At 68.7% G+C, this 230686-nt stretch carries 206 protein-coding genes, 6 tRNA genes, 1 other RNA gene, 3 pseudogenes and 2 riboswitches (2 of these 218 only partly in view); of the genes and pseudogenes, 124 read left to right on the top strand and 92 right to left on the bottom strand.

Annotated features, from left to right (window positions below; genetic code table 11):
- From P5G52_RS01295 to P5G52_RS01285, 3 genes are all read right to left on the bottom strand, one after another.
- Positions 1-121, bottom strand: the beginning of a protein-coding gene (locus P5G52_RS01295) for a carbohydrate ABC transporter permease (protein WP_301224181.1). 725 nt of this gene lie to the left of the window's left edge; the window shows 121 of its 846 coding nt (coding positions 1-121); its start codon is at positions 119-121; its stop codon lies beyond the left edge, outside the window.
- 1 nt (position 122) lies between these two features.
- Positions 123-1049: a carbohydrate ABC transporter permease gene (locus tag P5G52_RS01290; RefSeq protein ID WP_301224180.1), complete on the bottom strand. Its 927-nt coding sequence runs from the start codon at positions 1047-1049 to the stop codon at positions 123-125.
- Between the two features lie 70 nt (positions 1050-1119).
- Positions 1120-2415, bottom strand: coding sequence for an ABC transporter substrate-binding protein (locus P5G52_RS01285; protein WP_301224179.1), 1296 nt, complete (start codon positions 2413-2415; stop codon positions 1120-1122).
- A gap of 225 nt (positions 2416-2640) precedes the next feature.
- On the opposite strand from P5G52_RS01285, the gene P5G52_RS01280 reads away from it, so the two are divergent.
- The gene (locus tag P5G52_RS01280; protein ID WP_301224178.1) at positions 2641-3456 is read left to right on the top strand and encodes a DeoR/GlpR family DNA-binding transcription regulator; all 816 of its coding nucleotides are present in this window, start codon (positions 2641-2643) and stop codon (positions 3454-3456) included.
- 39 nt (positions 3457-3495) lie between these two features.
- On the opposite strand, the pseudogene P5G52_RS01275 reads toward P5G52_RS01280, so the two are convergent.
- Positions 3496-3672: pseudogene (locus P5G52_RS01275) on the bottom strand (carbohydrate-binding protein); the annotation flags it as partial.
- Positions 3673-3695: 23 nt separating this feature from the next.
- Between P5G52_RS01275 and P5G52_RS01270 the strand changes: the two are divergent.
- Positions 3696-4580: pseudogene (locus tag P5G52_RS01270) on the top strand (glycosyltransferase family 2 protein); the annotation flags it as partial.
- A gap of 65 nt (positions 4581-4645) precedes the next feature.
- Here the strand turns inward: P5G52_RS01270 and P5G52_RS01265 are convergent.
- On the bottom strand, positions 4646-5677 hold the full coding sequence (locus tag P5G52_RS01265) for a LacI family DNA-binding transcriptional regulator (RefSeq protein ID WP_301224176.1): 1032 nt from the start codon (positions 5675-5677) through the stop codon (positions 4646-4648).
- A gap of 278 nt (positions 5678-5955) precedes the next feature.
- Between P5G52_RS01265 and P5G52_RS01260 the strand changes: the two genes are divergently transcribed.
- From P5G52_RS01260 to P5G52_RS01230, 7 genes are read left to right on the top strand one after another with little or no spacing between them, the layout of a single operon-like run.
- Positions 5956-7275: an extracellular solute-binding protein gene (locus P5G52_RS01260; protein WP_301224175.1), complete on the top strand. Its 1320-nt coding sequence runs from the start codon at positions 5956-5958 to the stop codon at positions 7273-7275.
- Between the two features lie 26 nt (positions 7276-7301).
- A complete protein-coding gene (locus tag P5G52_RS01255) occupies positions 7302-8189 on the top strand; it encodes a carbohydrate ABC transporter permease (protein ID WP_301228585.1) in 888 nt (295 codons plus the stop codon).
- Positions 8190-8191: 2 nt separating this feature from the next.
- Positions 8192-9082: a carbohydrate ABC transporter permease gene (locus tag P5G52_RS01250; protein ID WP_301224174.1), complete on the top strand. Its 891-nt coding sequence runs from the start codon at positions 8192-8194 to the stop codon at positions 9080-9082.
- 22 nt (positions 9083-9104) lie between these two features.
- Complete coding sequence (locus P5G52_RS01245; RefSeq protein ID WP_301224173.1) at positions 9105-10286, top strand: Gfo/Idh/MocA family protein; 1182 nt, start codon at positions 9105-9107, stop codon at positions 10284-10286.
- Positions 10279-11334 (top strand): sugar phosphate isomerase/epimerase family protein, encoded by a 1056-nt coding sequence (locus tag P5G52_RS01240; RefSeq protein ID WP_301224172.1) that lies wholly within the window; start codon positions 10279-10281, stop codon positions 11332-11334. Before P5G52_RS01245 ends, P5G52_RS01240 begins: the two co-directional genes overlap by 8 nt.
- Positions 11331-12026, top strand: coding sequence for a ThuA domain-containing protein (locus P5G52_RS01235; RefSeq protein WP_301224171.1), 696 nt, complete (start codon positions 11331-11333; stop codon positions 12024-12026). The genes P5G52_RS01240 and P5G52_RS01235 overlap by 4 nt, the downstream gene beginning before the upstream one ends.
- The gene (locus P5G52_RS01230; RefSeq protein WP_301224170.1) at positions 12011-13129 is read left to right on the top strand and encodes a Gfo/Idh/MocA family protein; all 1119 of its coding nucleotides are present in this window, start codon (positions 12011-12013) and stop codon (positions 13127-13129) included. Before P5G52_RS01235 ends, P5G52_RS01230 begins: the two co-directional genes overlap by 16 nt.
- A 111-nt stretch (positions 13130-13240) precedes the next feature.
- Here the strand turns inward: P5G52_RS01230 and P5G52_RS01225 are convergent, their stop codons facing one another.
- Positions 13241-13843: a TetR/AcrR family transcriptional regulator gene (locus P5G52_RS01225; protein ID WP_301224169.1), complete on the bottom strand. Its 603-nt coding sequence runs from the start codon at positions 13841-13843 to the stop codon at positions 13241-13243.
- A gap of 117 nt (positions 13844-13960) precedes the next feature.
- On the opposite strand from P5G52_RS01225, the gene P5G52_RS01220 reads away from it, so the two are divergent.
- Together P5G52_RS01220 and P5G52_RS01215 are read left to right on the top strand one after the other, a co-directional pair.
- On the top strand, positions 13961-14896 hold the full coding sequence (locus P5G52_RS01220) for a carbon-nitrogen hydrolase family protein (RefSeq protein WP_301224168.1): 936 nt from the start codon (positions 13961-13963) through the stop codon (positions 14894-14896).
- Complete coding sequence (locus P5G52_RS01215; RefSeq protein ID WP_301224167.1) at positions 14893-16248, top strand: APC family permease; 1356 nt, start codon at positions 14893-14895, stop codon at positions 16246-16248. Before P5G52_RS01220 ends, P5G52_RS01215 begins: the two co-directional genes overlap by 4 nt.
- A gap of 82 nt (positions 16249-16330) precedes the next feature.
- Here P5G52_RS01215 and P5G52_RS01210 read toward each other — a convergent pair whose 3' ends face one another.
- The gene (locus P5G52_RS01210; RefSeq protein ID WP_301224166.1) at positions 16331-17794 is read right to left on the bottom strand and encodes a protein adenylyltransferase SelO; all 1464 of its coding nucleotides are present in this window, start codon (positions 17792-17794) and stop codon (positions 16331-16333) included.
- Between the two features lie 164 nt (positions 17795-17958).
- On the opposite strand from P5G52_RS01210, the gene P5G52_RS01205 reads away from it, so the two are divergent.
- Positions 17959-18597, top strand: a complete 639-nt coding sequence (locus P5G52_RS01205; RefSeq protein ID WP_301224165.1) for an HAD family hydrolase — start codon at positions 17959-17961, stop codon at positions 18595-18597.
- Between the two features lie 28 nt (positions 18598-18625).
- A complete protein-coding gene (locus P5G52_RS01200) occupies positions 18626-19663 on the top strand; it encodes a hydroxyacid dehydrogenase (RefSeq protein ID WP_301224164.1) in 1038 nt (345 codons plus the stop codon).
- On the opposite strand, the gene P5G52_RS01195 is transcribed toward P5G52_RS01200, so the two are convergent.
- Positions 19656-20675 (bottom strand): sugar-binding transcriptional regulator, encoded by a 1020-nt coding sequence (locus tag P5G52_RS01195; RefSeq protein ID WP_301224163.1) that lies wholly within the window; start codon positions 20673-20675, stop codon positions 19656-19658. The genes P5G52_RS01200 and P5G52_RS01195 overlap by 8 nt on opposite strands.
- Before the next feature lie 237 nt (positions 20676-20912).
- On the opposite strand from P5G52_RS01195, the gene P5G52_RS01190 reads away from it, so the two are divergent.
- Genes P5G52_RS01190 through P5G52_RS01170 form a run of 5 tightly spaced genes read left to right on the top strand, consistent with a single transcriptional unit; the run spans position 20913 to position 25741 of the window.
- Complete coding sequence (locus P5G52_RS01190; RefSeq protein ID WP_301224162.1) at positions 20913-22010, top strand: sugar ABC transporter substrate-binding protein; 1098 nt, start codon at positions 20913-20915, stop codon at positions 22008-22010.
- A gap of 42 nt (positions 22011-22052) precedes the next feature.
- Positions 22053-23075 (top strand): ABC transporter permease, encoded by a 1023-nt coding sequence (locus P5G52_RS01185; protein ID WP_301224161.1) that lies wholly within the window; start codon positions 22053-22055, stop codon positions 23073-23075.
- Positions 23075-24061 (top strand): sugar phosphate isomerase/epimerase family protein, encoded by a 987-nt coding sequence (locus P5G52_RS01180; protein WP_301224160.1) that lies wholly within the window; start codon positions 23075-23077, stop codon positions 24059-24061. The genes P5G52_RS01185 and P5G52_RS01180 overlap by 1 nt, the downstream gene beginning before the upstream one ends.
- Positions 24037-24996: a ribokinase gene (locus tag P5G52_RS01175; RefSeq protein WP_301224159.1), complete on the top strand. Its 960-nt coding sequence runs from the start codon at positions 24037-24039 to the stop codon at positions 24994-24996. The genes P5G52_RS01180 and P5G52_RS01175 overlap by 25 nt, the downstream gene beginning before the upstream one ends.
- On the top strand, positions 24989-25741 hold the full coding sequence (locus P5G52_RS01170) for an ATP-binding cassette domain-containing protein (RefSeq protein WP_301224158.1): 753 nt from the start codon (positions 24989-24991) through the stop codon (positions 25739-25741). Before P5G52_RS01175 ends, P5G52_RS01170 begins: the two co-directional genes overlap by 8 nt.
- 18 nt (positions 25742-25759) lie before the next feature.
- On the opposite strand, the gene P5G52_RS01165 is transcribed toward P5G52_RS01170, so the two are convergent.
- The gene (locus P5G52_RS01165; protein ID WP_301224157.1) at positions 25760-26674 is read right to left on the bottom strand and encodes a LysR family transcriptional regulator; all 915 of its coding nucleotides are present in this window, start codon (positions 26672-26674) and stop codon (positions 25760-25762) included.
- A 71-nt stretch (positions 26675-26745) separates the two neighbouring features.
- Here P5G52_RS01165 and hisD point away from each other — a divergent pair, with 71 nt between their 5' ends.
- From hisD to P5G52_RS01135, 6 genes are all read left to right on the top strand, one after another.
- A complete protein-coding gene (hisD, locus tag P5G52_RS01160; protein WP_301224156.1) occupies positions 26746-28092 on the top strand; it encodes a histidinol dehydrogenase in 1347 nt (448 codons plus the stop codon).
- On the top strand, positions 28089-28898 hold the full coding sequence (locus P5G52_RS01155; RefSeq protein ID WP_301224155.1) for an ABC transporter substrate-binding protein: 810 nt from the start codon (positions 28089-28091) through the stop codon (positions 28896-28898). Before hisD ends, P5G52_RS01155 begins: the two co-directional genes overlap by 4 nt.
- Before the next feature lie 44 nt (positions 28899-28942).
- The gene (locus tag P5G52_RS01150; protein ID WP_363321898.1) at positions 28943-29596 is read left to right on the top strand and encodes an amino acid ABC transporter permease; all 654 of its coding nucleotides are present in this window, start codon (positions 28943-28945) and stop codon (positions 29594-29596) included.
- Entirely contained in the window at positions 29589-30440 is an 852-nt protein-coding gene (locus P5G52_RS01145) for an amino acid ABC transporter ATP-binding protein (RefSeq protein WP_301224154.1), read from the top strand. The genes P5G52_RS01150 and P5G52_RS01145 overlap by 8 nt, the downstream gene beginning before the upstream one ends.
- 108 nt (positions 30441-30548) lie before the next feature.
- Positions 30549-30737, top strand: a complete 189-nt coding sequence (locus P5G52_RS01140) for a hypothetical protein (RefSeq protein ID WP_301224153.1) — start codon at positions 30549-30551, stop codon at positions 30735-30737.
- Between the two features lie 63 nt (positions 30738-30800).
- On the top strand, positions 30801-31496 hold the full coding sequence (locus P5G52_RS01135) for a DsbA family oxidoreductase (RefSeq protein WP_301224152.1): 696 nt from the start codon (positions 30801-30803) through the stop codon (positions 31494-31496).
- Between the two features lie 73 nt (positions 31497-31569).
- On the opposite strand, the gene P5G52_RS01130 is transcribed toward P5G52_RS01135, so the two are convergent.
- The 3 genes from P5G52_RS01130 to P5G52_RS01120 all read right to left on the bottom strand — a co-directional run bounded on the left by P5G52_RS01130 (position 31570) and on the right by P5G52_RS01120 (position 33181).
- Positions 31570-31752, bottom strand: a complete 183-nt coding sequence (locus tag P5G52_RS01130) for a hypothetical protein (RefSeq protein WP_301224151.1) — start codon at positions 31750-31752, stop codon at positions 31570-31572.
- Between the two features lie 106 nt (positions 31753-31858).
- Positions 31859-32713: a metal-dependent hydrolase gene (locus P5G52_RS01125; protein WP_301224150.1), complete on the bottom strand. Its 855-nt coding sequence runs from the start codon at positions 32711-32713 to the stop codon at positions 31859-31861.
- Between the two features lie 135 nt (positions 32714-32848).
- Positions 32849-33181, bottom strand: coding sequence for a hypothetical protein (locus tag P5G52_RS01120; protein WP_301224149.1), 333 nt, complete (start codon positions 33179-33181; stop codon positions 32849-32851).
- Positions 33182-33303: 122 nt separating this feature from the next.
- Here P5G52_RS01120 and P5G52_RS01115 point away from each other — a divergent pair, with 122 nt between their 5' ends.
- Positions 33304-34281: an MsnO8 family LLM class oxidoreductase gene (locus P5G52_RS01115; RefSeq protein WP_301224148.1), complete on the top strand. Its 978-nt coding sequence runs from the start codon at positions 33304-33306 to the stop codon at positions 34279-34281.
- A gap of 142 nt (positions 34282-34423) precedes the next feature.
- A complete protein-coding gene (locus P5G52_RS01110; RefSeq protein ID WP_301224147.1) occupies positions 34424-35527 on the top strand; it encodes a YsnF/AvaK domain-containing protein in 1104 nt (367 codons plus the stop codon).
- A 28-nt stretch (positions 35528-35555) separates the two neighbouring features.
- On the opposite strand, the gene P5G52_RS01105 is transcribed toward P5G52_RS01110, so the two are convergent.
- Positions 35556-36143 (bottom strand): GNAT family N-acetyltransferase, encoded by a 588-nt coding sequence (locus P5G52_RS01105; RefSeq protein WP_301224146.1) that lies wholly within the window; start codon positions 36141-36143, stop codon positions 35556-35558.
- Positions 36144-36275: 132 nt separating this feature from the next.
- Here P5G52_RS01105 and P5G52_RS01100 point away from each other — a divergent pair, with 132 nt between their 5' ends.
- Together P5G52_RS01100 and P5G52_RS01095 are read left to right on the top strand one after the other, a co-directional pair.
- Positions 36276-37415, top strand: coding sequence for an aminotransferase class V-fold PLP-dependent enzyme (locus tag P5G52_RS01100; protein ID WP_301224145.1), 1140 nt, complete (start codon positions 36276-36278; stop codon positions 37413-37415).
- 472 nt (positions 37416-37887) lie between these two features.
- A complete protein-coding gene (locus tag P5G52_RS01095; RefSeq protein WP_301224144.1) occupies positions 37888-39705 on the top strand; it encodes an immune inhibitor A domain-containing protein in 1818 nt (605 codons plus the stop codon).
- A 69-nt stretch (positions 39706-39774) separates the two neighbouring features.
- Here P5G52_RS01095 and P5G52_RS01090 read toward each other — a convergent pair whose 3' ends face one another.
- Positions 39775-39936: a hypothetical protein gene (locus P5G52_RS01090; protein WP_301224143.1), complete on the bottom strand. Its 162-nt coding sequence runs from the start codon at positions 39934-39936 to the stop codon at positions 39775-39777.
- A gap of 7 nt (positions 39937-39943) precedes the next feature.
- On the opposite strand from P5G52_RS01090, the gene P5G52_RS01085 reads away from it, so the two are divergent.
- Positions 39944-40297 (top strand): hypothetical protein, encoded by a 354-nt coding sequence (locus tag P5G52_RS01085; protein WP_301224142.1) that lies wholly within the window; start codon positions 39944-39946, stop codon positions 40295-40297.
- Positions 40298-40698: 401 nt separating this feature from the next.
- On the opposite strand, the gene P5G52_RS01080 is transcribed toward P5G52_RS01085, so the two are convergent.
- The 10 genes from P5G52_RS01080 to P5G52_RS01035 form a co-directional block, all read right to left on the bottom strand.
- Complete coding sequence (locus P5G52_RS01080) at positions 40699-41136, bottom strand: GtrA family protein (RefSeq protein WP_301224141.1); 438 nt, start codon at positions 41134-41136, stop codon at positions 40699-40701.
- 98 nt (positions 41137-41234) lie between these two features.
- On the bottom strand, positions 41235-42275 hold the full coding sequence (locus P5G52_RS01075) for a LacI family DNA-binding transcriptional regulator (protein WP_301224140.1): 1041 nt from the start codon (positions 42273-42275) through the stop codon (positions 41235-41237).
- 76 nt (positions 42276-42351) lie between these two features.
- Positions 42352-44937 carry a glycoside hydrolase family 78 protein gene (locus tag P5G52_RS01070; RefSeq protein WP_301224139.1) on the bottom strand — a complete coding sequence of 862 codons (2586 nt, stop codon included), beginning with the start codon at positions 44935-44937 and terminating at the stop codon, positions 42352-42354.
- Positions 44938-45003: 66 nt separating this feature from the next.
- Positions 45004-45912, bottom strand: a complete 909-nt coding sequence (locus P5G52_RS01065; RefSeq protein WP_301224138.1) for a carbohydrate ABC transporter permease — start codon at positions 45910-45912, stop codon at positions 45004-45006.
- Positions 45913-45915: 3 nt separating this feature from the next.
- A complete protein-coding gene (locus P5G52_RS01060) occupies positions 45916-46800 on the bottom strand; it encodes a carbohydrate ABC transporter permease (RefSeq protein WP_301224137.1) in 885 nt (294 codons plus the stop codon).
- A gap of 98 nt (positions 46801-46898) precedes the next feature.
- Positions 46899-48200: an ABC transporter substrate-binding protein gene (locus P5G52_RS01055; RefSeq protein ID WP_301228582.1), complete on the bottom strand. Its 1302-nt coding sequence runs from the start codon at positions 48198-48200 to the stop codon at positions 46899-46901.
- Positions 48201-48410: 210 nt separating this feature from the next.
- Complete coding sequence (locus P5G52_RS01050) at positions 48411-50654, bottom strand: beta-glucosidase (protein WP_301224136.1); 2244 nt, start codon at positions 50652-50654, stop codon at positions 48411-48413.
- Positions 50655-50916: 262 nt separating this feature from the next.
- Positions 50917-51438: a flavin reductase family protein gene (locus P5G52_RS01045; protein ID WP_301224135.1), complete on the bottom strand. Its 522-nt coding sequence runs from the start codon at positions 51436-51438 to the stop codon at positions 50917-50919.
- A gap of 46 nt (positions 51439-51484) precedes the next feature.
- The gene (gene soxR, locus P5G52_RS01040; protein WP_301224134.1) at positions 51485-51925 is read right to left on the bottom strand and encodes a redox-sensitive transcriptional activator SoxR; all 441 of its coding nucleotides are present in this window, start codon (positions 51923-51925) and stop codon (positions 51485-51487) included.
- A gap of 81 nt (positions 51926-52006) precedes the next feature.
- The gene (locus tag P5G52_RS01035; protein ID WP_301224133.1) at positions 52007-52864 is read right to left on the bottom strand and encodes an SDR family oxidoreductase; all 858 of its coding nucleotides are present in this window, start codon (positions 52862-52864) and stop codon (positions 52007-52009) included.
- 247 nt (positions 52865-53111) lie between these two features.
- Between P5G52_RS01035 and P5G52_RS01030 the strand changes: the two genes are divergently transcribed.
- Both P5G52_RS01030 and P5G52_RS01025 read left to right on the top strand, forming a co-directional pair.
- The gene (locus P5G52_RS01030; RefSeq protein WP_301224132.1) at positions 53112-54200 is read left to right on the top strand and encodes a Gfo/Idh/MocA family protein; all 1089 of its coding nucleotides are present in this window, start codon (positions 53112-53114) and stop codon (positions 54198-54200) included.
- Between the two features lie 35 nt (positions 54201-54235).
- Positions 54236-55012 (top strand): ThuA domain-containing protein, encoded by a 777-nt coding sequence (locus tag P5G52_RS01025; RefSeq protein WP_301224131.1) that lies wholly within the window; start codon positions 54236-54238, stop codon positions 55010-55012.
- Here the strand turns inward: P5G52_RS01025 and P5G52_RS01020 are convergent.
- Positions 55009-55656, bottom strand: a complete 648-nt coding sequence (locus P5G52_RS01020; RefSeq protein ID WP_301224130.1) for a nucleoside/nucleotide kinase family protein — start codon at positions 55654-55656, stop codon at positions 55009-55011. The two genes, P5G52_RS01025 and P5G52_RS01020, sit on opposite strands and share 4 nt — an antisense overlap.
- Before the next feature lie 148 nt (positions 55657-55804).
- On the opposite strand from P5G52_RS01020, the gene P5G52_RS01015 reads away from it, so the two are divergent.
- From P5G52_RS01015 to P5G52_RS00990, 6 genes are all read left to right on the top strand, one after another.
- The gene (locus tag P5G52_RS01015; protein ID WP_301224129.1) at positions 55805-56434 is read left to right on the top strand and encodes an SGNH/GDSL hydrolase family protein; all 630 of its coding nucleotides are present in this window, start codon (positions 55805-55807) and stop codon (positions 56432-56434) included.
- Positions 56435-57253: 819 nt separating this feature from the next.
- Complete coding sequence (locus tag P5G52_RS01010; protein ID WP_301224128.1) at positions 57254-58759, top strand: glycosyltransferase; 1506 nt, start codon at positions 57254-57256, stop codon at positions 58757-58759.
- Positions 58756-60771 carry an ArnT family glycosyltransferase gene (locus P5G52_RS01005; RefSeq protein WP_301224127.1) on the top strand — a complete coding sequence of 672 codons (2016 nt, stop codon included), beginning with the start codon at positions 58756-58758 and terminating at the stop codon, positions 60769-60771. Before P5G52_RS01010 ends, P5G52_RS01005 begins: the two co-directional genes overlap by 4 nt.
- Before the next feature lie 71 nt (positions 60772-60842).
- Positions 60843-61826, top strand: coding sequence for a DUF4397 domain-containing protein (locus P5G52_RS01000; RefSeq protein WP_301224126.1), 984 nt, complete (start codon positions 60843-60845; stop codon positions 61824-61826).
- Complete coding sequence (locus P5G52_RS00995) at positions 61823-62974, top strand: family 8 glycosyl hydrolase (protein ID WP_301224125.1); 1152 nt, start codon at positions 61823-61825, stop codon at positions 62972-62974. Before P5G52_RS01000 ends, P5G52_RS00995 begins: the two co-directional genes overlap by 4 nt.
- Positions 62975-63009: 35 nt before the next feature.
- Positions 63010-63705, top strand: coding sequence for a sortase domain-containing protein (locus P5G52_RS00990; RefSeq protein WP_301224124.1), 696 nt, complete (start codon positions 63010-63012; stop codon positions 63703-63705).
- Positions 63706-63772: 67 nt separating this feature from the next.
- Here P5G52_RS00990 and P5G52_RS00985 read toward each other — a convergent pair whose 3' ends face one another.
- A complete protein-coding gene (locus P5G52_RS00985) occupies positions 63773-64639 on the bottom strand; it encodes a hypothetical protein (protein WP_301224123.1) in 867 nt (288 codons plus the stop codon).
- Positions 64640-65309: 670 nt separating this feature from the next.
- Here P5G52_RS00985 and P5G52_RS00980 point away from each other — a divergent pair.
- From P5G52_RS00980 to P5G52_RS00965, 4 genes are all read left to right on the top strand, one after another.
- Positions 65310-66767, top strand: coding sequence for a hypothetical protein (locus P5G52_RS00980; protein ID WP_301224122.1), 1458 nt, complete (start codon positions 65310-65312; stop codon positions 66765-66767).
- Between the two features lie 54 nt (positions 66768-66821).
- On the top strand, positions 66822-68516 hold the full coding sequence (gene pelF / locus P5G52_RS00975; RefSeq protein WP_301224121.1) for a GT4 family glycosyltransferase PelF: 1695 nt from the start codon (positions 66822-66824) through the stop codon (positions 68514-68516).
- The gene (locus P5G52_RS00970; RefSeq protein WP_301224120.1) at positions 68513-69652 is read left to right on the top strand and encodes a putative glycoside hydrolase; all 1140 of its coding nucleotides are present in this window, start codon (positions 68513-68515) and stop codon (positions 69650-69652) included. The genes pelF and P5G52_RS00970 overlap by 4 nt, the downstream gene beginning before the upstream one ends.
- 132 nt (positions 69653-69784) lie before the next feature.
- On the top strand, positions 69785-71239 hold the full coding sequence (locus P5G52_RS00965; protein WP_301224119.1) for a hypothetical protein: 1455 nt from the start codon (positions 69785-69787) through the stop codon (positions 71237-71239).
- Here the strand turns inward: P5G52_RS00965 and P5G52_RS00960 are convergent.
- The 9 genes from P5G52_RS00960 to P5G52_RS00920 form a co-directional block, all read right to left on the bottom strand.
- Entirely contained in the window at positions 71205-72239 is a 1035-nt protein-coding gene (locus P5G52_RS00960) for an acyl-CoA thioesterase (RefSeq protein WP_301224118.1), read from the bottom strand. The two genes, P5G52_RS00965 and P5G52_RS00960, sit on opposite strands and share 35 nt — an antisense overlap.
- Positions 72240-72294: 55 nt before the next feature.
- On the bottom strand, positions 72295-73338 hold the full coding sequence (locus tag P5G52_RS00955; protein ID WP_301224117.1) for a zinc-dependent alcohol dehydrogenase family protein: 1044 nt from the start codon (positions 73336-73338) through the stop codon (positions 72295-72297).
- Between the two features lie 55 nt (positions 73339-73393).
- Positions 73394-75139 (bottom strand): BCCT family transporter, encoded by a 1746-nt coding sequence (locus P5G52_RS00950; RefSeq protein WP_301224116.1) that lies wholly within the window; start codon positions 75137-75139, stop codon positions 73394-73396.
- A 333-nt stretch (positions 75140-75472) separates the two neighbouring features.
- A complete protein-coding gene (locus P5G52_RS00945) occupies positions 75473-76696 on the bottom strand; it encodes an MFS transporter (protein WP_301224115.1) in 1224 nt (407 codons plus the stop codon).
- A gap of 181 nt (positions 76697-76877) precedes the next feature.
- Positions 76878-77834, bottom strand: coding sequence for an IS481 family transposase (locus P5G52_RS00940; protein ID WP_301224114.1), 957 nt, complete (start codon positions 77832-77834; stop codon positions 76878-76880).
- 104 nt (positions 77835-77938) lie between these two features.
- Positions 77939-78283 (bottom strand): hypothetical protein, encoded by a 345-nt coding sequence (locus P5G52_RS00935; protein WP_301224113.1) that lies wholly within the window; start codon positions 78281-78283, stop codon positions 77939-77941.
- A 119-nt stretch (positions 78284-78402) separates the two neighbouring features.
- Complete coding sequence (locus tag P5G52_RS00930) at positions 78403-79323, bottom strand: AEC family transporter (RefSeq protein WP_301224112.1); 921 nt, start codon at positions 79321-79323, stop codon at positions 78403-78405.
- Positions 79324-79426: 103 nt separating this feature from the next.
- A complete protein-coding gene (locus P5G52_RS00925; RefSeq protein WP_301224111.1) occupies positions 79427-81091 on the bottom strand; it encodes a glycoside hydrolase family 53 protein in 1665 nt (554 codons plus the stop codon).
- An 86-nt stretch (positions 81092-81177) separates the two neighbouring features.
- Positions 81178-83256 carry a beta-galactosidase gene (locus tag P5G52_RS00920; protein ID WP_301224110.1) on the bottom strand — a complete coding sequence of 693 codons (2079 nt, stop codon included), beginning with the start codon at positions 83254-83256 and terminating at the stop codon, positions 81178-81180.
- A 178-nt stretch (positions 83257-83434) separates the two neighbouring features.
- Here P5G52_RS00920 and P5G52_RS00915 point away from each other — a divergent pair, with 178 nt between their 5' ends.
- The 9 genes from P5G52_RS00915 (at position 83435) to P5G52_RS00875 (ending at position 96846) form a co-directional block, all read left to right on the top strand.
- Positions 83435-84736 (top strand): ABC transporter substrate-binding protein, encoded by a 1302-nt coding sequence (locus P5G52_RS00915; protein ID WP_301224109.1) that lies wholly within the window; start codon positions 83435-83437, stop codon positions 84734-84736.
- A gap of 227 nt (positions 84737-84963) precedes the next feature.
- Positions 84964-85833: a carbohydrate ABC transporter permease gene (locus P5G52_RS00910; protein ID WP_301228580.1), complete on the top strand. Its 870-nt coding sequence runs from the start codon at positions 84964-84966 to the stop codon at positions 85831-85833.
- A 1-nt stretch (position 85834) separates the two neighbouring features.
- A complete protein-coding gene (locus tag P5G52_RS00905; protein ID WP_301224108.1) occupies positions 85835-86722 on the top strand; it encodes a carbohydrate ABC transporter permease in 888 nt (295 codons plus the stop codon).
- A 19-nt stretch (positions 86723-86741) separates the two neighbouring features.
- Positions 86742-87785 carry a LacI family DNA-binding transcriptional regulator gene (locus P5G52_RS00900; protein WP_301224107.1) on the top strand — a complete coding sequence of 348 codons (1044 nt, stop codon included), beginning with the start codon at positions 86742-86744 and terminating at the stop codon, positions 87783-87785.
- A gap of 175 nt (positions 87786-87960) precedes the next feature.
- Positions 87961-92976, top strand: a complete 5016-nt coding sequence (locus P5G52_RS00895) for a rhamnogalacturonan lyase family protein (RefSeq protein WP_301224106.1) — start codon at positions 87961-87963, stop codon at positions 92974-92976.
- Positions 92977-93197: 221 nt separating this feature from the next.
- On the top strand, positions 93198-93539 hold the full coding sequence (locus tag P5G52_RS00890) for a thiamine-binding protein (protein ID WP_301224105.1): 342 nt from the start codon (positions 93198-93200) through the stop codon (positions 93537-93539).
- A 49-nt stretch (positions 93540-93588) separates the two neighbouring features.
- Positions 93589-94140, top strand: coding sequence for a GNAT family N-acetyltransferase (locus P5G52_RS00885; protein ID WP_301224104.1), 552 nt, complete (start codon positions 93589-93591; stop codon positions 94138-94140).
- 63 nt (positions 94141-94203) lie between these two features.
- Positions 94204-95016: a spermidine synthase gene (locus P5G52_RS00880; RefSeq protein WP_301224103.1), complete on the top strand. Its 813-nt coding sequence runs from the start codon at positions 94204-94206 to the stop codon at positions 95014-95016.
- A gap of 99 nt (positions 95017-95115) precedes the next feature.
- The gene (locus P5G52_RS00875; RefSeq protein ID WP_301224102.1) at positions 95116-96846 is read left to right on the top strand and encodes a cation:proton antiporter; all 1731 of its coding nucleotides are present in this window, start codon (positions 95116-95118) and stop codon (positions 96844-96846) included.
- A gap of 37 nt (positions 96847-96883) precedes the next feature.
- On the opposite strand, the gene P5G52_RS00870 is transcribed toward P5G52_RS00875, so the two are convergent.
- The gene (locus tag P5G52_RS00870; protein WP_301224101.1) at positions 96884-97801 is read right to left on the bottom strand and encodes a LysR family transcriptional regulator; all 918 of its coding nucleotides are present in this window, start codon (positions 97799-97801) and stop codon (positions 96884-96886) included.
- 117 nt (positions 97802-97918) lie between these two features.
- On the opposite strand from P5G52_RS00870, the gene P5G52_RS00865 reads away from it, so the two are divergent.
- Positions 97919-98740 carry a 3-hydroxybutyrate dehydrogenase gene (locus P5G52_RS00865; RefSeq protein WP_301224100.1) on the top strand — a complete coding sequence of 274 codons (822 nt, stop codon included), beginning with the start codon at positions 97919-97921 and terminating at the stop codon, positions 98738-98740.
- Positions 98741-98892: 152 nt separating this feature from the next.
- Here the strand turns inward: P5G52_RS00865 and P5G52_RS00860 are convergent, their stop codons facing one another.
- A complete protein-coding gene (locus tag P5G52_RS00860; RefSeq protein ID WP_301224099.1) occupies positions 98893-100344 on the bottom strand; it encodes an NCS2 family permease in 1452 nt (483 codons plus the stop codon).
- Between the two features lie 154 nt (positions 100345-100498).
- Here P5G52_RS00860 and P5G52_RS00855 point away from each other — a divergent pair, with 154 nt between their 5' ends.
- Positions 100499-101125 carry a copper resistance CopC family protein gene (locus P5G52_RS00855; protein WP_301224098.1) on the top strand — a complete coding sequence of 209 codons (627 nt, stop codon included), beginning with the start codon at positions 100499-100501 and terminating at the stop codon, positions 101123-101125.
- A 25-nt stretch (positions 101126-101150) separates the two neighbouring features.
- Here the strand turns inward: P5G52_RS00855 and P5G52_RS00850 are convergent, their stop codons facing one another.
- On the bottom strand, positions 101151-101804 hold the full coding sequence (locus P5G52_RS00850; RefSeq protein WP_301224097.1) for an FAD-dependent monooxygenase: 654 nt from the start codon (positions 101802-101804) through the stop codon (positions 101151-101153).
- 257 nt (positions 101805-102061) lie between these two features.
- On the opposite strand from P5G52_RS00850, the gene P5G52_RS00845 reads away from it, so the two are divergent.
- Positions 102062-103075, top strand: a complete 1014-nt coding sequence (locus tag P5G52_RS00845; RefSeq protein WP_301224096.1) for a universal stress protein — start codon at positions 102062-102064, stop codon at positions 103073-103075.
- Positions 103076-103121: 46 nt separating this feature from the next.
- On the opposite strand, the gene P5G52_RS00840 is transcribed toward P5G52_RS00845, so the two are convergent.
- Positions 103122-103493 (bottom strand): metallopeptidase family protein, encoded by a 372-nt coding sequence (locus P5G52_RS00840; protein WP_301224095.1) that lies wholly within the window; start codon positions 103491-103493, stop codon positions 103122-103124.
- A 204-nt stretch (positions 103494-103697) separates the two neighbouring features.
- On the opposite strand from P5G52_RS00840, the gene P5G52_RS00835 reads away from it, so the two are divergent.
- From P5G52_RS00835 to P5G52_RS00775, 13 genes are all read left to right on the top strand, one after another.
- Positions 103698-103770, top strand: a tRNA-Glu gene (locus tag P5G52_RS00835).
- Between the two features lie 86 nt (positions 103771-103856).
- Positions 103857-103930: transfer RNA gene (locus P5G52_RS00830), tRNA-Asp, on the top strand.
- A 70-nt stretch (positions 103931-104000) separates the two neighbouring features.
- Positions 104001-104073, top strand: a tRNA-Phe gene (locus tag P5G52_RS00825).
- 206 nt (positions 104074-104279) lie between these two features.
- Positions 104280-104780: a hypothetical protein gene (locus P5G52_RS00820; protein ID WP_301224094.1), complete on the top strand. Its 501-nt coding sequence runs from the start codon at positions 104280-104282 to the stop codon at positions 104778-104780.
- Positions 104781-104876: 96 nt separating this feature from the next.
- A complete protein-coding gene (locus tag P5G52_RS00815) occupies positions 104877-105335 on the top strand; it encodes an Asp23/Gls24 family envelope stress response protein (RefSeq protein ID WP_301224093.1) in 459 nt (152 codons plus the stop codon).
- Between the two features lie 7 nt (positions 105336-105342).
- Positions 105343-105534 (top strand): DUF2273 domain-containing protein, encoded by a 192-nt coding sequence (locus P5G52_RS00810; RefSeq protein ID WP_301224092.1) that lies wholly within the window; start codon positions 105343-105345, stop codon positions 105532-105534.
- Positions 105535-105562: 28 nt separating this feature from the next.
- Positions 105563-105937 (top strand): hypothetical protein, encoded by a 375-nt coding sequence (locus P5G52_RS00805; RefSeq protein WP_301224091.1) that lies wholly within the window; start codon positions 105563-105565, stop codon positions 105935-105937.
- Positions 105934-106536: a DUF6286 domain-containing protein gene (locus tag P5G52_RS00800; protein ID WP_301224090.1), complete on the top strand. Its 603-nt coding sequence runs from the start codon at positions 105934-105936 to the stop codon at positions 106534-106536. The genes P5G52_RS00805 and P5G52_RS00800 overlap by 4 nt, the downstream gene beginning before the upstream one ends.
- Positions 106533-107210 carry a hypothetical protein gene (locus tag P5G52_RS00795; RefSeq protein WP_301224089.1) on the top strand — a complete coding sequence of 226 codons (678 nt, stop codon included), beginning with the start codon at positions 106533-106535 and terminating at the stop codon, positions 107208-107210. The genes P5G52_RS00800 and P5G52_RS00795 overlap by 4 nt, the downstream gene beginning before the upstream one ends.
- 182 nt (positions 107211-107392) lie before the next feature.
- The gene (locus P5G52_RS00790; protein WP_301224088.1) at positions 107393-108742 is read left to right on the top strand and encodes an ABC transporter substrate-binding protein; all 1350 of its coding nucleotides are present in this window, start codon (positions 107393-107395) and stop codon (positions 108740-108742) included.
- Between the two features lie 142 nt (positions 108743-108884).
- On the top strand, positions 108885-109850 hold the full coding sequence (locus P5G52_RS00785; RefSeq protein WP_225437298.1) for a carbohydrate ABC transporter permease: 966 nt from the start codon (positions 108885-108887) through the stop codon (positions 109848-109850).
- Between the two features lie 74 nt (positions 109851-109924).
- Positions 109925-110812 carry a carbohydrate ABC transporter permease gene (locus P5G52_RS00780; RefSeq protein ID WP_435868686.1) on the top strand — a complete coding sequence of 296 codons (888 nt, stop codon included), beginning with the start codon at positions 109925-109927 and terminating at the stop codon, positions 110810-110812.
- 4 nt (positions 110813-110816) lie between these two features.
- Positions 110817-111827: a LacI family DNA-binding transcriptional regulator gene (locus P5G52_RS00775; protein ID WP_301224086.1), complete on the top strand. Its 1011-nt coding sequence runs from the start codon at positions 110817-110819 to the stop codon at positions 111825-111827.
- A gap of 58 nt (positions 111828-111885) precedes the next feature.
- Here P5G52_RS00775 and P5G52_RS00770 read toward each other — a convergent pair whose 3' ends face one another.
- The 6 genes from P5G52_RS00770 to P5G52_RS00745 form a co-directional block, all read right to left on the bottom strand.
- A complete protein-coding gene (locus tag P5G52_RS00770; RefSeq protein ID WP_301228578.1) occupies positions 111886-112725 on the bottom strand; it encodes a DUF8083 family protein in 840 nt (279 codons plus the stop codon).
- Between the two features lie 5 nt (positions 112726-112730).
- The gene (locus P5G52_RS00765) at positions 112731-113540 is read right to left on the bottom strand and encodes an exodeoxyribonuclease III (protein ID WP_301224085.1); all 810 of its coding nucleotides are present in this window, start codon (positions 113538-113540) and stop codon (positions 112731-112733) included.
- 26 nt (positions 113541-113566) lie between these two features.
- On the bottom strand, positions 113567-114391 hold the full coding sequence (gene nadE / locus P5G52_RS00760) for an NAD(+) synthase (protein ID WP_301224084.1): 825 nt from the start codon (positions 114389-114391) through the stop codon (positions 113567-113569).
- A 48-nt stretch (positions 114392-114439) separates the two neighbouring features.
- A complete protein-coding gene (locus tag P5G52_RS00755) occupies positions 114440-115438 on the bottom strand; it encodes a sugar phosphate isomerase/epimerase family protein (protein WP_301224083.1) in 999 nt (332 codons plus the stop codon).
- Positions 115439-115528: 90 nt separating this feature from the next.
- Positions 115529-116701 carry a Gfo/Idh/MocA family protein gene (locus P5G52_RS00750; RefSeq protein WP_301224082.1) on the bottom strand — a complete coding sequence of 391 codons (1173 nt, stop codon included), beginning with the start codon at positions 116699-116701 and terminating at the stop codon, positions 115529-115531.
- Between the two features lie 87 nt (positions 116702-116788).
- Entirely contained in the window at positions 116789-117832 is a 1044-nt protein-coding gene (locus P5G52_RS00745) for a substrate-binding domain-containing protein (protein WP_435868628.1), read from the bottom strand.
- Between the two features lie 154 nt (positions 117833-117986).
- Between P5G52_RS00745 and P5G52_RS00740 the strand changes: the two genes are divergently transcribed.
- From P5G52_RS00740 to P5G52_RS00720, 5 genes are all read left to right on the top strand, one after another.
- Entirely contained in the window at positions 117987-119507 is a 1521-nt protein-coding gene (locus P5G52_RS00740; RefSeq protein ID WP_301224080.1) for a sugar ABC transporter ATP-binding protein, read from the top strand.
- Positions 119504-120562 carry an ABC transporter permease gene (locus P5G52_RS00735; protein WP_435868627.1) on the top strand — a complete coding sequence of 353 codons (1059 nt, stop codon included), beginning with the start codon at positions 119504-119506 and terminating at the stop codon, positions 120560-120562. The genes P5G52_RS00740 and P5G52_RS00735 overlap by 4 nt, the downstream gene beginning before the upstream one ends.
- A gap of 110 nt (positions 120563-120672) precedes the next feature.
- Positions 120673-121881 carry an ROK family transcriptional regulator gene (locus tag P5G52_RS00730; protein WP_301224079.1) on the top strand — a complete coding sequence of 403 codons (1209 nt, stop codon included), beginning with the start codon at positions 120673-120675 and terminating at the stop codon, positions 121879-121881.
- A 44-nt stretch (positions 121882-121925) separates the two neighbouring features.
- Entirely contained in the window at positions 121926-122501 is a 576-nt protein-coding gene (pyrE, locus tag P5G52_RS00725) for an orotate phosphoribosyltransferase (RefSeq protein WP_301224078.1), read from the top strand.
- Positions 122502-122535: 34 nt separating this feature from the next.
- Positions 122536-123540: a thioesterase domain-containing protein gene (locus tag P5G52_RS00720; protein ID WP_301224077.1), complete on the top strand. Its 1005-nt coding sequence runs from the start codon at positions 122536-122538 to the stop codon at positions 123538-123540.
- 8 nt (positions 123541-123548) lie between these two features.
- Here P5G52_RS00720 and P5G52_RS00715 read toward each other — a convergent pair whose 3' ends face one another.
- The gene (locus P5G52_RS00715) at positions 123549-124328 is read right to left on the bottom strand and encodes an HAD-IIA family hydrolase (RefSeq protein WP_301224076.1); all 780 of its coding nucleotides are present in this window, start codon (positions 124326-124328) and stop codon (positions 123549-123551) included.
- 101 nt (positions 124329-124429) lie between these two features.
- Here P5G52_RS00715 and P5G52_RS00710 point away from each other — a divergent pair, with 101 nt between their 5' ends.
- The 8 genes and pseudogenes from P5G52_RS00710 to P5G52_RS00675 all read left to right on the top strand — a co-directional run bounded on the left by P5G52_RS00710 (position 124430) and on the right by P5G52_RS00675 (position 129980).
- Complete coding sequence (locus tag P5G52_RS00710) at positions 124430-125080, top strand: TrmH family RNA methyltransferase (protein WP_435868685.1); 651 nt, start codon at positions 124430-124432, stop codon at positions 125078-125080.
- 171 nt (positions 125081-125251) lie between these two features.
- Positions 125252-126271, top strand: coding sequence for a class II fructose-bisphosphate aldolase (gene fbaA / locus P5G52_RS00705; RefSeq protein WP_301224075.1), 1020 nt, complete (start codon positions 125252-125254; stop codon positions 126269-126271).
- A 3-nt stretch (positions 126272-126274) separates the two neighbouring features.
- Entirely contained in the window at positions 126275-126694 is a 420-nt protein-coding gene (locus P5G52_RS00700; protein ID WP_301224074.1) for a DUF3151 domain-containing protein, read from the top strand.
- Positions 126695-126937: 243 nt separating this feature from the next.
- On the top strand, positions 126938-127141 hold the full coding sequence (locus tag P5G52_RS00695) for a helix-turn-helix domain-containing protein (RefSeq protein WP_301224073.1): 204 nt from the start codon (positions 126938-126940) through the stop codon (positions 127139-127141).
- Positions 127142-127320: 179 nt separating this feature from the next.
- Positions 127321-127818, top strand: a complete 498-nt coding sequence (locus P5G52_RS00690; RefSeq protein ID WP_301224072.1) for a DUF2975 domain-containing protein — start codon at positions 127321-127323, stop codon at positions 127816-127818.
- Positions 127818-128021, top strand: a pseudogene (locus P5G52_RS00685) (helix-turn-helix domain-containing protein); the annotation flags it as partial. The gene P5G52_RS00690 and the pseudogene P5G52_RS00685, both read left to right, overlap by 1 nt.
- Positions 128022-128143: 122 nt before the next feature.
- Entirely contained in the window at positions 128144-129019 is an 876-nt protein-coding gene (locus P5G52_RS00680) for an oxygenase MpaB family protein (RefSeq protein WP_301224071.1), read from the top strand.
- 112 nt (positions 129020-129131) lie between these two features.
- Positions 129132-129980, top strand: coding sequence for a S1 family peptidase (locus P5G52_RS00675; RefSeq protein WP_301224070.1), 849 nt, complete (start codon positions 129132-129134; stop codon positions 129978-129980).
- Between the two features lie 40 nt (positions 129981-130020).
- Here the strand turns inward: P5G52_RS00675 and P5G52_RS00670 are convergent, their stop codons facing one another.
- Positions 130021-130623: a hypothetical protein gene (locus tag P5G52_RS00670; protein ID WP_301224069.1), complete on the bottom strand. Its 603-nt coding sequence runs from the start codon at positions 130621-130623 to the stop codon at positions 130021-130023.
- A 207-nt stretch (positions 130624-130830) separates the two neighbouring features.
- Between P5G52_RS00670 and P5G52_RS00665 the strand changes: the two genes are divergently transcribed.
- Positions 130831-132120, top strand: coding sequence for an adenylosuccinate synthase (locus P5G52_RS00665; protein ID WP_301224068.1), 1290 nt, complete (start codon positions 130831-130833; stop codon positions 132118-132120).
- A gap of 27 nt (positions 132121-132147) precedes the next feature.
- Here the strand turns inward: P5G52_RS00665 and P5G52_RS00660 are convergent, their stop codons facing one another.
- Positions 132148-132654 (bottom strand): DUF427 domain-containing protein, encoded by a 507-nt coding sequence (locus P5G52_RS00660; protein ID WP_301224067.1) that lies wholly within the window; start codon positions 132652-132654, stop codon positions 132148-132150.
- Positions 132655-132729: 75 nt separating this feature from the next.
- Between P5G52_RS00660 and P5G52_RS00655 the strand changes: the two genes are divergently transcribed.
- From P5G52_RS00655 to mmsB, 8 genes are all read left to right on the top strand, one after another.
- Entirely contained in the window at positions 132730-133536 is an 807-nt protein-coding gene (locus P5G52_RS00655; RefSeq protein ID WP_301224066.1) for a carbon-nitrogen hydrolase family protein, read from the top strand.
- 70 nt (positions 133537-133606) lie between these two features.
- Complete coding sequence (locus P5G52_RS00650) at positions 133607-134611, top strand: LacI family DNA-binding transcriptional regulator (protein WP_301228572.1); 1005 nt, start codon at positions 133607-133609, stop codon at positions 134609-134611.
- Between the two features lie 179 nt (positions 134612-134790).
- Positions 134791-136506, top strand: a complete 1716-nt coding sequence (gene araB, locus P5G52_RS00645) for a ribulokinase (RefSeq protein WP_301224065.1) — start codon at positions 134791-134793, stop codon at positions 136504-136506.
- Positions 136503-137234: an L-ribulose-5-phosphate 4-epimerase gene (locus P5G52_RS00640; protein ID WP_301224064.1), complete on the top strand. Its 732-nt coding sequence runs from the start codon at positions 136503-136505 to the stop codon at positions 137232-137234. Before araB ends, P5G52_RS00640 begins: the two co-directional genes overlap by 4 nt.
- Positions 137231-138745, top strand: coding sequence for an L-arabinose isomerase (gene araA / locus P5G52_RS00635; RefSeq protein ID WP_301224063.1), 1515 nt, complete (start codon positions 137231-137233; stop codon positions 138743-138745). The genes P5G52_RS00640 and araA overlap by 4 nt, the downstream gene beginning before the upstream one ends.
- A gap of 58 nt (positions 138746-138803) precedes the next feature.
- Positions 138804-139922 (top strand): multiple monosaccharide ABC transporter substrate-binding protein, encoded by a 1119-nt coding sequence (gene chvE, locus P5G52_RS00630; protein WP_301224062.1) that lies wholly within the window; start codon positions 138804-138806, stop codon positions 139920-139922.
- Between the two features lie 125 nt (positions 139923-140047).
- Positions 140048-141577, top strand: a complete 1530-nt coding sequence (gene mmsA, locus P5G52_RS00625; protein WP_301224061.1) for a multiple monosaccharide ABC transporter ATP-binding protein — start codon at positions 140048-140050, stop codon at positions 141575-141577.
- 4 nt (positions 141578-141581) lie between these two features.
- The gene (gene mmsB, locus P5G52_RS00620) at positions 141582-142817 is read left to right on the top strand and encodes a multiple monosaccharide ABC transporter permease (RefSeq protein WP_301224060.1); all 1236 of its coding nucleotides are present in this window, start codon (positions 141582-141584) and stop codon (positions 142815-142817) included.
- A gap of 99 nt (positions 142818-142916) precedes the next feature.
- Here the strand turns inward: mmsB and P5G52_RS00615 are convergent, their stop codons facing one another.
- The 3 genes from P5G52_RS00615 to sfnG all read right to left on the bottom strand — a co-directional run bounded on the left by P5G52_RS00615 (position 142917) and on the right by sfnG (position 145965).
- Positions 142917-143417 carry a CoA-binding protein gene (locus P5G52_RS00615; RefSeq protein ID WP_087072799.1) on the bottom strand — a complete coding sequence of 167 codons (501 nt, stop codon included), beginning with the start codon at positions 143415-143417 and terminating at the stop codon, positions 142917-142919.
- Positions 143414-144793 carry an O-acetylhomoserine aminocarboxypropyltransferase/cysteine synthase family protein gene (locus P5G52_RS00610; RefSeq protein ID WP_301224059.1) on the bottom strand — a complete coding sequence of 460 codons (1380 nt, stop codon included), beginning with the start codon at positions 144791-144793 and terminating at the stop codon, positions 143414-143416. Before P5G52_RS00610 ends, P5G52_RS00615 begins: the two co-directional genes overlap by 4 nt.
- Positions 144793-145965 (bottom strand): dimethylsulfone monooxygenase SfnG, encoded by a 1173-nt coding sequence (gene sfnG / locus P5G52_RS00605; protein ID WP_301224058.1) that lies wholly within the window; start codon positions 145963-145965, stop codon positions 144793-144795. The genes P5G52_RS00610 and sfnG overlap by 1 nt, the downstream gene beginning before the upstream one ends.
- A riboswitch (SAM riboswitch) is annotated at positions 145959-146063 on the bottom strand. (Overlaps the previous gene by 7 nt.)
- 100 nt (positions 146064-146163) lie before the next feature.
- On the opposite strand from sfnG, the gene P5G52_RS00600 reads away from it, so the two are divergent.
- Both P5G52_RS00600 and P5G52_RS00595 read left to right on the top strand, forming a co-directional pair.
- The gene (locus P5G52_RS00600) at positions 146164-146394 is read left to right on the top strand and encodes a hypothetical protein (RefSeq protein ID WP_301224057.1); all 231 of its coding nucleotides are present in this window, start codon (positions 146164-146166) and stop codon (positions 146392-146394) included.
- A 119-nt stretch (positions 146395-146513) separates the two neighbouring features.
- Positions 146514-146687, top strand: a riboswitch (cyclic di-AMP (ydaO/yuaA leader).
- Between the two features lie 3 nt (positions 146688-146690).
- On the top strand, positions 146691-147638 hold the full coding sequence (locus P5G52_RS00595; RefSeq protein ID WP_301224056.1) for a C40 family peptidase: 948 nt from the start codon (positions 146691-146693) through the stop codon (positions 147636-147638).
- Positions 147639-147729: 91 nt separating this feature from the next.
- Here P5G52_RS00595 and acs read toward each other — a convergent pair whose 3' ends face one another.
- The 4 genes from acs to P5G52_RS00575 all read right to left on the bottom strand — a co-directional run bounded on the left by acs (position 147730) and on the right by P5G52_RS00575 (position 152470).
- Complete coding sequence (gene acs, locus P5G52_RS00590) at positions 147730-149661, bottom strand: acetate--CoA ligase (protein ID WP_301224055.1); 1932 nt, start codon at positions 149659-149661, stop codon at positions 147730-147732.
- Entirely contained in the window at positions 149652-150545 is an 894-nt protein-coding gene (locus P5G52_RS00585) for an ABC transporter permease (protein ID WP_301224054.1), read from the bottom strand. Before P5G52_RS00585 ends, acs begins: the two co-directional genes overlap by 10 nt.
- A complete protein-coding gene (locus tag P5G52_RS00580) occupies positions 150542-151579 on the bottom strand; it encodes an aliphatic sulfonate ABC transporter substrate-binding protein (RefSeq protein WP_301224053.1) in 1038 nt (345 codons plus the stop codon). The genes P5G52_RS00585 and P5G52_RS00580 overlap by 4 nt, the downstream gene beginning before the upstream one ends.
- A gap of 78 nt (positions 151580-151657) precedes the next feature.
- The gene (locus P5G52_RS00575) at positions 151658-152470 is read right to left on the bottom strand and encodes an ABC transporter ATP-binding protein (protein WP_301224052.1); all 813 of its coding nucleotides are present in this window, start codon (positions 152468-152470) and stop codon (positions 151658-151660) included.
- Positions 152471-152724: 254 nt separating this feature from the next.
- Between P5G52_RS00575 and P5G52_RS00570 the strand changes: the two genes are divergently transcribed.
- Positions 152725-153141 (top strand): CoA-binding protein, encoded by a 417-nt coding sequence (locus P5G52_RS00570; RefSeq protein WP_301224051.1) that lies wholly within the window; start codon positions 152725-152727, stop codon positions 153139-153141.
- Here the strand turns inward: P5G52_RS00570 and P5G52_RS00565 are convergent, their stop codons facing one another.
- Positions 153142-154029, bottom strand: a complete 888-nt coding sequence (locus tag P5G52_RS00565) for a DUF1206 domain-containing protein (protein ID WP_301224050.1) — start codon at positions 154027-154029, stop codon at positions 153142-153144.
- Positions 154030-154218: 189 nt separating this feature from the next.
- Between P5G52_RS00565 and P5G52_RS00560 the strand changes: the two genes are divergently transcribed.
- From P5G52_RS00560 to P5G52_RS00550, 3 genes are all read left to right on the top strand, one after another.
- On the top strand, positions 154219-154785 hold the full coding sequence (locus P5G52_RS00560) for a DUF1990 domain-containing protein (protein ID WP_301224049.1): 567 nt from the start codon (positions 154219-154221) through the stop codon (positions 154783-154785).
- 318 nt (positions 154786-155103) lie between these two features.
- Positions 155104-156063: a hypothetical protein gene (locus P5G52_RS00555; RefSeq protein WP_301224048.1), complete on the top strand. Its 960-nt coding sequence runs from the start codon at positions 155104-155106 to the stop codon at positions 156061-156063.
- 93 nt (positions 156064-156156) lie between these two features.
- Positions 156157-156855 carry a class F sortase gene (locus P5G52_RS00550; RefSeq protein WP_301224047.1) on the top strand — a complete coding sequence of 233 codons (699 nt, stop codon included), beginning with the start codon at positions 156157-156159 and terminating at the stop codon, positions 156853-156855.
- Between the two features lie 433 nt (positions 156856-157288).
- On the opposite strand, the gene purL is transcribed toward P5G52_RS00550, so the two are convergent.
- The 5 genes from purL to P5G52_RS00525 all read right to left on the bottom strand — a co-directional run bounded on the left by purL (position 157289) and on the right by P5G52_RS00525 (position 162591).
- Positions 157289-159577 carry a phosphoribosylformylglycinamidine synthase subunit PurL gene (gene purL, locus P5G52_RS00545; protein WP_301224046.1) on the bottom strand — a complete coding sequence of 763 codons (2289 nt, stop codon included), beginning with the start codon at positions 159575-159577 and terminating at the stop codon, positions 157289-157291.
- 1 nt (position 159578) lies between these two features.
- Positions 159579-160376, bottom strand: coding sequence for a phosphoribosylformylglycinamidine synthase subunit PurQ (purQ, locus tag P5G52_RS00540; RefSeq protein WP_435868626.1), 798 nt, complete (start codon positions 160374-160376; stop codon positions 159579-159581).
- A complete protein-coding gene (purS, locus tag P5G52_RS00535) occupies positions 160373-160633 on the bottom strand; it encodes a phosphoribosylformylglycinamidine synthase subunit PurS (protein ID WP_301224045.1) in 261 nt (86 codons plus the stop codon). The genes purQ and purS overlap by 4 nt, the downstream gene beginning before the upstream one ends.
- A gap of 273 nt (positions 160634-160906) precedes the next feature.
- Positions 160907-161551, bottom strand: coding sequence for an SSI family serine proteinase inhibitor (locus P5G52_RS00530; RefSeq protein WP_301224044.1), 645 nt, complete (start codon positions 161549-161551; stop codon positions 160907-160909).
- Positions 161552-161706: 155 nt separating this feature from the next.
- Positions 161707-162591, bottom strand: a complete 885-nt coding sequence (locus P5G52_RS00525; RefSeq protein WP_301224043.1) for a 3-methyladenine DNA glycosylase — start codon at positions 162589-162591, stop codon at positions 161707-161709.
- Between the two features lie 255 nt (positions 162592-162846).
- Here P5G52_RS00525 and P5G52_RS00520 point away from each other — a divergent pair, with 255 nt between their 5' ends.
- Positions 162847-165969: a S8 family serine peptidase gene (locus P5G52_RS00520; protein WP_301224042.1), complete on the top strand. Its 3123-nt coding sequence runs from the start codon at positions 162847-162849 to the stop codon at positions 165967-165969.
- A gap of 69 nt (positions 165970-166038) precedes the next feature.
- On the opposite strand, the gene P5G52_RS00515 is transcribed toward P5G52_RS00520, so the two are convergent.
- Positions 166039-167328 carry an aspartate kinase gene (locus P5G52_RS00515; RefSeq protein WP_301224041.1) on the bottom strand — a complete coding sequence of 430 codons (1290 nt, stop codon included), beginning with the start codon at positions 167326-167328 and terminating at the stop codon, positions 166039-166041.
- A gap of 231 nt (positions 167329-167559) precedes the next feature.
- On the opposite strand from P5G52_RS00515, the gene P5G52_RS00510 reads away from it, so the two are divergent.
- Together P5G52_RS00510 and P5G52_RS00505 are read left to right on the top strand one after the other, a co-directional pair.
- Positions 167560-168492, top strand: a complete 933-nt coding sequence (locus tag P5G52_RS00510; RefSeq protein ID WP_301224040.1) for an ABC transporter ATP-binding protein — start codon at positions 167560-167562, stop codon at positions 168490-168492.
- Positions 168489-169625: an ABC transporter permease gene (locus tag P5G52_RS00505; RefSeq protein ID WP_301224039.1), complete on the top strand. Its 1137-nt coding sequence runs from the start codon at positions 168489-168491 to the stop codon at positions 169623-169625. Before P5G52_RS00510 ends, P5G52_RS00505 begins: the two co-directional genes overlap by 4 nt.
- 60 nt (positions 169626-169685) lie before the next feature.
- Here the strand turns inward: P5G52_RS00505 and recR are convergent, their stop codons facing one another.
- The 4 genes from recR to ffs form a co-directional block, all read right to left on the bottom strand.
- The gene (recR, locus tag P5G52_RS00500; protein WP_301224038.1) at positions 169686-170282 is read right to left on the bottom strand and encodes a recombination mediator RecR; all 597 of its coding nucleotides are present in this window, start codon (positions 170280-170282) and stop codon (positions 169686-169688) included.
- Positions 170283-170467: 185 nt separating this feature from the next.
- Positions 170468-174211 carry a DNA polymerase III subunit gamma and tau gene (locus tag P5G52_RS00495; RefSeq protein ID WP_301224037.1) on the bottom strand — a complete coding sequence of 1248 codons (3744 nt, stop codon included), beginning with the start codon at positions 174209-174211 and terminating at the stop codon, positions 170468-170470.
- Positions 174208-175161 carry a tRNA glutamyl-Q(34) synthetase GluQRS gene (gene gluQRS, locus P5G52_RS00490; protein WP_301224036.1) on the bottom strand — a complete coding sequence of 318 codons (954 nt, stop codon included), beginning with the start codon at positions 175159-175161 and terminating at the stop codon, positions 174208-174210. The genes P5G52_RS00495 and gluQRS overlap by 4 nt, the downstream gene beginning before the upstream one ends.
- A 30-nt stretch (positions 175162-175191) precedes the next feature.
- Positions 175192-175287, bottom strand: an RNA gene (gene ffs / locus P5G52_RS00485) — signal recognition particle sRNA small type.
- A 112-nt stretch (positions 175288-175399) separates the two neighbouring features.
- On the opposite strand from ffs, the gene P5G52_RS00480 reads away from it, so the two are divergent.
- Positions 175400-175484, top strand: a tRNA-Ser gene (locus P5G52_RS00480).
- Positions 175485-175534: 50 nt separating this feature from the next.
- Here P5G52_RS00480 and P5G52_RS00475 read toward each other — a convergent pair.
- Positions 175535-176467, bottom strand: coding sequence for an oxygenase MpaB family protein (locus P5G52_RS00475; protein ID WP_301224035.1), 933 nt, complete (start codon positions 176465-176467; stop codon positions 175535-175537).
- Between the two features lie 184 nt (positions 176468-176651).
- On the opposite strand from P5G52_RS00475, the gene P5G52_RS00470 reads away from it, so the two are divergent.
- Positions 176652-177155 carry a glutathione peroxidase gene (locus P5G52_RS00470; protein WP_301224034.1) on the top strand — a complete coding sequence of 168 codons (504 nt, stop codon included), beginning with the start codon at positions 176652-176654 and terminating at the stop codon, positions 177153-177155.
- A 33-nt stretch (positions 177156-177188) separates the two neighbouring features.
- Here P5G52_RS00470 and P5G52_RS00465 read toward each other — a convergent pair whose 3' ends face one another.
- Entirely contained in the window at positions 177189-178109 is a 921-nt protein-coding gene (locus P5G52_RS00465) for a Cof-type HAD-IIB family hydrolase (protein WP_301224033.1), read from the bottom strand.
- Positions 178110-178196: 87 nt separating this feature from the next.
- Between P5G52_RS00465 and P5G52_RS00460 the strand changes: the two genes are divergently transcribed.
- The 3 genes from P5G52_RS00460 (at position 178197) to P5G52_RS00450 (ending at position 180210) form a co-directional block, all read left to right on the top strand.
- On the top strand, positions 178197-179135 hold the full coding sequence (locus P5G52_RS00460; protein ID WP_301224032.1) for a ribokinase: 939 nt from the start codon (positions 178197-178199) through the stop codon (positions 179133-179135).
- A 96-nt stretch (positions 179136-179231) separates the two neighbouring features.
- On the top strand, positions 179232-179531 hold the full coding sequence (locus P5G52_RS00455; protein WP_301224031.1) for a type II toxin-antitoxin system VapB family antitoxin: 300 nt from the start codon (positions 179232-179234) through the stop codon (positions 179529-179531).
- Positions 179524-180210, top strand: a complete 687-nt coding sequence (locus tag P5G52_RS00450; protein WP_301224030.1) for a LytR C-terminal domain-containing protein — start codon at positions 179524-179526, stop codon at positions 180208-180210. The genes P5G52_RS00455 and P5G52_RS00450 overlap by 8 nt, the downstream gene beginning before the upstream one ends.
- 64 nt (positions 180211-180274) lie before the next feature.
- Here P5G52_RS00450 and P5G52_RS00445 read toward each other — a convergent pair whose 3' ends face one another.
- The 8 genes from P5G52_RS00445 to P5G52_RS00410 form a co-directional block, all read right to left on the bottom strand.
- A complete protein-coding gene (locus P5G52_RS00445; protein ID WP_301224029.1) occupies positions 180275-180871 on the bottom strand; it encodes a DUF6328 family protein in 597 nt (198 codons plus the stop codon).
- Positions 180872-180887: 16 nt separating this feature from the next.
- Positions 180888-181715, bottom strand: a complete 828-nt coding sequence (gene thiD, locus P5G52_RS00440; protein ID WP_301224028.1) for a bifunctional hydroxymethylpyrimidine kinase/phosphomethylpyrimidine kinase — start codon at positions 181713-181715, stop codon at positions 180888-180890.
- 198 nt (positions 181716-181913) lie between these two features.
- Complete coding sequence (locus P5G52_RS00435) at positions 181914-182405, bottom strand: hypothetical protein (protein WP_301224027.1); 492 nt, start codon at positions 182403-182405, stop codon at positions 181914-181916.
- On the bottom strand, positions 182402-183067 hold the full coding sequence (locus P5G52_RS00430; RefSeq protein ID WP_301224026.1) for a TetR/AcrR family transcriptional regulator: 666 nt from the start codon (positions 183065-183067) through the stop codon (positions 182402-182404). The genes P5G52_RS00435 and P5G52_RS00430 overlap by 4 nt, the downstream gene beginning before the upstream one ends.
- A 269-nt stretch (positions 183068-183336) precedes the next feature.
- Positions 183337-184293 (bottom strand): hypothetical protein, encoded by a 957-nt coding sequence (locus P5G52_RS00425; RefSeq protein WP_301224025.1) that lies wholly within the window; start codon positions 184291-184293, stop codon positions 183337-183339.
- Between the two features lie 173 nt (positions 184294-184466).
- Complete coding sequence (gene tgt, locus P5G52_RS00420) at positions 184467-185729, bottom strand: tRNA guanosine(34) transglycosylase Tgt (protein ID WP_301224024.1); 1263 nt, start codon at positions 185727-185729, stop codon at positions 184467-184469.
- A 43-nt stretch (positions 185730-185772) separates the two neighbouring features.
- Complete coding sequence (locus P5G52_RS00415; protein ID WP_435868684.1) at positions 185773-186636, bottom strand: DUF6707 family protein; 864 nt, start codon at positions 186634-186636, stop codon at positions 185773-185775.
- A 121-nt stretch (positions 186637-186757) separates the two neighbouring features.
- Positions 186758-187297, bottom strand: coding sequence for an NUDIX hydrolase family protein (locus P5G52_RS00410; RefSeq protein WP_087072867.1), 540 nt, complete (start codon positions 187295-187297; stop codon positions 186758-186760).
- Positions 187298-187557: 260 nt separating this feature from the next.
- On the opposite strand from P5G52_RS00410, the gene P5G52_RS00405 reads away from it, so the two are divergent.
- Together P5G52_RS00405 and P5G52_RS00400 are read left to right on the top strand one after the other, a co-directional pair.
- Positions 187558-189138 (top strand): SGNH/GDSL hydrolase family protein, encoded by a 1581-nt coding sequence (locus P5G52_RS00405; protein WP_301224022.1) that lies wholly within the window; start codon positions 187558-187560, stop codon positions 189136-189138.
- 919 nt (positions 189139-190057) lie between these two features.
- Positions 190058-190678, top strand: coding sequence for a YdeI/OmpD-associated family protein (locus P5G52_RS00400; protein WP_301224021.1), 621 nt, complete (start codon positions 190058-190060; stop codon positions 190676-190678).
- Here the strand turns inward: P5G52_RS00400 and P5G52_RS00395 are convergent.
- Positions 190675-191685: a glycoside hydrolase family 76 protein gene (locus P5G52_RS00395; protein WP_301224020.1), complete on the bottom strand. Its 1011-nt coding sequence runs from the start codon at positions 191683-191685 to the stop codon at positions 190675-190677. The genes P5G52_RS00400 and P5G52_RS00395 overlap by 4 nt on opposite strands.
- A gap of 145 nt (positions 191686-191830) precedes the next feature.
- Here P5G52_RS00395 and P5G52_RS00390 point away from each other — a divergent pair, with 145 nt between their 5' ends.
- From P5G52_RS00390 to P5G52_RS00375, 4 genes are all read left to right on the top strand, one after another.
- Complete coding sequence (locus P5G52_RS00390) at positions 191831-192616, top strand: SDR family NAD(P)-dependent oxidoreductase (RefSeq protein ID WP_301224019.1); 786 nt, start codon at positions 191831-191833, stop codon at positions 192614-192616.
- Between the two features lie 42 nt (positions 192617-192658).
- Complete coding sequence (locus P5G52_RS00385) at positions 192659-193822, top strand: acyl-CoA dehydrogenase family protein (protein ID WP_301224018.1); 1164 nt, start codon at positions 192659-192661, stop codon at positions 193820-193822.
- A gap of 817 nt (positions 193823-194639) precedes the next feature.
- Positions 194640-197477: a phosphoenolpyruvate carboxylase gene (gene ppc, locus P5G52_RS00380; protein WP_301228568.1), complete on the top strand. Its 2838-nt coding sequence runs from the start codon at positions 194640-194642 to the stop codon at positions 197475-197477.
- Between the two features lie 127 nt (positions 197478-197604).
- Positions 197605-198537 carry an NADP-dependent oxidoreductase gene (locus P5G52_RS00375; RefSeq protein ID WP_301224017.1) on the top strand — a complete coding sequence of 311 codons (933 nt, stop codon included), beginning with the start codon at positions 197605-197607 and terminating at the stop codon, positions 198535-198537.
- A 111-nt stretch (positions 198538-198648) separates the two neighbouring features.
- Here the strand turns inward: P5G52_RS00375 and P5G52_RS00370 are convergent, their stop codons facing one another.
- The 5 genes from P5G52_RS00370 to P5G52_RS00350 form a co-directional block, all read right to left on the bottom strand.
- Positions 198649-200022, bottom strand: a complete 1374-nt coding sequence (locus tag P5G52_RS00370) for a tryptophan-rich sensory protein (protein ID WP_301224016.1) — start codon at positions 200020-200022, stop codon at positions 198649-198651.
- Positions 199985-200605, bottom strand: a complete 621-nt coding sequence (locus P5G52_RS00365) for a DedA family protein (protein ID WP_301224015.1) — start codon at positions 200603-200605, stop codon at positions 199985-199987. Before P5G52_RS00365 ends, P5G52_RS00370 begins: the two co-directional genes overlap by 38 nt.
- Before the next feature lie 77 nt (positions 200606-200682).
- Positions 200683-201591: an RluA family pseudouridine synthase gene (locus P5G52_RS00360; RefSeq protein WP_301228566.1), complete on the bottom strand. Its 909-nt coding sequence runs from the start codon at positions 201589-201591 to the stop codon at positions 200683-200685.
- A gap of 39 nt (positions 201592-201630) precedes the next feature.
- A complete protein-coding gene (locus tag P5G52_RS00355) occupies positions 201631-202449 on the bottom strand; it encodes a DNA-formamidopyrimidine glycosylase family protein (RefSeq protein ID WP_301224014.1) in 819 nt (272 codons plus the stop codon).
- Complete coding sequence (locus tag P5G52_RS00350; protein WP_301224013.1) at positions 202442-207337, bottom strand: ATP-dependent helicase; 4896 nt, start codon at positions 207335-207337, stop codon at positions 202442-202444. The genes P5G52_RS00355 and P5G52_RS00350 overlap by 8 nt, the downstream gene beginning before the upstream one ends.
- A gap of 170 nt (positions 207338-207507) precedes the next feature.
- Between P5G52_RS00350 and P5G52_RS00345 the strand changes: the two genes are divergently transcribed.
- From P5G52_RS00345 to P5G52_RS00330, 4 genes are all read left to right on the top strand, one after another.
- A complete protein-coding gene (locus P5G52_RS00345) occupies positions 207508-207852 on the top strand; it encodes an ArsR/SmtB family transcription factor (protein ID WP_301224012.1) in 345 nt (114 codons plus the stop codon).
- A complete protein-coding gene (locus P5G52_RS00340; protein WP_301224011.1) occupies positions 207852-208760 on the top strand; it encodes a cation efflux transmembrane domain-containing protein in 909 nt (302 codons plus the stop codon). The genes P5G52_RS00345 and P5G52_RS00340 overlap by 1 nt, the downstream gene beginning before the upstream one ends.
- Positions 208761-208863: 103 nt before the next feature.
- Positions 208864-209571 carry a DsbA family protein gene (locus P5G52_RS00335; protein ID WP_301224010.1) on the top strand — a complete coding sequence of 236 codons (708 nt, stop codon included), beginning with the start codon at positions 208864-208866 and terminating at the stop codon, positions 209569-209571.
- A gap of 5 nt (positions 209572-209576) precedes the next feature.
- Positions 209577-210218, top strand: coding sequence for a vitamin K epoxide reductase family protein (locus tag P5G52_RS00330; RefSeq protein ID WP_301224009.1), 642 nt, complete (start codon positions 209577-209579; stop codon positions 210216-210218).
- Positions 210219-210257: 39 nt separating this feature from the next.
- Here P5G52_RS00330 and P5G52_RS00325 read toward each other — a convergent pair whose 3' ends face one another.
- Entirely contained in the window at positions 210258-211019 is a 762-nt protein-coding gene (locus P5G52_RS00325) for a DUF4232 domain-containing protein (RefSeq protein ID WP_301224008.1), read from the bottom strand.
- Positions 211020-211095: 76 nt separating this feature from the next.
- Positions 211096-211551: a 23S rRNA (pseudouridine(1915)-N(3))-methyltransferase RlmH gene (locus tag P5G52_RS00320; protein ID WP_301224007.1), complete on the bottom strand. Its 456-nt coding sequence runs from the start codon at positions 211549-211551 to the stop codon at positions 211096-211098.
- Between the two features lie 292 nt (positions 211552-211843).
- Here P5G52_RS00320 and P5G52_RS00315 point away from each other — a divergent pair, with 292 nt between their 5' ends.
- Genes P5G52_RS00315 through P5G52_RS00290 form a run of 6 tightly spaced genes read left to right on the top strand, consistent with a single transcriptional unit; the run spans position 211844 to position 218470 of the window.
- Entirely contained in the window at positions 211844-213307 is a 1464-nt protein-coding gene (locus P5G52_RS00315) for a bifunctional cytidylyltransferase/SDR family oxidoreductase (protein ID WP_301224006.1), read from the top strand.
- Complete coding sequence (locus P5G52_RS00310; RefSeq protein ID WP_301224005.1) at positions 213304-214836, top strand: class I SAM-dependent methyltransferase; 1533 nt, start codon at positions 213304-213306, stop codon at positions 214834-214836. Before P5G52_RS00315 ends, P5G52_RS00310 begins: the two co-directional genes overlap by 4 nt.
- A complete protein-coding gene (locus P5G52_RS00305) occupies positions 214833-215084 on the top strand; it encodes a DUF6752 domain-containing protein (protein WP_087072901.1) in 252 nt (83 codons plus the stop codon). The genes P5G52_RS00310 and P5G52_RS00305 overlap by 4 nt, the downstream gene beginning before the upstream one ends.
- Positions 215081-216418: a family 1 glycosylhydrolase gene (locus P5G52_RS00300; RefSeq protein ID WP_301224004.1), complete on the top strand. Its 1338-nt coding sequence runs from the start codon at positions 215081-215083 to the stop codon at positions 216416-216418. Before P5G52_RS00305 ends, P5G52_RS00300 begins: the two co-directional genes overlap by 4 nt.
- A complete protein-coding gene (locus tag P5G52_RS00295) occupies positions 216408-217544 on the top strand; it encodes a glycosyltransferase (protein WP_301224003.1) in 1137 nt (378 codons plus the stop codon). Before P5G52_RS00300 ends, P5G52_RS00295 begins: the two co-directional genes overlap by 11 nt.
- Positions 217545-217549: 5 nt before the next feature.
- Complete coding sequence (locus tag P5G52_RS00290) at positions 217550-218470, top strand: phosphodiesterase (RefSeq protein ID WP_301224002.1); 921 nt, start codon at positions 217550-217552, stop codon at positions 218468-218470.
- Positions 218471-218758: 288 nt separating this feature from the next.
- Here the strand turns inward: P5G52_RS00290 and yiaA are convergent, their stop codons facing one another.
- From yiaA to tadA, 6 genes are all read right to left on the bottom strand, one after another.
- Positions 218759-219286, bottom strand: coding sequence for an inner membrane protein YiaA (gene yiaA / locus P5G52_RS00285; protein WP_301224001.1), 528 nt, complete (start codon positions 219284-219286; stop codon positions 218759-218761).
- A gap of 159 nt (positions 219287-219445) precedes the next feature.
- Positions 219446-219679, bottom strand: coding sequence for a hypothetical protein (locus P5G52_RS00280; RefSeq protein ID WP_301224000.1), 234 nt, complete (start codon positions 219677-219679; stop codon positions 219446-219448).
- Positions 219680-219708: 29 nt separating this feature from the next.
- On the bottom strand, positions 219709-220095 hold the full coding sequence (locus P5G52_RS00275; RefSeq protein ID WP_301223999.1) for a hypothetical protein: 387 nt from the start codon (positions 220093-220095) through the stop codon (positions 219709-219711).
- 484 nt (positions 220096-220579) lie between these two features.
- Positions 220580-220669, bottom strand: a tRNA-Ser gene (locus P5G52_RS00270).
- A 73-nt stretch (positions 220670-220742) separates the two neighbouring features.
- Positions 220743-221231, bottom strand: a complete 489-nt coding sequence (locus P5G52_RS00265; protein WP_301223998.1) for a pyridoxamine 5'-phosphate oxidase family protein — start codon at positions 221229-221231, stop codon at positions 220743-220745.
- Positions 221232-221280: 49 nt separating this feature from the next.
- The gene (gene tadA, locus P5G52_RS00260) at positions 221281-221775 is read right to left on the bottom strand and encodes a tRNA adenosine(34) deaminase TadA (RefSeq protein ID WP_087072924.1); all 495 of its coding nucleotides are present in this window, start codon (positions 221773-221775) and stop codon (positions 221281-221283) included.
- 23 nt (positions 221776-221798) lie between these two features.
- On the opposite strand from tadA, the gene upp reads away from it, so the two are divergent.
- From upp to P5G52_RS00235, 5 genes are all read left to right on the top strand, one after another.
- Positions 221799-222434: a uracil phosphoribosyltransferase gene (gene upp, locus P5G52_RS00255; RefSeq protein ID WP_104117699.1), complete on the top strand. Its 636-nt coding sequence runs from the start codon at positions 221799-221801 to the stop codon at positions 222432-222434.
- A gap of 132 nt (positions 222435-222566) precedes the next feature.
- Positions 222567-223904, top strand: a complete 1338-nt coding sequence (locus P5G52_RS00250; RefSeq protein WP_301223997.1) for an APC family permease — start codon at positions 222567-222569, stop codon at positions 223902-223904.
- Between the two features lie 460 nt (positions 223905-224364).
- On the top strand, positions 224365-225186 hold the full coding sequence (locus tag P5G52_RS00245; protein WP_301223996.1) for a winged helix-turn-helix domain-containing protein: 822 nt from the start codon (positions 224365-224367) through the stop codon (positions 225184-225186).
- A 38-nt stretch (positions 225187-225224) separates the two neighbouring features.
- A complete protein-coding gene (locus P5G52_RS00240; protein ID WP_301223995.1) occupies positions 225225-225761 on the top strand; it encodes a SixA phosphatase family protein in 537 nt (178 codons plus the stop codon).
- Between the two features lie 130 nt (positions 225762-225891).
- Entirely contained in the window at positions 225892-227352 is a 1461-nt protein-coding gene (locus tag P5G52_RS00235; protein ID WP_301223994.1) for a polysaccharide deacetylase family protein, read from the top strand.
- Positions 227353-227445: 93 nt separating this feature from the next.
- Here P5G52_RS00235 and P5G52_RS00230 read toward each other — a convergent pair whose 3' ends face one another.
- Entirely contained in the window at positions 227446-228864 is a 1419-nt protein-coding gene (locus P5G52_RS00230) for a dihydrolipoyl dehydrogenase family protein (protein ID WP_301223993.1), read from the bottom strand.
- Between the two features lie 91 nt (positions 228865-228955).
- Positions 228956-229031, bottom strand: a tRNA-Arg gene (locus P5G52_RS00225).
- A gap of 289 nt (positions 229032-229320) precedes the next feature.
- Between P5G52_RS00225 and P5G52_RS00220 the strand changes: the two genes are divergently transcribed.
- Positions 229321-230686 carry the 5' portion of a phosphoenolpyruvate carboxykinase (GTP) gene (locus P5G52_RS00220; RefSeq protein ID WP_301223992.1) on the top strand. Its footprint extends 518 nt past the window's final position, so the window shows 1366 of its 1884 coding nt (coding positions 1-1366); its start codon is at positions 229321-229323; its stop codon lies beyond the right edge, outside the window.

The following is a 230686-nucleotide window of genomic DNA, read 5'->3' as shown; positions in this document are numbered from 1 at the left end:
ATTTGAACGAGCTGGACAGCATCCAGAGCACGGGGCCCGCGGCGAACACGGCCCCGAGGATCAGGCCCGCCAGGACGCCGGACTTCGCCAGGAGGGTGCGGCGTTGCGTGGTCATCGCCATGTCAATCCCTTGCTTTCTGGTGGCGGACGTAGAGGACAGCCAGGACCAGCGACATCAGCAGGATCAGCACCGCGGCGGTCGCGGCGAGTGAGAAGTCGTAGTTGGCGAAGGCGAGCTTGTAGGTGTAGGTGCTGAGCATCTCGGTGACGTCGATCGGCCCGCCGCCGGTGGTCAGCCAGATGAGGGCGAACTGCTGGGAGGTCCAGATGAGGTCGAGCAGCAGGAGGCTGATGATGATGGGGCGGAGCTGGGGGATGGTGACGTTCCAGAAGCGCTGTACTTGGCTGGCGCCGTCGATGCTCGCCGCCTCGTGCAGGTCCTGCGGGATGCCCTGCAGGCCCGCCAGGAGGCTGACCATGAAGAACGGGTAGCCGGCCCAGATGTTGATGAAGGTCACCGTGCCGAGCGCGAGCTGCGGATCGGCGAGCCACTCCACGTCGGTGTTCAGTAGGAAGTTCACGATCCCGTTGGGGGAGAGAAGCATGCGCCACAGCACGGCGATGACGGCCGCCGTGAACAGCCACGGGAGGACGTACAGGGCCCGGAACACGGCCCGGGACGTCACGCTGATCAGCGGGCTGTTGAGCAGCATCGCGAAGGTGAGGCCGAGGACCAAATGGACGGCGACACTGACGGTGGAGAAGAAGACGGTGTTGCCGGTCGCCTTCCAGAACGCCGGGTCCGTCAGCACGGTGACGTAGTTCGCCGTCCCGGTGAACTCGGAGGACTTTTTTAGGATCACGTTGTCCTGGAAGGAGTAGCCGATGACCATCACGATCGGCACGATCATGAGGACGAACAGCAGGATCAGGGTGGGGGCAAGGAATCCGTAGGACTCGCCGGCGCGACGCAGCTGGCGGCGCTTCCGGTGCGGTGCTCCCTGGAGGAGGGTCTCGGGGTCGGGCGGGGTGACGGTACGGAGGCTCATGGGGTGACCTTTGTGGGGGATCGGGCACCGCGTGGGGGCAGCGGTGCCCGATCCGGTTCGGGGGAAGGACCTAGAACTCGCCTTCCCATTCCGTCTGCGCCTTCTGGAGCGCCTCGGAAAGGGACTGCTGTCCGTCGAAAGCGGACTGCAGCTGGGCGCCGAGCTGGCGCATCAGTTCCTCCGCCACGGGAAGGCCGACGAACTCGTTGGCCGGGTAGCCCGCCTGGTAGATCTCGAACGCCTTCTTGAACAGATCGTCGTCCTCGACGAACTCGGGGACCGATTCGGTGTTGCCGGGGAAGGCATTCGCCATGGTCGAGAGGTCGGAGTTGGTCTCCTCGCTCATGAGGAACGAGACCAGTTTCGCGGCCGCGTCCTTGTGCTCGGAGTTCTCGGCGACGCCGATACCCCAGGAGGCGTAGGGGATGCCCCGCTCGCCCGTGTAGTCGTCCTCGGCCGGGACGGCCGAGATGGAGAAGTTGAGGTCCGGATTGGTCTCGCGGATCAGGTTGATGTGCGCGAGGGAGTCGATCATCATGCCGACGCGACCGTTGGTGAACTCCTCAACCTTGTCCTGCTCCTTCATGGTGAAGCTGCCGGGAGCGATCACGCCGTCGTCCCAGAGCCCGCCGATGAACTCGACGGCGGAGGTGACGTCGTCGTTCGTGAGGTCCGGCTGGCCGTCCTTGAGCATGGTGCCGCCGGAGGCCCAGGCCCAGGACATGACATCGTTCTGCACGCCATTGGGTGCTTCGAGGGAGAGGGGGAGTACCCAGCCGGAGGCGTCACCGTCGAGGTCGGAGACCTTCTTGGCTGCATCGGCGAAGTCGCTGCGGGTCTCAGGGGGTGCAGCCACGCCCGCCTGGGACAGCAGGTCGTCATTCGTGAACATGGGATAGACGAAGTTCACGACCGGAACCATGTAGGTCTTGTCCTCGACCTTGACCTGGCTCACGAGTTGGCTGTCATCGAAGCCGGCATCGTCCAGCAGGGGAGTCAGATCGGCGATGACGCCCTGGTCAGCGAAGTCGCTGACCCAGGCTCCGTCCAGGCCGACGACGTCCGGCATCGTCCCGGAGGCGGCTCCCGCAAAGAGCTGCTCCTTGGTGGAGGCATAGGGGCCGCTGACGAGGTCGACCGTGATCTCGGGATTGGCTTCCTCGAACTTGTCGATCAAGGCGCGGAACTCGCCGTCGGGAAGTTCTGGCTCCCACCACTGAGCGAACTCGATGGTGACATCACCTCCGGCCTCCTCGGAGCCGGACCCGCCCGAACCGCAGCCCGTGAGTGCCACGATCGAGACTGCTGTGGTTGCGATGCCGGTGAGCAGGGTTGCGCGGGAACGCATGCGCCGATGGGTGGACATCAGGTCTCCTCGTTGAGATTGTGCGATATTTCGCTGGATTGTGCTCTTTCTTGCCGCTTTCTCCACGATTGTGCGCTCCGCCACAGAAGGTCGTCAAGGGTTTGGGGAAGAGAAGACGCGCAAAGAAGCACGAATGTCATCCGTGAGCGCTGATTGATCGCAAGAACTTGCAGCTTCCTGCCGTTTTTACTGCATGCGGGAAGTCCGTGTGTTACAGATGAAGGCATGACATCGCAAGAACTGCAGCGCGTCCGCCAGCTCCCCGCGGGGCGGAAGGCCGACCTCGCGGCTTATGTCGACGAAGTGGGACGGGTGACGGTCGCGGACCTCGCCGCCCACTTCAACGTGTCCATCGACACGATCCGACGTGACCTCGACCAGCTCGACCGCGAGAACGTCCTGATCCGGACCCACGGAGGGGCCGTCAGCGCCACCGAACGGGCAGGGCGTGACCGGGAGATCGACGTGCGGCTCAGCATGCAGACCGCGGAGAAGGAGGCAATAGCCCAGTTGGCCGTCGAGCTGGTGGCGGACGGATCGGTTCTCATGATGAATGCCGGCACGACGAGCCTCGCCGTAGCACGGGCCCTACGGAACCACCGCAATCTGACCATCGCCACGAACAACCTGCGCATTCCGGCGGAGATCTCACCGGCGGTGTTCCGTGACCTCTACATGTTCGGCGGAGCCGTGCGTACGCTGACCCAGGCGACCACGGGCCCCGTAACCCTCAGGATGAATGCGAGCACGTCCGAGGTGGAGATCCGCTGCGACATCGCGCTCATCGCGGTCGGTGCCGTGGACGCGTCCGGCTACTCCACATCGAACCTCGGTGACGCGACGATGATGGCCGACATGATCCGCCGGGCAGAACGTACCGCCATCCTCGCGGACTCGACCAAGCTCGACCGCCGCCTGTTCGCGCAGATCGTGCCGCTGGAGGGTGCCGATTTCCTCCTCACCGACAAGGCTCCCGAACCCGGGCTCGCGGCGGCACTCGCGGCAGCGGGAGTGACGGTGCTGGTGCCCGAGGTGGGCTGACCTCCGGTCCTGCTGCCGCTCCGCCCGGGACCGGCCTGCTCAGGACTTCGCTTTCTCCTCGATGATCTTGAGCAGCGCTGCGTCGTCGAGTTTCTGCCAGGGGGACGCGTCCGAGCCCTGCACTGCGGCCTCCGGGCTGTCGCTCTGGCTCCACCACTTCGCCTCGTACACGCGACCCTCGACGAGGATGCGGTCGCCCCGCTCGTACACCTTCTTGGGGTTCCACTCCGGGTAGAGGTCAGGACACCGAGTCCAGCGTGGACCTCGGCACGCACGGCTGGACGCTCATGAACTACCCGGAGCGCCTCAGCTACAGCGCCACGCCGCCCGACTTCGGATCGCTCGTGGTGCAGCGGCGGCGCTGGGCCAACGGCGGCCTGCTGATCCTGCCGAAGCTGTGGAACCAGCTACGACGGCGCCGCCACCTCCGCGAACCGGTCCTCGCCCGCGAGGTCCTGCTGCGGGTCAACTACATGGCATCGATCGCCTGGGCGAGCTTCGGGCTGCTGTTCCTCCTGGCATACCCCTACGACAGCAGGCTCCTGAGCCCCGTCGTCTTCCTGGCCGCGGCACCGTACTTCTTGGCCATGGGCAGCGACCTCCGTGACTGCGGGCACCGCTTCTCGGACATCTTCCGGATCTACGGCTTCAACCTCGTGCTGCTGCCGGTCAACCTCGCTGGCGTGCTGAAGTCCATCCAGCAGGCGTTCACGGGGGAGAAGATCCCGTTCGTCCGCACGCCGAAGGTCAAGGACCGCACCGCGGCACCGGGCCTCTACGTGGTGATCCCGTACGCGATCGTGGCATTCTCGCTGCTCACCCTGGTCCGTGATTTGATGGAGCAGAACTGGGGCAACGCCGTGTTCGCCGGGCTCAATGCGGTGCTCGCGGCCGGCGCCATCCGCGCGTACATCGGGATCAAGAACTCGATGGTCGACATGTGGCTCGGCGTCCTGAACTGGCTGTACGTGGCGCCACGGACCAGGAGGGTCGAGACGTCACGGGTCATCGAGAAGACGGCCGAGGAGGCCGACTGGGAGTCGATCCTGTACCACGGCGACCGCCGCCTGAACCGGGACCTGCGCTCGGGCAACGACCGCCGTCGTCGTACCGGGGTGCGGTAGCGCCGGTCACCCGGCTGCACGTCGGCCGCGCATCCCTTCCACCGGTACAGGGCCCCCAGGCTGAACTAGGGAGCCGCCGGCGCCGTCGATGAGCGGACGACCAGCTGCGTGGCCAGCTCGACACGGGTCACGTCCGGCTTCTCGCCGTCCATCTCACGGAGCAGCGCCCGGACCGCCGTCCGGCCCATCTCCCGCAGGGGCTGCGCAACGGTGGTGAGCTGCGGTGAGGTCTGTTCGCTGATGTAGGTCCCGTCGAAGCCCACCACGCTCAGTTCGCCGGGGACCGAGATGCCCAGTGCGTGCGCCTCGGCGAGCACACCCACGGCGATGCTGTCGGAGGCCGCGAAGATGGCGTGCGGCGGGTGGTCCAGGGCGAGGAGCTGGACCAGGCTGCGCCGCCCGGTCTCCGAGTCGAAGCTGCCCGCCAGGACGTAGTCCTCCGAGATCCGGATACCGCGTTCGAGGAGGGCGGCGACATAGCCGTGCTCGCGGTCCTGGCTGCATTCGGCGCTGGCAGGTCCGCCGATGAACGCAATGCGGGTATGGCCGAGGCCCAGCAGATGCTCCGTGGCGGCCTTCCCTCCGGCCCAGTTCGTGGCACCCACGCTCGCCACGCCCGGTCCGGGTGGATTGATGGGATCGATGAGCACCACGGCGATGCCTCGCTTCTTCACTTCCTTGATCTCCCGCGGGGACCAGCGGGACGTGACGAGGAGCAGGCCGCGGCGGCCCGACGCCTGCATCTTCTCGGCCCGCTCACCGGCAGGAAGATGCGTGAGGCCCGTCTTGGACAGTACGACCTCGGCGCCGTGCAGCTCCGCGCACTCGAGGATCCCGTCCATCACCTCCGAGTAGTACGCCGTCGCCACGCTGTCCACGGCGACGTCGATCAGCGTGGACGCCGGAGGCGCGAGGGCGAGGCGCTGACCGGGCGGCTGATACTCGGACGTCCGGAGTGCTTCCAGGACCCGTTTCCTGGTGGCCGGGGCAACATCCTCCCGGCCGTTGATCACCTTCGACACCGTCGGAGTGGACACTCCGGCGAGAGCTGCGACGGACGCCAGCGTGGCCCTCGTTCGAACTTCAGTTTCCGACAATGTTTCGAAATCCTCTCCGGGATGGGCCTGCCCCCATCCTGCCCGAGCCAGGCGGAAGAGTCGAGGGGTGTGGGAACGGGCGCACAGAATTGGTCTCCTGGAGGGCATTGACCGATCGATGTGACGCAGGTAACTTTACGTTTGTTAGTTTGTTGTTATCGAAAACATTTCGAATCTCTTCCGCAGCGTGGCGGTCAGCGACCGCATACCCGCGGAGTTGACCTGCCCATCTCAGCCGGCATTGGTGCCTCGAGCTGAGTCGACTTACGGAAGAACTGATGAAGATGCGAACAACCACCTCCCTGATCTCGGCGGTTTCCGCCATCACCCTGGCCCTCAGCCTCTCCGCCTGCGGATCCAGCGGCCCGCAGGACCCTGCCGCGGATTCCGCGTCCCCGACGATGTGGGCGCTCACGGGCAGCAGCGAGAAGATTTTCCGCTCGTCCGTCGAGACGTGGAACGAGGAGCACGCGGACGACACGATCAACCAGGAGTTCTTCGCCAACGACGCCTACAAGACCAAGGTGCGCACGGCGGTCGGAGCCGGTGAAGGACCCACGTTCATCTACGGATGGGGTGGCGGCGTGCTGAAGTCCTATGTCGACGCCGGCCACGTCAGCGACCTGGACGATTTCCTCGCCGAGAACCCTGAGGTGAAGGACCGCTACATCCCCTCGGTGCTCGAGAACGGTGTGATCGACGGCAAGACCTACGCCCTGCCCAACAACAACATGCAGCCGATCGTCCTCTACTACAACAAAGAGGTCTTCGAGAAGATCGGCGCGGAGCCTCCCAAGACCTGGGACGACCTGATGGCGCTGGTCCCCAAGTTCAACGACGCGGGAATCGCACCCTTCTCCCTGGCGGGCCAGTCCAAGTGGCCGAACCTGATGTGGCTGGAATACCTCGTTGACCGTATCGGCGGACCCGAGGTCTTCCGTGCGATCCTGGACGGCGAGGAGAACGCCTGGTCCGATCCCGCTGTGATCGAAGCCCTCACGAAGATCCAGGACCTGGTCGACGCCGGCGGGTTCGTCAACGGCTTCTCCTCCATCGCGGCGGACGCCGGAGCGGACAGCGCCCTCCTGTACACCGACAAGGCAGCGATGATGCTCCACGGCGGCTGGGTGTACCAGAACCTGAAGAACGACGCCCCGGAGTTCGTCGAGTCGGGAGAGGTCGGCTTCACCACCTTCCCCTCGGTCGAAGGCGGGGAGGGCGATCCCGCCAACATCGTGGGCAACCCGGCGAACATGTGGTCCCTCTCCTCGACGGCTTCCGACGAGCAGAAGGAGTCCGCCCTGAACTACCTCAAGGACGGGCTGTTCAGCGAGGAGTACACCCAGGCCATGATCGATTCCGGCGCGGTCCCCGCGGTCAACGGCATCGAGGATCAGCTCGCAGCCTCCGATGACAAGGACTTCGTCCAGTTCGTCTACGGGCTGGCGCAGGATGCCCCGAGCTTCCAGCTCTCCTGGGACCAGGCACTGAGCCCGGCACAGGGTGACGCCATGCTCGCGAACCTCGACCAGATCTTCATCGGCGAGATCACGCCGGAAGAATTCGCCGAGAACATGAACGCAACCCTGGGCAAATGAGCACCCTGCTGAAGCCGAAACCCGCGATGAAGGTGCGGGGTGCGCGGGCCGAAGGGCCCTCGGCGTGGATGGTCGTCCCGGCGCTGGTCTTCTTCGTGACCTTCGCCGTCGTGCCCCTGCTCGGCGTGCTGTTCCTCAGCTTCACCCACTGGAACGGGCTGGGCGCGATCACCTGGGCCGGCCTGGAGAGCTGGCGCACCGCCCTCACAGATTCGGTGACGCTGAATGCCCTGATCGTCACGGTGAAGATCATGGTCTACTCGCTCGTGGTGCAGGTCCCGATCAGCCTCCTCCTGGGGGTGTTCACGGCGGGGAACCAGCGCTACCGAGCGGTGCTCGCCGTCCTGTACTTCGTCCCGCTCCTGCTCTCATCGGCGGCCGTGGCGATCGCGTTCAAGGCGCTGCTGGACCCCAACTTCGGGATGGGGCCGGGCCTGCACATCCCGGTCCTCGCCCAGAACTGGCTCGGCAGCGCCGACCTGGTGCTGTTCGTGGTCATCTTCGTCATCGCCTGGCAGTTCGTCCCCTTCCACACGCTCATCTACCAGGGCGGCGTGCGCCAGATCCCGGCCTCCTTCTACGAGGCAGCCCAGATCGACGGGGCCGGACGGATCCAGCAGTTCTTCCACATCACGCTGCCCCAGCTGAAATACACCATCATCACCTCGTCCACCCTCATGGTCCTGGGATCGCTGGCGTACTTCGACCTGATCTTCGTCCTCACGGCCGGCGGCCCGGGGTATGCGACCCGGCTCCTCCCGCTGCACATGTACCTCACGGGGTTCCGGGCCAATGACATGGGAGCAGCGAGCGCCCTCGGCGTGATCCTCGTGGTCATCGGCCTGGGTCTCGCCCTCGTGCTGCAGCGGCTCGGCGGCAACAGCCGCAGCGCAAGCCAACTGGAAGGAGCGTAGTCATGGCACTGGCAACCGATACGGCGCAGGGGACTGCAACGCGAGTGAAGCAGCGCTCCCAGGGGAAGCGGCTGGGCAGGAGTACGCCCAACGTCCTGGGCGGGCTCGGCGGGTGGGTGTGGCTTGCCCTGATCATCCTGCCCGTCTACTACGTGGTCATCACGAGCCTAAAGAACCAGGCGGGGTTCTTCGGGTCGAACCCGCTGGCTCCGTCCACCTCACCGACCCTGGTCAACTACCGGACGGTCCTCGAGGCGAACTTCGTCCGCTACTTCATGAACAGCGTGATCGTGACGCTGGGCAGTGTCATTCCCGCCGTCGTCGTGTCCTTCATGGCCGCGTATGCCGTGGTGAGGGGGAGCGGGCGCATCATCGGCTCCGCGCACACGTTGTTCCTGATGGGGCTCGCGATCCCGCTGCAGGCGACGATCATCCCCATCTACTTCATGATCACGAAAGCGCACCTCTACGACACCCTGCTGGCGCTGATCCTGCCGTCGATCGCCTTCGCCATCCCCATCTCGGTGCTGATCCTGTCGAACTTCCTCCGGGATGTTCCGCGGGAGCTCTTCGAATCCATGAGGCTCGACGGCTGCTCGGAGTTCACGATGATGTGGCGCTTGGCCCTGCCGCTGGTCCGTCCCGCGGTCGTCACCATTGCCATCTACAACGCACTCCACGTCTGGAACGGCTTCCTCTTCCCGCTGATCCTGACCCAGAGCCCCGACAAGCGGGTCCTGCCCCTCTCGCTCTGGGCCTTCCAGGACGAGTTCACCGTGAACATCCCGGCGGTCCTCGCCGCCGTCGTGCTCTCCACACTCCCGCTGGTCGTCCTCTACGTGCTGGCCCGCCGCCAGCTCGTGAGCGGACTGACCGCCGGATTCAACAAGTAGACCGAAAGGAACCTGCAGCCTGATGACTTCCACGCAGCAGAACGCGCTGAGGGTCGGCATGGTCGGCTACGCCTTCATGGGCGCGATGCACTCCCACGCCTGGCGCACCGCGCCACGCTTCTTCGACCTCCCGCTCCAGCCCGAACTCGCGGTCCTCGCCGGCCGCGACCAGGCAGCCGTGAAGACCGCGGCCGGGAAGCTGGGCTGGCGGGACACCGAGACGGACTGGCGGGCCCTGGTGGAGCGCGACGACGTCGACCTGATCGACATCTGCACCCCCGGGGACACGCACGCCGACATCGCCATCGCGGCACTCGAAGCCGGCAAGCACGTGCTCTGCGAGAAACCGCTCGCCAATTCGGTCGAGGAGGCGGAACGCATGGCGGCGGCCGCCCGGGCCGCCGAGGCGAACGGGGTCTTTGCGATGTGCGGGTTCTCCTACCGCCGCACGCCAGCCCTGACCCTCGCCCGCCGGCTCGTCGAGCAGGGGAGGCTCGGTAGGATCCGGCACATCCGGGCGCAGTACCTCCAGGACTGGCTGACGGACGAGAACGCCCCGATGACCTGGCGCCTGGACAAGAGCAAATCGGGATCGGGTGCCCTCGGGGACATCGGAGCGCACAGCATCGACGCGGCGCAGTACGTGACGGGACTGCCGATCCAGGGAGTCTCCGGTCTCCTCACCACCTTCGTGCACGAACGTCCCCTCGGAGGAACCCGCGTGGGCCTCGGGGGCTCGGGCGCCAGTGACGGCGGCACCGGCACGGTCACGGTCGATGACGCCGCGATCTTCAGTGCGCGGTTCGAGGGAGGAGCGATCGGCGTCTTCGAAGCCACCCGCTTCGCGACCGGCAGGAAGAACAACATGCGTCTGGAGGTCAACGGGAGCCTCGGCTCGCTCGCCTTCGACTTCGAGAACATGAACTCCCTGGAGTTCTACGACGCCACGCAGCCTCCCGAGACCGCGGGATTCAGCACCATCAACGTCACCGAATCCGTGCACCCCTACACCGGCAACTGGTGGCCGGCCGGGCACGGCCTCGGCTACGAGCACGGCTTCACGCACCAGGTCGTGGACCTGGTGCAAGCGATCGCGGACGGCACGACGCCCTCCCCGTCCTTCGACGAGGCGCTGCGGGTCCAGAAGGTCCTGCACGCCATCGAACAGTCCGCCGCGGCCGAATCGGGGTGGCAGCATGTCTGAGGCCTTCGCGACCGGAGGTGCCACCCCGCGCCCGGTGACCCTGTTCACCGGGCAGTGGGCCGACCTGCCGTTCGAGGACGTGGCGAGGATGGCCGGCGACTGGGGGTTCGACGGCCTCGAGATCGCCTGCTGGGGAGACCATCTGGACCCGGTGAGGGCCGCGACGGACGACGACTACGTCCAGGACCGGCTCCGGATCCTCAAGGAGAACAACCTCACGGTCGATGCGATCGCCATCCACCTCACCGGGCAGGCCGTGTGCGACGACCCGATCGACGAACGCCACCAGGACATCCTCACTCCCGAGGTCTGGGGGGGCGGTGATCCCGAGGGGGTCCGCCGGCGGGCCGCCGACGTCGTCAAGGACACCGCCCGGGCAGCAGCCCGACTCGGAGCGTCGGTGGTCACGGGATTCACCGGTTCGTCCGTCTGGAAGTACGTCGCGATGTTCCCTCCGGCGTCCGAGCAGATGATCACCCGCGGCTACGAGGACTTCGCAGCCCGGTGGAATCCCATCATGGACGTGTTCGACGCCGAGGGGGTCCGGTTCGCGCTCGAGGTGCATCCCTCCGAGGTCGCCTACGACTACTGGACCACCCAGCGCACCCTGGAGGTCATGAGGGACCGCCCCGGCTTCGGGATCAACTTCGACCCCTCGCACTTCATCTGGCAGGACCTGGATCCGGTGATGTTCCTGCAGGATTTCGCACCGCACATCTTCCACGTCCACGTGAAGGAATCCGTCCGGCAACTGAACGGCCGCAACGGCCGCCTCGGGTCGCACCTGCCGTGGGGTGATCCGCGGCGGGGCTGGGACTTCGTCACGGCCGGCCACGGGGACGTCCCGTGGAAGCCGATCTTCCGCATGCTCAACTCGATCGGCTACCAGGGCCCCACCAGCATCGAATGGGAGGACGCCGGGATGGACCGGCTCGTCGGCGCACCGCAGGCGCTGAAGCTCGTACGGGAACTCGCCACCATCGCCCCCTCCGCGGCCTCCTTCGACGCCGCCTTCTCCCGCCAATCCACGACGAAAGAGACATCATGACCAGCAAGGAAGCACTCGTCGTCCGCGGCGGATGGGACGGGCACCAGCCCGTCGAGGCCACGGACCGCTTCATACCGTTCCTCCGGGACAGCGGGTACAGCGTCCGGATCGAGGAGTCACCGAAGATCTATGCGGACGCCGACTACATGTCGACCGTCGACCTGATCCTCCAGTGCAACACGATGAACACCATCGAGAAGGACGAATTCGCCGGTCTCCGGGCAGCGATCGAGGCGGGGACGGGACTGGCGGGCTGGCACGGAGGGATCGCCGACTCGTACCGCAACGAATCCGATTATCTCCACCTCATCGGCGGGCAGTTCGCCTGCCATCCGGGCAAGCACCCGGACGAGAGAATCGGGGAACAGTCCGACAACTACGTGCCGTACCGGGTGAACATGCTCCCGGCCGCGGCGGATCATCCGATCACCCGCGGCATCGGGGATTTCGACCTCGTGACGGAACAGTACTGGGTGCTCGCGGACGACTACATCGACGTGCTCGCGACCACGACCCAGGCCGTCCGCGCCTGGGACCCGTGGAACCGTCCGGTGACGTCCCCCGCCATCTGGACCCGCCAGTGGGGCAAGGGCCGCATCTTCGTGGCGACCCCCGGCCACCGCGTCGAGATCCTCGACGACCCGAATGTCAGAACCATCATCGAAAGGGGTTTGCTGTGGGCGAGCCGTTGAACGTCGGAATCATCGGCTGCGGAGCAATCGTAGCCCAGTACCTGAAGACCCTGCCGTCGCTGCCGTCCGTCAACCTCCGGGCGGTCGCCGACCTCGACTTCAGCCGCGCCGAGGCCGTCGCGGCATCCCAGGACGGCGTCCGGGCCCTGACCGTCGACGAGCTCCTGGCCGACCCCGAGATCGACACCGTCCTGAACCTCACCATCCCTGCTGCACACGCCGACGTGGCCACCCGTGCGATCGCCGCCGGGAAGCACGTCTACGGCGAAAAGCCCCTGGCAGCGAACACGAGTCAGGCCCGGAAGGTCCTCGCGCTCGCGGACGAAGCCGGAGTCCGTGTCGGGTGCGCCCCCGACACAGTGCTCGGCACCGGGATCCAGACGGCCCGCCACGCCATCGACAGCGGCATGATCGGCCGGCCCATCTCGGCCACCGCCACCATGGTCACACCAGGGCACGAACGCTGGCACCCCAACCCGGACTTCTACTACGTGCCCGGCGGCGGACCCCTCCTGGACATGGGCCCGTACTACGTGACGGCGCTGGTCACCCTGCTGGGCCCCGTCACCTCCGTCATCGGTGCCGCGAGCCACACCCGGAAGGAGCGCACCATCGGCGGAGGTCCGCGTGCCGGCGAGACGATTCCCGTCTCCATCGACACCCATGTCACGGGCGTGCTCGTCCACGAATCAGGGGCGCTCTCCACCCTGGTGATGAGCTTCGACGCCGTGCAGACCCGTTCCTCCAACATCGAGATCCACGGTGAGCAGGCGAGCCTCACCGTCCCCGACCCGAACTACTTCGACGGCGAGGTGTCGATCTGCACCCTGGCGAACAGGGAGATCGGCTGGGACTCCATCCCCACCAGCGCGGGCTACATCGGGGCGGGCAGGGGCTACGGGCTCGCGGACATGGCGCTGACCCCCGCCGGCGAGCAGCACCGCGCCAGCGGGCAGCTCGCCTACCATGTGCTCGACGTCATGGAGTCGCTCCTGCGGTCAGCAGTCGACGGCAGCTCGGTACCGGTGCTGAGCACGGCGGAACGGCCGGCGGCGGTCGCCCTCACGTCGCTGTCGGAGCCGGTGTCGTCCCTCGCCACCTAGGCACCAGCCACCTCACCGATTGGCCGCCGGTCATGCGGCGGCCAGTCGGTGGTCCGGGTCATGCGGGTCCGCACTGCCCGTCGGCAGCGCGTCTGGCCCGCGTGGCTTGGCCTATGCCGATATCGCTGCCCGGGTGGAGATTCGCGCGTACCGGATGAGCGCTTCCTCTTCCTCGTCGGCCGTGATGGCGCCGGTGAGGACATTGATCCCGTAGCCGTCCTCCAGGGCGACGAAATTGCGCGCCAGTTCTTTCGACGTCGCCACGAGCTGGAACTCTCCTGCTGCCTGGCCTTCTTCCAGGATTGCTTCGTAGAGGGCGGTCTGCCGCTCGATGAAGGTGGCGTACTGGGATGCCGCCGCCTGGTTCCTGAGGACGACCGGCATCAGTTCGTAGAGGATGCGGCTCGCCTCCTCCGTCGCTCCCGGCCGGGGTACGCCGGAGCGGATGCACTCGTCGAGTTTCTCCGTCGGGCTCGGGACGCCGGCAACGTGCTCCTCCCTCCGCAGGCAGTACTCGAGGCTGCCGTGCTCGAAGACCGCCGAGAAGAGATCCCGGACGTCAGGGTAGTAATACAGCACCGAGGCCGACGTCAGCCCTGCCTCCTGGGCGATGTCCGCGAGCTTCATCCCGGCGGCCCCATGCTGAAGGACGGCCTGGGCCGCCGCGCTGATCAGCTCGTCCCGGCGCTTGGTCTGGTTCCGTGGTCTCGCCATAGCTAGATGATGGCATACGCCTTCGATGCGCTTCCGTTGACACCCCGTGAATAGTTAACTAAAGTTTCTTTAACTTACTCATGTGGCGCCCGTCACACGGAAAAAGCAGGTTGAGCTATGTCACGCCCCCTTTCGCTGGCCCTTGTCCAGGCACCCACCCAACCGGAGAACAGCCTCACGGCGTTCGCCTCCGATCTGGAACGGGCCACCCGGGCCCACTCCCTGACGAGCCTGTTCGTCTACCCGGAGCTCCACCTCTGCGGAACAGGTGAAGCGGATCCGAATGAAACACCCTCGCTGATCGAGCAGCTGGCGCAGCCCCTCGATGGAGAGCGGGACCGGTCCCTCGCCGAACTCTCAGGAGACCTCGGTGTCTGGCTCGTGCCCGGCAGCTTCTACGAGCGCGGTGAGGACGGCCTGATCTACAACACGATGGCGGTGTACTCGCCGCAGGGACGCCGCGTGGCCGCCTACCGCAAGGTCTTCCCCTGGCGCCCCTACGAGAAGGTCGCCCCCGGTTCCGAGTTCGTCGTCTTCGACATGGACGGATTCGGACGGGTCGGTCTGTCGATCTGCTACGACGCGTGGTTCCCCGAGAGCAGCCGGCACCTGGCCTGGATGGGGGCGGAACTGATCCTCAACGTCGTCCAGACCCCCACCGCGGACCGTACGCAGGAAGTGGTCCTGGCCCAGGCGAACGCCATCGTGAACCAGGTCTTCGTCGCCAGCGTCAATGCCGCCGCCCCGCAAGGCCGCGGGCAGAGCCTGCTGGTCGATCCGCAGGGTCGCGTCCGCTCCGCGTCCACGGGCGCCGAGTCGACGATCCTGACCGACGTCATCGACCTGGACGACGTGAACCACGCCCGCAATTACGGGACGGCCGGAGTGACCTTCCCGTGGCAGCAGTTCACCCCGGCCGACACCCCGCTCGAACTCCCGCTCTACTCGGGCAGGATCCAGCCCGAGAACTGGGCGATCCAGGACTCCTCGCCCCTTCCCGCTCCCCGCCTGGCACCGGCAGGCACGGCACCCACAGAAACGAGCAGGCCATGAGCAGCACCTCCGGGCTGACAGCGAAGCTGTCCCTGTCCGCCGTCGTCATCTTCGGCCTCGCCTACATGTCACCGGCCATCGTGATGCTCACCTTCGGTGTCATCGCATCGACCAGTGCAGGCACCACGCCCCTCGCCTACGTCCTCGCGACCATCGCGATGTCCCTGACGGCCCTGAGCTACGGCAAGATGGCCCGGATCATCCCCGCGTCGGGGTCCGCCTACACCTACGCACGGAAGATGATCGATTCCCGCGTGGGATTCCTCGTCGGATGGGCGATCCTGCTCGACTACCTCTTCCTGCCCATGGTCGCGTGGCTGATCCAGGCTCTCTACCTGAACGCCCAGTTCCCCGGCATCCCGATGTGGGGGTGGCTCCTGGTGAACGTCGTGGCCACCACGATCGTCAACGTCCTGGGCATCGTGCTCGCCGACCGCGTGAACAAGACCCTCATGACCCTGACGATCGTCGGCATCATCGCCTTCGTCGTGATGTGCGTGAAGCACCTCGGGACCACCGCTGCCACTCCGGCCCTCGACCCGATCTGGAACTCGGCCACCACCATCGGCGCCGTCTCGGCAGCGGCCGCGATCGCCGCCTACTCCTTCCTCGGCTTCGACGCGGTCAGCACGCTCAGCGAAGAGACCCGCGACCCGAAGCGGAACATCCCTCGCGCAATCCTCCTCACGGCCCTCATCGGAGGAGCGATCTTCGTCTCCGTGTCCTACGTCATGCAGCTGGTCCATCCCGGAGGAACCTTCGAGGATGCCTCGACGGCGGCCTACTCCATGTCCCTGCTCGTCGGCGGGCAGGGCTTCGCCGACCTGATCAACACGGTGATCATCATCGGAGGCTTCGCATCGGGGCTGGCCATCCAGGCCAGTTCGAGCCGCCTGCTCTACGTGATGGGACGTGACGGAGTCCTGCCGCGCCGTTTCTTCGGGCGGCTCCACCCCCGGTTCAAGACCCCGGTCCTGAACCTCCTGCTCATCGGCGCCGCCGCGATGTTCGCCCTGAACCTCTCCCTGGACACCGCGACGTCCTTCATCAACTTCGGGGCGTTCCTGACGTTCGCGATGGTCAATGTCTGCGTCATCGCCTACTTCATCCGCGAACGGAAGCACGGGAAGCGTTCGGTCCTGGGCTTCGTCGTCGTCCCGGCCATCGGCGCCGTCGTCGACCTGTACCTGCTCACGCAGCTCAGCACGACCGCCATCCAGCTGGGCCTCGCGTGGCTGACCCTGGGGATCATCTACCTCGCGGTCCTCACCAAGGGATTCCGCAAGGCTCCTCCGGAGATGCATCTCGATGCGGCTCCTGCGGAGGCCAGGCTCCCGGCGCCCACCCACTGACCGTGAGTACCAACGAAGCTCCGCCGGGACGATTTCTTCGTCCCGGCGGAGCTTTCTCGTGTGGAACCGGGTGGCGGCGGCCTCAGGTCCCGCAGTACGTCGTGTACGAACCGAAGTCGTCCGGCGCTCCCGCGGCGTAGCGCTCCAGCCCCGGCCGCTCGTCGAAGGGTGCGCGGACGACGTCGACGAGCCGGTCCAGCGGGTCGAGGTCGCCGGCGGTCGCGGCTGCGAGCGCCTCCTCGACGAGGTGGTTCCTCGGGATGTACATCGGGTTGACGCGGTCCATCGCGTCGGCGTTCGGGGTCAGCGCCAGCCAGCGGGCAGCCCAGGCATCGAAGGCGGCGACGCCGAGCACCTTGTCCCGGGCCGGCCGCGCGTCACCGCGGACCACGGAGCTGAGGCCCCGGAAGAAGGACGTGTAGTCGACGTGGTTCTCCTGCAGGAGGGTGAGCACGTCGTTGGCGAGGGGCGACGCGACGTCGTCGCCGACGTCGTCGGCCAGTCCCAGCTTCGCCTTCATCCCGGCGAGCCACGCGCCGCTGTACTGGGGGCGGAAGGCCTCGAGCGCGCCGACGGCGAGTGCGACCGCCTGCTCCTGGTCGTCTTGGATAAGCGGCAGCAGGGTCTCCGCGAGGCGTGCGAGGTTCCACTCCGCAATGAGCGGCTGGTTGGCGTAGGCGTAGCGTCCGCCGCGGTCGATGGAGCTGTAGACGCTGGAGTAGTCGAAGACATCCATGAACGCGCAGGGTCCATAGTCGATGGTCTCGCCCGAGATGGTCATGTTGTCCGTGTTCATCACCCCGTGGATGAACCCCACGAGCATCCACTGCGCCACGAGCGAGGCCTGCGCGGACACGACCGACTCGAACAGGGTGAGGTAGGGGCGTTCGGCGGCCGCGACCTCGGGGTAGTGCCGGCTGATGGCGTGGTCGGCCAGGCGCCCGAGGAGGTCCTGGTTGCCGGTGGCCGCCGCGTACTGGAAGCTGCCCACGCGCAGGTGGCTGCTGGCGACACGCGTCAGGACGGCGCCGGGCAGCATCGTCTCGCGGCGCACGGCACGTCCCGTCGCGACGACCGCGAGGGAGCGCGTCGTCGGGATCTGGAGCGCCTGCATGGCCTCGCTGAGGATGTACTCGCGGAGCATCGGCCCGACGACGGCGAGCCCGTCGCCGCCGCGGGCGAAGGGCGTGCGGCCCGAGCCCTTGAGGTGGATGTCGCGCAGGCGCCCCTCGGCGTCGGTGATCTCGCCGAGGAGGAGCGCGCGCCCGTCGCCGAGCCTCGGGTTGAAGCTCCCGAACTGGTGGCCCGAGTAGGCCTGGGCCACCGGCGTCGCGCCCTCCGGCAAAGAGGTGCCGATGAGCAGGGCGAGGCCCTCAGGGGACCGGAGAAACGTGGGATCGAAGCCGAGTTCCGCGGCGAGCTGCTCGTTGAGGGCGAGCAGCTGCGGCTCGGGAGCCTCGTCCGCCTGCCACGCGACCGCCATCTCGGGCAGTTCCCGCGCGAAGCGACCGTCGAAAGTGACCCTGGAATCTGTAGGCACGCTCATCCATCCACCGTACGCCCAGGGGACGCGCCGTTGTCACGGCCCCGGGCCCTGCATGACGCGCTTGCGCAATCCTTGGTTGGCCGACTCGCGGTGGTCACCCTACGATGGCCGACATCAGGCGCAGCCTTCCGGCTGGCACGGGTGGTTCAGGGATAAGGGTTTCGATGGCGAACGGCGATGACGCGGCACGACTGGCGGAGCGGGTGCTGCAGGAGGCGGCAGGTGCGCGGGTCATCTGGGACTTCGACGGCGTCGTCGGGCATACTGAACCGCTGCACGAGGCGAGCTACCGGGACCTGGCGGAACGACGGAACTACCGTTTCGGCCCCGGCTTCTTCGGTGACCTCGTGGGCCACACCGAGCAGTGGATCTGGGAGCGTGTGATCTCCGAAGGATTCCCTGGCGCCGAGGAGGACATCGCCGCGCTCCACAGGGAACGCGGCGAGGTGGTCGCCGTCTCGGCCCTGGCGGGCCTCTCGCCGTCCTGGCTCGCCGCCCGCCTCATGCCGGCCCTGGCGGAGGTCGCCGCCGAGCAGGTGGTGGTCTCCAACGGCGACCCGGACCTCATCGCGGCGCTGCTCGGGAAGTGGGGCCTCGACCCGTTCGTGCGCGTGGCACGCCGCGATCACGGCCGCGACAAGGAAGCCCTGTTCCGCGAGCTGTGCATGCCCCCCTGTGTGGTGCTGGAGGACAGCGACGCCTACCTCGCGCTGGGCAGGGAGATCGGCGCCTTCACCGTCGGGGTCCGGCACTCGCACAACCCCCGCGCCGCACTGGATGCTGACCTCACCACCCACCTCTGAACCGTCCGCCGCCGAGCAAGGACCCGACATGACCGACTCCACGAGCGCCTCCCCGAAACCCGTCGTCCTCCTCCGTCCCGCGCCGCAGAAGCGGGACAGGATCTTCACCCCCGAAGCCCTGGCCCGGCTCGACGCCGCCTTCACCGTCATCGACCTCGAGGACGCCCCGGACGACGCCCTGTTCGAGGAGCACCTGCAGGATGCGTTCGCGATCGTCGGCCAGCCGGACCTCGACGCCGACCGGCTGACCCGGGCGACCAGCCTCAAGGCCCTCATCAACGTCGAGGGCAACTTCTTCCCGAACGTCGACTACGGCACGGCCTTCGCGCGCGGCGTGCGCGTGCTGGGCTGCGGTTCGGCCTACTCGCAGGCCGTCGCCGAATTCTCGCTGGGGCTCGCCCTCGATCTCGCCCGCGGCATCAGCGGGCAGGACGGCGCGATGCGCGACGGCAGCGAGAAGTACGTCAGCGAGTCCGCGGGGGATGCCATCCTCCTGCACCGCGCCGCCGTCGGGATCCTCGGCTACGGCAACCTGGGGCGCAGCTTCCACCGCCTGCTCCAGCCGTTCCACACCACGGTGCGCATCTACGATCCCTGGCTGCCGCCCGCCGTCATCCAGGAGACCGGTGGAATCCCCGCCGGCCTCGAGGAGACCCTGCGCTCCAGCCAGTTCCTCTTCGTCTTCGCGACGGCGACGGCAGACAACGCCCACCTGCTCGACGGCACCGCCCTCGACCTCCTGCCCGACGGCGCCCGCATCATCCTCGTCAGCCGGGCCGCCGTCGTGGACTATGACGCGCTGCTGGAACGGCTGCAGCAGGGCCGGTTCCTCGCGGCCATCGACGTGTGGCCCACCGAGCCACTGCCGAAGGACAGCCCGTTCCGGGGGCTGGCCAACACCGTCCTGTCCCCGCACCGGGCGGGAGGCATCCCCCAGGCGTTCCATTCCATCGGCGACATGGTGGTGGACGACCTCACCCTGATGGCTCGTGGACTCCCGCCCGTCCGGCTGCAGGCGGCAGCCCCCGAACTGGTGGGACGCTACCGCAACAAGCCGGTCACCTGATCCGGGAGGCCGGTGCCCCGGGATCGAGCCGGGGTGGCTCCAGCAGCTGCCGGGCGACCTCGGAGTCGGTGATGAGTACGTTCACCCAGCCACCGTTGATCGCGCCCCGGATGGCAGCGAGCTTCCGCATGCCGCCCGCGACGCCGATCCGGCGGGGGATCTGGAGCATCGCCTCGGAGCTGATGGAGATCATGCGTTCCTCGATCGCCGGGTTCATCGGCTTGCCGTCGATGTCGAAGTAGCGCAGGCAGATCTCCCCGACCGCCCCCGATTCCAGCAACTCGTTCTCCTCGGCCGCCGTCAGCGCGTTACCGCTGGCCTGCCATAGCGGCGACGCGGGGAAGGTCCCGATCCCCACCAGCGACGTGTTGACCCGCGACCACGCCTCGGCGGTGGCGGCGACGGCGGGATCGTCGAGGAAGGCCTGGCGGATGTTGTTGTTCGCCACGAGGCCCGGTGCTGCCATGTAGAAGGGCTTGGCCGAGGTCAGCTCGGCCAGGTGGGACACCAGCCGCGTGGCCTGGATCTGCGCCTGCGGGCTTCCAACCCCTCCGATCAGCTGAATCACTTCGCTCAGGACCTTGCGGGGGCGGGAGCGCATCGCCTCCACCGTCTGCAGCAGGGTCGTACTCCAGTTGGAGATGCCGACGACGTCGTTCACCTCGATGGTGGTCTCGAGGTAGCTGGCCGCGCACGAGCCGAGCCGCATGCCGAGCGACGCATCGTCGACCATGTCGGCCACCACCACCTCCTGGAGGCCGTACTTCTCCTCAAGGGCCTTCTCGAGCCCCACATAGATGCCCGCCGGCTGCACCACGGACGTGCGGACGATGCCGAGTTCGGCCGCCAGCTTCAGGCACCGGGAGACCCTCGCCTGCGAGAGGTTCAGCCGGCCGGAGATGTCTCCCTGGGCGAGGCCCTCCTCGTGGTACAGCACGGCGATCTTGGTCAGGAGACGGAGCTGATCGGGGGTCGCGGTGGTGAGTGACGTGGGATCGTTCGGCGGGGTCATGAAGCACTACCTTTCGAGGTCCGTCAGCAGTCTCTGAATATATATGCAGGGCTGATTGGCGCGCTCTCCGGGGGGTGGTCTGAATGCGTATTCAACGGTCACGAATCGTTATAACTGATTCCCGGAGAACCCTTTTTCGGCGTGATTCCGCTCCTAGACTCCAAGCATCCATCCAGCTTCAGCGCCGAAGTTTCGCGAGGAATTTCCCGACTGATCCACCTGTCTCAGGGAGACACCATGAAGTCATCGACGACTGCACGACCAGCTCTGAAATCCGCAGGCATCCTCTCCACCCTCACCCTGGCCGCCTTAGCTCTTGCCGGGTGTGGCGCGGCCGCCCCCACTGCTGGCGACACGGCAACCGGCGGCGCCGCCTCCACCTCCTGCTCCGTCAACGGGGAGCCGTTCAGCACCGACGACGCCGAGGACAGCATCGAGTACAGCGAGCTCGAGAGCTCACTGGGCGCCGTTCCCGAGGCCCCCGAGGACACGCAGATCGGCTCCATCATGAAGTTCCTGGGCAACCAGTACTGGGTAGCACTGTCCGACGGGCAGAAGGCAGCCGCCGAGAAGTACGGCGTCGGTGTCGATGTCCAGGCCGCAGCGACGGAATCCGACCAGGTCGGCCAGCTGAACGCGGCGGAGACCATGCTCCAGAAGAAGTACACGATGCTCGTCTCACCGCAGACGGACACCAACCTGTGCCCCGCCGTCGAGAAGGCCGAGCAGCAGGACCTGCTCGTCGTCAATGTCAATGATGCCGTCCTCCCCGGTGCGAAGCAGTGGGTGGGACCCAACCAGATGCAGAACGGCGTCAGCGCCGCCGAGTTCGTGCTCGAGTCCGCGGAGGAGGGCGACCAGGTCGCCGTCATCGAGGGCCAGGCCGGCGTGTACGCCGCGAAGCAGCGCACTGCGGGATTCACCACCACCGCGGAGGAGGGCGGCCTCGAGGTCGTCGCCAGTGTTCCGGGTGACTGGGACATCGCGAAGGCACGCGACGCCGCGACCACCATCATCAGCCAGTACCCCGACATCACGGCGATCTACGCCAACAACGACGGCATGGCACTCGGCGTGGCCGAGGCCGTGAACGCTGCCGGCAAGAAGGGCCAGATCATGGTGATCGGCACCGACGGAGTCGAAGCCGCCTACGACGCGATCCGCGCCGGCGACCTCACGGCCACCGTCGACTCCTACCCGTACCTCACCGGCCAGGTCTCGGTGAACGTCGCCGTCCGGCTCCTCGGCGGACAGGAGGTCCCCCGGGCCGTCTACACCCCGCAGGCACTCATCACCTCGGAGAACGTCGACGACGCGCCTCCCACCCTCGACTGACGTGCCCCGTCCCTGCCAACCCACCAGCAGAAAGTTCCCGGCGTGACACTCCCGATCAAGCACCCAGCACCTGCGCAGGTCGCCGCCCATCCGGCGCCTGCCAAGGCGGGCACTCCCGCCCGCCGCATGCCCGACTTCGCCAACAACCGCGTCCTCGGCGTCATCTTCGCCCTGATCATCACCTTCGCCATCTTCACCGCCCTCGTACCGTCCTTCCTGAGCATCGCCAACCTGCTCGAGATGGGCGTGCAGTCCGCGATCATCGCGATCATCGCCCTCGGCATGACCCTCGTCATCGTCACAGGCGGCATCGACCTCTCGGTCGGATCCATCGTCGGCCTCGTCAGCGTCATCTGCGCGGCGAACCTCGATACGTGGGGAGCCGTCCCCACGATCATCGCCGGCATCCTGCTGGGGGCAGCGCTGGGCTTCATCAACGGCAGCCTCTCGGCCGTGTTCTCGCTCGAGTCCTTCGTGGTGACCCTCGCGACCCTCAACGTGTACCGGGGACTCGCGTTCCTCTACACGGAGGGGCTCCCGATCTTCGGCCTGGACCAGGGCTTCCGGAACATCCTCAGCGGAACGGTCGGGAGCATCCCCAACCCGATCATCCTGCTGGTGGCCATCACGGTCATCTGCTACCTGATCCTCAACCGGTCGAAGCTGGGCGTGCACCTCAAGGCCGTCGGCACCAACGCCGACGCCTCGCTGAAGAGCGGCATCGCCGTCAAGCGCACCAAGGTCGCTGCCTTCGTCATCGCCGGCGGTCTGACGGGATTCGCCTCGGTCCTGCTGATCAGCCGGATCGGCGCCGCGGAGCCCATCTCCGGCACCGGCTACGAGCTGACGGTCATCGCCGCCGTCGTGGTGGGTGGCACCAGCCTCATGGGCGGCCGCGCCTCGATCGTCGGCACGGTCCTCGGAGCGCTGCTCCTGGGGTCCATCCGGACCGGCCTCACGCTCCTCAACGTCAACCCGTTCTTCCAGCTCCTCATCACCGGCCTCATCATCCTCCTCGCGGTCCTCGTGGACCGTGCTGCATCACGAACGAAAGCGAAGCGCTAATGCCTCCCGTCAAGTACTCCACCCGCCTCAACTCCTTCGCCCTCGGCACGGGCCGGAAACTGCCGACCGGCGACGAACCGGTCCTGGACCTCATCGCCACGGCAGGTACCGTTCCGGGCCTCACGTCCCTCGAGCTCAACTACCCTGAGCATTTCGAGAAGGCGCCCCTCGAGGACATCAAGGCCGCGCTCGGGAAGGCAGGGCTGGACGTCCCCGCCCTCCAGCTCCGCTGGCCCGCCTCGCGGTTCAGCAACGGAGCCTTCACCAATGCGGATGCCGAGATCCGCGCCGAGGCAGTCCAGATGGTCATCGAGGCCATCGACCTCTGCGCATCCTTCGGCGCGGACCATGTGCTGCTCTGGCCCGCGCACGACGGCTACGAGTACCCCCTGCAGATGGACTACACCAAGTCCTGGGCCTGGATGGTCGAGAGCCTCCGGACCGTCGCCGACCACAACCCGGCGATACGGGTCTCCATCGAGTACAAGCCGGCCGATCCGCGCGGGCGCACGATCCTGAACACCACCGGCGCGGTCATGGCCCTCGTCAACGACACCGACCGGCCCAACGTCGGCGTCACGCTCGACTTCGGGCATCTCCTCATGGCCCGTGAGAACCCGGCCCAGTCCGCAGCGATGTGCCTGCAGTCGGGGAAGATGTTCGGCCTCCAGCTGAACGACTCCCACGGCGCGGCGGACGACGGCCTGATGGTGGGCAGCATCCACCTCTCCGAGACCATCGAGCTCGCCTACTACCTCATCCGCGAGGGCTATGCCGGCACGTACTACTTCGACACCGACCCCGTGCGCGAGAACCCCGTCGAGGAGTGCGCGATGAACATAGCGCGCATGGGGTCCATCATCGAGATGGCCCGCACCCTTGTTCGGGACCACCCCGAGCTGCCCACGGGCCATGCCCTGGATTCCGCTCCCATCCTGTGGGAGACAGTCATGGGGGAGAAGTGGAACACCACCGCATCTGTGTAGCCGGCTCCATCAATGTGGACCTGGTCGCCTACGTCGACGCCTCCCCGGAGGCCGCACGGTACTCCGGCGGGCTCGGCTTCCAGATGTCCGCGGGCGGCAAGAGCCTCAACACGGCCATGACCATCGCGGCCCTGGCGCCCGTCCAGCTCCTCGGCAGGGTCGGGGCCGACGACTTCGGGGCCTTCATCACCCGGACGCTCACCGCGGCCGGGGTGGACGCCCACGGCCTCGTCGTCGACGCCGGCGCGGGCACGGGCGTCGGACATGTGAGGGTCAGCGCGGCAGGGGAGTACGACACCGTCGTCGTCCCGGGTGCGAACAACAACTTCGCACCCGGGGACATCGACGGCTTCCTGCGGGACAACCCGGCGCCGGAGTACGCGGTCCTGAACCTCGAGGTCCCGTTCGCCACCACGGCGCATGCTGCACGGCGCTTCCGCGGGGCAGGCGCCACCGTGGTGCTGAACCTCTCTCCCGTGGTGCAGGCGGAGGCCCGGGACCTGCTCCCGCTGGCCGACGTCGTCGTCCTCAACGCGGATGAGGCACGCCTCGTCCTCGGGCTGGACGAGGAGCAGGACCCCGACGTCCTGCTGCAGGAACTGCACGCCCGGGGCGCCGCCGCCGTCGTCCTCACCCTCGGCTCCGAGGGAGCCGCCTACATCGACGACGGCGGAACGCGCGGGCGGATCGCTGGGACACCGGCAACCGTCGTCAACACCATCGGTGCGGGCGACTCCTTCCTGGGCGGCTTCGTGGCCGCGCTCGCCGCCAGGTACCCCTTCCGGAAGGCCCTGGCGTTCGCGGACGCTGCAGGCCGCACCGTCTGCGGGAAGGCCGCGTCCTACCTCACCGCGGCGGACCGCCTCCACCTGACTCCCGTTTCAGCACCCCTGGCCCCTCCAACACCGAAAGCACCGGAACCATCACATGGCTGAGAACATGATCGAACTCATCGACGTCGAGAAATACTTCGGCGGGGTCCACGCCCTCCGCGGCGTTTCCATGCAGATCCCTGCCGGGCAGGTCACTGCAATCATCGGCGACAACGGCGCCGGCAAGAGCACCCTCATCAAGTGCCTCTCCGGGATCCACCAACCCACCACGGGCCAGATCCTCGTCGACGGCGTCCCGGCGGACATCGCATCCCCGCACGCCTCACGGGAGCTCGGCATCGAGACCGTCTACCAGGACCTCGCGGTGATCGACACGCTCAACGTGATGCAGAACCTGTACCTCTCCCGCGAGATCCGCACGGGAATCTGGCCCTTCCGCCTGCTCAATCAGCGGAAGATGAAGGCCGGCGCCCGGGAGATGCTCGCCCGGATCGGCAACACGACCCTCTCGCTCACCCAGGAGGTGGGCGGCATGTCCGGCGGTCAGCGCCAGGCCGTCGCCATCTGCCGTGCGGTCGCCTGGGGTGCCAAGACGGTGATCTTCGACGAGCCGACAGCCGCGCTGGGACCGAACGAGAGCGCCGAGGTGCACCGGCTCATCGCGTCCCTGCGCGAGCAGGGCATCACGGTGATCCTCATCAGCCACAACTTCGAGGAAGTGATGGGGCTGGCCGACGTCATCTGGGTCATGCGCCAGGGGCGGGCCATCGCGAAGCGGAAGGCGTCGGAGACGACCGGACGCGAACTCGTCACGCTCCTGACCGGTGCGGACATCGCGGCCTCGTAACCAGCCGGGGCGGGCTCCTCACACCAGGCTGGTGAGCCCGCCCTGTGCGGCGACGGCGCGCTCCGCGAAGACGGAGAACCGGCGCGTCGCGGGCGAGAGGTAGCCGTGCTTCCGCTGGACGAGGGCGATCGTGTCGTAGAGCGGTTCGACGAACGGGAAGCTCCTGACGTCGTCGTCGCGCCGCAGGGACTCGAGGATGCCGCTGGCCATGAACGAATCGCCGGCACCCGCCGCCACGAGGCTGTACGCCGTCTCCGCGTGTTCCACCTCCATCTCCGCCTCGATGGACAGGCCCGCGAGGTTCGCCCGGTCCAGCAGCTGGCGGCGCGTGGGATCCTTCCAGCCGGCATGGGCGTCGTAGAGGACGAGTTTCGCGGCGGCCAGCTCCTGGATGGTCACCGGTCCGGCGTCCGCCGGGCGGGTGGACGAGATGAAGTACACCTCGTCCCGCGCGAGCTGCCGGACCTCGAGGTTCTCGCTGTCCACCGGCAGCACGACCAGGCCGCATTCGATCTCCCCGCTCGCCACCGACGCGGCCACGACGTGGGAGTTCAGGCCGATCATGCGGACCCGCACCCCCGGGTGCTGCTGGTGGAACTGCACCACGAGGTCCGCAAGATCGTAGTTGGCGGCGTACCGGAGCACGCCGAACGTCGACACCCCGCCGCTGAGCGTCTGCAGGGCCTGCACGGCCTCGACCCCGCGCCGGGCAGAATTGACGCAGTCGAGGGCGTGGGGATGCAGTTCCTCCGCTGCAGGTGCGGGGGACAGGCCCCTGGACGTGCGGGTGAACAGCGGTGAGCCCAGTTCCTGCTCCAGCCGCGAGATCAGCTCGGACGCGGACGCCTGGCTGATACCGAGCTCCTTCGCGGCAGCGCTCAGCGAGCGGCAACTGTAGGCGGCGAGGAAGGCCCGGAGCTGGTTCAGCGTCATAGGGAAAACCTATATCTTCCACCGGGAAAGGGTGGGTTCCCCTATGCTGCACCCGGTCCTAGGCTTCCACCATGGAACTGAATGCCCAGTACGCCTCCTTCATCAGGGGGGCCTACGAATGCCTGAAGAGTGCCGAGATCGGTGGAGTGCCGGCGCAGCGGCTGCCGAAGGTCGTCGAGACGGTGTCGGAGATGCTGTCGACCATCGAGAAGGGCGGGCGCGACGCCGTCACCGAGTACTCCCGGGTCCTTGACGGCTGGGCGGGCGGCGACGTCGAGCTGGACTCCGACTCCCTCCGAAGGACCGGCGACACACTGACGCCGGAATTGCGTGCGGCCCTCGAGGCCGGGGCGGAACGGACCCGGAAATTCGCCGGACTCCAGCTCCGGCACCTGCAGGACTTCGAGGCTGAAGTGATGCCCGGGGTGGTGGTGGGCCACCGGTACATTCCGGTCCAGCGTGTCGGGGCCTACCTGCCGGCAGGACGGTTCCCCATCCTCGCGAGCGCGTTCATGACCGTCGGCGTCGCGAAGACGGCGGGCGTGCCCATGGTGATCGCCTGCTCGCCGCCCACCTCTCCGACCGCGGGCAACCCGGCGGTGTTCTACTCCGCCTACCTCTCCGGCGTCGACCGGGCGTTCGTCGTCGGAGGCGTCCAGGCCCTGGCCGCCATGGCCTTCGGGCTGCTGGGGGAACAGCCGATGGACATGCTCGTGGGCGCCGGCAACGCCTATGTCACCGAGGCGAAGCGGCAGCTGTTCGGGCGGGTCGGCATGGATCTGCTCGCAGGGCCGTCGGAGGTCGCCGTGATCGCCGACGACACCGCCGACCCCGTCATCGTCGCCGCGGACCTGCTCGGGCAGGCCGAGCACGGACCCCAGTCGCCCGCTGCGCTCGTCACGACGTCGCGGGACCTCGCCGTCGCGGTGATCGCCGAGGTGGACCGCCAGCTCGTGGACCTCAGCACCCGGGACATCGCCGGCGCGGCCTGGCGGGACTACGGGACCGTGTACCTCGCGGAGGACAACGCGACCGCCGTCGAACTGATGGACGTGCTCGCGCCCGAGCACCTGGAGGTCATCACCGCCGACGACGACTACTTCCAGAAGAACCTCACCAACTACGGGTCGCTCTTCCTGGGGCCCTGGTCCACGGTCGCGTACTCCGACAAGGGCATCACCGGAACCAACCACGTGCTGCCCACCGGCGGCGGGGCGCGCTCCTCGGCCGGCCTGTCCGTCGCCCGGTTCCTGAAACCCCTCACCTTCCAGCGCATCGACCGTACAGCGACCATGCAGCTGGCCCCCCTCGTGTCCGAGATCTCCGCCTACGAGGCGATGGAGGCGCACCAGCGGACGGCCGACCTCCGCATCACCCGATTCGAGAACCACTCAGCATCGACCAAGGAGCAACCATGAACAGCAGGCGCGCAATGACGTCCTTCGCAGCCGGGGCACTGGGGATCGCACTGACACTGACAGCGTGCGGCGGAGGGGATTCCGGCGGCAGCGAGGGCGGAGGGGGCGACGGCGAGGCGATCGAGAAGATCACCATCGCCACCTCGAACGACGCTCCCTTCTCCTTCACCGACGACGCCGGCGACCTGCAGGGTATCGACGGCGAGATGATCAACTGGATCGCGGACAAGAAGGGCTGGGAGGTCGAGGTCTTCGTGTCCGAATTCGCCACCCTGATCCCGGCCATCAAGGCGGGCAAGGCCGACGCCGTCGTCGACGCCATGTACATCACCGACGTCCGGAAGGAAGAGGTCAACTTCACGGACACCTGGTACCAGCAGGGCGAAGGCATGGTGGTCCCGGGAGACTCGACCATGACCAACCGCGACGACGCCAAGGGCACCGTGATCGGCGTCCAGACCGGCACCACCTTCATCGAGCTGGCGGAGTCCCTGGAGCCCAAGGAGATCAAGTACTTCGATTCGCAGGCGGCACTGCTGAAGGCCGTGGAGAACAAGCAGGTCGACGTCGTCTTCACCGACGCGGCCGTCGTCGCGTACAGCCTGGTGCAGAACCCGAACGACGCCATCAAGATCGTGGACCCGTACGAGCCCTACTTCCCCGGCCTCATTGGAGCGGCAGTGCCCAAGGAGAACACGGAGCTGCTCGACGAACTGAACTCCGGCCTCGCGGAGCTGAAGGCCTCCCCGGACTACATGGAGATCCTCACCAAGTACGGGCTGACCGAGAGCAACGCCGTCGACTGATCGTTCCTTTCCCGTTGTCCCGAAGCTGAAAGGAAGGTCCGGCCATCGACTTCATCCAGAGCACGTTCAGCTACTTCCCCCGGCTGCTGGCGGCCGCACCGATCGTGATCCAGCTCGCCCTGGGGGCGATGGCACTGGCCCTCGTGCTCGGCCTGCTGGTGGCGCTCGCGCGGATCTCGAAGTCGAGGGTCCTCCGCGGGATCGCCCTCGTCTATGTCGAGGTGATGAGGGGAACACCGCTCCTCGTCCAGCTGGTCTACATCTTCTTCGTCCTGCCGGCCATCGGGGTGAACATCGATCCGGTGCCCGCGGGGATCCTGGGTCTGGGCCTGAATTACGCGGCCTACCTGTCGGAAGTGTTCCGCTCGGCCATCCTCGCGGTCGAGGCAGGACAGACCGAAGCTGCTCTCTCGCTCGGTTACACGCCGGGTAAGGCCCTGTGGAAGGTCGTCCTGCCGCAGTCCTTCATCGTGTCGCTGGGGCCGATCGGCAACTACTTCATCGCGATGGTGAAGGACACGGCCCTCACCTCGGTCATCGCCGTGACCGAGATCCTGAAGACGGCGAACGTCATCAACGCGCAGACGTTCGAGACGACGCAGGTCTACACGGCGGCCGCACTACTGTACCTGCTGATCAGCCTTCCGTTGTCCCGCATCGTGAGCGCCCTGGAGAAGAGAGCGAGGGTCCATGTCTGACGAAGTGATCGTGAGTGCCCGGGACGTCCATAAGACGTTCGTGGTGACCAAGACCCCGAGCCTGCTGCAGCGACTCCGCGGACAGCGGCGGGAAGTCAACCGGATCGAGGTCCTCAAGGGCGTCGACCTGGACGTCCACAAGGGGGAGACGGTCGTCATCCTCGGCTCCAGCGGATCCGGCAAGAGCACCCTGCTGCGCTGCATGAACAAGCTCGAGACGATTGACGACGGCCGGATTCTGGTCAACGGGCACCTCGTGGGCTACGAGGAGCGCGACGGGAAGCTCGTGGACGAGAAGGCTTCCATCACCGCGAGGAAGCGGACCGACCTCGGCATGGTCTTCCAGCAGTTCAACCTCTTCCTGAACAAGACCGCCCTGGGCAACGTCATGGCGCCCCTGCAGGACGTCAAGAAGATGTCCCGGGAGGAGGCGCAGCAGCACGCCCTCGAGAACCTGAAGCGGGTCGGACTGCTGGACCGGAAGGACAACTATCCGTCGAGGCTGTCCGGAGGGCAGAAGCAGCGCGTCGCTATAGCCAGGGCTCTCGCCATGGACCCGAGCGTCATGCTGTTCGACGAGCCCACGTCGGCGCTGGATCCGGAGCTCGTGGAGGAAGTGCTGGCGGTGATCAAGGCCATTGCCGCCCAGGGCACCACGATGGTGATCGTCACGCACGAGATGCAGTTCGCGCGCGACATCGCGGACATCATCGTGGTCATGGACCAGGGCGTCATCGTCGAGAAGGGGACGCCGGACGAGGTGTTCTTCCGGCCCAAGCACCCGAAGACGTACGCGTTGCTTCGACGGTCCGGCTTGACCGTCGAGCCTCCGGGGGCGGTGTAGCCCGGCCCGGGGTTCCGTTTCGCACTCTGGTCGGCATAGGGCGGCCAGAGTAAGGTAATAAGCCACCTGATGTTTTCGGGTGCAGAGGCGAGATCGAAGGAGATCATCATGGGCATCAGCAACATGGTCAAGAACGCGGCGGGCCGCTACCTCGGCAGGTCCGGGACCGGCACCACGTCCGCCACCGGACGCACCAGGGCCGGCGGCATGAACACGCGGGGGCGGACCACCGGGACGCCCGCATCCGGCTCGGGCGGCGTCGGCAAGATGCTGCGCGGCCTCCTCAACCGGCGGTGAGGGCGCGGCCCGGGTCGTGCCTTGCGGGGAATAGGACCCGGGCCCGGCACGGTTGCATCAGGCATGCAGATTGAGATTTGGTCCGATGTGAAGTGCCCGTGGTGCTACGTGGGCAAGCGCCGTTTCGAGAGGGCCCTCGCGGACTTCCCTCACCGGAACAGCGTCGAGGTGACCTGGAAGAGCTACCAGCTCGACCCAGGACTGCCCGACCACTACGACGGCACCGAGCAGCAGTACCTCGCCGAGCGCAAGGGCATCGCCCCCGAGCAGGTCCGGCAGATGTGGCAACACCTCGGCCAGCAGGCCGCAGGTGAGGGCCTGAACTTCGACTTCGACCGCATCGTCGTGGGCAACAGCTTCACGGCACACCGCTTCCTGCACCTCGCGAAATCCCACGACCGGGGCGACGCCGCCAAGGAAGCCATCATGTCGGCCCACTTCGAGCAGGGACTGGACACGTCCGACGTCGACGTCCTGGTCTCCCTCGGCGCCGGCATCGGCCTGGACGAGGACGAGGTCCGCGAGACCGTGGGCGGTGACCGCTTCGCCGACGACGTCCGCCGCGACATCGAAGAAGCACGGACCCTTGGTGTGCAGGGCGTGCCGTTCTTCGTCGTCGACCGCAAGTACGGGATCTCCGGCGCCCAGCCGACCGAGCTGTTCCGGCAGGCCCTCGACCAGGCGTGGCAGGAGTCCCACCCCCTGGTGTCGCTTACCCCCTCCGCCGACGGTCCGGCCTGCGGTCCCGACGGCTGCTAGGCCTCCACTTGTGAACGGCACGCCCTGAGGGGTAGGCCGTGGACGACGACGGCGGGCTTGAGTCCCGCCGTCGTCAGCGGCGTCGGGACCCCCGGGCCATCCGCTTCAGCTCGTCCTGGACGCGCGCGAGCTCCCGTTGACGCTGGACCTGCAGTTCCTCGGCACTCGGCCGGCGGTGCCGCGCGGGCTCGGGCGCCGCGGGCGGGGCGTCCGCCTCGTCCTGCAGGGGATCGAAGAACAAGCCGTCGCGATGCATAGAAACTCCTCCAGCTTCCGGTGTCAGCTCCGACACTAGCGCGGCTGTGTTTCCGGCTTCTTACGTATCTCGCTCAGTTCGCCCTGAGCCCGCCCTCGGCTCTCCCTCACCCCATTCCGGACAGGCGTGCGACCGCCGTCCCGCCGTCGTCGATCCGGAGCACGGCCCAGCCGATGCCGCCGAGCGCGTAGAGCGAGACCGGGACGAGGAGGCACCACTCGCGGAGGGAACCGGCGTTGCCGAGGACGGGCACCGCGATATTGCCGTTCGGCCGCCACACCTGCGCGACCACCGGCAGCTTCGCCAGGCTGCGCGGACGCCGGAGCCGGAACGGGTAGACGGGGTTGCACCCGCCGGTCGTGAGCATGTCGCCGAGGATGTGGACGACGGCCCCGACGCCGACGGCGAGGGGGAACCAGAACTGCTCCTCCGGCGCGAACGCGGTGACGAACGCGCCGGCGGTCAGGCCGACCGCCCACGGCGACCTCCGCATGCCGTCCGGGATGATCTTCAGGGCTTTGGCGGCGAAGGAGACGAGGAGCACCGTCAGCAGGCCCGCGCCCGGGTAGATGGTGCCGAAATCGGCGGTCTCGACCGTCCAGAGCCCCGCGACGAACGCGACGGCGACGAACGCGGCGACGCCGAGCAGCGAATGGGTGCCGCGCCGGTGGCCACCGGAGATGGCGCCTACGCCGGCGCAGAACAGGTTGGACAGCGGCGGCAGCGAGTGGGCGATGGTGGCGTTGTGGTGGTCAGCGTCGGGCAGGAGCGCGGCGCCCGCCGTGACCAGGGCTCCCGTGACGACGCCCACGGGGCTGACATCCAGGAGGCCGAATCCGAGGGTGACGGACTCCGGCAGGACCGGCAGTACGGCGGCCAGGGGGCCGAGCCCCAGCTCGATCCGGGTGGTGGCAGCGACCCAGGCGGCAGCGCCGCAGGCAGCATGGTGGGCGCCCATCATGACGGGAAGTCCTTTCGGTGAGACCACGCCGGCTGCAGGTGTCCAGCCGGCGGCAGAGCCTCATCCTGACGCGTGCCACTGTCATTATCCGAATGCCGTCATCCGAAACGGGCACGCACGCCCACCGCAGGACTGCTAGTGCGAGTCCTTCTGCCGGGTGGCCAGGCTGGACGGGTCGGTGATGGAGCGCAACCAGGCCTCGGCGTCGTCGCCCGTCCCGACGGGCAGTGCGAGCTTCTCGAGGCGCTTCTGGAAACTGGCGGTCATCTCCCGCTGGATGCGCAGTCGGCTCTCGTCGCCGGGTTGGCCGTGGCCGTCGGCAACACGATCAGCGATCACGAGCAGGCGTGCCTGGGAGTCGGCGATGCTGGCGGCGAGGATGTCGAGCTGGCTCGCCGCGGGCACGCGGTCAGGGGCGGGTGCGGACGGTTGCTGCCTGCGACGGCGGATTCCGGTGAAGATCCTCATGATGCTCGCTGGTGTTCTCGGCCGGCCGGACCTCGTTGTTCGGCAGACTCGGACGGCGTCGCCGCCGCCCGTCCCGCAAGAGTACCCGGAATGCTGCCCGCCCCCTAGGGGTTCCACGGAGTATGTCCCTTCCTTTCGACGGCCTGTCCATCCTCGATCGCGCGCAGTCCCGGCTCGGCTCCTCCGAATCGGACACGCTGCGACGCGTCGGGGAGCGCGCGCAGCGGGCCGAGCGGCTCGGGTACCGGAGGTTCTGGGTCGCCGAGCACCACGGCGTGCCCGGCATCGCAGGGTCGGTGCCGGCCGTGCTCGCGGCCGCGGTCGCCGCGCGCACGAGCACGATCCGCGTCGGCACGGGCGGGATCATGCTGCCGAACCACCAGCCCCTGGTCGTCGCCGAGCAGGCCGCCACGCTCGGTGCCCTGTTCGATGGCCGCTTCGACCTGGGAATCGGCCGCTCGCTCGGCTTCACGCAGGCCGTGCGGGCCGCCCTGCGGACCGGGAAGCAGGACGCCGACCGGTTCGAGCAGGACATCGCCGAACTGCTCGCCTTCCTAGGCGGCACCGCTCCCGTTCCCGCTCGCCCCCAGGACGGCGGGCGAACGCCCGTCTTCGTCCTCGCCACCGGCCAGGGCGTGGACATCACGGCCCGCTCCGGCCTCGCCGTCGTGCTCGGCGGGCCCGCGCTGTTCCGGGATCGCATCCCCGTGCTCGAGCGCTACCGGGAACAGTTCCGTCCGTCACCGTGGTGGGACGAGCCGAAGGTCCTGGTGTCGGTGAACGTCGCGGTCGCGGGGACGACGTCCCAGGCGCGCCACCTGCTGCTGCCCGAAGCCCGCGCGCTCGCCGTCTCGCGGACCAGGGGCTACTTCCCGCCGCTGGAGGCCGTGGGGGACGAACCCCTCTCGGTGCGGGAAGAGGGATTCGTTCAGGAGTCGCTCGCCACTGCCGTCCACGGGACGCCGGCGGACGTGGCGCGACAGCTGACGGAGCTCCAGGCCCGCACGGGTGCCGACGAGCTGCTGGTGAGCGGCGGGGCGTTCGATCTCGAGGGGCAGGCCCGGTCGGACGGGCTGCTCGCGGAACTCGCGGCTGCCTGACGGAGGGCCCAGCGAACGCATGCATCCGCCTGTCGTGGGCGGCAACCGGACGATACTAAGCATGCTTGTTATGAGCGGGAGGCCGCCCTAGTCTGAGGTTTATCCGCTGTTCGAGGCGGCAGAACCGATGACAGGCTGGCCCATGCTCACCATGAACGACCTCACCCCACTCCTTCGCCGTCACCGCGCGGTGGTCACCCGTCAGGGGGACAAGGTCGGCGCGATCGGCGTGGTGTTCCTGGACGACGCCACCGATGAGCCCACGTGGGTCACCGTCCACACGGGACTGTTCGGCACGAAGGAGTCCTTCGTCCCCCTGGCAGGCGCCGAGGTGCAGGGTGACCAGCTCGTCGTGGGCTACCCGCGTGACGTGATCAAACATGCTCCGTCGACGGAGCGGGACGGACACCTGAGCCCGGAGGACGAGCTCGAGCTGTATCGCCATTACGGCCTGGCCGGCCCCGATGCAACGACAGCGACAGCCACCGTTCCCGCGACAGCCACCGTTCCCGCGACGGCGACACCCGCCGTTCCCGTGACAGCGACGGCGACACCCGCCGTTCCCGTGACAGCGACGGCGACGGCGACCGTTCCCGTGACGGCGACGGCGACCAGCCGGGACGCAGCGACAACGACCGACCCGGCGACGGCGACGACGACGGGCCGGGAGGAGGCCGTGCGCGGAGGGCGCGACGGCGGTGAACCCTGGATGGTCCGCTCGGAAGAGCAACTTCGCATCAGGACCGAGCCGTACGAGGCGGCACGCGTCCGACTCCGGAAGTATGTCGTCACCGAAGAGGCCGTGCAGACGGTGCCCCTTTCCAGGGAGGAGCTTCGGATCGAGCGCGAACCCATCACCGGGACGACCGGTGACCTCACTGCGGGCGACTCGCTCTTCCAGGAGGAGGTCGTGGAGATGGTGGGTCGGGAGGAGCGCGCCGTGGTGAGCAAGGAAACCGTGGCGGTCGAGCGGGTCCGGCTGGGTAAGGCTACGGTCGAAGGAAGGGTGACGGTCACCGAGGAGGTGCGGAAAGAACGTATCGCAACCAACGTCGGCGATATCCCGGGCGCTCGCGGATCCACGGCCGGTACCCGCGGTCGAGCTGGCGGGACGTCAGGAAAGGCATCCGGCACCGCCTCCAGGAGGGCCACCGGTCGTCGGGCCGACGCCGCCGACGAAGGATCCGCGAGAATTCCGACGAACAGCCCCAATGCGATCATCAAGGGCGCGAAGAAGCGCCGTTGACGGCTGCGCTTCGCCGACAGCCCGCGGGTCAGTACTGTTCGAGGGCCAGTCGCATCAACACGCGGGGGAAGCCGTCGGACACGGAGCCCGTGTCCGCGGCTTTCGTGAAGCCCGCGTTCTCGAACAGGCTGCGGGTTCCCACGTAGGCCATCGTGGCGTTGACCCTGGCGCCACGGTTGTCCACCGGGTAGCCCTCGATCGCCGGCGCGCCGGAATGCCTCGCATGCTCGACGGCGCCCCCGAGCAACGCCTGTGCGACGCCCCTCCCTCGGTGCCCGCCGCGCACCCGGAAACACCAGACCGTCCACACAGGCAGGTCGTCGACCCGCGGGATCCTCGTGCCGTGCGTGAAGGCGTGCAGGTCCGACCGTGGAGCCACGCCGCACCAGCCGACCACGTCAGCGCCGTCGTAGGCGAGGATGCCCGGCGGAATGTGCCCGCTGCAGAGCTCCCGGACCTTCTCGGGCCGTTCGCGCGCCGTCAGTGCCTGGTTCTCCTTCGGCGGCAGGCGGTAGGTGAGGCACCAACAGGTCGGGGAGTCGGGGTTGCGGGGTGCAAGCAGGAGTGCGACGTCGTCGAACCTCTCGGAGGTCGCCGGGTGGATGGCGAAGGGCATCGAGGGAGTCCTTCCTCTGCGGATCCTCCACTGTGGTCCGTGCAGTCCCTCCGCGCAAGCAGCTACCACCTGATAGCTTTCCGGAGGAGCGGCCACAAATCGCTCCCACCAGCCAGACAGCGGAGGAAGAGCATGAGCAGTCCCAGGCAGGCGGACGACGGGGCCGCCTTCGCCGCCTACCAGTCGTCCTTCTCGGAGGCTCCCGGGTACCTGAACTTCGCGAGCTTCGGCCCGCCGTCGAGCGCGGTCCGCGACCATGTGGCGCAGCTCCTGGAGACGGCCGGCGAGGGTGCGGTCGGCGCGAGCAGCACGCTCGAGGGCGAGGACAACCGGGCGCGGGAGGCCTTCTCCCGGCTCAGCGGTTTTCCGCTCGAACAGGTGGGACTGACCGGTAGCACCTCTCTCGGCCTGTTCCAGGTGGCCTTCGGCCTGTCCGGTGGGACAGTGCTCGTCGGCGCCGGTGAGTTCCCGTCCAACACCTACCCCTGGCTGCGCACCGGGACAGTGGGTCGTGCGCGCGCCGACCTGATGGGGGCACCCGGCACCCAGGTGACGCCCGACGTCGTCGCCCGCCACCTGACCGATGACACCGTTGCCGTGAGCGTCAGCGCCGTCGACTTCCGCACCGGCTATCGGGTGGATCTCGCGGGAATCCGTGAGGTGATCGGCGCCGATCGCCTCCTCGTCGTCGATGGCATCCAGGGCTTCGGCGTCGCCGACCTCGACTGGACGCTCGCCGACGTACTCATCGCCGGCGCGCAGAAGTGGGTCCGCGGCGGCTGGGGCGTGGCCGGGATCGCCCTGTCACCGCAGGGACTCGAGCGCATCGAGCCCCTGCTCACCGGCTGGACGGGGGTCACCGACGCCCGCCGGTACGACGGTGAGGAACACCCGCCGCTGCCGGGGGCGGGGCGTTTTTCCATCTCGAACCTGTCCCCGTATGCGAGTGGGGCGTTCGCGGAGGCCCTCGAACTGATCGAGTCGGTGGGTGTGCCGGCCATCGAGGGCATTATCGCGACGCACGCGAAGGCACTGATCGACCAGCTCGACGCCGCGCGGGTGCCGGTCCTCTCGCCCCGGGAGCGCGACGACCGCGCGGGGATCGTGGTCGCGGGCCTTCCGGGACGGGCGGCCGACGCGCACGCGGCGCTCGCCGCAGCCGGGATCTCCGTGACGCTGCACGGACCGGACCGCATACGGCTCTCCGTGCATGCGACCACCCGCTCCGAGGTCCTCGGCGAGGCGGCGGAGGTGCTGGCAGCCTTCGCATGAGGGTGCGCGGCCCTGCTGCCTTCCGCCGGCCTCTCCCGACGCGCGCCGCCGTCCCTCCTGAGTTTCACGCAGCGGAGGAGTGATGTGCGGCGTGTCTCGGTGCGACACGCGCCGTAGGTCCGAAAGGCGGGAACGACGGCGCCACCGGCGGCGCGCTACTCGCGGCGGCACCCACGGCGCGGCACCCACGGCGCCACCGCCCGCGCACCTCGGCGTCCTACCCCCGGCCCCGGCCTCCCCACCACGGCGCGAGACGCCGCTCGCCGGCGAGCCGACCGGCCCCGGCTCGAGGGCCACATCGTGCCGACACGCCGGACATGGTTCACCAGATGCAACCAAATCCCCGGAAGTGTCCGAGAGCGGTGCTAGCGTGCCAGCCAGAACGTGTGACTTAGGCAACATGTTCGTAACCTCAGGCACCTAACCTGAGCGTGCTTTGCATTTCGCTGGGACATTTCACTAAGGAGAACCCTTGAATTCCACTCCACGTATCCGGGGGCTGCGGTGCGCGATGACGCTCGCCGTGACCAGCGCCGTCGTGCTTGCTCCCGTGAGCGCGCAGGCCACCACCGGACCGACGGCTCCGACGTCGTCGTCCACCTCCTCACCCAGCGCAGACGGCGCTGCGGAGAGGCTCGATGACCGCTCCGACCCCGCGGCCGACGAGCGCCGCGAACTCAACCAGCAGGCTGTGGAGCAGGTGATCTCCGGCGAGTCGAAGGTCGAGGACCGCAACGGTTCCAAGGCCGTGAAGGTCGCCCCGGGCCAGTGGGCGCAGTACGGACTGCAGGACAGCGACCAGATCCTGTCCTTCCTCGTCGACTTCGGCGACAAGGTGGACCCGCGATTCCCCACCTCCACGGCCGGACCCACGCACAACACCATCAAAGAACCGAACCGTGCGGTGGACAACTCCACCTACTGGACCGACACCTTCGACCGCGAGCACTACCTCGACATGTTCTTCGGCGAGGAGGGCGAGTCGCTGAAGGGCGTCTACGGAGAGATGTCGAGCGGCCGGTACACGGTCGACGGCGACGTCAGCGACTGGGTCACCGTGCCCTACAACTCGGCCAGCTACGGCGAGACCGAGAGCCAGGCGGACATGACCCGCTTCGTCCAGGACACGGCGAACGCCTGGTACGACTCGCAGGTCGCGGCAGGCAAGACGCCCGCCGAGATCGACGCCTACCTCGCGACCTTCGACCAGTGGGACCGCTACGACTTCGACAAGGACGGCGACTTCGACGAGGCCGACGGCTACATCGACCACTTCCAGGCGATCCACGCCGGCGAGGGCGAGGAAGCCGGCGCGGCGTCGTCGGCCATCTGGTCGCACCGCTGGGCGGTAGGCCAGGCGGGCCGCGGCACAGCCGGCCCCGCAGCCAACCCCTACGGCGGCATCAAGATCGGCAACTCGAACCTCTGGATCCGTGACTACACCACGGAGCCGGAGAACGGCGGCCTCGGCGTCTTCGCGCACGAGTACGGCCACGACCTCGGCCTGCCCGACCTGTACGACACGAGCGGCGGAGAGAACGGTACCGGCTTCTGGACGCTCATGAGCTCCGGGTCGTGGCTCGGCCACGGGAACGGTTCCATCGGCACCACCCCGAACCACATGGGCGCCTGGGAGAAGCTGCAGCTCGGCTGGCTGGATTACGACCGCGCCACCACCGGCGTGAAGTCGGTCCACAAGATCGGCCCCTCGTTCCACGCCACGAAGGCGCCGCAGGCCGTCGTCGTCACCCTGCCCAAGGACGCCGCGGGCAACAACCGCTTCTACATCGCGGAGAACCGCACGTACGGAGGGTATGACGCCACGCTCGCGACCGGCCCGTACAACTTCGGCTGGGGCGTCACCGCGCCCGACACCGTGGAGCACTACGCGTACCAGGACGGCCTGAGCATCACCTACTGGAACACCGCGCAGCGCAACAACAACACGCGCCAGCACCCCGGTGCGGGCCTGGCCCTGCCCGTGGACGCGCACCCGAAGGCTCTTACCTGGTCCGACGGCACCGTTGTGCGCAACCGCATCCAGAGCTTCGACGCCACCTTCGGCAAGCAGGCCACCGATGCGCTGAACCTCCACCGGGAGACTGCGGCGGGCATGACCACGCTCACCGCGCCGTCCCAGCCGGCCGCCGCCGTGTTCGACGACACCAACCCGAACGCCTACTACGACGCCGCGAACCCGCAGGGCTCCGTCGTCGTGGCCGGCACCGGGACGAAGATCGAGGTCGTCCAGTCCAACTCGACCGGAGTGCTGACCCTGCAGGTCCGCTAGGTCCGACAGCTGGAGACAGAAGGAGCCGGGAGGTCACTCCCGGCTCCTTCTGCGTTTCCGCTGCCCGTCCTAGTGCGTGCGCCGGCTCCTGCGGGGCTGCGCGACGACGGCGATCGCGATCGCCAGCCCGAGGGCCACGAGGCTCAGGACGCCGGCTGCCACGTAGCGCAGCGGTGGTCCGCCGGCGGTCCGGGTTTGTGTCTCCGCGACGGCTTCGGCCTGCGGCTGCACGGTCCCGATGTTCGCCGGCCCTGTAGGGAGGATCCCGGAGGACGGACTGGTCGACGCAGGTGCAGGCGCAGGCGCCTCCACGCCGACCACGCCGCGGGCGGCGTTACCGGCCGGCGGCTCCGCGGGGGCGGGTTTCGACGGCGTCGGGCTGCTGTCCGTGGTGCTCGGTGACGGCGTGGCGGAGGGCGACGCGTCGGGTGCCGGACTGGTCGCGGAGGGCACCGGTTCCGGCTCGTCGACGGGTGACTCCTCGACGGGCAGCTCGGAGGGTACCGGCTCCGCCGGCGACGGGGCCGGCGGTGTCGATGGCTCCCCGGGCGGCGGAGGGGGCGGCGGAGGGTCGGACGGCGCCGTGGGCTGAACGGGCGTGCCGGATCCGGGCGGGGGCTCAGGAGCGGGGGCGGACGGTGCCGGCTCGGCAGGTGCCGGCGCGACGACCACCGGATCGGGGACGGTCGGGGCTACCTCGCCTGCGGTCCGCAGCGACGGCAGGGGCGGCAGCGCGGCGGCTGCTCCCGGGCCGGCAAGCAGGAGTCCACTGCTGAGGGCCAGGACTGGAAGGGCAGTGCGGACACGCATGGAGGAGTCTTTTCGAAAGGCGGGGATCGGCGGCATCGGTGACGGGGAGTCGTCGGAAGCATGCTGACTATCGCTTCCCATCCTACGATGGAGTGCTGCCTGTTCCCACTCCCGCGTGACGTGCCGACGCCCCTTGCCAGTCGCACAGGACATCAGGGGTGGTGAACCCCGCGGTCCGCGCGGTCAGGCGGCAAAAGAGGGCTCGGCGGCTTCCTGCAGCACGGGGCGGAAGACGAAGAACCGGTAGGCGACATAACGGAAGACGTTGCCGAGGAGGACGCCGACGACGTTCGCCGAGATGTTGTTCGCCAGAGGGCTCGTGAACCCCAGGAGATAGTGCGAGACGACGAGGCACGCCGCGGCGATGCCGAGCCCGACGAGGTTCGTGAGGCCGAAGAGCAGGGCCTCCTCGCGCTTCGGACGGCCGGCGAACTGACGGAAGGTCACGTAGTGGCTGCCGAGCCAGGAGACGCCGGTGGCCAGCGTGACGGATACGACCTTTGAGGTGATGGGACCGATGCCGAACCCCGAGGCGAGGATGTTGTAGACGGAGATGTCCACGATGAAGGCGACCGCGCCGACGACAGTGAAGGATCCGAGCCGCTGCAGGGCTTCGCGCACCGCTGTACTTCCTTTCTTGGTGACAGACCAGTCTACTCCTTAGGTTGCCTAAGCAACCAATCGAGGTGGCGGTCAGGGAGTGTCACTTCGAAGCGGAACTACCGGGAGACGGTGCTCCTGCGCACGATGAGCGAGGGGTCGAGGGTGATGCGGCGGTGTTGGTGGTTCCGGGGATTGTCGATCTCGTCGAGGAGGAGGCGCAGGGCTTCCTCCCCCATCTCGTGGCCCGGCTGGCTGACCGTGGACATGGGGATGGCGGCCTCGGACGCGAACTGGTTGTTGTCGTACCCGATGACAGCGACATCCCCTGGCACCGAGACGCCGGCATCCGTCAGTTCGTGGATGAGTCCCGCCGCGAGCTGGTCGGCCGGGGCGAGGATGCCGTCGGGGAGCGTGCCGTCGTCGAGCAGTTGCCGGGCGATGGAGCGGCCGCTGGCGCTCTTCAGGTTGCGGCTCGGGATGACGTCGAGGCTGACGCCGTTCCCGCGTTCCCTCACGGCACGCCGCGCACCCTCGCGGCGGGCGTTGACGGCGTGGAGGTCCTCCGGTCCGCCTGCGAACAGCAGCCGGGTGCGGCCGATGTCCATGAGGTGCGTCGCGGCGAGATAGCCTCCGTGCTCCTCGTCGACCACCACGCTGCAGCAGTCCGTGCGGTCACCGGCGTAATTGACGAGCACGATGTTCCGGCCGTGCCGGCGTACCCGGTCCACCCCGTCGAGTCCGGCGTCCAGCGGGGCGAGGATGATCCCCGCCACGCGGGCCTCGTCGAAGATGTCGAGGTAGGACTCCTGCTTCTGGAACGTCACGTCGCTGTTGGCCAGGAGCAGTGAGCGACCGGCGGTGCTGGCGGCACCCTCGGCGCCGCGTGCGATGTCCACGAACAGCGAATTGCCGACGTCGGTCAGGATCAGGCCCACCGTGTTGCTCCTGCCCGCTGCCAGCGAGCGTGCCGCGTCGTTGCGGACGAATCCCAGTTCGTCGATGGCGGCCGCGACGCGGGCGATGGTCTTCGCCGACACGATCTCCGGCTTGTTGAGGACGTGCGAGACCGTGCCGAGCGAGACACCTGCGCGGCGCGCGACGTCGTTCATGCTGGGAGCAACGGCGGGGTCATCGCTCGCTGGCTGGGCGGCTGTCACGGCACCTCGATCAGGGTTTCGGCATGGGGGACCACCCCGGGTGGGGTGGCACGTTTTCCCTTATGGTAGGCGACCTCTACAAAGCGGCGGCCACGTGCGTGAACGTGTGCGTGCCGGAGCCCACGGACACGGGGGCCTGGTTCGGGAGGTCGACGACGGCGGTGGAGCCGGTGGGAACGGTGACCTCCACGGACAGGTTGCCGGCATCGAGCGACCACGAGATCGAGGCCGTCCCGTACGGCGTCTCGTGCCGGGCACTCGCCGAGGTGAGTCCGCCCCCGGGCCGCGGGCGGAACAGGATGGAGCGGTACCCGGGAGCCGCGGGGGCGAGACCGGCGACCACGCGGTGCAGCCAGTCGGCCACGGCGCCGAGCGCGTAGTGGTTGAACGAGGTCATGTTGCCGGGATTGATGGAACCGTCGGGCAGCATGCTGTCCCACCGTTCCCAGATCGTGGTGGCTCCCTGCCCCACGGCGTAGAGCCAGGAGGGGCACTCCTCCTCGAGCAGCAGGGCATAGGCGGTCTCGACGTCACCTACGCTCGTGAGGGCGTCGGTGACGAGCGGTGTTCCGGCGAATCCGGTGGCGATCCGGTTCCCGGCGTGGCCCACGAGTTCTGCCAGCCGCTCGCCACCGCGGCGCCGCTGTTCCTCGGTGGGTGCGAGCCCGAAGGCCAGAACGAGCGCATACGCAGTCTGGGCGTCGCTGACGACGCGGCCGGACGGGGAGATGAACTCGCGGGCGAAGGCGTCCCGGACCTTGCGGGCCAGCTCGCGGTAGTGGAGCTCGTCGGCGGTGTTCCCGAGGACGCTCGCCATCTCGGCGAGGTGCTGAGTGGACCACGCGAAGTACGCGGTCGAGACGAGGTAGCGGTCGGTCGTGGCGTCAGCAGGATCGTGGGGTGGCGCGGCGGGATCGAGCCAGTCCCCGAGCTGCATCCCGGTGTTCCAAAGGTAGGACGTCCCGGCGCGCTCGGCCATCAGGTCCACCCACGCCTTGGCGCTGGCGTACTGGGTGGCGAGGATGCCGGTGTCACCGAAGCGCTCGTACAGTTTCCAGGGAGTCAGCACGGCGACGTCGCCCCAGACCGCGCCTGGCTGGATGGGCGTCCACTCGTCGCCGCCGGGGATCACGGGGACGTACCAGGGCACCGTGCCGTCCTCGAGCTGTTCGGCCGCGACGTCCTTGAGCCAGGAACCGAGCATGCCGGAGCAGTCGTAGAGGAAGGTGGCGGTCGGAGCGAAGACCTGCAGGTCACCTGTCCAGCCCAGCCGCTCGTCGCGCTGCGGGCAGTCCGTGGGGATGTCCACGAAGTTGCCGCGCATGCTCCAGCGCACGTTCTCGTGCAGGCGGTTGACCCCGTCGTGCGAGCTCTCGAACCAGCCGGTCCGCTCCATGTCCGTGTGGTAGACCCGGGCGGTGATGGCTGCCATCGGATCATCGCCGGTCCAGCCCGTGAGCTCCGCGTAGCGGAAGCCGTGGATGGTGAAGCGGGGCTCCCACTCGACGTCGTCACCCGATGCGATGTAGACGTCGGTCGCAGCAGCACCGCGCAGCGGACGCGTGCCGAGCTCGCCGTTCTCCAGGACCTCGGCGTGGCGCAGGCGGATCTCCTGCCCGTCGGCGAGACCGGACAGGCGGAGCCGGAGCCGGCCCACGAGGTTCTGCCCGAAGTCGAGGAGGGTCCTGCCCGACGGCGAGGTGGTCACCGCGATCGGTGACAGTTCCTCGGTGCAGCGGACGGGCGGACCATCGGGTGCCACGAGTGTCGCGGGGTCGCGGGGGACGATCCGCACGGGAGACCATGCGGAGTCGTCGAACCCGGGTGAGGACCAGCCCGCCGGCTCCTGTCGGGCGTCGTAGTGCTCGCCCTCATACAGTCCGGTGCTGAGGATCGGTCCGAAGCCCGCACGCCAGGTCTCGTCCGTGCCGAAGACGGTGGTGGAACCGTCGTCGTGCGTGATGTGCAGCTGGGCCAGGAGGGCGACGTCGCTGCCGTACAGGTTCGGGTAGCCGCCGTGGAATCCGAGGCGGCCGCGGTACCAGCCGTCGGCGAGCCATGCGCCGATCGCGTTGCTGCCGGGGACCAGCGCGTCGGTCACGTCATAGGTGGAATACCGCAGGCGCTGGCCGTACACGGTCCAGCCGGGTGCGAGCGCCTCGTTGCCGATCCGCTGCCCGTTGATCTCGACCTCGTAGAGCCCGTGTGCCGTGACATACAGGCGCGCCTCGCGGACGGTCTTCTCCAGGGGGAAGTCGCGGCGGACGAGGGGCGGTCGGCGCAGCGCCTCCGGGTCCTCGTCCCACGCCGGTGCCACGGCACGCGCCGTCCAGTCGGCCGGCTCGAGCAGCCCGGTCTCCGCGGTGGAGGCGGGGCTCCATGCGCTCGGTGCGACGTCGTCCGCCCCCCACACCCGGACACGCACCGTGACCGCCGTGCGCGACGGGAGGTCGGCTGCCGGCCAGGGCACCAGGACCGAGTCCGGGGAGGTGACGACCAGCGAAGACCAGGTGTCACTGCCGTGGACCACCTCGATCTCGTAGCGCTGCTGTACCCAGCCGGGCTCCGCCGTGGTCTTCCAGCTCAGGCGGGGCCGTCGCTCTCCGATCCCCAGGGGCTCGCGGTGGTGCTCGAACGAGACGGGGCTGACGGTGATCGGCATGGAGATTTCCTTCTGGTGTGGGCCGCCGGGCAGGCGGAGATGATGCGGTGTCACGGGGGCGGGCACTCAGCCCTTGACGGAGCCGGCGGCCAGGCCCTTCATCACGCGCTGGTTGAGGAAGAGGTAGATGGCCAGGGTCCCGAAGACGTTGATGCAGATGGCCGCGAACAGCGGGCCGTACTGCACCGCCCCGAACTGCCCGGTGAAGTTGAGCAGGCCGACCTGGATGGTGCTGAGGTCGCTGTTGTTCGCGAACGTCAGGGCGATCAGGAGGTCGTTCCAGATGAAGAAGAACTGGACGAGCGCCACGGTGAACACCGCGTTGCGGACCATCGGGAATCCGATCGAGAGAAAGGACCGGATGATGCTCGCGCCGTCCAGTGTCGACGCCTCGAACACCTCACGGGGCACGGCGCGGAAGTACGTGGCCATCATGAACACCGTGAGCGGGAGGCCGGTGGCGGTGTAGGTGATGATGAGCGGCCACAGCGTCCCGGTCAGCCCGGTCTTGAAGTAGGCCGAGAAGAGGGGGAGCAGGATCATCTGGCCCGGCACCATGATGCCGGTCAGGAAGATCAGCAGGACGCCGTTGCGTCCCTTCCACACCATGACCTCGAGTGCGAACCCGGCGGCCACGCCGAGGACGATGATCAGGGCCAGCGACGGCAGGGTGGCCATGAGCGAGTTGGCGACGAAGACCGCGATGTTGCCGGTGGTCCAGGCCTCGATGTAGTTGTCGAAGTTCAGGGACCCGGGCAGGGCCCAGACGGGATCGTTGAGGAACTCCTGCTGCGTCTTGAACGATCCGAGCACCAGCCACAGCAGTGGGTAGAGCTCGACGACGAGCAGGAGGGCGATCAGCAGGTGGACGGGAAGCCTGGCGAGGCGCTTGCCGGCGCGGGAACGGGAGCGGCGGGGCTCCTGGCGCTGCATCGCCTGGAGCGGGGCCTTGCGGGCGGGTACCTGGGTGCTCATGGCTCAGTCCTTGGTGAGGTCGCGGCGCGAGGACCGGAAGATGAAGATGGTGACGATGAGGCACAGCAGCGTCAGCAGCAGGGCGATCGAGCTGCCGTACCCGTAGTCGCCGAAGGCGAAGGATGTGCGGAACATGTACAGCGTCAGGGGGGTGGTCGAGGAGCCCGGGCCGCCGTTGGTCAGGGCCACGATGGAATCGAAGACCTTGAGGGTGCCGTTGATGCTGAAGATGATCGAGGACAGCAGGACCGGCATGGACAGCGGCAGCACGATGCTTCGAATGAGCCGCCAGCCGGTGGCGCCGTCGAGCCGGGCCGATTCGAGCATGTCCTCCGGGATGTCGACGAGGCCCGCGTAGAGAAGGACGGCGTAGAAGCCCATGGAACGCCAGATGTCCATGAGGACGATGACCCAGAAGGCGCTGGATGCGTTGCCGAACCAGTCGACCGATTCGACGCCCACCCCGTTGAGCAGGCTGTTCACGAGCCCGTTCTGCGGGGCTACCTCGAACATCTTCTGGAAGAGCAGTGCGACAGCGACCGTCGGCAGGACCACAGGGAAGAACACGAGGGTGCGGATGATGTTCGAGGACTTCTTCAGGATGAACACGTACATCAGCGAGAGCAGGTAGCCCATGACGATCTGGCCGACCGTGATGACGATGGCGTACCGGACCGTGAAGGAGAGGGCTGTGCGGACCTCGGGGTCGGTGAACAGCCGGGTGAGGTTCTCCGTGCCGGCGAAGGTGAAGCCGGAGATCGCGTTGCCGCTGAAGAACGTGTAGCCCATCGACCAGATGATGGGGACGAGCATCACCAGGGAATACACCAGCAGTGCTGGGCCCAGGAGGATCGCGAGGGCTTTCTTGTCGCCCAGTACTGACTGCATGGTGGTCCTTTGTCTACGTCTTGTGACCGCGTCGCGGGGGATGCGGTGAGGGGTGCGCCGGGGAGGAGTCCGTCTCCTCCTCCCCGGCGCGGGCGGCCCTACTTGAGGGCGGACTGCACGGTTTCCATGAACTGCTCCGGGCTGATGCTCCCGGTTACCAGCGGCGCGGCGTTGGTCTGGCTCGCCGTCGTCGCCTGGGTGCCGAAGAGGGCCTCGAACCAGAGGACGCTCTCGTCGGTCGAGGAGATGGTCTCCTGGACCGTCTGCGTGAGCGGGTCGACGTCGACCTCCTCGTTCACCTTGAAGCCCGAGATCGAGCCCTGGTTCTCGAGGGCCGAGCTGCCGTAGTTCTCGGTGATGCACTTCAGCCACTCACCGGTCTGCTCGTTGTAGGCCTTCTGCGAGATGGCCATGGGCAGGCCGACGTTGGCCGCGTACTGGTTGTCGATCCCGGCCCCACCCTCGACCTTGGGGAACGGCATGAAGCCGATGTTCTCCGTGCCGATCTGGTTGGCTGCCTCGTCGTTGAAGTTCGCGAGCACCCAGCTGCCCATGTAGAGCATGCCGGCCTTGCCGTTGAGGAACTGGTTGATGGCGGTGTCGTAGTCGATAGACCCGACACCCTCTCCGAAGTAGCCCTTCTGGCCGAGGTCCGCGACGGCGGCCGCGGCTTCGACGTACTCGGGGTCGGTGAGCTTGGCTTCGCCATCGGCGACCTTCTGCAGCGCGTCCTTGCCGAGGTTGCTGAAGAGGTAGCCGCTGATGAGGCGGGTGAGGGGCCAGCCCTGCTCGCCCGAGGCGGAGAGAGGCGTGACGCCGGAGGTGTTGAGCGTCTCCGCGGCCGCGGTGAAGTCGTCCCAGGTCTGCGGGACCTCGATGCCGTTGTCCGCGAAGAGCTGCTTGTTGTACCAGATGCCCTCGACGTTGTACTGGTAGGGCAGCACGTTGAAGCCTCCGTACAGGGCCTTGATCGTGTCGATCGCCGCGGGCTCCACCTGGTCGAGGACGTCGAGGTCGGTCAGGGTTGCTTCCAGGTCGAGGACATTGCCCGATGCCGCCAGTTCCTTCGTCAGTGCGGGGGCGTTGCCGGCCGCGAACTGCACCGGGAGGGCGCCTTGTCCGGCGAGCAGCTGGAGCTGCTGGTCCAGGTTGGTTTGAGGGACGGTGTCTACCTTGAGGGGCATGGCGTCGGCGGCGGTCTTGCACTGGTCGCCGGCCAGGGTCTCCAGCTCCGTGGGGATCGTGGTGTTCTCGACGTTCGTGAGGAAGGAGAATTCTCCGGCCTCCGCCTCACCGCCGCCCCCGCCGTTGTCCGAGCTGCCTGCGCCGCAAGCGGTCAGCAGGAGCGATGCGGTGCTGAGTCCTACGCCCAGGAGCAGCATCCGGTTCTTGGTCCGCATGGTGGCCACGTTTTCCTCCTTGAAAGTGTGCGCCCCGTTTTTGAAGCGTTTCAATAATCGAGAGTAGGGCCGACGGGGGAGTGTGTCAACTGTCACAACGGACTCCGGATGGAGCACTCCCGACGGGACGATCCGGGGCGAGGAGGGAGCCGCCCCTGCACGCGGCAAGGACCCGCCCGTCGGCGACGGGCGGGTCCTTACTCGGGGTAATCAGCCGAGGGTCAGCGCGGAGTGCAGCGACAGCTCCTGCGAGGAGCCGCCCACCTCGACGGCGAACGTCCCGCCGGGCACAGTCCACGCGTCCCGGGTGGGGTCCCACACCGACAGGGGGTGGTCAGGACCTGCGGCATCCACGACGACGTGCACCTGCGTCGTCTGATGAGGCTTCAGCGTCACCTTCTCGAATCCCACCAGGCGCTTGCCGGGCTCGCCGGAGGCTTCCGGCAGCGTCAGGTAGACCTGACCTACCTCTGCCCCCGCCACGGACCCGGTGTTCGTGATCTGGAACGTGATGTCCAGCGACCTGGTCGCGGTCTTCCTGTCCACCACGGGCTTGACCCGCAGGTTCCGGTAATCGAAGTCCGTGTAGGACAGGCCGTGCCCGAAGGCGAAGAGCGGATCGATGCCCTGCGCGTCGTACCACTTGTGCCCGATGGCCAGGCCCTCGGTGTAGTTCACCTGGCGGAGCTCCCGCGAACCGGCGGGCGCCGTCGTCGTGCCGTTCGAGTAGACGCCCGGGTACTGCTCGGCGGTGCGGGAGGGGGTGTCGGCGAGCGACGCCGGGAACGTCATCGGCAGTTTCCCGGACGGGTTGACGTCCCCCCAGAGGAGGTTGGCGAGTGCGGGTCCCTGCTGTTCGCCGGCGTACCAGGTCTCCAGGACGGCTTCCGCGTCGTCCAGCCACGGCATCTCCACCGCGCTGCCCGTCTGGAGGACGGCGACAGTGGCGGGGCTGGCTGCCGCAACGGCCTGGATGAGCGCGTCGCCGTTGCCGTCGAGTCGGAGATCCGCCAGGTCGTTGAACTCACCGGAGGTGTAGTACCCGACGACGACGGCGACATCCGCCTGCGCGGCCACCGCTGCGGCCGCTGCCGGGTCCGACCCGTCATCGAAGACGACGGTCGACCCTTCGGCCGCCGCCCGCTCGCGGAGCGCGTCCTCGATCGAAACGACCTGCGAGCAGTCGAGCGTGTTCGGCGAGCCGAAGGGCCACTTCATGCTGCAGGTCGTCTGGGCGCTGACTCCGTTGCCTCCGGTGCGGGAGGCGGTGGGGCCGATCACGGCGATGCTCTTCGGAGAAGCCGAGAGCGGCAGGACGCCGTCGTTCTTGAGGAGCACCGTGCCCTCCTCGACGGCCCGCCGGGCGATGCCCTTGTGCTCGGCCGAGGAGACCGACGCGGTCGCCGGGGTCGGCAACGGAGTGTCGAACAGGCCTCCCCGGATGTAGGACCGGACGACGTTGAACGCGGCGCCGTCGACCTGCTCCTCCGTGATCTCACCGGTCGCCAGTGCCTGGTCGAGCAGCTTCGGGGTGAAGTAGATGGGCCGGTTCAACTCCTGGTCCAGCCCGGCGTCGATGGACGCCCCGGTGGAGTGCACTGCCCCGAAGTCCGACATGACGTACCCGTCGAAGCCGAGCTTCGAGCGCAGGGTGTCCTTCAGGAGCGGGTTCTCGCATCCGTACACGCCGTTGATCTGGTTGTAGGAGCACATGATGCTCTCCGGGCCACCCTCGGCGATCGCGATCTCGAAGGGTAGGTCGTACGCCTCGCGCAGTGTCCGTTCGTCGATGTTCGAGGAGCTCGCGTTCCTCGAGAGCTCCTGCTCGTTCGCCACGAAGTGCTTCACGTTGGACAGCACGGGCTTGCCGGGGTTGCCCTCCTCGATGCCGCGGATGGCAGCACCGGCGAGCGATCCACTGAGGAGCGAATCCTCCCCGAAGTACTCCGCGGTCCGGCCGGACAGGGGTGTCCGCCCGCTGGCGATCCCGGGGCCGAGGACCACGTTCTTGCCCTTGTCGAAGGCTTCGGCGCCCTGCGCCGCGCTCTTCTCGTACACGAGGTCCCGGTTCCAGGTGGCACCGAGGGCGATGGGCGCGGGGAAGGCCGTGACCCCCTGCGTGAACCGCACGCCGTCCGGGCCGTCGGTGTAGACGACCCGCGGGGTGCAGGGGAGCTGCGGCTCGTAGGCCACGCCGCTGAAGGAGGTGGTGGCGGGATCATTGGCAGGCTGCTCGACGAGCCACCGGTACTTCTGGCCGAGGGTGCTCGCATCCAGCAGGATCCGGGCCCGCTCGTCAGGGGAGCGGGAGGTGTCCATCCACGGACAGTCGGCGGGATAGGGGGCGCCGGGCGCGGCGTCCGCCGCAGGCACGGCTGCTGCAAGCGGGGCTGACGCGAGCAGGCTCGCGACGGCGATGGCCGCGAGCGGCCTCCGCCGGGTGGGGTTCTTCATGTGTCCTCCTTGACACTTCCATTTTGAAGCGCTTCAATTTTCGAGACACCGCATGTTCTCCTGGGTGGAACGAGAAGGATTGGCGCCGGTGGGTGCGGAGTGTGATCTACGCCTCACGTCCTGCCCAACCTAGGGTGGGGACGCCGACCCGGTCAAGTGCCGGGGCCCGGCGGCCTTGGCCACCGCGTTGGGGTGGGGGCGCGACCCGGACATGCCCGAAAGCCCTTCCACGGGGACCGTCCTCAGCCTTGTGCCGGTGGGATCAGCCCAGCAGTGACCGGTCGTCCAGCCGATGGTAGGAGCGGTTGTGGTAGACCAGCGGCGCGACTTCGTCCTGTGTGCCCTGTTCGATGGACAGGACCTCGGCGGCGAGGATCATCGATCCGCCGACGGGCAGGCGGTGCAGGATGCGGCAGCGCAGGGCCCAGGGTGCGTCGGTCAGGAGAGGCTCACCCGAGGGGAGCGGGCGCCAGTCCACGGCGCCCCCGAAGCGGTCGGTGCCCCGGGCGGCGAAGAGGCGGGCGATGGCGAGCTGGTCCGCGCCGAGCAGATGCACCACCAGGGTGTCCGCCCGGACCAGGGCCGCGGCCGACGACGACGCCGTCGACACGGAGAAGGCGAGGACGGGCGGCTCCGCCGAGACCGACGACACGGAGGACGCCGTCAGTCCCACCGGGCCATCCGGACCCTGGGCGGTGATGACGGCGATGCCGGCCGGGTGCGCGCGGAAAGCATCCTTGAAGAGTTCCGCGGGAGGGGCGGCGTGGCCGGTGGGGACTGTCATGCATTCAACGCTAGAACCTCAACAATGGTTGAGGTCAAATCGGCTCTCACGGGTCGAGGAGGGTCGACGGGATGCCCCTCGAGCCGGCGGCGTCGTTCGGATTGACGAAGCCGCAGGTCGCCAGCGACAGGCAGCCGCAGCCGATGCATCCGCCCAGCCTGTCCCGCAGGTGTTCCAGCTGGGCGATGCGCGCCTGGATTTCCTGCTGCCACGCGGCCGACAGCCGCTGCCAGTCCTCCTGGTCGGGCACGCCGTCGCTGGGGAGTTCGGCGAAGGCCCGTGCGACGGTGGCGAGTGGGATGCCGGCGCGCTGGGCCGCTCCGATGACGGCGACCCTGCGCAGGACAGAGCGGTCGTACCGGCGCTGGTTACCCGAGGTCCTGCGGCTACGGATCAGGCCCTGGCGCTCGTAGAAATGCAGGGCCGAGACGCTCATGCCGCTGCGGGCAGCCAGTTGTCCCACGGAGAGGTCCTGGTCGCTGGGCACCGGGCTCCTTCCTGCTGCAGTCCGCGCTTCCCTCGTCGTCGTGCCAGCGTAGCCGCGACGGTGCAGGCGGAGGGTGGCGCGCTACGTGCCGAGGAGCTCGCGGACGTACTGCTGCAGCGGCGTCGTGGGCCGGCCGATGATGCGCGAGAGGGTGCCGTCGCTCTCGGCGAGCAATCCGGCGGCGATGTTCGCATCGAGTGCCGCGACGAAGCCTGCCGTACCCTCGTCCAGCCCGAAACCCTTCAGGGCGGCGACGTGCTCGTCGGTGGACACCTGGTTCACCGTGACGGAGGTGCCGGCGACCTCGGAGACGGTGGCGGCGAGCTCGTCGAAGGTCCAGGGCTCGTCACCTCCGAGTTCGAGGATCTCGCCCGCGTACTCGTCGGACAGCAGCACGACGGCCGCGGCCTCGGCGTAGTCCCTGCGCGTCGCACTCGCGATCCTGCCGTTGCCGGTACTGGTGAGGATGCTGCCGGTCGAGGCTGCCTGGCGGATCGTGTCGTCGTAGTTCTCGGTGTACCAGTTGTTGCGCAGCACGGTGTAGGTAAGGCCCGAACCCTCGAGGAGCCCCTCGGTGGCCTTGTGCTCGGGAGCCAGGACGAGGTCCGACGTCGTGGCCTTCGGCGCGCTCGTGTACACCAGTTCGGCGCCCACCTTGCGGGCGGCATCGATGACGGCCTTGTGCTGCACGGAGCGCTTTCCCACCTCGTTCCCGGAGATGAGGAGGATCTTCTCGGCGCCCACGAAGGCGGCATCGAGGGTCGACGGGTCCGCGTAGTCGACACGTGCCGTACGGACGCCGTATGCGGCCAGCTTGCCCAGCGCATCTTCGTTACGGCCGCCCGCCACGATGGTCGACGGGTCGATGCCGCGTGCCAGCAGCTCTTCGACGACCTGGCGGCCGAGATGTCCGGTGGCTCCGGTGATGACGATGGTCATGGATGTCCTCCTGGTCGGCACCCGTGCGGTGCGTGTACAGGCGGTAACGAGGCGGGCGCCGAAACCCTTCCCGACAGTCGGTGCGCACTTCCGGTACGTCCGCTCCTGGCCGTCGGCACGGTCGGCCACCTCGTGCCACTGCCGACCCGTTCCAGGAGCACGTGGACAGCACCCGCGGCCGGGCGGTAGGACTACTGGAGGGGCTCACGCCGTAGCCGCCGGACCCGAGAGCGAAGGACCGCAATCCTTGGACGAGCACGAACCGCACGGGCAAGGGCGCCTCAGGGTAGGCGTGGTGGGCATCGGCTGGGCCGGACGCCAGCACCTCGAGGCCTACGCGAACCGGAAGGACGTCGAGCTCATCGGGGTGGCCGGCATGGAGCCCGCACTCCTCGCCGAGCTCCGCGACGAGTACGGCATCCCGCATGCGGTCGCGCGGTGGGAGGACCTCCTCGCGCTCGAAGGGCTCGACGCCGTCAGTGTCGCCGTCCCCACGTTCCTCCACGCACCGATCACGGTTGCCGCGCTCGATCGCGGCCTCCATGTACTCAGCGAGAAGCCGCTCGCGCGGACCGGCGACGAGGGCCTGCTCATGGTCGACGCGGCACGCAGGGCCGGTCGTGTGCTCGACGTCGCGTTCAACCACCGCCGGCGGGGCGGCATCGCCGCCCTCAAGCGCATCATCGACGACGGCGGGCTCGGCCGTCCCTACTACGCCAAGGCGTCCTGGCTCCGCCGCTCCGGCATCCCGTCGCTGGGCAGCTGGTTCACCAATCGGGAGATGGCGGGCGGCGGGCCCCTCGCGGACATCGGCGTCCATGTGCTCGACTACGCGCTGTACCTCCTCGGCGAGCCGAAGGTCCTCTCCGTCTCGGCGTCGACCTACGCCGAACTGGGCACCCGGGGCCGGGGCGGGGGAACCTACGGCGCACAGGCGGCGGGCTCGGCATTCGAGGTGGAGGATTTCGCCTCGGCATTCCTCCGGCTCGAAGGCGGCGCGACCCTTCTCGTCGAGGCCGGCTGGGCCGCCTATCGCGATGAGGACGACCTCATGGATTTCCGGGTCTACGGGACCGACGGCGGCGCCGAGATGACCAGGACCGGTGCGGCGAGCGACGCCGTGGAGGTCCTGCACGTGTTCACCGAGGACGGCGACTACGACCCGGAGATCGGTCCGCCCCTGGGCCACCGGGGTGTGGTCGACGACTTCCTCGCCGCCATCCGCGCGGGCGAGTCCGAGTGGGGCAGGCACGACGGCTCACTCGCGCTCGCCCGGGCCCGCATCATCGACGCCTGCTACGCATCCGCAGCCCAGCACCGGGAGGTCCAGCTCTGATGGCACACGACGAGGCACACGACAAGGCACACGACGTGACACACGACAGGGAGGACGACAGGACGTTCGACAGCAAGCCCGCCATCGTCGTGTGGAACGAGGGCGTCCACGAGGCCCGCAATGAACCCGCGACCATCGGCGCCATGTATCCGCGGGGCATCCACGGAGCCATCGCGGAATCCCTCGGACGCTACTTCCCCGGCTCGGGCATCTCGACGGCGACCCTGGCGGACCCGGAGCACGGACTCACCGAGGAGCGCCTCGCGGGCACCGATGTGCTGCTCTGGTGGGGGCACATCGCCCACGGCGAGGTGTCGGACGACGTCGTCGACCGCGTGCACCGGCACGTCCTCGGCGGCATGGGCCTCGTGGTGCTGCACTCAGGCCACTTCTCGAAGATCCTCACGCGGCTCCTCGGCACCACGTGCTCCCTGAAGTGGCGGAACGACGGCGAACGCGAGCTCGTGTGGACCGTCAAGCCGTCCCACCCCATTGCCGCGGGAATCGCGAGTCCGATCGTCATCCCGGAGCAGGAGATGTACGGTGAGCTCTTCGACATCCCGGAACCCGACGACCTGATCTTCATCAGCTCCTTCGAGGGCGGCGAGGTGTTCCGGTCCGGCGTGACCTTCTCCCGCGGCAAGGGCCGGATCTTCTACTTCAGCCCCGGCGACCAGGAGTACCCCGTCTACCACCATCCCCAGGTCCAGCGCGTGATCGCCAACGGCGTCGACTGGGTGGCACAGCCCGGTAGCGACCGCGCCGCACCCGGCGTCGGGAACCCTGCACGCGGCTGGTTCCTGGAGGGCTAGCCGATCCGCCAGCCCGAGACGTCGAGGATGCGGTCGGCAGCGCTTCTGGTGGCATCGACGAGGCCGGCATTCGGTTCGTCCACGCGCCGCACCCATTCCTCGGCGTCCCCTGGTGACTTGCCGAAGCGGACATGCCGGTCGATCAGCCGGCGACGGCGGACGTCCGCGTCGAGGTCCACGAACCACACTTCGTCGAGCTGCTGCCGCGCCTCGCGCCAGCCCGGCCGGTCCAGCAGCAGGTAGTTCCCCTCCGTCACCACGAGCGACACCGAGGGAACCACCGCGAGTGCGCCGGCCAGGGGCTGCTCGAGGGTGCGCTCGAAGGCCGGCGCGTAGACCGGGTGGTCCGGGCAGCTCCGGAGCCTGGCGAGCAGGGTGGCGTAGCCGTGGGCGTCGAAGGTCTCCGGGGCGCCCTTGCGGTCCAGCAGCCCCTGCCGTGCGAGCTCGGCATCCGCCAGGTGGAAGCCATCCATGGGGACCTGCGCCCGGGTGTCCGGATCGAGCGCGGCAAGGGCGCCCGCCACCGTCGACTTCCCTGCCCCCGGCGGACCGACGATCCCGATCAGCACACGCCTGCCGTCCGTCGTGGCAGGGGCGAGCGGCAGGAGGTCCTGCGGTCCGGTGACGACGAGGGCTGGACCCACGTGTCCTCCTCTCGGATCGGTCCCGACGCCGAAGGTCCCGGCGCGGAGGGCTTCTACTCCATCTTGCCCTCCTCCGCCACCACGGCAAGCTGTGGTGGCGGAGGCACGCTGCAGCGACGATGGAGGGACCGACCAACCAGGAGGCCGCATGGGACACGTGGTGCTGCTCGGAGACTCCATCTTCGACAACGGGCGGTACGTCGATGGCGGGCCCGACGTCGTCGAGCAGGTACGCGACGCCCTCCCGCAGGACTGGAAGGTGACGCTCCTGGCGGTCGACGGGGATGTCACCTCAGGCGTCGCACGCCAGCTGCGCGCACTGCCGCCGGACGCCACGCACCTCGTGGTCAGCGTCGGCGGGAACGATGCGCTCGGCTACCAGCACCTGCTGCAGCGGCCCGTGCGCGGCGTCGCCGACGCGCTGCTCGCCTTCTCGGCCGCCCAGCAGGACTTCGCACGGGACTACGACACCATGACCGACGCCGTCACGGCGGTGGGCCTGCCCACGGCGGTCTGCACGATCTACGACACACCGTCCTCCGAACCGGGCTACGCCGTGATCCGCACGGCGCTCGCGTTCTTCAACGACTGCATCACGCGGGCGGCGTTCTCACGCGGCGTGTCCGTCGTCGACCTCCGCCTGGTGTGCGACGACGACGGCGACTACGCGAATCCCATCGAGCCCTCGGTCCAGGGCGGCAGGAAGATCGCCGCAGCCATCTCCGCATTCCTCCTGCCGGAGCCGGCAGCACGACTTTCGGCCGTAATCGCCCGTTGATCATTCCGGAATGCTGATGGTGCGGCAGCGCGTGTCGACAGAGAAGCACGCGGGCCGGGTATCCTCACCTGGCAAGAAATTCTCCCCGCACGCCCCGTATTAGGGTATAGAGAAGCCACCAAGGGTGCGGCGGGCCGGCGGAAATGCGATTCTTCCGGCGGTTCCGTATTCGATGGGCGTGCGTTTCCCCGCCTCATTGTCCGCAGAAGCAGCAAGCAATTCGATCGCCGTTCCTGCCTGCCGTTGCACTCCGACTATGCGAATACGGTCGAGCCCCTGAGGTATTCGACATGTTCCATAACCTCACCGCCGAAAATGCTCAATGAGACAGTTCCCTCAAAACCTCAGTGTTGCGCGCACGAATCCGAGTGGCCACCGACAGAAATCACAGTAGGCGATACTCGTGATCCCCCGTCTCCTGCTCCCTAGGGTTGAAAACGAGGGAGAGGCCGAGCGGTTCCTGCTGTCAGGGGACCGGGCGTACTCCCGGGTCATCGCACCGCCGTCAGCGTAGATTGCAGCAGATGGAGCCGTGCCTGGCACTTCTTCAGCTGACGCGTGATCCCCCCGAAACGGGTCGGCGGCGCCTAGCTCTCTTGAGACCGGAGCATCCCAGCGCGCCGCCGACTCTCGGTCGACTGCGTGACGTTGACCGAGATTTTGTGCGTTCGGGTCGAGGCCCGGTTGGCGTCGTCCTCAGCGACCCGAGCCCGTCCCTCCTCGAGGGTCCCTGCCGATGACCGAACGATGGTTCGCCTGCCGAAGTGACTTGCTGGCCGGCTCGGCCGTCGACGCCAGACACAACTGAAGAAGGTCTCATTGAATCCGAACAGCGAACCAGTCGAAGTGCCGGCCGCCGAGCCGGCACCCCTGCTGACTCCGGTCCCTGACACGTCCCCCGCGCCTGACATCGCGCCCAATCGCGGAGCAGCCGCCGACGGAGGGGTATCGGACACGCAGCTCCATTCGCTTCTGCCCGACTGGTCTGTGGGGCAATGGATCGGGTACACCAGCATGATCCTCGTCGCGATCCTGTTGACCGTCATCGCCGTCACCACCCTGTGGTGGATGCTTCATGCCTGGCGTTCGCGTGACAGCCTGCAGCGCACGGGATTCTCGAGGACGCCGCGGCCCGCGGCCGAATCCTTCACGCTCCTTGTGCCGGGCAGGCACGAGGAGGAAGTGATGGGACAGACACTGGACAAACTCGCGGAGCAGGATCACCCGGACTTCGAGATCATCGTGATCGTGGGGCATGACGATCCTGGAACCGAAGCCGTGGTCCGTGCCGCTGCCGCCCGGCATCCGCACCTCATCAAGGTCGTCGTCGACTCGTCCGTTCCCAAGAACAAGCCGAAGGCACTGAACCTCGCACTGAAGTCGGCGCGCGGTTCGGTCATCGGAGTCTTCGACGCCGAGGACGACGTCCACCCACGGCTCCTCTCGCTCGTCGACTCCCGCTTCACGGAAACCGGGGCCGATGTGGTGCAGGGCGGTGTGCAGCTGATGAACTTCGACACGACGTGGTGGTCGCTTCGGAACGTTCTGGAGTACTACTTCTGGTTCCGGTCCCGGCTGCACTTCCATGCCAATGCGAAATTCATACCGCTCGGCGGGAACACCGTGTTCATTCGTCGCACCTGGTTGGAGTGGTCCGACGGGTGGGACGCGGAGTGCCTCGCCGAGGACTGCGAGGTAGGTGTCCGGCTCTCGAGCCAGGGAGCAACGGTCGCCGTGGCCTACAGTCCCGAGGTCGTCACGAGGGAAGAAACACCTGGCACCCTTACGTCGCTGTTCAAGCAGCGGACGCGCTGGAACCAGGGCTTCCTGCAGGTCCTCGGGAAAGGCGAATGGCGCAAACTGCCGACGAAACGGCAGCGCCTGTTCGCACGCTACATCCTGGCGATGCCTTTCCTGCAGGCCGCAACCGGTTTGCTGATACCGGTGTCGATAGCCCTCGTGATCTTTGCCAAGGTTCCCGTCGTCGTCGCACTCATCACCTTCCTGCCGCTTGCGCCGACCATCGTCACCCTTGCCGCCGAAGCTGCAGGGCTCAGCGAATTCGGTCGGCTGTACGGCAAGAAGGTGCGGCTCCGCGACTACGTCCGGCTGGTGCTCGGGACCTTTCCCTATCAGGTGTTCCTCGCCGCCGCCGCGGTACGTGCTGTGTACCGCCAGCTGAAGGGCGAGAACTCCTGGGAGAAGACCGAACACAGCGGAGCGCACCGCACCACCTTCGACACCCCGGAGCCGCAGCAAGAGTTCGCCGGTGTTGCTACCTCCACGTCGGCCGCGCAGCTGAGCACGTCAGGAGCCTCATCATGAGCACCACCCTTCACCGCCCCCCGGCCCACCGGCAGGACGTACCGGCTCCCGTACGCGCACCCGAGCAACGACCGGCCCAGCGCCCCCTGCGATCGGTATGGAACCGCTGGTGGCGCGTCCACGGACGGGCGCCTCTCTTCCTTCTTCCCACGCTGCTCATTGCCGGCCTCGTCCAGGCATGGAACATGGCCGGATCACCGCAGCGCATCGACGACGAGGGGACGTACGTCGCGCAGGCCTGGGCGATCACCAACCTCGGCGAACTGGCCCACTACACCTACTGGTACGACCACCCGCCCCTGGGCTGGATACAGCTGGCAGGCTACGCCCAGCTCACCGGCGCCTTCGAACGCTGGGATGCCGCTGTCATGGCCGGACGGGAGGCCGTCCTGGTAGCCACCCTCATCAGCACGGCCCTGCTCTGGCTGCTGGGCCGCAAGATCGGGCTGAGCCGGGCAATGGCTACGGGAGCTGCGCTCCTGTTCGCCCTGTCTCCGCTGGCACTGCAATTCCACCGCACCGTGTACCTCGACAACATCGCCACCCCCTGGCTCCTGGGGGCCCTGATTCTCGCCATGAGCCGCAAGCATCAGCTCGCAGGATTCGTCGGTGCCGCGGTCGTGTTCGGCGTCGCCGTCCTGACCAAGGAGACCTACCTCCTGGCGCTGCCTCTGGTGGCTTTCGTCATGTACCGTTCGGCGTGGCCCGCGACGCGGCGCTACACCCTGTCCGTCGCAGCGACCATGCTCGCCCTGGTCGGTTTCGGCTACATCCTGCTCGCCACGGTGAAGGGTGAACTCATCCCGGGATCGAACCGGGTCAGCCTCGTCGACGGGATCGCCTTCCAGCTCTCGTCTCGGGCCTCGAGTGGATCGGTGACGGACCCTGACAGCCTCATCAGCCGCACCTTCGGGATGTGGTGGCAGCTCGACCAGGTGTTCATCCTGGCAGGCCTTGCCGCGTCTCTGGTCGGCCTGTTCATCAGGAGGCTCCGCCCGTATGCAGTGCTGGTGCTGGCCCTCGTCGTCTTCATGTTCCGGCCGGGCAGCTACCTGCCGGTGCCGTACATCATCATGCTTTTGCCGTTCGCCTCGCTCCTCGTCGCCGGGGTGACGGGTTGGGCCTTCTCCCGGCTGCGGCACGGATCAACCGTCGGCCGGGCCGGTGGTGCCGCGATCATGGCAGCGCTCGTCCTGGCCGTCGTCACTGCGGTGCCCCTCTGGACGACGCAACTGCGCGGTTTCCTTCTCGCCGATCTCGATCGGCCGAGCGCCCAGGCCGAGGCCTGGCTGGAGAACAACGTGCCCCGCTCCAATCGCCTGGTCATCGACGACGCGATGTGGGTCGACCTCGTGCGCAGCGGCTTCGATCGGGACAACGTCATCTGGTACTACAAGATGGATACCGACGCCGATGTGATCGACGCGTCCCCCAACGGGTGGCGTGATGCGGACTACATCATCACCACCAATTCGATGCGGACCTTCCCGCAGCAGTTTCCCCAGGTGAACGAGGCGCTCACCAACTCCGAGGTCGTGGCGTCCTTCGGCGTCGGCGCCCAGGCGGTCGATGTCCGGCGTATCCACCCGGAGGGGATTGCTGCACGGACCGAGCAGGCAGAGCTGGAATCCGCAGGCAGGGCGTCCCTGGGAGCCGAGCTCGAACAGAACCCCGCCCTCGTTCTCGACGAGAACAGCAGGGCCCAGCTGGTCGCGGGGCAGGTCGATTCCCGGATCGTGGCGGCACTGAGTCGCCGCGCAGCCATCGATGACCGCCTGTCCGTCTCCTTCCCCCCGGTCGATGGCGAGGACGGAACCCTCCGCCGGCAGGTACTGATCGCAGGAGCAGGCGGAACACCCCTGACTCCGGGTACCGCGGAGGCAGCCGCCCAGCAGCGATGGTTCGAGGACCTGACCGGTGATTTCGCCGTCGCCTCCGCGGTCCAGACCGCCGACGGTGTCCTCGCAAGGTTCTCGGTCGAAGCGCCTCCCAGCGTTCTGCCCGCGCAGTGACCGCCACCGGCCGGACCCGCGTTCGGCGTTTCCCGATCGATTCCCTCTTTCTACCGTTCAGGAAAGTATCCATGACTGCTTCAACAGACAGCTCGATCGGCCACCCGGGACACCGTGCTCGGGCCAGGCCGGGAAGAACGCCCGTGCGTGCGGCGACGGTCCTCCTGGTCACTCTCATCCTCGGCGTGGTGGTGTCCGTTGTCGGGTCGGGCCCCGCTTCGGCAGCTGAGGAAGCGCAGACGCCCCACGGGTGGGCACGGGTGGCTCACTTGTCGCCCGATACCAGGTCGGTCGACGTCGCGCTGACTGCCGTAGCCGGCGGGCAGATCCTGTTCGACCTGAAGGACGTCGCCTACGGCGATGTGTCGGATTACCTCCGGCTTCCCGTGGGGGCCTATGTCGTCGACATGACGCCCACGGGAAGCACGGAGAACTCCACGCCGGCTCTCAGCCAGCTCATCACCGTGAAGGCGGACCAGCCCCTCACGCTCGCCGTCCTCGGTACCAGTGCCGACCTCACTGCGAAGGTGGTCAGCGACGACCTCACCCCTCCTGCCGATGGCCAGGCGCGCGTGCGTGTCCTGCAAGCCAGCACTGTCGCCGAGACCGTGGAGATCCAGACCAGCATGGGTATGACGATTGCCGCCGGCACGAAAAGCGGGGAAGTCACCGGGTACGCGACCGTCCAGGACGGACCGTGGGATCTGCAGCTCTTCGCTGACGCGCGGAAGAGCCAGGCGAGTATCGATCTCGCCTCCGGCAGCGTGAACACACTCCTGGTGCTCGACAACGCTTCCGGCGGGCTCACGGTCAAAGTGATCCCGGACAGCGGGTCGGTGACTGACACGCCCGTCGGCGGCACCAACACCGGCGCAGCACCGTCCGGGAGCAGTCCCTTCGAAACCGCGCCCGGTGGCTCGAGCACCATCGACGACGTCGTCGGAACTTCCTGGCCTGCCGTCCTTTCCGTCGTGGCGGGCGTGGGTGTCATCCTCGTCGTCGCGCTCGGCGCACCGGAAAGGCTCCTGCCGGCGCTCGGCCGACGTCGCCGATGAGACGAGGGACCCTCGCCTGGATCATCAGCTGCGGCACGGTGGCCCTCGCGGCCACGGTCGTCGTCGCGCTCTGGTCCACCGGCGTGCTCCCGCTGAAGACGGCACCGTCGCAGGCGCCGAGCACCACCAGCGGCCCTGTGGCGGAGGACGTGATGACGGCCGAGGAAGCATCGATCGATTTCCTCGACAACTGGGTCGACGGTGACGGCCGCGTCGTGCGACACGACCAGGGCGGGGACACCGTCAGTGAAGGCCAGGCCTACGGTCTGCTCATCGCCCTGGGCGCGAACGATGAGGGGCGCTTCGACACCATCTGGCGATGGACGCAGTCCAATCTGCTGCGCGCCGACGGACTGCTGGCCTGGCGCTGGAAGGACGGGGAGATCGTCGACGACGAGCCGGCATCGGATGCGGACGTCGACGCGGCGAGGGCACTGGTGCTGGCAGGATCCCGGTTCGACCGACCGGACCTCACGGAAGCGGGCAACTCCCTTGCTGGGGCAGTTATCGGGTCCATGACCGCGCAGACCCCGCTGGGCCGGATACTCCTACCGGGAGTGTGGGCTGCCGGCGGGCCCGACTACGACTACAACCCGTCCTACGCGTCGCCCGTGGCCTTCGGCCTCCTCGCTGAAAGCACCGGGGACGCCAGGTGGGCGGAGCTGAGGACGGGTGGCGCCGACGTCACGGCTGCACTGCTGACGAAAAGCCCGTTGCCGCCGGACTGGGCACGGGTCACCGCGACAGGAGACGTCCATGCGATGGCGGGAGCCGCGGGAAACGGTGAAGACGCACGGTATAGCTACGATGCTGCCCGGCTGCCCTTACGCTTCGCGGAGTCATGTCTCGAGGAAGACCGCCGGCTGGCCGCGCAGATGCTCCCACCCCTCACACGGGAAGACCACCTGCCCGTCTCACTCGATCTCGGCGGTACTGCCCTGAACTCCGACGAGCACCCCATCGCCTATCTTGCACGCGCGGCCGCGGCCGCCTCCGCAGGAAACGCATCGGAGGCGACCGACGACGTGGGCCGGGCGAGCGACATGGCCCAGCAGTACGGCACGTACTACGGCGCCGCGTGGACCGCGTTGGGAAAACTCATGCTCGAGACCACCACGCTCGGTGGGTGCGCACCCCTCGCCAACTGACCTGTTCCGCACAGGCACAACGACAAAGGTACGAATTGCCGAACTCGAGACGTCAGGCGCGCTTCGCCGTCGCCACCGGGATCCTGGCCGCTCTGCTCCTCAGCGGCTGCGGAGCGCCCGATGGCTCGGACACCCCGAGCGCCCCCACCCCCAGTCCAGCCACCGCGCCCAGCTCGACACCCGCGATGCCTGATACCCGCCCATCCGGGAACGCCGGTGCCTCCGCGGCATCAGCCGGGGGACTGCAGGACCCCTCGGAGGCAGCGCCGTCGGCAGACTCCCCAGGTGCAGCCCCCGTCAGGATCAGCATCCCCGCGATCGGCGTCGACGCCCCACTGGAAGTCTTGTCCCTGGACGCCGAGAATGCACTGCAGCCGCCCGTTGCCTGGGACGCCGCCGGTTGGTACGACCGAAGCCCCCTCCCGGGCGATCGCGGCCCCTCGGTCATCGCCGGACACCTCGTGGCTCCCGATGGACCCGCTGTCTTCGTCGACCTCGGCGCACTCGGACCAGGGGACCAGGTGACGGTGACACAGGCGGACGGAAGCACGGACACCTTCGCCGTCGACCGGACCATCTCCGCGGAGCGCACCGATTTCTTTCCCACCGAGGAGATCTACGGACCGACACCGGACGCTCAACTACGCCTGATCACCTGCGATGGCGAGTACGACCCCGCGCGCGGACACTGGACCCGCAACATGGTCGTCTTCGCCACGGCTCTGCAGTGAACCCGCCGCAGAACCCGCTGTTCCTCCACCAGCACGACCAGCGGGGAAGACCAGCGGGGAAGAACAGCTAACCGGCCGGGCGCAGCGACGTGATCATCGCCCTGATGTCCTTGTACTCCTCCGTCTCCATGTAGGCCTGCGGGGTGTCGATGTGCTCGGGCTTTCCCGGGTAGATCTCGAAGGGGTCATAGGTCCCACCGAAGGCAGCCCCCGACGGCGGCCACGTGAAGAAGTGCGCGATGGGGCACGCCGTCGGGCCCGTGGGCTCGGGCCCGGACGTGATCCCGTACGCGAGCGTGGAGGCGGCCACCGGATCGGTGACGGAGGGGTCCGTCCGTCCCTCGAACACGAAGCGCGGCGTTCCGGAGTCCTGGCTGAGGGCGGGCAGCACCTCCGAATCGAGGAGCGAGTAGGGGAGCTCCTCCGGGCAGACGGCGCCCGTGACAAGGTTCGTGCGCAGGGTCGCCAGTCGTCGGCCGGTGCCATCATCGACGACGACCAGCACCCCCTCGGGGGGTGCTTCCGGCGCGTCGGCGACGGCCCAGTCCACGGGGTGGTCGAAGGACAGGCTCCCGTCCGACGTGGTGTAGGTCGCCCAGTCGCCGTCCGCAGCGGGGTCCGACGGCTGACCGGACGGCTGGCCCGGGGGCTGGTCCGAGGGCTGGTCGGACGGTTGCCCGGACGGCGTCGGTTCCGCGGGTGACGATGTCGGAGCTCCGGACCCGGTGGGCTGCTCGGACGGTTGCCCGGTTGGTTGCCCGGAGGGCTGGTCGGACGGCGTCGGTTCCCCGGAGGAGCCGGCTGATACGGGCTGCGCTTCGTCCGAGGCCTCGGGCGTGCCGGTGGCGGCCCCGGGAGAGCCGCAGGCGGAAAGGATCAAGGCGAGGCACAGTGCCCCTGATGACAGCAGCGCTGGAGTTGCTGGGCGACCCATGGTTACTCCTTCGTATGGTGGGTGGATCGCTCCATGGTGAGCCCGAATCGGGGCAGGCGACAGAGCCGCTATGGAACCGTTGCCGTCGTCGTCGAACCGTTGCCTGTTCGTCGACGGTTCGTGATGCTGCGCGGGTCGTTCCTGCGGCTAGACCGGCTCCTCCAGCAACTCGGGCGTACCGATCCCGGCGAGCCGGCAGAACTGCACGGCGAGCCTTGGAGGATATCTGCTGTTCCGCCGGTCCGGGGGTGTTCTTTGTCACGGCTGGGGCAGATGTGCAATATGTCACCTTGTGTGCATCCCCGATACCTCTCGGAAACCGCGCGGATACGCGGACCCAAGTAGTCCGAGCCCCGCCGAGTGAGTAGTGGGACGCCCTCCTTCACGTAGGCAGGTCGGCTCAGGGCAGTGGAACGCTGGATGGGTAGGTAGGACCTACTCGTGTCCGGCCCCTGGTCCGGCCGATAGCTTGATCGAGGTGCTCGCTGGCAGAGCCGGCGACGACGCACCCATGCCCTTCGGGCGGGACAACGACCGGATCTGCCACCTGCTGGCACCCCAGGTGCGTGGCTCCGGCTACAGCGCAGCTGGAAATACCCGTCTCACTCACGCCTCACACGAGGCCGTCGACCGGCTCATCCCGCCGCGCCGACGGGCCCAAGGGAAACCCATGACATCTCTGCAGTCCCTCCTCCAGGACTCCATTGCCCGACGCCGGGCACTGGTCATCATCGTCGCGCTCGTCCTGACGGCCCTCGTGCCGCTTGCGGACACGATCCTTCCGTCTGGCTGGTCGTACGCCCTGCTGGCCGGCGGGGTTCTGCTGGTCATGGTCGCCCTGCTCATGCTCGCCCGTCCTGCCGCCTCCAGCGGCGAGCGTGTGGAGTCCGACAGCGGTGCGCGCCCCGGTGCCGGGCTCCTGCTGTATCTCTCGCCCGTGATCCTCCTGAACCTCGTGTACCCGCTGGTCAGCCCGGCCATGGCCGCTGTCAACGTCGGGGGTGTGCAGCTGACCCTCGTGGTGCTCGCCTCCTCGATCACCGTGCCGTGGCTCGCGCAGGCCGCCTGCCTCCCGGCCTACCGTGCCATCGGGGACCTCATGGCGGAACGGGACATGGGCGCCATCACCCGCCGTTTCTGCACCACCTGGCCGGCGATGTTCGTGCAGGCCCTGCCGCTCGTGGTCGTCTTCGCACTCCCGCTCTGGCTTGCCACCCGCTGGTCCTTCACGGCCCTCGCCACCTACGCGGCCCTCTGCGCACTCCACCTGCTCTTCGTCCAGTCCCTCGTCCTCGCGAACGTCGGGGACCGCCGCGGGCTCTGGGCCATTGCCTGGATCGCCTACGCAGCCGCCCTCTTCGTGGCCCCCACCATCTGGTGGCTCCCGCCGCTGCTCGGCGCTCTCACGCAGATCGCCGCCATGGGGCGGGGGCTGGCGTCCCTCGGCCTCAGCCGGCGCCTCGGCGCGCGCGATTTCTCCTCCGACCTCGTCCGCGGGCTCCTCCTCGGGGCCGTCCTCTGGGCCGACAAGTTCGTGCTGTTCCTCGTCACGGGCGGCGACTTCCAGGTGGTGATCGTGTTCCTCGCGATGCTGCCCGCCGTCGTCGCGTACAACTACTACTTCGTGAATCTCGCCCCGCGGGTGGACAAGGCCGTCGCCACCCTGCACCGGACGATCGCCGAGGAGCCGCTCACCGTCCTCGCCACGAGGTCCAGGAGACTGAGTCGAACGGTGGACCGCGCCGTCCTCAGCACGGGCGCCGTCGGCATGGTGCTCACGCTTGTCATCTCCCTGCTCCTCGAGGGGATCCAGCCCGTGAACGTGCTGCTGGCGGTCTCCGTGGGCGTCGCATCCTGGGCTTTCATGATCCTTACGCTCCTCAGCTACGAACTGGATTACATCGGCGAGAAGATCGTGCCGCAGGTGCTCGGTGGGATCCACCTGGCGCTCTGCGTGGGCGCCTTCCTGCTGATCGGTGCGACGCAGACCTCCGCAGGCGCGGCGTTCGCGTACGGAGCACTCGTGGTGGCGGACCTCGTGCTCGTCGCCGTCGCGTGGGTGCTGTACAAGCGCCACTGGTCGCAGCCCGAGTACACGCTGTTCTGGCGCCACGCCACGTCCTGGTAGCACCGCCGCACACCCGCCAGCCTCCACCCGCTTTCAGCCCACGAAGGAAGAACGATGTACGTGTTCAAGACCCCGAAGGCCCGCCGCGCAGCACTCGAGCACCCCGCCGCCGTCGTCCCTGCGGCCCAGGCCGCAGCGCAGGGCCACTACGAGGACGTCGACGTCGCGATCGTCATGGAATCCACCTACCCGTACCTCAAGGGCGGTGTCTCCGCGGTGGTGCACGACATCGTCACGCACAACCCCGACCTGACCTACGGGATCATCCACATCACCTGGGACTCCGACGCTCCCCATGAGGACCTCTACGGCATGCCCGACAACGTGGTCTGGGTGCGCCCCGTCTACCTGAGCATGCAGGAGCACCGGCACGATTTCATGGCGGTGTCCGCGAAGGACCTCGGCATGACACCCGCCGAGCGCGCGGCCCTCGCCGACCGCCTCTTCGATGCGCTCTACGCACTGTCCGAGCGGCGCGAGGTGGAGCCGCTCTGGGAACTCATCGACGAGGGTTTCAACGCGCGCACCCGCACCTACCCGCTCTGGGCCCTGCTGGGGACGCGGGAGTTCATGGAGGCCCTCTCCGTCCGCATGCCCCAGCTCGACCTGTCCCTCGCGGACTCCTTCTGGACGCTGCGCAACTTCCTCTCGCTTGCCTACGCCGTCCTCGGGGACACGATGCCGAGGGCGCGCGTCTACCACGCACACACCACGGGCTACGCCTCGCTGCTCGGTGCCGCTGCCGCGCGGGACCACGACACCTCGTTCCTGCTGACCGAGCACAACCTCTACGTGCGCGACACCGTGAATACGCTGCTGGACCGCAACATGGCGCTGTCCATCACCTCGGAGGACTACCGGACGTTCGACGTCACGCCGGAGCAGCGCGCCTGGATGGCGTGGTGGACCGAGATGGGCCACTTCTGCTACCCGAGCGCCGCCCTGATCACCTACCTGTACCCGACGGCGATCACCGAGGCCGCGCGCCTGGGCACCGACATCGACAAGGCCGTCGTCGTGCCCAACGCCATGGTCATCGAGGAGTTCGATGACAAGTACCGCGCCCGGCTCGCCGCGCAGGAACACCTGGAGCAGCACGGCGACGACCACACGTGGAGCCTCGTCTACATCGCCCGCGTCGTACCGATCAAGGGACTCCTCGATCTCCTGTCGAGCATGGACATCCTGCGCCGCCACGGCTTCCCGAACCTCCACCTCGAGGTCCTCGGCCCCACCGAGCACGTGCCCGAGTACTACGAGGCGTGCCTGGCCAAGATCGACAGCCTGGGACTGCACGACCACGTGACCATCCACGGCACGGTCAACGTCCGGGACATGCTCGACCAGTTCGACCTCCTGGTGCTGCCGAGCTACAACGAGGGCCAGCCCATCGTGGTCCTCGAAGCCATGGCAGCCGGCATCCCCACCGTCGGAACCGATGTGGGCGGCATGAGGCAGCTGATCGGGGACGAGCTGTACACCACCGACGGCCGTACGGTCGGCTCCTGCGGGGAGCTCGTGGTCGCCGGGGACGTCCAGCAGATGGCGGAGAACATCCGCACCGTGATCGGGAACCGGGAACTCTACGCGGAGTACGCCGCCAACGCCCGGACACGCGTGCAGGAGTTCTTCCAGATGCACGAGATCATGTCCTCCTACAACGAGATCTACCGGACTGTCGGCGACATCACCGACCTCCGCGGCCTGGACACGGCCCAGTTCGAGGACGTCAGCCGGATCGACTCATGACCGGGGTCGGGGCGTGGATCCGGTACGGAGACCCGCTGCTGCCAGGGCAGCTCGAGTTCGCCGCGGAGCACTACCGGGTGGCGATCCTGCAGCCCTGGGAGACCGCCGCCGCGGAGGAGCTCAAGCGCCGCCGTCCCGATATGACGGTGCTCTGCTACAAGTGCCTGTCCTCGACGCGGAGCTATGAGCCCGGGCCGGTCTACACCTCCGGCGTCTCCTATGCCGAGGCGGAGAGCCAGGCCGGCGCCCCTGCGGGCAGCGGGACGGACACGGGGACGGACACCGAGGCGGACACCGGGACGGACGGCGGCTGGTTCGCCACCCGGCTGGACGGCAGCCGCATCGAGTGGGAGCGCTATGCGGGCCACTGGCAGATGCGCGTCTGGGATCCTGCGTACCAGCGCCGCTGGGTGGACAACGTGGTCGCCGAACTGCGCGACTCACCGTTCGACGGCGTCATGGCGGACAACGACGTCTTCGAGGACTACTACGGGCTGCAGCTGCCCATTTCCGGCGCCGCGGACATGGCCGCGCTCCGCTCCGCGCTCGGCGACCTCGTGGATGCCGCGGGTGCGGCGCTGAACGGCGTCGGGAAGATCCTGGTGCCGAACATCGCCGAGTCGCGCCGTGAGCCGGGCAGATGGCAGGCCCACGCCGCCTACGGTGGGGGCTTCGAAGAGGTGTGGCTCGGCTACAGCCCGGTGGACCTCTTCGATCCGGTGACCGCCGAGGCGCAGCTCGCACAGGCGGCAGGGCCGGGACTCTCCATCCTCCGCGTGCCCACCGACGGCGACGACCGCCACCCCAACTTCGCGTACGGGCTGTCGGCGTTCTGGATCTTCGGCGAGGGCAGGGGCGCATATTCCGCCACGGCCCACGATGATTACAGCCGCACCCAGTACGCCCCGGAGCTCGACTGGCAGCTCGGCGCCCCGCGCACGGAACCCAAGGGCAAGAACCACGCCTGGTGGCGGGAGTTCGACGGCGGTTTCGCGGCGGTGAACTTCAACCGGGACGGCAGGCGTCGACGCAAGGTGCGGATCCCTGCGGGCCTCGTGGACGCCGACGGTCGGCCTGCTCCGTCGTCGGTGGTACTCCCGCCGCAGCGCGGGATCCTCTACCGCCGCCCCGCCTGACCAGCGGTCACCCGCAGGCTTGCAGCAGCCATCTGCAAGCTGTAACCGCCCTTTCGTCAGGTTCTCCGCAGGATTCGACCCGATCAGGACCGGGGCGGATGACCGTCTCCGGGAGTGCCCCACTATGTGGGTATGAAACTGAATGCCGCTGGGGCAACTCTCGTTTCCGCGGCACTCGCTGTCGCCTTCGCCGTCTGCTCACTCGCCACGCCCGCGAGTGCCGGCAGCCTGACCACGAGCACGGGGCAGCAACTGCCCGCCTATCTGCAGGGCTACCGGCAGGGCCAGCTGCTCTGCCCGGGAGCGGCACTCACGGGCAAGGTCTCCGTGGCGATCGTCGATCCGATGATGGCGACCACGGATGCCCCCGGGGACTGCACGCTCTCCGACATGAAGGCCGCCAACCCGGGAACCACCTTCCTCGCCTACCTGAACATCGGTGCCATGAGGGACTTCGAGTCCTGGAACGGCGTCTTCCAGAACTCCTGCGCCGACACCGCGACCGACGCCGGGAAGCAGTTCGGCGTCACCACGTCGAACTCCCGGGTGGCCCGGAACGAGGACGGCCAGGCGAGCTATCCGGGGTTCTCCTACCTGACGGTCGCCGACCTCTCCCCGGCCTACGCCGACGCCTGCGCGGCCACGGCACACACGCTCCTGAGCACCGATGCGCAGCGCGGGACCACCAACGCCGCCCCCGCCCGGTTCGACGGCATCTTCCTCGACGACGCGTCCATGTCCCCCTCCCACGGCCAGGACATGGTCGACGTCGGGCAGTGGGGCCCCTGGCCCGACGACGACGCCTACGGCCGCGCCCTGATCGCCGCCGTCCAGCGCTTCGACGCGACGCTCACACGCACCATGGGCCGGGACGTACCCGTCGCGGTGAACCTCGGCGTCTACCCGGCGTGGAGCAACCAGGTGACCCTCGCCAGGACGCTGGCAGCCACGCGCTCCGTCGATTTCGCGCTCCGCGAGCACGTCGTCGCGACCGGCACGGGCCGGCCGCTGCCGGCGATCGACCTGGACCAGGCGAGCGCGGCGTACCAGACCATCACCGCAGCGGGGATGCCCGTGGTGGAGCACGATTACTCGGTGCCGCTGCGCGAACTGCCGACGACCGCCTACCGCCAGGGCAACGACATCGGGACCTCCGCTCCGTGCCTGCGCGACGGGTTCGGCTCCCGGTCATCCGTCGTGGCGGCGGCGAAGACCCGACGCACCCTCGATCACCGCATGACGCTGGGGCACCTGCTGCAGACCCGCACGAGCAGTGCCCTCCGGATGACTGCGACCCTCTCGCAGGCCGAGCCCACCTGCCAGGACAATGCCTGGGACGACGACGCGAACTTCGAGACGGTCACCACGGCGTCGGTCAGCTCCACCGACGCCCAGGTCACCGCGCTCACGACGGCGGTGACGTCGGGCGCCTACGCCACGGCGGCGCCGCTGAAGTTCGCCGGAGTCACTGTGGTGCGGCTGTCCAACGGGAAGGTCGTGGCGGTCAACACCACGACCATCACGCGCTCCGTCACCGCGTACGGCAGGACGCTCAGCGTCCCGGCGCGGTCGGCGACGATCGGCTGACACTCCCCGCGGAGTCCGAAGCCTCCGGTCGCAGGTGGGTGGGCAGGATGCTTCCGGGCGCCCGGCTGCGGATGAGCAGCAGGTTCCGCGCGTGCTCGTGGAGGCGCCGGTCCTCGTCCGAACGCGGGACCCAGGGCGGGACCGGGACAGCCGTACCCTCGTCGTCGCGCGCCACCATGACCGTGAGGCACGTGGTGGTCAGCGCCATCTCCCGGGACCGGGGGCTGCCGGAGCGGACGTGCACCGCGACGTGCATGCCCTTGTGCCCGGTGTAGACCAGCCGCGCTTCCACCTCGACGACATCGCCGATATGCAGCGGCTTCAGGAACCGCACGCCGCCCGAGAAGACCGCGACGGTGTCCAGTCCGCAGTAGCGCGTGGAGCAGACGTAGGCGGCCTCGTCGATCCAGTCCATGACCGTGCCGCCGTGGACCTTTCCGCCCCAGTTGACGTCGGTCGGCGCGGCGAGGAACCGGAGGACGGTGCGTTCGGCGGTCCCGGCGTCGGTGTACTCCTGGCGGCTCATCTCCTCCACGATCTCCCTGCGCACGTCGATGCGTGCCACGGCGTGGTCGCTGTCCAGGCGTTCGGCGTCGGTCCGGGGTTCGAACGCGGGGACGGGCACGGGTTTGCCATCGGGCCCCACCGCCACGAAGATCACCAGGCATTCGCTGCGCCGTCCGCCGTCGTCACCCGAGACGGATCCCGACGAGACGACGGTCCGGATGTGCATGGAGGACGTACCGGTGTGGACGATGGTGGCCTCTACCTCCACGAGGTCGCCCACCACCACGGGATCCGCGAAGTGGATGTTGCCCACGTAGGCGGTGACGCAGTAGGTCTTCGCCCAGCCGACGGCGGCGGCGTAGGCGGCCTTGTCCACCCACTCGAGCACCGTGCCGGCGTCGACCGATCCGCTGTGGCCGAGGTCGGTGGGGGAGGCGAGGAACCTCAGGGTGACGGAGTGCGCTGCCTCCGCGGCGGGCGAGAAAGCATTCATGCCCCAGTATCACCACGCGGGAGACGCAAGCGGTAATGCAGCCCCCGCGCGGGTGTCACAAGCGAAGGTCGACGACGGTGACCCCGCCCGCCGATCGGTCGCCCGCCATGGCCACGAGGGCGTCCGGCACGTCCGCGAGGGAGATGGTCCGTTCGATGAGGTCCTGTGGGCGCAGGCGGTCCGCCGCCACCAGGTCGAGCAGCCCGGGGTAGTCCCGCGCCGGCATGCCGTGGCTGCCCAGGATGGAGAGCTCCTTGCCGATGACCGCGCCCATGGGGATGACGGGGTCCGAGGGGAAGAGGCCGATCTGCACGTGGCGGCCGCGCGGCCGCAGCGAGAGGATCCCGACGGCGGCCGTCTCCTCGCGTCCGAGGGCGTCCACGGAGACGTCGAAGCCCGACGGCGCCGTCGCGCGCACGGCCTCGAGCACGGCGTCGCGCGGCAGGCCGGAGGAATTCACGGTCCTGGCGGCGCCGAACCTCCCGGCCCGCTCCAGTGCGGCGGCGTCGATGTCGACGGCGACCACCTCCGCGCCCAGGGCCGCACCGATCATCACGGCGCTCAGGCCCACGCCGCCGCAGCCGACCACCAGGAGGGTCTCGCCGGCTCCGAGGCGCGCCTGGTGCACGAGGCCCCGGTACGACGTCGCGAACCGGCAGCCGAGCAGTGCGGCGGCGCCGCTGTCGAGCGAAGGGGGCACCACGATCAGGTTGATGTCGGCGTCATGCAGGGCCACGAGGTCGGCGAAGGAGCCCCAGTGCGTGAAACCCGGCTGCGTCTGGTTGCGGCACACCTGCCCGTTGCCGGACAGGCACTCCGGGCAGCGCCCGCAGGCGCAGACGAACGGCGTGGTGACGCGGTTCCCCACGGCGAAGTGGCGGACGTCGTCGCCGACCGCGGTGATGGTGCCCACCAGCTCGTGACCGGGGACGTGCGGGAGGGTGATGCCGTCGTCGTGCCCCAGCCACCCGTGCACGTCGCTGCGGCACAGGCCCGTGGCCTCGACGCGGACGACGACGCCTCCCGGCGATGGAACGGGCTCGGGGACGTCCCGGAGGACAGGGCGGGCGGAGAACCCGTCGAAGCAGACAGCGCGCATCGCACTATTCTGCCCCGCGGGTTCCCGCCCAGCACATCGCCCCCCCCCGGGGAGGTCAGGACTTCGCCTGGGGAGCCTTCCGGGCGGCACGCGATCCGGTGCGCGATCCGGTGCGCAATCCGATCTGCAGTCCGGTGCGCGAGCCGGTGCGTGATCCGGTGCGTGATCCGGTGCGCAAGCGGGTCCGCAATCCGGTCTGCAGTGCGGCGCGCGATCCGGTGCGACGCGCCCCGGTGATGAGCGGATCCTTCGAGAGGTCCATCATGAGCGCCACGCACAGTCCGATCATCACGAGCAGGAACGGGGCTGCGGCGATGATGGTCAGCGTCTGCAGCGCCTCGAGGCTTCCCACCGAGAGCAGGACGGCGGCCACTCCGCCCGTCAGGGCGCCCCACAGGATGGTGAGCCACTTGCGCGGGACGGCAGCGCCGAAGGAGGACAACGACCCCAGCACGATCGAGGACGCATCGGCGCCCGAGATGAAGAAGACCGCAACGAGGACGACCACCAGGATCGAGGTGACGGACGCCAGCGGGTACTGCGACAGGAGGGCGAACATCGCCGATTCCTGGCTCTCCGCGTTCGCGGCCGCGATGTCGACCCCGTTGTTCTGCAGGGTGAGGGCCGAACCGCCCCAGACACTGAACCAGATGAGGCTGATGAAACTGGGCACGGCCACGACGCCGAGGACGAACTCGCGGATGGTGCGCCCGCGGGAGATCTTCGCGAGGAACGAGCCCACGAAGGGGGTCCAGGAGACCCACCAGGCCCAGTAGAAGATGGTCCACGCCGCGAGCCATTCGTGGCCGCCGAAGGCGCCCGTGCGGGACGCCATCTGGGGGAGGCCGATGAGGTAGCTGCCCGCCGAGGCCGGGATGAGCTCGAGGATGAAGACCGTGGGTCCCACGACGAACAGGAAGAACAGCAGGGCGAGGGCGAGGATCATGTTGCCGTTGGAGAGCCACTTGATGCCGCGGCTGACGCCGCTGACGGCCGACAGGACGAAGCAGACGGTGAGGACGGCGATCAGCGTGATCTGCAGTCCCAGGCTGCTGCCCACGCCGAAGACCTTCGAGAGTCCGCCGTTGATCTGCAGGACGCCGAGGCCGAGGGACGTGGCGGAGCCGAAGAGGGTCGCGAAGATCGCGAAGACGTCGATGGCGCGCAGGCCCTTCGGCGTGGGACGGCCGCGGAACAGGGCCGTGAAGGCGCCACTGAAGCCGGCACCACGGCCCTTGCGGAAGGCCGAATAGGCGAGCGCCAGGCCGACGACGGCGTAGATGGCCCAGGGGTGGATGGCCCAGTGGAACAGCGTGTAGTTCATGGCCTGGCGGGCCGCTTCCGGCGTCGCGGGCGAGATCCCGTCGACGGGCGGGGTGAGGTAGTGGGAGATGGGTTCGGTGACGCCGTAGAACATGAGCCCGATGCCCATGCCGGCACTGAACATCATGGCGATCCAGGAAACCCTCGAGTACTCGGGCTTCTCGCCGTCCTCGCCGAGGGGGATGCGGCCGTACTTGCTGAAGGCGAGGAAGAGGGCGAAGACCACGAATCCGGTGGCCGTGGCGACGAAGGCCCAGCCGAAGGTGGCCACGAGGCCCTTCAGCATCGACGAGGTCACGTCGGAGAACGCCCCGGGGAAGAGGACCGCCGCCAGCATCAGGAGGATGACGATGGAGAGCGAGACGAAGAGGACCGGCCGGTCCAGCACGGCCTTCGCGGGCGCCTCCCCGGGAGGGGCCTCGAAGGGCGTCTCCTCGCCGGGCGGGAATCCTTGAATGGGCTCGGTGGAATTAGACATAGGGCTTAGGGTACGCGCGGCTCGCCGACGGGTCAGGGCCGATTCCATCCTGAAATCCCGCTTGCCCAGGCCTTCCACGACGGGACCGCCCCGTGTCGCGGGGCCACGGCCAGGGCTGGCGGCGGGTGCCTCTGATCCGCCTGCTTCCCTGCAACGACGGCGATTTCCGGCCGTTGCGGACAGTCCTGACGCCGAGGTCGGTGACGCTCCTCGACGCCGGAGGTCCGGTGCCCGCTCGTCCCACCGGTGCCGGCGCCCGGATGTGACGAAGTTCCCACCCGGACGCCGGCCGAACGGCGTGCTGGCGGCGGATCCCGGGCGGGCTGCGGCAGGTCAGCCGGCGCGGAGGCGGTGCCGCTCCCTGCGGTCCTTGGCGGTGTCGGTGGCGAGGCTGAGGGAGAGGCCGACGGCGACGAGCAGGATCATGACGAACGGGAGGACCTCGAGGCCGATGCCGTCCAGCAGGAGTCCGCCGAGGAGGGCGCCCCCGCCGATGCCGACGTTGAACGCCGTCGTCTGCAGGGCCGCGGAGAGGTCGCGTGTCCGGAAGGACGCCGTCCGGAGCATGCGGGTCTGCAGCAGGGCGGGGATGCCGCCGAACGCGGCGCCCCAGACGATGACGGCGATGAGGACCACCACGGTGTTGGCGGTGGCCAGCGCGAGGGTGAGGACTGCCGCCATGACCACCAGGACGACGCCCGCGAACGCCTTGCGGGGGAAGCGGTCGGCCGCGTACCCGGCTCCCACGAGACCGATGATGCCTGCGCCGCCGTAGAGGAACAGGACGAGGGCGACCGACCCGGGCTCGAAGGTGGAGACATCCGTCAGCCAGGGGGCGATGTACGTGTAGAAGGTGTTCTGCCCGGTCAGCAGGATCAGGATGACGGTGCACAGCAGGATCACGGCCCTGAAGCTGGGGTCGCGGCGCAGCGGGACGCGCTCCTCGCCGGCCTTCCGTTCTCCGTGATGGTTGACCGGAGGCAGGAACTTCACGATGACGAGGGCCAGGGCGGCGACGGCCACTCCGATGATGGTGAAGGCCGTACGCCAGCCGAGGGCGTTGCCGATCGCGGTCCCGACCGGGACGCCGAGGACGAACGCCGCCGTTCCACCGCCGGCGGTGATGGCGATGGCCTTGCCGAGCTGGTGGGCCGGGACGAGGTGCGCGGCGTAGGCGGCGACGACGGCCCAGAAGAGCCCGTGCGCCAGCCCGCCGAGGATACGCGCTGCGACCAGGACGCCGTAGGTCGGGGCGATCGCCGCGATGATGTTCGCCACGGCGATCACGAGGAGCACGACGACGATCAGCGACTTGCGTGAGTACCGCTGGGTCAGGGCGGCCAGGGGCGTGGTCGCGACGACGACGGTCCCCGCGAAGATCGTCACGAGGTATCCGGCCGTCGAGAGGCCCACGTTCAGGTCGCGGGCCATCGCCGGCAGGAGGCCGGTGGGCAGGAACTCGCTGGTCACGGAGACGAAGATCGCCCCCGCAAGGGACAGCAGCCCGATGTAGGGGAAGGGCACGGCGGTCTTCACCGGCACGGAGGAAACAGACAAGGGACACCAATCAGAGGTCTTACGGCGGTCAGAGCCCCGGCTGCTCCGTTGAAAACCGAAGGGCATACTCCAGTCAAGCCGAGAGACGGCTTTGACTACTGCAACAACACCGCGGGGACGCAGGGCATTCCTGTTGCCTCGGGCAAAACCTCTTTGTTCCTGTTCTAGGTGTACTGGGCCATCAGGTTGGTGACACTCGGGTGATGGGTGTGGCTCCGATGCCGGTGTGGATGCGTTCAGTGTTGTAGTGCTGGAGCCAGGGTGCAAGGGCGGCTTGGCGTTGAGCGCTGCTGGTGAAGACCTGGCGGTAGGCCCATTCGGTTTGGAGTGTGCGGTTGAAGCGTTCGGCTTTGCCGTTGGTCCAGGGGCAGTGGGGTTTGATGAAGCGTTGAACGGCTCCGAGGTCCGCCACGGCCCGGGCGAATGCGGCGGAGTTGCGGTAGGCGAAGGCGTTGTCGGTGATGACGCGTTCGATACGGTTGATGCCTTGTTCGGCGAAGTAGATGCCGGCGCGGACGAGGAACCCCGCGGCGGTTGCGCCTTTTTCGTCGGGGAGGACTTCGGCGTACCCGACCCGGGTGTGATCATCGATGGCGACGTGGACGTAGTCGTAGCCGATGCCGCGGCCTCTGACCTGCTCGGAACGCCCGTGCGCCCGCCAGCCACCACCGGCCGGTATCCGTCCGAGTTTTTTGACGTCCAGGTGGACCAGCTCGCCGGGGGTGGTGCGCTCGTACCGGTTCGAGCTCGCCCGCGACGCACGAATTGGGGTCCCGGTGAGCGGATCGCAGTCCGCGAGCCGCGGCACCTGATGGCGGTGCAGGATCCGGGTCACGGTGCGTGCCGGGACACCTGTGACTGCCGCGATGCGCAACGGCCCGAAGCGCAGAGCCTGCCGGGCCTGCAGGACTTCCTGTTCCCGATCGGCGCTGGTACGCCTGGGCGATGATCGTGGTCGGCTCGAACGGTCCCGCAGCCCCGCGGTTCCTTCGGCCCGGTACCGGCCGACCCACCGGTACGCGGTCTGCCGGGACACGCCCAACTCGGCAGCGATATGGGCGACCGGGCGACCTGCCGCCACCCGATCAACAAGCAACTGTCTTCCATGCACCGTCAGACGAGCATTAACGTGGGACACGAGGACCTCCGGTCGCGAAGTGTGGGAACTAGACAGCTCCACTAAGCCCGGAGGTCCTCCTCGTATCAAGCCCCAAGCGTCAACAACGTCCCAGCCCAGTACATCTAGGCCCGGCCCGCGGTGCCCGTCCCGCCGCGAGCCGGCTCCCGCTCGCCGGTGAGGGCTGTCGTCGGGCGCCCGGCACCGTCGTCCTCCCCGTCGTCCTCGCCGTCGTCCTCCCCGTCGTCCTGCCGGGGCACGAGCGTCAGGCGCGGCCCCGCGTCGCGGTCGTCGAGCTCATCGGTGATCTCGTCCTTGCGGGACGCCGTCTCGGGATCGACTTCGCCGTCCTCCGCCCACTCGTGCTCGATCTCCCGGTGGACCTTGCTGTTCAGGACCTCGACCTCCTGGTCCCGCAGCCGGCCGAGGTCGGCGGGGAACGGTTCGTCCGGGGAGATCCTGCTGCTCATGCCTGTCCAATCTGCTGGCCGTGGGTGCACGGCGACCGGAGAAAGAGTAGGTGCCGTGGGCGACCGCGACAAGCAGGTCCCTTAGTTCTTTCGCCCCTACCCGGGAACGGGGTGCCCGTTCAGGCGAGGAGTGCGGCGACGACGATGAGCGCCGGGATCGCGAGCACGGAGGACAGCAGCACCGTGTCCCGGGCCAGCGGGATGCCGCGGCCGTACCGGCTGGCGAACATGAAGACGTTCTGCGCGGTGGGCAGCGCCGATACGACGACGGCGGCGAGCAGCTTGTGGCCGTCGAGCCCGAAGAGGTGGTGCGCGGTCAGGTAGGCGACCACCGGCATGAGGGCGCTCTTGAGAGCCGTGGCCGTGAGGACCTGCAGGCGGTCCGGGCTGCGTCGAAGTGGCCGGCTCCCCGGCAAGGACATCCCGAAGGACAGCAGGACCATGGGCACGGCGGCGCCGCCGAGGAGTACCAGGGAATCCCATACCGGGCCCGGCGGGCGGAATCCCGTGGCGGCCACCGCGACGCCCAGCAGGGACGCGATGATCATCGGATTCCGGAAGGGCTGGGTCAGGAAGGCCCGGAACGAGGGTTTCCGGCTCGAGGTGAGGTCGAGGACCGTCAGGTAGAGGGGAGCGAGCAGCAGGAGCTGCACGAGCAGCACGGGGGCGACCGGCGTGGCATCACCGAGGGCGTAGAGCGCGATGGGGATGCCGATGTTGTTGGCATTCACGTAGGAACTCGCCATCGCCCCGATGGCCGTCTCGGCCGCCGGCCTGCGGAAGAGGAACCTGCTGATGAGGACGTAGAGGACGGCGATCGCCAGGGAGGAGATGAGCGCGATCGGCATGTACTCGGAGAACACCGAACCGAGGTCCGCGTCGGCCAGGACGGTGAAGAGCAGCGCCGGATTGGTCACGAAGAACGCCATCTGGTTCAGTGCGAAACCGGCCTGCGGTCCGCCGATGACCAGGCGTCCGGCGACATAGCCGATGACGATCACCGCGCCGACGACGGCGAATCCCCCCAGTACTCCCAGCATGTTCTCTCCCTACGCATCGGGCGGTCCCGCCCGGGTGCCCCCTTAAGAACCTAGTGCGTCCCCCGACGGGCGGGGGACGCACCAGGTCCTGCGGACCGCAGGGTTACGGCGTGCGACGCGGCTCGGGGTCCGGGGCGTACTCGGCGAGGGCAGGCAGCGCGCGGCCCTCGAAGTCGAACATCGCCTGGTTTTCCCAGGCATTGCCGCTCGCAGGGTCGGCAGGATCCCAGCCGTTGCCCTCGACGGCGGTCCAGGCCGGTTCCCAGCTCACGACGCCGACGCCCCGCCCGCCGGGAGCGGAGGCGACGACGTCCTGTACCGCGCGGAAGTTCGCGGCCTGGCCCTCGGGTGTCGCCGGGTAGCCCGGCACCAGTTCCGATGCGAGGTCGATGACGTTCTGCCACGGATGGTCCGGATCGTCGGCCAGCGTGAAGGGGTAGGAGTTCTCCACCACCAGCACATCGCGGTCGTATCGGGCGGACAGCGTGGTGACGGCGTTCTGCAGGTCGGCCATCGAGCCGTGCCAGTAGCCGTAGTAGGAGAGCCCGATGGTGTCGAACTGCACGCCGCGTGCCGTGACCTCGTCGAACCACCAGGTCAGGCCGCCGATGCCATTGTTGATGTTGGTCAGGTGCAGGATCACGTCCGTGTCGGCGCTGACGTCCTTGACGGCACGGGAACCGGCCGAGAGGAACAGGGCGAGGTTGTCCCACTGCGCGCCGTCGACGCCGTCGCCGGGGATGACGTCCCAGGTCTGGCCGAGGGGCCACAGCATGCCGGGGTTGATCTCGTTGCCCACCTGGACCGCGTCCGCCGTCGCTCCCGCGTCCTTCAGGGCCGTCAGGACATCGTGCGTGTGCTGGTACACGGCGTCCGCGACGGCCTCGGCGTCCAGGTCCACCCAGGCAGCGGGCATCCCCTGGGCTCCCGGGTCGGTCCAGCGGTCGCTGTAGTGGAAGTCGACGAGCACCTGCATGCCGGCGGCCTTCGCGCGCTTCGCCGTCGCCACGACCTCGTCGGTGGTGTTGTAGCCGTCGGCGGGGTCGACCCAGACCTTCAGCCGCACCATGTTCGCGCCGGCGTCGGCGAACGCCTGGACGCCATCCACGGGCTGCCCCGCGGCATCGTAGTAGACGGCGCCGTTGTCCTCGTTCTTGGCCAGGTTGGACAGGTCGGCACCGCGGACGGCGCGGGAGACGGACCCGGGCCGGAGCGTGACATCGTCAACGACCACCCAGTCGCCGGCCGTGCCGCGCGTCTCGATGACCACCTCGCAGGAGCCCTTCGTGACGTACGCGTCGGCCGCGATGGTGAGCCACGCGCCATCCTGCGCGGTGGACGGGATGACGGTCTCGCCGTCGGTCCCGCAGTTCCGCAGGGCGATGCGGGACGCCCGGAGCGAGCCCTCGGACTTCACGCGGGCGGACACCGTCCACCAGCCCTCGGCCAGCGCACCGGTCTTCTGGCGGGCGGTGGCCGTGGCGTCCCCGGACAACCGCTGTGCGAGGTGGGCTCCCTCGCCGTCGCGCTCGACGACGGTGGAGGCGGGATTGCCCGTGGTCTTCCAGCCGGTCAGGCCGGCCTCGAAGCCCGGGTTGATGATGCCACCCGGTGCGGGGGCCTGAGCGGGGGCCGGTGCGGGGGCCGGTGCGGCCGATACCGGCGCCAACCCTGCGGGCAGGGTGATGGCAGCCAGTACCGCGGCGGCCAGCACCCTGCCCCTCCGTCGTCCGCTCCTCGTGCGCGGTGCTGCGTGCAGTGTTCTCATGCGTCCTCCTTGACGTAGGCCCCTGAGCGGGCTCTGCGGGTACTGCGGTTCCTGCTGTTAAGTGCCCCGCCGGATGGCGGGGCGGATCACGCTCCGGTGACGGTCTCGATGACCGCGGAGGCGCCTGCGGCGAGCGGATCGCCGGCCGTGACGGTCCTGCCGCTGACGAGGTCGGTGCCGCCGACGGGCAGTACGGAGTCGGCGTCGGTGTGGTTGAGCACGAAGGTGAACGTTCCTTCGTCCGAGGTGCGGCTGACGGTCTCCACCCCGGGCTGCGAGGGGCCGTCCGGGATCCCGGCGACGGCCAGGGCCTCGCCGAGCAGGGCATCGAGTGCGGGCGCCGCGGGCCTCGTGGAGATGTACCAGGCGGTGCCCTTGCCGAAGGCGTTCACGGTGACGGCAGGCTTTCCCGCGGCGGGCCCGGAGGCATAGCCGGTGTGTGCCTGCGCGCCGTTCAACTCGAGGTCCTCCGCCCAGACGTCCGCCGTCGAGCCGTCGTCGAGGGTCACGGACTCGTGCTCGCGCAGGGGCAGCCACTCCGCGACCGTCAGTCCGAGGACGTTCCGGAGCTGGCCCGGATAGCCGCCGGCAGGGACGGCGTCGTGGTCGTCCACCACGCCGGAGAAGAAGGAGGCCACGAGGTTGCCGCCTTCCGCCACGTATGCCTCGAGGTTCCCGCGCGCGGTGGGGGACACGGCGTAGAGGGCGGGCGCGAGGACGAGGTCGTAGCCGCCGAGCTCCTGCTCGGGGTGCGCGAAGTCGACCGTCACGTTCCGCTGCCACAGAGCCGTGTAGTAGGCCTCGATGCGTTCCCGGTGGTCGAGGTCCTCGGAGGGCCGCCACTCGAGGTCCTGCGCCCAGAAGGACTGGGTGTCCCACAGGATGGCGACCCTCGCGTGGACCCGGGAGCCGCGGACGGCGCCGGCGCGGCGGAGCGTTGCGCCGAGTTCGGTCACCTCCCGGAAGATGCGCGAGTCCGCGCCCTGGTGCGGAACCATGGCGGAGTGGAACTTCTCCGCTCCGAACCGCGAGGCCCGGAACTGGAAGAACATGACGGCATCGGCGCCGCGCGCCACGTGGCTGAGGCTGTTGCGCAGCATCTCCCCGGGGCGCTTGGCGATGTTGCGGGGCTGCCAGTTGACCGCCGAGGTGGAGTGCTCCATCAGCATCCACGGCTTGCCGCCGGCGAGGGAGCGCGTGAAGTCGGCGTCGAGCGCCAGGAGCACGTGGTTGTCCTCCCGTTCGGCGGTCAGGTAGTGGTCGTTGGCGACGACGTCGACCTCGCGGGCCCAGGCCCAGTAGTCCAGGGACGGGCAGCTGGTGGCCATGAAGTTGGTGGTGACGGGCAGGCCGGGGGTGTACTGCCGGATGATGTCGCGCTCGAGGACGTAGCACTCGAGGAGTGCGTCGGAGGTGAACCGCTTGAAGTCGAGGCGGTGGGCCGGATTCACCACGCTGGCGCTCAGCCGGGGTGCATCGATCTCGTCCCACGCGCCGTAGCGCTGGCCCCAGAAGGTGGTGCCCCAGGCGTCGTTGAGTGCATCGAGCGAGCCGTAGCGGTTGCCGAGCCAGGCGCGGAAGGCCTGCACCGAGTGCTCCGAGTAGCATTCGCTGACCGGGGCCCCGTATTCGTTGTGCACGTGCCACATGCGCAGCGCCGGGTGCCCGGCGTAGCGGCGTGCGAGCTCCTCCGTGATGCGCCCGGCGTGGTGGCGGTACTCCGGGGAACTCGGCGAGGCCATGCCGCGCGAGCCGTGCCCGAGCGTCAGCCCCTCCCGCGTCACCGGGCGTGCCTGCGGGTACTTCTTCCAGAACCAGGCGGGCGGGGCGGCGGTCGGGGTGCCGAGGTCGACGTCGATGCCCGCGGAGGCGAGCAGGTCCATGATGTCGTCGAGGAAGGTGAAGTCGAACTCGCCGTCGCGCGGCTCCAGCAGTGCCCACGAGAAGATGCCGATGCTGACCAGGTTGATCCCGGCCTGCTGCATGAGCGCGATGTCCTCGAGCCACACGTGACGCGGCCACTGCTCCGGGTTGTAGTCCCCGCCGTACCGGAGCTGCTGGGTCCCGCCCGGCCAGGACCGGCTGGCGGGGGCGGTGGAGGTGCCCGGAACGGCAGCGCCCGGCAGGGCGCCTGAGGTGGTGACCGCGGTGTGGTCAAGCGACATGGAAAATCTCCTTTGACTGTGTGCGCTCCCAGTTCTAGCACGGACAGTGGGCACAGTGGTAGCTCTTCCCGCCCACCTTGACAGCACGCGGATCTCTGTGACCTACTGGAACCGCTCACAGTCTGGCGCCGTACTCGTTCGAGGGGCGTACTGGATTGCTTTCGACAAGGAGGACGAAATGCGTTCAATTCTTCGCGTCGGTGCCATGGCTACCGTCGCTGCCACCGCCCTGCTCACCGCGGGATGCTCGAGTCCCGCTGCGGACGAACCCACCGCCGAAGGTCCCGTAGAGCTCAGCTTCTGGGCCTGGGCTCCCAACATCGAGAAGGTGGTGGAGCTGTGGAACGAGGAGCACCCGGAGATTCAGGTCACCGTCAGCAAGCAGGACGGCGGAGACCCTGCGGTCACCAAGCTCCTCACCGCGATCAATGCGGGCAGCGGTGCTCCTGACCTGATGCAGGCGGAGTACCAGAAGATCCCGACGCTCGTGGCCTCCGATGCCCTGGCAGACATCTCCGAGGGCGCCGGCGACCTCGAGGACAAGTTCCCCGAAGGTGTCTGGTCCTCCGTCACCCTCGGCGGGGACGCCCTCTACGCCGTACCGCAGGACTCCGGGCCCATGATGTTCTACTACCGCGAGGACGTCTTCAAGGAACTCGGCCTCGAGGTGCCCACCACCTGGGAGGAGTACGCCGACGTCGCACGCGCCGTGCACGCCTCCGACCCCAAGCGCTACCTCGGCACGTTCTCCGCGAACGACGCCGGCTGGTTCGCCGGGATGGCACAGCAGGCAGGAACCTCCTGGTGGAGCATCGACGGCGACTCCTGGGGTGTCGACATCGACAGCGAGGCCACCGAGAAGGTCGCCTCCTACTGGGGCGGACTCGTCGAGGAAGGCGCGATCGACAACAAGCCCATGTACACGCCCGAGTGGAATGCCGGGCTCAACGACGGCAGCCAGGTCGGCTGGCTGAGCGCCGTGTGGGCGCCGGGTGTCCTGTCCGGCAACGCCGCGGAGACCGCGGGCCTCTGGAAGGCCGCCCCCATGCCGCAGTGGGAGGGGGAGGACGCGACCGGCAACTGGGGCGGATCCTCCACCGCCGTCACGTCGCAGAGCGAGCACGTCGAGGCCGCGACCGAGTTCGCCACGTGGCTGAACACCGATCCCGAGGCGGTCCAGGCACTGGCCGACGTCGCCAACGTCTACCCGGCAGCCACCGAGGAAGCCGAAGCAGCCCTGACGACGGCACCGGAGTTCTTCAGCAACCAGCCCGACTTCTACGACGTCGCGGGGGACGTGGCGCAGACGGTCAGCCCCTTCACCTACGGGCCGAACGTCAACGTCGCCTTCAGCGCCTACAACGACGAGTTCGCCAAGGCAGCCGACGCGAAGACGGAATCCGCCTTCGTCGACGCCCTGAAGGCCATGCAGGAGATCACCGTCACCGATCTCAAGGACAACGGCTTCAACGTCAAGTAAGCCGCACCAGTATCACCGGTGCCGCCGCCCCCACACAGGGCGGGCGGCGGCACCGACGTTCGAAGGGGAACACCGTGAGCGTTCAGCCAGCAGTATCCGGGAGCACCAGCGCCCGCGCCGACCGGCGGTCCGGCCAGGACGGTCCACCGCCGTCGGGGAGCCCGGGCGGCAGTCCCGCGCAGCGCCGGTCCCACCGGTTCCGGTCCCGCGTCCTGACGCCGTACCTGATGCTCGCTCCCGGCATCCTCCTGTTCGCCGTCTTCATGGCGGCCCCCATCCTCTACACGCTGTACCTGAGCTTCCAGCGCGTCGAGGTGTCGGGGCTCGGGCTCGGCTCGGGGGCGCGGAAGCAGGTCTTCGCCGGCCTCGACAACTACGTCGCAGCCCTCACGGACCCCGAATTCGCCGCCAGCGTGGGCAGGGTCCTGCTGTACGGACTCATCCTGATCCCCTGCATGCTCGGGCTCGCGCTCCTGTTCGCCCTCCTGCTCGATTCCCGGCGGTCCAGGGCCACCACGTTCTCGAGGGTCTCGATCTTCCTGCCCTATGCGGTGCCGGCCGTCATCAGCTCGCTGCTCTGGGGATTCCTGTACCTGCCCTCGGTCAGCCCGTTCTACTACGTGACGGAGCGGCTAGGCCTCGACGCACCGCAGATCCTCTCCTCCGGACTCATCATGTTCGGCATCGCCAACATCGCCCTGTGGGGTGGGGTGGGCTTCAACATGATTGTCATCTACACCTCCCTCAAAGCCGTGCCGAACGACATCTACGAGGCGGCCCGGCTCGACGGCGCCACCGAGACGCAGATCGCCCTCCGCATCAAGATCCCCATCGTGATGCCGTCGCTCATCATGACGGCCCTGTTCTCCATCGTGGCGACGCTCCAGGTCTTCGCCGAGCCCACCACGCTCCGGCCGCTGACCAACACGCTCTCGACCAGCTGGACACCGCTGATGAAGGTGTACCGGGATGCGTTCACCCGTGACGACATCTACTCCGCCGCGGCGAGCTCGATCGTCATCGCCGCAGCGACCCTCCTGATCTCCTTCGTATTCCTCCGCGTGGTCCAGAAGCGCGCCTTCGGACAGGAAGACTGACATGGCTACCCCCTCGCTCACCCCCGCCCTGCGGTCCCGCCGCGACAGCGTCCACGGACACGAGAAGGCGAGCCCCGTCGCCACGGCGCTGCTGCTCCTCGGCGCGCTCTACTGCCTGCTCCCGGTGCTGTGGGTCCTCATGGCCTCCACCAAGGACGGCTCCGAACTCTTCTCCACGTTCACCTTCGCGCCCAGCACGCACCTGTTCGACAACATCGCCCAGCTGAGCGGTTACCGCGACGGCCTCTTCTGGCGGTGGATGGCGAACACCGCGCTGTACGCGGGGGCCGGTGCGATCGCCTCCACGTTCGTCTCCGCCCTGTCCGGCTACGTGCTCGCGAAGTTCGCCTTCCCCGGCAAGGGTGCGGTGTTCAACATCCTGCTCATGGGCGTCCTGGTACCCGGCGTCATCCTCGCCATCCCGCAGTACTTCCTCATGGCGCAGCTGGGGCTCACCAACACCTACTGGGCCGTGTTCCTGCCGCAGATCATCAGCCCGTACGGCATCTACCTGGCCCGCATCTACGCGGCCGCCGCCGTCCCGACCGACGTCGTCGAGGCCGCCCGGACGGACGGCGCCAGCGAAATGGGGATCTTCGCCCGCATCGCCATGCCGATGATGCTCCCGGGCCTGGTGACCATCTTCCTGTTCCAGTTCGTGGCGATCTGGAACAACTTCATGCTGCCGTACATCATGCTCGGCGACGACTCCCTGTTCCCCATCACCGTGGGCCTCAACGGCCTGCTGAACCAGGGGGCCTCCGCGCCCGCCCTGTACACACTCGTCGTGACGGGGGCCCTCCTGTCCGTCCTGCCGCTGATCCTGATGTTCCTCCTGCTGCAGCGCTTCTGGCGCGTGGACCTCGCAGCAGGCGCCGTCAAGGCCTGAACCGGCTGGAGGATACGCTATGACCGTGACCAGTGCCCGGGGCTCCAAGCGGCCCACCATCGACGACGTCGCCAAGGCGGCCGGCGTCTCGCGGGGCACTGTGTCGAGGGTCCTGAACGGCGGCCACTGGGTCAGCCCCGATGCCCTGACCGCCGTCGAACTGGCCATCAAGAAGACCGGCTACCGCATCAACCCCCACGCGCGGAGCCTCGCCACGAGCAAGGCCAACACGGTGGCGTTCCTGCTCAGCGAGACCCAGGAACGCCTCTTCGAGGACCCGAACTTCTCGATCCTGATGCGGGGCGCGTCCGAGGCCCTGGGGGAGCACGACGTCTCCCTCGTCCTCATCATGGCGGGCACGAAGGACGAACAGCGCCGTGCCCGCGACTTCATCACGGCCGGCCACGTCGACGGCGTCCTCCTGGTCTCCTCGCATGCACGCGGCCAGTCGATCGTGGGAGAGATCCACCAGTCAGGGATCCCGATGATCGCCTGCGGCATCCCGCTCGGCTTCGAGGGCAAGATCGGCTACGTCGCGGCCGACGACGCCGCGGGCGCGCGCGAGATGGTCGCCTACCTGCGCGGGCTCGGCCGGACCAGGATCGCGACGATCACGGGCCCCATGGACACGTCCGGGGGCGTCGGCCGGCTGCGTGGCTACCGGGAGGAGATGGGCCCGGACTTCGATGAGGCACTGACGGCTCCGGGCGACTACAGCCGGGAGAGCGGACGCCAGGCCATGCAGCAGCTCCTCGTGCAGGCGCCGGGGCTCGACGCCGTCTTCGCGGCGAACGACCTCATGGCGGCGGGAGCCCTCGACGTCCTGCACGCGGCCGGCAGGCGGGTCCCCGAGGACGTCGCGGTCGCGGGGTTCGACGACTCCCCGGTCGCGGCCTCCACCGACCCGGGGCTGACGACCATGCGCCAGCCCTTCGCGCGCATCAGCCGTGAGATGGTCCGGATCCTGCTCGGCGTCATCCGCGGCGAGGACCCCGCCGCCATCATCCTCCCCACGCACCTGGTCGAACGGGCATCGACGGGCGGGGTGACGGTCTCCGCCTGAGCCCGGAATTCTTTTGGGAAGCGTTTTCCCAAAATGCTTGTTCCCGGCAACCAGGGCCGTTAGGCTGACGGCAAGTCTCCGCTGTCTCACTCTCCGACGCCGTCGTACCCGGCGCCGGAGCAGCGCGGAAACGACCGCCCCCGTTTTCAATGACGAAACGAGAAGGTACCCCTTCATGCGACACTCCGGTCTCAACCGTGCCCTTTTCCACTCCCCGCTCCTGGCGGGAGCAACCATTCTGGGTCTCTCCCTCGCCGGAACACCGGCTCTCGCCCTCGACCCGCCCCCCGCCGTCGCTGACGCCCCGTCGTCGTCGCTCCCGGTGCCCACCAATGTGCGGATGGCGCGTGTCGCCGGCACCTCGGTGATGCTCCGCTGGAACGAGGTGCCCGGCGCCACCGGGTACGTCGTCTCACGGGCCGACACCGTCGACGGCACCTACACGAAGGTTGCGGAGACAACGGGCGACGTCTTCGCCACCGATACCTCCGTGGACACCTCCGCGCCGCACTTCTACCGCGTCCAGGCCCGCGGCGCCGACGGCATCACCGCTCCCTCCGCTGCCACGGCGTCCAGCTTCTACAACAATCCCCCCGCACTGCCCGACGGCGGAGTGCTCACGTTCGACTTCGGGCCCGGCGCCGTCGCGCCCGGCGCGACCCGGATCGCCGCCACCACGGCCTATGGACCCGGGTCGAGGGCTGGTTTCGTCGACCCGTCGAAGGTCACGGCGACCGACCGCGGGACCGCGGATGCCAACCGGTCCGACTTCGTCACCGTGGGCGACACCGAGCTCGTCGTGGACCTGCCCAACGGCGACTACACCGTGGCCCTCGTCGCCGGTGATGCCGCCGGAGCCACCGATGTTGCCATCGTCGCGGAGCAGATGGCCAAGGTGCAGCCCACCACGCGCACGGCGGGGCAGTACCTCGAGATGTCCTTCGACATCGCGGTGGTGGACGGGCAGCTCAACCTCGATTTCGCGGGAACCGCGGCCAACCTCAACGCCCTCACGCTCACGCGGCAGGCCGACCGCGCGCAGGCCCCGACGCCCACGGTGTGGGTCACGGGGGATTCGACGGTGCAGACGTACCGCTCGGACGTCGCGCCGCAGGCGGGCTGGGGTCAGATGATCGACCGCTTCCTCGACGACGACGTCGCCGTGGACAACAGGGCGATCGGCGGACGCAGCTCGAAGAACTTCATCAGCCAGGGGCGCCTCGACGAGGTGCTTCGCGGCATCAAGCCCGGTGACTACCTCTTCGTGCAGTTCGGGCACAACGACAACAGCTATGGGGTCGACGACCGCTTCGCCGCACCCGCGGACTATTACGAGTACCTGCGCACCTACGTGGACGGAGCACGGCAGCGCGGCGCCACCCCGGTGCTGGTCACGCCGGTCTCGCGCCGGGCGTTCGGGCCCGACGGCAAGGCCGTGGTCTCCTTCCCGGCCTACGTGGAGGCGGCACAGAAGCTCGCCGCCGAGACCGGCACGCCCCTCGTGGATCTCGCGGCCTCCAGCCGCGCCTACCTTGACGAGATCGGCGCCGAGACCGCGAAGTCCGTCTACCTCCACGTCCCTGCAGGCGTCTACCCGAGCCGGCCCACCGGTACCGTGGACGACACGCATTTCCAGGAGTACGGCGCCATCCAGATGGCCCGGCTCGTCGCCGGCGGCATCGCGGCCCTGGACATCCCGCTGGCCGGCGAGATCGAGGAGGCGGAGCCCCCGGCAGCCGTACCGGCAGCGCCGACGGACGTCGTCGTGGCCAGCGTCTCCAATGCGAGCGCGCAGCTGACCTGGGGCGCCGTCGAGGGCGCTGACATCTACCGCGTGTTCCGCAAGGACGCCGGAGCAGCGGACGACGCCTACGCGCTCGTCGCCACCTCGACCCTGCCGCAGGCCGCCGTCCCGGGCCTCGCGGAGGGCAGGGAGTACGACGTCCGCGTCATCGCCGTCAACGGGCGCGGGGAATCCGCCCCGTCCGCCGCGGTCCGGATCGCCACGAAGTCGCCGCTGTACCGGTTCGACGTCCAGCTGGCCGGCTCGCCGGTGATGCCGGGCTACACGGAGGTGAACCAGACCAGCGCATATTCCGCACAGCGCGGCTGGGGCTTCCTGAACACCGCCGGGCTCGCCGGCAGGGACCGGGGGGTCGCGTTCACCCCGCCGCCGACGGATCTCGAGCGGGACTTCCTGCTGCCGACGCCGAGCCACGAGTTCGCCGTGGACGTGCCCAACGGTTCCTATGCCGTCCGTACCTACAGTGGTGACTGGATCGGCAGCAGCCGCTCCAACGTGCAGCTCGAGGGCAAGGACTTCGGATCGGCCAACGCCGGCCGCGCCGCCGTCGCCCAGAAGACGAGCGAGCCCGTCCTTGTCACGGACGGCCAGCTGAACCTCGTGATGACGGGGACGTCGTCGCGCCTGAACGGCATCGAGATCACCCCGCTGCAGCTCGCGCCGTCAGGGCTGGAGCTGAAGGACCTCACCATCGACAGCGAGGGCGTGGCCGTACTCCTCGGCTGGCAGCCCGCCGAGGGCGCCGCCGGCTACCGCGTCTACCGCACGGCGGCCGGCTCCCCGGACCGCGTGGCGGTCGGGGACACCAAGGATGCAGAGTTCACGGACAGGACGGCCGACGTCGGGCTCGAGTACACGTACACCGTCGTCGCGCTTTCCGCGGGCGGTGCGGAGTCGGTGGGCTCCAATGAGCTGGTGCTCACCACGGTGGACCCCGACGTCCCTCCGGCGCCCGTGCCGACGGGGCTCACCCTCGGTGCGGTCAACAAGAACGACGTGACGATCACCTGGACGCCGTCGGACGGTGCACTGTTCTACCAGGTGTACCGCGCCGAGCCGAAAGCCGACGGGTCGCTGGGGAAGTTCGAACTCGCCGGCCGCGCCGACGACGCCTCCTTCACGGACACGGACGTCCTCACGACCATCGAGTACACGTACGCGGTGGCGGCGGTGAACGCGGGCGGCGCGTCCGAGCGCTCGTCGACGATCACCTCGCCGGCGGCCACCACGCTGCAGCGGCAGGCCGAGCGCCTCGACCGCGCTCCGGTCGCCGTGCAGGGCGAGGGCGGCACCTACATCGGCTGGCGCATGCTCGGACTCGACGACGACGACATCGCCTTCCACGTCTACCGGGACGGCGAGCGCATCACCGACGAGCCCGTCGCGTCGAGCACCAACCTGCTGGATGCCGACGGCACGGCGGAGTCCGTGTACCGCGTGAGCTCCGTGGTGGACGGCGTGGAGCGCTGGGCCACCGAGGACTTCGGAGTCTGGGACCAGCAGTACCTCGACGTGCCGATCCAGAAGCCCGCGGACGCCGTCACGAAGGACGGCCAGCCATACTCCTACAAGGCGAGCGACGCCTCCGTGGGCGACGTCGACGGCGACGGCGAGTACGAGGTCATCCTGAAGTGGGATCCGACCAACAGCCGCGACAACTCCCAGGCCGGCTACACGGGCACCGTCTACGTGGATGCGTACGAGCTGGACGGCACGCGGCTGTGGCGGATCGACCTCGGGAAGAACATCCGGGCAGGCGCCCACTACACCCAGTTCCAGGTCTTCGACCTCGACGGGAACGGCAAGGCCGAGGTGACACTCAAGACGGCCGACGGCACCGTGGACGGCGCCGGCACCGTGATCGGTGACGCCGCCGCCGACTACCGGAACTCCTCCGGCTACGTCCTGGGCGGCCCCGAATACCTGACGGTGTTCGACGGCGCGACCGGCGCGGCGATCGACACGATCGACTACGTCCCGGCCCGCGGTGACGTCGGGGCCTGGGGCGATACCTACGGCAACCGCGTGGACCGCTTCCTGGCCGGCGTGGCGTACCTCGACGGCGAGAAGCCGAGTGTCGTCTTCAGCCGCGGCTACTACACCCGGGCGGTGATCGCAGCCTTCGACTTCGACGGCACCCACCTCACCCCACGCTGGACCTTCGACTCCGACGAGTCCGGCAGCCAGTACCGGAGCCAGGGCAACCACGAGTTCTCGGTGGCGGATGTCGACGGCGACCAGAAGGACGAGATCGTCTTCGGCTCCATGACCATCGACGACGACGGCGAGGCGCTCTACACGACGGGCCTCGGCCACGGTGACGCCCTGCACGTCTCCGACTTCGATCCGACCAACCCGGGTCTCGAGGTCTTCGCGGCCCACGAGGACATGAAGTCCTCCGGCAACCGCGGTGCAACCTACCGGGACGCGGCGACGGGCGAGATCCTCTGGTCCATCCCCGCAACACGCGACACCGGGCGGGCCGCCATGGCGGACATCGATCCGAACCACCCCGGCGCCGAAGGCTGGGCCATCGGTGGGGACGCCGCCTACAACTCGCCCGTCGGACAGCTCCGCTCGTCCTCCGGGGAACTGCTGTCGGAGAAGATCCCCGCGGCGAACTTCGTCACGTGGTGGGACGGCGACCTGCTCCGGGAGATCACGGACAACGAGTACGACGCCACAGCGGCCGCAGGGGTGCCAACCATCTCCAAGTGGAACCCGGCAACGCAGGCGGCGGAGGAGATCTACCGGGCCGAGGGCACGCTGAGCAACAACACCACCAAGGCGAACCCGGCCCTGCAGGCGGACCTGTTCGGCGACTGGCGCGAGGAGATCGTGACCCGGACGGCGGATTCCTCCGACCTCCGGATCGCGACCACCGTCGACGTCACCGATCACCGCCTCCGGACGCTGCAGTCGGATCCGGTGTACCGGCTCGGGGTGGCGTGGCAGAACACGGCCTACAACCAGCCCCCGCACACCTCCTACTTCCTGGGCCAGGACATGCAGGCGCCGGCGGCGCCGAGCATCTTCTACACGGGTGAGGACACGGGACCGGGCGAACTGGTCAACCCGGAGCCGGACTTCGTGCCGGAGCCGGCACGAGCCCGGGACCTCGGCAACTCCACGCGCGTGGACCTCGGCCTCGCCGGGGAGAAGTTCGATCGCGGCTCCCACGAGGTCACCCTGGCGAACCTCGAGGCGGACGAGTGGTTCTACGTGTACCTCAACGGCACGGGCCTCGGCTGGCGGAAGGCGTCCGAGGACGGCGAGATCACCGTGACCACGCCCGAGGACACTCGACCGGGCAACAACAAGGTGGTCGTGTTCACCGGAGACGGGGCGCTCTACGGCTGGGAGGCCCTGCGGGTCACCGGTTCCTGACAGCGGCGGTGGCCCGGACGGTCGGCGTCCGGGCCTTCGCCCTGCCCGGCGCCCGGCGTCCGGCGTCCGGCGGCGTACCGGGGCGCACATGCTCCTCTTGGGGCGGGCCGCCGCGCCGGGTGCCCGGACCCGTTGGTTCTCCCCACCGGGTCCGGGCCCCCGCCGCGGCTCTGCGGCAACCGAGCCTCCCGTCGCGGACGCCCGCGTGCCAGACTGGGAGCATGCTCGTAGCCTTCAGCGTCGCCCCGTCCGGATCCTCCGACCTCTCCCGCGACAACCCTGACGGGTCGGTGCACGACGCCGTCGCCGCCGCGGTCGCCATCGTGCGTGAGTCCGGCCTGCCGAACTCCACCGACTCCATGTTCACCACCATCGAGGGGGAGTGGGACGAGGTGATGGCCGTGATCAAGAACGCCACCGAGGCCGTGGGCCGCTACGGCAGCCGCGTCTCCCTCGTGCTCAAGGCCGACATCCGGCCCGGGCGGACCGGCGAGCTGACCGGCAAGGTGCAGCGGCTCGAGGCGGCGCTCGCGGATCAGCAGCAGTTCGAGGGCCATTCCTGACCTCCGGATCTCCCGCCACTCGGTAGCCCAGGGACACTAAACTGGAGTCGTGACACAGCCCCTGCTGACGCTGCCCTACCTGATCCGGCCGGCCACCGTCGACGACGCTGAGGCGTACGCGCGCACGCACGTCGCCGGGCTCCACGAGACGTACGAGCACATCATGCCGCGGGAGTACCACGAGTTCTACGACGCCGAGCTGCCGGGGATGATCGAGCGGCAGCGCGCGGCGTTCGAGGAAGCGCAACGGACCCCCGGCAGCGCGCGGAGCTGGCTGGTGTTCCACGAGGACGGCGAACCGGTGGCGGTCGCGACATCGGGACCGGGACGCGACGAGGACCGGCCGGACTTCGAACTGCACCACATCTACACGCTGAGGTCGACGCACGGCACGGGCCTGGGGCAGCGACTGCTCGACATCGCCATCGGCAGGCAGGGTGCCTACCTCTGGATTCTCAACGGCAACCCGCGGGCCGAGCGGTTCTACGTCCGGAACGGCTTCGCGCCGGACGGCACCTCCCTGCTCTGCGGACCGACCTGGCACTACAAGCCCATGTTCCGTATGCACCGGCCCGACCAGCCGGCTCCCACACGCGGCTAGCATGGAACCCATGCCTTCCGCCCGTCCCGCCCAGCACGATCACCCGCCGGCGGCCCGGTCCTGATGGCGAGGGCCGCGGGCCCGCGGCCCGAGATCGGGGAGTTCCCCATCGACACCGGGACGTGCGAACTCGAACCCGATCCGTACAACCCGAACGGCTGGGTGCTGCGCATCAACGGCGTCCCCAGTTCGCACATCGACCTGGCCGATCCGCTGCAGCTCGACTTCGAATACATGCGGTGGATAGCCTCGCTCGTCGATTCCCGGTGGGCGGCGTCGGACCGGCTCCGCGCGCTCCACCTCGGGGGAGGAGCATGCTCACTCGCCCGCCGCTTCGCCGCTTCCCACCCGCAGGCACGACAGGTCGTCGTCGAACTCGACGGGCGGCTGGCCGACCTGGTGCGGGAGTGGTTCGACCTCCCGCGGGCACCGCTCGTGCGCATCCGCGTCGGCGAGGCGCGCGCCGTGACGGAGTCTCTGAGCGAGGGCAGCCGCGACCTCATCATCCGTGACGTCTTCGCCGGAGCCGTGACGCCCGTCCCGCTCACTACCCGGGAGTTCACGCGTGCCGCCAAGCGCGTGCTCGGGGCCGACGGTGTCTACGTGGTCAACTGCGGCGACAGCCCCAACCTGGCGATGGCCAAGCGGGAAGCCGCGACCATCGGTGCGGAGTTCGCCTATACCGCGATCATCGCCGATCCGGCGATGCTCAAGGGCAGACGCTACGGCAACGTGATCATCGCCGGCAGTGACGCCCCCCTCGGTGAGGACCCGGGGCTGGCCCGCGAACTGCTGGGCGGGGGAGTGCCTGCGCAGATCTGGCAGGACGCGAGGGTGCGGGCGTTCGCCGCGGGCGCGCAGGTCCTCGAGGACTGACAGCGAGGAGCCCCTAGCGCCCTGACGGTCACTCCGGGAAGGGCTCCGCCCGCAGCCGCGCGGGGTTACGCGGTGGTCGACGGCTACTAGGCTTGCACGGTGGAACTGGGACTGCTGGGCATCATCGGAATCGCTGTCCTCGTGGCGGTCGCCGTCCTGTCGAAGCGCGTGGGCGTCGCGGCCCCGCTCATCCTCGTCGTCGTCGGCATCGTCCTCTCCTTCGTCCCGGGGGTGCCGAGCTTCCGCATCCCGGACGAGTGGATCCTGACCGGCGTCCTGCCGCCCCTGCTCTACGCTGCGGCGATCAAGACGCCCGTCACGGACTTCCGCCGCAACCTCACGCCGATCGCGAGCCTGTCCGTGTCGCTCGTCGTCGTCTCGGCCCTCGCCACGGGGCTGCTCCTCCACGCCCTGCTGCCAGGCCTCGGCCTCGCTGCGGCGATCGCCCTCGGCGCCGTCATCAGCCCGCCCGACGCCGTCGCCGCCACGTCGATCGGGCGGCGGCTCGGACTGCCGCCCCGCCTGCTGACCGTGCTGGAGGGCGAGGGGCTGGTCAATGACGCCACGGCGCTCGTCCTCCTGCGCAGCGCCATCGCCGCCTCGGCTGGAGCCCTGACCGGCTTCGGTTCCGCGGTGGGAGACTTCGCCTTCGCCGTCACCGTGGCAGCCGTGGTGGGCTATGCCGTCGGGGTGGTGACGGTGTTCGTCCGCTCGAAGCTCGACGACCCCGTCCTGGACACCGCGCTGTCCCTCGCCGTGCCGTTCATCGCGTTCCTCCCCGCCGAGGAGCTCGGCGCCTCGGGCGTGCTGGCCGTGGTGGTGGCCGGGATCTACACGGGCCATCGCAGCGCGAGCCACTTCGACGCACGCGCACGCATCAGCGAGAACGTGAACTGGCGGACCGTCCAGTTCCTGCTGGAGAACGGCGTGTTCCTGCTGATCGGCCTGGAGATCCGGGGCCTGCTGCAGGACATCGACGAGTCCCTGCTGACGGTGCAGCAGACGGTGGTGATCGGCCTCTTCGCGACCCTCGCCCTGATCGTCCTGCGGTTCCTCTGGGTGTTCCCCCTCGTGCTGCTGATGCGGCGGCTGCCGAGCAGGGCGGAGCGCCGGACGCTGCAGCTGCGCCGCGGCCTCGGCCGGCTGAAGAAGCAGCGGATCCTCGATGCGCGGCAGGAGCGCCGCAAACGGGCCCTGACGAGGATGTACCAGCGCCGCCAGGCGGACCTCGAACTCGAACGGCGCGAAGGGTTCGGCTGGAAGGGTGCCACGGTGCTCGGCTGGTCGGGCATGCGCGGGGTGGTGACGCTCGCCGCGGCGCAATCCCTGCCGTCGTCGTTCGCGTACCGGGAGCAGCTCGTGCTGATCGCCTTCACCGTCGCCGTCACCACGCTGCTGGTGCAGGGCAGCACGCTGCCGGCGCTCATCCGGGTGCTCAGGATCGAGGGCATCGACGTCGACGCCGACCGGGAGGAGGCGGCCACGCTGTTCGACGAGCTGCGCACCGAGGGGCTGCGCGTGCTGGAGGATCCGCAGGCCGTCGTGGGGGAGGACGTCCAGGTGGACGACGACGTGCTGGACCGCGTGCGGACGGACACGGGCATGCGCAGCGAGTTCGAGTGGGAGAAGGCCCGGCTGCCGGAGCAGAAGCTCGTGCGCTCGCCGCACCGCCAGTACCGGGATCTCCGGCTCGCCGTGCTCGCGGCAGAGCGTGAGGCACTGCTTGCAGCACGGTCGCGCGGGACCTACTCCTCACGGGTGCTGGCGAAGGCGCAGCGCATCCTGGACGTCGAGGAGACACGGCTCCGACCCCGGGGCGGTTCGTCCTAGTCGTCCGCGGTCCGCGGCGCGCGTCAGGTCGGAGATGTCAGGGGTGCGGCGCTCCGGTGGGAGCGGACCGGCCCAGGAGCTGCGGTTCCAGTGACCGCGTCCCCTCCCGCAGCGCCTCCACGACGGCGGCGACAGCGGGTTGGCGCAGCGAGTCGGGCCGGACCACGAGCCAGTAGTCCAGCTGCTCCGCGACCAGGCCCGGGAGGAGGCGCACGAGGTCCGGATGGCGGTCCGCCATGAAGCACGGGAGGAGGCCGAGCCCCGCGCCGGCCCGCGTGGCCTCGACGTGCACGAACACGTTCGTGGAGCTCAGGGCATCACGCATGGAGGGCAGCAGGCGCCGTGGCGCGTCCAGGCTGTCGACCTGCAGCATCGAGTCGATGAAATAGACGAGCGGATGGGTGACCACCTCGGCCAGGTCGGACGGCGAACCATGCGCCCCGAGGTAGTCCCGCGACGCGTAGAGGCCGAGCACGTAGGCGCCCAGCCGCGTCGCCTCGGCACGGTGCACCTGCGGTTCCCCGACCACCACCTCGAAGTCGAGTCCCGTGCGCGTCTGCGAGGCCCTCCGCGTGGCGGCGACGATCTCGATGCTGAGCCGCGGATTGGCGGACCGCAGGCGTGCGAAGGCCGGGGCGGCGACGAAGGCACTGAAACCGTCCGTGGCACTCATCCGCACGACGCCGGTCAGCGCCCCGGCGTCGTCGCCGGCCAGTTCGGCGACGGCCGCAGCCACGCCCGCCGCCGCATCGGCAGCGCGCCGGCCCAGGTCCGTCAGTTCCCACCCGCCCGCGCTGCGGGAGAGGACATGGCCTCCCAGGGCCTTCTCGAGGGCCGCGATCCTGCGGGAGACGGTCGTATGGTTCAGGCCCAGGGAATCGGCCGCGGTGGTGAACCGCCCGCTCTGGGCGACGGCCCGCAGGACGAGGAGATCCTGGGCATTGGGGGCAACCATCTGTGCAGTATCGCAGACGAGGGGTGCCGAAGTGGTCATTGGTCCGGCCCCGCCCTGCAGGAATACTCAGGAGGAGTGCGGGGAGTGACCCCGCCACCACGTACGGGAAGGAAAGCCATGAGCCTCGATGAAGCGGCTGCGGGGCGCCCCGGTCCTGCAGCGCACAACCGTTCCGAGTCCCTCCAGCAGCAGGCGGGCAGCCTTGCCGGCCGGCGGGCGGTGATCACCGGAGGGGCGAGCGGCATCGGCGCGGCCTGCGCGCGGGCCCTCGCCGCTCGCGGGGCCGCTGTGGTCGTCGCCGACCGCGATGGACAGGGCGCTTCGGCCCTCGCGAAGGAGCTCGAGGGGGAGTCCTGGGCGGTCGACCTGCTCGATACGCCAGCCCTCGAGGACCTCACGCTCGACGCGGACATCCTCGTGAACAACGCCGGCATCCAGACGGTCAGTCCCATCCAGGACTTCCGCCCGGAGGACTTCCGCCGGATCCAGAAGCTCATGGTGGAGGTGCCGTTCCTGCTGATCCGCGCCGCGCTGCCGGGGATGTACGCGCGGGGCTTCGGGCGGATCATCAACATCTCCTCCGTCCACGGCCTGCGTGCCTCGCCCTTCAAGTCGGCCTACGTCACTGCGAAGCACGCACTCGAAGGGCTCTCGAAGGTCACCGCCCTCGAAGGCGGGGAGCACGGCGTCACGAGCAACTGCGTGAACCCGGGCTACGTGCGCACGCCCCTGGTCGAGAACCAGCTCGCGGACCAGGCGCGCCTGCACGGCATCAGCGAGGACGAGGTGCTGTCGAAGATTATGCTCACCGAATCCGCCATCAAGCGCCTCGTGGAGCCCGAGGAGGTCGCCTCCCTGGTCGCATGGCTCGCGGACGACGACGCCGGCATGGTCACGGGTTCGTCCTACGTCATGGACGGCGGCTGGTCGGCCCGCTGACCGGCCCTGGCGGCCCCACGAACGACAGGCGCCGACGACAGGCGCACCGAAAAGCAGCGCCACGAAAGCCAGGCGCCACAAACGACAGGCGCCCCACGGACGGGCGACGACGGCGGCCCCCAGCCGCCGTCGTCGCTCCTGCCGCGCAGCGATCAGATGCCGAGGAGTTCCTCGATGGGTCCGATGCCGAAGAAGACCACGAAGGCCGCGGCCACGGCCCACATCAGCGGGTGCACCTCGCGCGCACGGCCCTGGATGGCGCGGATCAGCACGAAGGCGATGAAGCCGGCACCGAGGCCGTTCGCGATCGAGTAGGTGAATGGCATGAGCGTGAAGGTGAGGAAGGCCGGCAGGGCGACGCCCCAGTCCTCGAAGTCGATGCGGCCGACCTGCGACACCATCATGAAACCGACGACCACGAGGGCGGGCGCCACGGCCTCGAACGGCACGAGGCTGATGAGCGGGGTGAAGAACATCGCGAGGAGGAACAGCAGGCCGGTGACCACGTTCGCGAGGCCCGTCCGGGCGCCCTCTCCGATGCCGGCGCCGGATTCGACGTAGATCTGGTTGGACGACACCGAACCGGCACCGCCGGCGACCGCGCCCAGGGCATCGACCACGAGGACCCGGTTGACGCCCGGGATGTTCCCCTTGGCGTCGACGAGCTTCGCCTCGTTGGCGAGGCCGACCATCGTGCCCATCGCGTCGAAGAAGATGCTGAGGAGGATCGTGAAGGTCAGCAGGACCGCGGCGGTTCCGCCGAGGTGGCCGAAGGCGCCGAACGGGCTCACGTTGCCGATGAGGCTCAGGTCCGGGACGCCGACCCACGAACCGGTGGGCAGCTCGGGAACCACGAGGGACCAGCCCGCGGGGTTGGGCTCCTGGCCCGGCGCGACGCTCGGGCCGACGTTGATGACGGCTTCGATGACGACGGCGAGTACCGTCGCGGCCAGGACGCCGATGAGGATCGCTCCGCGCACCTTCCGGACCACGAGTGCGATGGTCAGGATGAGGCCGAAGACGAAGACCAGGGTCGGCCAGCCGATGAGGACCCCACCGAACCCGAGGCCGACGGGGACGGTGGTGTTGGCGACGTCGGGCACGCGGCGGACGAAGCCCGCGTTGACCAGGCCGATCAGGGCGATGAACAGACCGATGCCTACGACGATCGCCGTTTTCAGGCTCTCGGGGACGGCGTTGAAGACCGCCGTCCGGAACCCGGTCAGCACCAGGACGAGCATGGTGAGGCCGGCGAGCATGACGAGGCCCATGATGTCCGGCCAGGTCAGGCCGGGGTTGGTTGCGACCGTGATGGCCACGAAGGCGTTGACGCCGAGTCCCGTGGCGAGCGCGAACGGGTACTTGGCCCACGCGCCCATGACGATGGTCAGGATGCCGGCCACCAGCGCGGTCACGGCGGCGACCCGTTCGAAGCCGAGTTCGGCGCCCGAGGAATCGGCGCCGGCGAGGATGAGCGGGTTGAGCACCACGATGTAACTCATGGCGAAGAAGGTGGCGAGGCCGCCGCGGATCTCACGGGAGAACGTCGACCCCCGCTGCGTGATGTCGAAGTAGCGATCCAGCGCGGAACCAGTTTTGAGCATGGGGGATCCTAGGGCGGAAGGGTCGGGGAGCAATCGCGATGAATTCTATCCCGAGCATGCGGCGGGGAGACGTCCCGTGACGGCCGTCCCACTCCCCGCCGCCCTCCTGCAGAAGGTCCAGCACCTCCTCAGGGTCTCCGCGTAGGGTGGGATCATGGCTGCCTCTTCTCTCCTGCCCGTCCAGCACCCGGTGACCGCGCACGGCGGACGGGGTCGTCCTGCCTTCTCGGGCGGAGCCCTCGTCGGGGCCGTCCTGCTGGCACTCGCCCTCCTCCTCGGAGGCGGCGCCGCCGCGAACGCCCACGACGAACTGGCCGGCAGCAATCCGGCGTCGGGCGCCACCATCGAGGTGCTGCCGCCCAGCCTGGAACTCAGCTTCTCGAACGTGCCGTCCGGGATCGGCGCCCAGGTGCAGGTCCTCGACGCGTCCGGCACGGATTGGGCCGACGGGCCCGTGCAGATCGTCGACCGGACGGCCACCCAGCCTCTGCGTTCGGGTGCGGAGGCCGGGGAGTACACCGTCAACTGGCGCGTCGTGTCCTCTGATTCGCACCCCATCGAGGGCACCTTCGTCTTCACCACTCAGCAGGGCTCGACGACGGTCCCGGACACCGCGACCACCCAGGGCCCGTTGGATGTGGAGGACGCCCCGGCCGCAGAGACTCAGACGGCCGGAGTGAGCGACTTCCCTTGGAGCATTCTGCTGATGATCGTGGCGCTGGTGGCGATCGCCGTCGCGCTCGCCGTGACGGCCCGGAAGCGGCTCGGCGCCGGCAAGTAGGGCTGGGCAGGGAGGACCGGGCGGGTCAGGCTCCGAGCGACGAGAGGGCCGCGCGCGGCGGGGTGATGCGGCTGAGGGCGGCCGGCCCCTGCTCGACGATGGCGTCGCTCACGAGCTTCGCCTGGCGCACGATCTCCCGGGTGGTGGGCGTCAGCAGTTCGCCGACGCCGACGAGGTGCAGGCCGATCGCGCGAAGGGCCGCCTTGAAGTCCCGGCCGATCGCGATGCCCATGGAGCGCAGGAACCTCCGCAACTCGTTCTGGGGGTATTTGGTGAGCACGACGTGGTCGGCGAGGAGGACGCCGTCGGCCGTCTGCACCGCCCACTTCTTGCGGCCCACAGGGCCCGTGATCAGCTTCGGGTGCCCGATGATGCTGAGATGTTCCGCGACCGTGGTCTGCCGGACATCGAGATGGTGGGCGGCGGCATAGCCGCGGAGGAGCCGCATGAGTTCTGTGCGCTCCGAGAGGGAGACGGAATCCGTCATGACCGTGCGCATCGCCCCGGAGTCGAAGCACTCGAGGCTTTCCACGACGATGGAGTCGATGCCGCGTCGGCTGAGCTCGCTCGCGACGGCGAGGCCGGACAGCCCCGAACCGATGACGACGGTGCTCGTATGCTCCATGGCCGCGGACATCGCGGACGCAGAGCGGACAGGGTCGAGCGGCAAGGAATCCACCGAGTTACCTCCACACGAAGCTGAATACCGTACGGCCCGGCGCCTCTTCCGGGCCGTACGGACTCTTGGCTGCGAACGGGTCAGTCAAGAGCACTACGCGCAGGGGTGTCCCGGCTCTTGAGGGCCGGCCCCCGCTACGGGTCACTGAAGCCTATATAACTTTTCAAACCGTGGATAGACCGGCGAACCCCAGTGCGCTACAAATGGGGGACCGGTCGCTTGGGGCGGCGGGGACACGCGACCGAGGGAGGCCCGCCGTGGGCAGAGGGCACGCAGAAGAATCGTCGCAGGGGCTGGAGCAGCACGGGATCGTGGTCGGCGTCGACGGCTCCGACCAGAGCACCTGCGCCCTGCTCTGGGCCGCGCGGGAGGCCGAGCGGCGCAAGGCTCCGCTGTACGTCGTGACCGCCTACACCGTGCCGGTGTTCGCGGCGTCGAGCATGGACGCGGGCTACGCGACGGTGGATGACGAGGTCATCCGTGAGAGCGCGCAGACCGTCCTGAACGATGCGGTCACCCACCTCGAGGGCATCGCCGTGGATGTGCACCCGCGGATCGAGACCGGTGACGCCGCCGGGGTGCTGCTGGATCTCTCCGAGGAAGCCGAACTGATGGTCGTGGGCTCCCGCGGCCGCGGCGGTTTCGTGGGCCGCCTGCTGGGTTCCGTCAGCAGTGCCCTGCCCGCGCACGCCAAGTGCCCGACGGCGGTCATCCCGGTGTGCACGGGAGCGCGCCTAGGGCATCCGGAGCTCGGCCGGAAACCAGGCAAGGACAAGCCGGCCGCCGCCGTGGAACCCATCGTGGTGGTGGGCGTGGACGGTTCGGAGCAGGCCCGCATGGCTTCGCTCGCCGCCGCGGAGGAGGCGCGGTCGCGGGGTCTGTCCCTGCGCGTGATCTGCTCGGTTGCACCCTTCAACGGTTCGCTCGCCTGGGTGCCCGCACCCGTGGACCGGGAGGCGCTCCATGCGGACCTCGCGGTGCAGCTCGCAGCCGGTCGTGACTGGCTCAAGAGCCACTACCCCGACGTGGACATCCGGGTGGACCTGATGGACGGGCCTCCCGCGGAGGTGCTCATCGAGGCGTCGGCGACTTCGGAGCTGCTGGTGGTGGGCACGCGGGGCCGCGGCGGCTTCGCGGGCATGCTGATGGGGTCGACGAGCCAGGGAGTGCTGCATCACGCGCGTGGACCCGTGCTGGTGGTTCCGGACAGGCCGGACCCGCGGCTCGAGGACCGGAGCTCGTTCGGTCCGATGATCGCACCGGCCCGCTGATCGGGCCAGGCGGCGCCCGGCCGCCCGCGCTGTGGAGCGCGCCGGGTCAGCTCCACCCCAGTTCGTGGAGCCGGTCGTCGTCGATGCCGAAATGGTGGGCGACCTCGTGCACCACGGTCACGAGGATCTCCTCCACCAGTTCCTCGCGCGTGGAGCACAGCCGCATGAGGGGCCCGCGGAAGATGCTGATGCGGTCCGGCAGGGACCCTGCGTCCCACCACGAGTCCCGCTCCGTGAGGGGCGTCCCTTCGTACAGTCCCAGCAGTTCCGTGTCGGCGGGCTCGCCCGGCCCGGGCTCGTACTCCTCGACGACGAAGATGGCCACGTTGTCCATCGCACGCGCGAGGTCGTCGGGGATCCTGTCGATGGCGTCGTCGACGGCGTCGTCGAACTCTTCCCGTGGGATCTCGAATGGCACGAGAAGATCGTACAGACCGCTCGACCGCCCGACCTGCCACGGGAGGCTCCCGTCGGGCCTGGGAACCGGGTCCCGCGCGCCGGTTTCCGCCGATTTTGTGGAATCGAGAATCTGCCCCTATAGTTTTATAGGTCCACGACAGGGAATGATCCGCCGGAAATGCTTGCTCTCCGGAAGGTCGCAGGAACCCGAACTGTGGTCCAGGCCCCCATCGTCTAGCGGCCTAGGACACCGCCCTTTCACGGCGGCGGCACGGGTTCGAATCCCGTTGGGGGTACGCAGGAGACGCCTTAACGGGCGGTCAACCGGAACGAAAAGTGCTGGTAGGCTGGAACTCTTGCAAAACAGCAAGGAAGTTAGCAAGGCCCTGTAGCGCAGTTGGTTAGCGCGCCGCCCTGTCACGGCGGAGGTCGCGGGTTCAAGTCCCGTCAGGGTCGCTCAGGCGGCTGGATCCCCTCGGGGAGTCCGGTCGGGCTGGATACGGTGATCATCGGAAGATGGTCGCAAGGCTCTGTAGCTCAGTTGGTAGAGCGTTCGACTGAAAATCGAAAGGTCACCGGATCGACGCCGGTCGGAGCCACTGCTGAAAACCCCGCAGTTCCCCAGGGAACGCGGGGTTTTTTCGTGCGCCCACTCCCAGCAAATGCCGGGGTTGGGGTCGTAGCATCGCGCGGACGGGTCGTGGTATCGCGACGGGCGGGCCGGCGTCGCCCGGTGCAACCCGGGATAGTAGTCGGGGTTCCGAGCGTTGAACCTCCGGCCCCGCACCGAGACGAAAGGGCATTCGTGAGACTCCTGCACACCGCTGCCTGTCTGGGCGCGCTCGCGCTCGCCCTCGCAGGGTGCAGCCAGGACGCGCCGGTGCCCGCCCAGACGATGCTCACCATGCCCGCCAGCCCCTCCCCGGAGCCGGACGCACCCTCCGAACCGCCGCAGGACGGGCCCGCCCTGCCGGGGGAGGGCGCGGTGACGGGTCGGGAGACAGGGGCAGCAGCCGGCCCGGATCCCTCGGACTCCTGCGTCCTCGTGGCGGGCGGAGTCACCACGGCCATGCTCGCCCCCCTGAGTCTCCGCTCCGCATCGGATCCGGAAGAACTCCTCGCCCTCGAGCAGCAGATCCTCGACCTGCGGGACAAGGTGCCGGCCGACCTCTACGACGACTTCACCACTCTCGCCCACTCGGTGGAGGCGCCCCCCAAGGGGTCCGGTACCTTCGATGAGAAGGCTTTCCGCCATTCCATGGTGCCCGTGCAGGACTGGCTCGCCCGGCACTGTACCCGCTCCTGATCGTCCTGCGGCCGGCAGGAGCACCGCTCCCCGCTGCCACGCCCGGGCCCCGGTGCCGTGGCTTAGGCTGGGCACAAGCGAAAGGGGCCTTCTTCGATGATCGAGCAACCCACGGGGCGTCCGTTGCCCGTCCTGCAGGACACGGCTGTCGGAAGGACCGTCATCGGTGATCAGGCCGCGGTCAAGATCGCCGCCATCGCCGCGCGGGCGGTGCCGGGTGTCCACTCGCTCGGGCTCGGAGCCGGCCGCGCGCTCGGAGCCATCCGGGACGCCGTCGGAGCCAACGACCTCTCGCAGGGAGTGAAGGTCGAAGTCGGCCAGACGCAGCTCGCCGTCGACGTCAGCCTGATCGCCGAGTACGGCTATGCACTCCATGCCCTCGCCGATGCCGTCCGTGCTGCCGTGTACGACGCGCTCACGCAACTTGTCGGGCTCGAGGTCATGGAGGTCAACGTCGAGGTCCTGGACGTGCATCTCCCGCCACCGGCAGAACCCAGGACGGTCGAACGCGTCCGTCCCACGGGCTCCTCCCAGGTCCAGCACCGAGCCGAGTGAGGTATTCATGACTCCCACCACGATCGGTATGGCCGCAGGAGCGGTGCTCGCCTTCGCAGCCCTGATCTTCGGATTCTGGGGCTTCGTGCTGACCCTCGTCCTGGTGCTCTGCGGAGCCCTCGTGGGGCGCACAGTCGAGGGCAAGCTCGACCTGCGCGGCGTCGTCGACGCCCTGTCCGGCCGACGCTCGTCCTCGTGACCGCCGAATCCTTCCCTCCTGCACGCGCATGACGGCCGTCCCCCTGCCCCCGAACGCCATGTCCGGGCACAACCGCATCACCACCCAGGCCCTCACCAGCACGGCGCAGGCTACCGCCGCGGAAGTGCTCGGGGTGCAGCCCGCCCAGATCCGGGCGTCGTTCTCCGACGACCGGGGGCTCCTCGCACTCCTGCTCGCCCTGCCGCTGCCGGTGCCTCCGCTCACCCGGGTCCTCGACGATCCCGGGATCGTCGATTCGTTCGGAGGGCCGCTCTGGGCGCGTGCCGATGCCGCGCGCGCTCCGATCCTCGAGCGCGTCCAGGAGCTCACGGGAGCGCGCCTGAGCCGAGTGGACATCCGCATCATCGGCAGCACCGTCACCAAGGGGGTGAGGGTGCAGTGAGTCCCGATCCGCTCGACCGGTCGACGCCGGCCTCCACAGCCCGACTCGTCCGCCGGGAACTGTATTCGTCGCGGGCCGTCGCGTCGGTGGTGACGGGTGCCCTCCTGATCGCGGCCTGCCTGGTCCTGCTGTTCGAGGCCATCCTCAAGGCTGTAGGGGAAGCGCCGTTCCTGCTCGACGTCGAAGCTGCGGGCGCCTGGATCGGGGCCCTGCCCGGCGCGGCGCCCGCCTCCCTCCTCGGAGCCGGATCCGTCTTCCTGCTCGTCCTCGGCGCCCTGCTTCTCCTCCTCGCGGTCCTGCCCGGCAGGCGGGCCCGCTACACCATTCCGGACGGTCGGGCCGCGATCGTCGTCGATGCCGAGGTGGTGGCGTCGTCGCTGGCGCGCAGGGCGCGGGTTGCGGCAGGAGTGGCACCGGAACAGGTCCTGGTGACGATCAGCCGCGCCTCGGTTCGGGTGCAGGTCCGGCCTACGTCGGGTGTCCCTGTCGACGCCGATGCCGTTCGCACTGCCGTCGCGGACGATCTGCGGCTCTCGAGCGTCGAGCCGGCGCCGAGGATCACCGTCGTCGTGGCGGAGTCGGGGGTGATCGGGCAGTGAACACCACCCCGCGGCTGCTCAACCGACTCGTCCTCGCCGTCGTCGGCCTCCTTCTGCTTGCCGCAGGGGCCGCAGGACTCTCCGCCCTGACGCTGCCCGCCGTCGCCTCCTGGTGGGGGTCCGCAGCTCCCCGCGTGGGCGGATGGATCGACCGTGTGCGGCGGGGAACGACGCTCGAAGGCCAGTCGGATACGTGGCTGTGGCTCGCGCTCGCGGCCGCACTCCTGGTCCTGATCGTGCTGCTCGCGCTGTGGATCGCTGCGCAGGGCAGGGGCAGGACGGGACTCTTCGCGTCCGTCGACGGGCACGCCGGCGGTTCGTCGGGCGCCCGGGTCGCTCGCGACCGGGACACGGGTGACCGGGACGCGGGCGACAGCGGGACGCCGGGATCGGTCGTCATCACGGCCGCGGCCGTGGAGCAGGCACTGAAGGCCGCGCTGCTCGAGCGCACCGACCTCGCGGGCGCCTCCGTCAGCACGTGGGAGGTCCGTGGTGTCCCGGGACTGCGCGTCCGGGTGTTCCCGAGGAAGGGTGTGCCGCCCTACGTGACCGCTGCCGAGGTCTCCCGGCTCGTCGAGGCCCTGGATGTGGTCACGGGATACCGCACCCCGGTTCTCATCAGCATTCGATCTGGTGCACGGGTGCGCTTCACAAGGGCCGAGCGCGTCACCTGACACCGGCATCCGTGTCACGGTTCGGTATCGAATGCTGGAAGAAGGACAGAGAGCTTGTGGGGGTACATGTAAGCGCTTACTGTTGCGGTACCTACATAGTGAGGCGGCACAATCCTGGTTCACGGCGATGTTCGCCGTGCATCCGAAGCATTGGGGGCCGCTGGACAAAGGAGTCTGTTTCAATGGCGAAAACTCGCTCACGGAAGTTGGTGCTGCCCGCTGCAGCGCTCAGTGTTTCCCTCCTCGCGCTCGCCGGGTGCGGATCAGGCGGCTCGGACAGCGCGGGCGGATCGGAGAACGCGGACTGCGCCGCCTACGAGTCGTACGGAACATTCGAGGACGCCGAAGTCAGCGTCTATTCGACCATCGTCGACGTCGAAGCCGAGCGGCTCGAGGCGACTTGGGCCGACTTCTCGGAATGCACCGGCATCGAGGTCGCGTACGAGGGGTCCAAGGAATTCGAGACGCAGATCGGCGTTCGCGCCCAGGGCGGGACTGCTCCCGACCTCGCGATCTTCCCGCAGCCGGGTCTGCTCGCCACCCAGGCCGGGTTCCTCAAGCCGGCACCCCAGGAGGTCTCCGATCTCGTGGACGAGGGCTGGTCGGAGGACTGGAAGGCCTACGGCACCGTCGACGGCACCTTCTACGCGGCACCGATGCTCGCCAGCATCAAGGGCTACATCTGGTACGTCCCGGCCACCTTCGAGGAGAAGGGCTGGGAAGTTCCCACCACCTGGGACGAGATGATGGAGCTGACGGAGAAGATCGCCAGCGAGGAAGAGGACATCAAGCCCTGGTGCGCCGGTTTCGAATCCGGGGAAGCCACCGGCTGGCCCGGAACCGACTGGGTCGAGGACGCGGTGCTCCGCGAGAACGGCCCCGAGGTCTACGACCAGTGGGTTACCCACGAGATCCCGTTCAACGATCCGCAGATCGTGAAGTCGTTCGACCGCGTGGGCGACATCCTCAAGAACGACGACTACGTCAACGGCGGCTTCGGCGACTCGCGCTCCATCCTCTCGACGCCCTTCTCAGAGGCCGGTCAGCCTGTCCTCGATGGCCAGTGCGCCATGCACCACCAGGCATCCTTCCAGGCGTCCAACTGGCCCGAGGGGACCAACGTGGCCGAAGACGGTGACGTCTGGGCCTTCATGACCCCTCCTGTCGATCCTGCTGCCGGCACTGCGGTCACCGGCGGTGGCGAGTTCATCGGTGCCTACACGGACCGTCCAGAGGTCCAGGCGCTCCAGGCCTTCATGGCAAGCGCTGATTTCGCCAACATCCGCGTTGCTCTGGGTGGAAACATCAGCGCCAACAAGGGACTCGATCCCGAGGTGGCGACATCGGACCTCGACCGCCAGTCGATCGAACTGCTGCAGGACCCCAACACGGTGTTCCGCTTCGATGCCTCCGACCTGATGCCCGGCGCCGTCGGCTCCAACTCCTTCTGGAGCGGCATCGTGAACTGGATCAACGGTTCCTCCACCGAAGAAGTCACGCAGACGGTCGAAGACAGCTGGCCTGCATCCTGATGCGCTGACGGCTGGTGCCATCGCCCCGACGGGTGATGGCACCAGCCGCCGTCGGTACTGCAGGCCGGACCGCTCCAGGTGGGCCCTGCAGCACCGCCCTTCCCGAAATCACTTTCATCACGCGCACCAAGGAGGCTGGGCTGTGGAAGATTTTGCTGACAAAGGTTTACAGGTGGTGGTGGGGCTCGCCATCTTCGCGGCCATCATCGGCCTCATCATGCTGGTCGTGGACCGGGCGCCGAAATCCGGGCGCGAGAAGCTCCAGGTCGCCGGATTCCTGGCACCGGCCCTGATCCTGCTGGCCGTCGGGCTCGTGTTCCCGGCGCTCCAGACTTCGTACATCTCTTTCACCAACCGCAACGGGGAGTTCGTCGGGCTCGACAACTTCGTCTGGATGTTCACGCAGCCGGAGGCGCTGGTGACCCTGAGGAACACCCTCATCTGGGTGGTCCTCGTCCCGCTGCTCGCGTCCTCGATCGGACTCGCCTATGCCGTGTTCATCGACCGCGCGCGCGGCGAGAAGGCGCTGAAGGCGCTGGTCTTCATGCCGATGGCCATCTCGTTCGTCGGTGCCGGCGTGATCTGGCGCTTCGTCTACGCCTACAAGGGTGCGGAGCAGAACCAGATCGGGCTCCTCAACCAGATCCTGGTGTGGCTGGGCCAGGAGCCCAAGCAGTTCCTGCTCGATGCCCCGGAGAACACCTTCTTCCTGATCGCGGTCATGATCTGGATCCAGACCGGTTTCGCCATGGTGGTGCTGTCGGCGGCCATCAAGGGCATCCCCACGGAGATCGTCGAGGCCGCACGGCTCGACGGCGCCAGCGCCTGGCAGCAGTTCCGCAACGTCACCATCCCCACCATCCGCGGTTCCCTGATCGTCGTCATCACGACCATCACGATCGGTACCCTCAAGGTCTTCGACATCGTCCGGACCATGACCGCAGGCCAGTACGAGACGTCGGTGGTCGCCAACGAGATGTACACCCAGGCGTTCCGGGCGGGTGAGCCCGGCAGGGGTGCCGCGCTGGCGCTGGTCCTGTTCCTGATGGTGCTGCCCGTGGTCGTCTACAACGCCCGGCTGCTCCGCAAGCAGAAGGAGATCCGATGAGCACTGTGCCGCTGGACAACACGAACGAGCTCCTGCCGGACGTCAAGGATGACGCGGCCCAGGGGCGACGGACCATGCAGAAACGGGTCAAGCAGCGGCTGACGTCGCGGAGGGCCACTGCCGCCGCGATCATCATCGCCGTGATCTGGACCGTCCCGACGTTCGGACTGCTGGTCTCGTCCTTCCGCCCGGAGGACAACATCAAGGGCAACGGCTGGTGGAACGTCCTCACCGATCGCCAGTTCACGCTCGAGAACTACGCCGACGTCCTCAGCCCCGGAGGAAGCCAGTCACCCAACCTGCTCTCCTACTTCGTGAACTCGCTGGCGATCGTCATTCCCGGGACCGTCTTCACGCTGGTCCTCGGCGCCATGGCGGCGTACATGTTCGCGTGGGGCCGGTTCAGGGGGAAGGACAGCCTGTTCATCTTCGTCTTCGCCCTGCAGATCGTCCCCCTCCAGATGGCCCTGATCCCGCTGCTCCAACTGTTCACGAAGGTGCTCAAGTTCGGCGACTTCCAGGTTCTGCCGAGTGGTACCTATGCACAGCTCTGGGTCGCCCACACGATCTTCGGACTGCCGCTGGCCATCTTCCTCCTGCACAACTTCATCGCGGAGATCCCGGGCGAGGTCATCGAGGCGGCCCGCGTGGACGGGGCCGGGCACAGCACCATCTTCTGGCGCATCATCATTCCGCTCGCCACGCCCGCGCTGGCTTCCTTCGGGATTTTCCAGTTCCTCTGGTTGTGGAACGACCTCCTCGTGGCGCTGGTGTTCTCCGGCGGCGGGGCCGACGTCGCGCCGATCACGCAGCGCCTGGCCGAGATCCAGGGTTCCCGCGGCGGAGAGTGGCAGCGTCTGACAGCGGGAGCCTTCGTGTCCATCATCGTTCCGCTGGCAGTGTTCTTCGGGCTGCAGCGCTACTTCGTGCGGGGTTTGCTGGCCGGCGGCCTGAAGGGCTGAGAGCATGACCAGCATCGACGACGTCGCTGCGCACCTCGGCGTCTCGACGGCCACGGTGTCCCGCGCCCTGCGCGGGCTGCCGGGGGTGGCCGAGGAGACGCGCGCGCGGGTCAACTCGACCGCGAAGGAGCTGGGATACGTACCGTCGTCGTCCGCCTCCGGGCTCGCCTCCGGGCGCACCATGGCGATGGGAGTGCTCGTCCCGGTGATCGACCGCTGGTACTTCTCCGCCGTCCTCGAGGGCGTCGACCGCCAGCTGCGTGCCGCCGGGTACGACCTGATCCTGTTCAGCCTCGGCGGCGACGGCGTGAACCGCGACCGGGTGTTCCACCGCTCCATCCTCCGCAAGCGCATCGACGCCCTGCTGGTGATGTCCATGCACCTGACGGAGGAGGAGCGGAAGGCAGTCCAGCAGCTCGAGTACCCCAACATCGTGGTCGGCGGCGCTGTGGAGGGTGTCCGGCACGTGGGCATCGATGACGCGAAGGCGGCCCGCGACGCCGTGGAGCACCTGATCGGCCTCGGCCACACGCGAATCGCGCACATGCGGGGCGGTGGTTCTTTCGACATCGACTTCCAGGTGCCGAGGATCCGGCAGCAGGCCTTCCAGCAGGTAATGGAGGACCACGGACTCCCGGTGCGCGAGGACTGGTCGGCCTTCGGCGACTTCCGGTTCACCACGTCGCGTGTGTCCGCGCTCGCGCTGCTCGCCGACCCGGCGAACCGGCCGACGGCGGTGTTCTGCTCGTCCGATGAGATGGCGTTCGGTGTGCTGAAGGCCGCGGCGGAGCTCGGCATCGATGTTCCCGGTGAACTGTCGGTCATCGGCATCGACGACCACGAGTTCTCCGAGCCCATGGGCCTGACCACCATCCGGCAGGACCCCGAGGACCAGGGAGCGTACGCGGCCGAGCTCCTGCTCGGTGAACTGCTGCGCAACGAGCCTGCCGATTACCCGCCCCCGCGGCCGCACCTGCTCGTCGAGCGGCACTCGACGGGTCCTGCGAGGGGCTGAGCGGCCCGGGTCGATCGCCGGCCGCTGCGTGCTCAGGAGGAGCAGGCCGCCTCGTGCCTCAGGAGGCGCGCGCGAGCTGGCGGATCGGGATCCACCGTGACGCGAGGCGGCGGTAGGAGGCAGCCGCGCCCATCATGTCTGCTTCGGCGAGGCTCTCGATGCCCAGCCGGACGTCCATCGGTGAATCGTCCGGGAAGACCCTGTCCGCCACGGGGCCGTAGTCCACCTCCACGACGGCGTCGCGCCGGAAGACCTCCAGCCACTCGACGATCTCCGTGAGCTCATCGAGCAGGTCCATCTCCGGTGCGCCGATGGCGAGCTGGGCAACCGAGCGCCGGCCACGGTCGATGCAGTCGCCGATCCTCGCCGTGATCCGCACGGTGGAGACCCGGCCGTCGTCCTCGACGACCTCCGTGAGGTCGTCCTCGTGGATCAGCGCGAACCAGGCGAACGGCACACCCCACGTGGCCGACCGCGTGTGCAGCTTCGCGACGGAATCGGCGAACGTATCGGGGTCCAGCCTCGCCTGGTGGGCCTCGCGGGCCACATCGGGAACGAGGACATCGATCAGGGGTCCGCGCAGGCTCTGGTCGAGTGACTCGGCGGCGAGCGTGGTGCGGACGGCGAGCTGGTTGGGGCAGTAGTACGGCGCCGTCGTCCCGTTCAGGCTGGGGAAGTGCGTGACCCGGACGAGGTCCGGTTCATGGTGCGGGAACGGATCCGACACCGTGCGCAGAATGCGTCGCAGGGACTGCTCGTGCTCGATCGCCTCGGTCAGTTCGCGCTCCCGCCCGCGCTGTTCCAGGATGGCGAGCTGCTGCGAATCGGAGAAGGCGTCGAGGGGCTCGTAGACGCGGAGATAGGAGACGTAGGGAAACGGCCGGGCACCACCGCCCATCCGGCTCACGGCTCGCTGAGTTCCACGACGACGGGGGCGTGGTCCGAGGCGCCCTTGCCCTTGCGCTCCTCGCGATCCACGAAGGCGTTGGCGGCACGGGCGGCGAGGGCGGGCGAGCCGAGGACGAAGTCGATCCGCATGCCCTCCTTCTTGGGGAACCGCAGCTGCTTGTAGTCCCAGTAGGTGTAGGAGCCGGGCCCGGGCGTGTACGGACGCGCGAGGTCGGCGAACCCGGAATCGAGGAAGGCCTGGAACGCGGCGCGCTCGGGCGGGCTGACGTGGGTGTAGCCGCCGTTGACGAAGAGGTCGATGTCCCAGACGTCCTCGTCCTGCGGGGCGATGTTCCAGTCGCCCATCAGGGCGATCTGCGCCTGGGGGTCCTCGGTGATCCACTGCCGGGCGTGGCCACGGAGCGTGTCGAGCCACTCGATCTTGTACGGCATGTGCGGGTCGTCGAGGGCCCGTCCGTTGGGGACGTACAGGCTCCAGACGCGGACACCCCCGCAGGTGGCGGCGATGGCCCGTGCTTCCTGCACCGCCTCGGTGCCGGGCTTGCCGAAGGTGGGCTGGTCGGGAAAGGTGCGCTCGACGTCGTCGAGCCCTATGCGGGAGGCGATCGCGACGCCGTTCCACTGGCTGAGGCCGAAGTGCGCCACCTCGAAGCCGCTGTTCTCGAACAACTCCCAGGGGAAGTTGTCGTCCTTGCACTTCGTCTCCTGGATGGCCAGGACGTCGACGTCGGACCTGTTCAGCCAGGCTTCGACACGGTCGGCACGGGCGCGGAGGGAATTGACGTTCCAGGTGGCGATCTTCACGGACCCTACGTTACCAACGGCGGTGTTTACTCCCGCCACCACGAATCGAACAGGGTCACCGGCACTGTCCGCTTGTGCCGTGTGATCCAGTAGCGGTGTTCGATCGACTTCGCGGCGTCGGGATCGATCTCGCGCCCCTCGAGGTAGTCGTCGATCTGCTCGTAGGTGAGCCCGAGCTCGTGCTCGTCGGCCCGGCCGGGAAGGTCGTCCAGGAGGTCCGCCGTCGGGATCTTGTTGTAGAGGGCCGGCGGTGCACCCAGTTCCTCCAGCAGGGCGCGGTTCTGGCGCTTGTTGAGTCCGAAGAGGGGCAGGATGTCGGCTCCGCCGTCGCCGAACTTGGTGAAGAAGCCGGTGACGGACTCGGCGCCGTGGTCCGTCCCGATCACGAGGAGGTTGTGCTGCCCCGCGACGGCGTACTGCGCCACCATACGGGCGCGGGCCTTCGTGTTGCCCTTGGTGAAGTCCGAGATGGGCTCACCGGTGGTGTCCGCGTACTCCTGCTGGATGCCGTCGACGGCGGGGGCCACGTTGAACACCTTCGAGGTGCGGGGCTGGATGAAGGCGAGGGCGGCCTGCGCGTCCTCCTCGTCCTTCTGGACGTTGTAGGGGAGGCGCATCGCGATGAAGTCGGCGTCCATGCCCTCCGACCGCAGTTCGTCGACCGCGAGCTGGGCGAGCTTGCCGGCCAGGGTGGAGTCCAGCCCGCCACTGATGCCGAGGACGAACCCGCGGGTACCCGACGACCGGACGTAGTCCTTCAGGAACCCGACCCTGCGGCGGACCTCCGCAGCAGGGTCGATGGTGGGCTGGACGCCCATTTCCTCAATGATCTGTGCCTGGAGTTCACGCATCCACCTAGGCTACTCCGGTCGCGTTTCGCCCGGGTTACGTCCGGGAGCCTACTGGCTGAAGGCGGCGTCGAAGGAGGTTTCCGAGGGCGCGAAGTCGAAGCGCTTGAGGAAGGCGAGGGCCTCGGGCGCTCCCTGCAGGCGGTCCATGCCGGCGTCCTCCCACTCGACCGAGATGGGGCCGGTGTAGCCGATGGCCGTGAGTGCGCGGAAGCTGTCCTCCCAGGGCACGTCGCCGCGGCCGGTCGAGACGAAGTCCCAGCCCCGCCGCGGGTCGCCCCAAGGCAGGTGCGAGGAGAGGATGCCGTTGCGGCCTCCGCCCATGCGCATCTTCGTGTCCTTGCAGTCCACGTGGTAGATCCGGTCCTTGAAGTCCGAGATGAACGCGACGGGGTCGATCTGCTGCCACAGGAAGTGGCTCGGGTCCCAGTTCAGGCCGAAGGCCGGGCGGTGCCCGATGGCTTCAAGTGTGCGCTGGGTGGACCAGTAGTCGTAGGCGATCTCGGAGGGGTGGACCTCGTGCGCGAAGCGGACCCCGCACTCGTCGAAGACGTCGAGGATCGGGTTCCAGCGGTCCGCGAAGTCCTGGTAGCCGGCGTCGATCACGGAGGCGGACACCGGCGGGAACATGGCCACGTACTGCCAGATCGAGGATCCGGTGAAGCCGATGACGGTGTCCACGCCCAGCTTCTTCGCCAGGCGCGCGGTCAGCTTCATCTCCTCCGCGGCGCGCTGGCGCACGCCTTCGGGGTCGCCGTCGCCCCAGACCTTCGCACCGACGATCCCCTTGTGGCGGAAATCGATGGGGTCGTCGCAGACGGCCTGGCCCTTGAGGTGGTTGGAGATGGCCCAGACCTTGAGTCCGTTGCGCTCCAGGATGTCCAGCCGGTCCTGGATGTAGGCGTCGTCGTCCCAGCGCCAGGCGTCGAGGTGGTCTCCGGAGACTGCGATCTCCAGGCCGTCGTAGCCCCACTGCCCGGCCAGTTCGGCGACCTTCTCGAAGGGCAGGTCGGCCCACTGGCCGGTGAACAGGGTGAAGTTGCGGGTCATGGAATGTCTCCTTGTAGGAAAGGGGCGAGGTGCTCCGCCAACTGGTCGCCGTCGCCGCGGAGTGGCTTCGGTTCGGTCCGCAGACCCGTTCTAGACGGTCTTGGTCCAGACGCTCTCGGCGTCCGCGCTGCGCTCCACACCATTGAGCACCTTCTGCACCTGCAGGCCATCGGCGAACGACGGTTCGGGCTGGCGGCCTTCGGCGATCGCTTCGACGAAGTCCTTCGCCTGGTGGGCGAAGCCGTGCTCGTAGCCCAGGAGATGGCCTGCGGGCCACCATGCGGAGATGTAGGGGTGGGCTGGTTCCGTCACCATGATGTTGGTGAATCCCTGTCGGGTGTCGGGCGCCGTCGCATCGTAGAAGCCGAGGGAGTTCATGTTCTCCAGGTCGAAGGAGATGGCGCCGGTGGAGCCGGCAACCTCTATGCGGAGCGCGTTCTTGCGACCCGTGGACATCCGGGTGGCTTCGAACGAACCGATCGCGCCACCGTCGAAACGGCCGTTGAAGAGCGCGAGATCGTCCACGGTGACGCTCCCGCGCTCGGCTGCGGCGGTACCCGCGAGCCCTGATGCCTGACCGAGCAGAGGCCGTTCGTGGACGAAGGTGTTCAGGATGCCGCTGACGCCGATGATTTTCTGGCCGGTGATGAACTGCGCCAGGTCGACGGCGTGGGCACCCAGATCGCCCAGCGCCCCGGATCCGGCATGGTCCTTCTGCAGGCGCCAGGTCAGGGGTGCTTCGGCGTCCGCCAGCCAGTCCTGCAGGTAGGCGGCCCGTACCTGGCGGATCTCGCCGATCGCGCCCGACCGGACCAGGTCCCTCGCGAAGGCTGCCGCCGGAACGCGCCGATACGTGAAGCCGACCATCGCAAAGATGTCCTTGCCGGCGCTGTCCGCCGCGGCGGCCATTGCCTGGGCCTCTTCGAGGGTGTTGGCAAGCGGCTTCTCGCACAGCACGTGCTTGCCTGCCTCGAGCGCAGCTATCGCGATCTCGGCATGGGAACCACCGGGAGTGACGATGTCGACCACGTCGATATCGTCACGGGCAATGGCCGCCCGCCAGTCCGTGGCGGTCTCCTCCCAACCCCATTTCCTGGCCGCAGCCTCCACCCCCTGGGCGTTGCGTCCCACGAGCAGTGCCATTTCCGGTCGGGCCGGGAGGTCATGGAAGCGCGGTGCAACCCGCCAGCCCTGTGAATGGGCGGCCCCCATGAAGCCGTGCCCGATCAGCGCAATCCTCAGGGGTGGTAGGTCATTCAGCATGGTTCCTCTTATCCGGCGGCTCGTGTACTGACTGGTGGATCGAGGCGGGACGCCATGCCAGTGGCAGGGCGTCCCGCCTATCTCGTTCTACGATTCGAAGGCCGTCGGCAGGTACTGCTCGACGTTGTCGCTGGTGACGACAGGGGCGTTCAGGACCAGACGCTTCGGGACTTCCACTTCCACGAGATCGCTCATGGCCTTGCCCTGGGCGATCAGGCGAGCCATGCGGATGCCGTCCGCTGCCTGGGTGGAGGGATAGATGACGGTGGCTTTGAGGACGCTCTCACCGGACTGGATCTCGCGCATGGCGTTGGCCGAGCCGGCGCCGCCGACCATGAAGAACTCGTCGCGGCCTGCGTTGTCGATCGCAGCCAGGACGCCGACACCCTGATCGTCGTCGTGGTTCCAGATGGCGTCGATCTTCGGAGCTGCCGACAGGAGCTGCGATGCCGCAGCTTCGCCGCCCTGGACCGTGAAGTCGGCGGCGACGCGGTTGTCCACGTCGAGACCGCAGGAATCCAGGGCGTCCTTGAAGCCCCGGCTGCGGTCCTGCGTCAGGGGCAAGGAGTCGATGCCTGCGATCTCGGCGACCACCGCGTCGTCGTTGCCGTCGAGCTGCTCACAGATGTAGGTGCCCGCGCTGACGCCCATTCCGTAGTTGTCGCCCAGGACCGTCGCGCGTGCCGCGAAGGAGCTCGAGAATTCCCGGTCGACGTTGATCACGGGGATGCCGGCTTCCATGGCCTGGGTGGCGACCGGGGTCAGGGCGGCGCCATCGGTCGGCAGCAGCACGATGGCATCGACGCGGTCGTTGATGAACTGCTCCACCTGGCTGATCTGCAGATTCGCGTCGTTCGTTCCTTCAGCTACGCGCAGGTCGATGTCCTCGTACTCCTTCGCCGCGGCAGTAGCGGCGGAGTTGATGGCACCCAGCCACCCGTGGTCCGCGGCGGGTCCGGAGAACCCGATGACCACCGTGTCCCCCTTGGCCTGGTTGCCCTCGACCGATGCATTCGTGGGCTGCGTGTCGGTGTCCTCCGCTGCGGGGGTGCACCCGGTGACAAGGGCGCCGACAGCAAGGAAGGCACCGGTGGTGATCAGCATTTTCCGGCTGGTACGAACTGCAAGCATCTGAATCTCCTCGTTGAGTTAGGTGCGTCTCCGCCAAGGGTGCAACAGGCGTATCCAAGCCGCAGCCGGGCGTGACTGGCATCACAGTAACAGAAGAACGAGGAAAATCGACGCCTTTCTGTCGGCGTTCGACATAACGTGTTAGCTTGATCACATGTTCGATGACGATCAGCCGCGGCCCTTGCTCGAAGTCCGGGGAATCACCAAGCAATTCGCTGGTGTGCAGGCGCTGAAAGGCGTCGATCTGGAGGTACTTCCAGGGGAGGTGCACTGCGTCATGGGCCAGAACGGGGCGGGAAAATCCACCCTCATCAAGACGCTGTCCGGGGTGCATCAGCCCGATAGCGGCGAGATCCGCTGGGAGGGGGAGGAGATCTCCCTCTCCGACCCCACCGCCGCCCTGGCCCTGGGCATCGCGACCATGTACCAGGAGCTCGACGTCGTGGACGGGCTGTCCGTGGCCGAGAACATCTTCCTCGGCCACGAGCGCGCGACGAGAGGTGTTCTGCACGTCAGGAAAGCCAACGCGACCGCCCGGGCCCTGCTCAAGCGGCTCGGCCACGGCAACCTCTCGCCGTCCACCGAGGTCGGCACACTGTCCGCCGCCAACAAGCAGATCGTGAGCATGGCACGAGCCCTGTCACGGGACGCGAAGATGATCATCATGGATGAACCGAGCGCCATCCTCGACTCCGGTGAGGTCGCCAACCTGTTCCGCGTAGTGCGGGAACTCACCGCCCAGGGGGTCGCCGTCGTCTACATATCCCACCGCCTCGAGGAGATCCGCCAGATCGGGGACCGCATCTCGGTCATCAAGGACGGCCGCAGCACGGCCAACGGCCTCAGTGTCGCGGACACCCCGAAGACGGAGATCATCCGCCTGATGACCGGCAGGGAGGTCGAGAACATCTTCCCGGCAAGGCAGCCCATCGCGGCCGACGCCCCGGTGGTGCTCGAGGTGGACGATGTCGAACTTCTCGGACATTTCGACAAGATCAGCTTCACGGTGCGGGCCGGTGAGATTCTCGGGTTCGCCGGACTGGTGGGATCAAAGCGATCCGAGATCCTCGAAACCATCTACGGTGCGCGCAAGGCCTCGTCCGGCAGGGTCTCCGTCAAGGGCAAACCCCTCCGGCCGGGATCGGTCGCATCGGCCGTCGAAGCCGGCATGGGGCTCTCGCCCGAGGAACGCAAGAGCCAGGGACTCATCCTGGACGAGCCGTTGTTCAAGAACGTCACACTCTCGACCTTCGAGCGTTTCGCCCGTGCCGGGTACCTGGACGAACGGGCCGAGCGGAACGCCGCCCGCGAGCAGATCACCGCGCTCGAGCTCCGTCCGGCCGATCCGGACCGACCCGCCCGGACGCTGTCCGGCGGCAATCAGCAGAAGATCCTCCTCGCCCGCTGGCTGGTCCACGGAACACCGGTGCTGCTGCTCGATGAACCCACCCGCGGCGTCGACGTGGGCGCGCGCTCCGAGATCTACGGGCTCATCCGCAGGCTCGCAGCGGCCGGGACGGCCATCATCGTCGTCTCGAGCGAGATCGAGGAGGTCCTGGGCCTCGCCGACAATGTGCTCGTCATCGATGACGGCAAGGTCCTCGCTCAGACCACGGCAAGCGAAATAGACGAGCACGGTGTGCTCGACCTCGTCATGAAGGGAAGTGCCGCGTGAGCGAGCAGAAGACCACGGTGGCCGGCCCGCATCCCAGCGCCCCGGCCGACCATTCCACGGAGTCGAAGGCGGCCCCCCTGCAGGACTTCCTGAGAGGCCCGGCCGGCCGCAGCCTGGGCCTCGTCATCGCGCTCGCGCTGCTTTTCGTGGTGGGTGCCATCACCAGCGGGGACAGGTTCCTCAATCTCGAGAACCTGCTCACCATCCTCCGGCTTGCCTCCATCACCGGGGTGATCAGCATCGGCGTCACCTTCGTCATCACCGCGGGCGGAATCGACCTCTCTGTCGGGTCCGTCATGGGCCTGACGACGGTGGTCGCCACCATGGCAAGTGTGCAGCTCGCCGCCACCCAGTCGTCGTGGATCCTGATGGTGCTCGTGGCGTTGGCTGTCGGCGCCGCCGCCGGGCTCATCAACGGCGTGGTGATCGCGTACGGCAATGTCGTCTCCTTCATCGCGACCCTGGCAATGCTGGTCGGCGCGCGAGGTCTGGCCGAGCTCATCTCCGGCCGGACCACCCAGATCGTGAGCAACCGCGACTTCCTGCAGGTCATGCGTGCCGAACTGATCGGCATCCCCATCCTCATCTGGATCTTCGCCGTCGTGGCCCTGGCGGGCTGGTTCCTCCTGAACCGCACCACGTTCGGCCGCCGGACCATTGCGATCGGCGGGAACCTGGAGGCGTCCCGGTTGGCCGGTATCAAGGTGAGGCGGCACCTCGTCTACCTGTACGTCCTTGCCGGGCTCGCAGCCGGTATCGCGGGAATCATGATGCTCGGCCGGACCACTGCGGGAACCTCGACGCACGGGCTCCTCTACGAACTCGACGCGATCGCTGCCGTCGTCGTCGGCGGAACCCTGCTCATCGGTGGACGCGGCACGATCATGGGGACCGTCCTGGGTGTCCTCATCTTCAGCACCCTGACCAACGTCTTCACCCAGAACAACCTGGACACGTCCGTCCAGGCACTGGCCAAGGGCTCGATCATCGTCGTCGCGGTCCTCCTGCAACAGCGCTTCGCAGCACGTGGACCTCGACGGGGGAGAAGGACCTGAACCCGGCCTGCTACCCCTGCGTCCATGACGTCGGGGAGCAGCGCCATGCCCTGCAGGCAACCTCCTCACCCCCCGGGCGGTTCCGTCGATAGCTGTGCTGGAATGAGTCGATGAGTGACATAAGTAGTTTCAACGGTCTCGGGTCGTCAGGGGCAAGCGGACTGTTCCAGATCCTGCGCGACGGACGCCCCCGCACGAGGACCGAACTCGCGGAGCAGATGGGGCTCGCGCGCTCGACCGTCACGCTGCGCCTGGAGGCGCTCATGGAACTCGGGCTGGTGGGTTTCATCGACGACCCCGTCTCGACCGGCGGGCGCCCTTCCTCGCGGATCGCGCTGAGAGCGGGCCGCAAGGTGGTCCTCGGCGTCGATATCGGGGCCTCCCATCTGCGGGTGGCGGTCACGGACCTGACCGGCCACCGCCTGCACGAGGCCGAGCGAACCATGGCAGTGGCACTCGGTCCCCACCTCGTGCTCCAGGCGGTGGTGGAACTGGCGACCGGGCTGCTCGAGGAGTCAGGACGCGCACTGACGGACCTGCTGGCCATCGGCATCGGGGTGCCAGGGCCGGTGGAGCACAGGACCGGCCGCCCGATCAACCCGCCGATCATGCCCCGCTGGAACGGGTTCGATGTTCCGGGCTACCTGCAGGACCACTTCCACGTTCCGGTCCTCGTCGACAACGACGTGAACATCATGGCGCTGGGTGAGCGGAACGTCGCCTGGCCGAACGTCGACAACCTGATCTACGTGAAGGTCGCCACGGGCATCGGTTCGGGAATCGTCTCCAGCGGTATGTTGCAACGGGGTGCCGACGGCGTCGCGGGCGATATCGGGCATATCCGGGTACACAATGGAACGGGCGTCCCCTGTCACTGCGGCAACAAGGACTGCCTCGAGGCCGTCGCGTCAGGGCCGGCGGTCGCGTCGAAGCTGCGAGCGCTGGGCAGCGATGCCCGGACGAGCGAGGACGTCGTCCGGCTTGTGGGAGCGGGCAACACCGAAGCCGCCCATGCAGTCCGCCAGGCGGGCAGGGATGTGGGGGAGGTGCTCTCGGCCTGCGTCAGCCTCATCAATCCGTCCGTGATCGTCATCGGTGGTTCGATGGCGCGCACCGGGGAACAGTTCATCGCAGGCATCCGCGAGGCGGTGTACTCGCGGACGGTTCCGCTGGCGACGCAGCACCTGCAGATCGTCCAGTCGAGTTCGGGGGTCCATGCCGCGGTGCTGGGCGCGAGCATGCTCGCCATTCACCACGCCATGTCTCCGGAGCGCATCGACGCGATGGTGCTCGGTCTCTCCGGGGCGCCGACGGGCTGATGGCCGGTGACGGTGCGTCCCGTGCCTCTCGATAGACTGGCCGCATGACCGCCGAGACCTCCGCGCAGACCACCGACCGTACCCGGCTCCTCGAGCTCATCAAGGAACTCGCCGTGGTGCACGAGCGCGTCACGCTCTCCAGCGGTGTCGAGGCCGACTACTACATCGACCTCCGCCGCATCACCCTGCACCACGAGGCGTCCGTCCTCGTGGGCCGCGTGATGCTCCAGCTGCTCGACGACGCCGGCATCACCTTCGAGGCGGCGGGCGGCCTCACCATGGGCGCCGATCCCGTCGGAACCGCCGTGATGCACGCTGCCGCCCACTCCGGACGGCCGATCGACGCATTCGTTGTGCGCAAGACCCAGAAGACGCACGGCATGGGCCGGCAGGTCGAGGGGCCGGACGTGTCCGGGCGCCCCGTCGTCGTGCTCGAGGACACCTCGACCACGGGCGGCTCCGCGCTCACCGCCGTCGAGGGCGTACGCCGGGCGGGCGGCGACGTGCAGGCCGTCGCCGTCATCGTGGACCGGAGCACGGGCTCCAAGGAACGCATCGAATCCGAGGCCAAGGTGCCCTACCTCTTCGCCTTCGGCAAGGACGAGCTGGGCCTCGCCTGACGGTCACTCCCGGCGGGCCGCGGGAGGGAAGCGCGTGAAGCACGACGACGTCCGGGCAGCCCTGCGCGGCGCACGGGACTTCCGCGAGTCCTCCCGCCGGTCCTTCCTCATCGGTTCCGCCGCGGCCGCGGTGGCGACGGCGGACCTCGCCTTCACCCGCGTCATCCAGTCCCAGCGCGAGCAGACGCGCATCCTGCCGCTCGACGACGAGGTTGCACGCGCACGCTTCCCGGACGACCGCTGGGTCCTCTTCCCCGGGTACAAGACCAGCTGGGAGGAAGGGCTCTGGATCCTCAACTCCCTGCGTCCGGTCCTGTCCCGCCGCGCGCAGATGGCCGTGATGGGCTATTCCAACCGCGGGCTCGACATCAACAACATCGTGGCCACGATGAACCGCTACGTGGAGAACTTCCGGCTCGACAGGCTCTACTTCTACGGCCACAGCTTCGGCGGCATGGTGGCGGTCGAAGTGGCGGCCCGCCTGCGCGACCGCGGCATCCCGGTGGAGCTCGTCCTGCTGGACTCCTCGCCGTCCAGCCGCTTCGACGTGCAGGACCAGCGCATGTTCGACGGCGTGGTCCTGCTCTACGAAGCCGGGGTACGCGTGCCGATCAGCGTGCGGGGGACGTACGAGCTCGGCGAGCGGATCGTCCACAAGAACGAGCGCACGTGGAGCCAGATCGTGGACCAGACGCTCGAGCAGCTCTCGCCCCTCGCGCCCAGCAGCGAGCTGATCCAGTCCGAGTCCTCGTACATCTACCACTTCGACGCCACGAGGTTTCGGCTCTCCCTCGGGGACACGAAGGTGGTGTTCGCAGGGAACCCGAGCGACGGCGTCGTCGACTATGCACGTGCCCGCGCCGGGTGGGCGAGTAGCCTGCCCGACAACCTGGTCTCCGCCGATCATGTGACGGACGGGGCGCTCCCCGCGCACGCCAGCCCGCAATGGAATCCGGGCATCTACCAGGGCATCGTCGCCGCCGTGCAACGCGACTACGTCCCGGTGCCGCGCGGCGGCGGCCGGAAGCGGCTCTTCTAGGCTGCTTCCTACACCTGGTCGATCAGGTCCGCCACCGAGTCGCAGATCTGCGCCGGGCGGAACGGGTAGGCGTTGATGTCCTCCGGCTGCGTGATGCCGCTGAGCACCAGGACGGTGTGCAGGCCGGCTTCCATGCCGGCGATGATGTCCGTGTCCATGCGGTCTCCGATCATCGCCGTGGTCTCGGAATGGGCGTCGATCTGGTTCATGGCCGAGCGGAACATCATGGGGTTCGGCTTGCCCACGATGTACGGGTCGCGGCTCGTCGCCGCCGTGATCATGGCCGCTATGGCGCCGGTCGCGGGGAGGGGGCCCTCCTTCGAGGGACCGGTGACGTCAGGATTCGTCGCGATGAAGCGGGCCCCGTCGAGGATCAGGCGGACGGCGGTGGTGATCGCCTCGAACGAGTACGTGCGCGTCTCGCCCAGCACCACGTAGTCGGGGTTGGTGTCGGTCAGGACGAAACCGGCCTCGTGCAGCGCCGTCGTCAGCCCGGCCTCGCCGATCACGTAGGCACGGCCGCCGGGCAGCTGGTCGCGCAGGAACTGCGCGGTGGCCAGCGCGGAGGTCCACAGGTTCTCCTCGGGGATCTCGAGTCCCGAGGCCTTCAGGCGCGCGGCGAGGTCGCGGGGCGTGTAGATCGAGTTGTTGGTCAGGACGAGGAACCGCTTCGACGTGGCCACCCACCGTTCGATCAGTTCGGCCGCGCCGGGGATGGCGGAGTTCTCGTGCACCAGCACGCCGTCCATGTCGGTGAGCCAGCACTCGATGTGTTCGTTCTCGCGCATGGGGCTTCCTTCCAGAGGGCGGACGCACGGGGAACTGCCTGTGCCAGTCTTCCACCTTTGCCGCCGATTACGCTTGGACGGTGAAAGAACCCCTGCTGGAGCTGACCGACACCCCCGAGGCCACGGATGGAGCTCCGGGAGGTCCCGCCGTCGGCGTCGGCCCCTGGGAGGGGGAGTGGCCCGACGGCGACCACTGGGACCGCGGCCTCCTGGCGCACGGGGATACCCGGAACGTCGTCGACGGCTACCGGTACTGGACGCACGAAGCGATCGTGGCGGATCTGGACGAGCGGCGCCACGGCTTCCACGTCGCCATCGAGAACTGGCAGCACGACCTCAACATCGGTTCGGTGGTGCGCACTGCCAACGCGTTTCTCGCGAAGGAGGTCCACATCATCGGGCGACGGCGGTGGAACCGGCGCGGCGCGATGGTTACCGACCGCTACCAGCACGTCCGCCACCACCCCACGGTGGCCGACTTCACCGCCTGGGCGGCAGCCGAGGGACTGGCCGTGATCGGGATCGACAACTTCCCAGATTCGGTGCCGCTCGAGACCTACGACCTCCCCGAGAAGTGCGTGCTCGTCTTCGGCCAGGAGGGCCCCGGCCTCACCCCGGAGGTGCACGAGGCCGCGGAGGCGACGCTCTCCATCGCCCAGTTCGGATCCACGCGCTCCATCAACGCCTCGGCGGCTGCCGCGATCGCGATGCACGGCTGGGTGCGGCGGCACGTCTTCGGCCAGCACGTCTGATCGGCCGGCACGTCTGATCGTCCGGCGCGTCTGATCGGAACCCGGCCGGCCGGGCGCGTCCGCCCCGGACCGCCCCGGTCGCGTCGTCATGAGGCGTTCACTTCCACTGCGCCCGGCAGGTCCGCTCGCTAGGATGAAGCAAGCACTTCCCACCACTAAGGAGTCCTCAGCATGCCTATTGCCACCCCTGATGTTTACGCCGAGATGATCGACCGCGCGAAGGCGGGCGGGTTCGCTTTCCCGGCTGTGAACGTGACCTCCTCCCAGACCCTGAACGCTGCGATGCGTGGTTTCGCCGAAGCGGGTTCGGACGGCATCGTGCAGGTCTCCACGGGCGGCGCTGCCTACTGGTCCGGTGCGAGCGTGAAGGACATGGTCGCCGGGTCGCTCGGCTTCGCGGCGTTCGCGAAGGAAGTGGCGAAGAAGTACGACGTGAACATCGCCCTGCACACGGACCACTGCCCCAAGGACAAGCTCGACGACTTCGTGCTGCCGCTGCTGGCCGCGTCCGAGGACGCCGTGAAGAACGGCCGCGACCCGCTCTTCAACTCCCACATGTGGGACGGCTCCGCCGAGACCCTCGAGGAGAACCTGCGGATCGCCCGCGAGATCCTGCCCCGCGCCGCTGCCGCGAAGATCATCCTCGAAGTGGAGATCGGCACCGTCGGCGGCGAGGAGGACGGCGTGGAGAACGCCATCAACGACAAGCTGTACACCACGGTCGAGGACGCCCTGGCGACTGTGGATGCCCTGGGTGCCGGCGAGAACGGCCGGTACATCACCGCGCTGACCTTCGGCAACGTCCACGGCGTCTACAAGCCCGGCGGCGTGAAGCTGCGCCCGGAGATCCTCAAGGACATCCAGGACCAGGTGGGCCAGAAGATCGGTAAGGACAAGCCCTTCGACCTCGTGTTCCACGGCGGTTCGGGCTCCTCGGACCAGGAGATCGCCGACGCCGTCTCCTACGGCGTCATCAAGATGAACATCGACACCGACACCCAGTACGCGTTCACGCGTCCCATCGCCGATCACATGTTCCGCAACTACGACGGCGTGCTGAAGGTCGACGGCGAGGTCGGCAACAAGAAGACCTACGACCCCCGCGTCTGGGGCGCCTCCGCCGAGGCCGGCCTCTCGGCCCGTGTCGTCGAGGCCGCCGCGTCCCTCGGGTCCGCCGGAAAGAAGCTCTAGCCCGTGTCCGGCGAGTTCCGGAAGAACCTCCTGGGACCCGAGCCCACCCTCCTGCCCGAGGAACCCGACGTCGTCGAGCGCCTCGCGGCCGGTGACGAGGCCGTCGACCTGGCAGCCCGGCACCCGACGTCGTCGCTCGTGTGGGCGATCCTCGCGGACGAGGCCTACGCCGAGGGCCGGACGATCGAGTCCTACGCGTACGCCCGTACCGGCTACCACCGCGGCCTCGACGCGCTCCGGCGCAGCGGCTGGCGCGGTGCTGGTCCGATTCCCTACTCCCACGAGCCGAACCGGGGCTTCCTCCGGGCGCTCTTCGCGTTGGGTCGGGCTGCGGCGTCCATCGGCGAGGTCGAGGAGGCCGAGCGCATCGCGGTCTTCCTCAGGGAGTCCGATCCGGAGGCGGGCGCCCAGCTGGCGGGCTGACGCCACGGGAAGCAGCTGCATCGGCTGGAGGAATGGCGGGGCGATCGTTCGCCCCGCCATTCCTCTGTTCTGGCAGTGCACGCACGGGCGGCGGTCAGACGCCGGAGTGTCTCTGGTGAGGCGCCTGGTACTTGCTGTTGCAGGTGATAAACGAGTAGTTGGGTTTCTTGTGCTGCCGTTACTCCCGGGACCAGAGTTAATAGCTCCACGGCACGTGGTGAGGCGGATGGAAGTGGTGCTGCAATGTCCACAAAGGTAAGCACGGGACAGCTGTACACGGTGGCCGAGGTCGCCGCGATGATGCGGGTCTCGAAGATGACGGTCTACCGGCTGGTGCAATCGGGAACCATCCACAGCATCCGGTTCGGGCGGTCCTACCGGGTGCCGCAGAGCGCGGTCCGGGAGTATCTCGATGCGACGAACCCGGGGTCTGACTTCTCCATCTGACTCCTGCGCCGCAGGCTCCGGACGTCCACCGGGCGTCGGCGGCGAAGGGTGCGGGGCGGCGCTGCATCCTGCCCCGGGTGCGGCGATCCGTAGTTCCTCACGCCCTGCTGCAGGAGCTCTTGCGTCGTCTATTGATTAACGATAGCTTTATGTCGTAAGTCGGCATAGAAGGAGCTGTCATGGGTCGAATTACCGTCGTCGCGCTACGCGTGGTGCTGTGCCTGATGTTCGCGGGTGCCGTTTTCATCCAGGTGGTGATGCTGTCGCTCCTCGGCATCGACCTCGACTCCGCCGACCCCGACGTCGCCCTGATCCGGACACCGCTCGTCGTCCTGACGGTGCTCGGAATCCTCGCCCTCCAGGCAGCCGTGGTCTGCGTCTGGGGCCTGCTGACCATGGTGCGCCGCGGGACCGTCTTCTCGCCGGACGCCTTCCGGCTGGTCGACACGGTCATCGGCGCGTTCGCCGCTGCGAGCCTGTTCGCATTCGGCCTCGGAGTCGCCCTCGCGCCCGGGGAGGCCGTGGCTCCCGGCGTCGTGCTGCTGATCGGGGGAGTGGCTGTCATGATCGCGGCCGTGGCGCTGATCGTGCTCGTGCTGAGGGCGCTGCTCGTCCAGGCGGTCGATCGGGATGCCGAGGCGCGCCAGCTGCGCACGGAGCTGGACGAGGTCATCTGATGCCCATCGTGGTGCGTATCGACGTCGAACTCGCCCGGCGGAAGATGAGCGTGGGGGAGTTCGCGGACCGCGTCGGCCTCACGCCGGCCAACATTGCCGTACTGAAGAACGGGCGCGCCAAGGCCGTCCGGTTCAGCACGCTCGAGGCGATGTGCAGGGTGCTGGGCTGCCAGCCCGGAGATCTGCTGGAGTGGGTCGACGACGGGAACGACGGCCAGAACGACGACGTGAACGACAACGTGAACGACGACGTGAATGCCGGCAACGAGGGAACCAGCGCGGCGGCGGGCGGCGGCTCCGCGGCGGTGTACGGGGAGGGTGGCGCGTGAAGGGGCTCGGCCGGTTCTTCCCTCAGGCTCCTGCGCCCGGCACAACGGGTGATCCGGGGATCTTCGGGCCGGGCTCGGCTGCGTGGCGGATCGCCCGCGAACGCGCCATCTTCGCCGGGGGGCCGGCCGCGCTCCTGCTGCAGCTGGCGCATCCGCTCGTGGCCGAGGGCGTGCGGGCCCACAGCGGATTCGCCACGGACCCCCTGCAACGCCTGCGCGGCACGCTCGACGCCGTCCTCACCGTCTCCTTCGGCGACCAGGCCCAGGTCCGTTCCGCCGCAGCTTATGTGGCGCGGAAGCACCGACCCGTGCGGGGTACCCTGCCCGAGCCCAGCGCATCGCTGCCGGCAGGCACGCCCTACAGCGCGGACCATCCCGAGCTCGCCCTGTGGGTGTTCTCGACCCTCGTCTGGAGCGCCCTCGAGGTCACGGACGGCTTCCTCCGTGCGGTCCCGGCGGGGGAGCGGGATGCCTACTACCAGGACATGAAGCGGATGGCACACCTCTTCGGTGTCCCGGACGCACTCCTGCCGGAGGACTACACCGCCCTCGAGCGGTACGTGGAGCACCAGGTGGGAGCCACGCTCGACGTCGGCAGCACCGCCAGGACGATCGCGGGGCAGATCCTCGCGCCCGATCCGCCGCTCCTCCCGCTGCCGCTCCGTCCGGTGCCCTCCGTGCTCGCCGCAGGAGTCCTCCCTCCCTCCCTGCGCGAGGCCTACGGGCTTCCGTGGGGCCGCCGCGAGCAGTCGTCCTTCGCGGCCATCCGTCGGACCACACGGCTGGCCGCGCCGCTGCTGCCTGCACGCGTGCGGTACTGGCCGCACTACGCCGTCGCCCTAGATCGCTTGCGGGCCGCTTCCGACGGGTAGCACTGCCGTCTCGACGTCCCCGGTCGTGTCGCTCCCTGGAGGTGCGTGCCGGGACCGGTCCCGCCAGTATGCTCGGCTCAACACCCCCCGTCCGCTCGAAAGGTCCCGACCCATGAGGCTCCTCAGCCGCGCCCTCGCCGCCACAGCCGTGCTCGTCCTGCTGGCCGCAGGCGCATCACCCGCCACGGCAGTCACTGGTGGGGAGCCCGACGCGGACGATCACCCCGGCGTCGCGCTGGTCTTCACCTACGGCGGCACCGGAGCCCTGCAGCGTTGTTCCGCGACGCTCATCAGCCCCACGGTCCTCCTGACGGCGGCCCACTGCGTCTCGGGGACGGTGGGGAAGTCCTTCGTGACGTTCGATCCCGTGATCGGGAATGCCCCGCCCGTCGCGATCCCGCATGCCACCGACCCTGCCGTCGGCTACACGGGCGCTGACCTCGCCGCTGCCGGTGCACTGTCCGGCAGTTCCACGGCGCACCCCGACTACTCGGGTGCAGCTCCCGTCACCGACCGGGCCGATGTCGGCGTGATCGTGCTCGACGCCCCCGCAGCCAACATCGCGCCCGCCGAGCTCGCGCCGGTAGGGTACCTCGACCAGTACCGGGCACCGCTGCTCAACAGGACGATCTTCGAGGTCGTGGGGTACGGCACCGAGGTCAGGAAGCCCGACGCCGGACCGCAGAAGCCCGAGCCCATGAACTTCCCCCTGCTGCGCCGGAGCACGACGTCCCCCGGGCAGAAGCTCGGGGAGCAGGTCCTGCAACTGCAGGGCAATCCGAACGATCCGCGCGGCGGCGGAGGTACCTGTTCCGGGGACTCCGGCGGCCCTGTGTTCCTGGACGGCTACCTCGTCGCCGTCAGCTCCTACGGGTTCAACACCATCTGCCGGTACATCGACGGCTACCAGCGGACGGATATCGCCGTCGTCCAGGACTGGCTCGCCCTGACGACCGGCTGACAGACCGGCTGACAGACCGGCTGACCCAGGACCGACCGACTCAGTGCTCCGGGCGGCGGATCGTCGTGGTCACGGCCACCAGTTGCGGCCGCGCAGGGGCGGAACTGAAGCCGAACCGCACGGGCGGACTCACGGGGGCGAGCGCACCCAGGTCGGAGCCGCGCCAGGTTGCCGCCACCCGTGCGATCACCCGCGCCGACGTGACGCCGTAGTACTCCGTGCGGCCCTGTCCGGCGGAGCCGGCGGTCGCGACGCCCTTCACCAGGACCGACGCCACCGGGTTGACCAGCGCCAGCCAGCGCGGGTGCGTGGCCAGGCGGGGCGGAACGAGGCCGAGGAGCCGTCCGAGCAGCGTGACGGCCCCGATCTCGGCGAGGACCCGGAGGTCCCCGGCCTCCACGGCGAGGCGGTCGCACGTCAGCGTCGAGGTGATCGGCGAGAGCACGACGTCGTCGAACGCGTAAGTTGCGCCGACGTAGTCCGCCACGTCCCGGGTCGGAGCGAGCAGTGTGCGGTGGCCCGCCGCATCCTCCATCATGACGTCGGTGAAGGCGCCGAACGGGGACGTGTCCCAGCGGCCGATCACCAGCCTGGTGCCCGAGGCGGTGCCGATGCCGGCGATGTGTCCTTCGAAGCGGTCCATGCCCCATTGTGCACGGGACCTGGCGCGTGCAGCCGCGGCGGCACCCGCCGTGCGCCACGATTTTCGGCGCCCCCGGAGCGGCTCGGCTAAACTCGGATGGTAAGAGCCCCAGTGACCGCGCACACCGTGCGGACGGTTGGGGCGTTCTGATGCACGGCGTACTTCTCCGCGGCGCGGGAAGGGCCGTACCGAATGGGGGAGGATCCCATGCCAGCAATCGTCATTGTCGGAGCCCAGTGGGGCGACGAGGGTAAGGGCAAGGCCACTGACCTGCTGGGCGGCCGGGTCGACTACGTCGTGAAGCCGAACGGCGGTAACAACGCCGGGCACACCGTCGTCGTCGGCGGTGAGAAGTACGAGCTGAAGCTCCTTCCCGCCGGCATCCTCAGCCCCAACGCGATCCCGATCATCGGCAACGGCTGCGTCATCAACCTCGAGGCCCTCTTCGAGGAGATCGACGGGCTCAAGGCCCGCGGCGCGGACACCTCGAGGCTGCGCGTGTCCGCCAATGCCCACCTGGTGGCCCCGTACCACCAGGTGCTGGACAAGGTCACCGAACGCTTCCTCGGCAAGCGTGCCATCGGCACCACGGGCCGCGGCATCGGCCCCGCGTACATGGACAAGGTGGCACGCCTCGGCCTGCGCGTGCAGGACGTCTTCGACGAGTCGATCCTGCGCCAGAAGGTGGAGGGATCCCTCAAGCAGAAGAACGAACTGCTGGTCAAGGTCTACAACCGGCGCAACGTCGAGGTCGAGGAGGTCGTGGAGTACTTCCTGTCCTTCGCCGAGCGGCTCAAGCCCCTCGTCATCGACTCCACGTTCGTGCTCAACGAGGCGCTCGACGCCGGCAAGGTGGTCCTCATGGAGGGCGGCCAGGCGACGTTCCTCGACGTCGACCATGGCACCTACCCCTTCGTGACGTCGTCGAACCCCACGGCCGGCGGCGCGTCCGTCGGCTCGGGCATCGGCCCCACGCGCATCTCCCGCTCGATCGGCATCATCAAGGCCTACACGACCCGCGTCGGCGCCGGCCCGTTCCCCACGGAGCTCTTCGACGAGATGGGCCTGTACCTGCAGAAGACCGGCGGCGAGTTCGGCGTGAACACCGGCCGCCCCCGCCGGTGCGGCTGGTACGACGCCGTGCTGGCGCGCCACGCCTCGCGCGTCAACGGCTTCACCGACTACTTCGTCACCAAGCTCGATGTCCTCACCGGTATCGAGACCATCCCGGTGTGCGTGGCGTACGACGTCGACGGCGTGCGCCACGACGAGATGCCCATGACCCAGACCGAGTTCCACCACGCGAAGCCGATCTTCGAGTACTTCGACGGCTGGACCGAGGACATCACGGGAGCCCGGACCATCGAGGACCTGCCGGACAACGCGCAGACCTACGTCCGAGCGCTCGAGAAGCTGTCCGGCACCCGGTTCTCCGCCATCGGCGTCGGGCCCGACCGCGACCAGACCATCGTGGTCAACGACCTGATCGGCGGCTGACCTCCGGACACCGGACCGGGCCCGGGGCTACCAGCCCCAGGTCCCCGCGCCGCCCTTGAAGGGTCCCACGACGGCGGCGGTGATCCAGCCGCCGTAGAAGTCGCCCTCCTGGGATCGGACCCGCTCGCCGTCGACGGTGCACTCGTCCATCCGCGACGGGTAGACGGCGGCGCGGGTGGCAAGGTCCTCGTACCCCGGAACCGGTGTGGGGTAGGTCCAGGCGGCGCGCGGACTGCGCTCAGGTCCTGCGACGACGTCGAAATAGCCGGCCGTGCCCTTGAACTCGCAGTGCGAGGTGCCCTCGACGGGCACGAGCGCGCCGGGTGCGAAGTCGGCGATCGGCAGGTAGTAGACGGGCGGGTGGCTGGTCTCGAGCACCCGCACGGCGTCGCTCGTGCTGATGACCAGCCGTCCGCCGAAATGCACCTCGATGACCGCGGGCGTCCGCTCCAGGCGGGGAGGCCTCGGGTAGTCCCAGACGGACTCCTGCCCGGGTCCGGGTTCCACGCGCCTGCTCGTCCTCGGGTTCCTCATGGGGAGAAGGCTACTCCGCCGTGCTGGGCGCGAGTCTGTACGCTGGAGAAAAGGCACAAGGATGAGGGCGGCATCATGAAGGTCAGCGTTGGTCAGTTCAGGCCGGGTGGGGACGTCCAGGCGAATCTCGCCGTCATGCGGGAACTCGCCGCGGAGGCGGGTGCCGCGGGTTCGGGGCTGATCGTCTTCCCCGAGGAGTCGATGTTCTCGATGGGTGAGGTGAAGGGTTCGCTGCGGGAGGCGGTCGACGCCGACTGGAGCTCCTTCGTCCAGCAACTGTCCTTCCTCGCCGCCGAGCACGGCATCGCCGTCGTCGCCGGAGGCTACGAGCCGAGCGGCGAGGAGCGGCCCTTCAACACGCTCGTCCTGATCGACGCGACGGGCCGCATCGTGGACACCTATCGCAAGCTCCACCTCTTCGACGCCTTCAGCTACTCCGAGTCCACGCGCATCAAGCCGGGCGACGGCGGCATCAAGATCGCCGATCTCGGCGACGTCCGGGTGGGCCTCATGACCTGCTACGACCTCCGGTTCCCCGAGCTCGCGCGCGCCCTCGCCGACGCCGGGGCGGACCTGATCTGCGTCCCGGCGGCCTGGTTCAAGGGCGAGCACAAGATCGAGCACTGGGAGACACTGCTGAAGGCGCGCGCCATCGAGAACACCCTCTGGGTGGCCGCGGCCGGGACGTCCAGCGGCCACACGATCGGCCACTCGGCCATCATCGATCCGATGGGTGTCCCGCAGGTGCACCTCGAGGACGAGCAGCGTGGCCTCGCCACGGCGGAGGTCACCCGCCGCAGGGTCGACGACGTCCGCGAGTTCCTGCCGGTGCTCCGGAACCGGCGCTTCGCCCGGAACGACAGCATTGTCGACTCCCACTGACGCGGCCGGCCCTCCGGAGGCAGCGCCCGGGGAGCGGACGCGGCAGGCGGACACCGGTCGCGCCGCGAACATCAGGGACGTAGCCCGCCGCGCCGGCGTCTCGCACCAGACCGTGTCACGGGTCCTCAACGGGCACCCGAGCCTGCGGGCCGAGACGCGGGACCGCGTCCTGGCCGCCATGGACGAGCTCAGCTTCCGCCCGAACAGGGCCGCCCGCGCCCTCGTAACCAGCCGCTCCACCACCATCGGAGTGCTGGTGGGCAAGGGCTTCGAGTACGGGCCCGCCGCCAGCCTGCAGGCGATCGACAGCGCGGCTCGGGAGGCGGGGTACGCCGTCGACGTCGCGCACCTCGACGCCATGGACGCCGGTTCGATCCGCTCCGCGCTGGACCGCCTGCTCGCCCACGGGGTCGACGGGCTCGTCATCTTGGCACCGCAGATGCAGGCCCTCGGTGAGATCGGGCGCCTGTCCATCAGCCTCCCGTTCGTGACCGTGCACTCACCGCGGGCCCAGGGGGACCACCGGCTGTCGATGGACCAGTCGGGAGGCGCCGCCCTCGCGACGCGCCACCTGCTCGAACTGGGGCACCGACGGATCGTGCACGTCGCCGGTCCGGACGGCTGGTTCGAGACGGAGGCGCGTGTGCGCGGGTACTGCGGCGAGATGGAGGCCTGGGGCTGCGATCCGGAGCTCCAGCTGTCGGGGGACTGGACCGCGGAGTCGGGGTACCGGGCAGGGCTCGCCCTCGCGAAGGACAGGGGGGTCACCGCGGTCTTCTCGTCCAACGACCAGATGGCACTCGGACTGCTCCACGCCTTCCGGGAGGCCGGGCGCCGCGTCCCGGAGGACGTGAGCGTGGTGGGCTTCGACGACGTCCCCGAGGCCGCGCACTACTGGCCCCCGCTCACCACCGTCCGGCAGGACTTCCCCGAGCTCGGCAGGCGCTGCGTCGCCAGGCTGCTCGCGCTCATCGGCGAGGCGAGAGCGGGCACGGATGCCGACCCCGCCGGGACCCCGCAGGACGTGGTCCCGGAACTCGTCGTCCGGGCGTCGACGGCGAAGGCGCCGGCCTGACGGACCCGACGGGGCGGGCTGTCGGTTCACTCCTGGACGCAGTCGAAGCAGGGCCATTGACATACCCCACCGGCGCTCCCCTAGACTGGTGAGCGCCGATGTGAACGGTCACATGGCAGCACCGACGATCCACCAGAGAACCGCAGCGCGGTCTCGAGAAGAACAAAGAGGTCCTTCCCTTGAGTGACTCCACCACGGGCACACCCGCCACGACCGCGGCCGACAGGCCCACCTACGTCATCGGCGTCGACTACGGCACCCTGTCCGGGCGCGCCGTCGTCGTCCGCGTCTCCGACGGCGCCGAACTCGGCGCCTCGACGCTCGAATACCCGCACGCGGTCATGGACTCGACCCTCGCAGCGACCGGTGAGCAGCTTCCGCCCGAATGGGCCCTCCAGGTTCCGTCCGACTACGTCGATGTGCTCCGCTCCGCCGTGCCGGCCGCGGTCCAGGAGGCAGGTATCGACCCGCAGGACGTCATCGGCATCGCCACGGACTTCACGGCCTGCACCATGGTGCCCACCCTCGCCGACGGCACCCCTCTGAACGAGGTTCCCGGCTACGAGGGCCGGCCGCACGCCTACGTGAAGCTGTGGAAGCACCATGCGGCGCAGGGCCAGGCCAACCGCATCAACGAACTCGCCGCCGAGCGCGGCGAGGCATGGCTGCCCCGCTACGGCGGCCTGATCTCCAGCGAATGGGAGTTCGCGAAGGGGCTGCAGCTGCTCGAGGAGGACCGTGAGCTGTACGACCTCATGGACCACTGGGTGGAAGCGGCCGACTGGATCGTCTGGCAGCTCACGGGGGAGTACGTGCGCAACGCGTGCACCGCCGGGTACAAGGGGATCTACCAGGACGGCGCCTACCCGTCCGAGGAGTTCCTCGCCGCGCTCAACCCCGAGTTCGCAGGCTTCGCCCGCGAGAAGGTGGACCACACCATCGGCGCCCTCGCCTCGAAGGCGGGCTCGCTCTCCGAGGAGGCCGCCGGGTGGACGGGCCTGCCGGCAGGGATCGCGGTGGCCGTCGGGAACGTCGACGCCCACGTCACGGCCCCCGCAGCGCAGGCCACGGACCCCGGCCAGATGGTGGCCATCATGGGGACCTCGACCTGCCACGTCATGAACTCCGACCGGCTGAGCGAGGTGCCGGGCATGTGCGGCGTCGTCGACGGCGGCATCGTCGAGGGCTTCTACGGCTACGAGGCCGGCCAGTCCGGCGTCGGCGACATCTTCGCCTGGTTCGTCGCGAACCAGGTGCCCGGCGAGATCCGGGACGCCGCCACCGCCCAGGGCCAGAGCGTGCACGAGTACCTGACGGAGCAGGCGCAGGACGAGCCCGTGGGCGCGCACGGACTCGTCGCCCTCGACTGGCACTCCGGCAACCGCTCCGTCCTCGTGGACCACGAACTCTCGGGCACCATCGTGGGCCTGACCCTTGCCACGAAGCCGCACGAGGTCTACCGCGCACTCCTGGAATCGACGGCCTTCGGGACACGCAAGATCGTGGAGACGTTCAACGCCGCCGGCGTGCCCGTCACCGAGTTCGTCGCCGCCGGCGGCCTCATCCGCAACCCGTTCCTCATGCAGGTCTACGCCGACGTGCTCAACCTGCCCATCTCCGTCATCGGCAGTTCCCAGGGGCCGGCCCTCGGCTCCGCGATCCATGCCGCCGTGGCTGCCGGCGCCTACGAGGACATCCACGCGGCAGCCGCCGCGATGGGCCGCCTGAACCGCGCCGCCTACACCCCCGACGCGGACCGCGCCGCCGCCTACGACGCCCTGTACCGCGAGTACACCGAACTGCACGACTACTTCGGCCGCGGCACCAACGACGTCATGCACCGGCTCAAGGCCCTGCGCCGTTCGGCCCGCTCCCCCCAGGCGGTGTCGGCATGAGCCCCGTATCGCCTGCAGGCACCTTCAGCCCCGAGGTCGAGGCCGCCATCGGCGACGTCCGGAAGGACGTCGCCGCCCTGCACGCCGAACTCGTGCGCTACGGACTCGTGGTCTGGACGGGCGGCAACGTCTCCGGCCGCGTCCCGGGAGCGAACCTGTTCGTCATCAAGCCCTCCGGCGTCAGTTACGACGAGCTGACGCCGGAGAACCAGATCCTGTGCGACCTCGACGGCAACGTCATCGAGGGAACGCCCGGGTCCGAGCGCTCGCCGTCGAGCGACACCGCCGCGCACGCCTACGTCTACCGCAACATGCCCGACGTCGGCGGGGTGGTGCACACGCACTCCACCTACGCCGTGGCGTGGGCCGCGCGCGGCGAGCCGATCCCGTGCGTCATCACCGCCATGGCCGACGAGTTCGGCGGCGAGATCCCGGTGGGTCCGTTCGCGATCATCGGCGACGACTCGATCGGCCGCGGCATCGTCGAGACGCTGACGAACCACCGGTCCCGCGGCGTGCTGATGAAGAGCCACGGTCCCTTCACGATCGGCAAGGACGCGAAGGACGCCGTCAAGGCCGCCGTCATGCTCGAGGACGTCGCACGCACCGTCCACATCTCCCGCCAACTCGGCGCCCCGGCCGGCATCAAGTCCGAGCACATCGACTCACTCTTCGACCGCTACCAGAACGTGTACGGTCAGTCCCCGACTCCAGGAGCCCCCGCATGAGCCCCCTCAGCACGACCCTCGACGCCTACGAAGTCTGGTTCCTCACCGGCAGCCAGGACCTCTACGGCGAGGAGACGCTCCAGCAGGTCGCCGAGCAGTCCCAGGAGATCGTCCGGATCCTCGGGGAGGCCGGCCTGCCCGTGAAGGTGGTCTGGAAGCCGACGCTCAAGGACTCCACCTCCATCCGGCGCATGGCGCTCGAGGTCAACGCCGCCGACAACGCCATCGGCGTCATCGCCTGGATGCACACCTTCAGCCCCGCGAAGATGTGGATCGCGGGCCTCGACGCCCTGCGCAAGCCCCTGCTGCACCTGCACACCCAGATCAACGTCGCGCTGCCCTGGGACGAGATCGACTTCGACTTCATGAACCTCAACCAGGCCGCCCACGGCGACCGCGAGTTCGGGTACATCCAGTCGCGCCTCGGCGTCCCGCGGAAGACCGTCGTCGGGCACGTGTCGGACGCGTCCGTATGCGCCAAGATCTCCTCCTGGCAGCGGGCGGCCGCGGGCTGGGCCGCGGTCCACGAACTCAAGGTCGCCCGCTTCGGTGACAACATGCGCAACGTCGCCGTCACGGAGGGCGACAAGACGGAGGCGGAGCTGCGCTTCGGCGTCTCCATCAACACGTGGGGCGTCAACGAGCTCGTCGCGGCCGTCGAGGCCCAGTCCGATGCCGACGTCGACGCGCTCGTGGCCGAGTACGAGGAGACGTACGATGTCGTCCCCGAACTGCGCCGCGGTGGCGAACGGCACGAGTCGCTGCGCTACGGCGCACGCCAGGAACTCGGCCTGCTGTCCTTCCTCGAGGAGGGCGGCTTCGGCGCCTTCACCACCAACTTCGAGGACCTCGGCGCGCTCCGGCAGCTGCCCGGACTCGCCGTCCAGCGGCTCATGGCACGCGGCTACGGCTTCGGCGCCGAGGGCGACTGGAAGACTGCCGTCCTCGTTCGGGCCGCCAAGGTCATGGGTGCGGGCCTGCCCGGCGGTGCGTCGCTCATGGAGGACTACACCTACCACCTGGTGCCGGGTGAGGAGAAGATCCTCGGAGCGCACATGCTCGAGATCTGCCCCACCCTGACCACGTCGAAGCCCACCCTCGAAGTGCACCCGCTCGGCATCGGCGGCAAGGAGGACCCCGTACGCCTCGTGTTCGACACGGACGCCGGGCCCGGCGTCGTCGTCGCCATGTCGGACATGCGGGACCGCTTCCGGCTCACGGCCAATGCCGTCGAGGTCGTCCCGCCCGACGCCCCGCTCCCCAACCTGCCGGTCGCGCGCGCAGTGTGGAAGCCGGAGCCGAGCCTCGAGACCTCCGCAGCGGCATGGCTCAGTGCCGGTGCAGCACACCACACCGTCCTCACCACAGCCGTAGGCCTCGACGTCTTCGAGGACTTCGCGGACATCGCCGAGGTCGAACTGCTGCGGATCGACGCCGACACGAGGCTGCGGGAGTTCCAGCGTGAATTACGCTGGAACGCCGCCTACTACCGGCTGGCACAAAAACTGTAGGAACGCCCCACCAACAGCCGGCGACGTTGCCGGACACTCCACTCGAGAAAGTTGCACCATGAATCGGAAATACCTGGCCGGCATCGCGGCCGCCAGCATCCTGACCCTCAGCCTCACCGCCTGCGGTGGAAGCCGGGGTGGCGGCGACGACGCCGCTGCCGAGGGCGGGTCCAACGAAGGCGCGAAGATCGGCGTGGCCATGCCCACGCAGCAGTCCGAGCGCTGGATCGCCGACGGCGAGAACGTCAAGAGCCAGCTCGAGGAGCTCGGCTACGAGGTGGACCTCCAGTACGCGAACGACGACATCCCCACCCAGGTCTCGCAGATCGAGAACATGATCAACGGCGGAGTGAAGGCGCTCGTGATCGCCTCGATCGACGGCACCACCCTCACGAGCGTCCTCGACCAGGCCGAATCACAGGACATCCCGGTCATCGCCTACGACCGCCTGATCAACGGCTCGGACACCGTGGACTACTACACGACCTTCGACAACGAGGAGGTCGGCGTCCAGCAGGCCACCTCGCTGCTGATCGGTCTCGGCATCCTCGACGCCGACGGCAAGGAGACCGGCGAGAAGGGTCCCTTCGACGTCGAGCTCTTCGCCGGCAGCCCCGATGACAACAACGCGAAGTTCTTCTGGGACGGCGCCATCAAGACCCTGCAGCCCTACCTCGACAGCGGTGTGCTCCGCGTGCCCAGCGGCCAGACCGACTTCGAGCAGGCGGCGATCCTCCGCTGGCTGCCCGACACAGCGCAGGACCGCATGGAGGACCTGCTCACCGTCGGCGGCGGCGAACAGCTCGAGGGTGTCCTGTCGCCGTACGACGGCCTCTCCATCGGCATCATCTCGGCACTGACCTCCGGCGGCTACTCCGCGGACGACCTCCCCGTCGTCACGGGCCAGGACGCCGAGGTCGGCTCCGTGAAGTCCATCGTCGCGGGCGAGCAGTACTCCACGATCTTCAAGGACGTCCGCAACCTCGGCAAGCAGGCCGTCACCATGGTCGACGCCCTCATGAAGGGCGAGGAGCCCGAGGTCAACGACACCGAGACGTACGACAACGGCGAGAAGATCGTCCCGTCCTACCTGCTCGAGTCGGAGATCGTCACGGTCGACAACTACGAGACCGCGCTCGTGGAGACCGGCTACTACACCGAGGACGACCTCAAGTAGCGGTCCCGCACCACCCGTAGCACCCCTTCTGCCTGTGGCTCCGTACCGTTCCGGTCCGGAGCCACAGGTGCTGTACCTCGCCCGGCCCCTGCCGGGACTTCCACTCAAGTAAGCGAGGCCTGACCATGGCGGAAAACATCCTACGGATGCGCCGCATCACCAAGACCTTCCCAGGCGTGAAGGCACTGCAGGACGTCCACCTCGACGTCGCGCGCGGCGAAGTCCACGCGATCTGCGGGGAGAACGGGGCCGGGAAATCGACCCTCATGAAGGTGCTGTCGGGTGTGTACCCGCACGGCACGTACGACGGCGACATCGAGTTCGAGGGCACGGTCGCGGAGTTTAAGGACATCCGCGACAGCGAGCGTGACGGCATCGTCATCATCCACCAGGAGCTTGCCCTCTCACCCTTCCTGTCCGTCGCGGAGAACATCTTCCTCGGGAACGAGCGCGAGAAGCGCGGATTCATCAACTGGAACGACACCAACATGGAGGCGGCCAAACTCCTCCGGCGGGTGGGCCTCGACCTCAACCCGGTGGTACGGGCCGGCGACATCGGTGTGGGCAAGCAGCAGCTCGTCGAGATCGCCAAGGCGCTGTCGAAGAACGTGAAGCTCCTGATCCTCGACGAGCCCACCGCGGCCCTCAACGACGAGGACTCCGCGCACCTCCTGGGGCTCGTGAAGGGGCTCCGCGCGGAGGGCATCACGTGCATCATCATCAGCCACAAGCTCAACGAGATCCGGGAGATCGCGGATTCGGTGACCATCCTGCGGGACGGACGGACCATCGAGACGCTCAGCCTCCACGACGGCTCCGTCACGGAGGAACGGATCATCAAGGGCATGGTCGGCCGGGACATGGAGAGCCGCTATCCCGAGCGCACCCCGGTGATCGGCGAGGAAGTGCTCCGCGTTGAGGACTGGACCGTGCACCACCCGCAGGAGAACGCCCGTGTGGTCGTCGATTCGGCGAACCTGACGGTGCGCGCCGGCGAGGTGGTCGGCATCGCCGGACTCATGGGCGCCGGACGGACCGAACTCGCCATGAGCATCTTCGGCCGGAGCTACGGCTCCCGCATCACCGGCACCCTTTACAAGAACGGGACGCCGATCACGGCACGGACCGTCGGGGAAGCCATCCGACACGGCATCGCCTACGCCACCGAGGACCGCAAGCGGTACGGCCTCAACCTGATCGACGACATCAAGCGCAACGTCTCCGGAGCCGCCCTCGGCAAGCTCGCGAAGCGCGGCTGGGTGGACGGCGGACGCGAGGCCGTCGTCGCCGGCGACTACCGCCGATCGATGAACATCAAGGCGCCCACCGTCACCGCCATCACCGGCAAGCTCTCCGGCGGCAACCAGCAGAAGGTGGTGCTCTCCAAGTGGATGTTCTCGGACCCCGATGTCCTGATCCTCGACGAGCCCACCCGCGGCATCGACGTCGGTGCGAAGTACGAGATCTACACGATCATCAACCGGCTGGCTGCCGAGGGGAAGGCCGTCATCGTCATCTCCTCGGAGCTTCCCGAGCTCCTCGGCATCTGTGACCGCATCTACACCCTCGCCGAAGGCCGCATCACCGCGGAAGTGCCCATCGGGCAGGCGACCCCTGAACTCCTCATGCAGTACATGACCAAGGAAAAGGACTGATTCCATGGCAACCACCGTCAAGGACCCTGTCGTTGCGACGACGCCTCCCACCGTCAAGGATGGGTTTTCCTTCCTGACCAGCAGGCTGCGGCAGATCGGTATCTTCGTCGCACTCCTGGTGATCGTCACCCTGTTCCAGGTGCTGACCGGCGGCGCGCTGCTGCAGCCGGACAACGTCTCGAACATCATCGTGCAGAACAGCTACATCCTGCTCCTGGCCATCGGGATGGTCATGATCATCGTGGCCGGGCATATCGACCTGTCGGTCGGGTCCGTCGCGGCCTTCGTCGGCGCGATGTCCGGCATCATGATCCAGGACTTCAACTTCCCCTGGTGGGTGGCCTTCATCGCATCGCTGATCATCGGCGGGCTCGTCGGTGCATGGCAGGGCTTCTGGGTCGCCTACGTGGGCATCCCGGCCTTCATCGTCACCCTCGCGGGCATGCTCGTGTTCCGCGGGCTCACGCAGATCGTCCTCGAGAACCAGCGCATCACCGGCTTCCCCGAGGAGTACCGCCAGCTCGGCGGCGGCTTCCTGTTCCCCGGGCTGTTCCCGGCGGAGACCAACATCCTCGACTGGACCACGGTAGGGCTCGGCGTCATCGCCGTCGCGCTCCTGGTGTTCAACCAGCTCCGCGGCCGGGCCACGCGTGCCCGCCTCAAGCTCGAGGACGAGCCCAAGGCCTGGTTCTTCACGAAGCTCGCGTTCATCGTGGCGATCATCCTCGGCGTGACCTACCTGCTCGCCGGCTCCCGCAGCGGAACACCGATCGTGCTCGTGGTCCTCGGCATCCTGATCGTCGCCTACAGCACCGTGATGAGCAACAGCGTGTTCGGCCGCCACATCTACGCCGTCGGTGGCAATCTGCAGGCTGCGCAGCTGTCCGGTATCAACACCAAGCGCATCGACTTCATGCTCTTCGTCAACATGGGTGTGCTGGCGGCCCTCGCCGGCCTCATCTTCACCGGACGCCTGAACTCGGCCGGTCCGGGAGCGGGCAACCTCTTCGAGCTCGACGCCATCGCGGCGGCGTTCATCGGCGGAGCGGCCGTGACCGGCGGCGTGGGAACGGTGATCGGGGCCATCACCGGTGGTCTCATCATGGGCGTACTCAACAACGGCATGTCGCTCCTCGGCGTCGGCATCGACGTCCAGCAGTTCATCAAGGGCATGGTGCTCCTGCTGGCCGTCGGGTTCGACGTGTTCAACAAGCGCCGCGCCTCCAACGCCCTGAAGTAGGGCCGGAGAACGGGAGAAGCCGGAACGGGCGTGATGTCCTGTTCCGGCTTCTCTCGTCTGCGGGCGGCCTTGTTCCTGCTCCGGCGGGGGCGGTGCTCCCTACGAGGTGATCTGCCGCTTCGAGGAGATGATGCCGGTGTTGAAGCCCGCGAGGTTGAGCCCACCGTGGAAGCGGGCGTGCTCGATCTTGATGCAGCGGTCCATCACGACGTTCAGGCCGGCCGCCTCGGCGTCGCGTGCGACGTCCTCGTGCCAGGAGCCCAGCTGCAGCCACAGGGTCTTCGCGCCGACGTCGAGCGTCTCCTGCAGGACGGACGGCAGGTCGTCGTGCTTGCGGAACACGTCGACGACGTCGGGTACTTCGGGGAGGTCCTTGAGGGACGCGTAGGCCGGCTGCCCGAGGATCTCCTTCGCCACCGGGTTCACGAAGTACAGGCGGTAGGGCGAGGACGACTGGAGATAGGTCGCGACGAAGTAGGAGGCCCGCGAGGGCTTGTCCGATGCTCCGACGATCGCCACGGACCGCGCGTTCCTCAGCAGGTTCAGGCGTTCGGGGGCCGACGGCCCTTCCCAGGTCCGTTCCGGTGCGGTATTGCTCATGCTCCCACTCCTACTGCCCGTGTCGTCGAGGGGTCGTCGTCGTTCCCTCCGGCCGCCTCCTGCGGGAGCTCGTCGAATGCATCGTCGGAGGCGTTCACCGCGATCTCGAGCGCCTGGTCGAGGTCCCACAGGATGTCGTCGAGGTCCTCCAGTCCCACCGAGATGCGGACGAGGTCCTCGGGGACGCCCGCGGCGACGAGCTGCTCCGCGGAGAGCTGCTGGTGCGTCGTCGAGCCCGGGTGGATCACGAGGGTGCGGGAATCGCCCACGTTCGCGAGGTGCGAGGCGAGCTGCAGCGACTCGATGAACTTCTGGCCCGCCTTGCGCCCGCCCTTGATGCCGAAGCTGAACACGGATCCGGGGCCCTGCGGCAGGTACGTCCTGGCACGCTCGTGGTGCGGGTGCGTGGGGAGCCCCGCGTAGTTGACGTACTCGACACGGGGGTCGGCCTGCAGCCACTCGGCCACGGCCTGCGCGTTCTCGAGGTGCTCGTCGAGGCGCTGGGCGAGGGTCTCGACGCCCTGCAGGAGCTGGAAGGCCGACATCGGCGACAGCGAGGGCCCGATGTCGCGGAGCTGTTCGGTGCGGAGCTTGGTCAGGAATCCGTACTCGCCGAAGTTCCCCCACCACTGGATGTTCCCGTAGGAGGGGACGGGCTCGGTCATCATGGGGAACTTGCCGTTGCCCCAGTCGAAGCGGCCGCTCTCCACGATCACACCGCCGAGGGTGGTGCCGTGCCCGCCGATGAACTTGGTGGCGGAGTGGATCACGATGTCCGCGCCGTGTTCGATGGGTCGTACCAGGTAGGGCGTGCTGAGGGTGGAGTCGACGATGAACGGCACGCCGGCGTCATGGGCCACCTTGGCCAGGCCCGCGAGGTCCGCGATCTCGCCCGAGGGGTTCGCGATGACCTCGGCGTAGACGGCCTTGGTGTTCTCGCGGATCGCCGCCGCGTAGTCGGCCGGATCCGTTCCCGGGACGAAGGTGGTCTCGATGCCGAAACGGCGCAGCGTGACATCCAGCTGGGTGACCGTCCCGCCGTACAGCTGCGAGGCGGCGACGATGTGGTCGCCTGCCTGGCAGAGCGCCGCGAAGGTGATGAACTCCGCGCTCATGCCCGACGCCGTCGCCACCGCACCGATGCCGCCCTCGAGGGACGCGATGCGCTCCTCGAACGCCGCGACGGTGGGGTTTCCGATGCGCGAGTAGATATTGCCGTACTTCTGCAGGGCGAAGAGGTTGGCGGCGTCGTTCGTGTCCTTGAAGACGAACGACGTCGTCTGGTAGATCGGCACGGCCCGGGCGCCGTGGGTGGCGTCCGGCGTACCGCCGGCGTGGAGCGCCCGCGTACGGAAACCGAAGGAACGTTCTGCCATCAGACACCTGCCTTGCTGGGGACGGCGAGCGTGCCGTCGGGATCGAAGTCCACTCCCGCCCTGCGGGCCGCATCCGCCTCGAGTTCCCGCACGATCGGCAGGATATCGGTGCCGAAGGCGGCCACTTCCTCCTGGAAGTGCAGATAGCAGGTGAGGAAGAGGTTCACGCCGATCTTCTTGTACTCCACGATGCGCTCGGCGATCTGCTCGGGCGTCCCGATGAGTTGGGTCTTGAAGCCGTCGTTGTACTGCACGAGGTCCTCGAAGGTGGAGTCGGCCCACATGCCCTTGCCGTCCTTCGTCGAGGGACCCGCTTCCTGCACGGCGTCGCGGAAGCCCTCCACCGCGGGGCGGTGTGCCTTCTCGACGATCTCGCGCAGGGTGTCGCGCGCCTCCTTCTCGGAGTCGCGGGCGATGACGAACCCGTTGAGGCCGTACTTCGGACGCCGTCCGGCCTGCTCGGCGGACGCCCGGACGCCGGCGATGTTCTCCTTGAACCCCTCGAGGTCCTTGCCGTTGGAGAAGTACCAGTCGGCCACGCGGCCCGCGGTGGCCTGGGCCGCCGTCGAGTTCCCGCCGAAGAAGATCTCGGGGTGGGGACGCCCCGGGACGTCCACGGGCGCCGGGTTCAGGGTGAAGTCCTTGATGTTGTAGTACTTGCCCGCCTGGCTGTAGCCCTCCTCCGTCCAGAGCCCGCGCAGCACGCGGATGAACTCCTCGGTGCGGACGTAGCGCTCGTCGTGCTCGAGCCACTCGAGGCCGAAGTTGGTGAACTCGTCCTTTAGCCAGCCGGAGACGATGTTGACGGCGGCGCGGCCGTTCGAGATGTGGTCCGCGGTGATGATGTACTTCGCGAGCACACCGGGGTGCCACATGCCCGGGTGGACGGCGGCGATCACCTTCAGCTTCTCGGTGGCCGCCAGCAGGGCCAGGGAGAACGACGTCGCCTCGTGCTGCTTGTCCGCGCCGTAGGACGCGGCGTAGCGGGTCTGGGACAGGGCGTACTCGAAGCCGGCGTCCTCCGCGATGCGAGCGAGCTTCTTGTTGTAGTCGAAGTCCCAGCTGGTGCGCTGCTCGATGGTCGAGACCACCAGGCCGCCACTGACGTTGGGGACCCAGTAGGCGAATTTCAGGGGTGTGGAAAGGTCGGCGACGCTCATGGTTTCCTCCATCGGTCTGGCAGTAGCACCCTAATGTCGCCGCGATGGTGCGGGGGCCAGGGTTGCTGCGGCGTCAGTGAGCCAGATCTCTCAGCCGCTCGGGATGGTCAACGTCGAGTGTGACATCGGAGGGCCGCAGAACCAAACAATGTGTCGCCCGGTGGCAGGGATGCATCACCGGGCGTGGGCTCTCATGCCTAGGGTGGAGGAATGGATAGCTGGAAGTCCGCGGAACGCACGCAGGAACGCAAGCTCTGGAACACGCTCTTCTGCGTCGGTGTCGTGCTGACCGTCACCCTGGGGAGCAGCCTCCTGCTGGTCGCGGGCAGTGCCGGGGCGGCGGCCTCCGCCTGGTTCTACGTGCAGCAGTGGGTGCTGCTGGCCCTCAGCGCGGGTGGGACGGTCCTCGCCTTCCGTCGCTGGCGGTCCCTCCGCGCGTAGGATACGGGCCGTTATGCAAATGTGACAAACGCGGGGAGCGCTGGGTATCGTCGAAGCGTGCCTCCGTCCATGGGAGGCCCTCCCGGATGGATTGCCGAGCCCTGCCGCCGAACGGGATACGTTCGTCATCACCGAGGCGGGGACGGGGGAACCACAGTTCCACCGGGACGTGCAGGTCCAGCCTGCGTCCCTGGGGTCAAGTCGCTGCGCAGTTCCGAAACCGATGTGCGCACGGCCGGGTGTCTCCCATCCGAACCCGACAGCTCACCCCGCAGGCATGGGAGAGGTATAGATCCATGTCACGAAAGACTTCCCCGGCACGCCACCGTGCCGACATCGACGGCAACCTCGCGCTGACGGGCCTGTCCCGCGCCGCGAAGGCTTCGGCCACCGCCGTCGGCCGGCCGATCGCCATCGTCGCCGTCACCTCGGGCCTCGCGCTCGGTGCGGTCGGCACCGCCCACGCCGGTGAATACACCGACCAGGGCACGACGCCGGTTCCCGCTGCTGCTGCCGCTGCGTCGGTCGCTCCGGCACCCGCTGCTCCACCCGCCGCATCGGGCACCACCCACACCGTCGTCGCGGGCGACACCCTCAGCGCGATCTCGGCCGCCTACGGCGTGGACCTGACCGCGGTCCTGGCGGCGAACGGCCTCTCGCTCACCTCGGTGATCTTCCCGGGCGACAGCATCGCCATCCCCGCCGGAGCCGGATCGCAGGCCCCGGCGCAGACCGCCGTTCCCGTCGTGTCCGTTCCCGTGGCCACCGCTCCCGCAGCGGTGACCCAGCAGGCACCCGCTCTCGCCCCGGCAGCGCCGGTCCAGCAGGCCGCAACCGTCGCGCCGGCCCCGGTCGCTCCCGCTCCCGCTCCCGCATCGAGCGTGTACCTCGCCTCGGCGGACATCGCCCCGATCGCTTCCTCCAGCGGCGTCGCCGGCACCCTCGTGGCATCGGCACAGGCGCAGCTCGCAGCCGGCATGATCCAGGACTGCACCGTCCTGGTGGAGACCGCACTGCGTGCCGCCGGCATCCCCGTCGGCGACCTCGGCCCCTCGCAGTTCTTCCAGTTCGGCACCACCGTGGCGACCCCGGCCCCCGGCGACATCGTCATCACGGCCGGCCACGTGGCGATCTACGTCGGCGGTGGCCAGGTCATCAGCAGCGGCATGAACGGCTCGAACCTCACCATGCAGCACCCTCTCTCGGACCTCCCGGGAGCATCCTTCGTTCGGGTAGCGGGCTAGTACCGGGACGGACCCCACACGGGAAGCGGCAGGTGCTTGGACGGGGCGCCTGCCGCTTCCTCCTTTTAACGCGGGTCAGTTTCTAGGCGGGTCAGTTCCTGCCGGCCAGGACGTCCTGGATGCCGGGGATGCAGCCCTCGTTCTGCAGCGAGGTGGTGTCACCGAGCGGCGAGCCCTCGTAGAGCTGCGTCAGCAGGCGCCGCATGATCTTCCCGGACCTCGTCTTGGGCACATCGGGAACGACGACGACGGCCGAGGGCCGCGCGATCGGCCCGATGGCCTCCGCGACATGGGCGCGCAGCGTGGCCGACACGTCCGCGTCCGGATCCGCGCCCGGCGCCAGCACCACGAACGCCGCGATGGCGTGGCCCGTCAGTGGGTCGGGAACAGGGCAGGCGCCGGCTTCGGTCACGAGCGGGTGCGCCACGAGCGCGGACTCGATCTCGATCGTGGAGAGGCGGTGGCCGGAGACGTTGATGACCTCGTCCACGCGCCCCAGGATCCAGGTGTCGCCGTCGTCGTCGTACCGGGCGCCGTCGCCGGCCAGGAACCACCCCTGCGCGGCGAACTTCCGCCAGTAGGAGTCGAGGTAGCGCTGCGGGTTGCCCCAGACGGTGCGTGCCATGGCTGGGCCGTGGCGGTCCACGACGATCAGCCCCTGCACGCCGGGAGGCACCGGGCGGCCCTCCTCGTCCACGATGCGGGTGCTGACGCCCGGGAGGGCCCGCGCGGCGCAACCGGGCTTGAAGTCGGTGTCCGTGGGGCTGGGCGAGAGGACCGTGGCCCCGGTCTCGGACTGCCACCAGGTGTCCACGACGGGAACCTCGTCGCGACCGAGGTTCCTGCGGAACCAGCGCCACGCCTCGGGGTTGACCGCCTCGCCGACCGTCCCCAGGACGCGGATGCTGGAGAGGTCGTAGGAGGACGGGACGCCGTCGGGGAACCAGCCCATCAGTGACCGGACCAGTGTGGGCGCCGTGTAGTAGCTGGTGACGCCGTAGCGTTCGATGATCTCGAAGTGGCGGCCGGGATGGGGCGTGTTCGGGGTGCCCTCGAAGAGGACCTGCGTGGCGCCGTTGGACAGCGGACCGTACAGCTCGTACGTGTGCGCCGTGACCCACGCGAGGTCGGCGGTGCACCAGTGGACGTCGCGGTCCCGCAGCGACGGATCGGGATTGCTGAAGAGGTGCTCGAAGCTCCACGACGCCTGCGTGAGGTAGCCCCCGGAGGTGTGCACGAGCCCCTTCGGCTTCCCCGTCGTACCGGAGGTGTACATGATGAACAGCGGCGTCTCGGCGTCGAACGCCTCCGGCTCGTGGTGCGCGGAAGCGGTGTCGACGATGTCGTGCCACCACACGTCGCGCCCCTCGGTCCAGGCGACCTCCGAGCCGGTGCGGCGCACCACGAGGACGTGCTCGATGCTGTTCGTACCCGCCACCGCGGCGTCGGCATTGGCCTTCACCGGGACGGCGGCGCCCCGGCGGAACTGGCCGTCCGTGGTGACGAGCAGCTTGGCCCCGGTGTCCTCCACCCGGAAGCGGAGGGCTTCGGCGGAGAAACCGCCGAACACGAGGGAGTGCACTGCTCCGATGCGCGCGCAGGCGAGGGTGATCACGACCGTCTCGACGAGGACGGGGAGGTAGATGACCACGCGGTCGCCCTTGCCGACGCCGAGGGCGAGCAGGGCGTTGGCCGCGCGCGACACCTCCTCCTGCAGTTGCGCATAGGTGATAGTGCGGCGGTCCCCGGGCTCGCCCTCGAAGTGGAGCGCGACCCTGTCGCCCCGGCCGGCCCGCACATGCCGGTCGACGCAGTTCGCGGCGACGTTGAGGGTACCCCCGGCGAACCACTCGATGACGGGGACGCTGAGTGATCCGTCCTCCTGCGGGAGTGCCCTGTCGAAGGTGTGGAGCGTGTGCCACGGGGTGTCCCACTCGAGCCTGCCTGCCTGCTCGGCCCAGAAGGCGAGCCGGTCGGCTTCCACTGCAGCGACCCCTTCCGGCGTCGTCGTACCTACGCCCATCGCCGCACCGCCCAGCGTTCGGCGATGCCCAGCAGGGCGTCCGTGGTCTTGCCGATGACGGCCAGCAGGATGATCGCGAGGATGATCCGGTCGACGCGGCCGGTCTGCTGGGAATCCGTCAGCAGGAAGCCCAGGCCCATCGAGGAGGCGATGAGTTCTGCCGCCACGAGGAACAGCCAGGACTGTGCGAGGGCGAGCCTCAGGCCCGAGAACAGCGCGGGGACGACGGCGGGAAGCTGCACGGTGGTCAGCAGGCGGACGCCGTTGAGCCCGAAGGCGCGCGCCGCCTCGACGAGGTTGCGGTCCACGTGGCGCAGCCCGAGGTAGAGCGTGGTGAACACGGGGAAGAACGCACCGATGCTGATCAGCGTGACCTTGGAGTCCTCGTTGATGCCGATCCAGAGGACCAGCAGCGGGACCCAGGCCAGGGACGGAACCGCGCGGAGGGCTCCGACCGTAGGTGTCAGGAGGATGTCGGCGATGCGGGAGAGTCCCAGCAGGGCGCCGGCCAGCACCCCGAGCAGGGAGCCGATGAGGAAGCCGAGCAGCACGCGCTGGGTGGAGATCAGGATGTGGTTGGCCAGCTGTCCCCGCTGCACCAGGTCGACGGCGGCCGCGAGGACCGACGCCGGGGAGGGCAGCTGCGACGACCGGAAGTACCCCGAGGCGGTGCTGAGGTGCCACGCGAGCAGGATGAGCACCGGGACGATGAGCCCGAGCAGGACGACGCCGGCGCGGCGTCCGCCCGGCAGGCGTGTGCGTCCACCGGAGCCCTTTGCCGCGGGTTCTCCGGGTGGGGGCGCGATCGCCGGGGAGCCGGTCGCCTCGAGGCCCTCCTTGCTGATGGGAGTCGCGCTGCTGCCCGTCAGGTACTCCGCACTCATGAGTCGGAACCGATGGCGGCCGGGTCCGCCTTCTCGACGAGCGAGGCATCGAGGAGGGAGCCGAGGGCGTCGTCGATCTGGTCCTGGCTCTGCACGTCGCCGGTCTCGACGAAGACGGGACCGATCTTCTCGAGGACGTTGCGCTGGGCATCACCGGGGGCGGGATCGACGTCGAGGTTGGTGCGCTCGATGATCACCGAATTCGCCACGGCCTGGTCGATGCCGGCGACCTCCGCGAGGATCGACGCCGTCTCCTCGGGGTTCTCCTTGGCCCACTCCCGCGCCTTCTCGTAGGCGTTCACCACGGTCTGCGCGACGTCGGGCTTCTCCGAGAGGAAGTCCTCCGTCGCATTGAGGAAGCCGTAGGTGTTGTAGTCGATGTCCCGGAAGAACAGCTGCGCGCCGTCCTGCTCCGCGGCGGCCATGATCGGGTCCAGCCCGGACCAGGCATCCACCGCGCCGCTCGCCAGCGCGGCGCGCCCGTCGGCGTGCTGCAGGTTCTCGATGGTGACGTCGGACTGTTCCACGCCCGCGGCCTCCAGTGCCTGCAGCAGGAAGAAGTACGGGTCGGTGCCGCGGGTGGCGGCGACGGACTTGCCGCGCAGGTCCTCGACGCTGGTGATGCCAGAGTCCGGCAGCGTCACGAGGGCTGCCCATTCGGGCTGGGAGTAGATGTCGATCGCCTTGATGGGGGAGCCGTTCGAGCGCGCGAGCAGGGCGGCGGAACCGGCCGTGGAACCGACGTCGATCGCTCCGGCACGCAGGGCCTCATTGGCCTTGTTGGAGCCTGCGGACTGTACCCAGTTGACGGTGATGTCCTGGTCCGCGAGCTCGTCCTCGAGCCAGCCCTGCTTTTTGATGATGAGGCTGAGGGGGTTGTAGGTGGCGAAGTCGATGTTGAGGGTTCCGCCCTGCGTGGCGTCCCCGGCCGCTGCCTGGGTGTCGGAGGCGTTCTCGCCGGCCATGCAGCCACTGAGGCTGAGCGAGAGTGCCGTGGCGAGTGCGAGGGTGGGCAGGAAGGCGCGGCGGTTCATGGTGGTCCTTTGAGTGGGTGGTGCGAAAGGGCAGGAAGGCGCCGCGGTCCGGCAGCGCCGGGGGCGGCGGAAGCCGGGCTAGTGTCCGGTGACGCCGAGCAGGGAGAGCAGGGAGCTGCGGAGCACCCCGAGGTCGGCGGAATTGCGGTCCCGCGGGCGTGCGCCGGGCACGGTCACGAGTTCCGCGATGGTGGAACCGGACTGGTCGGTGTCGCCGCGTCCGAGGACGAGGATCCGGTCGGCGAGCTGCAGTGCCTCGTCGACGTCGTGCGTGACAAGCAGCACCGTGGTGGGCTGCGCGCGGTGGATGTCCAGCAGGAGGTCCTGCATCTTGATGCGCGTCAGGGCGTCGAGGGCTCCGAAGGGCTCGTCGAGCAACAGCACTCCGGGGTTGCGGGCGAGGGCGCGGGCCAGCGATGTGCGCTGGGCCATGCCCCCGGAGACCTCGCGCGGCCTGTGCTTCGCGAAGGTATCGAGGCCCACGAGCTTCAGCAGCTCGAGGACCTTCGCCTTGCCGGCGCTGGCGCTGGAGGACTTGGGCAGCCCGATCGCGACGTTGGCCTGCAGGGTGTGCCAGGGCAGCAGCCGGGGTTCCTGGAACGCGACGGCGCACCGCTCGTCGATGCCGGTCACGGGCGTGCCATCGATCAGGACCTCCCCCCTGTCGGGGATGTCGAGGCCGGCGGCGGCACGCAGGAGGGTGGACTTGCCGCATCCACTGGTGCCGAGGATGGCGAGGATCTCGCCCGGCTTCACCTCCACGGTGACGTCCCTGAGCACGACCCGCCGGTCGCCGGACGAGCCGAAGCTGCGCCCGAGGCCGGAGAACCGAACCCCGAGGGCCTGCTTGTGGTGGGGCTTGGTGCTGCCCGGTGCCAGAACTGCGGTCATGGTGTCTCCATCGGTCCTGGCGGTAGCACCCTACGGGACGAGCCTTCGCCACCGTTCGCGGTGGTTCCCGTGGCTCGGGCCTCGATATTGCCCGGCATCAGGGGGATGCGGACAACCAGGGTTGCTGCGGCTTCATCGATCCAGGTCTCTCGGCCGCTCGGGATGGTCCCTCCTATGAAACGCCTGCAGGAGGGGAGGAGCAAAATAGGGCGTGTAACAAAGGCTGTAACAAACCCGAGGTCGAAGGAGGCGCCGTGGCACACCAGAACGATCCGCAGGTAATTCGGAGGCTCCTGACGGAGCACGGCCGTTGGGCGGTGGTGGGTCTGTCCAACAACCCGCGCCGCGTCGCCGTCGGCGTCTCACGCTTCCTGATGGACGGGCTCGGGATGGAGATCATCCCGGTGAGCCTGAAGGGCGACGACGTCCACGGGCAGAAGGGCTACACGCGGCTCGCGGACGTCCCGGGAAGCATCGACGTCGTCGACTGCTTCGTCAACTCGTCCCGGGTGGGCGCCGTGGTCGACCAGGCGATCGCCGTCGGTGCCAGGGCGGTGTGGCTGCAGCTCGGCGTCATCGACGAGGACGCTGCCCGGCGTGCAGCGGAGGCAGGGCTCGACGTCGTCATGGACACCTGCCCCGCGATGGAGGCACCGGCACTCGGCCTCTAGCTACAGGCGCTGGTACTTCGACCTCACCACCATGAAGACGCCGTAGGCCATGAGGCCCAGCGCCACGGCACCGAGGAGCCAGGGACCGAACGGCTGGTCACGCAGCGCCTTGAGGGCGCCGTCGAGCCCTGTCGACTTCCCGGGGTCGTTCGTCACCGTGGCAACGATGACGAGGATCCCGAGCACGCCGAGGGCGATCCCCTTGGCGACGTACCCTGCGGTCCCGAGCGCGACGACGGCGCTGCCGGTACCGCCGGCCGGGAGGCCCGAGAGCTTCTGGAGGAACCGTCGGGTGCCGCCGCTGTAGATGAAGTAGCCGCCAATCGCGAGGATGCCGACGCCGACCGCGAGGAGGAGGGCCGTGCCCGCGGGGTTCGACATCAGCGACGCGGTCAGCGATTTCGTGCTGCCACTGCTGCTGCTCGAGCCACCGAGAGCGTATTTTCCGAAGGTCACGCCGAGCGCGGCGTAGACGACGGCCTGGCCGCCGCTCTTCAGCCGGAACTTGAGCTTGTCCTTGTCGCTCCCACCCTTGGCACCGAGAAACACCTCGCTGAGCTGGAACAGGGCGAGGGCGATGCACCCGATGAAGCAGAACCACAGGAGGAACGTTCCGCCCGGACTGCCCGCCAACTGCCCGATGGCCCCGCTCTGGTCCGCGCTCCCTGAACGGCCGCTTGCCAGACCGAGGGCGATCAGGCCGATCAGGAAGTGGAGGATGCCTGCCGCCACGTACCCGGCCCGGGCCGCGAGTTCGAAGCCCTTCGAGTTGACGACCTCCCCGGCGGCGTCGGATGCCTTGTCCGCGGCATCCTTTCCGGCATTCTTTCCGGCCGACGTATGGCCCAGCTTCTTCGATGACCTGTTGGACGCCGTCTTTGGTGCCATGGTGATCCCGCCTCCTTGCCGGATCGGCGGACGCGTACGTCGCAGGTGCGGGTCCGGTCCGGTGTGGACACCATCCTGCCACTGCTCCGGCCGCCCGGGTATGTTTCCCGTCCACTAGGTTGGGACGAAGGCCCTGGGGCAGCACGCCCGCTGTCGGCAGAAGCCGGCGCGCATCGGAAGGGGAACAGCATGGAGCAGTTCACGTACGAGGAGCAAGGCGCTACGGACAGGCCCTTCCCCGAGCCGCTCGAGGGTGGCTGGCCCGCCGGCTATACCGTGATGGTCGAGACCCACGAGATCCCGACCGACGACCCGTCCGGGGCGTTCGCCGCCCTCACCGAGGGGATCCTCGGGTGGGAACTGCATCGTCGTGCCGGCCTCACCATGGAGTCGAATGCAGAACGGGCGGCGCCCGGCGGGCGCGTGGTCTCCGGGTTCGGTGTGGGGCCGGCCCGGATCAAGGCGCCCTGCAGGGTCATCTGGGCGAAGGCGGCCCGGCTCGACGGCGCGGGCAGGGCTGTCCCGGGACAGCGCGGCGGATTCGGCTACGGGACACTACCCGGGCATCCCGTGCGGGGCGAGGAGGGCTTCTTTGCGGAACTGACCGCGGACAACCGCCTGCTGTTCATCTGCTCGGCCTACAGCATGCCCGCAAGCCTCCTGTTCCGGCTCGCCGCGCCCGTGACCCGGCTGACCCAGCGGTACGTCCTGTCGCGCTATGTAAAGGCGGCGCGGGAGCTGGCCGCGGGCACCTGACCGTATCGTGTGCCTGCCGGCATCGATGGGGACGTGTTCGGGCGATCGGGTCGCCGGCATGCGCTGATACCGAACTGTTACATAGCTGGACGACTGACTCATTGCTTCAGACACCGAACGGCCCTAGGTTGAGGAACACAGTGATCGCCCAGGGAAGACCCAGCAACTTCGGGAGCAACTCCCTGGATCAGCGATCGGCGGATTCCGGCTTCTTGTCTCGCGGCGCCCTCCGGAGGAGGACGCCGCTTGCGTGTGGCACCGCAGGCTGCGCCGTCGGGAACGGCCCGGGGGAAACTACGTGTCAGGAGACGCGCACACATGATCGTTACCAAAAGATGGATCGCCGCAGGATCCACCGCCACCCTTCTCGCCGGTGGACTGTTCCTCGGGGCTCCGATGGCTTCAGCCGCACCGGGTGACGCAGCCTGCCTGCAGGCATCCGTCCAGTTCAACGCAGCACTCGGCGCCGCCGGGATCGACGTCGCCTTCGTCAGCCAGCTCGAGCTCGCAACGGCGGCCGTCGTCGCCGCTGCGGAGAATTACGAGGCCGTGAGCGAGGCCGCACTGGCCTCCCAGGCTGCGGTGGATGCGGAAGCGGTCCTGGCGCAGGCGGACGAGGACTACCAGGCCGCACTCGCGCTGGCAGCAACCGAGCAGGCCGAGTACGACGCCGCCCTTGCAGCAGCTGGAGGGGACGTGACCGCCGCGTCCGTCGTCGCGGCGCAGGGCGAGCTCACCGTCGCACTCGCTGCGCAGGCAGCGGCGCTCAACACCGCCGATGCCGCCGCCGCCGCCTACCAGGTGGCTGTCTACACCCCCGAGGTACAGGCTGCGGAGGATGCACTCGACGACGCATCGGTCGCCGCCGACGCGCTCATCACCCAGCTGAGCGGGGATGAAGCAGCCGCAGCAGAGCTCATCGCCCTGTTCAAGGCATTCCTTGCCGCCTGTGACGCCGGCGCCATCGGCGTCGAGCCCGTCACGCCCGTCGTGGTTCCTGTTCCGGTGGCGCCGGTCGTTCCCCCGGTTGTGCCCGTGACGGTAGCCCCCGTCACCCCGGCTGCTCCGGTCACCCCGGCCGCTCCGGTCACCCCGGCCGCTCCGGTCACCCCGGTCGCTCCAGTCGCGACCAACCAGGGCCTCAACGTCCAGACCGCCGTCGCCACCGAGGACGACAGCCCGGCCGTCGCCCTCCTCGCCGCGCTGCTGGCAGTCGGTGTCGCTGTGCCCGTGGCCACCGCTGCCCGTATGCGCCGCCTCGCACGCGCACAGCGCTAGCACCGAGCCGTCCCGGCCCGGCGATCTGGTCCAGAACCATTCGCCGGGCCAGGACGGTGCACCATCCCTCACCACCCCAGGACAGCGCACCGCATGGAACAGCACGGAGTCGACGAACCGGCCGCCCAGCAGCCCGGCGCCCCTGCGCGCACCGGGGTCCCCCAGCGGTCCCGGAAGCGGTGGATAGCCCTTCCGCTCGTCGCGGCGGCCGGCCTCGCGATCGCCGTTTCTGTCCTGCCGCCGGACTCCGCGCCATCGGCCGCGCCGTCGAGCACACTCTCCGCTGTCGCGACGCCTTCGGCAGCCCCTTCAGCAGCCCCCGCGGCGCCCGCAGCGGACCCAGGGCCTGCCGCATCCCAACCCATTGCGCTGTCCTTCGCCGACGCTGGCATCGACATGGCCGTGCTCCCGCTGACCCCCAGCGATGCGGACCTGGCAGCGCAGTCGCTGGTGCCGCCGCTCACCATCGACGCCTACTGGCTCACCCCGTACGGGGTTCCCGGCGCAGGCTCGAACAACACCACCTACATCGCCGGGCACAGCTGGGACGGCCAGGACGCACCCTTCAACCGGCTGAGCAACGAAGCGCTCGTGGGAAGCGAGTTCACGCTCACCACGCAGACGGGCGACATCACGTACGTCGTCGATTCTGTCCTCACGCATGATAAGGACACCCTGAAGGACAGCGACATCTGGAACATCGTCCCGAACCGCGTGGTCCTTATCAGCTGCTACACCGAGGACCCCTGGGGCAAGAACGTCGTCGTCACGGCGATGCCCAAGACTGCCTGAGCCGTTGATCCGGCCGCTCCCTGGCATGGCAGCTGATTCCTGACGGCTGGCGGGCGGCAGCCGCCGCAGCCGTCGTCGTCGGACTGTAAAACCGGGGCTCCGGCCTGGATGCGGTGGAACGCCGCCACGGGTTGGGGCATCCGCCACGGTCTGGCCCGGTAAGTCCCGCCCTCCGCCCCCGTCAGGCCCCCGCCGGGGTGGACTCCGCTCGGTCCCGGGGGACGGAGAAGGCAGCCGTCGTCGTCGGACTGTAAAACCGGGGCTGCGGCTCAGGTGCGGTGGAACGCCGCCACGGGGTTGGGCACCCGGCGCGGCGGCCCAACCCCAAGAAGCAGTCCGCGGTGGACTCCGATCGGCCCGGAAGACGGAGGAGGCCGCCACCCGGTCGGGTGGCGGCCTCCTGCCGGCCGGGCGAGCTGCCCCGGTGGAGCGACTAGCCGAAGTGCTTCGGCAGGGTTTCCTCGTGGGCCTTCCGGAGCTGGTCCAGAGGCAGGTTGAAGTAGCCCTGCACGTCGAGTGACTGGTTCTCCGTATCGACCACACCGATGCGGATGGTCGGGAAGTTCCGGGCCGTGCACATGTCGTTGAAGCGCACTTCCTCCGAGCGGGGGACGCTGACGACGGCACGTGCCTGGCTCTCGCTGAACAGCGCGGTGAACGCGTCGATGCCGTCGCGCTCGCAGAGCTCGTCGAGCCCGATCCGCGCACCGACGCCGAAGCGCAGCGCCATCTCGCTCAGGCCGGCGGCGAGGCCGCCCTCGGAGAGGTCGTGGGCGGCGTCGATCATGCCGTCACGCGAGCAGTTGACGAGGATCGCCGCGAGGGTCTTCTCCGCTGCCAGATCCAGCGCGGGAGGCTGTCCGCCGAGGTGGCCGCGCAGGTTGGCCCACTCGGAACCGTCCAGCTCGTCCGCCGTCGTGCCCAGCAGGTAGACGGCCTGGCCGTCCTCACGCCAGCCGGACGGCGTGCGCCGCGCGACGTCGTCGAACACGCCCAGGACGCCGACCACCGGGGTGGGGTGGATGGCGACGCCGCCGGTCTGGTTGTAGAGCGAGACGTTGCCGCCGGTCACGGGCACACCGAGTTCCTGGCACGCGTCCGCGAGCCCGCGCACGGTCTCGGCGAACTGCCACATGACCTCGGGGTCCTCGGGGGATCCGAAGTTCAGGCAGTCGGTGACGGCGAGGGGCTCGGCGCCCGAGGTGGCCACGTTGCGGTAGGCCTCCGCGAGGGCCAGGCGTGCGCCCTCGTAGGGGTTGAGGTAGGAGTAGCGGCCGTTGGCGTCGGTGGAGATGGCGACGCCGAGGCCGGTCTCCTCGTCCACGCGAACCACTCCGGCGTCGTCGGGCATGGCGAGCGCCGTGTTGCCCTGCACGTAGCGGTCGTACTGGTCCGTCACCCAGTTCTTCGCGCACATGTTGGGGGAGGCCATGAGTTCGAGCACGGCCTCGCGCAGGTCCGCAGGCTGCTCGGGTGCAAAACGATCCGCCTGGACGCCGTCCAGCCACTCCGGCCGGTGGTACGGGCGGTCGTAGACGGGTCCCTCGTGGGCGACGGTGCGCGGATCGACGTCGACGATCTTCTGGCCGTCCCACTCGATGATGAGGCGCCCGGTGTCGGTGACCTCGCCGAGCCAGGAGTACTCCACGGCCCACTTGTCCATGATCGCCTCGAACGCCGCGACGTTCTCGGGCGTCACGACCGCCATCATGCGCTCCTGCGACTCCGACATGAGGATCTCGCCCGGGGTCAGGGAGGGATCGCGCAGCAGCACGTTGGTGAGTTCGACGTGCATGCCGCCGTCGCCGTTCGACGCCAGTTCCGACGTCGCACAGGAGATGCCTGCGGCGCCGAGGTCCTGGATGCCCTCGACCACGGAGGCCTTGAACAGTTCGAGGCAGCACTCGATGAGCACCTTCTCGGCGAACGGATCGCCCACCTGGACCGCGGGCCGCTTGGAGGGCTTGGCGTCGTCGAAGGACTCGGAGGCGAGGACGGACGCGCCGCCGATGCCGTCGCCACCGGTGCGGGCGCCGAAGAGGACCACCTTGTTGCCGGCGCCGGAAGCGTTGGCGAGGCGGATGTCCTCGTGGCGCAGTACGCCGACCGCGAGGGCGTTGACGAGCGGGTTGCCCTGGTAAACGGAGTCGAAGACCACCTCACCGCCGATGTTCGGCAGGCCGAGGGAGTTGCCGTAGCCGCCGATGCCCGAGACGATGCCGTGGACGAGTCGCGCGGTGTCGGGGTGGTCGATCGCACCGAAGCGCAGCGGGTCCATGACGGCGACGGGGCGTGCGCCCATCGAGATGATGTCGCGCACGATGCCGCCGACGCCGGTCGCGGCACCCTGGTAGGGCTCCACGAAGGACGGGTGGTTGTGGCTCTCCACCTTGAACGTCACGGCCCAGCCGTCCCCGATGTCGACGACGCCGGCGTTCTCGCCGATGCCCACGAGGAGGTGCTCCTTCATGGCCTCGGTGACCTTGTCGCCGAACTGGCGCAGGTGCACCTTGGAGGACTTGTAGGAGCAGTGCTCGCTCCACATCACCGAGTACATGGCGAGCTCCGCGCCGGTGGGCCGGCGGCCGAGGATCTCCTCGACGCGCTGGTACTCGTTCTCCTTCAGGCCGAGCTCGGCCCAGGGAAGCGCCTGGCCCGGGGTGGCCTCGGCGTTCGCGACGGTGTCGATGTTGAACTTCTTGGACGTTGCCTCTGCAGTCACCTTAACCAACCAGTTTCTTGAGTACCGATGTAAAGATGCCGAGACCGTCCGTGCCACCACGGACCTCGACCTCCCCGCGCGCCGAGGAGTCGGGTCCGAAGCCCGCCTCCACCGCGTGCTCGGGGTGGGGCATGAGCCCGACGACGTTGCCTGCAGCGTTCGAGATGCCGGCGATGTCGCGGCGTGAGCCGTTGGGGTTGCCGCCGACGTAGCGGAAGACGACGCGGCCCTCGCCCTCGAGTTCGTCGAGCGTGTAGTTGTCCGCGACGAACTGGCCGTCCTGGTTCTTGAGCGGGATGACGAGTTCCTCGCCCTGCGCGTATTCCGACGTCCAGAACGTGTCCGCGTTCTCGACCCGGAGGCGCTGGTCGCGGCAGATGAAGTGGAGGTCGTTGTTCTTGATCATCGAGCCGGGCAGGAGGTGCGCCTCGGTGAGGACCTGGAAACCGTTGCAGATGCCGAGCACGGGCAGGGCGTCGGCCCCGCCTGATGCTGCCTCGGTGATCTGCTCCATGAGTGGGGCGAAGCGGGAGATGGCGCCTGCCCGGAGGTAGTCGCCGTAGGAGAACCCCCCGGGGATGATGACGGCGTCGACGTCCTGCAGGCTGTGGTCGCCATGCCACAGGTGGATCGCGCTGCCGCCTGCGAGGCGGACGGCGCGGACGGCGTCGCGATCGTCGAGCGAGCCGGGGAACGTGACGACGCCGACCTTCACGCCGTTGAGCGGGCTGTCCTCATTGTTCGAGGCGACCGGCTGCGGGCCGCCGATGAGGGGCGTCTCGATATTGGATGTGGTCACTGCGCGTCCTCCTCGAGAACCTCCACGCGCGTGACATCTTCGATGACGGGGTTCGACAGCAACGTGGTGGCGGCGTGGCGGGCCTGCTCGAGGACCTCCTCGGTGACGTCACCGTCCACGGTGAGCTCGAAGCGCTTGCCCTGGCGGACACCGGCGAACCCGGTGAGGCCGATCCGGGGGAGGGCTCCGGCGATCGCCTTACCCTGCGGGTCGAGGATCTCGGGCTTGGGCATGACGTCGACAACAATCCGGGGCATCCGGCAACTCCTGTGCGTGAGCGGCAAGTGCTGGGGATTCCAGCATTAAATGCAGTAGCCCGGAAGTGCCGTCTCACGCCGCATCTGGGTTGACACCGGCGCTCCGCGAGCTTGCCCTACAAGTCTACCGGGGATTCGCCCGGCACCTGTCCGGCGCCGCCGGACTCCTCTTCGGACGCCTTCGGGGACGACATGGGCAGTAGGTCCCACTCCCGAGGGGCGAGGGCGGGCAGCCGAACCCGCCCCGGACGGTGCCCGGCGCGCGGGGAGGCGCTACTGCGCCCCCGGGGCCCCGAGGATGTCCCGGACCCTGTTCCAGCGCGAGATCTCGCAGCCGTCAGTCAGGGCGAAGGCGGCGAGGATCGACGTCCCGTCCAGCGTGCCGGTGATGCTCGCGGTCTGCGGGCCCCCGTACTGCTGGGTGCAGATGATGTCCTTGTCGGGGCGGGCCGTGAAGAACTTCGTGCCGAGCCGGGCGAGGGCGGCGCAGGCGGCCTCGGCGCCGGGGAGCGTCGATGCGGGACCAGGCGCGCCGTCCACGCATTCGAGGACATACTGCACGGGCTCCGCGGACGCGTCCTGCTGGATGGAGATGGTCAGCAGGGCCGTGGTTCCCGAGGCGGCGGGAGATGCCGTCGGCACGGCGCTGCCGTCCGGCATCGGCGTCGAGGCTCCGGGTGTCCCGGAGGGCACGGGAGTTCCGGAAGGCCCGGAAGCCTCAGGTGTCCCGGAAGGCCCGGAAGGCCCGGAAGGCCCGGAGGGATCGGGGGAGGACTGCACGGCGGTCTCCTGCTCTGTCGGTTCGGTCGCCGGCCCGCCGCATGCGGAGAGGGCGAGGGGCAGTGCTGCGAGGACGAGCGCGAGCCGCACAGCTCCTCGGCGTGGCCGGGCTGCTCGCATCAGGACAGGCGTCGTCATGGTGGTCCCCCTCGGCTGCCAGCGTAACGGCTGATGCAGGCTCAACGAGGGACGACGGCGGAGCGTCCCGGTCCGGACCATCGACGACCGGCCCGCCGAGGGTCGGCATCGCGACGGGTTCGCGATCCAGGCGGGATCGGTCCGGCCCCGCACCGTCACGACCCGGCGAGCGCCCTCTCGAGGTGGTCGAGCAACTGCGCCCGGAGCGCCTGCGATTCCTCGGCGAAGCCGCGCTGCAGACGGACGTACTCGGCCTTGCCCTCGGCCGTCTCGATGGCGATGGGCGCGTACCCCCAATCCGAGAGGTCGTACGGTGATGCCCTCATGTCCATCGTGCGGATCCGCCACGACAGCTCGAAACAGTCCATCACCAGTTCGCTCGGCAGGAGGGGAGTGAGCTTGTACGCCCACTTGTAGAGATCCATGTTGGCGTGCAGGCAGCCCGGCTGTTCGAGGTCCCGCTGCGTCTCCCGCGTGGGCGCATGCTCATTGAGGGGCACGGCTTCCGGCGCGTAGAAACGGAAGGCGTCGAAGTGGGTGCACCGGATGCGGGACTGCTCGACGACGTCGTCCGTGCCCGCGGTCCCCAGCCGGAGTCGCAGGTATTCGTGCCGCACGCCGTGCACTGCCGACCGGTAGGCCATGGCCCATTCGTGGAGCCCGAAACAGCCGAACTGCGCCGGCCGTGCCGCCGTCCGGGCGAGGATCAGCCGGGCGAAGTCGACGGCCTCGCGCCGCTCCGCCGTGAACCGGTGCACATCCACCCGCACGCCGTCGTCGTCCGCCGTGTAGTACTTCCAGGTGGCGCGTCCGGCCGCCGCCGCTCCCGCCAGCACCACACCGGCACCCGGGTGCCAGCGCAGGAGCTGGCCCGGCTTCTGGTTGTAGTAGGTGAAGAGGAAGTCCTCGACGGGATGCCTGACGCCGCGGGACCGGCGGTCGAGATAGGGGTCCGCGACGCGCGCGGCACGTTCCTGGTGTCGCCGTTCACGATCCTGCCAGTCGACCGCCTGCAAGCGGGGCAGGAGGACGTCGGACATCCTTCCATTATCACCGCGAGTTGAATCGGTAAATACTGCGGGGAAATTGTGCCCGGCGTACACGGAACCGGGCTGACCGCATGAGTTGCCTCGGGTAAGTTTGAATTCGCCGTGGCGTCTGTGGGCATCATCACAGATCGGGTCCTATTCGGGAGACCGCGGCACCGGGGGAACGGCCGTGGCCGGACCGCACTTCATGAAAGGTCTCACTGTCCTATGACACGACGGAGAAAAGACGGACGGGGTAGCGGCGCCATGCGCGCTGCCGCGGCCATCGTCCTGGGTCTGCCGCTACTGGTGACATCGACGGCCGTGGCGCCTGCTGCCTTCGCAGCTCCCGCCCAGTCCGATTCGGTGACGCCGCAGAAGGCGCCGGCCAAGGAGCTGGACCCAGCGCAGTACCCGGCGGGCAAGTACATCGTGGTGCTCGCCGACAAGCCGCTGGCCACCTACGAGGGCGGCGTGCAGGGCATCGCCCCGACCAAACCCGAGCAGGGCCGCAAGCTCGACGCCGCAGCCGACAACGTCAAGCAGTACTCGGAGTTCCTCGAGACCAAGCAGCAGGAGGTCGCCGCCGAGGAGAACGTCGAGATCAAGCGCACCTACACGGCGGCGCTCAACGGTTTCGCGGCGGATCTCAGTGCCGACCAGGCCGTCCAGCTGGCCAAGAGCGACGAGGTCCTCCTCGTGGCGCCGGACGTCGAGAACGCCCCCGACTACTCGAGCATCGACTTCCTCGGCCTGGGCGGCAACAAGGGTACCTGGAAGACGCAGTTCGGCGGAGAGAAGAACGCGGGCGCCGGGACGGTCGTCGGCGTGATCGACACCGGGTACGCGCCCGACAACCCCTTCCTCGCAGGCGACCCCGTCCGGCCGCTCAAGGGCAATGCGAAGCCCAAGGTGGGAGTGCCCTACCTCAACGCCGTAGGCGACATCGCGATGCTCAAGTCCGACGGCTCCACCTTCACCGGTGATTGCCAGGTCGGCGAGGGCTTCGACGGCAGCCTCTGCAACTCGAAGGTCCTCTCGGCCCGTTACTTCGCCGACACGTTCCTCGCGAGCGTTCCGGCGGAGAACCGCGCACCCGAGGAAGTCCTCTCCCCGGTTGACATCGACAACCACGGCACGCACACCGCGAGCACCGCGGCGGGTAACTCCGGCGTGACCCAGACCGTCGACGGCCGCAACTTCGGCGTCTCCTCCGGTGTCGCTCCTGCCGCCAAGGTCTCGGTCTACAAGATCTGCTGGGAGGACACCAATCCCAATACGGGCGGTTGCTACTCCTCCTCCGCCATCGCGGCCATCAACCAGGCCGTCCTCGACGGCGTCGACGTCCTCAACTACTCGATCTCCGGCAGCACGACGACGACGACGGACCCCGTGTCCCTCGCCTTCCTCTCGGCGACGGCCGCAGGTGTCTTCGTCGCGGTCTCGGCCGGCAACTCCGGTCCCGCGGCCAGCACCGTCAATCACGGAGCTCCCTGGCTAACCACGGTCGCCGCCAGCACGTTCAGCTACGAACTGCAGGGGACCGCCGAGTTCTCCGACGGCACCAAGTACCGCGGAGCGTCGATCATGCGTAACGGCGTCCCGGCCAGCCCCGTCGTTCTCGCCGCCAATGCTGCGGCAGCAGGCGCGGCGAACCCGAACCTCTGCGGTCCCAAGACGCTCGATCCCGCAAAGGTCGCCGGCAAGATCGTGGTCTGCGACCGAGGCGTCGTCGACCGCGCCGCCAAGAGCGCCGAGGTCGCACGCGGCGGGGGTGTCGGCATGATCCTGGTGAACCTCGTCGACTCCTCGACCGACACGGACCAGCACGCAGTTCCCACAGTGCACGTCAATGCTCCCGAAGCACTCGAGCTCAAGGCGAAGGTCGCGGCCAACCCGGCACTCACCGTTGCCCTGCAGCCCACGGACACCACGGGCAAGCCCCTGCCTCCCGCGCCCCAGGTCGCAGGCTTCTCCTCGCGCGGCCCGCTGCTCGCGACCGACTCCGACCTCCTGAAGCCGGACGTCACGGCTCCGGGTGTCGCCGTCCTCGCCGGCGTCTCCACCGTCGGCTCGAACGGTGAGCAGTTCGGCTTCCTGTCGGGAACGTCGATGGCGTCGCCGCACGTCGCCGGCCTCGCCGCCCTGGTGCTCGGCAAGAACCCCGCCTGGTCCCCGGCAACCGTGAAATCCGCGATGATGACCACGGCCTACCCGCTGAAGACCGCCACCGGCGGCGTCGAGACCGACGTCCTCGCCGTGGGCGCGGGACACATCAACCCGGCCAGCGTCCTCAGCCCCGGACTGGTCTACGACCAGGAGATCGACGACTACCTGCGCTTCATCGAAGGCACCGGCGTCGCGCTGGGTATCGATGGCATCGAGCCCGTTGCAGCAAAGGACACCAACGTCCCGTCGTTCGCGCTCGGCAACCTGACCGGCCGTATCGAGGTGACCCGCACGGTCACCGCCCTGACGCCCGGGCTCTACCGCGCGACCGCCAACGTGCCCGGAGTGAAGGTGACCGTCACGCCGTCGGTCCTGAACTTCAGTGCACCGGGGGAGACCCGCACGTTCAAGGTCTCCTTCGAGAACCAGAGCGCACCGTCCGGCACGTTCGCCGCCGGGTCGCTGACCTGGTCCGGCCAGGGCAAGAAGGTCACCTCCCCGGTGGCCGTCCGTCCCCAGGCCGTCAACGCGCCGAACGAGGTGGCCTTCTCCTCCGCCGGACCTGACGGAAGCGGCAGCTTCGACGTCACCTCGGGCACGAACAGCCCGATCCAGATGACGCTCGAGGGTCTCTCGAAGGCGGACTCGACGGCGATCAGCCTGGTGCCGGGCGACTTCGAAGACACCGACAACGCATCCAACGCATCCAAGACCGTCACGGTGCCCGCGGGTACTTCCGTGGCCAAGTTCTCGGTGCTGTCGGATGATCTGTCCGCGGACTTCGACATGGCCGTGGTCAGGCCGAACGGCACCGTGACCCAGGTGGCAACGTCCGATGCCAGTGAGACCATCACGATCCCGAACCCGGCAGCCGGCACCTACCGGATCATCGCGAACCTGTACGCCAGCACCGACAACGCGCCGACCACCGGCACCATCGATGCTGCGATCCTGAAGAGCGGCGAGAACAATGCGACGCTGACACCCAACCCGCTCGTCCTCGCGAACGGCAGCACGGGTGCCGTGACCCTCGCCTGGACCGGCCTGACCCCCGGCTCCTACGTGGGACGGGTGTCCTACGCAGGGTCCTCCGCCGTGACCTACGTGACCGTCGTCGTCGATGGGGAGGGCGAGGCCGCGGCCCAGCTCCCGGCCGTCGACCCGGCGGCCAAGCTCCTGACGGGTCCGAGCGGAGCCATCACCCCGACCGGGGAGAAGTAGCAGTACCTGACTGACACGAGAAAGGCCGGTGGATCATCCACCGGCCTTTCTCGTTCCCTGGAGGGGAGGCTAGCGCCCTGTGCCGGCGTAGACGGTCGCCGTGGTGTCGCCGTCGAGCTCGAAGGCCGCGTGCACGGCGCGGACCGCGGTGTCGAGGAGGTCGGCCCCCGTCACCACGGAGATGCGGATCTCCGACGTCGAGATCATGTCGATGTTCACGCCGGCGTCGGACAGTGCCCGGAAGAAGCGGTAGGAGACACCCGGGTTCGACCGCATGCCGGCGCCGATCAGGGAGAGCTTGCCGATCGTCTCGTTGTACTCGACGCTCTCGAAGCCGACACGGTCCTGCGCCTCGCCGAGCGCGGCGAGGGCCTCGGCGCCGTCGACGATCGGCAGGGTGAAGGAGATGTCCGTGCGTCCCGAACCATGCGTCGAGACGTTCTGGACGATCATGTCGATGTTCGTGTTGGTGCCCGCGACGATGCCGAAGATCTCTGCGGCCTTCCCGGGGATGTCGGGCACGCCGACGACGGTGACCTTCGCTTCGGAGCGGTCGTGCGCGACACCGGAGATGATGGGCTGTTCCAAGGGTTCTCCCTCTTGAATCTTGATCTGGTCGTCAGGGCTGGGCAGGACCCAGGTGCCCTCGTTATGGCTGAAGGAGGAGCGGACGTGGATGGGCACCCCGAAGCGCCGCGCGTACTCGACGCAGCGCAGGTGCAGGATCTTGGCACCCGAGGCGGCCATCTCGAGCATCTCCTCGCTCGAGATGGTGTCGATCTTCTGCGCCGACGGGACGACCCGGGGGTCGGCCGTGTAGACGCCGTCGACATCGGTGTAGATCTCGCAGACGTCGGCGTCGAGTGCGGCCGCGAGCGCGACGGCGGTGGTGTCCGAGCCGCCCCGACCGAGGGTCGTGATGTCGTTGCTGTCACGGCTCATGCCCTGGAATCCGGCGACGATGGCGATGTCGCCCTTTTCGATGGCCGTCCGGATGCGATGCGGTGAGACGTCGATGATGCGGGCCTTGCCGTGGATGGCATCGGTGATCATACCGGCCTGGCTGCCGGTGAAGGACTGCGCCGACGCCCCGATGCCGTGGATGGCCATGGCGAGCAGGGCCATCGAGATGCGCTCGCCCGCGCTGAGGAGCATGTCCATCTCGCGGGCATCGGACGACGCCGGACTCACCTGGGCGGCGAGGTCCAGCAGCTCGTCGGTACTGTCGCCCATCGCGGAGACGACGACCACCACCTGATGGCCGGCCGCCTGCGTGTCGACGACGCGCTGCGCCACGCGCTTGATGCCCTCGGCGTCGGCGACCGACGATCCGCCGAATTTCTGGACTATGAGGCTCATGCACTCGCTCACTGATGAAGGAGGACGGCGGTGGAACCCACCGCGCTGGCTGTTGACGGGCGGCGGCACCGGCGCCTCGGGAACATGGAACCGGGATCCGGCGCCCGTGCCAGTGTAGCGGCGCGGCAATTGCCCGCCCAAAGTCTGGGTCCGAATAAGAACAGCGTCCCCTGCGCGAATACCTCGTGCTCCGCCGGGTCCAAGCGGGTCTTCGTCGCATACCCTCATACCATGACCGACGAATGCGGGGGGATCGTTGTCGAGGGAGTCGCCCGGAGCTTCGGCTCGGTGCAGGCCGTCCGCGACATCGATTTCGAGGCTCCGCCCGGGGAAGTGACCGCTCTGATCGGTCCCAACGGCTCCGGCAAGACCACTCTGCTACTGATGATGGCGAGCCTCCTGGCTCCCGACCTGGGAACCGTGCGCGTGGCAGGGTTCGATCCCGTCACGCAGCCGGGGGAGGTGAGGAGCAGGGTCGGCTGGATGCCGGACACGCTCGGCGTGTGGGAGTCCCTGACGGCCCTCGAGGTACTGACGACGCTCGGTGCCCTGTACGGGATGAGCGTGGCCGACCGCACGCGCCGCGCCGACGAGTTGCTGGTCGCCGTGAACCTCACGGAGTTCGGCCGCCAGCCGGCCCGCGTGCTCTCGCGCGGCCAGCAGCAACGGCTCAGCCTGGCGCGATCCCTGATCCACGACCCGCAGGTCCTGCTGCTGGATGAACCCGCCTCCGGGCTCGATCCCGGGTCCCGTGTGGAACTGCGGTCGCTCCTGCGGTCCCTCGCGGCCGAGGGAAAGACCGTCGTCGTGTCCAGTCATGTCCTGTCCGAGTTGGACGAGATCGCGGACCGCGCCGTCTTCGTCAGCCGGGGGCAGTCGGTCAAGAGCCAGACGCTCGACGAGGCGGGCAGCCAGGTGCGCCGCTACTACGTCCAGGCGCAGCCGATGTCGGCGCTCGCCGCGGCACTCGAGAGCTACGGGGTCCGCTTCGAGACGCGAGGGGACTCCCGGCGCGAGGAGTTCCTCGTCCAGCTGGGCAGTACCGCCGAGGCCGCCTGGCTGCTGCGCACCCTGGTGATGGGCGAGGTCGTCATCACCGCCTTCGCCCCCGCGGGCGGTGCTCTCGAGGAGACCTACATGAGCCTGGATACGGACAGACGATGAGCACAGCCACCGAACCATCGACCCCGCGCCCTGTCCGTGCCGCCACCAGGCTGCCCTTCTGGTCCGCCGTCCGCACAGTGTTCTCCCTCGAGATGAAGCAGCGCCTGCGCGGTAGGGGCTGGTACTGGATGCTCGGCATCTGGTTCGTGGTGATCGGCTTCATCTTCGTGCTCGGGACGTCCCTGCTGGGAACGACCGACAACGAGGGCGGCATCCTCTTCGACCTCGTCGTCGGCTTCGTCCTGCTCTTCGGCCTCCTCGTGGCCCCGGGACTGTCCGCCAATGCCATCAACGGGGACCGTGCCGGCGGCACCCTGGCCATCCTGCAGGTGACCCTCGTCAGTCCCTTCCAGCTCCTGGCCGGCAAATGGCTGGCGTCCTGGGTGGGATCGCTGGCCTTCCTCGTCCTCAGCAGTCCCTTCATCTTCTGGGCCCTGGCGCTCGGAGGGGTCAACGCGCAGGAAGCATTCGTCTCCCTCCTGATGCTCGCGGTCGAGCTGGGCATCGTCTGCGCGCTCGGCGTCGGCGTCTCGGGGATCGCCAACCGTCCGCTGTTCTCGATCGTGAGCACCTACATGCTGGTGGCATTGCTCGCGATCGGTACGGTGATCGTCTTCGGGCTGAGCACCACGCTGGTGATGGAGGAGCGAACCCTGACGACGTCGTACTACACCTACTCGGAGAGCAGTCTCGACAACACCGGCGTTCCCGAGGAGGGTGCCGAGATGGAATGCGTCACGCAGACGAGTCAGGGCATGATCCCCCATACGGAGTACATCGCCTGGCTGCTCGCCGCGAACCCGTTCGTGGTGGTCGCCGACGCCGTGCCCTACGGCACCGAGGATCTGCCGGAGGAGCCCGGACTGGATCCGCTCGCCGGGGATGGCTCGTACTACACCCCGGGCGTCATGGAGACCATCAGCCAGGGAGTGCGGGCGGCGCAGGCCGGACCCGATCTGGACCAGACCTGCGAGGAGTTCGCGCAGTCAATGCGGCGGCTGCCCCAGGAGGCACCCATCTGGCCCCTCGGGTTGGGAATCCAGCTGGTGCTCGCGGCCGGGCTGCTGATGCTCGCCCGGCGCAGGCTCACGATGCCGGCGAAGCGCCTCGCGCAGGGGACGCGCATCGCCTAGCTCCTCCCGATCGTCCGCATCCGCCACTGAGATCTGTGTGACGGCGTGGACAGGGCTCGATCAGGACATGGCGCGGCGGCCCTCGAAGGCGCGGCCGAGGGTCACCTCGTCGGCGTATTCGAGGTCTCCGCCCACGGGGAGGCCGGAGGCGAGGCGGGTGACCGGGATGCCGATGGTCTTGAGCATCCGCACCAGGTAGGTCGCCGTCGCCTCGCCCTCGAGGTTCGGGTCCGTGGCGATGATGATCTCCTGGATCTGCTCGTCGGAGAGCCGGGCGAGCAACTCCCGGATACGCAACTGATCCGGTCCCACCCCGGCGATCGGATTGATGGCACCTCCGAGGACGTGGTACCTGCCGCGGAAGGACCGCGTCCGTTCGACGGCGATCACGTCCTTGGATTCCTCGACGACGCAGATCATTGTCGGGTCGCGGCGCGGATCGCGGCAGATCGCGCACTGCTCCTGCTCCGCCACGTTCCCGCAGATGGTGCAGAACTTGACGCGTTCCTTGACCGTGGTGATGGCCGTGACGAGGCGCTTCATGTCGTCCCCGTCTGCTTCCAGGATGTGGAACGCGAGGCGCTGGGCCGACTTCGGTCCCACGCCGGGCAGGCGCCCGAGCTCATCGATCAGCTCCTGCACTGCGCCTTCGTACACGGTGTTTCCTCTTCTACTCTCAGGTGATGGTGCCGGCGATACGGCCGGCTGCCCTACTTCTCCGGCGCGGTGGCAGGGAGTGTCCCTTCCATTGTCCGCCCTAGCGCGCCGCGGATCAGTCGCCGCGCAGCGCGGCGGTTAAGCCCTCAGCGTTGCCCGCCTGACTGCCTGTCCGGGCAGGGAGGTCATTGGCCGTCGACGCTGCGTTCCTCGATCAGGCGCCCGTTGAGGATGCGCTCGATCGCTCTGCGGCCTACCAGCCCGGACTCCTCGATGGTTTCATCATCGGCGCTGGGCTCGTCCTCGATGAAACGGCGATCGGCGGTTCCCCGGGCAGCAGCAGCCTCCTCGGCCCGCTTCCGTTCGGCTTCATCGAGAAGCTGCTGGTAGCGGCTGACGGGCTTCTGCCGGATGTTCTCGGCCGATGCGGGGCGATCCGGCGCAAGCACGCCGGGCCCGGCAGGTGCCGGGCTGCCGGAGCGAGGACCCGTTGTGCTCCCTTGACCGGCAGGAGTCGCCGGCGATCCGCTCCCGCCGAAGCCGATTGTCTGACCTGTCGGACCTATCGGGGACGGAACCGTGCCTGCTTCCGGCGCGGGGGGCACCGACTCGATGGAGGGGCTCCACACCACCGACCGGGACGCCTCCGGCTCTGGAACCTGCGGCACGCCCACGGGTCCGGGAGCCTGCGGCGCTGACGTGCGTGCGGGCGTGTGTGCGGGCCCGGGCGTCCGTTCAGGCGCTCGTTCAGGCGTGACGGAGGGGCCGGCCGTTACTCCAGTGGAGGGTGCTGTCAGCTGCGGGCCGGAGCGCCGCGTTCCCGAAGCTGTCGGAAGGGCTCCGCCGGCCCGATCAGGTGCTGGACCGCCAGCCGGAGGTACTGCTGTCCCCTGTGTGCCTGGGCTCCGGCGCTCATAGGGATCCTCCGGTACTGCATTCCAGCCGGGGCCCGGGTCGAAGGCCTCTTCCGGCGGCTCGACGAGTGCCCAGGAGTCGTCCGACATCGATGGATCCCAGGCACTGACCGCTTCGGTAGTCGGGTCGCTGGCTGCAGGGCCTCCGCCAGCACTCCGGAATTTTCCGACTGCCGGCGATGCAGGGCGGGATCCCTGCAGTCGGCGCCCACCGGACGGACCGTCCGAGGGGGCCGACGTCAGCGCAGATATTCCTGCCGGATGGCTGCCGCTGCGTGACTGCTGCGGGGAACCGGGCGTACGGACAGGGGCCTGGCCACCAGGGCCGGAGGAACCGGGCGTGCGGGCAGGGACCTGGCCACCAGGGCCGGAGGAACCGGGCGTGCCGGCAGGTGTCTGGACATCAGGCACTGTGGCAGGTGGTCCAGCGACGACGAGCGTTCGGCCCGGCCCGGGTGTAGCTGATCCCGGCAGGGCGGAGGCGCTTGTGTCCCCGGCGGGGCTGCCTACCGGTTGCCGGACGCCGGCGGTTGCGGGCACGGCGGGGTCGCCTACCGGCTGCCGGACGCCGGCGGTTGCGGGCACGGCGGGGCCGCCCGGTCTACCGGCGTCGGCACCGAGGGCTACAGTGGAACCGCCGGACTGGCTGCCGGACTGGCTGTCGGATTGTGCGCTGGGCTGAGGGCCTGGCTGTGCGCCGGGGTCACTGCCGGGGGCAGCCGCAGGGCCTGGCTGACCTGCAGGACCTCTGCCTTCCGGATGCTGCACGGAACCGGTGGAAGCCGTCGGCGAGTCGCCACGGAGTGCCGAGGGCGCGGAGGAATCAGGGCCCGGGGTGCTACCCGAGGCCGTCTGGCTGGCCGGTACTTTTGGGCCCGACTCACCCGCCCCGCCGGCGTCGTGGACCGCCTCGATGGAACAGGTGAGGCCGAGGACCTTGTGGATGGCCTGCTTCAGGTTGTCCACGTGGGGCCCGCGCTGGAACCCGATGGCGTTGCCCTGGTTGGCGAAGGCCAGGACCAGCTGATTGCCCTCGAACGATCGCGGCTTCGCAGAGACGTTGACGATGAGCCAGGTGGCCCGCTTGATCCGGGCCACCTCGTCCATGATCTCCGGCCATGCCCGACGAACCATCTCTACGTTGCCCCCGGAGGCAGCAGGCCGGCCCTGTTGGGCCGCGTCGGGTCGCCGAACCTCATGCTGTGGCTGCGGCTGCGGCTGGCCTCCCTGCAGTGGTCCCTGCTGCGGAGCATCGTCCTGGTTCGGTCGCCGGACTGCTGCGGGCGCACCGGGCTGCTGCCCCTGCGCCGCCGGCTGTTGCACCGCCGGCTGCCGTTGCTGAGGCGTGGAGGGCGGAGCCGTTGCGGCCTGCACAGGCGGCGGCCCCTGCTGGCCGAAGGGAGCCGTGGGCCCGGGACGGGAGGATTCCTGCGGGCTCGCCTGCGGGCGCTCCGTCGCAGGAACGTTCGCTATTGGCGGGGCCTGCCCGGCGAGGCTCGCCGGGGCGGCTGCTGCCGGCTGCTCGGACGGCTGCCCTGTCGGCTGCGACGGCTGTGACGGCACCGGATCGGAGAAGGCGGAGTCCGTGGACACGCCCCAGCTGCCGCCCCAATCGGGCGATGAATCCCGGACGGGCGTGCCGGAGGAAGGCTGGACGCGGGAAGCGGCCGGTGCCGCGGGGGAGGGGACGCCGGGCACTGCAGCCGGAACCGCCGGGGCTTCGGCTGCTGGTTCCGCGACGGGAAGCGACCAGCGGGCGGCGGCTTCCTCGGCGGTCCGGGGTACGCCGTCGAGCCGTGTGCGTGCTGGTGCCTTCGGAGCATCGTCCACTTCGGCCACCGGAGCGCCGGCGGCGTACTCGAGGCGTCGCTCGATGCGGTCCACCCGGGCGAGGGTGCCGCGCGCGGTGGCGTCCGCCGCGGGCAGCAGGAGCCGTGCGCACAGCAGTTCGAGGTGCAGGCGCGGTGAGGTGGCCCCCGTCATCTCGGTGAGCGCGGTGTTGGTGACGTCGGCCGCCCGGGACAGTTCACCGGCACCGAGCTGATTGGCCTGGGTACGCATGCGGTTGAGCTGGTCGTCGGGCACGCCGCGGAGGATGGACGCGGCGCCTTCCGGCACGGCGTTGATGACGATCAGATCCCGGAACCGTTCGAGGAGGTCCTCGACGAAGCGGCGGGGATCATGGCCCGTCTGGATGACGCGGTCGACGGCATTGAAGACGGTCGCGGCGTCGCCGGCGGCCACCGAGTCGACGACGTCGTCGAGGAGCGTCGCATGGGTGTAGCCGAGGAGTGAGACGGCGAGTTCGTAGTCGAGCCCGTTCTCACCGGCCCCGGCCATCAGCTGGTCGAGGACCGAGAGGGAGTCGCGGACCGAGCCGCCCCCGGCCCGGATCACGAGCGAGAGCACGCCGGGCGCCACCGGCACGTTCTCCTGGTGGCAGAGCAGCTCGAGGTACGCCAGAAGCGGCTCCGGCGGGACCAGCCGGAAGGGGTAGTGGTGCGTGCGCGAGCGGATGGTGCCGATGACCTTGTCCGGCTCCGTGGTCGCGAAGATGAAGAGGATGTGCTCGGGCGGCTCCTCCACGATCTTCAGCAGCGCATTGAAGCCCGCCGACGTGACCATGTGCGCCTCGTCGATGATGAAGATCTTGAAGCGGTCACGCACCGGGGCGAAGGTTGCGCGTTCGCGGAGGTCGCGGGCGTCGTCGACGCCACCGTGGCTGGCGGCGTCGATCTCGATGACGTCGAGGCTGCCCGATCCGTTGCGCGCCAGTTCGACGCAGCTGTCGCAGGTGCCGCACGGCGTGGAGGTGGGGCCCTGGGCGCAATTGAGGCACCGGGCGAGGATGCGGGCGGAGGTCGTCTTGCCGCAGCCACGCGGGCCGGAGAACAGGTAGGCGTGGTTGATGCGGTCCTTGTCGATGGCCGCCATCAGGGGTTCGGTGACATGCTCCTGACCGATGACGTCCGCGAAGGTCTCGGGACGGTAGCGGCGGTAAAGGGCTGTGCTCACGAAGAAACCTTATCGGTTGGTACTGACGGTTTGCATGCCGGTGCAGGCGGCGGAGGGAACAGGGCTGACGGGTCCACCACCCACGGATCACGGGGCATCCGGCCGGGATCGAACACGGCCAGGGCTGCCTCGAGCGACCCGCCGGGAAGGCCGAGGGAGCCCAGGACGACATCGAGCACCGCAGGCACAGCCCAACCCAGCCGGGCAAGGTCCTCCAGTGTCACAGCGCCGTCCCGTTTTGCCAAGCGGCGCCCCTCCTGCGTGACCGCGAGGGGAACATGGGCATAGACGGGGACCGGCAAGCCGAGCAGCGAGGCGAGGTAGGCCTGCCGTGGAGCGGAATCGAGCAGGTCGTCCCCCCGCACCACCTGGTCGATGCCCTGCGCGGCGTCGTCGACGACGACCGCGAGGTTGTAGGCGATGACGCCGTCGTTCCTCCGGAGCACGAAGTCGTCGACCGGTGCGGAGACGTGGCCCGCCAGCAGGTCCTCGACGCTCCAGGACTCCACGCCGGACTTCAGGCGCAGCGCCGGACGTTGCTGCACGCGCAGCAGGACGCGTTCGGTCTCGCTCAGGTGGCGGCAGGTGCCCGGGTAGAAACCCGGCCAGACGTGGGGCGCGCTTGCCGCTTCGGCCACGTCCCGGCGCGTGCAGAAGCACTCGTAGACCAGTCCGCGGTGAAGGAGGTCGTCGAGGGCCTGTGCGTAGCGGTGGCCCTGCTCGCTCTGGCGGATGACGGGTGCGTCGGAGCGGATCCCCAGCGCGGCGAGTTCGGCCAGCTGATCGGCCTCGGCTCCGGCACGGACGCGGTCCAGGTCCTCGATGCGGACCAGGAAGTCCCGTCCCGTGGAACGGGCGAACAGCCAGGCGAGGACGGCGGTGCGGAGGTTCCCGATATGCAGTTGCCCCGACGGGCTGGGAGCGAATCGGCCGGCGCCCTGGTGTGCCACCTTCCGACCTCCCACTGAGTGCGCCCTTAAAGTGAAGACCCCCCATGCACCTGCCAGAGCCCGCTTACCCTTGCTACCTTCCGGTCCTGGGGGAGTTCACAGGATGACACCACATGAGGGGCCGGGAAATAGTCTACACAGTCGGATGGGCCGCTTTCGAATCGGCGGGAACCGGTCCAAAAGGGCCCGATTCGGCAGTATCCGCTTGTATGGGTATTCTGGTATCTGCTCCAAATGAGGAGGATTCGCCTAGCGGCCTATGGCGCACGCCTGGAACGCGTGTTGGGTTAACGCCCTCGGGGGTTCAAATCCCCCATCCTCCGCCTTGTTGCAACAAACAGCAGGACCCCGGCTCCGGCCGGGGTCCTGCTGTTTAAGCGGAAGCCACCCCGGACGCGCCGTCGGCCGCAGCTCCCGTCACACGGCGGATGCGGCGCTTCGCCGCCGCCTCGGCAGGGCCCTCGGGTCCGAGGCCCAGCCGGATCATTCCGAGCACCAGCCGCACCGCGGTCCGGAGAGGCAGGGCAACCGGTCCGAGCGACGGCACCCTCAGGCCGAGCATCTCGCGGTGCCTCGGCTCGAGCGTCGCCACGGCCCCGGCGAACAGCACCTGGTACCCGAGGCGCTGGGACCACGGAAGCGGCGGACGGCGGATATAGGTGAGCGCCTGCCGCACCTGCTCGCTGGCGGTGAGCTCGCCGTCGAACGCCGCGAGCTGGGACCGCAGCTCGGCCTCGGAGCGCGGCGGATCCTCCAGCCCCATCAGCTCCCCGGCCTGCGCCCACTCGGCCACGTACTGGTCCACTCCACCCGGAATCGACCCGCCGTAGGAGGCATGGGCAGCCACGAACGCATCGGTGAACGCGAGGTGCACCCAGCGGATGAGGTCGGGGTCGGCCGCGGAATAGGGCTTCTCCTCGCCACGGCTGTCGACGTAGGTGCCATGCACCCTCGTGTGCAGCCGCTGCACGAAGGCCGAACCCTCCTGCGCCGCGACCCTGGAGCCGTAGGTCACCGTGAAGATCCAGCGGATGGTGTTGGCGAGCCGGCCGAGCGGCTCCTCCCGGAAGCTCGAGTGGGCATGCACCCCGGCCATGGCTCCGGGATGCAGGGCCTGGAGCAGCAGGGCACGGATGCCGGCCACCGTCGGCGTCATCGAGCTGTGCACGGTCCAGACGGCCGATCCGACCGGGAAATAGCCGGCGTCATCGCCGTTCTCGAACTCGAACTGCCACTGCGGGATGGCGGGATCGCCGTCCGTGAAGGTGGTCCGGAGCTGTGTCTTCCACGTGCCGATGATTCCCATGCGGTGACCCATCCTGTTCATGACCTGCGGCCGGCCAGGCGCTTTGCGCTCGCGGCCGTGCGGCCGCCGTTCCTTCCAACGCACCCCCGTGCCGATTTGCTCCGCAAGCATTCGCTCCGCGCCGCAGCCATCCGCGATACGGTGCGATACGAAGCAGGAGCACACCGACCTACCAGGAGCAGCCATGTCCTCGTCCGACCTGTACGGCATCGACCTCACCATGAACGACGGCAGCCGGAAGTCCTTCGGCGATTTCCGCGGCCACCCGGTCCTGGTGGTGAACGTGGCGTCGAAATGCGGGTTCACCCCGCAGTACGCCGGCCTCGAGGAGCTGTACGGCAGGTATGCCGAGGATGGGCTCGTGGTCCTGGGGATGCCCTGCAACCAGTTCCTGGGACAGGAACCGGGGAACGACGACGAGATCGCCGCCTTCTGCTCCACGACGTTCGGCGTGACGTTCCCGCTTCTGGCCAAGGGTGATGTGCGGGGCAAGGACCAGCACCCGCTGTACCGGCAGCTCACCACGTTCAAGAACGGGGCCCTGCCCGGGCTCGTGAAGTGGAACTTCGAGAAGTTCCTCGTCGGCCGCGACGGCGAGATCGTGGCGCGCTTCGCCCCCAACGTGGAACCGGACGCCCCCGAGGTCATCGCCGCGATCGAGGATGCCCTGGCACGCGCCGCTGCCTGAGCCTTTCGGGCGCTCCGCGACGCGGAGCCGGCCTCAGCCCAGCAAGGCGACGCAGCGCGCGAGGAAGGCGGCCCCTGCCTCCTCGTGGATGAGCGAGCCCTCCGTGAGAATCTCGTAGGGCTTGGCGGGCACGCCGTCCGCGGGCCGCACGTCGACGTGCGCGACGTCGAAGCCCTGCCCGTGCAGGTAGTCCGCCATCGCGTAGTCCGTGCGGGAATCGCCGACGGTGTGCCAGGTCCGGGGGATGTCCAGAAGCGGCGCGACGAGCGTCAGCGCGCGCTCAGCCCCCAGGTCCTTGCCCACGCGCACGGACTCGATGTCCGTGGAGATGATGGTGGGGTCCACCCGGTAGGCGATGTCCCCGTTGCTGTCCGGCTCCTCGCGGTCCAGCCGGCGGGCGCCCATGTCGTGGCTGTGCATGATGTCGAGGGCGTCGTCGTCGAACGAGCGCTGGGCCACGAGGTAGTCCGCGTTGGCCGCATCGAGCGACTGCTCCACCGACACCATGGAGAGCTTCGTCTCGTCGAAGAACATGAGGTCCGAGTACTTCTCCTCCACGAGGTCCCGTACGTCGTCGGCGAAGCTCCTCGGAAGTGCGAGCTCCCGGTCGACGAAGACCTGGCCGGCGCCGTCGGCCGTGAAGGAGAACCACGTGGCGCCCTTCTCGCAGACCGCATGGAAGGTGATCCCGGCCGGGATGCCGGTGGCCAGCATCGGCCGCATCACCTGCTCCCGGATGAAGGAGTCGGAGCGGCCCGTGTTGAACACGACGGGCCAGCCGGCGGCGGCGAGCGTGAGCAGGTCGGCGATGATCCCGGCCGGGACCGTCCGGGTGACCGGGCTGGCCACGGGGCCGTCGACGTCGAGCAGGAGTCCCTGGACGGGATTCCCCCTCTGGGCCGCAGGAGCGGCGGGGGCATCGGGCAACAGGTCGATCGGGGCGTCCGTAGGCATGACCCCATTATGTTCCGGAGGTGCGCCCTCCTCCCATTCGGGGCCGTTTGGCGACGGTAGCGATCTGGCCCATGGAAGACTGCTGGGATGAGCACCGCACCGGGCATCGTCGTCGTCGGATCCATCAACGCGGACCTCGTGGTCACCCTCGAACGCCACCCCCAGCCGGGCGAGACCGTGCTGGGCCGAACGATGACGGTGCTGCCCGGCGGCAAGGGCGCCAACCAGGCCGTGGCAGCTGCGCTGCTCGGCGCCCACGTCATCATGATCGGTGCCGTGGGAACCGACGCCTACGCCGACGTCGCCCTCTCGGCCCTGACGGCGGCCGGCGCGGACCTGACCGCCGTCCGACGGACCGCCGGCGGCACCGGCGTCGCCGTCGTCGAGGTGTCCGACGACGGTGAGAACAGCATCGTGGTGCTGCCCGGAGCCAACGCCGAGGTGACGGCCGCACTCGTCGAGGCCTCCGCCGAAACCATCCGGGATGCAGCCGTCGTCGTCGTCCAGGGCGAGCTGCCTGCGGACGCGACGGCGGCCGCCATCCGGGCGGCTGCGGGGCGCGTCATCGTCAACCTGGCTCCCGTCATCGATGTCGACCACGCCACGCTCCTGCGGGCGGATCCGCTCGTCGTCAATGAACACGAGGGGGCCCTGGTCCTCGGGCAGCTCGGGGGCACGGCGCACGCGGACCACGAATCCGTCGTCGCTGGCCTCCTCGCCTGCGGCTTCGCGTCCGTCGTGATGACCCTCGGAGGAGCCGGGGCGCTGGTGTCCGACGGTGGCCCGGTCCTCCGGGTGCAGGCACCGCGCGTCACCGCCGTCGACACGACCGGTGCCGGGGATGCCTTCGTCGGAGCGCTCGCCGCGCGCCTCGCGTACGGCGAACTGCTCGACGACGCCGTCCGGTTCGCCGTCCGCGTGGGGTCCTACGCCGTCCAGCATCCGGGAGCGCAGCCCTCCTACCCCTCACCCGCGGACGAACTCCCCACACTGCTGGGCAGCCAGGAGGAGACGCCGCGCGCCTGACCGTCCCGGCGCGTCCTGCGTAACCATTGGGCCACGAGATGCCGGCCGGAGGGCGTCCGCGTTTCATTGCCAGACGGAATTACCTAGGCTGTAGCAGTGATCTTCAAAGCAGTAGGCGACGGCCGCCCATACCCCGACCACGGACACGTGACCCCCAAGGACTGGGCGGAAGTGCCTCCCCGGCAGGTGCGGCTCGACGAACTCGTGACCACCAAGACCACGCTCGACCTCGAGGCGCTGCTCGCCGAGGACTCGACGTTCTTCGGTGACCTCTTCCCGCACGTGGTGCAGTGGAACGACGTGATGTATCTCGAGGACGGCCTGCACCGCGCCGTCCGGACGGCGCTGCACCAGCGGACCATCCTGCACGCCAGAGTCCTCGTGCTCGATGCCTGAGAAGGATTCGCCGCGCCTGCAGCGGGCGGAGGCAAAACGCGATCCGACCGAGTGGCACGGCCACCGGATCGTCACCGAGACCGACCTCGGCGCCGTCTTCGAGGCCGAAGACGACGCGCGCCCCCACCGCGTGTCGGCGCGCAGGGTCCGCCACGGCATCGTGCTCGTACTCCTCCTGGGACTCCTGGCCGCAGCGGTCTACGCCGCCCTCGCACTGGCGCGCGGTGACATCAGCCTCGGTGCCCTCGGCGCCTCCGACGCCTCCCCGGCCCCGACGTCGAACTGCCCGGCCGGGCCGTTCGACTACCAGGACCCGAGCGCCATCACCGTGAACGTCTACAACAGCACGCCCATCGACGGGCTCGCCGGGACCGCGGCCGAGCAGCTGCGGGGGCGTGCTTTCGCGGTGAAGGACATCGGCAACCTGGAGGTCGGACCCACGGGAATGACGGCGATCATCGTGTCGGGGGAGGGCGGACGCGCCAACGCCTTCACGGTCCAGCGGACCATTCCGGAGTCGATCTACGTGGCCGACGAGCGCGAGGACAAGTCGGTCGACGTCATCCTCGGTTCCTCCTACAAGGACCTCGTCCCGCCGGAGGCCGTCGACACCACGCCGGCAGGGCTGACCTGCGCCCCGGAGGAGGGGGCGGCGACGCCCACGCCCACGGCACCGTGAGGCGGCCGAGTGCAGGACGGGACGACGCCGGGCGGGCGCCGTCCCGTCGCGTGGTGACGTCGCTTCAGATGCGGCGGCGCACCGCACGGCGGCGGACCGCGAGCGGATAGGCGACCCACAGCAGCACCACCGTGACCAGCAGGACGCCGGTGGCGACGAGTCCGGCCGGTCTGCTCACCACGATGTCGAAGATCAGGCCTGCGGTCCCGGCGAGGACGAGCCCCACCATCGCGATGGTGACCTGGATGATCCTGCCGGTGTGGTGCACGAGGGCATCCTTCACCCTCAGCCCGAACAGGACACGGTGGAGGTTCACGGCGGAGAGCACCATCGCCGTGATCAGCGCCGAGAGGCAGACGAGGCACAGGTAGGCGATGACCTGCACGTCGTCGAGCTCGGTGAAGCGGCTCTGGAAGGGCAGTGTCAGCAGGAATCCCGTGAGGATCTGGATGCCCGTCTGCATGACGCGCAGCTCCTGCAGCATCTCCTGCCAGTTGCGGTCGAGGCGCTGGTTGCGGCTCTCACCGCGCCCGTCGTCGTCCGGCGCAGTGCCCTCAGGTGCCGCGTCCGTGACCACGGCGTCAACGTCCCCCAGCCCTGAGGCCGCCGTACCAGGAGTGCCTGCCGTGCCGTCGTGGGCCGCGCCCGCCGGTGTGCTCATCATCCAGTTCCGACCGTTACCTCGATGATCGCGCGCCGCCCTGCCACACGGCGTCGAACGGGGCGTTTGACCCGACCCGGTTCCGGATGCCCTCGGTGACGAACTCCTTGGCGGTGCGGGCGGCGTCGAGCGGTGCCGCACCCTTCGCGAGCTCGGCCGCGATCGCCGCGGCGAGGGTGCAGCCGGCGCCGCTGACCGCCACCTCGCCCACCTTGGGTGCAGACAGGACCTCGAGCGTCTCGCCATCGAAGTAGACGTCGACGGCGTCGGGTCCCTCGATGCGCACGCCGCCCTTGGCGAGGACCACGGCCCCGCTCTGGCTGTGGATGATGCGTGCCGCTTCCTTCAGGTCCTCGAGGGATTCGATCGTGATTCCCGAGAGCGACTCCGCCTCGAAGTGGTTCGGCGTGACGAAGGTAGCCAGCGGAAGGATGTTCGCCTTGAGGGCCTGGTCCGTATCCAGTGCGGCGCCCGGCTCCTGCCCCTTGCAGATCAGCACCGGGTCGAGCACCACGTTGTCCCATTCCTGGCTCTTGAGCGCTGAGGCCACCGTGTCGATGGTGGCGGGCGTGCCGAGCATGCCGAGCTTGACCGTCCGGAGGGGGTAGCAGGACTGGATGGCCTCGAGCTGGTCGGCGATGACCTGCTGGTCCACGGGTACGAAGCGGTGCTGCCACTCGTTCTTCGGGTCGAAGGAAACGATGCAGGTCAGGGCCACGATGCCGTACACGCCCAGCTCCTGGAACGTCTTGAGGTCGGCCTGGGCACCGGCGCCGCCCGTCGCCTCCGATCCGGCGATGGTCAGGGTGGTGGCGGGGGACGCGGAAGTCTGGGTCTCGGGCATTTTCCTAGTCTGCCCGAACCTGCTCCGCGGCTGCCACCCGGTCCCGCCTACGGATCCCATGGAGCTCCGGCCCCGGCGTGGGGTAGGTCCAGTCGCACCGCGGCGCCGGATCGGACCATTCGACCGTCCGCGCGTCGACGTCGGCGACGGTGGACCAGGCGGCTGGGAGCGCTCCGGTGATTGCTCCGGTGATGCTGCTCAGCGCACGCGGACCATCTTCCAGACGCTGGCACGGGCCACGGCGCCCGCTCCGCCGATGATGAGGGCGATGGGGAGGTTCTCCAGCACCACCCGGGAGGGCGACAGCAGGGTGACGATGAGAAGGGCGACGAGCGTGAAGACGCCGAAGAAGACCCCGACGTGCACCCACTGGTTGCGGACGGGCCGGAGCAGGAACCCGAGCACCACGCCGAGCGGCAGGGCCGTGACCGCGCCGAGCAGGCCCCCGTACGCAAGGGCCAGGACGAAGACACCCGGCGCCATGTCCCCCGCCCACGGGAGCGAGAAGACCAGTGCGAGGACCGACAGTCCGACGAGGAATCCGACGACGACGGCGGCGGGCCCGAAGGTGACGTGGTGGCGCGGCGGAGTTCCGTCGTTGTCCTGTACGTCGTCGTCCAGCTCGTCGCTCACCTCGTTCTTCAGCTCGTCGTCGTGGACGTCTTTGTTCCCGTCGTCGTCGGCGGTCACTGCCGCGTACCCCGAATCAGCTGGACGATGTCCTCGACGATCTTCCGGACCACGGGAAGCCGGGAGAGGATCACGAGTTTCGAGATGAGCGGCGCGGCCTGGTCGATCAACCGGCGGGTGCGGACCTGGCCGGGCGAGGAGTCATAGACCCAGAACAGGGTGATGGCCATGGACGCGTACCAGAGGAGCTCGGGCAGGTCGTCGCGGATGGCGAGGGGCGGTTGCGGCCGCGACATGGCGACCGCCTGCCGGAACAACGCGATGGCGCGGGCGCGGGCGACGGCGGATTCGCTGCCGAAGGGGCTCGTGGTCTTCGACGGCCGGATGGAGATGCTGACGAAGTTGGAGCCGAAGTCGTGGTACGGGCCCATGACGTCGATGTTGGTGTTCAGGACGATCCGCAGGAGTTCCCCGAGGTTCTGTCCCTCGCGGAGGAGCGGCAGGGCGAGCGCGCGGTGCTCCTCCTGCAGGCTGCGGTAGAGCTCGTGGACGAGGTCGTCCTTCGAGGCGAAGTAGTAGTACGCGCTCCCCGTCGAGACGCATGCCTCGGCGGCGATGGTCCGCATGGTCGTCTTCTCGTAGCCGATCTCCCGGAACAGCCGGAGCGCGGTGGAGACCAGCAGCTCCCTGGTCGCTTCGCTCTTGGCGGTGGGGGTCGGCACCTGTCTTCCTTTCGAACGTGTTCGATTCGAAGTGTAGTGCTGTTTTGAACGCGTTCAGACCGGAGCGGCACGGGCGCCTGCCCTCCTTCATTTCTGTGCCGCCGCGCCGGGTGCCCAGACCCGTTGGTTGCCCTCCCCGGGAATGACACCGCGCCACGGGTTTGCGCGCTCGGCTGCCCGCCGAAGTGTTTAGCTGGACGTCGAGGAGGGGGACTGCTGCCTGGTTGCCTGCCGCGAGTCGACGGGGAACTCCGGCTACGGCAGCGCCGTCAAGACCGTGGGGTCCGTGCGGCCCGGGTAGCGGCGCAGTAGAGGGCAGAACGGAGCCGTGCTTCCAGTTCCGCTTCGCGGAAGAGGTCGGCCCACTCGAGCCGAAGCACCGTCCAGCCGTCCTCCGTCAGCGCCTTTTCGCGACGTCGTTCCTGGTACAGGACCTCGCTCGTCGGTGTGGCGCCGAAGTACTTGACCTTCCCGTCGAACTCCAGTCCCACCAGTAGGTCCGGCCAAGCGAAGTCGAGCCGATACCGGCCGAGACGGGTCAGGACATCGACCTGTGACTGGGGAGGAGGCAGCCGGAAGCGCAGCAGCCGGCTCCGGGTCAGTGTCTCGCCGGGGGACTCGGACAACGGATCCGATGCAGCAAGCACGGCGCGCGCCCGGCCCACTCCCTTGGCGGGCCCGAGCAGTTCGAGGTGGGCGATGGCCGCCGCCCGCGAGACGCCGCGAGCGAGGCCCTGATCGGCAATGATCAGGGCCTTGTCGAACGGGAGGGTCCGCGCACAGTCGGTTGTGGTCTGGAGGAGCGACGTCACGGGCAGTCCGCGGAGAAGGACGACGTCGTCGGCGGCGAGGCGGGCGCTGTGGTTCAGCACGTCCGCGCCGTGGCTCGCGTTCGAGGTGCGCGTCGGCTGGGTGACATGGACCGCGGTGCCGGGCCTCCACAGGCTGAGACCGTGGAGCACAGCCGCCGTCTCATGGCTGTAGACGTGCTGTGCCGTCGGAAGGCCCACGAGTGAGTGGTGATGCGCCTCGGCCTGAAGTGCGAGCCGTTGCATCGTGGTGAGCCCGGTCCAGTGGGGTTCCGGGACGTAGCAGTTCTTCCGTAGCCGTCGCAGATCACCGTGGGCCACCAGCCGCTGGATCCGCTGGCGGCTCAGTCCCTCGTCGAGGAGTTCCCGGTACCGCCACAGTGTTCGGGTCGCGGTCGCATCCAGTGGTGAAGGCATGGTGCGACAGTGGCAGGACACGCGCCGCTGGTGGGTCCGGCGTCCTCCGATGTGGATAAACGACTCTCCGGCGGCGGCCGGACCCGTGGCACAGGCTCCGTGCCGGTGGGGCGCCGCCACGGGTCCGGGCACCCGGCGCGGCGGCGGGAAGTTAAGAAGGCCCGACGACGGCGCTAGGCGTAGTACCGCCCCAGCACCTCGTCCTTCAGCTCGTAGAAGGTGCCATCGTCGATGGCCGCGCGCGCGTCGTCGACCATGCGCACCACGAAGCGCTCGTTGTGGATGGAGATCAGCGTCGCCGACACCATCTCCTTGGCCTTGAACAGGTGGTGGATGTACGCCCGGGTGTAGTGGGTGCAGGTGTAGCAGTCGCATCCGTCGACCAGCGGGGTGAAGTCCCTCTTGAAGCGCGAGTTCGAGAGGTTCCAGCGGCCGTCCGGGGTGTAGAACGCCGAGTTGCGGGCCACGCGCGTGGGGGAGACGCAGTCGAACGTGTCGGCGCCGTTCTCGATGCCCGTGAAGAGGTCGTCCGGTTCGGAGATGCCCAGCAGGTGGCGCGGCTTGTTCTCGGGCAGCTCGTCGCTGCACCAGCCGAGGATCGTCCCGAGGTTCTCCTTCTCGAGGGCGCCTCCGACCCCGAAACCGTCGAAGTTCATGGCCCCGAGATCGGCGGAGGCCTTCCTGCGGAGGTCCTCGTACTGCGCGCCCTGGATGACGCCGAACAGGGCCTGGTAGGGGCGGTGGCTGCGCTCGCCCGTCAGCCGCTCGTGCTCGGCGATGCAGCGCAGGGCCCAGAGCCGGGTCCGCTCGAGGGACTCCTCCTGGTAGCCGCGCGAGTTCATGAGGGTGGTGAGCTCGTCGAACGCGAACATGATGTCGGCTCCGAGTTGGTGCTGCACCTGCATCGAGATCTCGGGGGTGAAGCGGTGCCGGTCACCGTTCAGGTGGGACTTGAACCAGACGCCGTCGTCGTCGATGTGCGCCAGGCGCTCCTTGCCGACGGCGATGCGGTCGTCGGCCCCGGCCTTGTCGGCATCCACGGGAACGTCCATGGTGATCACCTTCTTGAACCCGGAACCCAGGCTCATGACCTGGAATCCGCCGGAGTCGGTGAAGGTGGGGCCGGGCCAGTTCATGAAGGCGCCGAGTCCGCCGGCCTCGTCGAGGATGTCCGCTCCGGGCTGCAGGTAGAGGTGGTACGCATTGGCGAGGAGCGCCTGGGCGCCGAGCTCGGCCATGGCTCCGGGGAGGACCGCCTTCACCGATGCCTTGGTGCCTACGGGGATGAAGGCCGGCGTCCGGATCTCACCGTGCGGAGTGGTGATGGTCCCGGTGCGCCCGTGCCGATGCCCGCCGTTCCCGGCTCCCGGCGTCGTGTCCTCGAGACGGTTGCGGACGGAGAAGGAGAACGAGGACTGCTGGGACTGTGGATGCACCACCCTATTTTGCCAGCCCGGAGCAGGCCGCCGATCCGCGGCGTCAGGCCCCGGCCAGCTGGGCGTTGAGCGAGGCGACGGCGGCGAGTTCCGCGGCGATCCGGCGCTCGAGCACCTCACGGTTCAGGGTCTCCGACCCGCCGTGCGCCCGCAGGTACAGCAGCACTCCGATGCGGAGGATCCGCCAGTCGCGTTCGACGTCGATGCTGCCGGCTGCGGAGGCGCGCAGGATCTCCGGGTCGTAGACGTTGGGCTCGTTGAGCTGGCGCTGCCGGTACATCGCGGCTGTCTTGGCCCGCAGCGGGTCCGTCTCGGCGTCGTCGGCCGCACGGATGGCCGCGGAGTACCGGGCCGAGCGCTCCTCGTCGTGGCGGGTGAGGTACGCGGCGATCGCGAGTCCCCCCTCGATCCACTTCCACCGCCCGAAGTTCCCGTCGAACGGGAGTTCCGCGAGCAGGTCGGCGATGGTGAGGGCGGCGGCGGTGTCGCCCTCGTCGATGAACAGTGTGAGGGCGAGCTGCTGGAGGTCCTGGAGGTTGCTGCCGGCCTTGAGGTTGATGCCCCTCGCCAGGCGGGCGGCAATCTCCTGGACGACACCGCTGTCCGCGTGTGCCTGCGCTATCTGGGCGACGAGCGCCTCCGGCGATCCGTGGTCCGCGGCGACGGCCGAGACGCCGATCTCGGCGTCGGCCGGCTCGACATAGACCATCGATCCAGTGGCGATGGAGATCCGGCGCCCTCCGGCCACGGTCGCGATCACCAGGGCGGGTACTCCGAAGTCGTCGTTCTCGACAGCGACGGCGGTGACCTCCGCCGAGTCGTCGCCGTCGGGGAGCGCGAGTACGTTCCCTGCCGCCAGTACCTCTGCCGGAACTGCGCGCAGTCCAGTCCTGTCCAATCTGCCCACCATCATGTACGTCGTGCCAACCTCTGCCAGTAGCCCCCCGGATGTCGCCAGCGCTCAGCGCGCCCGTTTCACGATACGGTAACGCGGCCCCCGGCGGGTGCTCCTCGGGCCGAAGGTACGGCTAGCGGCCCCAGCCGGCGTGCGCGAGCGCCTGCCGCAGCAGGTCCGCGCGGCCGCCCGAGAACTCCGCCTGGATCGAGGGGCTGAGCGCTTCGGACGGGGTCAGCCAGGACAATTCGAGGGCGTCCTGACGGGGACTGCACTCGCCGGTCACAGGGATGAGGTACGCGAGGGCGACGGCGTGCTGGCGGTCGTCGGTCAGCCCGGTCTCGGAGGGGGACGGGAAGTACTCCGCGATGGTGAAGGGTACGGGCGACGGCGGGAGCTGCGGGAGGGCGAGCGGGCCGAGGTCCTTCTCGAGATGGCGGAGCAGGGCAGCCCGGATCGTCTCCCGGTACATCACGCGCCCGGAGACGAAGGTCCGCACCATCTCGCCCTGCTCGTTGGCCTGCAACAGCAGCCCCACCTGGTTGACGTACCCGAGGGCGTCGCACCGGACGGGAATCGCCTCCACGTAGACCATCGGCAGGCGGCGGCGGGCCTCGTACAGGTCATCTTCGGAGAGCCAGCCCGGATTGGGGTCAGGGGTGCGTACGTTCATACCCCCAGTTTTATAGCAGACGCCCACCCTGTGAGGTGCGGCGCGCTGTTCTTCGGCCGCTGGCTGAATCCGTCCGAGGAATGGGTTCTCAGCGTACGGGGGAGCCGGAGTCCTCTGCCGTTCACTGATCCGGATCTCGCCGCGGTACTGGTCACCGAAACCTGGAGTGCTCCACGGCGTCATCGAAATTGGGAGTCCGGATAGTCACCTCTGCATACGAATATGCTGTAAGAATGCCTTTGTGAAACGTGAAGCGTTGGATGTTTGAGATCAAGTGGCGCCGCACCGTTGCCGCCACAGCTCTCGTGCTCTCCTTGACTGCGGGAGCCGGGCTCGCACTTCCTGCCCAGGCGGTAGCGGTACCAGCGGCAACCTCCGTCCCCGCGCTCAGGGTCGCCGGCTACAACGTCGACGGCGTGACCTACACCAAGTGGAACGCCAACCGCGCCACGCTCGGGAACCCCATCAGCAGCAAGAGCTGCGACGCGGTCAGCTGCTCCCAGCGCTTCCAGAGGGGCTCCATCATCTGGACCCAGAGGACCGGTGCCCAGATGGTGCTCAGTTATGCCATCGGCGCGCGGTATTCCGCCAACGGCTGGACCAAGGGGCCCCTGGGCTTCCCCCTCAGTGACGAATTCAGGCTCGATGTCCGCGGTGGAGCAGTTCAGAAGTTCCAGAACGGCTCCGTGTACTGGTCGTCCGCGACAGGAGCCCACGCGGCCATGGGCGCCATCAAGGGCTACTTCGCCGCCAACACCTACGAGCGCGGTTTCCTGGGTTACCCCAGGTCCGAAGAAGTCGCCGTCACGAACGGCGTCCGGCAGGATTTCGAGGGCGGAAAGGCTTACTGGTCAAGCTCCAGCGGCCGGGTGTTCGTCACGACGGGCGGCTACATCCAGACCTACTACGAGAACAAGGGTGGCGCACAGTCCTCCCTGGGTCTGCCGACCAGCAACAAGACCGCCTGGCAGGGCGGTTACTACCAGCGGTTCCAGGGCGGCGTGATCACCTGGGGTCCGACCACCGGTGCCAGAAGCATCGACGCCGGCCACTTCACCACCCTGGCCGGCAGTTTCGGCAAGTACGGCTGGCCGACAAGGGACACCTGGAAGGACACCACCGGCACACACACCCAGTTCCAGACGGGCATCATCACAACGGGTGCGCCTCCGGTCACTCCACCTCCGGTCACTGCACCGCTGATCCCCGCGCCGCTGGTGACTGAACCGTCGGCCGATGCGCCTGGTACCTCCGTCTACCCGTTCACCTCGGTCGAGGCCACCGCGACGTCGGTGGTGCTTTACGGTGATTCCCAGCTCGACGGCGATTCCTGGAGCGAGCAGGGTGCCCGTGCCCTGGGCTTCACCGACCAGGCCTCGCACCTGGCCTTCGGCGGAATGGGTTACTCGACGTCGAGCCCCTGGGCCGGTGGAACCGGCTGGACCGCACTTCAGCAGGGGCTGGTTCCCTTTCCGGGCGGCACCCCGGGCCTGGTTCTGGTTTCCCTGGGCGGAAATGACGCAACGACATGGAAGTCCGATGCACAGGTCATTGCCGACAGCTCGGCCCTCTGGGCCAAGCTGAAGCTCATGTATCCGCAGAGCAGGATCGTCATCAACGGTGTCATGTCCCGCAGCGATTCCTCGCACGTCCAGCGGCGCCACATCGACGATGTGCTGGCGGCGAATGCCGCGAAGGATGGTGTCACCTTCATTTCCGTCGCCGGCCTCGCCAGTACGGCTGACGCCCAGTACCTGGACAACGTCCACCTGGCACAGGCCGGTCACGATGCCGTGGCCGCGCTGTACATCCCGAAACTGGCGGCCGCGCTGGGTCAGTGACCAGGTCACGACCACGAAGGCAGGTCCCGCTGTCGCTGGCTGATCCGGACCTCCGCCCCCCCAGGGAGCACGGACACGAAGCGATCGTTGGTGGCTCTCTCCGGCCACTCCGGGTTCGAAGCCTGCTGCGGTGAGATTCGCGGCCAGGTCCCGCACATCGCCGTCGTACTCGAAGGCAGGCTCCATTCCGGCGCGCTCCGCGTGGTGGACGGCGACGAGCCCGCCGTTCTTCGTGGTGAAGTCGTGCCGCGTGCCGGCGTCGGAACTGCTCCTGGGCCTGGCGCCCATGTCCTTCAGGACGCGGACCGCGGAGGCGACGTCGGGCGTCTGCCAGAGGGCGAGGACCACCAGGGGCGACGCCGGAGCCGCCGTCTCGCGCGGACCCGCCTCGGCGGGGAGGGAGGCCCCGTCGGGTGCGGGAACCCGGGCGACGAGGCCGTGCTCCCCGGTGAGCTCGACGGGCGTGCCGGCTTCGGAGGTCCTCCGTGCGAATTCCCGCACGTCGCCGACCTCGAACGTGATAGCCGTGGTGCCGTCCCCGGGGCTGCCGGCCGGACAGGAGCGAAGCGCCAGCCGGCCGCTCCCGGCGTCGAAGACAGCGAACGAATCGTTCGGCGCCGGGTCCTGGGCCGCACTGAGTCCGAGTGCCCGGAGGAATACGGCGCCGTGGGCGAGGCCGGAGGTGGAGACGATGGGACGGACGCGGAGCATCGGTTTTCCTTCGGATGTGGGACGCCCGTCCGTCACTGCGGTCAGGAAGTCGCCGGACAGGGAGTTGCGGTCAGGGAGTCGGCAGCGCGGTGCCGGTCTCGTGCATGAGGCCCGGCGGGGCGGTCGGCCGCCCCCTGGAATCCTCGGCCATGGCTTGACGTGCTCGCAACCCGTTCCCGGATGGCCCGGGGCGGCCTAGGGTGATCGCATGAAGGCCGAACTTCCCGAACTCCTGCTGCCCGACGCGGCAGCCTGGCGGCACTGGCTCGAGGAGAACCACGAGGCCTCGCCCGGCGTCTGGCTGATCGAGCACAAGAAGGGCGGAACGACGACGCTGCTCACGTATGCGCAGGCGGTCGACGAGGCGCTGTGCTTCGGCTGGATCGACGGGCAGGCGCGGGCACGTGACGACGGCAGCTACTTCCAGCGCTTCACGCCCCGCGGCCCGCGCAGCATCTGGTCCATCCGTAACCAGGGCCTCGTCGAGCGGCTGCGGGCCGAAGGGCGCATGCACGCGGCGGGGGAGCGGGCGGTCGCGGCAGCCCAGGCTGACGGCCGGTGGGAGCGGGCCTACGCCGGGCCCGCGACGGCCGAGATCCCGCCCGACCTGATGGCTGCGATCGAGGCCGACGACGCCGCGCTCGCCATGTTCCGCACCCTGTCCTCCCAAAACCGCTATGCGCTGATCTTCCGCCTCGCCCAGCTCAAGACGGATGCCGCGAAGGAGCGGAACATCGCTAAATTCGTCGCCATGCTGGCCCGCGGCGAGACCTTCTATCCGCAGGGCGGGAAGCAGGGCGGGAAGCAGGACAAGGAGCAGGGCGGCTAGCGGCAGGCCTGCTCGGCCTCCAGCATCGTCCAGGCCTGGAGTTGGGACGACAGGCTCACCGGTCCCTCCTGCCGCGGCGGAAAGAGGAACACGCCAGGGCCCGCCTGCATCCGGCCCGTCCAGAGCCGCTCCGCGGTGGTCGCGAGCAGGGAGCGGCCGGTGGCGGCGGCGCGCGCGCCGATCCCCGGCGTGGAGACCGCCAGGGCGAGGTAGCGTCCGAGGATCCCGGCGAACAGGCCGCCATCGCCGCTGGATCCCAACGGCAGTGCGCCGTCGTCGTCCGCCGTGGAGCGGGAGACCGCGTCCACCAGGTCCGCCGCATGCTCCAGGTTCTCCCGGCCGCCGACAGCGACGAGCGCGCCGAGCACCGTGCCCTGGTTGTACGTGTACACCCTCCGGTCGACGACGCCGCCCGCGGATCCGTCCGCCTTCACCCCGTCCAGGTACAGTCCCGTCGCCGGATCGTGCACGCGGGTGCGGAGCCAGTCGAGCAGTTCCTGTGCCCGGCCGAAGTCACCGGCGCGGGCGAAGAACAGGGCTGCCGGCGCCGTGGTCGCGGTGTTCTTGTAGTCCCTCGTGGTGTTCCAGAAGATGCCGCCACCGAGCTCGTCCGTATGCGCCGATCGCAGGGCGTCACCCAGGACGCGCACACGGCGCCGGGGGCGGCGCCGTCCCTCCATCGCATCGAGGCGCTGGAGGGTCAGGGCGAGCCAGGCCATGTCGTCGTAGTAGGAGTTGAGCCAGCGGCCGCCGTTCCGCAGCCAGATACCCCGGGCCAGCTTGCGGGCCTCGGAGAGGGCGTTCCCGGCCGGATCCCGGAGGTGCTCGTCCAGCAGGCAATCGAGGAAGTGCGCCTGCCACCAGTAGTGCCAGTGATGGCGGCGACCGATCGGGGCAGGGAGGGCGATCGCTCCGAGCCTCGTTCCGGGGACGTGCAGGCTCCGTCGGGAGAACAGGTGCCGCACGCTGTGGGCGGCCGACGCAGCGGCCTCGTCGGGAATGGGCATATGACCACCCTAGCCACAGGCCGTGACCCCCGCGTTGGGCAGGATGCGCAATTGATCGTCGTCCGGGTGCGCAGTGGTCCGCGTCACAGTACGCTGGGCGCGTGGATGGACCAATGGCGGCCCTCCCGCAGTGGAAGGATCAGGCATGGATATCAGGGGAGCAGTAGCCCTCGTCACCGGTGGCGCATCCGGGCTCGGCTTCGCCACCGCCCGCAGGCTGTTCGACGACGGCGCCTCGGTGGTACTGGTCGACCTTCCGCAGTCCGCCGGCGCCGATGCGGCAGCCGACCTCGACCCCGCCGGCACACGCGTCCGCTTCGTCGCCGCCGACGTCGCCGATCCCGCCCAGGTCCAGGCCGCGGTCGCTGCGGCGTCGGAACTCGGCCCGCTGCGCATCGTGATCAACTGCGCCGGAATCGCCACGCCGGGGAAGGTCCTCGGGCGCGACGGCGTCCTTCCGCTGGATCAGTTCGCACGCGTCGTCACCGTCAACCTGGTAGGAACCTTCAACGTCCTCAGGCTCGCCGCCGAGGCCATGGCGGTGACCGGCACGGTCAGCGGACTCGGCGGATCGGAGGAACGCGGCGTCATCATCAACACCGCCTCCGTCGCCGCCTTCGACGGCCAGATCGGACAACCTGCCTACTCGGCCTCCAAGGGTGGCGTCGCAGCGATGACCCTGCCCCTCGCGCGGGAACTGGCCCGCTCCCTGATCCGGGTCGTGACCATTGCCCCGGGGATCTTCGAGACCCCGATGATGGCCGGGCTGCCGCAGGAGGCCCAGGACTCGCTCGGCGCGCAGGTGCCGCACCCGTCGCGCCTCGGCAAGCCCGCCGAATACGCCGCGCTCGCAGCGCACATCATCGAGAACCAGATGCTCAACGGCGAGACGATCCGCCTCGACGGCGCCATCCGCATGGCGCCGAAGTAGCCGTTCCCTCAACCGCCCGGTCTCAACCGAAAGGACGGCTCGATGGAGAGCCAGCTGCCCACCGCCGATCTCCTCGGCTTCGAGTCCCTTCTGGCTGCCCATGAGCGGGAGAAGCTGCAGGACGTCCGGGATTTCCTCGCCAAGGAGGTTTCGCCGCACGCCATCGAGTGGTGGAACCGGGCCGAGTTCCCCTCCGGGATCCTGCCCAAGCTGGCCTCGCTGAATCTGAGTACGCCCGTGCAGCAGGGGTACAGCCACCTGTTCAGCGGCCTCGTGATCGCCGAGCTGACCCGCGCCGACACCTCGATCGCGACGTTCTTCCTGGTCCACCACGACCTCTTCGTCGAGGCGCTCCACACCTTCGGCAGCGAGGAACAGAAGGCCCGCCTCCTGCAGGACGCGATGAACCTCAGGATCACCGGTGCGTTCGCTCTGACCGAGCCGCAGCACGGGTCCGACGTCGCCGGCGGCATGACCACGACGGCGACGCGCGACGGAGACAGCTGGGTCCTCAACGGCGCGAAGCGGTGGATCGGCAACGGCACGTTCTGCGACTACATGTTGCTCTGGGCGAGGGACACCGCGACAGGGGACGTCCGGGGCTTCATCCTCGACGCCTCGCTGCCCGGGGTGACCCGGACAGCCATCGACAACAAGATCGCGCTGCGGACGGTCCAGAACGCCGACATCACCCTGACCAACGTGCGGATCCCCGAGGCGGACCGCTTCGCCGGGATCGAGTCCTTCAACGACACCCGCCAGCTCCTGCTCGGATCGCGCATCCTCGTCGGATGGCAGGCCGTCGGGCAGCAACTGGCCGCGTTCGACGTCGCCCGGCAGTACGCGGTCGAGCGCCACCAGTTCGGCAGGCCGATCGCAGGCTTCCAGCTCGTCCAGGACCAGCTCGTCACCATGATGGGCAATACGACGGCGAGCCTGGCCGTCATGGCGCGCATCGCGCAACTGCAGGAGGACGGGGCGTCCGACATGGTGCAGGCAGCCTTCGCCAAGTCCTTCACCACCGCGCGCATGCGGGAGACGGTCGCGCTCGGGCGGGGCATCCTGGGCGGGAACGGGATCGTGACGGACTACGCCATGGCGAAGATCTTCGCGGATGCCGAGGCGGTCTACACGTACGAGGGGTCCTACGAGATCAACAGCCTGATCGTGGGCAGGGCGCTGACGGGCATTTCCGCCTTCGCCTGACGCATCCTCTGCCAGCGCCGCCGTCGTTCCAGGGTTTTGGCCTGACAGAGCGTGTCGGGCGGCAACACGCCGACGTTCGAACCCCGCCTCCGTCAAGAACCAGGAACGACGGCGAGGGGTGCGGCCCGAGCGGCCCCGGCTGCGGCGTCGTGCACGCGTTTCGGCGAGGAACTGCGTGTCAGGCGGCAACACGCCGGAGTTTGAACCCCGTCGCCGTCAAGAACCAGGAACGACGGCGGCGGGGTGCGGCCCGAGCGGCCCGGCCGCGCCGTCGTGCACGCGTTTCGGCGAGGAACTGCGTGTCAGGCGGCAACACGCCGGAGTTTGAACCCCGCCTCCGTCAAGAACCAGGAACGACGGCGAGGGGTGCGGCCCGAGCGGCCCGGCCGCGCCGTCGTGCACGCGTTTCAGCAAGGAACTGCGTGTCAGGCGGCAACACGCCGACGTTCGAACCCCGCCTCCGTCAAGAACCAGGAACGACGGCGGCGGGGTGCGGCCGGAGCGACCCCGGCCGCGCCGTCGGGCACGCGTTTCGGCGAGGAACTGCGTGTCGGGCGGCAACACGCCGGAGTTCGACCCCGTCGCCGCGTGAAGCCGTCCACGACGCTGCAGGAGCCGCGGTCGGGCAGTGTCCGATCGGGAGTTCCACGGCGGCGCCGCCGCCATTCGAGGGCTGCGCCAGCCGGCCGGTCCGGTTCACATGACGGACCGAGTGAGGCCCACGCCACATTACTGGGTAGTATCCCAACAGCAATCCGTCGTATCCAGTGCCGCATACGCCCCGTTTTCCGTGCCCTGAAAGCAGGCTGTTGTGACAGTGCCCCTCGAAGTGTCCCCCGCGCAAGCCGCCGACCAGTTCAGCGAGACCGCGGGAGATCTCAGTTCAGATCTCCGTGCCGACGTGCGCCGCGTCAGCACCCTGCTCGGCGAATCGCTCGTCCGGCAACACGGGCAGGATCTCCTCGACCTCGTGGAGCGCGTCCGCCTGCTCACCAAGGAATCCAAGGAGTCCGGCACCGTCAGCGACGTCGGCGAGCGCGCAGTGCTCGCGGAGCAGGTCCGGGAGCTCCTCGCGGCACTTCCCATCGACCAGGCCACCGAGCTGGTCCGGGCCTTCGCCGCCTACTTCCACCTCGCCAACGCGGCCGAGCAGGTGCACCGCGTGCGCGGACTGCGGACGCGCTCCGAGGAGGACGGCTGGCTCGCGCAGACCGTGTCCCGGATCGCGGCCGACGCCGGTCCTGGCGCGCTCGCCGACGTCGTCCAGGAGCTCGACGTCCGCCCGGTCTTCACGGCCCACCCCACCGAGGCCTCGCGCCGTTCTGTGCTCGACAAGCTGCGTCGGCTCTCCGACATCCTCGCCGAGGCGACGACGGAGGGCTCGCAGCAGCGGCGCCGCCAGGACCGCAGGCTCGCCGAGGTCATCGACCTGATCTGGCAGACGGACGAGCTGCGCCAGGTACGGCCCACGCCGATCGACGAGGCGCGCAACGCCATCTACTACCTCGGTGACATCCTCACCACGTCGATGCCCGAACTGCTCGAGGACCTCTCGGATCTCCTTGCCGAGCACGGCGTCACCCTTCCCGCCGTCGGAGCGCCCGTGAAGTTCGGCTCCTGGATCGGCGGGGACCGCGACGGCAATCCCAACGTCACGGCCGCCGTGACCCGGGAGATCCTGCAGATCCAGAACCAGCAGGCCGTGCGGATCGCGATCCACTTCGTCGACCGGCTGATCTCCTCGCTGTCCTCCTCGACTGCCATCGTCGGAGCGTCCGCCGAGCTGACGGCGTCCATCGAGCGCGACCTCGCCAGCCTTCCGCGCCTCGACAAGCGGATCCTCGAGCTCAACGCCCAGGAGCCGTACCGGCTCAAGCTGACGTGCGTGAAGGCCAAGCTGCTCAACACCGCGACGCGGGTCCAGAACCAGACGGCGCATGAGCCGGGCCGCGACTACAACGACACCGCCCAGGTGCTGGCGGACCTCCAGCTCGTCGGGGACTCGCTCCGGCAGCACGCCGCGGGCCTGGCGGCCGACGGCGCCCTCGCCACGGCGTCGCGCGTCATCTCGTCCTTCGGCCTGCACCTGGCCACGCTCGACATCCGTGAGCACGCCGACATGCACCACGACGTCGTCGCGCAGCTGACAGACCGGCTGGGCGAACTCGAGGTGCCCTACCTGGAACTGGACCGGGAGGCCCGCCTGTGCGCGCTCTCCCGCGAACTGGCGTCCCGGCGTCCGCTGGCGACCCTCAACCCGCCGCTCGACGACGGTGCCCGCCGGACCTTCGATGTCTTCCGCGAGATCGCCTCGGCGCTGGAGACCTACGGACCCGATGTCATCGAGACCTACATCGTCTCCATGACGCGCGGCGCCGACGACGTCCTCGCCCCCGTGGTGCTTGCCCGCGAAGCCGGCCTGGTCGACGTCGTCGGGAACGGCTCAGGCGGCCCGGACTCGGGTGCTTTCGCGAAGATCGGGTTCGCCCCGCTGCTCGAGACCGTCGACGAGCTCCGGGTCTCGGCGGAGATCGTCGACACCCTCCTCTCCGACCCGACCTACCGGGAGGTGGTGCGACTTCGGGGCGACCTGCAGGAGGTCATGCTCGGCTACTCGGATTCCAACAAGGAGTCCGGCGTCGTCACGAGCCTCTGGGAGATCCACAAGACGCAGCGGCGCCTGCGCGACGTCGCGGCGAAGCACGGCGTCCGCCTCCGCCTGTTCCACGGCCGTGGCGGGTCGGTGGGCCGCGGTGGCGGGCCCACCTACGACGCGATCCTCGCGCAGCCCAACGGCGTGCTCGAAGGGGAGATCAAGTTCACCGAGCAGGGCGAGGTCATCAGCGACAAGTACTCGCTGCCGGCCCTGGCCCGCGAGAACCTCGAACTGTCCCTGGCCGCCGTCATGCAGGGCTCTGCGCTGCACCGCACCCCCCGCACGTCCGACGACGACCGCGACCGCTGGGCGGAGGTGATGGAGACGGTGTCCGATGCCGCCTTCACCCGGTACCGCTCCCTGATCGACCACGAGGACCTCCCGGCGTACTTCCTCGCGTCGACGCCGGTGGAACAGCTCGGTTCGCTCAACATCGGGTCGCGTCCCTCGAAGCGGCCGGACTCCGGCAGCGGCCTGGGCGGGCTCCGGGCCATCCCCTGGGTCTTCGGGTGGACCCAGTCACGGCAGATCGTCCCCGGCTGGTTCGGCGTCGGGTCGGGGCTGCGGGCTGCGCGCGAGGCGGGCCACGAGGGCCTGCTCGCCGAGATGCTCGACCGCTGGCACTTCTTCCGCACCGTGGTCTCGAACGTGGAGATGACGCTCGCCAAGACCGACCTCGTGATCGCGGCCCACTATGTGGAAGCCCTGGTGCCGGACGAACTGCAGCACCTCTTCGGCGTCATCAGGGAGGAGTACGAGCTGACCCTCGCGGAGATCCGCCACCTCACGGGCGAGCACGAACTGCTCGACAACCAGCCCGTGCTGAAGCGGTCGCTGGCGGTACGGGACCAGTACCTCGACCCGATCTCCTACCTGCAGGTCGAACTGCTGCGCCGGGTGCGGGCGGAGGCCGACGGCGGCCGCCCGGACGGGCAGTTGCAGCGGGCCATGCTGATCACCATCAACGGGGTCGCTGCGGGGATGCGCAACACCGGCTGATCCGCGCCCTCGCGTGTCTCTCCTGGGGCGAGGGGCACGCGCGCCGGAATACGTGTCGGGACGTGCCGGTTGCCGCCTCTGGAAGCTGACACCGGCCACGGCCGGATCATCTGCAAGGAGGAGCACCATGAAGGCAGTGTTTTACGAGAAGTACGGCGATCCCGACGTCCTGCAGTACGGGGACCAGCCCGATCCGAAGGTGGGGCCGGACTCGGTCCTCGTCGAGGTGCGTGCATCCTCGGTCAACCCGGTGGACTGGAAGATCACCGCCGGGTACCTCGACGCTGCCCTGCCGGCCTTCTTCCCGGTGATCCCGGGCTGGGACGTCGCCGGCGTCGTCGTGCAGCCCGGTCCGTCGGTGACGGAGTTCCAGGCCGGCGACGAGGTCATCGGGTACGTCCGCATGGACACCGTCGCGTTCGGCACGTTCGCCGAGCAGGTCGCCGCGCCCGTGCGGGCGCTGGCCCGGAAGCCGCGCAACGTCTCCTGGGCGGAGGCGGCCACCATCCCGCTCGTCGGGCTCACGGCGTACCAGGCGCTCCGGGCCGTCGGCGTCGGCGAGGGTGACACGGTCCTCGTCCACAACGGAGCGGGCGGCGTGGGGAACTACGCCATTCAGATCGCGAAGGCGTGGGGCGCCCGTGTACTGGCGACCGCCTCCGAGAAGAACCACGACTTCCTGCGGTCCCTGGGCGCGGAGCCGCTGACCTACGGCGAGGGACTCGCGGACCGCATCGCAGGCGCGGCTCCCGAGGGACTCGACGCCGTCGTCGACTTCGTGGGCGGCGACGACCTGCCGGCCTCCCTCGAGCACCTGAGGACTCCCGGACGGGTAGCCTCCGTGGTCGATGCAGAGGTCAAGGACAGGGGCGGACGCTACATCTTCGTCCGGCCGAACCCGGACGACCTGCTCGCCCTGACCGAACTCGTGGAAGCCGGCAGCGTGAAGCCCGTCCTCGCCGAGACCTTCCCGCTGGAGCGCGCGGCCGACGCCTTCCGCAGCAGCATGGAGGGCCACGTGCGCGGCAAGATCGCCGTCACGGTGGGCGACCAGGGCTAGCGAGGGCGGGAGGCGCCGTTCCGGGTGCCCGTGGGCGTGAGGCGTCGCTCCGACGGGTTCCCGTGGGTGGAGCACGGAACGTCCGGCGCTACGCGCCCGGCCCGGCGACGCTCAGTGGCGCGAGTGCTCGTAGTCGCCGCCCAGCAGGTCGAGGGGTTCGCGCTTGGCGTCCTCCTCCGCCCGGAGCCAGTGGCGGTAGGCGTGGTCCACGCGGTGCCGGCGCGATCCGGCGGTGATCAGCAGCAGGAAGATGGCCACAACGGCAGCGAAGGCGATGTTCACTGCGAACGGCTCGCCCAGCACCCGCTCGACGGCGATCCAGAGCAGCCCCCAGGAGACCGCCGCAGCCACGGAGAGGCGTCCCCGGTCCGTGGAGCAGATGACGGCGGCGGTCAGGAGGATCGCGAGGATGCCGAGGATCGCCCACGTGCTGCCCTTCCAGCCGAACAGGTCGGTGTTCCTGTCCGTCAGGAACGCCGCCGCATTGGCCGCGGCGGCCACGAGCACCCACCCGAGGTAGAGGCCGATCGGCGTATCCACGAGCGCACCTTCGAGGCGCGTCTCTGTCGGGTGGTCGTTCAGGGTGCGGACGGCAGACACCAGGGCGACGAGCAGCAGCAGGATGACCACGAGGCTGAGTGCCAGGTGGTTCGCCTGGGCGCTGAGGATCCATGCGAGGTTGAGGAGCATCGAGGCCGCGACCGCCCAACCGAGCTGTCGCTGGCGCTCGCTCGTCCGCTGCGAGGGCAGCCACTGGAAGGCCGTGTAGGCCACGAGCCCCCCGTAGATGACGCTCCAGATCGAGAAGGCCGACGACGACGGCGCGAGCAGCGTCGCGTCCGGAGCGAAGAGGCCGCCGGCGGCATCGCGGATGGACGGACCGCCGAAGGCACCGACGCCTACCGCCGACCCGAGGACGCAAGCGACAGCGCACAGGGTCACGGTGCACTGCCGCACGGTGTCCGGGTGCCAGGACCCGACGTGGCGGACCGTGGCCGTGCTGCCGCGGCGGATCACCGTTCCCGTCACGCGCGCCGCGGCGTTCGCCCTGTCGGACGCGAGGCGGAGCCGCTCACTCCGAGCCGCCGCGAGACGGAGCCGCTTGGTGCGGAGGGCCACGAGCCGGAGCCGGTCACTCCGCGCCGCCCCGGCGCGGAGACGCCCACCTCGGTTGGCACCAGGGCGCGAAGCGCCCTCACCCCGGGTGACGCCGGCACCCTTCCCCTCGGAGGGGAGGCCCCCGTTCGCGACGTCCGCATCCCCCGGCGTCGCCGTCCGACGGGCTCCCGTCATCCCGGCGCTCACCGCGTCGGAGAGCACTTCGGCTGCCGCGCCCCCGGTCGTCCCGGGGGCAGCGGGCTGCGCGGCCTTCAGCCGTTCGAGGACGCTCGTCGGCGGGGTGGCCGCAGCAGCTCCACCGGTGATCGTCGGCGGACCGGCCGGCCTGTCAGGAAGCCTGGGGCCCGGGTTCTTCGGGGTGCTCATGCGCTTTTGTGGCCTTCCGCTTCTTCTTGAGGGCGAGGACTGCCGCCGTGATGGCTCCCACCAGCGTACCCACAGCCATTCCGAGCAGAGCGCTGACCCCCACAGGGAAGCCGGTGGACGCCGCCGCGACGAAACCGAGACCGACCAGCCATGCGGTCCACAGGACACCTCCGGCCGCCGCCGCAAGCATGAACGGGCGCAGCGGAAGTTCGGCGATGCCCGCGGCCGCCACACTCGCGGTCCGGCCACCGGGAAGGAACCGGACGGCGACGACGGCGGCGTAGGTGGGCGAGGTGCCGGCCTTGTCGATGGCGTTGCGCAACCCGCGATGGATGGAGCGGCCCCAGCGGAATCGGTCGAGGAAGTGTGTCAGCTTGCGCCGGAACAGCAGGAAGATGGCGACGTCGCCGATCCAGCTGCCGGCGAACACGACGATGATCACGAACGGAAGGAGCACGATGTCGTGGGCCGACATGGTGCCGGCACCGATCACCAGGAGTTCGGAGGGCACCACGGGAAGCACCACGTCGACGAAGATGACGGCGAACATGACGAGGAGGTAGAGCGGTGCTGGGATGTCCATGCCGGGCAGGTCCACCCTGCAAATCTACCGTCCGGACACCGGAAATCCCGGGGGTCGGATGATAATCGGGGTGAAGATCAGGCGAACTCGGCGAGCGTGAGGCCCGACTCGAAACTCCGGTCCGTACCGTCCACGGGGTCGGTGAAGGCGATGCTGTGCGCCAGGAGCTGCAAGGGCTTCGCGTAATCGTCCGGGGCCTGTGGCTGGAGGACGGGGTAGAACGGGTCGTTGATGATTCCGAGCCCGAGTGACGCCATGTGCAGCCGAAGCTGGTGGGTCTTGCCCGTGTGCGGCTGGAGCCGGTACAGGCCCCGGTCCTCGCGCTGGTCGAGCAGGCTGACCGTGGTGTGCGTGTTCGGGGGTCCCTCCACCTCCTGCGCCAGCAGGTAGGTCCGCGACTTGACGATCCGGCTCCGCACGTCGAGGGACGCGGCATCGAGCCCCAGGTCGGCGCGCACGGGCGCGACGGCCCGGTACTCCTTGCGGATGCGCCGGTTCTCGAAGAGGAGCTGGTACGCGCCCCGCGTCTCCGGATCGACGGAGAACATGAGGATGCCCGCCGTCATGCGGTCGAGGCGGTGCATGGGGATGAGGTCCGGGAGATCCAGCTCCACCCGCAGCCGCACCAGGGCCGATTCCGCGACGTACATGCCGCCCGGTGTGGTGGGCAGGAAGTGCGGCTTGTCGACGACGAGCAGGTGGTCGTCCTGGTACAGGACGGACAGTTCGACCGGCAGGCGCTCCTCCACCGGCAGTTCCCGGTAGTACCAGACGAAGGTGTGCTCGCCGAGGGGAGTGGAACGCGTGAGGACCTCGCCGCCGAGTGCGACCACCTCGCCGCGGTCGAAGCGCTCGCCGATGCCCTCCGGATCCACGTGGTCGAAGCGGTCGAGGATGTACTCCAGCGCAGTTCCCCACGGGCCCTCGGAGGGGAGGCGGAGGCGCGTCGCGTTGACCCCGTTGCGCACGGGCAGGGGGGACTTCATCGCCATCAGCGCATCACCGGTCCAGTTCCGTCCACCCAGTCAGGGTAGTGCCGCTCCTGTCGGGGCTTCCAATCGGGGCTGGCAGTGCGGGCAGTAGTACAGTTCCCGGAGTTCGGTGTCCTTGTCCCCGAGCTGCTCGAGCGCCACCGGTGTACCGCAGCGCAGGCATCCCCGCCGGGAGCGGCCGTAGACCCAGAGGGTGTCGCCGCGCAGCCGGCCCGTGGTGGCCCTTGTGCTGCGCGCCTTGTTCGCTTCGAGGAGCTTCTTCGACAGTTCGACCATGCGCGGGAGGTTGGGTACTTCGCCCACCGGGGTGAGCGGGTGGACGCCCGCGAGGAAGCACAGTTCGCACCGGTACACGTTGCCGATCCCGGCGAGGTTCCGCTGGTCCAGCAGGGCCAGGCCGATCGGCCGGTCCGGCTGCTCGAGCAACCGGCGCAGCGCCTCGTCCGGGTCCCAGTCGGGCCCGAGGAGGTCCGGGCCCAGGTACCCGACGGCGTCCTCTTCCTCGGATCGTGGAATCACGCGCAGGAACCCGAGTTCGAACCCCACGACGACGGCGTCGTCCGTCTCGAGGATACAGCGGGCCTTGAACGCGGGCCTGCGCCATTTCTCCCCGTGCGCGTAGACGTGCCAGAGCCCTTCCATCTTCAGGTGCGAGTGGATGTCCCACCCGTCGTCGCCCCCGCCGCGGATGAGCAGGTGCTTGCCGCGGGCGACGGTCTCCTGGACGGTGTCGCCGGTGAAGTCCACGGTCGCGAAGCGCGGTACACGGATGTCGCAGCGCGTGAGGACCTTCCCGGCGAGGGCGCTGTGCAGTTCGCGGGCTGCACGCCAGACGGTGTCCCCCTCAGGCACGGATCCTCAGCCCCCTCGGCGTCGGGTAGAACCCGGCGTCCGCGAGGGCGCGTCCGATGTCGGTGTCCAGGATCTCGCCGCCGTTGACCTTCTCGACGGCCATCTTGTCCGCCGCACCCCGGCGGATGACCGTGACCAGGGCGAGCGCGGCGGCCCGCAGGACGTCGGCGTCCTCCGTGAACGTCAGGAGCGTCTTTCCGCCGCGCTCCACGTACAGGGCGAGTGCCCCGTCGACGAGCACCACGAGGGCGCCCGCCTTCCGTCCGGCGCGGTGCCCGCCCTCGGCCTGCGGCCAGTTGAGCGCCGCGCCGTAGGGGTTCGCCGGGTCCGTCGCTGCCAGTGCCACGGCCTTCAGGGGCGGGGTTTCACCGCCGAGGACGTCCTGCGCGGTGGGCAGCTGGTTGTCCGCGCTGAAGGAGCGCAGGCGGTCGACCGTCGCAGGTACGGCGAACTGCGCCGCGCCGAGGTGCTCGATGAAGTAGCCGCGGCGGCACCGGCCCATCTCCTCGAGCCGGGCCAGCACCTTGTACATGAGGCCGAAGCCTCCGGGGATACCCTCGTTGCCGACGGCGCCGCGGGTGACCACGCCGTAGCGGTCGAGCAGCAGCTCCGCCGTGGCGTGGGCGTGCAGCGTCGTCTCGGCTTCCACCGCGGGCAGCATGTTCCATCGGCCGGCAGCCAGGGGAGGGGTCGCGCGCTGGTAGCCGCCGCTCCCGGCGTCGTCCCCCGCAATGCTCAGCCGCATCGATGCTCCGGTGAGCGACTTGCCCGGCGCGCGGCCCAGCCGTCCTGCACGCGACGTGCGCGCGCGTGCCGGTGCGGGCCGCTGCTTGTGCGCGGTCTTGCCGTTGGCGAGGAGCGAACGCACGGGCGTGAACGTGTCATTGCTGATCCGGCCCGCCCACACCAGGTCCCAGAGGGCGGTCACGACGGCGGTGTCCGAGGTCGCCTCCTGCACGTCGAGCAGGTTGGTCAGCTGGCGCAGGAAGTAGCCGCCGCCCCCGGCGAGCAGGTCGAGCAGCGCCGTGTGCAGCGAGGACGGCTCGAACGCGGGGTCGGGCCGCAGCGTCAGCGGGGCGTTCTCGGCCAGGTGCAGCGCGATCCAGCCGTCATTGCCCGCCAGCGATCCCGCGCCGGACCAGAGCACCTCGCCCGTCGCGGTCAGCTCGTCGAGCATCGCCGGGGCATAGTTGGCCACGCGCTGCGCGAGGATCAGCGGTTCCCACGCGGATGCGGGGATCGGCACGCCGGACAGCTGGTCGATGACGGTGACCACCCCGTCGAGACCCCGAAGCCCCGAGCCGATGTGCTGCCAGACCGGCAGGAACCGGCCGTAGGCCGTGGGGTCGACCGGTTCGACCTCCTGCCGCAGCGCGGCGAGGGAGCGACGGCGCAACCGGCGGAGCACCTCGACGTCGCACCATTCGCTGGAGGCGGGAGCGTGCACGGTGATGGTGCCCGGAGCCGCTCCGGATGCCGCGGAGATGTCGAGCACGGGGACCGATTCCGCAGGCCGGAACTCGCCCTCGACGACCCGCCCGGCACCTGCGAGGCGCTGCAGTGAACCTGCGACGACGGCGACCCCGAGGCCCAGGTGCGACGCCGCTTCCGCCGCCGTGAACGGCCCGTGGGTGCGGGCGTACCGTCCCACGAGGTCTCCGAGGGGATCGGCCACGGGTTCGATGAACGCGAGGGGGATGCCCATAGGCAGCGGGACGCCCAGCGCATCGCGCAGCCGGGCCGCGTCCTCGACGGCGGAGACGCGCTCCACGCCCGCGATGTGGACCGTCAGGGCCCGGTTGGCCCGGACCAGCGCGGCGACGTGCTGCTGGACGACGTCGGCGGACGCGCGCCCGGGGCCCGGAACAGCGACCTCACCGGAAGGAGAACCGCCGGAAGGAGCATCGCCGGCAGGGGCCTCGAGCCGCCGGGAGATCTCGTCGATCGTCAGCGGTCCGAGCAGCCGCAGCAGATCGGCGACGCCCTCCAGCCCCCGCGCCAGGCGGTCCGGCTTGAGGCGCTGCAGTTCCAGCTCGGTGTCGGCGATGACCTGCGCGTCCAGCAGTTCCCGCAGCTCGGCGCGGCCGAGCAGCTCGTTGAGGAGGGTCGGGTCCAGTGAGAGGGCGGCGGCCCTGCGCTCGGCCAGCGGGGAATCGCCCTCGTAGAGGAACGACGCGACGTAGCCGAACAGCATGGACCGTGCGAACGGGGAGGGCTGTTGCGTGGTGACCTCGACGATGCGCAGCTCCCGGCGCTCGAGCGATGCCGCGATGTCCTTCAGCGCGGGGAGGTCGTAGACGTCCTGCAGGCATTCGCGCACCGTCTCGAGGACGATCGGGAACGTGGGGTACTTCTTGGCGACGTCGAGCAGCTGCGCCGAACGCTGGCGCTGCTGCCAGAGTGGCGTCCGCTTGCTCGGGTTCTGGCGGGGGAGCAGCAGGGCGCGCGCCGCGCATTCGCGGAACCGTGAGGCGAAGAGCGCCGATCCGCCGACCTCCGCGGTGACGATGCCGTCGAGCTCCTCCGCGTCGAAGAGGAAGAGGTCGGCGCCGGGAGGTTCGTCGTCCATGAGCGGTACACGGAGCACGATGCCGTCGTCGGAGGCCATCGCCGAGCCGTCCATCCCGTAGCGCTGCTCGAGCCGGGCTCCGACGGCGAGCGCCCAGGGCGCGTGCACCGGCATGCCGAACGGGCTGTGCAGGACCACGCGCCAGTCGCCGAGCTCGTCGTGGAAACGCTCGACGACGAGCGTCCGGTCGCTCGGAACGACTTCCGTGGCCTCGCGCTGCTCTGTCAGGTAGGTGATCAGGTTGCCGGAGGCCCAGGCGTCGAGCCCGATCCTCGCGCAGCGTTCCTGGGCCTTCTCCGTCGTGGTCCCGGACATCTCGCGGACGAAGGCGCCGAGGGCCCTGCCGAGTTCGACGGGCCGGCCGAGGGAGTCGCCCTTCCAGAACGGGAGCTTGCCCGGCTGCCCGAACGCGGGGGAGACCAGCACGCGGTCGTGCGTGATCTCCTCGATGCGCCAGCTCGTGGCCCCGAGCGCGAAGACGTCTCCCACGCGGGATTCGTACACCATCTCCTCGTCCAGTTCACCGACGCGGCGGCCGCCGGCGCGGGGTCCCTCGCCGTCGGATCCGACGAGGAACACCCCGAAGAGGCCGCGGTCGGGGATGGTGCCGCCGGAGGTGACCGCCAGCCGCTGGGCACCGGGCCGGCCCGTGATGGTGCCTTCGACGCGGTCCCAGATGATGCGCGGCCGCAGCTCGGCGAACTCGTCCGACGGGTAGCGGCCCGCGAGGAGGTCGAGGGTGGCGTCGAAGGCGGAGCGGGGCAGGGTGGCGAACGGCGCGGACGTACGGACGACGTCGAACCATTCCTCGACGTCGATGGTGCCGAGCGCCGCGGCCGCGACGGTCTGCTGCGCCAGGATGTCGAGCGGGTTGGTGGGGATGTACAGGGGTTCTATCTGCCCCGCGAGCATGCGCTCTACCGTGACCGTGGTGTTGACGAGGTCCCCGCGGTGCTTGGGGAAGAGGACGCCCTGCGACACCTCGCCCACCTGGTGCCCGGCCCGGCCGACGCGCTGCAGGCCGCTGGCCACGGAGTGCGGCGACTCGACCTGCACGACGAGGTCCACGGCGCCCATGTCGATACCGAGTTCCAGCGAGCTCGTGGCGACGACGCAGCGCAGGCGCCCCGACTTGAGGTCGTCCTCGATGAGGGCGCGCTGGTCCTTCGAGACGGAACCGTGGTGGGCCCGGGCGAGGAGCGGCTCCGCACCGGTGGTCTGCCCGGCCTGCGCCATCATCTGCGCGGGTGTGGCCGTGGTGTACGCGAACGACGGCGCGGCCTCGGCAGGCCCGATAGCGGCCGATTCGCCGCCTGCGGCCCACACGGCCTCGCGTTCGAGCCGTTCGGCGTGGATCTCGTTCAGTCGCGCCGTCAGGCGTTCCGCGAGCCGGCGGGAGTTGGCGAACACGATGGTCGACCGGTTCTGCTCGATGAGGTCGACGATCTTCTCCTCGACGTGCGGCCAGATGCTCGCCTGAGGCACGGCGTCGCCGTCGTCGTCGGTGTTGGCGGCCGCCCCGCCGAGTTCCGTCATGTCCTCCACCGGCACGGTGACCGTGAGGTCCCACTGCTTCCTGGAGGGCGGGGCCACGATCTCGACCGGGGCGTTGCCCGAGAGGAACCGGGCCACCGTCTCCTTCGGTTCCACCGTCGCGGAGAGGCCGATGCGTTGCACGGGCTTCTCGAGCAGCGCGTCGAGGCGCGCCAGGGACACGGCGAGGTGGGCACCGCGCTTGGTGCCCGCGACGGCGTGGACCTCGTCGATGATGACGGTGTCCACCTCCAGGAGCGTCTCGCGCGCCTTGGAGGTGAGCATGAGGAACAGCGACTCGGGAGTCGTGATGAGGATGTCCGGCGGCCGCGTGAGCATGGCACGGCGCTCGGCCTGCGGAGTGTCCCCGGACCGCACCCCCACGGTGATGCTCGGCGCCGGGAGGCCGAGGCGCTTCGCGGTCTGGGTGATGCCGATCAGCGGAGCCCGGAGGTTCCGCTCGACGTCGACGCCCAGCGCCTTCAGGGGGGAGATGTACAGCACGCGGGTGCTGCGCTTCGGCGCAGCCACCTTGCGCCCCTTGGCCGGCGCCGCGGGCCCCGAGCCGTCCGGCTCGTTGCCGCCGTCGCCCGAGGCGATCAGCCGGTCCAGGGCCCAGAGGAAGGCTGCAAGCGTCTTGCCGGATCCGGTGGGCGCGACGACGAGCGCGTTCGAGCCCGCGGAGATGGCCCTCCACGCGCCTTCCTGGGCAGGGGTGGGCTCGGAGAAGGCTCCCGCGAACCACTCATGGGTGGCGGGAGTGAACCTCGTCAGCACCTGCGTCACTCCCTCATCATGCCCCAGCCCACCGACACTTGATCCGCGTCCCGGAGCGGGGAGGTGCACGGGACGTGGACAGGGACGCTGACGGCGGAGGCGCACCGGGAGGATCCAGCTCTCATGACGCTTCCTGCATCCCACCCCGCGTAGTACATGGAACTATGTACTATTGGGGGATGGACACGCTCACTCATCACTCTGTGCTTGCCAGGTTCGGCTACGCCTTGTCGGATCCGGTCCGGGCCCGGGTCTTGCTGGCACTACGGGACGCGCCGTCCTATCCGGGTGAGCTGGCCGCGCTGGCGGGCGTGAGTAAGCAGCGGTTGTCGAATCATCTGGCATGCCTGCGAGGGTGTGGGCTGGTTGTCGCCGTTCCCGAGGGGCGGCGTGTCCGGTACGAGTTGGCCGATCCGAAACTGGGGGACGCACTGACCGCCCTCCTGGGGGTTGTTGCGGTCGGCAACCCCGAGTGCTGCTGCACCGCTGAAGAGAATCACATCGATGGAAAGGCCTGCTGCTGATGAGTACTCACACGTCGACGAAGTCGGATCGGTCAGTGCGACCTGCCCCGACCACGGAGCGTCGGGCGGTCCTGTCCCGGCGTATCCGCCTGTTCGTGGCCGCGACGATCACCTACAACGTCATCGAAGCGGTCGTTGCGATCAGCGCCGGCACGATCGCGTCCTCGAGCGCCCTGATCGGGTTCGGTCTCGATTCGATCGTGGAGGTCCTGTCCGCGGCCGCCGTGGCGTGGCAGTTCGCCGGCCGGGACCCGGAGGCCCGCGAGAAGACCGCGCTCCGTCTGATCGCGTTCTCGTTCTTCGGCCTCGCCGCGTTCGTGACCTTCGACGCCGTCCGGACCCTGCTCGGCGCGTCCGAACCCCAGCATTCCCTTGTCGGGATCATCCTCGCCGCGGTCAGTCTGGCCGTCATGCCGTTCCTGTCCTGGGCCCAGCGCCGGGCCGGCCGTGAACTGGGCTCCCGCTCCGCTGTCGCGGACTCGAAGCAGACCCTGCTCTGCACCTACCTGTCCGGTGTCCTGCTGGTCGGGCTGCTGCTCAACAGCACCCTCGGCTGGTCCTGGGCCGACCCGATCGCCGCCCTGGTCATCGCAGCCGTCGCCATCAAGGAAGGCCGTGAAGCCTGGAAGGGTGACTCCTGCTGCGCACCATCATTCGGAAACCTCGACGCCGATCGAAGCGTTGACGCGTGCGGGAGCACCCCGGAGGGCGGCACGGACTCGTGCTGCAGCACGGACACCGCCGAGACCACCGACCGCACGACCAGCGCGGCCGCGGCGGCGCCGAATACCCCTGCGGGAGTTGCACCGCTGACGTTGACGAGCCAACCCGCCGGTCCCAGCGCCACAACAGGCACCCCGCAAAGTACTGCTGCCGGCGCGTCCTGCGCTTGCTGCGCGCACGACTAGCGCACCCCCGGGATCATCCTGATCCACCTGATTCATCACCGGTTCCCCGCACTCGGCGGGGAACGAGTACGACCACGCTGTTCCATGACGAGGAGACACCACCGTGCCGACCCCCGCCCCCGCTTCCAGCGCGACCCTCGGCGCAAAGAATGGCCTGAGCGTGCAGAACCGGATAGCGATCGGCCTGCTCGCCGCGGCCGCCCTCGTCATCGGCCTCGTCATCCTGTTCAACACGCTCGGCGAGGATGAAAGCCAGGCCGCGGGTACGTCGGGTACCGCCGCCAGCGTCGTGCGGGAGGACAGCCACCGCCTGTCCCAGGCTCCGGATGAAAAGGCCGTCCTGGTCGAGTTCCTCGACTTCGAATGCGAATCCTGCCTCGCCGCGTACCCGCTCGTGGAAGACCTCTCCGAGGAGTACGGGCAGAACCTGACCGTTGCCTCCCGCTACTTCCCGCTGCCTGGACACCCGAACTCCGAGACCGCGGCAGCAGCTGTCGAGGCCGCCGCGCAGCAGGGCAGGTTCAAGGACATGCACGCCCACATGTATGAGACGCAGACCGAGTGGAGCCACACCAGCGAGGACCGGTCTCCGGTCTTCAGGGGTTATGCGGAAGATCTTGGCCTCGATATGGCTGCTTACGACGCCGCGATCGCCGACCCGGCGACGATGGAGCGGGTGAACGCCGACAAGGCCGACGGCATGGCCCTGAACGTCGAGGGAACCCCGACGTTCTTCCTCGACGGCCGGAAGATCCAGCCCGCAACGGTCGAGGAATTCCGCAGCCTCATCGAAACCGCCATCGCGGACTAGGCACGATGGCACACACCACCAGCGAGGCCGGCTCAGCACCGCACACATTGCAGGACGACGTATCCGCCGTACCCGGGTTCGCGCGCAGGGTCCCGTTCGGGATCATGCTCGTGGCTACCGGTGTCATCGGATGGGTAGCCGCCGGAATCCTGATCCTCGAGAAGCTCGAGCTCTATCGGGACCCCGACCACGTCACGAGCTGTGACATCAACCCGTGGGTGTCCTGCGGACAGGTCATGGAAACCTGGCAGTCCGAGCTCTTCGGCTTCCCCAACCCCTTCATCGGGCTCGTCGGCTTCACCATCATCGTCACCACCGGCATGGCCCTGCTCGCCGGAGCCCGGTTCGACCGCTGGTACTGGGCCGGCCTGCAGATAGGCGTCACACTCGGAGCCGTGTTCGCGACCTGGCTGTGGAGTCAGGCCCTCTTCGACATCTACATCCTCTGCCTCTACTGCATGGTCGTCTGGGCGGCGATGATCCCCCTGTTCATCCTCACCACGGTCCGCACCATGGTCCACGGCGTCATCCCCGCGCCCGCTGTCCTCACCCGATGGCTCGCGGAATGGGTCGGACCGATCATCGTCCTGACCTACATCGCCGTCGCAGCCTCCGTGTTCTTTCGTTTCCTCCACGTCTTCACCTGACCCGTCGACGAAGCCACATCGGACCCGCGATCAGTGAGGCTATGAGGCGGGCTGCAGCGTCCCGACGGTCATGAGGACGATCGACGTCGCCGAGCAGGCCGGGATCTCCTGCGGCAGGACGAGCGAGTCGGTGGCGCCCGGAGGGTAGATCCGGAGTCCTGTGGCCGGCGTGATGCCGCAGTCGGTGCCGTAGTTCTGGGCATTGGTCTGCCGGAGGGTCGTCGTGACGGACCCTCCCGGAGCGAGCGCCACCGGGACTGCCGCCGCGCCGTCGCGCTCCGCGGCGGCCCCGATCTGGGTACCCGACGCATCGACGAAGGACACCCCGGGGTAACCGTCGACGACGCACTCCTGGTCGGAGGCATTGGTCAGCACGAGCGTCCGGTAGACGCTCCCCGCTGCACCGCCCCCGGGCTGGTCCTCGATCGCGCCGGCCAGTTGCGCGGCGGAGCAGGTCCCGGCAGCTGCGGGGGTGGAAGCGGAAGCGCTGGAGGAGGGCGACGGCACTGCACCCGCGCTGGCGGAAGCGCCTGCCGACTCGCCTGCCGGTTCAGACGCCGGAGCGGACGCCGCCGGCGATGCGGAGGCGCTGGCGGAGGCCGGATCCGGCGCCGCCTGGGAGGTCGCGCCCGGCTCTGCCGTCGGTGTCTGGCTCATCGGTGCCTCGCTCACCGCCGGGGTCGCTGCGGACGGCGAGGCAGAGCCTGCCGGCTCGAACAGCGCGCAGCCGCTCAGCGCGACGACGGCTCCGGTGGCCGCAACGGCCGAGATCCAAGGTTTGCTCCCCAGCAGATTAGTCATGGCCTCACCCTATGTCCGGCGCTCCACGCGTCCGGCAGGCGGACCGTGGCGTACCACGATCGTTATCGGCGGGGCTTCACTCGTGGTGGTAGGAGCGACCACCGGCTATCTCCTGGGCCCGGTACACCTGTTCGGCGAGGATGAGGCGCACGAGCTGGTGCGGGAACACCAGCGGCGACAGGGACCAGACGAAGTCCGCCCGCTGGTGCACCTGATCGTCCACGCCGTAGGCGCCGCCGATGATCACCGTGACGCTGCGGGACGCTTCGAGCGGTCGCAGCAGGGTGCGGGACAGCGTCGGGGAATCGATGGCCTTGCCGCGCTCGTCGAGCAGCACCACGAAGTCGCTGCCGAGCCGGGCGAGGAGCCGCTCGGACTCCTCCTTGCGGGCGGCGTCGTGCTCCCGTGCCGAATGGGCGATCAGCTGCCAGGACAGGTCGAACGGCTTCTTGAGCCGCTTCGCGTAGCGGTCGATTCCCTCCGACACCCAGCTCTCGTGCTTGCGGCCCACTGCGAGCACCCGGATTGCCATGTCCTCAGGTTATCGCGGGGTGAGAAGCCGCTGAAAGCGGGGTGGAAAGCCCGCTGAAAGCGGGGTGGAAAGCCCACTGAAAGGGGGGTGGAAAGCCCGCGAAAGTGGAGTGAAAAACCCCTCAAAAGGGGCGGAAACAGGTTGGGAAGGGTGAACCTCCGCGGAACGCTAGGCAAAGAACAAGCGCTTGCACAAGTACTTCGCCCCCCGAACTTAACCTGTCCAACCGTCCCTGCGCTCAGTACGCTGGCTGAATTCTGGGAGGACCACGAATTGGACGAAGGGGGCGGCAATGTCGACCATCACCGGCGGAATGGACGGAACAAGCACAGCGGGCAATGAGGCACGCTCCCGACGACGAACGGTCGGCGTGGTCCTCGCGGGCGGCGTCGGCACGCGCATGGGGCTGGAGATCCCCAAGCAGCTGGTACCCGTCGCCGGCCGGACCAGCCTCGAGCACACCGTGGACATCTTCCAGCAGTGCCCGTTCATCGACGAGATCATCGTCATGATGGACCCCGGGTCCATGGACCGCGCCGAGAAGCTGGTGACGCGTGAGCGCTTCCCGAAGCTCACCGGCCTGCTGCCCGGCGGCCGCGACCGCAACGAGACCTCCTATCTGGCCCTGCGGGAGATCGCGACGCCCGGCGCCAAGGTGGTCTTCCACGACGCCGTGCGCCCGCTGGTCGACCCGAGCATCATCCGCGCCTGCGTCGACGCACTCGACACCTACGACGCCGTCGATACCGGCATCCCCTCCGCGGACACCATCATCGAGGTGGACGAGCACGACATCATCCGCGCGGTCCCGCCGCGCGCCTCCCTCCGCCGCGGCCAGACCCCGCAGGCGTTCCGGTGGGACACCCTCATGGAGGCCTACGGGCACGCCCGCAGCGACGCGGAGTTCGCCGCCACGGACGACTGCTCCGTCGTCCTGAAGTACTGCCCGGACGTCCCGATCATCGTGGTCCCGGGCCACGAGGCGAACATCAAGATCACGCATCCGATCGACATCCACCTGGCCGACAAGCTGTTCCAGCTCAAGCACCAGCACGTCGATCCGGTGCCGTTCCCCGCCGCGTCCCTGCGCGACGCCGTCGTCGTCGTGTTCGGCGGCAGCTCCGGCATCGGCGGCGAACTCGGACGGCAGCTCCAGGACGAGGGCGCGCACGTGGTCTGCCACAGCAGGACCGGCAGCGGCACCTTCGTGGAGGACCGCGCCTCGGTCTCGCGGGCGCTCGCCGCCGCGGCGGCGCAGCACGGACGCATCGACCACGTGGTGCTTACCGCCGGCGTCCTGACGATCGGCGACCTCGTGGACCTCTCCGACGAGCAGCTCCAGCACGACGTCGGCGTCAACCTCATGGCCGCGTTCGTCGTCGCGCAGGAAGCCCACTCCTACCTCGCCGAGTCCTCCGGATCGCTGCTGCTCTTCTCCTCCAGCTCCTACACCCGCGGCCGCGCCAAGTACACGGTGTACTCGGCGACGAAGGCCGCGCTGGTCAACCTGACGCAGGCACTGGCCGACGAGTGGAGCGGCGACTCCATCCGCGTCAACTGCATCAGTCCCAGCCGCACGGCCACGCCGATGCGCGAGAAGGCGTTCGGCCACGAGGACGAGCACACCCTCGTCCAGGCCGCCGACGTCGCGCGCGTCAGTGCCCAGGTCCTCGCCTCCGACATCACGGGGCAGGTGTTCGATGTCCGCCTGCCGCAGGTCGATCCGCTGCCGACACAGCTTGAAAGTGTCCGGTGACCGCCCCCGCCCTGACAGCCGACACCGATCGGCTGGTGATCACCGGCGCGCGGATTCCCTCCGGTGACGCCCTGTCCGTGCTGCTCGGCGGACGGCGAATCTGGACGGTCCGGGCGCCTCGCCCGGACGACGACGGCGTCCTCAGCGTCCCCTGGCCTCCGGCCCTCGCCGAGCGCTTCACGGGGAGCGCGCGGCTCGCAGTCGAGCATGCGGGCCGTGAGATCGCCGCGTCGACGGTCGTGTTCGAGGACGACGCGTCCGACTTCGACCTGAGCGAACCGGGCACGGGCATCCCCCTGGTGGTCAACAAGTGGGGCCGGATCGCACGGTCCTTCGAGGGCCGCGACGCCGCGCTCGTCGAGCACGTCCTGGATGAGGCCGAGCACCTCATCGAGGTGCTGCGCCGGACGGTCGGCGTCGAGCTGTTCGTCACCGGAGGCACGCTGCTCGGGCCCGTCCGCAACGGCCGCATCATGGCCCACGACGACGACGCCGACCTCGCGTACCTCAGCGCGCACCCCAATCCGTCCGACGTGATGCTGGAGAGCTTCCGGATCGAGAGGGTGCTCGTGGACCAGGGGTACGAGGTGGTGCGGCATTCCAACGGCCACCTCCAGCTCATGTTCCCGGGTGGAACGGTGACCGACCGCTTCTACCTCGACATCTTCACCTACTTCGAGTGCAACGGCTGGTTCTACGGGACCTTCCACGCACGTGAGCGCGCGGACAGGGTCACGATCCACCCGCTCAAGCCCCTCCCCGTGAACGGGCGGCTGCTGCCCGGTCCGGCGGAACCCGCGCAGCTCCTCGCGGCGATCTACGGGCCGTCCTGGGAGGTGCCCGACCCCACCTTCACGTTCGTCACCCCGCCGGCCGCGTTCCGCCGGTACTACTGGTGGCTGAACCACTTCGACGTCGACCGCGAGAACTGGGAGGACCACCACCGCGCCGAGATCGAGGCCGGTCCCGCCACGACACCGTCGCGCCTCGCCGTCACGACCGCGGAGCAGCTGCCGCCGTCGTCGACCGTGCTCGACCTCGGCTGCGGGCTCGGAGCGGACGCGAGGTACCTGGCGGACCGCGGACACCGCGTCCTCGCCGTCGACTTCAGCCGGCCGGCGCTCGTCTGGGCGCAGGAGAATTTCGGGCACGACGGCGCCGTCCTGTTCGAACGCGCCAACCTGACCATGGCCCGCTCCGCGCTGCACCTGCGGAAGCGGTGCGCGGACCTCGGCGGGACGGTCCACGTGTACGCCAACCACCTGTTCAACGCGCTCAGTCCGCTCGGCTGGGACACCACGCTGATGCTCATCAAGCACCTCCTGGCAGAGCCCGGGAGCCGGGCGTTCCTCGAGGTGGGTGTGGCCGACACGGAAGGATCGGCCAGCTGGTCCGAGTACCAGCCCGTCGACTGGACGAGGTTCCAGGAGCAGTTGCGCCGGTACTCGCTGAGCGCAGAGGAGCAGGACGACGACGGAGCAGGCGCGGCGACAGGCCGGCGCGTGCTCGTGAGGAGGGAGATGACATGACGCAGACCACGGTATGGAAGGTCGGCAAACGCTTCGCACGATGGAGCGGTGTCGCGGAGCCCTTCGTGGCGCTCCGGAACGAGGTGGAGCAGTTGCGGGAGCAGGTCGTCCGGCTGGATGCGGAGGTCGTCCGCCTCGACGCGGACCTGGACGAGTCACGCCGGCTCAACCTGAGGGCGGCAGAACTGCTCGACGTCGTCTACGAGGAACTGGGCGCACGACGCCCCGGACGGGAGGGAACATCATGACCGCCTACGAGGAGGGGCCCCCGCTGGAGATCATCGGCGGCTTCGAGAGCACCTTCATGCCCGCGCACGATCGCGACATCTTCGAGACCACGGAACACGATGTCCGCTGGCGCGAGGATCTGGACCTGCTCGCGAAGTCGGGCATCACGAGGCTGCGTTACCCCATCCGGTGGCACCGCATCGAGGAGACCGAGGGCAGCTACGACTGGTCCTCCACCGACGAGGTGATGGGCCACCTGCGGGAGCACGGCTTCCGGCCCATCGTCGACCTCGTCCACCACACGAGCTACCCGGCCTGGCTCACCGACGGCTTCGCCGACACCCGCTTCGGTCCTGCCTACCTGCGGTACGCGGAGGCCTTCGCCCGCCGCTATCCCTGGGTGGAGGAGTACACGCTCTTCAACGAGCCGTTCTCCACCCTGTTCCTGTCCGGGCACGAGGCCATCTGGCCCCCGTACCACTCCGGCCTGCAGGGGTTCGTGGACCTTCTCGTCAACGTGATGCCCGCCGTCGCCGAAGCGAGCCGCCTGTACCGGGAGCTGTTGCCGGCCGCCCGCCACGTCTGGGTGGACACGTGCGAGTTCCATACGGGCTCCGACGCCTCGGGGCAGCGGTACGCGGACATGGCCAACGACCGCCGCTTCCTCGTGATCGATGCCTTCCTGGGCAGGGGGTACGACGTCGACAGCCAGCTCGGACGGGACCTCGCACCCGTCGGCGGGGAACGGCTGCTGTCCCTGCCCACCGGCAGCATCGACGTGCTGGGACTCGACTACTACGCGCACTGCCAGTGGAACTTCTCGGAGCAGGGCGGGACGGCGCCCACACCCACCCCGCTGCCGCTGGCCGACCAGATCCAGCAGTACTGGGAGCGGTACGCCCTGCCGTGCATGCTCACCGAGACCAACGTCCGCGGGCACACCTCGGACCGCGCCACCTGGCTCAAGTACGTGCTCGAGCAGTGCGAGGACGCCCAGGCGCGCGGCGTGGTGATGGACGGCATCTGCTGGTTCCCCGTCGTGGACTCCACCGACTGGAACTCGCTGCTCTTCCGCTGCGAGGGCTCCGTGGATCCCGTGGGCGTGTACTGGCTCGACGAGGACCTCGAGCGGCGCGCGTCGGTCATGTCGACGTCGTACGCGCTCGCCGCCGGGGGCGCCCGCTCGGGCGATCTTCCCGCCTACCTGCTCGCTGAACCCGTGGCCACCTGGCTGCAGGGCTATCGATCCCAGATGGCCCATTGGGACTGGCAACAGCCTCCCGGAACCGATGTCGGTTCGAGTCTTCCCCGTACAACTACCCGAATGGAATTGAGGATCGTCGATGCAAAGTGAACTCATTGTTTTGTCGCACCTGCGGTGGGATTGGGTCTGGCAGCGACCTCAACAGCTCGTGTCGCGCCTGAACAAGGCGCCCGGACGGAAGACCTGGTTCGTGGAGGAACCCCTCACGCCGCAGGGCGTCGAGGTTCCGCAGAACCGCCTGGGCACCGCGGAGGTGGACGGCCTCACGCGGGTCTGGCTGGAGATCCCCGAGCAGGGCAGGCACGTCGGCTTCTTCGACGAGGTCATGCCCGACTACATCGCGCAGCTGCCCGAGCTCATCGGGCCCCCGTCGGGTGACCGCGTCGTCTGGATCTACACCCCGCTGGCCCTCGAAGCGGCGCTCGCGCTCGAACCGACGACGCTCGTGTTCGACGTCATGGACGATCTCGCCGCCTTCAAGAACGCGGCTCCCGAGCTCCTCGTGCGGCAGCGCCAGGCGCTGCGCGCGGCCGACGTCGTCTTCGCCGGCGGCCGCTCCCTCCACCGCTCCGTGGTGAAGCAGGGCAGGGAGGACGCCCACCTCATCCCCAGCGGCGTGTCGGTGGGCCACTACGCCGCCGCCGCACGGGCAGCGGAACCCGATCGCAGCAGGCCCGTGGCGGGTTACGTGGGCGTGCTGGACGAGCGTCTCGACCTCGACTTGGTCGCGGGCCTCGCGGAGCGCCTGCCCGACTGGGAGATCCGCATGGTCGGTCCCATCTGCAAGATCGAGGAGTCGGACCTGCCGCAGGCACCGAACATCACGTACCTCGGCCAGCAGGCGTACGAGGACCTGCCGGGCCACATGGCGCAGTTCGACGTCGCCCTGATGCCCTTCGCCCTCAATGAGGCCACGAAGTCCATCAGCCCCACCAAGACGCTCGAGTACCTGGCATCCCGGCTACCGGTGGTCTCCACACGTGTGGCCGACGTCGTCGCGGACTTCCCCGGCGTCGTCGACCTTCAGGACGACGCCGAGGGCTTCGCCGCCGCCTGCCAAGCCCTGCGGGGGCGCGCCGGTGAGTTGCCGTCGCCTGAGCTGCGCAGGCTGCTCCGACGTCACGACTGGAGCCGGATCGCGGAGCTGATGGACAAGCTGATCTTCGATCAGGAGCGGTCGACGCCGGAGCGCGCCACGGCCGAGGCAACCGCCTAGCGCCCATGCCATCTCCCAGCAGGCGGGAGGATGCACCCCATTCCCGGGAGCATCCTCCCGCCGACCACCTCCTCCTCCACTTCAGCGACACCCACTTCGTGGCCGACGGGCTGCTCTACGGCGGAGTGGACGGCCGCGAACGGCTCGTCCAGCTCCTGACGGAGGTCGGCCGGTCCGGGGTTCGGCCGGATGCCCTGATCTTCACGGGCGACCTCACGGATGCCGGGGACCCGGACGCCTACGCCGCGCTGCGCGGGATCATCGAGCCCTTCGCCGAGCAACTGGGTGCACCGGTGATCTGGCTCATGGGCAACCATGACAAACGACCGGCGCTGCGCACGGCACTGCTCGGGGAGCCGCCGGAGGAGGCGCCGCTGTACCGCAGCTACCGGGTGGGGGGCCTGAGGGTCATCACGCTCGACACCTCCGTGCCCGGGCACCACCACGGAGAGCTCGACGACGTCCAGCTCGCCTGGCTGGAAGCCGAGCTGTCCCGGCCCGCGCCCGAGGGCAGCATCCTGGCCCTGCACCATCCGCCGATCCCCATGGTGCAGGACCTCGCGGTGCTGACGGAACTGCGGCGCCAGGACCGGCTGGCCGAGATCGTGGCGGGCAAGGACGTGCGGCTGATCCTGGCCGGGCACGTCCACTTCCCGTCGTCGGCCCTCTTCGCGGGCATTCCCGTGTCCGTGGCCTCGTCCACCTGCTACACGCAGGACCTCAACGTCCCGGTGGGCGGCATCCGGGGGATGGACGGTGCGCAGGGCTTCAACCTCGTGCACGTATATCCGCACACGATCGTCACGTCCTTCGCGACACTGGGTTCCTTCGCGACCGTGGGGGAGTACGTCGACCCGGAGGAGGCACGACGGCGTCTGGCTGCGGCGGATGCGGGCCTCGCGTCGGGAAGCCGGCCGCGGCGCTGAGCGGCACAGAACCCCGCGCGGTCCGTCTGGAGTGCGCGGGGTTCTGCTGCTGTGTCACCGTATCGCCCAGCTTCACCCGGGACCAGCCGACAGCTGAGGCAAGCAGCAGGCAAACACTGGCCCGATAACTGGAACAGGAGGCAGCAGAGCGATGCAACATATGCCGCCACAGCTGAATGACGATGACCGGAATGACGCAGCCCTGTCTGGCCGCCTGCAGCAGCAACGAGGGCTAGACAGGGCCTGCACCCGAGCCGACAGCCACAACCGTGCAGGGAGGCTCTCAACTCACTCGGGTCGACCGAGGGTCGGATTGGAATCAGGGCGATGAGTGGACCCGGGCGTTGCGGCAGGGATGTCCTGGCCTGAGAAGAGCTTTCGCTTTGGGTTCTCGGTTTTCTCGACCTCGGCAAACACCGCCATGTCTCGCACGTTCTTCTGGACGGTGATGGCTCCGAAGAGAGACATCAGCATGGCCAAGCCGTAGAAGCCCTTTTCGGACAGAAGCATGTCGGCATTCCAAAGACCGATTACCAGTAGCGAAAGTGATGCAACAACGGAGAACCATGCCACGCCGTAGTAGATATTCGTAACTGGAATATCCTCAGCTCGATCTCGAATCGTCTTCTGGATCGAGATCACTGCGAACAGTCCGAAGAGCAGGATCGTGAAGTAGTAGCCCTTCTCGTTCAGCTCCATGCTCGTTGCGTTCCAGAGGCCGATGAGATAGGACGACACTCCGATGATCAACGCAACCCAGCTAGCGCCGATGAATGCTCCAGTGGGCTTCTGCGGGACAAGTTTGGATTCAGCCATGTAATTTTCCTTTGGTTGGATTGAGCAGAATTCTTATGTGGTGCCGAAGGTAGTACCGGGGGCGACAAGGATTGCTGCAGAGCTAGTGGCGGCCGCAGGCCTGCGCCGCATGACCCAGCGCAGCATTGCCGGGTCCTGCGCCCGAGGTGATGGTTGCAGCTACCAGGAAGTGGCGTCGTCGTCCCGACGCAGCGAGATGATCGCCCGGGCGACAAGAAAAGCTGCTGCGATGAGCATGAAGCCGGAGCCCGCGATCAGGTACCAGGCATCGGCCTTCATGGGGGACGTGGTTCCGGCCAGAGCAAAGAGCACTCCTCCGAGAGCCCAGATGATGGTGTCTCGTCCCGCTGTGCGTGAGCGTGGCTGTGCTTGTCCGTTCGTCCCCATAGTCATCCTCGTGAGTGTAACGACGCGTGCGGTGGCTAACGGGTCAGCGGCGCGCGCTGGGATACCCAGATCGGACCGACCTGCGACACGAACTCGTTGTTGCAGGCCTGCATCTCTTCGTTGGCGGGTGGGGCATCACCGCTGTAGGAGGACTGGAACCCGAGTTGGTTGCCGTCCTGCTCAGTAAGAGGCCCGACGCCCCATCCCTTGTCCCGGACACAGTCGCGTGTCGCGTCGACCGCGCCGCGGTACTCGCTTTCCGTGACGACCAGGTCTTCCAGGACAGCCTGCTGGTAGACACTGGCGCTGTCCCGCATCTCACGCTTCTCATCCTGGGAGAAGGACGGAGCAATAGCGCAGCCGGCCAGCAGAAAAGCCGTACCGACCGTGGCAGCAGTGGAAGATTTCGACCTGTTCCCCATGGGAGCATCCTGCCCCACGATGCGAAGCGCGTCACGGGTCGACTCGTGGATGACTACTGGCCGGGGTTCGTTCATCTGGCATGAGGCGACATCAGGGCTACCGCGAACCAGAAGAAAGCTCCCTCTGACCCTGCGAAACCATTCATCGACCCGGAGTAATCACGCCCAGCCGGATGATCAGGTACAACACAACTCCTGCGACTGCGATCTGGCGCGCAGCACTTCGACCACTGGCATCATCGGATGCCGCCTGATGGCGCTGGTCGCATAGCCTGCAAGCGGGCTGAGCCTGACCACTTTCTGGCCGCGTCGGGAGTTCCGCTTCTGACCAGGCCCACTTTTGGCCCTCATCCGAGCTGTACTTGACCGGTAGATGGGCTGATTACGACCAGCCAGCAGGTCGCTGCCCGGATTCGGGGGCTTCCTAGGCAAAGCAGAAGGCCTTGCTTCCCTCGGTCTACGAGGAAAGCAAGGCCTTCTCAATTGGCGGTGACGGTGGGATTTGAACCCACGTTGGCTTTTACACCAAACAACATTTCGAGTGTTGCACCTTCGGCCGCTCGGACACGTCACCAACGCCGCTACTTTACCGGGTGGGACGCCCGAGTCCCAAAACGGGGCCGGGACGAGGGCGCAGCAGGGGAGCGTCAGGGGAGCTCGACGACGTCGTTCTTGCCGGAGTCGGGCTTGCTGCCGGTCACGAGGCCCTTGACCATCTTCACGGCCGAGACGACGCGCGGAGCGTCCATGGACCAGTACTCGGCCGTGTGCGCGTCGACGTGGAGAAGGGCGACGGCGGGGTCGTCGCGGCCGTTCTCGAACCACGCGGACACCGACGGGCCCCACAGCTCGTCGATCTTCGCCTGGTCCCTGGACAGGGTGGCCGTTCCCGCGATGGAGACATAGCCCTTGCCCGTGCTCACGGAGACGTTGACCTGGGGATTGGCGCGGATCTCGTCGGCCTTGGGCGACGGATCCTCGGTGAAGAACCAGAGGTCGCCGTCGAAGTCCTTGCCGTGCAGTGCGAGCGGCCGGCTCACGAGCTGCCCGTCGAGATTGATGGTGGTGAGGATCGCGATGTCGGCCTTGCCGAGGATGCCCTGTACTTCCTTCAAACCGTCCTGCTGGTCTGCCACGTTCACTCCTTCGAAGGGGATGCTGCGGATTCGATCAGCCTACGCAGTATCACCGGGAGCCGGAACCGGACCGCTGCGCCGCGAAGAAGTCCTTGAGCAGCAGAGCACACTCGTCCTCGCGGACGCCCGCGAAGACCTCGGTCCAGTGGTTCAGCCGGCGCTCGCGGAGTACGTCGAAGACCGAGCCCGACGCCCCCGCCTTCTCGTCCCAGGCGCCGAACACCACGCGGGGGATGCGGGCCAGGACGGATGCCCCGGCGCACATGGCGCACGGCTCGAGGGTCACCACCAGCGTGCAGTCCTCGAGCCGCCAGGCGCCGAGCTGCGCCGCTGCCGCGCGGATGGCCTGCACCTCCGCGTGCGCCGTCGGGTCGCCGAGTTCCTCGCGCTGGTTCCAGCCCGTGCCGAGCACGTGGCCGCCGGGGCCGACGACGACGGCGCCGATCGGCACGTCCGCGCTCGCGCGGGTCCTCGCAGCCGCGTCCAGGGCCAGTCCCATCCACGCCCGATGCTCGGGATCGACGGGCGGACGGAAGGGGGCCATGGGCTCAATGGTACTTTTGACCCATGCGCGTACTGGTAGTCGACCACCCCCTGGTAGCCCACAAACTCACGGTTCTCCGGGACAAGAACACGTCGTCTCCGGTGTTCCGCCTCCTCACGGAGGAGCTCGTCACCCTGCTGGCCTACGAGGCCACGCGCGACGTCCGCGTCGAGACCGTGTCCATCGAGACCCCCGTGACCACCACCGAGGGGACGGGCCTCGTGAAGCCGACCCCCCTCGTGGTCCCCATCCTCCGTGCCGGCCTCGGCATGCTCGAGGGGATGACGCGCCTCGTTCCGACCGCGGAGGTCGGGTTCCTCGGCATGGCCCGCAACGAGGAGACCCTCGAGGCCATCACCTATGCCGAGCGGCTGCCCGACGACCTGACGGGACGCCAGGTGTTCGTTCTCGACCCGATGCTCGCCACCGGAGGCACCCTCCGCGAGGCCATCAAGTTCCTGTTCGCCCGTGGGGCCGCGGACATCACCTGCATCTGCCTCCTCGCCGCGCCCGAGGGTCTCGCGACCCTGCAGGAGGAGCTGGACGGCCGCAACGTCACGATCGTCCTCGCCTCGATCGACGAGAAGCTCAACGAGAAGTCGTACATCGTGCCGGGCCTCGGCGATGCGGGAGACCGGCTGTACGGCGTCGTCGGCTAGGCGGATCCCCTCACCTTCCGGGCCTGGGGCTTCCGGTAGCAGGCCGCACCGGCACCGGCAGGACCTGCGCAACAATTATCGAAAAAGCGCCAGAGGGTTGTGCAACCCGAGGCGACGGACTCGAATAGGGCGATGACAAAGGACATCAGCACGGCCGAGCCGAGTACCGAGGGCGGACTGAAGCGGGCGATCGGCACACCGCTCCTCTACGCGTTCATCGTCGGCGACACGCTCGGAGCCGGCATCTATACGCTCGTCGGCACCATGTCCGCCGATGTCGGGGGCGTGATCTGGCTGCCGCTGCTCATCGCGCTGGTCGTGGCGCTCCTCACCGCGGGGACCTATGCGGAACTCATCACGAAGTATCCGCACGCCGGTGGTGCGGCACGGTACGCCGACCGGGCCTTCGGCATCCCGTACGTGTCGTTCCTCGTCGGGTTCCTGATGATGGCATCGGGCATCACCACTGCGGCGGCCCTGGCGAACGCCTTCGCCGGCGACTACCTGGCCGCGCTCATCGATGTTCCGTCAGGTCCGGCGGCCGTGGTCTTCATCGTCCTGCTGACCCTGATCAACCTGCGCGGCGTACGGGAATCGCTGACCGCGAACCTCGTCGCGTCCGTCATCGAGGTGAGCGGCCTCGTGCTCGTCATCGTGCTCGCCGCCGTCGTCCTCGGCAGCGGCAACGGGCAACCGGCCCGACTTCTCGAGTTCGCCCCGGACGTGCCTCCGCTGCAGGGCGCATTCGCGGCCTCCGTCATCGCCTTCTTCTCCTTCCTGGGGTTCGAATCGGCCGCCAACATGGCCGAGGAAGTACGCAACCCGTCGAGGGCGTACCCCCGCGCCCTGTTCGGTGCCATCGGCACCGCGGCTGTCGTCTATCTCCTCATCGCGCTCGGCGCGGTCATCGTCCTGGCCCCGTCCGAACTCGCGGTCTCCACCGGACCGCTGCTCGACGTGGTGAAGGCCAGTGGCATCGCGGTCCCGACCTGGCTGTTCGGCCTCATCGCGCTGGTCGCCATCGCCAACGGGGCCCTGCTATTCATGGTCATGGCAAGCCGTGTCGGCTACGGCCTGGCAGAGGCCGACCTCCTTCCGCGAGCGTTCGCCCGCGTGCTGCCGAATCGACGCACGCCGTTCGTCTCGATCCTCGTCGTCGCCGCGCTGACCATCGTGCTGACCCTGACCGGAGAGCTGGCAACGCTGGCCGAGACCACCGTGCTGCTGCTGCTCCTGGTCTTCCTGTCGGCCAACGTGAGCCTGCTCGTCCTCAAGAAGGACAAGGTCGAGCACGCCCACTTCTCGGTGCCCCGGATCGTGCCGATACTCGCGATCATCGCCAGCATCGCGCTGCTGACCCAGCAGACCGGCGTCGTCTGGCTCGGCGCTCTTGCGTACGTGGCGGTCGGGTCGCTGCTGTTCCTCGCCGCCCGGGCCGGGCGGAAGCGGGAGGCGCGCGCCACGCGATAGCGTGCAGGAAGGAGCAGTGTCTTCCTGCAGTGTCTGGTGCCGCTGTTCCAGGCTGTAAAGTACGCTCCGCTTACCGTCGATATCTGGACGGGAGGCGTCAGAAGACCCGCTGCGCTGGACGCTTCGTCGACGGAGCGCCGCAGTGCGGTCCGCTGACGCCCGTCCGTCCACGCCCGAACCGGTCCACATGGTGGACGTTCCGGCAATGTTACTTGCGCGTAGCGGATTGTTACATGCAATAATTCGACACGTGAACACGAACTCACTCGCATCTGCAGCCGCAGTTTCCTCGGACGTCCTGTCCGCAGCGAACTTCCGCTGTTGTCGAATGCACGCGTAACGGTTACACCCAGACCTTCCTTACGCACTTTCAGCCCAACGGCGGGCACTTTTCTTCATCCCGACCGGGCACATCCCGCATTCGAGCCGCGATGACGGCACACTTCACGAGGTTGCTTCCATGTCAGTAAATCCGGGCTACGTCCATATCTCCCTCCGCTCCCCCCAGAACCGGCAGGCACGCCAGCCGTTCGCGCCGTCCTACACCGCGCACGCCCCGCAGGTTCCCCACCAGCATTCCCGCCTCCAGGCACTGCCCGGAGGGGACGCGGCACGGCCGATGAGCGAACCGGTTCCCGTCGTCGCACCCAACGGGGTGCCCGGGCCGCAGGCTGTCACCGGCGATACGACGGCGCGCGGTTTCGTGCTCTACGTCGCGCTCGACGAGGCCACGGCGGCTGCCGCAGGCACCACGTTCTCCAAGCTGGCCCAGGACGTCCGCAACTATGTGCGGTCCCTCGTGCCGACGGCGGAGAGCCACGCCGCGGTTGCCCTCGCGCCGGCCGACGCCCGTGGGTCCGACATCGACGTCGTCCGTGCGGCGCTTGGTGACCCGACGGTCACCCGCCGCCCGCGGCCGGAGGCGGTCCCCGCCCCGTCGCAGGCCCAGCCTGCCCGGCCCACCGGCGTCCTCATCGATCTGTCGCGCCGTGAGGTCCACCTCGACGGCGAGACGCTGAACCTGACCTTCAAGGAGTTCGAACTCCTGAACTACCTCGTCGAGAACGCGGCGCGGACCGTGGGTCGCGAGGAACTGCTCAGCGGGCTGTGGCGCAACGCCGACGAGGTGCCGAACGAGCGCACGATCGACGTCCACATCCGGCGGCTGCGATCGAAGCTCGGACGCCTGGCCAATACCGTGCGGACCGTGCGCGGCCAGGGCTACCGGTTCTACGACCACCCCGAAGTGGTCGTCTGGGCGGCACCGGAGTACTCCATCTAGTCAGCCCTGTGCGGCCGGGAGGCCCTAGACTTCGGATCATGGCCTCCCACCACCTGAAGAAGCTCCTGCTGCTGCGCCATGCGAAGGCCGAATTCCAGGAGGGCGTGCCGGACCACGAGCGCTCGCTCAGCTCGAGGGGGCATGCCGACGCACCGCTGATCGGTCGCTGGATGCTCGAGCATGACGCCGTCCCCGACTTCATCCTCGTGTCCACGGCGCTGCGCGCCCGCCAGACCTGCACCTGGGTCTGCAAGGAGCTCGGAGACAAGGCGCCCACCCCCAAGCTGGAGGACGACCTGTACGCGGCGCGGCCGACGGAGATGCTCACGCTCATCAACCACGTGCCGCCGACGGTGACCAGCCTGCTCGTCATCGCCCACAACCCCGGTGTGCAGGAGCTTGCGATGCGCCTCGCCTCCGTGCGGTCGAGCGAGCCGGCGGTCATGGACCTCGCGACGGACTACCCGACCGCGGGCCTCACCGTTCTGACGTACGACGGCGACTGGGCCGCACTCGACGGGCGTGACGCCGACGTCACCGACTTCGTGGTGCGCCGGGCGTCGACCTTCCGCTGACGCAGCGCCGCGGACGGTGGCGCGGGTGGTCGCAGTGCGGTCCGGGACTTATGGCCCTACCCGGGCACGTCCCTGGGGCATAGCGTCTCGATCAAAGCTCGCATGTCTCGTTCAGCACGAAGGGGTCACAATGCGCCGGTCTCGCCCCGCGGTCCTCGGAATGGCATTGGCCCTCGCCCTCGTCCTCGGTGGTGGCCTCGGTGGCACGGCTCTGGGGCCGCCCGCGGCCGCCGAATCAGCGGTGGCTGCGCAGCGGAGCGTTCCGGCGCTGATGGCGGTGGAGCAGGCCGGCGACGACGCGATCATCCAGCACTATGAGCAGCTCGGCGGCAGCGCTTCGTTCCTCGGCACGCCCGTCGGCAGCGCGTACGACATCGCCGGGGGTCGCGCCCAGGACTACACTGCCGGCACGATCTACTGGAGCTCCGGCACCGGAGCGCGCGAGGTGCACGGGGCGCTCCGCGGACGTTATCTCGTGCTCGGCGGGCCGGCCGGCTTCCTGGGCTTCCCGCTCACGGACGAGATCGCCACTCCGGGCGCCGCTGGTCGGTACAACGACTTCGCCGGAGGGTCGGTCTACTGGAGCTCCGGCACGGGAGCGCGCGAGGTGCACGGGGCGATCCGCGGACGCTATCTCGTGCTCGGCGGGCCGGCCGGCGTGCTGGGCTTCCCGCTCACGAACGAGACCGTCACTCCCGACGGGGTCGGCCGGTACAACCACTTCAGCGGCAAGAACGCCGCCGCGTCGATCTACTGGTCGCCCGCCACGGGAGCCCGCGAGGTGTACGGAGCCATCCGCGCCCGGTGGGTAGCTCTCGGTTGGGAGCGCAGCCGGCTCGGCTACCCGACCAGCGGCGAGTACGGCATCACGGGCGGGCGCCGCGGCGACTTCCAGCGCGGTTCCATCCTGTGGCACGCGGCCAGCGGCAGGACCGAGGTCATCTACACCGGCGTTCCGTCGACGCTCCGGGGCGTGGACCTCGAGCGCATTCCGACCACGCGGAAGGTTGTCGCGCTCACGTTCGACGCCGGCGCCAATGACGCCGCCCTCCGATCGATCCTCGCCACCCTCAAAGCCAACGGCGTTCCGGGCACGTTCTTCCTCACCGGAAACTGGGTCAACCAGTTCCCCTCCGACCCGGCGCTGATCTACAACGCGGGGCATCGGATCGGCAATCACTCCATGACCCACCCAGACTTCACGACCCTGACCGATGCCCAGATCGCGACCGAGATCAGCAGTGCGCAGAGGGCCATCAGGGCCGCTGGAGGCGACTCGCTCCCGTTCTTCCGCTTCCCTCTCGGCGCCCGCGATTCCCGCACGATCGCAGACGTCAATGCCGCCGGTTACGCGGCGTTCCGGTGGACCGTTGACACCCTGGGCTGGCAAGGCACCCAGAACGGGACGCGCGGCCCGAGCTTCATCGTCCAGCGCGTCATGGCTTCAGCGCAGCCCGGGGAGATCGTCCTGATGCACCTCGGCTCGAACCCCGACGACGGCTCAATGCTCGACGCCGCGGCCCTCCCACAGGTGATCTCCCAGCTCCGGGCGGCAGGATACGGCTTCGTCACCCTCGACGCCGCCCTATGATCCTTCATCTGGTCGTTCCACCGATGATGAGGCTATCTGCCTGCCAAGCAGACAGATGAAAGCAGAATATTCTCGCGGGCACGCCGGGCTGGGCTACATCCCGTACTTCTCGAGCAGCCGCAACCAGATCTCGCTGACGGTGGGGTAAGCGGGCACCGCGTGCCACAGACGGTCGAGGGGTACCTCGCCCACGACGGCGATCGTGGCGGCGTGCAGCATCTCGGACACCTCGGGTCCCGCGAAGGTGACGCCCACGAGCACCTTCCTGTCCTCGTCGACGACCATCTGCGCCCATCCCTTGTACCCGTCGGAGTGGAGGGAGGAGCCGGCGACCGCGATCTCGAGGGAGGTCTCGGACGCGTTCACGCCGTCCTCCCGTGCCTGATCGAGGGTGCGCCCGACCATGGCGATCTCCGGATCGGTGAAGACGACCTGCGGAACGGCGCCCCGGTCCGCCGTCGAGGCGTAGGGGCTCCAGTCCGGGGCGGAGTTCCCGAGGATGCCCTGAGCGCGGGCCGCGATGGCGTCACCGGTCATGCGCGCCTCGTACTTGCCCTGGTGCGTCAATTGCACCCTGCCTCCGACGTCGCCCACCGCGTAGAGCCAGCCGCCGGCGTCGGGCACCTGCCCGGTGTCGTCGCGGCTCAGCTTCTTCGGGTCCAGGCCCAGGGCCTCGAGGCCGATGTTCGACGTGTGCGGGTGGCGGCCGGTCGAGACGAGCAGCTTCTCCGCCGTGACGGTCCGGCCCTCCCCGACCTCGAGCACGAATCTGCCGCCCTCCTTGCGGACCGCGTTCGTGGCCGTGTCCGTCAGGATCGTCACCCCCTCACCGCGGAGCGCGTCGAGGACGAGGTCCGAGGCCTCCTTCGGGTAGTTGCCGAGGATGCCGCTGCGGGCGATGACCGTGACCTCAGCGCCGAGCCGGGCGTAGGCCTGCGCGAGTTCGATGCCGGCCACCCCGCCGCCGAGCACCGCGAGGCTCGCGGGCACCTCCCTGGCGGAGGTGGCTTCCCGGGTGGTCCAGTAGTCCAGGTCCGGAAGTCCGTCGATGGGCGGGACGATCGGCGTCGAGCCGGTGGCGAGGACGACCGCCTGAGTGGCCCTGAACACGGAGGTCGAGCCGTCGTCGTGGGAGATGGTCACCTCGCGCTCACCGGAGAGCGTCGCCCAGCCGCGCTGCAGCTCGATGCCGGCGGAGGCCACCCATTCCTCCTGGGAGGCGTCGTCCCAGTCGGAGGTGAACGACGTGCGGCGCTCTAGCACCTGCTGAGCATCGAGCGTGCCGGTCACTGCCTCGCGTGCGCCGGCGACGCTGCGGGCCGCATTGAGGATGGTGCCGGGACGGAGGAGCGCCTTGGACGGCATGCAGGCCCAGTAGGAGCACTCGCCGCCGACGAGGTCGGACTCCACGAGCACCGCGGAGAGGCCTTTCTGGACCACCCGTCCTGCTACGTTCTCGCCGACAGCGCCGGCGCCGATCACGATGACATCGATGGTGCGGGGTTCACTCATAGGCTGAGCTTCCCATCGGACCAGCGGGGGAGCAACCAACGAGAAAGGCCCCGGCCGGAGCCGGGGCCTTTCAGGAGGTTCGGATGAACCGTGGTGCGCGCGAAGGGATTCGAACCCCCAACCTTCTGATCCGTAGTCAGATGCTCTATCCGTTGAGCTACGCACGCATCCGTAGTCCGTCGATCCGCAGTGCGGATGAGTCCTACAAGCTGGCCGTTTGGCCGTAGACAACTCTAGCTGAAATCGATCGGGACGCCTAATCGAGCCATTACCCCTGTCTCGCCTAGACCGGTCTACGTGACCTTCGTCACAACAGCGTGTTACGTAAGCGCTCGACTTCCTTGTGATGCCGCGCTCCGTGAAGCTGGCGCTCCGAATGTTTCGAAATGCGCGCCCTTGCCTGAAATGTGCCACCCCTAGCATCGATACACCTAGCACCCAACGAAGGGAAGAGTAATGGGCGATCCTGTGCGCCAGCTTGATCAGGTCGACACGCCACCCACGAGCCCCCATGACGCCGCGCTGTCGAATGCTACCGGTTCCGCGCCGACGACCCATGCGGCACTCCTCGCCTGGGTGCGGGACGTGCAGCAGCTGACGCAGCCTGCCGAGGTCGTCTGGATCGATGGGTCGGAGGAGGAGAACAAGCGCCTCACGGACGGACTCGTGGAGGCCGGGACCTTCGTGCGGCTGAATCCCGAGACGTTCCCCAACTCCTTCGCGGCGTTCTCGGACCCCAAGGACGTGGCCCGGGTCGAGGAGCAGACGTTCATCTGCTCGAAGGACGAGAGGGAAGCGGGCTTCACCAACAACTGGATGGACCCCGGAGAGATGAAGGCCAAGCTCACGGGCCTGTTCTCCGGCGCCATGCGAGGGCGCACCATGTACGTCATCCCCTTCGTGATGGGCCACCTCGACGCCGAGGACCCGAAGTTCGGGGTCGAGATCACCGATAGCGCCTACGTGGTGACGTCCATGCGCATCATGGCGACCATCGGCTCCGCGGTCCTGGACCGCATGACCGAGCTCGGCGCCGACTTCGTCCCGGCCCTGCACTCCCTGGGGGCACCGCTGGCCGAGGGCGAGGCGGATGTGCCCTGGCCGTGCAACGACGACAAGTGGATCGTGCACTTCCCCGAGGAGCGTTCCATCTGGTCCTACGGCTCCGGCTATGGCGGCAACGCCCTGCTCGGCAAGAAGTGCTACGCGCTGCGCATCGCCTCCGTGATGGCCCGCGAGGAAGGCTGGCTCGCCGAGCACATGCTGATCCTCAAGCTCACCTCCCCGCAGGACAAGACCTACTACCTGTCGGCGGCGTTCCCCTCCGCGTGCGGCAAGACCAACCTCGCGCTGCTCGACCCGACCATCGAGGGCTGGAAGGTCGAGACCCTCGGGGACGACATCACCTGGATGCGCTTCGGGAAGGAAGGCGAGCTGCGTGCCGTCAACCCTGAGGCGGGACTGTTCGGTGTCGCCCCCGGTACCGGCTGGCACACCAACCCGAACGCCATGCGCGCCATCGCCAAGGGCAATTCGGTGTTCACCAACGTCGCACTCACCGACGACGGCGGCGTGTGGTGGGAAGGCATGACCGAGGAGGTGCCGGCGCACCTGACCGACTGGCAGGGACGGGACTGGACTCCGGACATGGACCACCCCGCCGCGCATCCGAACGCCCGGTTCTGCACCCCGATCGACCAGATCGACATGCTGGCGGAGGAATTCAACCGGCCCGACGGCGTCGAACTCTCCGCGATCCTCTTCGGCGGCCGCCGCAAGACGACCATCCCCCTGGTCACGCAGTCGCGCAACTGGGCCAACG

Source organism: Arthrobacter burdickii, assembly GCF_030433645.1.
In the GTDB taxonomy this organism is placed as follows: Bacteria; Actinomycetota; Actinomycetes; order Actinomycetales; family Micrococcaceae; genus Arthrobacter_D; species Arthrobacter_D burdickii.
Note: the sequence above shows the minus strand (reverse complement) of the source record. Positions and strands in the feature narration are given on the sequence as shown.

Excerpts from the sequence above, each read along its gene's own strand:
- P5G52_RS01290 (WP_301224180.1), bottom strand. The coding sequence starts at position 1,049 with ATGAGCCTCCGTACCGTCACCCCGCCCGACCCCGAGACCCTCCTCCAG.
- P5G52_RS01285 (WP_301224179.1), bottom strand. The coding sequence starts at position 2,415 with ATGTCCACCCATCGGCGCATGCGTTCCCGCGCAACCCTGCTCACCGGC.
- P5G52_RS01280 (WP_301224178.1), top strand. The coding sequence starts at position 2,641 with ATGACATCGCAAGAACTGCAGCGCGTCCGCCAGCTCCCCGCGGGGCGG.
- P5G52_RS01260 (WP_301224175.1), top strand. The coding sequence starts at position 5,956 with ATGAAGATGCGAACAACCACCTCCCTGATCTCGGCGGTTTCCGCCATC.
- P5G52_RS01255 (WP_301228585.1), top strand. The coding sequence starts at position 7,302 with ATGAAGGTGCGGGGTGCGCGGGCCGAAGGGCCCTCGGCGTGGATGGTC.
- P5G52_RS01250 (WP_301224174.1), top strand. The coding sequence starts at position 8,192 with ATGGCACTGGCAACCGATACGGCGCAGGGGACTGCAACGCGAGTGAAG.
- P5G52_RS01245 (WP_301224173.1), top strand. The coding sequence starts at position 9,105 with ATGACTTCCACGCAGCAGAACGCGCTGAGGGTCGGCATGGTCGGCTAC.
- P5G52_RS01240 (WP_301224172.1), top strand. The coding sequence starts at position 10,279 with ATGTCTGAGGCCTTCGCGACCGGAGGTGCCACCCCGCGCCCGGTGACC.
- P5G52_RS01235 (WP_301224171.1), top strand. The coding sequence starts at position 11,331 with ATGACCAGCAAGGAAGCACTCGTCGTCCGCGGCGGATGGGACGGGCAC.
- P5G52_RS01225 (WP_301224169.1), bottom strand. The coding sequence starts at position 13,843 with ATGGCGAGACCACGGAACCAGACCAAGCGCCGGGACGAGCTGATCAGC.
- P5G52_RS01220 (WP_301224168.1), top strand. The coding sequence starts at position 13,961 with ATGTCACGCCCCCTTTCGCTGGCCCTTGTCCAGGCACCCACCCAACCG.
- P5G52_RS01215 (WP_301224167.1), top strand. The coding sequence starts at position 14,893 with ATGAGCAGCACCTCCGGGCTGACAGCGAAGCTGTCCCTGTCCGCCGTC.
- P5G52_RS01210 (WP_301224166.1), bottom strand. The coding sequence starts at position 17,794 with ATGAGCGTGCCTACAGATTCCAGGGTCACTTTCGACGGTCGCTTCGCG.
- P5G52_RS01205 (WP_301224165.1), top strand. The coding sequence starts at position 17,959 with ATGGCGAACGGCGATGACGCGGCACGACTGGCGGAGCGGGTGCTGCAG.
- P5G52_RS01200 (WP_301224164.1), top strand. The coding sequence starts at position 18,626 with ATGACCGACTCCACGAGCGCCTCCCCGAAACCCGTCGTCCTCCTCCGT.
- P5G52_RS01195 (WP_301224163.1), bottom strand. The coding sequence starts at position 20,675 with ATGACCCCGCCGAACGATCCCACGTCACTCACCACCGCGACCCCCGAT.
- P5G52_RS01190 (WP_301224162.1), top strand. The coding sequence starts at position 20,913 with ATGAAGTCATCGACGACTGCACGACCAGCTCTGAAATCCGCAGGCATC.
- P5G52_RS01180 (WP_301224160.1), top strand. The coding sequence starts at position 23,075 with ATGCCTCCCGTCAAGTACTCCACCCGCCTCAACTCCTTCGCCCTCGGC.
- P5G52_RS01170 (WP_301224158.1), top strand. The coding sequence starts at position 24,989 with ATGGCTGAGAACATGATCGAACTCATCGACGTCGAGAAATACTTCGGC.
- P5G52_RS01165 (WP_301224157.1), bottom strand. The coding sequence starts at position 26,674 with ATGACGCTGAACCAGCTCCGGGCCTTCCTCGCCGCCTACAGTTGCCGC.
- hisD (WP_301224156.1), top strand. The coding sequence starts at position 26,746 with ATGGAACTGAATGCCCAGTACGCCTCCTTCATCAGGGGGGCCTACGAA.
- P5G52_RS01155 (WP_301224155.1), top strand. The coding sequence starts at position 28,089 with ATGAACAGCAGGCGCGCAATGACGTCCTTCGCAGCCGGGGCACTGGGG.
- P5G52_RS01145 (WP_301224154.1), top strand. The coding sequence starts at position 29,589 with ATGTCTGACGAAGTGATCGTGAGTGCCCGGGACGTCCATAAGACGTTC.
- P5G52_RS01140 (WP_301224153.1), top strand. The coding sequence starts at position 30,549 with ATGGGCATCAGCAACATGGTCAAGAACGCGGCGGGCCGCTACCTCGGC.
- P5G52_RS01135 (WP_301224152.1), top strand. The coding sequence starts at position 30,801 with ATGCAGATTGAGATTTGGTCCGATGTGAAGTGCCCGTGGTGCTACGTG.
- P5G52_RS01130 (WP_301224151.1), bottom strand. The coding sequence starts at position 31,752 with ATGCATCGCGACGGCTTGTTCTTCGATCCCCTGCAGGACGAGGCGGAC.
- P5G52_RS01125 (WP_301224150.1), bottom strand. The coding sequence starts at position 32,713 with ATGATGGGCGCCCACCATGCTGCCTGCGGCGCTGCCGCCTGGGTCGCT.
- P5G52_RS01120 (WP_301224149.1), bottom strand. The coding sequence starts at position 33,181 with ATGAGGATCTTCACCGGAATCCGCCGTCGCAGGCAGCAACCGTCCGCA.
- P5G52_RS01115 (WP_301224148.1), top strand. The coding sequence starts at position 33,304 with ATGTCCCTTCCTTTCGACGGCCTGTCCATCCTCGATCGCGCGCAGTCC.
- P5G52_RS01110 (WP_301224147.1), top strand. The coding sequence starts at position 34,424 with ATGCTCACCATGAACGACCTCACCCCACTCCTTCGCCGTCACCGCGCG.
- P5G52_RS01105 (WP_301224146.1), bottom strand. The coding sequence starts at position 36,143 with ATGCCCTTCGCCATCCACCCGGCGACCTCCGAGAGGTTCGACGACGTC.
- P5G52_RS01100 (WP_301224145.1), top strand. The coding sequence starts at position 36,276 with ATGAGCAGTCCCAGGCAGGCGGACGACGGGGCCGCCTTCGCCGCCTAC.
- P5G52_RS01085 (WP_301224142.1), top strand. The coding sequence starts at position 39,944 with ATGTTCGCCGGCCCTGTAGGGAGGATCCCGGAGGACGGACTGGTCGAC.
- P5G52_RS01070 (WP_301224139.1), bottom strand. The coding sequence starts at position 44,937 with ATGCCGATCACCGTCAGCCCCGTCTCGTTCGAGCACCACCGCGAGCCC.
- P5G52_RS01065 (WP_301224138.1), bottom strand. The coding sequence starts at position 45,912 with ATGAGCACCCAGGTACCCGCCCGCAAGGCCCCGCTCCAGGCGATGCAG.
- P5G52_RS01060 (WP_301224137.1), bottom strand. The coding sequence starts at position 46,800 with ATGCAGTCAGTACTGGGCGACAAGAAAGCCCTCGCGATCCTCCTGGGC.
- P5G52_RS01055 (WP_301228582.1), bottom strand. The coding sequence starts at position 48,200 with ATGCGGACCAAGAACCGGATGCTGCTCCTGGGCGTAGGACTCAGCACC.
- P5G52_RS01050 (WP_301224136.1), bottom strand. The coding sequence starts at position 50,654 with ATGAAGAACCCCACCCGGCGGAGGCCGCTCGCGGCCATCGCCGTCGCG.
- P5G52_RS01045 (WP_301224135.1), bottom strand. The coding sequence starts at position 51,438 with ATGACAGTCCCCACCGGCCACGCCGCCCCTCCCGCGGAACTCTTCAAG.
- P5G52_RS01035 (WP_301224133.1), bottom strand. The coding sequence starts at position 52,864 with ATGACCATCGTCATCACCGGAGCCACCGGACATCTCGGCCGCCAGGTC.
- P5G52_RS01015 (WP_301224129.1), top strand. The coding sequence starts at position 55,805 with ATGGGACACGTGGTGCTGCTCGGAGACTCCATCTTCGACAACGGGCGG.
- P5G52_RS01005 (WP_301224127.1), top strand. The coding sequence starts at position 58,756 with ATGAGCACCACCCTTCACCGCCCCCCGGCCCACCGGCAGGACGTACCG.
- P5G52_RS01000 (WP_301224126.1), top strand. The coding sequence starts at position 60,843 with ATGACTGCTTCAACAGACAGCTCGATCGGCCACCCGGGACACCGTGCT.
- P5G52_RS00995 (WP_301224125.1), top strand. The coding sequence starts at position 61,823 with ATGAGACGAGGGACCCTCGCCTGGATCATCAGCTGCGGCACGGTGGCC.
- P5G52_RS00985 (WP_301224123.1), bottom strand. The coding sequence starts at position 64,639 with ATGGGTCGCCCAGCAACTCCAGCGCTGCTGTCATCAGGGGCACTGTGC.
- P5G52_RS00980 (WP_301224122.1), top strand. The coding sequence starts at position 65,310 with ATGACATCTCTGCAGTCCCTCCTCCAGGACTCCATTGCCCGACGCCGG.
- pelF (WP_301224121.1), top strand. The coding sequence starts at position 66,822 with ATGTACGTGTTCAAGACCCCGAAGGCCCGCCGCGCAGCACTCGAGCAC.
- P5G52_RS00970 (WP_301224120.1), top strand. The coding sequence starts at position 68,513 with ATGACCGGGGTCGGGGCGTGGATCCGGTACGGAGACCCGCTGCTGCCA.
- P5G52_RS00965 (WP_301224119.1), top strand. The coding sequence starts at position 69,785 with ATGAAACTGAATGCCGCTGGGGCAACTCTCGTTTCCGCGGCACTCGCT.
- P5G52_RS00960 (WP_301224118.1), bottom strand. The coding sequence starts at position 72,239 with ATGAATGCTTTCTCGCCCGCCGCGGAGGCAGCGCACTCCGTCACCCTG.
- P5G52_RS00955 (WP_301224117.1), bottom strand. The coding sequence starts at position 73,338 with ATGCGCGCTGTCTGCTTCGACGGGTTCTCCGCCCGCCCTGTCCTCCGG.
- P5G52_RS00950 (WP_301224116.1), bottom strand. The coding sequence starts at position 75,139 with ATGTCTAATTCCACCGAGCCCATTCAAGGATTCCCGCCCGGCGAGGAG.
- P5G52_RS00935 (WP_301224113.1), bottom strand. The coding sequence starts at position 78,283 with ATGAGCAGCAGGATCTCCCCGGACGAACCGTTCCCCGCCGACCTCGGC.
- P5G52_RS00930 (WP_301224112.1), bottom strand. The coding sequence starts at position 79,323 with ATGCTGGGAGTACTGGGGGGATTCGCCGTCGTCGGCGCGGTGATCGTC.
- P5G52_RS00925 (WP_301224111.1), bottom strand. The coding sequence starts at position 81,091 with ATGAGAACACTGCACGCAGCACCGCGCACGAGGAGCGGACGACGGAGG.
- P5G52_RS00920 (WP_301224110.1), bottom strand. The coding sequence starts at position 83,256 with ATGTCGCTTGACCACACCGCGGTCACCACCTCAGGCGCCCTGCCGGGC.
- P5G52_RS00915 (WP_301224109.1), top strand. The coding sequence starts at position 83,435 with ATGCGTTCAATTCTTCGCGTCGGTGCCATGGCTACCGTCGCTGCCACC.
- P5G52_RS00910 (WP_301228580.1), top strand. The coding sequence starts at position 84,964 with ATGCTCGCTCCCGGCATCCTCCTGTTCGCCGTCTTCATGGCGGCCCCC.
- P5G52_RS00905 (WP_301224108.1), top strand. The coding sequence starts at position 85,835 with ATGGCTACCCCCTCGCTCACCCCCGCCCTGCGGTCCCGCCGCGACAGC.
- P5G52_RS00900 (WP_301224107.1), top strand. The coding sequence starts at position 86,742 with ATGACCGTGACCAGTGCCCGGGGCTCCAAGCGGCCCACCATCGACGAC.
- P5G52_RS00895 (WP_301224106.1), top strand. The coding sequence starts at position 87,961 with ATGCGACACTCCGGTCTCAACCGTGCCCTTTTCCACTCCCCGCTCCTG.
- P5G52_RS00890 (WP_301224105.1), top strand. The coding sequence starts at position 93,198 with ATGCTCGTAGCCTTCAGCGTCGCCCCGTCCGGATCCTCCGACCTCTCC.
- P5G52_RS00880 (WP_301224103.1), top strand. The coding sequence starts at position 94,204 with ATGGCGAGGGCCGCGGGCCCGCGGCCCGAGATCGGGGAGTTCCCCATC.
- P5G52_RS00870 (WP_301224101.1), bottom strand. The coding sequence starts at position 97,801 with ATGGTTGCCCCCAATGCCCAGGATCTCCTCGTCCTGCGGGCCGTCGCC.
- P5G52_RS00865 (WP_301224100.1), top strand. The coding sequence starts at position 97,919 with ATGAGCCTCGATGAAGCGGCTGCGGGGCGCCCCGGTCCTGCAGCGCAC.
- P5G52_RS00860 (WP_301224099.1), bottom strand. The coding sequence starts at position 100,344 with ATGCTCAAAACTGGTTCCGCGCTGGATCGCTACTTCGACATCACGCAG.
- P5G52_RS00855 (WP_301224098.1), top strand. The coding sequence starts at position 100,499 with ATGGCTGCCTCTTCTCTCCTGCCCGTCCAGCACCCGGTGACCGCGCAC.
- P5G52_RS00815 (WP_301224093.1), top strand. The coding sequence starts at position 104,877 with ATGATCGAGCAACCCACGGGGCGTCCGTTGCCCGTCCTGCAGGACACG.
- P5G52_RS00810 (WP_301224092.1), top strand. The coding sequence starts at position 105,343 with ATGACTCCCACCACGATCGGTATGGCCGCAGGAGCGGTGCTCGCCTTC.
- P5G52_RS00805 (WP_301224091.1), top strand. The coding sequence starts at position 105,563 with ATGACGGCCGTCCCCCTGCCCCCGAACGCCATGTCCGGGCACAACCGC.
- P5G52_RS00790 (WP_301224088.1), top strand. The coding sequence starts at position 107,393 with ATGGCGAAAACTCGCTCACGGAAGTTGGTGCTGCCCGCTGCAGCGCTC.
- P5G52_RS00780 (WP_435868686.1), top strand. The coding sequence starts at position 109,925 with ATGCAGAAACGGGTCAAGCAGCGGCTGACGTCGCGGAGGGCCACTGCC.
- P5G52_RS00775 (WP_301224086.1), top strand. The coding sequence starts at position 110,817 with ATGACCAGCATCGACGACGTCGCTGCGCACCTCGGCGTCTCGACGGCC.
- P5G52_RS00770 (WP_301228578.1), bottom strand. The coding sequence starts at position 112,725 with ATGGGCGGTGGTGCCCGGCCGTTTCCCTACGTCTCCTATCTCCGCGTC.
- nadE (WP_301224084.1), bottom strand. The coding sequence starts at position 114,391 with ATGCGTGAACTCCAGGCACAGATCATTGAGGAAATGGGCGTCCAGCCC.
- P5G52_RS00755 (WP_301224083.1), bottom strand. The coding sequence starts at position 115,438 with ATGACCCGCAACTTCACCCTGTTCACCGGCCAGTGGGCCGACCTGCCC.
- P5G52_RS00750 (WP_301224082.1), bottom strand. The coding sequence starts at position 116,701 with ATGCTGAATGACCTACCACCCCTGAGGATTGCGCTGATCGGGCACGGC.
- P5G52_RS00745 (WP_435868628.1), bottom strand. The coding sequence starts at position 117,832 with ATGCTTGCAGTTCGTACCAGCCGGAAAATGCTGATCACCACCGGTGCC.
- P5G52_RS00740 (WP_301224080.1), top strand. The coding sequence starts at position 117,987 with ATGTTCGATGACGATCAGCCGCGGCCCTTGCTCGAAGTCCGGGGAATC.
- P5G52_RS00730 (WP_301224079.1), top strand. The coding sequence starts at position 120,673 with ATGAGTGACATAAGTAGTTTCAACGGTCTCGGGTCGTCAGGGGCAAGC.
- pyrE (WP_301224078.1), top strand. The coding sequence starts at position 121,926 with ATGACCGCCGAGACCTCCGCGCAGACCACCGACCGTACCCGGCTCCTC.
- P5G52_RS00715 (WP_301224076.1), bottom strand. The coding sequence starts at position 124,328 with ATGCGCGAGAACGAACACATCGAGTGCTGGCTCACCGACATGGACGGC.
- fbaA (WP_301224075.1), top strand. The coding sequence starts at position 125,252 with ATGCCTATTGCCACCCCTGATGTTTACGCCGAGATGATCGACCGCGCG.
- P5G52_RS00695 (WP_301224073.1), top strand. The coding sequence starts at position 126,938 with ATGTCCACAAAGGTAAGCACGGGACAGCTGTACACGGTGGCCGAGGTC.
- P5G52_RS00690 (WP_301224072.1), top strand. The coding sequence starts at position 127,321 with ATGGGTCGAATTACCGTCGTCGCGCTACGCGTGGTGCTGTGCCTGATG.
- P5G52_RS00675 (WP_301224070.1), top strand. The coding sequence starts at position 129,132 with ATGAGGCTCCTCAGCCGCGCCCTCGCCGCCACAGCCGTGCTCGTCCTG.
- P5G52_RS00670 (WP_301224069.1), bottom strand. The coding sequence starts at position 130,623 with ATGGACCGCTTCGAAGGACACATCGCCGGCATCGGCACCGCCTCGGGC.
- P5G52_RS00665 (WP_301224068.1), top strand. The coding sequence starts at position 130,831 with ATGCCAGCAATCGTCATTGTCGGAGCCCAGTGGGGCGACGAGGGTAAG.
- P5G52_RS00660 (WP_301224067.1), bottom strand. The coding sequence starts at position 132,654 with ATGAGGAACCCGAGGACGAGCAGGCGCGTGGAACCCGGACCCGGGCAG.
- P5G52_RS00655 (WP_301224066.1), top strand. The coding sequence starts at position 132,730 with ATGAAGGTCAGCGTTGGTCAGTTCAGGCCGGGTGGGGACGTCCAGGCG.
- P5G52_RS00640 (WP_301224064.1), top strand. The coding sequence starts at position 136,503 with ATGAGCCCCGTATCGCCTGCAGGCACCTTCAGCCCCGAGGTCGAGGCC.
- araA (WP_301224063.1), top strand. The coding sequence starts at position 137,231 with ATGAGCCCCCTCAGCACGACCCTCGACGCCTACGAAGTCTGGTTCCTC.
- chvE (WP_301224062.1), top strand. The coding sequence starts at position 138,804 with ATGAATCGGAAATACCTGGCCGGCATCGCGGCCGCCAGCATCCTGACC.
- mmsA (WP_301224061.1), top strand. The coding sequence starts at position 140,048 with ATGGCGGAAAACATCCTACGGATGCGCCGCATCACCAAGACCTTCCCA.
- mmsB (WP_301224060.1), top strand. The coding sequence starts at position 141,582 with ATGGCAACCACCGTCAAGGACCCTGTCGTTGCGACGACGCCTCCCACC.
- P5G52_RS00615 (WP_087072799.1), bottom strand. The coding sequence starts at position 143,417 with ATGAGCAATACCGCACCGGAACGGACCTGGGAAGGGCCGTCGGCCCCC.
- P5G52_RS00610 (WP_301224059.1), bottom strand. The coding sequence starts at position 144,793 with ATGGCAGAACGTTCCTTCGGTTTCCGTACGCGGGCGCTCCACGCCGGC.
- sfnG (WP_301224058.1), bottom strand. The coding sequence starts at position 145,965 with ATGGAGGAAACCATGAGCGTCGCCGACCTTTCCACACCCCTGAAATTC.
- P5G52_RS00600 (WP_301224057.1), top strand. The coding sequence starts at position 146,164 with ATGGATAGCTGGAAGTCCGCGGAACGCACGCAGGAACGCAAGCTCTGG.
- P5G52_RS00595 (WP_301224056.1), top strand. The coding sequence starts at position 146,691 with ATGTCACGAAAGACTTCCCCGGCACGCCACCGTGCCGACATCGACGGC.
- acs (WP_301224055.1), bottom strand. The coding sequence starts at position 149,661 with ATGGGCGTAGGTACGACGACGCCGGAAGGGGTCGCTGCAGTGGAAGCC.
- P5G52_RS00585 (WP_301224054.1), bottom strand. The coding sequence starts at position 150,545 with ATGAGTGCGGAGTACCTGACGGGCAGCAGCGCGACTCCCATCAGCAAG.
- P5G52_RS00580 (WP_301224053.1), bottom strand. The coding sequence starts at position 151,579 with ATGAACCGCCGCGCCTTCCTGCCCACCCTCGCACTCGCCACGGCACTC.
- P5G52_RS00575 (WP_301224052.1), bottom strand. The coding sequence starts at position 152,470 with ATGACCGCAGTTCTGGCACCGGGCAGCACCAAGCCCCACCACAAGCAG.
- P5G52_RS00565 (WP_301224050.1), bottom strand. The coding sequence starts at position 154,029 with ATGGCACCAAAGACGGCGTCCAACAGGTCATCGAAGAAGCTGGGCCAT.
- P5G52_RS00560 (WP_301224049.1), top strand. The coding sequence starts at position 154,219 with ATGGAGCAGTTCACGTACGAGGAGCAAGGCGCTACGGACAGGCCCTTC.
- P5G52_RS00555 (WP_301224048.1), top strand. The coding sequence starts at position 155,104 with ATGATCGTTACCAAAAGATGGATCGCCGCAGGATCCACCGCCACCCTT.
- P5G52_RS00550 (WP_301224047.1), top strand. The coding sequence starts at position 156,157 with ATGGAACAGCACGGAGTCGACGAACCGGCCGCCCAGCAGCCCGGCGCC.
- purS (WP_301224045.1), bottom strand. The coding sequence starts at position 160,633 with ATGCCCCGGATTGTTGTCGACGTCATGCCCAAGCCCGAGATCCTCGAC.
- P5G52_RS00530 (WP_301224044.1), bottom strand. The coding sequence starts at position 161,551 with ATGACGACGCCTGTCCTGATGCGAGCAGCCCGGCCACGCCGAGGAGCT.
- P5G52_RS00525 (WP_301224043.1), bottom strand. The coding sequence starts at position 162,591 with ATGTCCGACGTCCTCCTGCCCCGCTTGCAGGCGGTCGACTGGCAGGAT.
- P5G52_RS00520 (WP_301224042.1), top strand. The coding sequence starts at position 162,847 with ATGCGCGCTGCCGCGGCCATCGTCCTGGGTCTGCCGCTACTGGTGACA.
- P5G52_RS00515 (WP_301224041.1), bottom strand. The coding sequence starts at position 167,328 with ATGAGCCTCATAGTCCAGAAATTCGGCGGATCGTCGGTCGCCGACGCC.
- P5G52_RS00510 (WP_301224040.1), top strand. The coding sequence starts at position 167,560 with ATGACCGACGAATGCGGGGGGATCGTTGTCGAGGGAGTCGCCCGGAGC.
- P5G52_RS00505 (WP_301224039.1), top strand. The coding sequence starts at position 168,489 with ATGAGCACAGCCACCGAACCATCGACCCCGCGCCCTGTCCGTGCCGCC.
- P5G52_RS00475 (WP_301224035.1), bottom strand. The coding sequence starts at position 176,467 with ATGGGAATCATCGGCACGTGGAAGACACAGCTCCGGACCACCTTCACG.
- P5G52_RS00470 (WP_301224034.1), top strand. The coding sequence starts at position 176,652 with ATGTCCTCGTCCGACCTGTACGGCATCGACCTCACCATGAACGACGGC.
- P5G52_RS00465 (WP_301224033.1), bottom strand. The coding sequence starts at position 178,109 with ATGCCTACGGACGCCCCGATCGACCTGTTGCCCGATGCCCCCGCCGCT.
- P5G52_RS00460 (WP_301224032.1), top strand. The coding sequence starts at position 178,197 with ATGAGCACCGCACCGGGCATCGTCGTCGTCGGATCCATCAACGCGGAC.
- P5G52_RS00450 (WP_301224030.1), top strand. The coding sequence starts at position 179,524 with ATGCCTGAGAAGGATTCGCCGCGCCTGCAGCGGGCGGAGGCAAAACGC.
- P5G52_RS00445 (WP_301224029.1), bottom strand. The coding sequence starts at position 180,871 with ATGAGCACACCGGCGGGCGCGGCCCACGACGGCACGGCAGGCACTCCT.
- thiD (WP_301224028.1), bottom strand. The coding sequence starts at position 181,715 with ATGCCCGAGACCCAGACTTCCGCGTCCCCCGCCACCACCCTGACCATC.
- P5G52_RS00425 (WP_301224025.1), bottom strand. The coding sequence starts at position 184,293 with ATGCCTTCACCACTGGATGCGACCGCGACCCGAACACTGTGGCGGTAC.
- P5G52_RS00410 (WP_087072867.1), bottom strand. The coding sequence starts at position 187,297 with ATGAACGTACGCACCCCTGACCCCAATCCGGGCTGGCTCTCCGAAGAT.
- P5G52_RS00405 (WP_301224022.1), top strand. The coding sequence starts at position 187,558 with ATGTTTGAGATCAAGTGGCGCCGCACCGTTGCCGCCACAGCTCTCGTG.
- P5G52_RS00400 (WP_301224021.1), top strand. The coding sequence starts at position 190,058 with ATGAAGGCCGAACTTCCCGAACTCCTGCTGCCCGACGCGGCAGCCTGG.
- P5G52_RS00395 (WP_301224020.1), bottom strand. The coding sequence starts at position 191,685 with ATGCCCATTCCCGACGAGGCCGCTGCGTCGGCCGCCCACAGCGTGCGG.
- P5G52_RS00390 (WP_301224019.1), top strand. The coding sequence starts at position 191,831 with ATGGATATCAGGGGAGCAGTAGCCCTCGTCACCGGTGGCGCATCCGGG.
- P5G52_RS00385 (WP_301224018.1), top strand. The coding sequence starts at position 192,659 with ATGGAGAGCCAGCTGCCCACCGCCGATCTCCTCGGCTTCGAGTCCCTT.
- P5G52_RS00375 (WP_301224017.1), top strand. The coding sequence starts at position 197,605 with ATGAAGGCAGTGTTTTACGAGAAGTACGGCGATCCCGACGTCCTGCAG.
- P5G52_RS00370 (WP_301224016.1), bottom strand. The coding sequence starts at position 200,022 with ATGAGCACCCCGAAGAACCCGGGCCCCAGGCTTCCTGACAGGCCGGCC.
- P5G52_RS00365 (WP_301224015.1), bottom strand. The coding sequence starts at position 200,605 with ATGGACATCCCAGCACCGCTCTACCTCCTCGTCATGTTCGCCGTCATC.
- P5G52_RS00360 (WP_301228566.1), bottom strand. The coding sequence starts at position 201,591 with ATGAAGTCCCCCCTGCCCGTGCGCAACGGGGTCAACGCGACGCGCCTC.
- P5G52_RS00345 (WP_301224012.1), top strand. The coding sequence starts at position 207,508 with ATGGACACGCTCACTCATCACTCTGTGCTTGCCAGGTTCGGCTACGCC.
- P5G52_RS00340 (WP_301224011.1), top strand. The coding sequence starts at position 207,852 with ATGAGTACTCACACGTCGACGAAGTCGGATCGGTCAGTGCGACCTGCC.
- P5G52_RS00330 (WP_301224009.1), top strand. The coding sequence starts at position 209,577 with ATGGCACACACCACCAGCGAGGCCGGCTCAGCACCGCACACATTGCAG.
- P5G52_RS00325 (WP_301224008.1), bottom strand. The coding sequence starts at position 211,019 with ATGACTAATCTGCTGGGGAGCAAACCTTGGATCTCGGCCGTTGCGGCC.
- P5G52_RS00320 (WP_301224007.1), bottom strand. The coding sequence starts at position 211,551 with ATGGCAATCCGGGTGCTCGCAGTGGGCCGCAAGCACGAGAGCTGGGTG.
- P5G52_RS00315 (WP_301224006.1), top strand. The coding sequence starts at position 211,844 with ATGTCGACCATCACCGGCGGAATGGACGGAACAAGCACAGCGGGCAAT.
- P5G52_RS00305 (WP_087072901.1), top strand. The coding sequence starts at position 214,833 with ATGACGCAGACCACGGTATGGAAGGTCGGCAAACGCTTCGCACGATGG.
- P5G52_RS00300 (WP_301224004.1), top strand. The coding sequence starts at position 215,081 with ATGACCGCCTACGAGGAGGGGCCCCCGCTGGAGATCATCGGCGGCTTC.
- P5G52_RS00295 (WP_301224003.1), top strand. The coding sequence starts at position 216,408 with ATGCAAAGTGAACTCATTGTTTTGTCGCACCTGCGGTGGGATTGGGTC.
- P5G52_RS00290 (WP_301224002.1), top strand. The coding sequence starts at position 217,550 with ATGCCATCTCCCAGCAGGCGGGAGGATGCACCCCATTCCCGGGAGCAT.
- yiaA (WP_301224001.1), bottom strand. The coding sequence starts at position 219,286 with ATGGCTGAATCCAAACTTGTCCCGCAGAAGCCCACTGGAGCATTCATC.
- P5G52_RS00280 (WP_301224000.1), bottom strand. The coding sequence starts at position 219,679 with ATGACTATGGGGACGAACGGACAAGCACAGCCACGCTCACGCACAGCG.
- P5G52_RS00275 (WP_301223999.1), bottom strand. The coding sequence starts at position 220,095 with ATGGGGAACAGGTCGAAATCTTCCACTGCTGCCACGGTCGGTACGGCT.
- tadA (WP_087072924.1), bottom strand. The coding sequence starts at position 221,775 with ATGGCCCCCTTCCGTCCGCCCGTCGATCCCGAGCATCGGGCGTGGATG.
- upp (WP_104117699.1), top strand. The coding sequence starts at position 221,799 with ATGCGCGTACTGGTAGTCGACCACCCCCTGGTAGCCCACAAACTCACG.
- P5G52_RS00250 (WP_301223997.1), top strand. The coding sequence starts at position 222,567 with ATGACAAAGGACATCAGCACGGCCGAGCCGAGTACCGAGGGCGGACTG.
- P5G52_RS00245 (WP_301223996.1), top strand. The coding sequence starts at position 224,365 with ATGTCAGTAAATCCGGGCTACGTCCATATCTCCCTCCGCTCCCCCCAG.
- P5G52_RS00240 (WP_301223995.1), top strand. The coding sequence starts at position 225,225 with ATGGCCTCCCACCACCTGAAGAAGCTCCTGCTGCTGCGCCATGCGAAG.
- P5G52_RS00235 (WP_301223994.1), top strand. The coding sequence starts at position 225,892 with ATGCGCCGGTCTCGCCCCGCGGTCCTCGGAATGGCATTGGCCCTCGCC.
- P5G52_RS00230 (WP_301223993.1), bottom strand. The coding sequence starts at position 228,864 with ATGAGTGAACCCCGCACCATCGATGTCATCGTGATCGGCGCCGGCGCT.